This window comes from Acrocarpospora pleiomorpha (assembly GCF_009687885.1).
Taxonomy (GTDB): Bacteria; Actinomycetota; Actinomycetes; order Streptosporangiales; family Streptosporangiaceae; genus Acrocarpospora; species Acrocarpospora pleiomorpha.
In genome coordinates, this window is record NZ_BLAF01000007.1 from 1 (window position 1) to 230,686 (window position 230,686).

General features: G+C 69.1%; 204 protein-coding genes, 3 tRNA genes and 2 pseudogenes (1 of these 209 cut by a window edge). 87 read left to right on the forward strand and 122 right to left on the reverse strand.

Annotation, left to right across the window (positions count from 1 at the left end):
• Both Aple_RS51875 and Aple_RS05875 read left to right on the forward strand, forming a co-directional pair.
• A pseudogene (locus tag Aple_RS51875) lies at nucleotides 1-1,501 on the forward strand (hypothetical protein); the annotation flags it as partial.
• A gap of 15 nt (nucleotides 1,502-1,516) precedes the next feature.
• Complete coding sequence (locus Aple_RS05875) at nucleotides 1,517-2,359, forward strand: SDR family oxidoreductase (protein WP_155343449.1); 843 nt, start codon at nucleotides 1,517-1,519, stop codon at nucleotides 2,357-2,359.
• Here Aple_RS05875 and Aple_RS05880 read toward each other — a convergent pair whose 3' ends face one another.
• The 6 genes from Aple_RS05880 to Aple_RS05905 all read right to left on the reverse strand — a co-directional run bounded on the left by Aple_RS05880 (nucleotide 2,360) and on the right by Aple_RS05905 (nucleotide 6,301).
• Nucleotides 2,360-3,124, reverse strand: a complete 765-nt coding sequence (locus tag Aple_RS05880; protein WP_155343450.1) for an IclR family transcriptional regulator — start codon at nucleotides 3,122-3,124, stop codon at nucleotides 2,360-2,362.
• On the reverse strand, nucleotides 3,121-4,299 hold the full coding sequence (locus Aple_RS05885; RefSeq protein ID WP_170321305.1) for an LLM class flavin-dependent oxidoreductase: 1,179 nt from the start codon (nucleotides 4,297-4,299) through the stop codon (nucleotides 3,121-3,123). The genes Aple_RS05880 and Aple_RS05885 overlap by 4 nt, the downstream gene beginning before the upstream one ends.
• 86 nt (nucleotides 4,300-4,385) lie before the next feature.
• A complete protein-coding gene (locus Aple_RS05890) occupies nucleotides 4,386-4,655 on the reverse strand; it encodes a DUF6510 family protein (protein WP_155343452.1) in 270 nt (89 codons plus the stop codon).
• 1 nt (nucleotide 4,656) lies between these two features.
• Nucleotides 4,657-5,370 (reverse strand): ferredoxin reductase, encoded by a 714-nt coding sequence (locus tag Aple_RS05895; protein WP_218038134.1) that lies wholly within the window; start codon nucleotides 5,368-5,370, stop codon nucleotides 4,657-4,659.
• Nucleotides 5,370-5,969: a sulfite oxidase-like oxidoreductase gene (locus Aple_RS05900; protein ID WP_155343454.1), complete on the reverse strand. Its 600-nt coding sequence runs from the start codon at nucleotides 5,967-5,969 to the stop codon at nucleotides 5,370-5,372. Before Aple_RS05900 ends, Aple_RS05895 begins: the two co-directional genes overlap by 1 nt.
• Before the next feature lie 35 nt (nucleotides 5,970-6,004).
• Complete coding sequence (locus Aple_RS05905; RefSeq protein ID WP_155343455.1) at nucleotides 6,005-6,301, reverse strand: hypothetical protein; 297 nt, start codon at nucleotides 6,299-6,301, stop codon at nucleotides 6,005-6,007.
• Between the two features lie 476 nt (nucleotides 6,302-6,777).
• Here Aple_RS05905 and Aple_RS05910 point away from each other — a divergent pair, with 476 nt between their 5' ends.
• Nucleotides 6,778-6,969, forward strand: a complete 192-nt coding sequence (locus tag Aple_RS05910; RefSeq protein ID WP_155343456.1) for a DUF5999 family protein — start codon at nucleotides 6,778-6,780, stop codon at nucleotides 6,967-6,969.
• Between the two features lie 27 nt (nucleotides 6,970-6,996).
• On the opposite strand, the gene Aple_RS05915 is transcribed toward Aple_RS05910, so the two are convergent.
• From Aple_RS05915 to Aple_RS05925, 3 genes are all read right to left on the reverse strand, one after another.
• Nucleotides 6,997-8,196, reverse strand: a complete 1,200-nt coding sequence (locus Aple_RS05915) for an RNA polymerase sigma factor (RefSeq protein WP_155343457.1) — start codon at nucleotides 8,194-8,196, stop codon at nucleotides 6,997-6,999.
• Complete coding sequence (locus Aple_RS05920; RefSeq protein ID WP_155343458.1) at nucleotides 8,196-8,540, reverse strand: YciI family protein; 345 nt, start codon at nucleotides 8,538-8,540, stop codon at nucleotides 8,196-8,198. Before Aple_RS05920 ends, Aple_RS05915 begins: the two co-directional genes overlap by 1 nt.
• A gap of 66 nt (nucleotides 8,541-8,606) precedes the next feature.
• Entirely contained in the window at nucleotides 8,607-9,971 is a 1,365-nt protein-coding gene (locus tag Aple_RS05925; protein WP_155343459.1) for an FAD-binding oxidoreductase, read from the reverse strand.
• Nucleotides 9,972-10,101: 130 nt separating this feature from the next.
• Between Aple_RS05925 and Aple_RS05930 the strand changes: the two genes are divergently transcribed.
• Together Aple_RS05930 and Aple_RS05935 are read left to right on the forward strand one after the other, a co-directional pair.
• Nucleotides 10,102-11,622, forward strand: a complete 1,521-nt coding sequence (locus Aple_RS05930) for an AfsR/SARP family transcriptional regulator (RefSeq protein ID WP_155343460.1) — start codon at nucleotides 10,102-10,104, stop codon at nucleotides 11,620-11,622.
• Complete coding sequence (locus Aple_RS05935) at nucleotides 11,619-13,382, forward strand: ATP-binding protein (protein ID WP_155343461.1); 1,764 nt, start codon at nucleotides 11,619-11,621, stop codon at nucleotides 13,380-13,382. The genes Aple_RS05930 and Aple_RS05935 overlap by 4 nt, the downstream gene beginning before the upstream one ends.
• Here Aple_RS05935 and Aple_RS05940 read toward each other — a convergent pair.
• The 5 genes from Aple_RS05940 to Aple_RS05960 form a co-directional block, all read right to left on the reverse strand.
• Entirely contained in the window at nucleotides 13,309-13,971 is a 663-nt protein-coding gene (locus Aple_RS05940; RefSeq protein WP_155343462.1) for a SanA/YdcF family protein, read from the reverse strand. The genes Aple_RS05935 and Aple_RS05940 overlap by 74 nt on opposite strands.
• A gap of 10 nt (nucleotides 13,972-13,981) precedes the next feature.
• On the reverse strand, nucleotides 13,982-15,436 hold the full coding sequence (locus tag Aple_RS05945; protein ID WP_246264168.1) for an MFS transporter: 1,455 nt from the start codon (nucleotides 15,434-15,436) through the stop codon (nucleotides 13,982-13,984).
• Between the two features lie 122 nt (nucleotides 15,437-15,558).
• On the reverse strand, nucleotides 15,559-16,308 hold the full coding sequence (locus Aple_RS05950) for an alpha/beta hydrolase family protein (RefSeq protein WP_246264170.1): 750 nt from the start codon (nucleotides 16,306-16,308) through the stop codon (nucleotides 15,559-15,561).
• Between the two features lie 89 nt (nucleotides 16,309-16,397).
• Nucleotides 16,398-21,605: a caspase family protein gene (locus tag Aple_RS05955; protein ID WP_155343464.1), complete on the reverse strand. Its 5,208-nt coding sequence runs from the start codon at nucleotides 21,603-21,605 to the stop codon at nucleotides 16,398-16,400.
• A 233-nt stretch (nucleotides 21,606-21,838) separates the two neighbouring features.
• Nucleotides 21,839-23,797, reverse strand: coding sequence for an alpha/beta hydrolase (locus Aple_RS05960; protein ID WP_155343465.1), 1,959 nt, complete (start codon nucleotides 23,795-23,797; stop codon nucleotides 21,839-21,841).
• A 367-nt stretch (nucleotides 23,798-24,164) separates the two neighbouring features.
• On the opposite strand from Aple_RS05960, the gene Aple_RS05965 reads away from it, so the two are divergent.
• The 9 genes from Aple_RS05965 to Aple_RS06005 are packed head-to-tail and all read left to right on the forward strand — an operon-like array spanning nucleotide 24,165 to nucleotide 38,008.
• Nucleotides 24,165-25,550 carry a serine hydrolase domain-containing protein gene (locus Aple_RS05965; protein ID WP_155343466.1) on the forward strand — a complete coding sequence of 462 codons (1,386 nt, stop codon included), beginning with the start codon at nucleotides 24,165-24,167 and terminating at the stop codon, nucleotides 25,548-25,550.
• 45 nt (nucleotides 25,551-25,595) lie between these two features.
• Nucleotides 25,596-27,164 carry an ABC transporter substrate-binding protein gene (locus Aple_RS05970; protein ID WP_155343467.1) on the forward strand — a complete coding sequence of 523 codons (1,569 nt, stop codon included), beginning with the start codon at nucleotides 25,596-25,598 and terminating at the stop codon, nucleotides 27,162-27,164.
• A gap of 4 nt (nucleotides 27,165-27,168) precedes the next feature.
• Nucleotides 27,169-28,152: an ABC transporter permease gene (locus tag Aple_RS05975; protein WP_218038135.1), complete on the forward strand. Its 984-nt coding sequence runs from the start codon at nucleotides 27,169-27,171 to the stop codon at nucleotides 28,150-28,152.
• A gap of 3 nt (nucleotides 28,153-28,155) precedes the next feature.
• Entirely contained in the window at nucleotides 28,156-30,030 is a 1,875-nt protein-coding gene (locus tag Aple_RS05980; protein WP_155343468.1) for a dipeptide/oligopeptide/nickel ABC transporter permease/ATP-binding protein, read from the forward strand.
• Nucleotides 30,027-30,974: an ABC transporter ATP-binding protein gene (locus Aple_RS05985; RefSeq protein ID WP_155343469.1), complete on the forward strand. Its 948-nt coding sequence runs from the start codon at nucleotides 30,027-30,029 to the stop codon at nucleotides 30,972-30,974. The genes Aple_RS05980 and Aple_RS05985 overlap by 4 nt, the downstream gene beginning before the upstream one ends.
• 29 nt (nucleotides 30,975-31,003) lie before the next feature.
• A complete protein-coding gene (locus Aple_RS05990) occupies nucleotides 31,004-34,336 on the forward strand; it encodes a serine hydrolase (protein WP_155343470.1) in 3,333 nt (1,110 codons plus the stop codon).
• 2 nt (nucleotides 34,337-34,338) lie between these two features.
• Nucleotides 34,339-35,193 (forward strand): GNAT family N-acetyltransferase, encoded by an 855-nt coding sequence (locus tag Aple_RS05995; RefSeq protein ID WP_155343471.1) that lies wholly within the window; start codon nucleotides 34,339-34,341, stop codon nucleotides 35,191-35,193.
• Complete coding sequence (gene menC / locus Aple_RS06000) at nucleotides 35,190-36,296, forward strand: o-succinylbenzoate synthase (protein ID WP_155343472.1); 1,107 nt, start codon at nucleotides 35,190-35,192, stop codon at nucleotides 36,294-36,296. Before Aple_RS05995 ends, menC begins: the two co-directional genes overlap by 4 nt.
• Before the next feature lie 50 nt (nucleotides 36,297-36,346).
• Entirely contained in the window at nucleotides 36,347-38,008 is a 1,662-nt protein-coding gene (locus Aple_RS06005; protein ID WP_155343473.1) for a PucR family transcriptional regulator, read from the forward strand.
• Nucleotides 38,009-38,021: 13 nt separating this feature from the next.
• Here Aple_RS06005 and Aple_RS06010 read toward each other — a convergent pair whose 3' ends face one another.
• Entirely contained in the window at nucleotides 38,022-41,294 is a 3,273-nt protein-coding gene (locus Aple_RS06010) for an FG-GAP-like repeat-containing protein (RefSeq protein WP_155343474.1), read from the reverse strand.
• A gap of 161 nt (nucleotides 41,295-41,455) precedes the next feature.
• Between Aple_RS06010 and Aple_RS06015 the strand changes: the two genes are divergently transcribed.
• Genes Aple_RS06015 through Aple_RS06035 form a run of 5 tightly spaced genes read left to right on the forward strand, consistent with a single transcriptional unit; the run spans nucleotide 41,456 to nucleotide 47,534 of the window.
• Entirely contained in the window at nucleotides 41,456-42,283 is an 828-nt protein-coding gene (locus tag Aple_RS06015) for a helix-turn-helix transcriptional regulator (RefSeq protein WP_155343475.1), read from the forward strand.
• 45 nt (nucleotides 42,284-42,328) lie between these two features.
• Complete coding sequence (locus Aple_RS06020) at nucleotides 42,329-44,023, forward strand: ABC transporter substrate-binding protein (protein WP_155343476.1); 1,695 nt, start codon at nucleotides 42,329-42,331, stop codon at nucleotides 44,021-44,023.
• Nucleotides 44,024-44,026: 3 nt separating this feature from the next.
• A complete protein-coding gene (locus Aple_RS06025; protein ID WP_155343477.1) occupies nucleotides 44,027-44,977 on the forward strand; it encodes an ABC transporter permease in 951 nt (316 codons plus the stop codon).
• Nucleotides 44,974-45,864: an ABC transporter permease gene (locus Aple_RS06030; RefSeq protein WP_155343478.1), complete on the forward strand. Its 891-nt coding sequence runs from the start codon at nucleotides 44,974-44,976 to the stop codon at nucleotides 45,862-45,864. Before Aple_RS06025 ends, Aple_RS06030 begins: the two co-directional genes overlap by 4 nt.
• The gene (locus tag Aple_RS06035) at nucleotides 45,864-47,534 is read left to right on the forward strand and encodes an ABC transporter ATP-binding protein (RefSeq protein ID WP_155343479.1); all 1,671 of its coding nucleotides are present in this window, start codon (nucleotides 45,864-45,866) and stop codon (nucleotides 47,532-47,534) included. Before Aple_RS06030 ends, Aple_RS06035 begins: the two co-directional genes overlap by 1 nt.
• 3 nt (nucleotides 47,535-47,537) lie before the next feature.
• Here the strand turns inward: Aple_RS06035 and Aple_RS06040 are convergent, their stop codons facing one another.
• Nucleotides 47,538-48,845, reverse strand: a complete 1,308-nt coding sequence (locus Aple_RS06040; protein WP_155343480.1) for an NtaA/DmoA family FMN-dependent monooxygenase — start codon at nucleotides 48,843-48,845, stop codon at nucleotides 47,538-47,540.
• Between the two features lie 10 nt (nucleotides 48,846-48,855).
• Nucleotides 48,856-49,890, reverse strand: coding sequence for an acyl-CoA dehydrogenase family protein (locus tag Aple_RS06045; RefSeq protein ID WP_155343481.1), 1,035 nt, complete (start codon nucleotides 49,888-49,890; stop codon nucleotides 48,856-48,858).
• 91 nt (nucleotides 49,891-49,981) lie between these two features.
• Between Aple_RS06045 and Aple_RS06050 the strand changes: the two genes are divergently transcribed.
• The 5 genes from Aple_RS06050 to Aple_RS06070 are packed head-to-tail and all read left to right on the forward strand — an operon-like array spanning nucleotide 49,982 to nucleotide 54,533.
• Nucleotides 49,982-50,704 carry an NAD(P)H-binding protein gene (locus Aple_RS06050; RefSeq protein ID WP_170321306.1) on the forward strand — a complete coding sequence of 241 codons (723 nt, stop codon included), beginning with the start codon at nucleotides 49,982-49,984 and terminating at the stop codon, nucleotides 50,702-50,704.
• Nucleotides 50,701-51,759 carry a DUF7405 family protein gene (locus Aple_RS06055; protein WP_155343483.1) on the forward strand — a complete coding sequence of 353 codons (1,059 nt, stop codon included), beginning with the start codon at nucleotides 50,701-50,703 and terminating at the stop codon, nucleotides 51,757-51,759. Before Aple_RS06050 ends, Aple_RS06055 begins: the two co-directional genes overlap by 4 nt.
• A complete protein-coding gene (locus Aple_RS06060; RefSeq protein WP_155343484.1) occupies nucleotides 51,756-52,379 on the forward strand; it encodes a hypothetical protein in 624 nt (207 codons plus the stop codon). Before Aple_RS06055 ends, Aple_RS06060 begins: the two co-directional genes overlap by 4 nt.
• Nucleotides 52,380-52,395: 16 nt before the next feature.
• Entirely contained in the window at nucleotides 52,396-53,319 is a 924-nt protein-coding gene (locus Aple_RS06065; protein WP_155343485.1) for an aldo/keto reductase, read from the forward strand.
• The gene (locus tag Aple_RS06070; protein WP_155343486.1) at nucleotides 53,316-54,533 is read left to right on the forward strand and encodes an acyl-CoA dehydrogenase family protein; all 1,218 of its coding nucleotides are present in this window, start codon (nucleotides 53,316-53,318) and stop codon (nucleotides 54,531-54,533) included. Before Aple_RS06065 ends, Aple_RS06070 begins: the two co-directional genes overlap by 4 nt.
• 12 nt (nucleotides 54,534-54,545) lie before the next feature.
• Here Aple_RS06070 and Aple_RS06075 read toward each other — a convergent pair whose 3' ends face one another.
• Complete coding sequence (locus tag Aple_RS06075; RefSeq protein ID WP_155343487.1) at nucleotides 54,546-56,996, reverse strand: sensor histidine kinase; 2,451 nt, start codon at nucleotides 56,994-56,996, stop codon at nucleotides 54,546-54,548.
• A gap of 135 nt (nucleotides 56,997-57,131) precedes the next feature.
• On the opposite strand from Aple_RS06075, the gene Aple_RS06080 reads away from it, so the two are divergent.
• Both Aple_RS06080 and Aple_RS06085 read left to right on the forward strand, forming a co-directional pair.
• Nucleotides 57,132-57,272, forward strand: a complete 141-nt coding sequence (locus tag Aple_RS06080) for a hypothetical protein (protein WP_155343488.1) — start codon at nucleotides 57,132-57,134, stop codon at nucleotides 57,270-57,272.
• Entirely contained in the window at nucleotides 57,269-58,651 is a 1,383-nt protein-coding gene (locus Aple_RS06085; RefSeq protein ID WP_170321307.1) for a cytosine permease, read from the forward strand. The genes Aple_RS06080 and Aple_RS06085 overlap by 4 nt, the downstream gene beginning before the upstream one ends.
• Before the next feature lie 44 nt (nucleotides 58,652-58,695).
• On the opposite strand, the gene Aple_RS06090 is transcribed toward Aple_RS06085, so the two are convergent.
• Nucleotides 58,696-58,770: transfer RNA gene (locus Aple_RS06090), tRNA-Val, on the reverse strand.
• Between the two features lie 526 nt (nucleotides 58,771-59,296).
• On the opposite strand from Aple_RS06090, the gene Aple_RS06095 reads away from it, so the two are divergent.
• Both Aple_RS06095 and Aple_RS06100 read left to right on the forward strand, forming a co-directional pair.
• On the forward strand, nucleotides 59,297-59,713 hold the full coding sequence (locus tag Aple_RS06095; RefSeq protein WP_155343490.1) for an SsgA family sporulation/cell division regulator: 417 nt from the start codon (nucleotides 59,297-59,299) through the stop codon (nucleotides 59,711-59,713).
• A 72-nt stretch (nucleotides 59,714-59,785) separates the two neighbouring features.
• Nucleotides 59,786-61,192, forward strand: coding sequence for an LVIVD repeat-containing protein (locus Aple_RS06100; protein WP_155343491.1), 1,407 nt, complete (start codon nucleotides 59,786-59,788; stop codon nucleotides 61,190-61,192).
• Here the strand turns inward: Aple_RS06100 and Aple_RS06105 are convergent.
• Genes Aple_RS06105 through hutH form a run of 4 tightly spaced genes read right to left on the reverse strand, consistent with a single transcriptional unit; the run spans nucleotide 61,189 to nucleotide 65,214 of the window.
• The gene (locus Aple_RS06105; RefSeq protein ID WP_246264171.1) at nucleotides 61,189-61,806 is read right to left on the reverse strand and encodes a DUF305 domain-containing protein; all 618 of its coding nucleotides are present in this window, start codon (nucleotides 61,804-61,806) and stop codon (nucleotides 61,189-61,191) included. The genes Aple_RS06100 and Aple_RS06105 overlap by 4 nt on opposite strands.
• Nucleotides 61,803-62,633 carry an aminotransferase class IV gene (locus tag Aple_RS06110; protein WP_155343492.1) on the reverse strand — a complete coding sequence of 277 codons (831 nt, stop codon included), beginning with the start codon at nucleotides 62,631-62,633 and terminating at the stop codon, nucleotides 61,803-61,805. The genes Aple_RS06105 and Aple_RS06110 overlap by 4 nt, the downstream gene beginning before the upstream one ends.
• Before the next feature lie 3 nt (nucleotides 62,634-62,636).
• Nucleotides 62,637-63,629, reverse strand: coding sequence for a chorismate-binding protein (locus tag Aple_RS06115; protein ID WP_155343493.1), 993 nt, complete (start codon nucleotides 63,627-63,629; stop codon nucleotides 62,637-62,639).
• Nucleotides 63,630-63,678: 49 nt separating this feature from the next.
• Entirely contained in the window at nucleotides 63,679-65,214 is a 1,536-nt protein-coding gene (gene hutH / locus Aple_RS06120; RefSeq protein WP_155343494.1) for a histidine ammonia-lyase, read from the reverse strand.
• Between the two features lie 124 nt (nucleotides 65,215-65,338).
• On the opposite strand from hutH, the gene Aple_RS06125 reads away from it, so the two are divergent.
• From Aple_RS06125 to Aple_RS06155, 7 genes are all read left to right on the forward strand, one after another.
• A tRNA-Gly gene (locus tag Aple_RS06125) sits at nucleotides 65,339-65,410 on the forward strand.
• Between the two features lie 10 nt (nucleotides 65,411-65,420).
• Nucleotides 65,421-65,492, forward strand: a tRNA-Val gene (locus Aple_RS06130).
• A 305-nt stretch (nucleotides 65,493-65,797) separates the two neighbouring features.
• Nucleotides 65,798-66,304, forward strand: coding sequence for a MarR family winged helix-turn-helix transcriptional regulator (locus tag Aple_RS06135; RefSeq protein WP_155343495.1), 507 nt, complete (start codon nucleotides 65,798-65,800; stop codon nucleotides 66,302-66,304).
• Nucleotides 66,305-66,319: 15 nt separating this feature from the next.
• On the forward strand, nucleotides 66,320-67,141 hold the full coding sequence (locus Aple_RS06140) for a helix-turn-helix transcriptional regulator (RefSeq protein ID WP_155343496.1): 822 nt from the start codon (nucleotides 66,320-66,322) through the stop codon (nucleotides 67,139-67,141).
• 107 nt (nucleotides 67,142-67,248) lie between these two features.
• Nucleotides 67,249-67,692, forward strand: a complete 444-nt coding sequence (locus Aple_RS06145; RefSeq protein WP_155343497.1) for an MmyB family transcriptional regulator — start codon at nucleotides 67,249-67,251, stop codon at nucleotides 67,690-67,692.
• A gap of 107 nt (nucleotides 67,693-67,799) precedes the next feature.
• A complete protein-coding gene (locus Aple_RS06150; RefSeq protein WP_155343498.1) occupies nucleotides 67,800-68,744 on the forward strand; it encodes an NADP-dependent oxidoreductase in 945 nt (314 codons plus the stop codon).
• Nucleotides 68,745-68,806: 62 nt separating this feature from the next.
• Nucleotides 68,807-69,745, forward strand: coding sequence for an NmrA/HSCARG family protein (locus tag Aple_RS06155; protein WP_155343499.1), 939 nt, complete (start codon nucleotides 68,807-68,809; stop codon nucleotides 69,743-69,745).
• Nucleotides 69,746-69,804: 59 nt separating this feature from the next.
• Here Aple_RS06155 and Aple_RS06160 read toward each other — a convergent pair whose 3' ends face one another.
• Nucleotides 69,805-70,122: a helix-turn-helix transcriptional regulator gene (locus Aple_RS06160; RefSeq protein WP_218038136.1), complete on the reverse strand. Its 318-nt coding sequence runs from the start codon at nucleotides 70,120-70,122 to the stop codon at nucleotides 69,805-69,807.
• Nucleotides 70,101-72,263, reverse strand: coding sequence for a glycoside hydrolase family 3 protein (locus Aple_RS06165; protein ID WP_218038137.1), 2,163 nt, complete (start codon nucleotides 72,261-72,263; stop codon nucleotides 70,101-70,103). The genes Aple_RS06160 and Aple_RS06165 overlap by 22 nt, the downstream gene beginning before the upstream one ends.
• A gap of 394 nt (nucleotides 72,264-72,657) precedes the next feature.
• Between Aple_RS06165 and Aple_RS06170 the strand changes: the two genes are divergently transcribed.
• The 4 genes from Aple_RS06170 (at nucleotide 72,658) to Aple_RS06185 (ending at nucleotide 78,469) form a co-directional block, all read left to right on the forward strand.
• Nucleotides 72,658-73,965, forward strand: a complete 1,308-nt coding sequence (locus tag Aple_RS06170) for an ABC transporter substrate-binding protein (protein WP_155343501.1) — start codon at nucleotides 72,658-72,660, stop codon at nucleotides 73,963-73,965.
• Nucleotides 73,966-74,068: 103 nt separating this feature from the next.
• Nucleotides 74,069-74,947, forward strand: a complete 879-nt coding sequence (locus Aple_RS06175) for a carbohydrate ABC transporter permease (RefSeq protein ID WP_246264200.1) — start codon at nucleotides 74,069-74,071, stop codon at nucleotides 74,945-74,947.
• Nucleotides 74,944-75,789, forward strand: a complete 846-nt coding sequence (locus Aple_RS06180) for a carbohydrate ABC transporter permease (protein ID WP_218038138.1) — start codon at nucleotides 74,944-74,946, stop codon at nucleotides 75,787-75,789. The genes Aple_RS06175 and Aple_RS06180 overlap by 4 nt, the downstream gene beginning before the upstream one ends.
• Nucleotides 75,790-75,850: 61 nt before the next feature.
• Complete coding sequence (locus Aple_RS06185; protein WP_155343503.1) at nucleotides 75,851-78,469, forward strand: family 78 glycoside hydrolase catalytic domain; 2,619 nt, start codon at nucleotides 75,851-75,853, stop codon at nucleotides 78,467-78,469.
• Between the two features lie 216 nt (nucleotides 78,470-78,685).
• Here the strand turns inward: Aple_RS06185 and Aple_RS06190 are convergent, their stop codons facing one another.
• The gene (locus Aple_RS06190) at nucleotides 78,686-82,090 is read right to left on the reverse strand and encodes a glycosyl hydrolase (protein ID WP_155343504.1); all 3,405 of its coding nucleotides are present in this window, start codon (nucleotides 82,088-82,090) and stop codon (nucleotides 78,686-78,688) included.
• 481 nt (nucleotides 82,091-82,571) lie between these two features.
• Here Aple_RS06190 and Aple_RS06195 point away from each other — a divergent pair, with 481 nt between their 5' ends.
• Nucleotides 82,572-84,209 carry a beta-1,3-glucanase family protein gene (locus tag Aple_RS06195; RefSeq protein WP_155343505.1) on the forward strand — a complete coding sequence of 546 codons (1,638 nt, stop codon included), beginning with the start codon at nucleotides 82,572-82,574 and terminating at the stop codon, nucleotides 84,207-84,209.
• 57 nt (nucleotides 84,210-84,266) lie between these two features.
• Here the strand turns inward: Aple_RS06195 and Aple_RS06200 are convergent, their stop codons facing one another.
• The 4 genes from Aple_RS06200 to Aple_RS06220 all read right to left on the reverse strand — a co-directional run bounded on the left by Aple_RS06200 (nucleotide 84,267) and on the right by Aple_RS06220 (nucleotide 90,182).
• Nucleotides 84,267-86,258 (reverse strand): hypothetical protein, encoded by a 1,992-nt coding sequence (locus tag Aple_RS06200; RefSeq protein WP_170321308.1) that lies wholly within the window; start codon nucleotides 86,256-86,258, stop codon nucleotides 84,267-84,269.
• A 548-nt stretch (nucleotides 86,259-86,806) separates the two neighbouring features.
• Nucleotides 86,807-87,775 (reverse strand): hypothetical protein, encoded by a 969-nt coding sequence (locus Aple_RS06210; RefSeq protein ID WP_155343508.1) that lies wholly within the window; start codon nucleotides 87,773-87,775, stop codon nucleotides 86,807-86,809.
• 350 nt (nucleotides 87,776-88,125) lie between these two features.
• Nucleotides 88,126-88,386: a hypothetical protein gene (locus Aple_RS06215; RefSeq protein WP_155343509.1), complete on the reverse strand. Its 261-nt coding sequence runs from the start codon at nucleotides 88,384-88,386 to the stop codon at nucleotides 88,126-88,128.
• Between the two features lie 62 nt (nucleotides 88,387-88,448).
• Nucleotides 88,449-90,182, reverse strand: a complete 1,734-nt coding sequence (locus Aple_RS06220; RefSeq protein ID WP_155343510.1) for a hypothetical protein — start codon at nucleotides 90,180-90,182, stop codon at nucleotides 88,449-88,451.
• A gap of 319 nt (nucleotides 90,183-90,501) precedes the next feature.
• On the opposite strand from Aple_RS06220, the gene Aple_RS06225 reads away from it, so the two are divergent.
• Nucleotides 90,502-91,842 (forward strand): pectinesterase family protein, encoded by a 1,341-nt coding sequence (locus Aple_RS06225; protein WP_218038140.1) that lies wholly within the window; start codon nucleotides 90,502-90,504, stop codon nucleotides 91,840-91,842.
• A 9-nt stretch (nucleotides 91,843-91,851) separates the two neighbouring features.
• Nucleotides 91,852-93,261, forward strand: coding sequence for a pectate lyase family protein (locus Aple_RS06230; protein ID WP_155343512.1), 1,410 nt, complete (start codon nucleotides 91,852-91,854; stop codon nucleotides 93,259-93,261).
• Nucleotides 93,262-93,420: 159 nt separating this feature from the next.
• On the opposite strand, the gene Aple_RS06235 is transcribed toward Aple_RS06230, so the two are convergent.
• From Aple_RS06235 to Aple_RS06280, 10 genes are all read right to left on the reverse strand, one after another.
• Nucleotides 93,421-96,663, reverse strand: a complete 3,243-nt coding sequence (locus tag Aple_RS06235) for a tetratricopeptide repeat protein (RefSeq protein WP_155343513.1) — start codon at nucleotides 96,661-96,663, stop codon at nucleotides 93,421-93,423.
• Nucleotides 96,664-96,709: 46 nt separating this feature from the next.
• Nucleotides 96,710-97,192, reverse strand: a complete 483-nt coding sequence (locus tag Aple_RS06240) for a flavin reductase family protein (RefSeq protein ID WP_155343514.1) — start codon at nucleotides 97,190-97,192, stop codon at nucleotides 96,710-96,712.
• Nucleotides 97,189-98,412, reverse strand: coding sequence for a styrene monooxygenase/indole monooxygenase family protein (locus tag Aple_RS06245; RefSeq protein ID WP_155343515.1), 1,224 nt, complete (start codon nucleotides 98,410-98,412; stop codon nucleotides 97,189-97,191). Before Aple_RS06245 ends, Aple_RS06240 begins: the two co-directional genes overlap by 4 nt.
• Before the next feature lie 103 nt (nucleotides 98,413-98,515).
• Entirely contained in the window at nucleotides 98,516-99,499 is a 984-nt protein-coding gene (locus tag Aple_RS06250) for an AraC family transcriptional regulator (protein WP_246264173.1), read from the reverse strand.
• 96 nt (nucleotides 99,500-99,595) lie between these two features.
• Complete coding sequence (locus Aple_RS06255; protein ID WP_170321309.1) at nucleotides 99,596-100,819, reverse strand: MFS transporter; 1,224 nt, start codon at nucleotides 100,817-100,819, stop codon at nucleotides 99,596-99,598.
• A 136-nt stretch (nucleotides 100,820-100,955) separates the two neighbouring features.
• Nucleotides 100,956-102,326: an alpha/beta hydrolase family protein gene (locus Aple_RS06260; RefSeq protein ID WP_218038141.1), complete on the reverse strand. Its 1,371-nt coding sequence runs from the start codon at nucleotides 102,324-102,326 to the stop codon at nucleotides 100,956-100,958.
• Nucleotides 102,327-102,445: 119 nt separating this feature from the next.
• Nucleotides 102,446-103,006: an ArsR/SmtB family transcription factor gene (locus Aple_RS06265; RefSeq protein WP_170321310.1), complete on the reverse strand. Its 561-nt coding sequence runs from the start codon at nucleotides 103,004-103,006 to the stop codon at nucleotides 102,446-102,448.
• Between the two features lie 129 nt (nucleotides 103,007-103,135).
• Nucleotides 103,136-103,867 carry an SDR family oxidoreductase gene (locus Aple_RS06270; RefSeq protein ID WP_155343519.1) on the reverse strand — a complete coding sequence of 244 codons (732 nt, stop codon included), beginning with the start codon at nucleotides 103,865-103,867 and terminating at the stop codon, nucleotides 103,136-103,138.
• 147 nt (nucleotides 103,868-104,014) lie between these two features.
• A complete protein-coding gene (locus tag Aple_RS06275; protein ID WP_155343520.1) occupies nucleotides 104,015-105,043 on the reverse strand; it encodes a permease prefix domain 1-containing protein in 1,029 nt (342 codons plus the stop codon).
• Nucleotides 105,040-105,375 (reverse strand): PadR family transcriptional regulator, encoded by a 336-nt coding sequence (locus tag Aple_RS06280; RefSeq protein ID WP_155343521.1) that lies wholly within the window; start codon nucleotides 105,373-105,375, stop codon nucleotides 105,040-105,042. Before Aple_RS06280 ends, Aple_RS06275 begins: the two co-directional genes overlap by 4 nt.
• 215 nt (nucleotides 105,376-105,590) lie before the next feature.
• On the opposite strand from Aple_RS06280, the gene Aple_RS06285 reads away from it, so the two are divergent.
• Genes Aple_RS06285 through Aple_RS06320 form a run of 8 tightly spaced genes read left to right on the forward strand, consistent with a single transcriptional unit; the run spans nucleotide 105,591 to nucleotide 112,863 of the window.
• Nucleotides 105,591-106,385: a S1C family serine protease gene (locus Aple_RS06285; RefSeq protein WP_246264174.1), complete on the forward strand. Its 795-nt coding sequence runs from the start codon at nucleotides 105,591-105,593 to the stop codon at nucleotides 106,383-106,385.
• Nucleotides 106,386-106,396: 11 nt separating this feature from the next.
• Nucleotides 106,397-107,380, forward strand: coding sequence for an AAA family ATPase (locus Aple_RS06290; protein ID WP_155343522.1), 984 nt, complete (start codon nucleotides 106,397-106,399; stop codon nucleotides 107,378-107,380).
• The gene (locus Aple_RS06295; protein WP_246264176.1) at nucleotides 107,358-108,266 is read left to right on the forward strand and encodes a DUF58 domain-containing protein; all 909 of its coding nucleotides are present in this window, start codon (nucleotides 107,358-107,360) and stop codon (nucleotides 108,264-108,266) included. The genes Aple_RS06290 and Aple_RS06295 overlap by 23 nt, the downstream gene beginning before the upstream one ends.
• Nucleotides 108,263-109,204, forward strand: a complete 942-nt coding sequence (locus Aple_RS06300; RefSeq protein ID WP_155343523.1) for a VWA domain-containing protein — start codon at nucleotides 108,263-108,265, stop codon at nucleotides 109,202-109,204. Before Aple_RS06295 ends, Aple_RS06300 begins: the two co-directional genes overlap by 4 nt.
• Complete coding sequence (locus Aple_RS06305) at nucleotides 109,205-110,245, forward strand: vWA domain-containing protein (protein WP_155343524.1); 1,041 nt, start codon at nucleotides 109,205-109,207, stop codon at nucleotides 110,243-110,245. It begins immediately after the preceding gene.
• A 48-nt stretch (nucleotides 110,246-110,293) separates the two neighbouring features.
• Nucleotides 110,294-111,268 carry an SPFH domain-containing protein gene (locus Aple_RS06310; RefSeq protein ID WP_155343525.1) on the forward strand — a complete coding sequence of 325 codons (975 nt, stop codon included), beginning with the start codon at nucleotides 110,294-110,296 and terminating at the stop codon, nucleotides 111,266-111,268.
• A 41-nt stretch (nucleotides 111,269-111,309) separates the two neighbouring features.
• The gene (locus Aple_RS06315) at nucleotides 111,310-112,002 is read left to right on the forward strand and encodes a GntR family transcriptional regulator (protein WP_155343526.1); all 693 of its coding nucleotides are present in this window, start codon (nucleotides 111,310-111,312) and stop codon (nucleotides 112,000-112,002) included.
• Between the two features lie 39 nt (nucleotides 112,003-112,041).
• Nucleotides 112,042-112,863, forward strand: a complete 822-nt coding sequence (locus tag Aple_RS06320) for an HNH endonuclease (RefSeq protein WP_246264178.1) — start codon at nucleotides 112,042-112,044, stop codon at nucleotides 112,861-112,863.
• 111 nt (nucleotides 112,864-112,974) lie between these two features.
• On the opposite strand, the gene Aple_RS06325 is transcribed toward Aple_RS06320, so the two are convergent.
• From Aple_RS06325 to Aple_RS06345, 5 genes and pseudogenes are all read right to left on the reverse strand, one after another.
• Nucleotides 112,975-114,360, reverse strand: coding sequence for an acyltransferase family protein (locus tag Aple_RS06325; protein ID WP_218038142.1), 1,386 nt, complete (start codon nucleotides 114,358-114,360; stop codon nucleotides 112,975-112,977).
• A 49-nt stretch (nucleotides 114,361-114,409) separates the two neighbouring features.
• Entirely contained in the window at nucleotides 114,410-115,168 is a 759-nt protein-coding gene (locus Aple_RS06330) for a 2-oxo acid dehydrogenase subunit E2 (protein WP_155343528.1), read from the reverse strand.
• A 55-nt stretch (nucleotides 115,169-115,223) separates the two neighbouring features.
• Nucleotides 115,224-115,415 (reverse strand): annotated as a pseudogene (locus Aple_RS06335) (FAD-dependent oxidoreductase); the annotation flags it as partial.
• 26 nt (nucleotides 115,416-115,441) lie between these two features.
• The gene (locus Aple_RS06340) at nucleotides 115,442-116,602 is read right to left on the reverse strand and encodes an FAS1-like dehydratase domain-containing protein (RefSeq protein ID WP_155343529.1); all 1,161 of its coding nucleotides are present in this window, start codon (nucleotides 116,600-116,602) and stop codon (nucleotides 115,442-115,444) included.
• 85 nt (nucleotides 116,603-116,687) lie between these two features.
• A complete protein-coding gene (locus Aple_RS06345) occupies nucleotides 116,688-117,026 on the reverse strand; it encodes an ArsR/SmtB family transcription factor (protein ID WP_155343530.1) in 339 nt (112 codons plus the stop codon).
• 452 nt (nucleotides 117,027-117,478) lie between these two features.
• Here Aple_RS06345 and Aple_RS06350 point away from each other — a divergent pair, with 452 nt between their 5' ends.
• From Aple_RS06350 to Aple_RS06375, 6 genes are all read left to right on the forward strand, one after another.
• On the forward strand, nucleotides 117,479-119,116 hold the full coding sequence (locus Aple_RS06350) for a class I adenylate-forming enzyme family protein (RefSeq protein ID WP_155343531.1): 1,638 nt from the start codon (nucleotides 117,479-117,481) through the stop codon (nucleotides 119,114-119,116).
• Between the two features lie 24 nt (nucleotides 119,117-119,140).
• Nucleotides 119,141-120,436, forward strand: coding sequence for an MFS transporter (locus Aple_RS06355; protein ID WP_155343532.1), 1,296 nt, complete (start codon nucleotides 119,141-119,143; stop codon nucleotides 120,434-120,436).
• A gap of 28 nt (nucleotides 120,437-120,464) precedes the next feature.
• Nucleotides 120,465-121,715 (forward strand): multidrug effflux MFS transporter, encoded by a 1,251-nt coding sequence (locus Aple_RS06360; protein WP_155343533.1) that lies wholly within the window; start codon nucleotides 120,465-120,467, stop codon nucleotides 121,713-121,715.
• A gap of 139 nt (nucleotides 121,716-121,854) precedes the next feature.
• Nucleotides 121,855-122,283, forward strand: coding sequence for an ArsR/SmtB family transcription factor (locus tag Aple_RS06365; RefSeq protein ID WP_155343534.1), 429 nt, complete (start codon nucleotides 121,855-121,857; stop codon nucleotides 122,281-122,283).
• Between the two features lie 68 nt (nucleotides 122,284-122,351).
• Nucleotides 122,352-123,533, forward strand: coding sequence for an alpha/beta hydrolase (locus Aple_RS06370; RefSeq protein ID WP_155343535.1), 1,182 nt, complete (start codon nucleotides 122,352-122,354; stop codon nucleotides 123,531-123,533).
• Nucleotides 123,534-123,734: 201 nt separating this feature from the next.
• Nucleotides 123,735-124,487 carry a neutral zinc metallopeptidase gene (locus tag Aple_RS06375; protein ID WP_155343536.1) on the forward strand — a complete coding sequence of 251 codons (753 nt, stop codon included), beginning with the start codon at nucleotides 123,735-123,737 and terminating at the stop codon, nucleotides 124,485-124,487.
• A gap of 246 nt (nucleotides 124,488-124,733) precedes the next feature.
• Here Aple_RS06375 and Aple_RS06380 read toward each other — a convergent pair whose 3' ends face one another.
• The gene (locus Aple_RS06380) at nucleotides 124,734-125,495 is read right to left on the reverse strand and encodes an SDR family NAD(P)-dependent oxidoreductase (protein ID WP_155343537.1); all 762 of its coding nucleotides are present in this window, start codon (nucleotides 125,493-125,495) and stop codon (nucleotides 124,734-124,736) included.
• 85 nt (nucleotides 125,496-125,580) lie between these two features.
• Between Aple_RS06380 and Aple_RS06385 the strand changes: the two genes are divergently transcribed.
• Nucleotides 125,581-125,892, forward strand: a complete 312-nt coding sequence (locus Aple_RS06385; RefSeq protein ID WP_155343538.1) for a DUF4286 family protein — start codon at nucleotides 125,581-125,583, stop codon at nucleotides 125,890-125,892.
• 66 nt (nucleotides 125,893-125,958) lie between these two features.
• Here Aple_RS06385 and Aple_RS06390 read toward each other — a convergent pair whose 3' ends face one another.
• The 12 genes from Aple_RS06390 to Aple_RS06445 form a co-directional block, all read right to left on the reverse strand.
• Nucleotides 125,959-127,377 (reverse strand): ABC transporter substrate-binding protein, encoded by a 1,419-nt coding sequence (locus Aple_RS06390; protein ID WP_170321312.1) that lies wholly within the window; start codon nucleotides 127,375-127,377, stop codon nucleotides 125,959-125,961.
• 262 nt (nucleotides 127,378-127,639) lie between these two features.
• The gene (locus Aple_RS06395; RefSeq protein WP_155343540.1) at nucleotides 127,640-127,888 is read right to left on the reverse strand and encodes a biotin/lipoyl-containing protein; all 249 of its coding nucleotides are present in this window, start codon (nucleotides 127,886-127,888) and stop codon (nucleotides 127,640-127,642) included.
• The gene (locus Aple_RS06400; protein ID WP_155343541.1) at nucleotides 127,881-128,873 is read right to left on the reverse strand and encodes an alpha-ketoacid dehydrogenase subunit beta; all 993 of its coding nucleotides are present in this window, start codon (nucleotides 128,871-128,873) and stop codon (nucleotides 127,881-127,883) included. The genes Aple_RS06395 and Aple_RS06400 overlap by 8 nt, the downstream gene beginning before the upstream one ends.
• Nucleotides 128,866-129,861, reverse strand: a complete 996-nt coding sequence (locus tag Aple_RS06405; protein WP_218038144.1) for a thiamine pyrophosphate-dependent dehydrogenase E1 component subunit alpha — start codon at nucleotides 129,859-129,861, stop codon at nucleotides 128,866-128,868. The genes Aple_RS06400 and Aple_RS06405 overlap by 8 nt, the downstream gene beginning before the upstream one ends.
• Nucleotides 129,862-129,875: 14 nt before the next feature.
• Entirely contained in the window at nucleotides 129,876-130,205 is a 330-nt protein-coding gene (locus Aple_RS06410; RefSeq protein ID WP_155343542.1) for a 2Fe-2S iron-sulfur cluster-binding protein, read from the reverse strand.
• A 94-nt stretch (nucleotides 130,206-130,299) separates the two neighbouring features.
• A complete protein-coding gene (locus Aple_RS06415; protein ID WP_155343543.1) occupies nucleotides 130,300-131,697 on the reverse strand; it encodes an aromatic ring-hydroxylating oxygenase subunit alpha in 1,398 nt (465 codons plus the stop codon).
• An 18-nt stretch (nucleotides 131,698-131,715) separates the two neighbouring features.
• A complete protein-coding gene (locus Aple_RS06420) occupies nucleotides 131,716-132,009 on the reverse strand; it encodes a hypothetical protein (protein ID WP_155343544.1) in 294 nt (97 codons plus the stop codon).
• 67 nt (nucleotides 132,010-132,076) lie between these two features.
• Entirely contained in the window at nucleotides 132,077-133,108 is a 1,032-nt protein-coding gene (locus Aple_RS06425) for an ABC transporter ATP-binding protein (protein WP_155343545.1), read from the reverse strand.
• Nucleotides 133,098-134,183, reverse strand: a complete 1,086-nt coding sequence (locus Aple_RS06430) for an ABC transporter ATP-binding protein (RefSeq protein WP_155343546.1) — start codon at nucleotides 134,181-134,183, stop codon at nucleotides 133,098-133,100. Before Aple_RS06430 ends, Aple_RS06425 begins: the two co-directional genes overlap by 11 nt.
• Nucleotides 134,180-135,067 (reverse strand): ABC transporter permease, encoded by an 888-nt coding sequence (locus Aple_RS06435; protein WP_155343547.1) that lies wholly within the window; start codon nucleotides 135,065-135,067, stop codon nucleotides 134,180-134,182. The genes Aple_RS06430 and Aple_RS06435 overlap by 4 nt, the downstream gene beginning before the upstream one ends.
• On the reverse strand, nucleotides 135,064-136,023 hold the full coding sequence (locus Aple_RS06440) for an ABC transporter permease (RefSeq protein ID WP_218038145.1): 960 nt from the start codon (nucleotides 136,021-136,023) through the stop codon (nucleotides 135,064-135,066). Before Aple_RS06440 ends, Aple_RS06435 begins: the two co-directional genes overlap by 4 nt.
• 66 nt (nucleotides 136,024-136,089) lie before the next feature.
• Entirely contained in the window at nucleotides 136,090-137,652 is a 1,563-nt protein-coding gene (locus tag Aple_RS06445; RefSeq protein ID WP_155343548.1) for an ABC transporter substrate-binding protein, read from the reverse strand.
• Between the two features lie 416 nt (nucleotides 137,653-138,068).
• Here Aple_RS06445 and Aple_RS06450 point away from each other — a divergent pair, with 416 nt between their 5' ends.
• On the forward strand, nucleotides 138,069-139,517 hold the full coding sequence (locus Aple_RS06450) for an MFS transporter (protein ID WP_155343549.1): 1,449 nt from the start codon (nucleotides 138,069-138,071) through the stop codon (nucleotides 139,515-139,517).
• Here the strand turns inward: Aple_RS06450 and Aple_RS06455 are convergent.
• The 4 genes from Aple_RS06455 to Aple_RS06470 form a co-directional block, all read right to left on the reverse strand.
• The gene (locus Aple_RS06455) at nucleotides 139,514-140,470 is read right to left on the reverse strand and encodes an NADP-dependent oxidoreductase (RefSeq protein ID WP_155343550.1); all 957 of its coding nucleotides are present in this window, start codon (nucleotides 140,468-140,470) and stop codon (nucleotides 139,514-139,516) included. The two genes, Aple_RS06450 and Aple_RS06455, sit on opposite strands and share 4 nt — an antisense overlap.
• A gap of 17 nt (nucleotides 140,471-140,487) precedes the next feature.
• Complete coding sequence (locus Aple_RS06460; protein WP_155343551.1) at nucleotides 140,488-142,188, reverse strand: FAD-dependent oxidoreductase; 1,701 nt, start codon at nucleotides 142,186-142,188, stop codon at nucleotides 140,488-140,490.
• A gap of 318 nt (nucleotides 142,189-142,506) precedes the next feature.
• Nucleotides 142,507-143,508, reverse strand: a complete 1,002-nt coding sequence (locus tag Aple_RS06465) for an HD domain-containing protein (protein WP_170321313.1) — start codon at nucleotides 143,506-143,508, stop codon at nucleotides 142,507-142,509.
• 62 nt (nucleotides 143,509-143,570) lie between these two features.
• Entirely contained in the window at nucleotides 143,571-143,882 is a 312-nt protein-coding gene (locus Aple_RS06470) for a PadR family transcriptional regulator (RefSeq protein ID WP_155343685.1), read from the reverse strand.
• 573 nt (nucleotides 143,883-144,455) lie between these two features.
• Here Aple_RS06470 and Aple_RS06475 point away from each other — a divergent pair.
• Entirely contained in the window at nucleotides 144,456-145,535 is a 1,080-nt protein-coding gene (locus tag Aple_RS06475) for an acyltransferase family protein (RefSeq protein WP_170321314.1), read from the forward strand.
• Between the two features lie 40 nt (nucleotides 145,536-145,575).
• On the opposite strand, the gene Aple_RS06480 is transcribed toward Aple_RS06475, so the two are convergent.
• Nucleotides 145,576-146,313 (reverse strand): SDR family oxidoreductase, encoded by a 738-nt coding sequence (locus Aple_RS06480; protein WP_155343554.1) that lies wholly within the window; start codon nucleotides 146,311-146,313, stop codon nucleotides 145,576-145,578.
• Nucleotides 146,314-146,407: 94 nt separating this feature from the next.
• On the opposite strand from Aple_RS06480, the gene Aple_RS06485 reads away from it, so the two are divergent.
• Nucleotides 146,408-147,319, forward strand: coding sequence for a LysR family transcriptional regulator (locus Aple_RS06485; RefSeq protein WP_218038146.1), 912 nt, complete (start codon nucleotides 146,408-146,410; stop codon nucleotides 147,317-147,319).
• Here the strand turns inward: Aple_RS06485 and Aple_RS06490 are convergent.
• From Aple_RS06490 to Aple_RS06505, 4 genes are all read right to left on the reverse strand, one after another.
• Nucleotides 147,255-148,025 (reverse strand): SDR family NAD(P)-dependent oxidoreductase, encoded by a 771-nt coding sequence (locus tag Aple_RS06490; RefSeq protein WP_155343555.1) that lies wholly within the window; start codon nucleotides 148,023-148,025, stop codon nucleotides 147,255-147,257. The two genes, Aple_RS06485 and Aple_RS06490, sit on opposite strands and share 65 nt — an antisense overlap.
• A gap of 299 nt (nucleotides 148,026-148,324) precedes the next feature.
• Nucleotides 148,325-148,816, reverse strand: a complete 492-nt coding sequence (locus tag Aple_RS06495) for a CBS domain-containing protein (RefSeq protein ID WP_170321315.1) — start codon at nucleotides 148,814-148,816, stop codon at nucleotides 148,325-148,327.
• Nucleotides 148,813-149,052, reverse strand: a complete 240-nt coding sequence (locus tag Aple_RS56195) for a universal stress protein (RefSeq protein ID WP_344316650.1) — start codon at nucleotides 149,050-149,052, stop codon at nucleotides 148,813-148,815. The genes Aple_RS06495 and Aple_RS56195 overlap by 4 nt, the downstream gene beginning before the upstream one ends.
• A gap of 117 nt (nucleotides 149,053-149,169) precedes the next feature.
• Nucleotides 149,170-150,006, reverse strand: coding sequence for a universal stress protein (locus Aple_RS06505; RefSeq protein WP_155343557.1), 837 nt, complete (start codon nucleotides 150,004-150,006; stop codon nucleotides 149,170-149,172).
• Between the two features lie 507 nt (nucleotides 150,007-150,513).
• Here Aple_RS06505 and Aple_RS06510 point away from each other — a divergent pair.
• A complete protein-coding gene (locus Aple_RS06510) occupies nucleotides 150,514-151,143 on the forward strand; it encodes a hypothetical protein (RefSeq protein ID WP_155343558.1) in 630 nt (209 codons plus the stop codon).
• Nucleotides 151,144-151,198: 55 nt separating this feature from the next.
• On the opposite strand, the gene Aple_RS06515 is transcribed toward Aple_RS06510, so the two are convergent.
• Nucleotides 151,199-151,846 (reverse strand): SRPBCC family protein, encoded by a 648-nt coding sequence (locus Aple_RS06515; protein WP_155343559.1) that lies wholly within the window; start codon nucleotides 151,844-151,846, stop codon nucleotides 151,199-151,201.
• Between the two features lie 276 nt (nucleotides 151,847-152,122).
• On the opposite strand from Aple_RS06515, the gene Aple_RS06520 reads away from it, so the two are divergent.
• Nucleotides 152,123-153,460, forward strand: coding sequence for a wax ester/triacylglycerol synthase domain-containing protein (locus Aple_RS06520; protein WP_155343560.1), 1,338 nt, complete (start codon nucleotides 152,123-152,125; stop codon nucleotides 153,458-153,460).
• Nucleotides 153,461-153,560: 100 nt separating this feature from the next.
• On the opposite strand, the gene Aple_RS06525 is transcribed toward Aple_RS06520, so the two are convergent.
• Nucleotides 153,561-153,902 carry a nuclear transport factor 2 family protein gene (locus Aple_RS06525; RefSeq protein WP_155343561.1) on the reverse strand — a complete coding sequence of 114 codons (342 nt, stop codon included), beginning with the start codon at nucleotides 153,900-153,902 and terminating at the stop codon, nucleotides 153,561-153,563.
• A 111-nt stretch (nucleotides 153,903-154,013) separates the two neighbouring features.
• On the opposite strand from Aple_RS06525, the gene Aple_RS06530 reads away from it, so the two are divergent.
• Nucleotides 154,014-154,478, forward strand: coding sequence for a winged helix-turn-helix transcriptional regulator (locus Aple_RS06530; RefSeq protein ID WP_218038147.1), 465 nt, complete (start codon nucleotides 154,014-154,016; stop codon nucleotides 154,476-154,478).
• Here Aple_RS06530 and soxR read toward each other — a convergent pair.
• The gene (gene soxR / locus Aple_RS06535) at nucleotides 154,465-154,962 is read right to left on the reverse strand and encodes a redox-sensitive transcriptional activator SoxR (RefSeq protein WP_155343562.1); all 498 of its coding nucleotides are present in this window, start codon (nucleotides 154,960-154,962) and stop codon (nucleotides 154,465-154,467) included. The genes Aple_RS06530 and soxR overlap by 14 nt on opposite strands.
• A gap of 51 nt (nucleotides 154,963-155,013) precedes the next feature.
• On the opposite strand from soxR, the gene Aple_RS06540 reads away from it, so the two are divergent.
• Nucleotides 155,014-155,865, forward strand: a complete 852-nt coding sequence (locus Aple_RS06540; RefSeq protein ID WP_155343563.1) for an SDR family oxidoreductase — start codon at nucleotides 155,014-155,016, stop codon at nucleotides 155,863-155,865.
• 128 nt (nucleotides 155,866-155,993) lie between these two features.
• Here Aple_RS06540 and Aple_RS06545 read toward each other — a convergent pair whose 3' ends face one another.
• The 9 genes from Aple_RS06545 to Aple_RS06585 all read right to left on the reverse strand — a co-directional run bounded on the left by Aple_RS06545 (nucleotide 155,994) and on the right by Aple_RS06585 (nucleotide 165,693).
• Nucleotides 155,994-156,605, reverse strand: coding sequence for a hypothetical protein (locus Aple_RS06545; protein WP_155343564.1), 612 nt, complete (start codon nucleotides 156,603-156,605; stop codon nucleotides 155,994-155,996).
• A 73-nt stretch (nucleotides 156,606-156,678) separates the two neighbouring features.
• A complete protein-coding gene (locus tag Aple_RS06550) occupies nucleotides 156,679-158,319 on the reverse strand; it encodes a fucose isomerase (protein WP_155343565.1) in 1,641 nt (546 codons plus the stop codon).
• A 17-nt stretch (nucleotides 158,320-158,336) separates the two neighbouring features.
• Nucleotides 158,337-159,803 (reverse strand): FGGY-family carbohydrate kinase, encoded by a 1,467-nt coding sequence (locus Aple_RS06555; protein ID WP_155343566.1) that lies wholly within the window; start codon nucleotides 159,801-159,803, stop codon nucleotides 158,337-158,339.
• Nucleotides 159,800-160,792: a LacI family DNA-binding transcriptional regulator gene (locus Aple_RS06560; protein WP_155343567.1), complete on the reverse strand. Its 993-nt coding sequence runs from the start codon at nucleotides 160,790-160,792 to the stop codon at nucleotides 159,800-159,802. Before Aple_RS06560 ends, Aple_RS06555 begins: the two co-directional genes overlap by 4 nt.
• A gap of 16 nt (nucleotides 160,793-160,808) precedes the next feature.
• Nucleotides 160,809-161,441, reverse strand: a complete 633-nt coding sequence (locus tag Aple_RS06565) for a hypothetical protein (protein WP_155343568.1) — start codon at nucleotides 161,439-161,441, stop codon at nucleotides 160,809-160,811.
• Nucleotides 161,441-162,274, reverse strand: a complete 834-nt coding sequence (locus Aple_RS06570) for a carbohydrate ABC transporter permease (RefSeq protein WP_170321316.1) — start codon at nucleotides 162,272-162,274, stop codon at nucleotides 161,441-161,443. The genes Aple_RS06565 and Aple_RS06570 overlap by 1 nt, the downstream gene beginning before the upstream one ends.
• On the reverse strand, nucleotides 162,271-163,233 hold the full coding sequence (locus Aple_RS06575) for a carbohydrate ABC transporter permease (protein ID WP_155343570.1): 963 nt from the start codon (nucleotides 163,231-163,233) through the stop codon (nucleotides 162,271-162,273). The genes Aple_RS06570 and Aple_RS06575 overlap by 4 nt, the downstream gene beginning before the upstream one ends.
• Nucleotides 163,234-163,243: 10 nt before the next feature.
• Entirely contained in the window at nucleotides 163,244-164,569 is a 1,326-nt protein-coding gene (locus tag Aple_RS06580; protein WP_155343571.1) for an ABC transporter substrate-binding protein, read from the reverse strand.
• A 128-nt stretch (nucleotides 164,570-164,697) separates the two neighbouring features.
• Nucleotides 164,698-165,693, reverse strand: coding sequence for a LacI family DNA-binding transcriptional regulator (locus Aple_RS06585; protein WP_155343572.1), 996 nt, complete (start codon nucleotides 165,691-165,693; stop codon nucleotides 164,698-164,700).
• A gap of 364 nt (nucleotides 165,694-166,057) precedes the next feature.
• On the opposite strand from Aple_RS06585, the gene Aple_RS06590 reads away from it, so the two are divergent.
• The gene (locus Aple_RS06590) at nucleotides 166,058-167,332 is read left to right on the forward strand and encodes an RNA-guided endonuclease InsQ/TnpB family protein (RefSeq protein ID WP_155343573.1); all 1,275 of its coding nucleotides are present in this window, start codon (nucleotides 166,058-166,060) and stop codon (nucleotides 167,330-167,332) included.
• 204 nt (nucleotides 167,333-167,536) lie between these two features.
• Complete coding sequence (locus Aple_RS06595; RefSeq protein WP_155343574.1) at nucleotides 167,537-170,002, forward strand: GH116 family glycosyl hydrolase; 2,466 nt, start codon at nucleotides 167,537-167,539, stop codon at nucleotides 170,000-170,002.
• On the opposite strand, the gene Aple_RS06600 is transcribed toward Aple_RS06595, so the two are convergent.
• Nucleotides 169,970-171,214 (reverse strand): MFS transporter, encoded by a 1,245-nt coding sequence (locus Aple_RS06600; protein ID WP_155343575.1) that lies wholly within the window; start codon nucleotides 171,212-171,214, stop codon nucleotides 169,970-169,972. The two genes, Aple_RS06595 and Aple_RS06600, sit on opposite strands and share 33 nt — an antisense overlap.
• A gap of 125 nt (nucleotides 171,215-171,339) precedes the next feature.
• Between Aple_RS06600 and Aple_RS06605 the strand changes: the two genes are divergently transcribed.
• On the forward strand, nucleotides 171,340-172,296 hold the full coding sequence (locus Aple_RS06605; RefSeq protein WP_155343576.1) for a LysR family transcriptional regulator: 957 nt from the start codon (nucleotides 171,340-171,342) through the stop codon (nucleotides 172,294-172,296).
• Nucleotides 172,297-172,499: 203 nt separating this feature from the next.
• On the opposite strand, the gene Aple_RS06610 is transcribed toward Aple_RS06605, so the two are convergent.
• On the reverse strand, nucleotides 172,500-173,426 hold the full coding sequence (locus Aple_RS06610; RefSeq protein WP_155343577.1) for an NmrA family NAD(P)-binding protein: 927 nt from the start codon (nucleotides 173,424-173,426) through the stop codon (nucleotides 172,500-172,502).
• 103 nt (nucleotides 173,427-173,529) lie between these two features.
• Here Aple_RS06610 and Aple_RS06615 point away from each other — a divergent pair, with 103 nt between their 5' ends.
• Entirely contained in the window at nucleotides 173,530-174,093 is a 564-nt protein-coding gene (locus Aple_RS06615) for a TetR/AcrR family transcriptional regulator (RefSeq protein WP_155343578.1), read from the forward strand.
• On the opposite strand, the gene Aple_RS56200 is transcribed toward Aple_RS06615, so the two are convergent.
• Nucleotides 174,074-174,223: a group II intron maturase-specific domain-containing protein gene (locus tag Aple_RS56200; RefSeq protein WP_155343687.1), complete on the reverse strand. Its 150-nt coding sequence runs from the start codon at nucleotides 174,221-174,223 to the stop codon at nucleotides 174,074-174,076. The genes Aple_RS06615 and Aple_RS56200 overlap by 20 nt on opposite strands.
• A gap of 119 nt (nucleotides 174,224-174,342) precedes the next feature.
• Between Aple_RS56200 and Aple_RS06625 the strand changes: the two genes are divergently transcribed.
• Genes Aple_RS06625 through Aple_RS06635 form a run of 3 tightly spaced genes read left to right on the forward strand, consistent with a single transcriptional unit; the run spans nucleotide 174,343 to nucleotide 177,437 of the window.
• Nucleotides 174,343-175,779, forward strand: coding sequence for an FAD-dependent oxidoreductase (locus Aple_RS06625; protein ID WP_174889796.1), 1,437 nt, complete (start codon nucleotides 174,343-174,345; stop codon nucleotides 175,777-175,779).
• Nucleotides 175,780-175,801: 22 nt separating this feature from the next.
• On the forward strand, nucleotides 175,802-177,025 hold the full coding sequence (locus Aple_RS06630) for an MFS transporter (protein WP_246264180.1): 1,224 nt from the start codon (nucleotides 175,802-175,804) through the stop codon (nucleotides 177,023-177,025).
• A gap of 46 nt (nucleotides 177,026-177,071) precedes the next feature.
• Nucleotides 177,072-177,437 (forward strand): ArsR/SmtB family transcription factor, encoded by a 366-nt coding sequence (locus tag Aple_RS06635; RefSeq protein WP_155343579.1) that lies wholly within the window; start codon nucleotides 177,072-177,074, stop codon nucleotides 177,435-177,437.
• A gap of 156 nt (nucleotides 177,438-177,593) precedes the next feature.
• Here the strand turns inward: Aple_RS06635 and Aple_RS06640 are convergent, their stop codons facing one another.
• The 7 genes from Aple_RS06640 to Aple_RS06670 all read right to left on the reverse strand — a co-directional run bounded on the left by Aple_RS06640 (nucleotide 177,594) and on the right by Aple_RS06670 (nucleotide 181,789).
• Nucleotides 177,594-177,992: an arsenate reductase ArsC gene (locus tag Aple_RS06640; protein WP_155343580.1), complete on the reverse strand. Its 399-nt coding sequence runs from the start codon at nucleotides 177,990-177,992 to the stop codon at nucleotides 177,594-177,596.
• A gap of 70 nt (nucleotides 177,993-178,062) precedes the next feature.
• Nucleotides 178,063-178,704, reverse strand: a complete 642-nt coding sequence (locus Aple_RS06645) for an arsenate-mycothiol transferase ArsC (protein WP_246264182.1) — start codon at nucleotides 178,702-178,704, stop codon at nucleotides 178,063-178,065.
• Nucleotides 178,705-178,739: 35 nt separating this feature from the next.
• On the reverse strand, nucleotides 178,740-179,390 hold the full coding sequence (locus Aple_RS55995) for an arsenate reductase ArsC (protein ID WP_155343581.1): 651 nt from the start codon (nucleotides 179,388-179,390) through the stop codon (nucleotides 178,740-178,742).
• Nucleotides 179,391-179,393: 3 nt separating this feature from the next.
• Complete coding sequence (locus Aple_RS06655; RefSeq protein ID WP_155343582.1) at nucleotides 179,394-180,104, reverse strand: arsenate reductase/protein-tyrosine-phosphatase family protein; 711 nt, start codon at nucleotides 180,102-180,104, stop codon at nucleotides 179,394-179,396.
• A gap of 68 nt (nucleotides 180,105-180,172) precedes the next feature.
• Complete coding sequence (locus tag Aple_RS06660) at nucleotides 180,173-180,913, reverse strand: aquaporin (RefSeq protein WP_155343583.1); 741 nt, start codon at nucleotides 180,911-180,913, stop codon at nucleotides 180,173-180,175.
• A gap of 4 nt (nucleotides 180,914-180,917) precedes the next feature.
• Nucleotides 180,918-181,295, reverse strand: a complete 378-nt coding sequence (locus tag Aple_RS06665; RefSeq protein ID WP_155343584.1) for an ArsR/SmtB family transcription factor — start codon at nucleotides 181,293-181,295, stop codon at nucleotides 180,918-180,920.
• Nucleotides 181,296-181,330: 35 nt separating this feature from the next.
• A complete protein-coding gene (locus Aple_RS06670) occupies nucleotides 181,331-181,789 on the reverse strand; it encodes a DUF2306 domain-containing protein (RefSeq protein WP_155343585.1) in 459 nt (152 codons plus the stop codon).
• Between the two features lie 147 nt (nucleotides 181,790-181,936).
• On the opposite strand from Aple_RS06670, the gene Aple_RS06675 reads away from it, so the two are divergent.
• Nucleotides 181,937-182,275 (forward strand): PadR family transcriptional regulator, encoded by a 339-nt coding sequence (locus tag Aple_RS06675; protein WP_155343586.1) that lies wholly within the window; start codon nucleotides 181,937-181,939, stop codon nucleotides 182,273-182,275.
• On the forward strand, nucleotides 182,257-182,847 hold the full coding sequence (locus tag Aple_RS06680) for a hypothetical protein (RefSeq protein ID WP_155343587.1): 591 nt from the start codon (nucleotides 182,257-182,259) through the stop codon (nucleotides 182,845-182,847). Before Aple_RS06675 ends, Aple_RS06680 begins: the two co-directional genes overlap by 19 nt.
• A gap of 29 nt (nucleotides 182,848-182,876) precedes the next feature.
• On the opposite strand, the gene Aple_RS06685 is transcribed toward Aple_RS06680, so the two are convergent.
• From Aple_RS06685 to Aple_RS06705, 5 genes are all read right to left on the reverse strand, one after another.
• Nucleotides 182,877-183,659, reverse strand: coding sequence for a methyltransferase domain-containing protein (locus tag Aple_RS06685; RefSeq protein WP_155343588.1), 783 nt, complete (start codon nucleotides 183,657-183,659; stop codon nucleotides 182,877-182,879).
• A gap of 33 nt (nucleotides 183,660-183,692) precedes the next feature.
• Nucleotides 183,693-183,872 (reverse strand): ArsR family transcriptional regulator, encoded by a 180-nt coding sequence (locus Aple_RS55460; RefSeq protein ID WP_155343589.1) that lies wholly within the window; start codon nucleotides 183,870-183,872, stop codon nucleotides 183,693-183,695.
• Nucleotides 183,873-184,117: 245 nt separating this feature from the next.
• The gene (locus tag Aple_RS51880) at nucleotides 184,118-184,354 is read right to left on the reverse strand and encodes a hypothetical protein (protein ID WP_170321317.1); all 237 of its coding nucleotides are present in this window, start codon (nucleotides 184,352-184,354) and stop codon (nucleotides 184,118-184,120) included.
• A 16-nt stretch (nucleotides 184,355-184,370) separates the two neighbouring features.
• Nucleotides 184,371-184,847, reverse strand: a complete 477-nt coding sequence (locus Aple_RS06700; protein ID WP_155343591.1) for an anthrax toxin lethal factor-related metalloendopeptidase — start codon at nucleotides 184,845-184,847, stop codon at nucleotides 184,371-184,373.
• 208 nt (nucleotides 184,848-185,055) lie between these two features.
• Nucleotides 185,056-185,934: an SDR family NAD(P)-dependent oxidoreductase gene (locus Aple_RS06705; protein WP_246264183.1), complete on the reverse strand. Its 879-nt coding sequence runs from the start codon at nucleotides 185,932-185,934 to the stop codon at nucleotides 185,056-185,058.
• Nucleotides 185,935-186,010: 76 nt separating this feature from the next.
• Between Aple_RS06705 and Aple_RS06710 the strand changes: the two genes are divergently transcribed.
• Nucleotides 186,011-186,670 carry a TetR/AcrR family transcriptional regulator gene (locus tag Aple_RS06710; RefSeq protein ID WP_155343592.1) on the forward strand — a complete coding sequence of 220 codons (660 nt, stop codon included), beginning with the start codon at nucleotides 186,011-186,013 and terminating at the stop codon, nucleotides 186,668-186,670.
• Nucleotides 186,671-186,724: 54 nt separating this feature from the next.
• On the forward strand, nucleotides 186,725-187,351 hold the full coding sequence (locus Aple_RS06715; protein WP_155343593.1) for an NADPH-dependent F420 reductase: 627 nt from the start codon (nucleotides 186,725-186,727) through the stop codon (nucleotides 187,349-187,351).
• Nucleotides 187,352-187,466: 115 nt separating this feature from the next.
• On the opposite strand, the gene atzF is transcribed toward Aple_RS06715, so the two are convergent.
• The 9 genes from atzF to Aple_RS06760 form a co-directional block, all read right to left on the reverse strand.
• On the reverse strand, nucleotides 187,467-189,263 hold the full coding sequence (atzF, locus tag Aple_RS06720; protein WP_155343594.1) for an allophanate hydrolase: 1,797 nt from the start codon (nucleotides 189,261-189,263) through the stop codon (nucleotides 187,467-187,469).
• Nucleotides 189,260-189,943, reverse strand: a complete 684-nt coding sequence (gene biuH / locus Aple_RS06725) for a biuret amidohydrolase (protein ID WP_155343595.1) — start codon at nucleotides 189,941-189,943, stop codon at nucleotides 189,260-189,262. The genes atzF and biuH overlap by 4 nt, the downstream gene beginning before the upstream one ends.
• Nucleotides 189,940-190,488, reverse strand: a complete 549-nt coding sequence (locus Aple_RS06730; RefSeq protein WP_155343596.1) for an isochorismatase family protein — start codon at nucleotides 190,486-190,488, stop codon at nucleotides 189,940-189,942. The genes biuH and Aple_RS06730 overlap by 4 nt, the downstream gene beginning before the upstream one ends.
• Nucleotides 190,485-191,630 (reverse strand): BMP family ABC transporter substrate-binding protein, encoded by a 1,146-nt coding sequence (locus tag Aple_RS06735; RefSeq protein ID WP_155343597.1) that lies wholly within the window; start codon nucleotides 191,628-191,630, stop codon nucleotides 190,485-190,487. The genes Aple_RS06730 and Aple_RS06735 overlap by 4 nt, the downstream gene beginning before the upstream one ends.
• Before the next feature lie 12 nt (nucleotides 191,631-191,642).
• Nucleotides 191,643-192,548 carry an ABC transporter permease gene (locus Aple_RS06740; RefSeq protein WP_155343598.1) on the reverse strand — a complete coding sequence of 302 codons (906 nt, stop codon included), beginning with the start codon at nucleotides 192,546-192,548 and terminating at the stop codon, nucleotides 191,643-191,645.
• Entirely contained in the window at nucleotides 192,545-193,597 is a 1,053-nt protein-coding gene (locus tag Aple_RS06745; protein WP_155343599.1) for an ABC transporter permease, read from the reverse strand. The genes Aple_RS06740 and Aple_RS06745 overlap by 4 nt, the downstream gene beginning before the upstream one ends.
• Nucleotides 193,597-195,111 carry an ABC transporter ATP-binding protein gene (locus tag Aple_RS06750; protein ID WP_155343600.1) on the reverse strand — a complete coding sequence of 505 codons (1,515 nt, stop codon included), beginning with the start codon at nucleotides 195,109-195,111 and terminating at the stop codon, nucleotides 193,597-193,599. Before Aple_RS06750 ends, Aple_RS06745 begins: the two co-directional genes overlap by 1 nt.
• Nucleotides 195,074-195,826 (reverse strand): GntR family transcriptional regulator, encoded by a 753-nt coding sequence (locus Aple_RS06755; protein WP_246264185.1) that lies wholly within the window; start codon nucleotides 195,824-195,826, stop codon nucleotides 195,074-195,076. Before Aple_RS06755 ends, Aple_RS06750 begins: the two co-directional genes overlap by 38 nt.
• Nucleotides 195,827-195,971: 145 nt before the next feature.
• The gene (locus Aple_RS06760) at nucleotides 195,972-199,211 is read right to left on the reverse strand and encodes an amidase family protein (protein ID WP_155343601.1); all 3,240 of its coding nucleotides are present in this window, start codon (nucleotides 199,209-199,211) and stop codon (nucleotides 195,972-195,974) included.
• A 284-nt stretch (nucleotides 199,212-199,495) separates the two neighbouring features.
• On the opposite strand from Aple_RS06760, the gene Aple_RS06765 reads away from it, so the two are divergent.
• Entirely contained in the window at nucleotides 199,496-200,581 is a 1,086-nt protein-coding gene (locus Aple_RS06765; protein ID WP_155343602.1) for a Gfo/Idh/MocA family protein, read from the forward strand.
• Nucleotides 200,582-200,742: 161 nt separating this feature from the next.
• Here the strand turns inward: Aple_RS06765 and Aple_RS06770 are convergent, their stop codons facing one another.
• Nucleotides 200,743-201,426, reverse strand: a complete 684-nt coding sequence (locus tag Aple_RS06770; protein WP_246264187.1) for an SDR family oxidoreductase — start codon at nucleotides 201,424-201,426, stop codon at nucleotides 200,743-200,745.
• A gap of 85 nt (nucleotides 201,427-201,511) precedes the next feature.
• On the opposite strand from Aple_RS06770, the gene Aple_RS06775 reads away from it, so the two are divergent.
• Nucleotides 201,512-201,979 carry a winged helix-turn-helix transcriptional regulator gene (locus tag Aple_RS06775; protein ID WP_155343694.1) on the forward strand — a complete coding sequence of 156 codons (468 nt, stop codon included), beginning with the start codon at nucleotides 201,512-201,514 and terminating at the stop codon, nucleotides 201,977-201,979.
• Here the strand turns inward: Aple_RS06775 and Aple_RS06780 are convergent.
• The 11 genes from Aple_RS06780 to Aple_RS06830 all read right to left on the reverse strand — a co-directional run bounded on the left by Aple_RS06780 (nucleotide 201,950) and on the right by Aple_RS06830 (nucleotide 212,002).
• Nucleotides 201,950-203,005, reverse strand: coding sequence for an MSMEG_0565 family glycosyltransferase (locus Aple_RS06780; RefSeq protein WP_155343603.1), 1,056 nt, complete (start codon nucleotides 203,003-203,005; stop codon nucleotides 201,950-201,952). The genes Aple_RS06775 and Aple_RS06780 overlap by 30 nt on opposite strands.
• Nucleotides 203,002-203,838, reverse strand: coding sequence for a carbon-nitrogen hydrolase family protein (locus Aple_RS06785; protein ID WP_155343604.1), 837 nt, complete (start codon nucleotides 203,836-203,838; stop codon nucleotides 203,002-203,004). Before Aple_RS06785 ends, Aple_RS06780 begins: the two co-directional genes overlap by 4 nt.
• 3 nt (nucleotides 203,839-203,841) lie before the next feature.
• A complete protein-coding gene (locus tag Aple_RS06790; RefSeq protein ID WP_218038150.1) occupies nucleotides 203,842-204,672 on the reverse strand; it encodes a carbon-nitrogen hydrolase family protein in 831 nt (276 codons plus the stop codon).
• Nucleotides 204,669-206,117, reverse strand: a complete 1,449-nt coding sequence (locus tag Aple_RS06795) for an MSMEG_0567/sll0787 family protein (protein WP_155343696.1) — start codon at nucleotides 206,115-206,117, stop codon at nucleotides 204,669-204,671. Before Aple_RS06795 ends, Aple_RS06790 begins: the two co-directional genes overlap by 4 nt.
• A gap of 2 nt (nucleotides 206,118-206,119) precedes the next feature.
• A complete protein-coding gene (locus Aple_RS06800; RefSeq protein ID WP_218038152.1) occupies nucleotides 206,120-207,166 on the reverse strand; it encodes an MSMEG_0568 family radical SAM protein in 1,047 nt (348 codons plus the stop codon).
• Nucleotides 207,167-207,174: 8 nt separating this feature from the next.
• On the reverse strand, nucleotides 207,175-207,687 hold the full coding sequence (locus Aple_RS06805; RefSeq protein WP_155343606.1) for an MSMEG_0572/Sll0783 family nitrogen starvation response protein: 513 nt from the start codon (nucleotides 207,685-207,687) through the stop codon (nucleotides 207,175-207,177).
• Between the two features lie 12 nt (nucleotides 207,688-207,699).
• Entirely contained in the window at nucleotides 207,700-208,518 is an 819-nt protein-coding gene (locus Aple_RS06810; RefSeq protein ID WP_155343607.1) for an amidohydrolase family protein, read from the reverse strand.
• On the reverse strand, nucleotides 208,515-209,786 hold the full coding sequence (locus tag Aple_RS06815; protein WP_155343608.1) for an MSMEG_0569 family flavin-dependent oxidoreductase: 1,272 nt from the start codon (nucleotides 209,784-209,786) through the stop codon (nucleotides 208,515-208,517). Before Aple_RS06815 ends, Aple_RS06810 begins: the two co-directional genes overlap by 4 nt.
• A complete protein-coding gene (locus Aple_RS06820; RefSeq protein ID WP_155343609.1) occupies nucleotides 209,783-210,058 on the reverse strand; it encodes an MSMEG_0570 family nitrogen starvation response protein in 276 nt (91 codons plus the stop codon). Before Aple_RS06820 ends, Aple_RS06815 begins: the two co-directional genes overlap by 4 nt.
• Nucleotides 210,059-210,610: 552 nt before the next feature.
• Complete coding sequence (locus Aple_RS06825) at nucleotides 210,611-211,201, reverse strand: SAM-dependent methyltransferase (protein ID WP_155343610.1); 591 nt, start codon at nucleotides 211,199-211,201, stop codon at nucleotides 210,611-210,613.
• A 222-nt stretch (nucleotides 211,202-211,423) separates the two neighbouring features.
• Entirely contained in the window at nucleotides 211,424-212,002 is a 579-nt protein-coding gene (locus tag Aple_RS06830; RefSeq protein ID WP_155343611.1) for a helix-turn-helix domain-containing protein, read from the reverse strand.
• Between the two features lie 167 nt (nucleotides 212,003-212,169).
• Between Aple_RS06830 and Aple_RS06835 the strand changes: the two genes are divergently transcribed.
• The 4 genes from Aple_RS06835 to Aple_RS06850 all read left to right on the forward strand — a co-directional run bounded on the left by Aple_RS06835 (nucleotide 212,170) and on the right by Aple_RS06850 (nucleotide 215,253).
• Nucleotides 212,170-212,847 (forward strand): class I SAM-dependent methyltransferase, encoded by a 678-nt coding sequence (locus tag Aple_RS06835; protein ID WP_155343612.1) that lies wholly within the window; start codon nucleotides 212,170-212,172, stop codon nucleotides 212,845-212,847.
• Nucleotides 212,848-212,876: 29 nt separating this feature from the next.
• On the forward strand, nucleotides 212,877-213,386 hold the full coding sequence (locus Aple_RS06840) for a DinB family protein (RefSeq protein ID WP_155343613.1): 510 nt from the start codon (nucleotides 212,877-212,879) through the stop codon (nucleotides 213,384-213,386).
• Nucleotides 213,387-213,628: 242 nt separating this feature from the next.
• Nucleotides 213,629-214,180 (forward strand): RNA polymerase sigma factor, encoded by a 552-nt coding sequence (locus tag Aple_RS06845; protein ID WP_170321318.1) that lies wholly within the window; start codon nucleotides 213,629-213,631, stop codon nucleotides 214,178-214,180.
• Entirely contained in the window at nucleotides 214,177-215,253 is a 1,077-nt protein-coding gene (locus tag Aple_RS06850; protein WP_155343615.1) for a CU044_5270 family protein, read from the forward strand. Before Aple_RS06845 ends, Aple_RS06850 begins: the two co-directional genes overlap by 4 nt.
• A gap of 160 nt (nucleotides 215,254-215,413) precedes the next feature.
• Here Aple_RS06850 and Aple_RS06855 read toward each other — a convergent pair whose 3' ends face one another.
• From Aple_RS06855 to Aple_RS06875, 5 genes are read right to left on the reverse strand one after another with little or no spacing between them, the layout of a single operon-like run.
• Nucleotides 215,414-216,745: a UDP-glucose dehydrogenase family protein gene (locus tag Aple_RS06855; protein WP_155343616.1), complete on the reverse strand. Its 1,332-nt coding sequence runs from the start codon at nucleotides 216,743-216,745 to the stop codon at nucleotides 215,414-215,416.
• 38 nt (nucleotides 216,746-216,783) lie between these two features.
• The gene (locus Aple_RS06860) at nucleotides 216,784-217,959 is read right to left on the reverse strand and encodes a NosD domain-containing protein (RefSeq protein WP_155343617.1); all 1,176 of its coding nucleotides are present in this window, start codon (nucleotides 217,957-217,959) and stop codon (nucleotides 216,784-216,786) included.
• A 3-nt stretch (nucleotides 217,960-217,962) separates the two neighbouring features.
• Nucleotides 217,963-219,900: a right-handed parallel beta-helix repeat-containing protein gene (locus Aple_RS06865; RefSeq protein ID WP_155343618.1), complete on the reverse strand. Its 1,938-nt coding sequence runs from the start codon at nucleotides 219,898-219,900 to the stop codon at nucleotides 217,963-217,965.
• Nucleotides 219,897-222,140: a right-handed parallel beta-helix repeat-containing protein gene (locus Aple_RS06870; RefSeq protein WP_155343619.1), complete on the reverse strand. Its 2,244-nt coding sequence runs from the start codon at nucleotides 222,138-222,140 to the stop codon at nucleotides 219,897-219,899. The genes Aple_RS06865 and Aple_RS06870 overlap by 4 nt, the downstream gene beginning before the upstream one ends.
• A 1-nt stretch (nucleotide 222,141) precedes the next feature.
• On the reverse strand, nucleotides 222,142-223,404 hold the full coding sequence (locus Aple_RS06875; protein ID WP_155343620.1) for a glycosyltransferase: 1,263 nt from the start codon (nucleotides 223,402-223,404) through the stop codon (nucleotides 222,142-222,144).
• A gap of 483 nt (nucleotides 223,405-223,887) precedes the next feature.
• Here Aple_RS06875 and Aple_RS06880 point away from each other — a divergent pair, with 483 nt between their 5' ends.
• The 3 genes from Aple_RS06880 to Aple_RS06890 are packed head-to-tail and all read left to right on the forward strand — an operon-like array spanning nucleotide 223,888 to nucleotide 225,887.
• Nucleotides 223,888-224,784 carry an ADP-ribosylglycohydrolase family protein gene (locus Aple_RS06880; RefSeq protein WP_155343621.1) on the forward strand — a complete coding sequence of 299 codons (897 nt, stop codon included), beginning with the start codon at nucleotides 223,888-223,890 and terminating at the stop codon, nucleotides 224,782-224,784.
• 42 nt (nucleotides 224,785-224,826) lie between these two features.
• Nucleotides 224,827-225,393 (forward strand): DUF4291 domain-containing protein, encoded by a 567-nt coding sequence (locus Aple_RS06885; RefSeq protein ID WP_155343622.1) that lies wholly within the window; start codon nucleotides 224,827-224,829, stop codon nucleotides 225,391-225,393.
• Entirely contained in the window at nucleotides 225,390-225,887 is a 498-nt protein-coding gene (locus tag Aple_RS06890) for a hypothetical protein (protein ID WP_155343623.1), read from the forward strand. The genes Aple_RS06885 and Aple_RS06890 overlap by 4 nt, the downstream gene beginning before the upstream one ends.
• Nucleotides 225,888-225,999: 112 nt before the next feature.
• Here Aple_RS06890 and Aple_RS06895 read toward each other — a convergent pair whose 3' ends face one another.
• Entirely contained in the window at nucleotides 226,000-226,779 is a 780-nt protein-coding gene (locus tag Aple_RS06895) for a hypothetical protein (protein ID WP_155343624.1), read from the reverse strand.
• An 86-nt stretch (nucleotides 226,780-226,865) separates the two neighbouring features.
• Nucleotides 226,866-227,720, reverse strand: a complete 855-nt coding sequence (locus Aple_RS06900) for an enoyl-CoA hydratase/isomerase family protein (protein WP_155343625.1) — start codon at nucleotides 227,718-227,720, stop codon at nucleotides 226,866-226,868.
• Between the two features lie 135 nt (nucleotides 227,721-227,855).
• Here Aple_RS06900 and Aple_RS06905 point away from each other — a divergent pair, with 135 nt between their 5' ends.
• From Aple_RS06905 to Aple_RS06915, 3 genes are all read left to right on the forward strand, one after another.
• Nucleotides 227,856-228,491, forward strand: a complete 636-nt coding sequence (locus Aple_RS06905) for a TetR/AcrR family transcriptional regulator (protein ID WP_155343626.1) — start codon at nucleotides 227,856-227,858, stop codon at nucleotides 228,489-228,491.
• A gap of 322 nt (nucleotides 228,492-228,813) precedes the next feature.
• The gene (locus Aple_RS06910; protein WP_246264189.1) at nucleotides 228,814-230,109 is read left to right on the forward strand and encodes a metal-dependent hydrolase family protein; all 1,296 of its coding nucleotides are present in this window, start codon (nucleotides 228,814-228,816) and stop codon (nucleotides 230,107-230,109) included.
• A 78-nt stretch (nucleotides 230,110-230,187) separates the two neighbouring features.
• Nucleotides 230,188-230,686: the beginning of an MFS transporter gene (locus Aple_RS06915; RefSeq protein ID WP_155343627.1), read on the forward strand. Its footprint extends 962 nt past the window's final position; only the first 499 of its 1,461 coding nucleotides appear in the window; its start codon is at nucleotides 230,188-230,190; its stop codon lies beyond the right edge, outside the window.

The window sequence follows — 230,686 nt, forward strand, 5'->3', positions numbered from 1 at the left end:
CCCCGGCCCCCTCCTCACCCGCCGCCGCATGTGGAACGGCGGCCCCCCAGTCGGCCGCCTCCGCTCCCTCCACGTCGCCTTCGGCTTCACCTTGATCGCCACAACCCTGACCCTCGCCGACCCCCACCCCTGGCTCCTAACCGCAGAAGCCATCATCGGAGCGACCATCGTCCTGACCGTCGCCTTACCTCAGGCGGCAACCCGAAAGGACCCGGAGGCCGAGCGTGAGCGCCTCCTAACGACGTTTTGCACAACCCTCCGCTGGGCCGGACTTCTCGTTTATGGGGCCGCGCTACTCGTTCCCCTGTCCGGACCCGGCGAGCAAGCCACGCCTGGACCGCTCCCGGGCTTCGATCCGATGGTGGAGAGCGTTTTCTGGACGCAGATCGCGTTGATGGTCGTGGTCGCGATCGGTGTCGCGATACTCGCCCGGGGTCAGGAGGATGCCTCGGGCGACAACCGTTATGGGCGAGCGCTGCTGGGGCTCGCGGCGCCGGCCACCATGCTCATCGCCTGGACCTACACGGCGGCGCTGGCGATCGGCGCGGCGTTCATCGTCGCCGAGATGGTGGGAACGCCCGCGTTCTCGCGGGTCGACGTGCCTGAGGCGATCGTGCTGCCGGAGTCGTTCGCGTGGGCGCTCTACGCGGTTCCGATCGCGGTTGTCATGCTCATCGCCCTCGCGTTATGGCTCTGGCTGACCTACCGCCGGACCGCCCGCAAGATCAACGACTTGATCTCCTCCCACTACCCGCGCCCCGAACACGAGCGCGTGAGCAAAGCGTGGGCCGCCGCTGCGCTCACCGACAGGGCGCAGGCCGTGTTCGCCACGATCGCGCTGACCGCGATCGGCACCCTCGTCCTGGTCGGCGTGATCCGCACCACCCAGCTGACCATCAAACCCTGGCCTCCCCTGGTCCTGGCCGGAGCGATCATCCTGATCGTGTTCGTGATCGCCCTGATGGTGGTCGGCTACGCGGCCTACCGCCTGCCCAGCCTGCGCCGCACGGTCGGCGTGCTCTGGGACATCAGCACGTTCTGGCCCCGGGCCACCCACCCCTTCGCACCCCCCTGCTACAGCGAACGCGTGGTCCCCGAACTCATCACCCGCGTCAACCACCTCATCGCCGACGGCAACACGGTGGTCCTCTCCGGCCACAGCCAGGGCAGCGTGATCGCCGCCGCCGTCGTGCTCCAGCTCGACCCCGCCGCCCGCCCATCCACCCGCCTGCTCACCCACGGCTCTCCCCTGCGCCGCCTGTACGCCCGCTACTTCCCCACCTACTTCGACACGACCACCCTGCGCGAAGTCCAGAACGCCACCCCCTGGAACAACCTCTACCGCAACTCCGACCCCATCGGCGGCCCCGTCGCCACCGACATCGACCAGGCCGTCTGGGACCCCGTCTCCCCACCCCCGGACTCCCCCATCCGCGGCCACATCGACTACTACGTGGACGACGACTACCGCACCGCGCTGAACTCCCTCACCACCCCCTGATGCCATGATGACCTCATGGGGACGATTGTCGTAACCGGTTCCACCGGCCGCCTGGGCGGCCGGGTGGCCCGCCTCCTGGCCGCCGCCGGAGTGCCGCAACGCCTGCTGGTCCGCGACCAGTCCAGAGCGCCACACCTACCCGGCGCCACGGTGGCCACCGCGGACTACAGCGACCACACCGCCTGCCGGACCGCGCTGACCGGCGCGGACACGGTCCTGATGGTCTCCGCCGCCGAGAACGCCGACCGCCTGGCCCAGCATCGCACCTTCGTGGACGCCGCCGCCGAAGCCGGAATCGGCCACCTCGTCTACATCTCCTTCTACGGTGCGGGCCCCACGTCCACGTTCACCCTGGCCCGCGACCACTGGGCCACCGAGGAGCACATCAAAACCACCGGCCTCCCCCACACCTTCCTCCGCGACAACCTCTACGCCGACTTCATCCCGATGATGGTCGGCGCGGACGGCGTGATCCGCGGCCCCGCCGGAACCGGCCGCGCCTCCGTGGTCGCCCAGGACGACATCGCCGACGTGACCACGGCAGTGCTCCGCGATCCGGCCCCGCACACCGGCCTCACCCACGACCTGACCGGCCCCGAGGCCCTCACCCTCGCCGACATGTGCGAGATCATCACCGAGGTCACCGGCGCCCCCGTCCGCTACGAGCGGGAAACCATCGAGGAAGCCTACGCGTCACGTTCCGCCTACAACGCCCCCAGCTGGCTGGTTGACGCCTGGGTGTCCACGTACACCGCCATCGCACATGGCGAGATGGACGGGGTCAGCAGCGCCGTACCCGACATCACCGGACATCCGGCGACACCGCTGGCCGAGGTGCTCCGCCGAAGCACCACCTGATCACGCGGTCAGCGCGAACCCCAGATCCCGCGTCTCAGCCGCGAGCGTGTTCAGGATGCGCGCCCGCTGCCGCCCCGACAGCTCACCCCGCACGACCACTCCCATGGCCAGCAACTCCCCGCCCACACACCGCTCCAGCGGCACGAAAGCACACCAGAACCCCGCGATCACCTCATCCTGCTCGATGTACACCCGCCGCTTCGAACCCTCCCTGATCGTGTCCCGCAGCCCCTGCCAGTCACTGGTGGTCCGCGAGGTCAGCCGCGGGTACGGCTCCGGCGGCAGCAGCTGCGCCTGATTCGCGGGCGACAGCCGGCTCAGCAGCGCCCGCCCGCTGGCCGTCGCCCACAGCGGGTAGGTCGAATTGAACGTGGCCGTCAGCCCCGGCCGATCCCCCTCCCGGCCCGGCAGATACACGATCGGCACGTCCTGACTCCCGAGCAGCTGGGTGAGGAGCACGATCTCACCGGTGGCCCGGCTCACCCGGGCCATCGGCGCCGCCGCCGCGTTCCGCAGCCGGGAAATCCAGTGCGTCGCCATCGGCAGCGACCTCGGCCCGACCGTGAACCGCCGATCCGGGGTACGGCTGGCGTATCCCGACTCGACCAGGGTGGCCAGCATGCGCGACGCCGTACCCTGATCGACTTCCAGATGTTCGGCCACGTCGACGACCCGCACGGTGTTCGGGGCCGCGGCCACGAGCAGATCCAGAGCGGCGAGGCCGCGCCGCACCGATCGGATGTGGCCGTCGAACGACGGGCTCACACCGGCACGCCGGCGATCACGTGCTCGCCGAACAGCTGGATGGTGTCCAGCATCCGGGCGTGCTCGGTCGCACCGCCGGCCGCCATGAACACGAAGTGCTGGACGCCCAACTCGTCGCGGAGTCGCTCCACCTGCTCACCCACCTCGTCCGGGGTGCCCACCAGCATCGCTCCGGCCGCCACCATCTGCTCCAGCGTGCGCGGCACCGGACCCTCCTGGCCGGGCAGCCGCCACGCCTCGAAGAACCCGAACCCGCCGAGCCAGTCGGCCGTGATCGACATACCCTGCCGGGCGGTCTCCCACGCCTCCTCGTGCGTCCGTCCCACCGCGAGCGCCCGGCAGATCGCCACTCCCTCGCCGGGCAGGGTGGGACGGCCGTATCCGGTGGCGAGGTCGGCGTACTCCTGGATCAAGCCGCGCAGCATGTCCAGGTCGGTGGCGATGGTCACGACGGTGCTGCCCACCTTGGCCGCCCAGTCCAGCGTGGCCGCGCTCTGGGTGAGCGTGGTGAACAGCGGTGGATGCGGGGTCTGCAGCGGCTTGGGCACCACCGCGATCCGCCTGATCTCGCCGTCCTCGACCCCGGCGCCGAGCCGGGCCGAGACGGGGTGCGGCCACTCCAGTCCGGGCACCGGGATCTCGATGAACTCCCCCTTGTAGGACCACAGGTCCTCGGTCCAGGCGCGGCGCAGCACCTCGAACCACTCCTCGAAGACCCTGCGGTTGCGGGCCTCGACCTCGGCCTTGCCGCTGCCGGCCACGTTGGCGCCGTAGTGCTGGCCGAGCACGCCGACCGAGCGGTTCTGGTAGCCGCGGCTCAGCCCGATGTCGAGCCGCCCGCCGGTCATGTGGTCCGCCATCGCGATGTCCTCGGCCAGGCGGAGCGGGTTCCAGTTGGGCAGGACCAGGCCCATCTGGCCGTGGCGGAGCCGGGTCGTGTGCTGGGCCAGGTAGACGTTGAGCAGCAGCGGGTTCGGGGTGACCTGGTAGCCCTCCACCTCGAAGTGGTGCTCGGCGAGCATGAGCGAGGTCCAGCCGGACTCGTCGGCGCAGATCGCCTGCTCGCGAAGTTCGTTGATCGTCGTCTGGTAACGCTGTCGATCCAGGCCGAGCAGGCCGGTCCCGAGCTCCTCGGCACCGGCCACGGCGACTGGGTAGAACAGGGAGAACCTCATGCAAAGATCGTCAGATACCCGCATATTTTCGAGCAATGCGGGTCTTGCGCCTGGCGCAAGCCGGGGTGAATACCCTGTAAACCCTGTTAACTCCGCGGCATCGGGATGCGCAGCGAGACCGCGCCGCGCAGGTCGAGCCAGGCCGCGTCCGGGGTTCTGACCAGGCGCAGCACGACCTCCTCGCAACTGGGGCAGCGGGCGACCAGGCCGGGCTCCGGGCCGTACACCTGCAGGGCGGCGACGGGGCCCGCGGTGCCGCAGCCCGCGCAGGTGCCGATCGCGGCGGTCACGTCGACCGCGAACAGCTCGCCGAGCGGGCCCGCCAGCGCGTTGCCGTCCAGGTAGTCGATGGACATGTCAGCCTCCAGTGGGTCCGAAACGTTCGGTTCTGATGCGGCCCGGGGCGTGGCCGAGAGCGATCAGATGGTCGGCGGCGGCCTCCACGAACCCGGTCGGGCCGCAGACGTAACTGTCGATGTCCGTGGACGCTCCGGTCAGGTCGGCCTGGGTGATGCGCCCGGGCGGTCTGGCCCAGCCGTCGGGGGCTTTGCGGGTGAACAGGTACGCGATGTCCAAGCCGGGGTCGGGATTGGCCAGTTCGTCCAGGTAGAAGCGCTGATCGGGTTCCCGTACCGAATAGATCAGGCGGAACGGCGCGGAGCTGCCCGCCGCGCGGCGGGCCCGGATCATGGCCATCAGCGGCACCACGCCCGAGCCGCCCGCCACCAGCAGCACAGGCGTCGTGTGATCCGGCCGCCACACGAACCACCCGCCGACCGGCCCGCGGATCTCCACCTCGTCGCCGACCTCCAGGATCTCCAGCAGGTACGGCGAGACCTCCCCGTCGGGGACCAGCTCCACGGTCAGCTCGACCCGATCCCCCTGCTCCGGCGCGGCCACCGAGTAGCTGCGCTCGGTGCTGTACCCGTCCGGCGCGGTCAGCCGCACGTCCACGTGCTGACCGGCCAGATGCCCCGGCCAGCCCGGGATCTCGAAGACCAGCGTGCGCGCGGTGGCCGTCTCCTGGCGTATCTCGACCAGTTTGGCCACGCGCCAGGGCAGGCGCGGCATCAGTCGCCCTGGTAGCGCTGCTCGCGCCACGGGTCGCCGTAGTCGTGGTATCCGGCCGTCTCCCAGAAGCCCGGCCAGTCCTCGTTCATCAGCCGGATGCCGCGCACCCATTTCGCGGATTTCCACAGGTAAAGGTGGGGCACCAGCAGCCGCGCGGGCCCGCCGTGCCGGGGCTCGAGGTCGTCGCCGTCGTATTTGTAGGCGATCCACGCCTTGCCGTCGAGCAGGTCCTCCAGCGGCAGGTTGGTGGTGTATCCGCCGTAGGAGTAGGCCAGCGCGTATTCGGCGCCCGTCTCGACGTTCTCCAGCAGCACGTCCAGCGACACGCCCTGCCAGCCGGTGCCGAGCTTCGACCATTTCGTCACGCAGTGCAGGTCCACGGTGGGCGTCTCGGACGGCAGCGCCATCAGCTCCGGCCAGGACCACCGATGGGTCTCCCCCAGCTCGGTGTCGATCGCGAACTCCCACCGATCTAGCCCGATCCGCGGCGTCGGCCCCGCCGACAGCACCGGGAAGTCGTGGGTGAGGTACTGCCCAGGGGGAAGCTTGACGTCCCCTTCCCGCCGCCGCCCAAAGAAGCCACGCGAAACGATTCCCATGATTCCTCCCAGGACCCACGATATCCGGCCCCGCCTCAACCACCCGGTACCGCCAAGCCCACGTTGACCGTGACTTGACGCGTCTGGGATTCCCCGTGGGCGACCACGCCGTCGACGGAGATCGTGACTTGACGGGAGGCCCTGACAATGCGGCTTTCCTGGGCTGTTTCGGCCACGTGGCCGTAGCCGTAGGCCGGGAGGAGGGTAACGGGCGCGATCAGCTCGAAGGCGGCAATGCGATCACCCTGGCGACCAGTTTGGTAGATCTTATAGAATGCCAGGTCAAAGGGGTTGCAATGCCCTTGCCAGGGGTTAGACTGACATTGCGTCATCGCGCAGGATCCTTTACCTGGATACCCGGAGCCTGACCCTCGGAAGCGGGATTACGGGCGAGCCCTATGCCGTTGACAAAGAAGTACACAACTCAAACCACGCCGCAGCGGCTGGCCGATCGCCAGGCTGCACCGCGCTAGGGCGGTGAACACACCCGCCACCCCCGGTAAGGGGATGGAAAGCGCAATGAAAGCAAACTGTCAGCGCCGCGGCGCACTCTGATCTCGCGAGACCGGACGACCACCCGGAACCCGGAAAAATACCACGAAATTGTCGGTGGGGACTGGGACACTCTAGGCGAACGGATCGCTGCATACCACGAAGAGGACGTGATGAGGATGGCACAGATCAGGCTCCGGCCCCGGCCCAAGCGGCCGACCCGGCTCGCCGCTGCCGACCTCCGCACGCCATCGGGGCGCACGTTGCCCTACTGAAGACCAAACCTGGAGAGAAACACCCGAGAAGGACCAAGACCATGTGCAACCACCAGCCGCACTGCCCCTCTCCGTACGCACCCGACCGCGAGGCCGCGCACGTCACCGCCGCCCACCCGGAACAGGGCTGGAGCCTGCTGTGCAACGGCGTCATCCTGTTCGAGGACACCGGCCTGCTCATGCCGGACCGTTCCGTGATGACCCCGCACCGCGGCACCCTGGTCGCCGCGTGAACCCCGCCGCACAGGCCGCGCCATCAGTCATCGACGCGGCCTGAGGCCTGTTTCAGGCCCCGGCGCAGGAAATCGCGCCACCTCGTTCCCGGTCCTGGCCAGCGCCGCCTCGTAGGCGGCCACCGCCTCGTCGTCCCGGCCGAGACGACGCAGCAGGTTCGCCCGGACCGCGTGGAACACGTGATACCCATCAAGACCCAGCCCGTCGACGAGGCCCAGCGCCTCTCCGGGCCCGGAGACCTCCGCCACCACGACCGCCCGGTTGAGCTCAGCCACCGGCGAAGGTGCAACGACCATCAGCTGGTCGTACAGCCGGAGGATCTGCTCCCAGTCGGTCCCACCCGCATCCGTGTGCACGGCGTTGATCGCCGCCTGAATCTGGTACGGCCCCGGGCTACCCCACCGCAGGCATCGCCTGACGAGGGTCCGCCCCTCGGATATCAGCTCAGCATCCCACCGGCTCCGATCCTGCTCGGCCAGCGGCACCAGCTCGCCTCCGCGGACGCGCGCGTCCCGCCGGGCTTCGATGAGCAGCATCAGCGCCAGCAGCCCCAGGGCCTCAGGCTCGTCGGGCATGAGCTCGGCCAGCACCCGCCCCAGCCGGATCGCCTCCCCGCACAGGTCCTCCCGCACCAGGCGATCGCCTGAAGTGGCGAAATATCCCTCATTGAAGATGAGGTAGATCACCGCGAGGACCGCGCGCAACCGGTCGGGCAGATCGGCCTCGCGCGGCACCCGGTAGGGAATGCCCGCGTCCCGGATCTTGCCCTTGGCCCGGACCAGACGCTGCGCCATCGTCGGCTCCGGCACCTGGAACGCGTGCGCGATCTCCCCCGTGGTGAGCCCGCCCAGCAAGCGCAGCGTCAGCGCCACCTGAGCCGCCGTGCCCAGCGCCGGATGGCAGCAGATGAAGATCAGGCGAAGCCGTTCGTCGCGCACCGCGCCCTCCTCCACGTGCTCGGCCTCGGCGTTCAGCAGGGCGGCATGCGCGTGCTTGGCGTCCCTGGCGGCCTCCCTGCGCAGCCGGTCCACGGCCCGGTTCCGCGCGGTGACGATGATCCATCCGGCCGGGCTGGGCGGCACGCCGCTCTCCGGCCAGAGCCGTACGGCCGCCGCGAACGCGTCCTGGACCGCTTCCTCGGCGATGTCGAGGTCGCCGAAGACGCGGGCCAGGACGGCCACCGCGCGGCCGTACTCGCCCCGGAAGATCCGGTCGATGTCGTGCATCAGCCCTCGTGGACGGGGCGCACCTCGATCGGCAGCGTGGTGATCCGGCCGAGCTTGCCGGCCCAGACGAGCGCCGCGTCCAGATCCTCGGCCCGGATCACCGTGAAGCCCCCCAGGTGCTCCTTGCCCTCGACATACGGGCCGTCGGTGAGGAGCAGGTCGCCGTCCTTCGCCCGGACCACGGTGGCGGTGCTCGCCGGGTGGAGCGCTCCGGTGAAGACCCACGCCCCCTCGTCCCGCAGTTCCTGGTTCCACTCCTCGACCTCGCGCATGATCGCTTGCAGGTCGACGTCGGGCGGCGGGTCCCCGTCGGGCTGGTAGACGCTGAGCAGATACTGCTTCATCTCTGATCCCTCCTCGTTCAGCTTCTCACCCCCTATACGAACGGCCCGCGCCCGGATCGACACCGGTCAGCCGAGAACCGGGTGGTTGCTGCGGAAGACGCCCTGGGGGTCGCGGCGGCGCTTGATGTCGCGCAGGCGGTCGAGGGTTTCGGCGGGGAAGGCGGCTTCGGCGGGGGCGTCGTGGCTGAGCAGGGTGAAGGGGCGGCGGCCGCTCAGGGATGGGGCGACCGCGCGGGCGACCGCGTGCTGGCGTTCCTGGATCGGGCCGGCGAGTTCGGGGAAGGGCAGGATGCCGAGCATGAACAGCAGGTAGGGCTCGGTCAGGTGGCCGCAGGCGCCGTCGGTGGGGGCCGGGCGGCTGAGGGCGCCGCCCAGGTGGCGTACCTGGAGGACGGCCAGGGGGGCGACGGTGCCGGGGCCGGCGGCGGCCAGCAGCGCGGTGGCGGTCTCCTCGTCGAAGCGGGTGAGGAGTTCGGTGTGCTGCAGGGCGGAGGTGGGCTCGGTGGGCTCGGCGCAGATGTCGCCGAGGTCGGCGATGTTCACCTGGCCGCGGGTGTCCATGATCACGCCGGGGATGCGGTCGAAGGCGGCGAGCAGATCGGCGGCCTCCGCGGTGGCGCCCAGGTAGGTGGCGTCGACGGCGACGGCGGACAGGCCGCGCAGGAAGTCGGGCAGTTCGGGGAAGGGCGGGAACTGGATCAGCGAGAACCAGGTGGTCAGCTCCTCGGGGGCGGTGGCGGTGACCTCGCGGAAGGCCGCCATGACCTCCTGGGCGCGGGCGGCCGGCCAGAGGATGCGCCCGCCGTACAGCTCCGGGGCCGGGAACAGGTCGAACTCGACGCTCGTGACCAGGGCGAAGTCACCGCCGCCGCCGCGCAGCGCCCAGAACAGGTCGGGGTCGGAGTCGGCGGTGACCCGCTGCGGCACGCCGTCGGCGTCGACGACCTCGAAGGCGTGCACGTTGTTGGCGGCGAAGCCGTGCTTGCGGCCGAACCAGCTGAGGCCGCCGCCGAGGGTGAAGCCGGTGGTGCTCACATGGGTGGTGCTGCCGGCCAGGCCGGTCAGCTGGTGCTTGGCGGACTGGGCGAGCACGTCGCCCCAGAGCGCGCCCGACCCGACCTTCGCCCGCCGCTGATCCGGAAATATCTGGATATCGGAGAGGTTCTTGGTCCGCACCAGGATCGCGTCGTCGAAGCTCGCGGGGGCGTGGCCCAGCGGCTGGGTGGCGAGGCCGATCCCGGCCTCGCGGGCGTATCCGACCAGCGCGGCCACGTCGGCGGCGTCGGCCACCTCGACGACCGCCTTGACCCGCTGCTCGACCGCCGAGTCCCAGGGCGTCCTCGCGTCGTCGAAGCCGGAGTCGCCGCTGACGAGCACCCGCCCGCGCACGGCACGGCGCAGATCGGACCGGAGGGCGCTGAAGTCGTTCATGGTTCTCCCCTGAAAAGGTCTTTTGTGATGACTTCAGGGTGCGTGGGAGCGTTTGCAGGCTTCCTGGAGGCGACTTGGACACTGTCCAAGCCACTTCCAAGCCGTTCGCGGCGGGCCGTACGCTTCATCCATGAATCCGCTGGAGTTCCAACTTTTCGGCCCTTTTGAGGTGGGTACGGCCGACGGCGAGCGCCTCGATCTGGGGCCCCGCAAGCAGCGCGCCGTGCTGGCCCTGCTGGCGTTGGAGCCCGGGCGGATCGTGTCCATGGACCGGCTCATCGACGAGCTGTGGGCGGACACGGCTCCCGCGAGTGTGATCGGAACGCTCCAGGCGTACATCTCGCACCTGCGCCGCGTGCTGGAACCCGGCCGCGCCCCGCGGACCCCGCCCACGATCCTGCTCACCCGCGAGCCCGGCTACCTGCTCGCGGTCGAACCGGAACAGATCGATCTGGTCCGTTTCACCGCCGGGACCGAGCAGGGCCGCCAGGCCCTGTCCCGCAAGGCGTACGGCGAGGCGCTGGACGCCCTGGACCGCGCGCTGGCCATCTGGCGCGGCGAACCGCTGGCCGAATTCTCCGCCTACGGCTTCGCCCAGCCGGTGATCGCCCGGATGACCGAACTGCACGCCTCGGCGACCGAGGACCGGTTCGAGGCGCGGCTGGCCCTCGGCCACACCGGCTCGTCGATCGCCGACCTGGAGCGCCTGGTCGAGGCGCACCCCTACCGGGAACGGCTGTGGGGCCTGCTGGCGCTGGCGCTGTACCGGGCCGGGCGGCAGGCCGACGCGCTGGCCGCGCTGCGGCGGGCGCGGGCCCGGCTGGCCGATGACCTCGGTCTGGAGCCGGGTCCGGAGCTGCGCCGGGTGGAGCAGGCGGTCTTCGACCAGTCGGTGACCCTGGAGGCGCCACCGCCGCCGAAGGTCGTCACCGCCGGCCTGATCGCCAGGGAACCCCAGCTGCGCCGGATCGCCGACCGGCTGGCGGAGGCCGGCCGCGGCCAGGGCGGCGTGCTGCTGGTCGCCGGGGAGGCCGGCATCGGCAAGACCCGGCTGGCGCAGGCCGCCGCCGACGCCGCCGGGATGCGCGTGGTGTGGGGGCGCTGCGTGGAAGCCGACGCGGCGCCCGCGTTCTGGCCCTGGCTGCAGGCCCTGCGCGCGCTCGGCGAGCGGGCCGCCGACACGGTCAGGCGGCTCTCCTCCGGCTCAGGCGACCCGGCGGCCGACCCCGACGTGGCCCTGTTCGACCTGCACGAACGGGTGCTCGGCACGCTCGCCGCCGAGCCCGTCATGGTCGTCCTCGACGACCTGCATTCGGCCGACGCCGCCTCGCTGCGGCTGCTCAGGTACGCCGCCAGGGAGCTGCACCGCAGGCCGATGCTGGTGCTGGCCACGCTCCGCCCGGAACCCGGCCGCGAACCGGAGCAGCTGGCCGACACGCTGGCCGCGCTGGCCCGCGAACCCGGCACGGAACGCCTCCGGCTGCCCCCGTTCAGCCCGCGCGACGTGGCGGCCTACCTGGGCGGCGCCGACCCCGCCCTGGCCGAGGCGCTCTACCGGCGGACCGGCGGCAACCCCTTCTACCTGGGCGAGCTGCTGCGCCTGCTGACGGCGAGCGCCTCGACCAGGTCCCGGAAACGGTCCGCGACGTGATCTCCCGCCGGGTGGCCCGGCTGCCGGAACCCACCCAGGACCTGCTCAGGACCGCCTCCGTGCTCGGGCGGGACGTCCGGCTCGACGTGCTCGCGGCGGCGTCGGCCACTTCGGCCGAGGACGTCATGGCGCGGCTGGCCCCGGCCGTGGTCACCGGCCTGCTTGCCGAGACCCCCGACGGTTTCGACTACCGGTTCTCGCACGTGCTGGTCTGCGACGCGCTGTACGCCGGGCTGGACCGGCTGGCGAAGGCCAGGCTGCACCTGCGGGCGGGTGAGGCGCTGGAATCGACCGGCGGCGAGACCGCCCCGCTTCCGGTGCTCGCCCACCATTTCGCCCTGGCCGCCCGGGTCGGCGGGGCGGCCAGGGCGGTCTCCTACGCGGCGCGCGCCGCCCGGCAGGCCACCGCCCAGCTGGCCTTCGACGAGGCGGTCGAACTGTGGCAGCAGGCGCTCGCCGCGTACGGGCCGGGCGACCCGGCCGAACGCTGCGCGCTGCTGATCGAACTGGGCCGGGCCCGCCGGGCCACCGGCGACGTCACCGGCGCGCACGCCACCCTGGCCGAGGCCATCGACCTGGCCGCCGGGATCGGCGACCGGACCGCGATGGCCGAGGCCGCGATGGTGTTCGGCGGGGTCACGGTGTGGAACTGGCGCTTCTACGGCACCGTCGACGACCGGATGGTGGCCGTCCTGGAGGACCTGCTGGCCGGGGAGCTGCCGGACGAGCAGCGGGCCGCGCTGCTCGGCACGCTCAGCCTCGAACTGCACTACAGCCCGCGCCGCGCCGAAGGCGAACGCCACGCCGCCGCGGCCGTCGAGCTCGCCCGGCGCAGCGGCGACGTCGCGCTGCGGGCCAGAACCCTGAACAACTACATGAACGCCGCCTGGGTGCCCGGCGCCGGACGCGACCGGCTGGCCGCGGCCGAGGAGATGATCGCCCTCCCCGGGCTCCCCCGGTCCGCCGAGCTGGTCGCCCGGATCATGCGCATGACGGCGCTGCTGGAACTCGCGGAGGTGGCCGAATGGCGCGCGGAGCTGGCCCGGTGCCGCCGCCTGACCGCCGAGGTGCACCAGCCCGACCTGGTGGCCATGGTGTGGCTGGCCGAATCCACCCGGGCCGCGATGGCCGGGGAGTGGGCCGAGTCGGAGCGGCTCACCGGCGAGTACGGCCGGCTGCTGAGCCGGACCACCATGTGGGGGCTGGAAGACTGCCGGCTGGCCACCCTGTTCACCAGCCGCCGGGCGCGGGGCCAGGCCGGGGAGATGGCCGCCGACCTGGTGGCCACCGCCGAGCAGCCGGTGCACGCGCCGATGCGGCCGCTCGCCGTGCTGGCCACCGTCGACGCCGGTGACGAGGCCGCGGCCCGGCGGCTGACCGGGCGCTGGGCGGGCTGGCAGCCCTCCGACTGGAGCACCCGCTTCGTCACGGCGGGCTGGGGCATGGTCGCCGCCCGGCTCGGCGCGCCCGACCCCAAGGTCATGTACGAGCTGCTGCTGCCGCACGCCGACGAGCTGGTGGTGATGGGCAGCCAGGTCGTCTGCTGGGGCGCGACCCACCAGATCCTGGCCGAACTGGCCGACGTGCTCGGCGACCACGACCTGGCCCGCGACCACGCGAAACAGGCTCTCACCGCGCACGAGCGCCTGGGCCTCGCCGCGCTGACGACTCCGCGGACGTACGCGCTCAGCCAGACGCGAGTGCCTGGTCCAGCGAGGTCTCGTAGCGGCCGAGGAACTGGGGGTCCGAGCGCAGGATGACGGCGTCCAGGAAGCCCTTGCCCGAAGCGAGGAACTCGCGGGCCGCGTAGACGTAGGTGGTGCCGCGGAACGTGCGGGTGGAGTCGTCGCCCACGCCGTACGCCTCCAGGCCCGCCGTGCGGCACAGGGTCACCGCCCGGGGCAGGTGGAAACTCTGGGTGACGACCGTCACCGCGCTCGCCCCGAAGATCTTCTTCGCGCGGACGCAGGAGTCCCAGGTGTCGAAGCCCGCGTAGTCGAGCACGATCTTGTCCTGGGGCACGCCTTTGGCGATCAGGTAGTCGCGCATGACGGTCGGCTCGTCGTACGCCTTGATGTGGTTGTCGCCGGAGACGAGGATGGCCTTGATCTTGCCCTGGGCGTACAGCGTGGTGGCGATGTCGAGCCGGGAGCCCAGCATCGGCGTCGGATTGTCGCCCCAGATGCCCGCGCCGAGCACCAGCGCCACCGGCGCGGCGGGCACGCGCTCGACCCAGTCGCCGCTGACCGCGTCCGTCCGGTACGGCGAACTCACCAGCCACGCCCAGGTCATGGGAGCGATCGCCAGCACGCTCAACCCCACCGCCACCTGGAAAGCTAATCGCTTCATAACTGTGATGTTAGAGAGAACCGGGACCGAAGAGGTCGTAAAGGGCCACCAGGAGGGCGGCCAGCACGAACATGGTCGAGGTCAGCATGCCGAGCTGGAACGCGGCCGCCCAATCGCCGCCGGAGCCGGCGAGGTGGGCGAAGAACACCGCGCCGACGGTGGCGATGCCGGCCGCGCCGCCGATCCGCTGACCGGTCTGCAGCACGCCGCCCGCGCTGCCCGCGCGGATCACCGGCACCTGGCTGAGCGTCAGCGTCTGGTTCGGCGTGATCACCAGGCCGCTGCCCAGGCCCGCCAGCAGGAGCGGGCCCGCCGTCGCCCAGCCCACGTGCGGGCCGGGCACCTGGTGCACGGCCAGCATCGTGCCCACCAGGCCCACCGCCACCATCAGCAGCCCGCCCGCGACCATGGCCCGCCCTAACCGGAGCACCAGCCGGCCGCCGACGGCCGCCGTGAGCGCGGAACCGAGCGCGAACGGGGTCGAGGCGACGCCCGCGAGCAGCGCCGAATAGTGCAGCCCGTTCTGGAGGAAGAGCGTGAAGGTGAAGAAGATCGCGGTGAATCCGGCGAAGTAGCTCAGCGAGAGCAGCGCGCCGAGCCGGTACTCGCGGATGCGGAACAGGTCCATGTGGACCAGCGGCTCGATCCCTTTCGCGGCGCGGCGCTCCCAGCGCACGAACACCACGATCAGCAGCAGCCCCACGGGTTCGAGCAGCCATTTCTGCCACCCTGGCCACATACGTTCCTGCAGGAAGGGCAGCAGGATGAGCATCACGGCCGTGCCGAGCACCAGGGTTCCCACCGGGTCGAACCCGCGCTGCCTCGCCTCGGCGGCCGGTTTCGCGATCGGGTGACGCGCGGGCAGCAGCCGCCGCGCCAGCACCAGCGCGGCCAGCCCGATCGGCAGGTTCACGTAGAACACCCACCGCCACCCGTCCGCCGGGCCGAACACCTGGATCAGCACCCCTCCGAGCAGCGGCCCCACCGCCGTCGACAGCCCGATCACCGCCCCCTGCATCCCGAACGCGCGCCCCCGCTCGGCCCCGGCGAACAACTCCTGAATGAACCCGGAAACCTGCGGCATCATGATCCCGCCCGCCACGCCCTGTACCAGCCGCGCGACCACCAGCCACCACTCATGCTGCGCCGCCCCCGCCGCCGCACTGGTCACCGTGAACAGCGCCACCCCGATCATGAACACGCCCCGCCTGCTACGCGCGTCCCCCAGCCGCCCCGCCGGAACCAGGGCCAGCCCAAAGGTGAGCGCATACCCCGACAACACCCACTGCAACGCGCTGTCCGAGGCATGCAAGGTCGCCTGAATCGACGGCAACGCCACATTGACGATGCTGATATCCAGCAACGTCATGAACCCCGCCACCAGGCAAACCGTCAACGCCCGCCACCGCCGGGGGTCCTGCCCCGGCTCGTACGCATCCCGCGGGCCAGCGGGTGGACTACTCACATCAACGCCTTCAGGTTGATCACTTCCACCCACCTTGCCCAGAACCAACCCCTACGCCGCAGCGCCGCAGCCCTCACGGGGGTGGTCGTGGTGATTCCCGTCCTCGTCTTTTACCTTCGAGATCACAGTCCCGCTGCGATTGCGGCGCCTGTCTCCCTCGCCGTCAGATAAGGGCGGACATCGTGGGCGTGCGAACCGTTGTGGACGAGTTGGTCCGAGAGCGCTTCGCCGAAAAACGGGGCCAGCCCCTTGGATAGGGCGACAGCATCTCCTTGGTCGGCGATATTGACCCAGTTCTTCACGCTGGTCGGCCAGAAGCCCTGGCCACTCGCCGGTTTGGGTTCCAGGCGGTCGAAGATCAGACCACGGATTCCGAGTGGCGAACCGAGCGTTACCAATGTCACGTCACGGGCTTGGGAGCTCTCGTGGAGTGCCTCGTAGGCGACGACCGAGCCAAGCGAGTGGGCGACCACGACTCTGGTCACCGCGCTGATTTCAGCATTCACCCGGGCGCGGGCCTGCGCACGGATTCGAGGGTCATTGAGATAGAGGCGGACCTGGCGGGCGCTGAGAACTAGCAGATGCTCGGCGAGCCCGGCGAAGAAGGTCGAATGGCTGAGTGCGTTGAGGGCTCGCTGGAGGATATCCGGGGTTCGCATCCGGGTGGCGTCGCCGGGTCCGGGAACCGCGGGTTCCAGAACAGCCGCAGCCTTCCACCAGCCGAGGATCAGGTCGCGTTCGTCGTCCGTGAGATCGGTGGCGTCCAGAGGAACGCTGCCGACGGCTCTGGCGCCGGATTTACGGAACAGGTCTCCGTAGAAACCCATGACGACCTCGTCCCGACCGACGGCCGCGTGCCCGGCCCTGGCCAAGCCGTCCAGCAGGGCCGGATACCAGCTTTCGAGCAGGGTGTGGGAACCCTTTGTTTGTTGTGCGATTCCGTGTACGCAAACGATCCTGCTCACAGATCCCCTTTGATGTTCTTCACTGTGGTGACGTCGAGATCGAGGGCAAGCACGCCCATCTGGGTGGCTACGAATATGCGGCCGTCGGCGGTCATCACCATCTCCATGACGCTCGCCCCGATGTCCGCCTCGGCGAGCAGGGATTGGTCGGCCAGATTCCAGGCTCTCAGCAACCCGAGGCTGTCGGCGACGGTCGCGACAGGGACGCCGGAGATCTGCGCGCAGGAGATGGATCTGATTGAGCCCGCATGCCGCGAGAAAGGAAAGTCGAGGCGTTCACCAGTACTCAGATTCCAGAGCAGAACGACACCGTTGACGTCTCCACTGACCACCACATCCACGCCCAGAACTTTCTCAGCCGCCAAGGTGACGACGGGATAATCGTGCCCGGTGAGCGGATTTCCCTCCGGCCTGCCGGTGGGAAAGTCCCAGATTCGGATGGTGCCATCGGCGCCGCCGGACACGATGCGACAATATCCCGCGTTCTGATTCACCGTCAGCGCCTGCACAGCGCCCCTATGGCCAGTAATCATCGGAGCGAGAGGGGCGAGAGTTATCGGACTCCACGCGTAGATGGCCCCGTCCGTGTCTCCAGTGATCACGACTGACTGATTGTTCGCCTGCCCCGTCCACAAGGTATTCGCAGAAGCGAGATGGCTTGTGAACACCCCTACTCGCTCACGCGAAGAAAGGTCCCAGACATTGATGTTCGTGCCGCTGGGCAGGATTGCCAACTGCGCCTGCTCCCCTGATACCAGGGCGACTGAGAGGCCGAGGTCGGTCAGCAAATGGGGCGCGACCTGTTCGCCTGTGTCAGCATCGTATGTTCGCAGGGCTCGTTCGCCGTCAAGACTGACAACCACTTGCCGCTCCCCTACCGAACCCACATCTAGGCTCATCACGGGGAGATTTCGCGTACTGAGGGGTTCACCCACCGGCGACGAAGTCAGAATATCCCACACACGTTCGGTGTACGAGGTGGTGATCACGGCGACCGGCCTGTCCAACGACGTACCCAAAGACAGACTCTGGATACTCGCCGGTCCAGCCCGGAAAGGCGATCCATAGGAGACGCCAGTGTCCAGATCCCAGAACATCGCGGTATTGGAATCTTCCGCCGCCACGATCACACGACCGTTGTGTTCATACAACCGAGCAACAAACGCTCCTTCGTAATCGAGAAGCGCCGTGCCGATCTCGGCACCGGAGATCAGCTCGCAGGCTACTATCGCGCCGTCGTGCCGGACTTTGAGAGCGAGTGCACTACCGCGAGCAAACCCTACTCCGATCAAACTATAGCGCGGCGGCCAGTCTTCCGGTATCAGTGCGGCCAACTGCTCTGGCGCGGCTCCCGTGTCGGCAATTTTCCACAGATACGCGCAGGAATGCGAGGAAGCGACCAGAATCCTTAGCCGTCCGCGATCGCGATCGGCGACGACGATGTGTTCTACGCCTCCCAGATGCCCCTCAAGAGGAAGGCCGATCAGCCTGCCAGTATCGATGTCCCAGAGTCGCACAGTCCCGTCGTTGCTACCACTGATGACGATATTCACCTCACCAAGACGCGTTAGCGCCAAGGCTGTGATCGTGTTCGTGTGTCCACGTAACGGTTCCCCATGCGGGGTTCCGGTCGGTGTGTTCCACACCCGGACCGTGCCGTCGGTCTCGCCGGTGGCCGCGACCATTCGGCCGTCCATCTCACCGACCGCGACGACCACCACCGAATCGGAATGGCCTTCCAACGGGCGTCCCAACTCCTGCCGTTCTTGGAGATCCCAGAGACGGGCCGTCCAGTCCCGGCTACCGGTGATGACGACAGGCCGGCCATCCAGCAACCCCACCGAGGATGAGCACACGACTCCGATGTGGCCGGATGATGGCCGATCCGCTGTCAGATCCCAGATACGAGCGGAGCCGTCGTCACCAGCGGTGACCGCGATAGGGCGATGGTTGCGAACATCGAGGACTGCTCCCTTGAGGTATCCGCTGTGCCCAGAAAGGCCTTGACCCTGCTGCCGCCGACTTCGTAGCTCCCAAAGGCGAGCGTTGGTATTTCCGCATGTCAACACAATGGGGATGCCGTTCACTTCGCCGAACGCGATAGTGTTCACACCTCCGAACCGCCAGTCCACATGGGCGGCGATAGGCTCTCCCAGCTGCTGACGGCTGGTCAAATCCCAGACGTTCACCTGGCCCAGGCCATCCCCGCTGACGGCCACCACACGTTCGTCGAGCACACCGATGGCGACCGCGTTCACAGCACCGGAGTGTCCGCTCAGCTCTTCGGCCACAGGCCGAGCCATGTCGCTGAGGTCCCAAACCTGAACCCGGCGATCTGTGCCACCGGTCACGGCGATGGGGTGTCCGTCCAGCATGCCCAGAGCGACGGCTTTGACCGTACCCCGATGCGCGATCAGCGGGGATCCGATTTGCTGGCGAGTCTCCAGATCCCACAGCCTGGTCGTGCCGTCGTCACTCCCGGTGACGGCGACGTAACGATCCCCGATCTTGGCCATCTCCACGGCGACGACCGAGTTGGTGTGTCCACGCAACGCGGGGCCAACTTCCGTGGCCGCCGAGAGATCCCAGACGCGAACGGTCCCATCAATGTCCCCGGTCAGCGCAACCGTATAGTCCGCAAGCTCGCCGACAGCGATGGCCTGAACGGATCTGTGGCCCCCCAAGGGCTTGCCGATCTGCTGTTGAGTGACGATGTCCCAGATTCTGGCGGTGCCATCGTCGCTGCCCGTGACGGCGATGGCACGATCGTCGAGGTCACCGATTGCCACGCAGAGCACGGCGGATGTGTGACCTCTCAATTGCCGGTGCGCCCCCGTGGCAGACCACCAAGCCCACCGGGCGGACACGGGAAGCGCCAAACGAAGGGCGCCGACCCGGTCGGCCAGTTCGTCCGCCCCGCATCGCCGGGCCGACAGCTGAAGTTCCGCCGCTCGCATCTCCAGGGGACGATCACCGGTGAGCTGGTGGGCGATCTGCTCGTACGCGCTGCGAATAGCCTGCGCCCGCTGGTCCCCTTGCAGGGTAGGGATCGCCCGCAGCATGGCGAGTCGATCGCAGGCCAGCAGAAAGCTCGGATCCGCGATCAATCCGTCGAGTAGTTCGGCCGCAGCGGCATGGGTGGGCAGATGGCCACGGATGTACGGGTGAGCCGCGAACCAGTCTCGTCTTCCCGCCACGATGGGGATGGCCTCCACGAGCCCTTCCACGATCATCGCCTGGATCTCCCGTTGCCTGCCGGTACTCACCCGTAGATGTTCGGCGAGCGACTGATGGTAAAGGCGGTAGACGGACCGGCCTCCGTCCACAACTTCGGCCACGTACGCGGACGCGGCGGTCAGAGTCTCCGCGACATCGGCTTCGGAACACTCGAAGCCCGACAGCCGGGTCGCCAGCAAGGTCCAGATCTGACCTCGGGGCAGCCCTTGGCCCTCGGCAAAGGCCAGCGGCACGAGCATGCGGCGAACCTTCGCCTCGTCGGCTTCGAAACGGGCGAGAAAGTCGTCGAAGGCCTCGCCGATCTCGCTCGGCAACTGCTCCATCCAGCCGGGTTTGGTGACATCGACAGCCAGCGTTTGCCGCCGCAGCGATCGTGCCGTCATTCGAGCGACGAGAAAGACTCCAGCGGCTCTGCGCGCGACGCCCTCGCCCACCTGGCGGGCCAAATCGGGGCGCGTGCGATAGGGGGTGAGCACGTCCGGCTCGTCGCTGGCCTGCAAGACCCGCCGGACGTACCCGGCCACGTCGTGATCGTCACGAAACTCCGGACTGTCAAGATCGAGCACGGTGGGAGCGGTGCCCAGGCTCGGCACCAGTTCCCTTCGGGTACCGATCAGCAGCCGCACTCCGTGGATCTCCGAGAGCGGTCGCAGGAACTCCCTCGCGATCCGCCGGGGCTCCCCACGGCCACCCGAATCCACCAGCGTGCCCGAGCCGGCCTCGTCCAGGGCATCCACGACGATGACAATCGGCGGGGCGTTCCGATCTCGGCGGCTGAACTCCTGAAGCAGGGTGGCCGGGGAGTCGGTTTCGACACCCGCCGCCGGCGCGATCCTCGCGACGATCTCCTCCAGCCGCTTGTGCCGAGCATGCACCGCGACCGTGACCAGGCTCTCCGGTACGACGACGGCGAGATCGATGTCCGAAACATCGAGCCTCGCGCGATACACCGGATCGGAGAGAGCGACAATTCGCCCCAGAACCGCAGATTTACCGCACCCCGGATTGCCGGTAACGACACGCCCGCCCCCATCGGCGTCCCGGGCGGTCATCCACGCGACCAGCTCGGTGAGAACTCTCGTGCGCCCGCTGAAGTACAGTCCTTGCTCCGACTCGAACTCCACTCCCCTGGAGCGAGGACCGAAATGCTCAAGAATATCTCTCGCGGCGACTCTGAGCTGGATCTCCAGATCAGTGCCCAATGCGGGAAGGCCCTCATGATAGTTCTCATTGGGCAGGAAAGGGGCGAGACCCGACACCAAGCCGCTCGCGAGTTCGGCGCGCTGACCTAACTGCTCCGCGGCGAAGACATCATTGATCGCCTTCACCAGCTCCGTGAGGTCCAGATACCGTTGCCGCTGCCCCGTACGCTCGGCCGCCGAGGCCAGCGCGATTTCGAATGCCGTCACGAATGCGCCATCCATCGCCTCATCTTTGCGTCGCGCGGACGCGAGAAACCACAGCCCCGACGAATCTGCCGCCGTGTGCTGCCGGGCGAGGGACTGGAGAGCGGTCATCATGCTGTCGGCGTTGCCCGCTCCGGCCATGCAACAGTCCAGGATGACGAGCAGGTGCCGCAACCCGCTCGCCCTCCGGCACAGCACCCGAACGAGATCCTCGGTCGGCAGCCCCGTGGCTACCAGGTCATCCGGCCTGGTGTCCCAGCACATCAGGTGGTGGCGATCGTACGGTTCGGCGACCCCGTGCCCGGCGAAATAGACGACCACAACGTCGTTCGCGTTGAGCCCGACATCGTCGGACCAGTGGCTCAGCGTCTGTCTCACCTGGGCCGCGCTGGCATATTCCCCGAGCCCCGGCAGCACCGCCTGGTAACCGATGCTCTCGAAACGATCGCGCATGGCGGCGAGATCGGAGGAGACCCGGTGGAGTTGGTCCGCCTCTTCCAGGTGCAGGTATCGACCTGTTCCGAAGCCGAGAAAGAACCTACGTCCAAGATCTTGGCTCAAGATGTTCGCCTACCTGTCGACGAGCGCGAAGCGGTACTCCAGACAAAATAATGCTGATCATATTGATTTGCACCGCCAAGTTGGGGATCCTGCGGTGCGTTGCTGTCGCACTGTTACGCGCGAAAGCCATGCGAAGATCTCAATCTGGGCAATAGGCCCAAAAGCATGCAACCATCGCGGGAGCCACTGCTAATTCGTAGTCGCTACGTCAAAGAGATATTTCGCCAAGAGCATCACGACGCCGTCGCGACGACCGGCTTACCGCTGGCGGATCCGATGAGGCTGATCACCGCGTTGGGCTCGTAGTCGTCGTACGCCACGGTGACCGCCGCCGTCAAGCCTTGCTTGTCGACGACCTCGAGTGTCGCGGTGACGTGGCCGGTTTCGCGGTTCCATTTGCCCGAGCCTGAGACCTTCACGTCGGTGGTCCAGCGAACGTTCCGGAACGTGAGCGTGTAGACAGGACCGTCGCCGTCCGTGTGGAATGTTCCGCCGCGGAGGCCGGTGCCGCGGTCGGCGGAGATGTAGTACCACTGCCAGATCGCGTCCTCGACGACGGCCGCGCCGATGGTGGCCAGGCGGAGCGCGGGTGTGCCGGCCTGGTTCCCGGGGGCGGGGACGGCAGGGACGGCTTGGGCGCGCTTTGTGGGGAACGCCCCGACCAGGCGGATTTCGGGGGTCTCGGCTGCGCAGGAAGCGTCGAGGGGCTGCGCGGGGTGGCGGATGAACGTGCGTACCAGGCCTTCGGCGCAGCCGACGTAGTCGAGGAGCGCGGAGACGTGGATCATGTTGTTGACCTGGATCCACTGGGCGTGTGGGCCCATGTGCTGGGCGGCCCGTTCACCGTCGGCGGGAGTGGTGAGGGAGTCGAGTTCGCCGGAGAGGACGAGGACGGGAAGGGACGGAGGTGCGAGCGGGGCGCCGGAGACGATGGGTGGGTCGTCTGTGGTGGGTTTCGGCCAGTTCAGGCAGGAGTCGAATTCCTCGGCGCCGCTGGTCGTCCATTCTTCGACGGTGAAGGGGGCGAACATGTCCTCGGGGAGGGCGGCGACGGCCTGCTGGTATTGGGCGGCGCGGTCGCCGGTGTAGGCGAACGGCTGGGGGTAGTCGTTGCAGAAGACGGCGGAGTAGAGGCCGGCGGAGAATTCGGCGGCGGGGCCGGAATCCTCGTCGGGGAAGATCGTCCGGGCGGTTAGGCGGAGGATCGGCTGCTTGTCGCCCCGGTCGAGATAGGCGCGGATCGCGGGGTCCAGTTCGCGGTAGACGCCGCTGTCGGGTCCGGCGGCGAGGACGAGCTGGATCATGGTGTCGACGTTCACGGTGGCCTGGACCGCCGTACCGTCCGGGTCTCGGGTCTCGCCCGTGAACGGGGCGGCGCGGACGGCCGAGACCATCTCCTCGATGGTCGCCCATCCGCCGCAACCCGTGGAGCGGGCGCAGGCCAGGTCGAACGCGGTCCGGGCGGTTTTGATCGCGTCCGGGTAGAACGGGTCGGCGTCCAGGACCGGATAGGCCGCGTCCAGGATCACCGAGCGGAGTTTCGGGGCGTAACGCGAGGTGAAGACCTGGGCGAAGTAGGTGCCGTAGGAGTCGCCGTACAGGTCGACGCGGCCGGGGGCCAGCAGGTCGAGCAGGCGGGCGATGTCGCGGGCGGCGTTGGCCGTGGTGTAGAGGTCGCTGCCGCGGACGTACGAGCCGTCGGGCCGCTGCCGGGTGTGGTTGAGACGGCGGCCGCAGGCACCGACGGCGTCGATGTAGGCCTGGTTGCCGTCGGCGGTGGTCGCGTTCTGCAACTGGGGGCAGCGGACCGGGTCGGAGCGGCCGGTTCCGCGCAGGTCGGCGATCAAAACATTCCGGGTCCTGGTCAGCGGGCCGAGCATGTCCAGGTAGTAGTCGCGGGAGGCCGTCGAGGAGTATCCGGGGCCGCCCTCGACCGCCAGCACGGTCCCCCGGGCGTTCCCGGTCGCGGGAAACCACTCGAAATACAGAGCGGTGGTCCCGGCGTCGGGGTCGGTGTACGAGAACGGCACCTGGACGGTCGCGCACCAGGCCAGCGCCGAGGTCTCGCACGGTTCCAGGGTCAGCGACCCGACCTTGATCGGCACGCGCGCGGCCGCCTGCGCGGGCGGGGCCGCGGCGCCGAAGCCGACGACGAAAGCCACGATGATCGCGACCGCACGCAAGGGGGACATACCTCAAGACGATCTCCCCGCCAGCCCTCGCCGTCAATATCCCAATTGAGCGCTCAGTCAGCCGTGCCCTGGATGACCACGGATTGTGCGCTTGAAACTGACGCGGGAGGATCCTTTCCATGCATTACGACGTCGTCATCGCCGGTGACGGGGCGTGGAAATGGAACACCTCCGAATCCTGCGCTGTGGTGCGAACGCCCGCCGCAGCGGCGGCGTGAGCGGGATCCCCGGCCACAACGCGGCCATGGCCGCCCTCGGCTGAAGCTGAAGCTGGAGCCGCCGGTTCGTCCGCGCGGATGGACTTCATGCCGTCGGCTCGTCGCCGGGGACGAATACGGCACGCATGGGCGCACCTAGGGTGACGCGCATGTCAAAGATGCACGAGGTCGGCGGCTGGTTGCAGGAGCGGCTGCCCGCGCTGCTGGGCGAGCACAAGGTGCCGGGCGCGGCGGTCGCGGTGTCGCTCGACGGCCAGGTCGTCGAGCACGCGGCCGGGGTGCTCAGCACGGCCACCGGCGTGGAGGCGACGACGGATTCGCTGTTCCAGGTCGGCTCGATCACCAAGGTCTGGACGGCCACGCTGATCATGCAGCTGGTCGACGAGGGCCTGCTGGATCTCGACGCGCCGGTGCGGCGGTACCTCCCCGAGTTCCGGCTCGCGGACGAGACCGCGGCGGCGGCGATCACCACGCGGCAGCTGCTGTCGCACACCGCCGGGTTCGAGGGCGACCTGTTCACCGACACCGGGCGCGGCGACGACTGCGTGGAGAAGTACGTGGCCACACTCGCGGACACGGCACAGCTGTTCGCGCCCGGAGAGATGTTCTCCTACAACAACGCCGGCTTCTGCGTGCTGGGCCGCATCGTGGAGGTGCTGCGCGGCAAGGCGTACGACGATTGCCTGCGCCAGCACCTGTTCACGCCGCTGGGCCTGACCCACGCGGCGGCCGACCCGTACGAGGCGATCCTGCACCGCGCCGCGGTCGGGCACATCCAGCCGGCCCCGGACGCCGACCCGCGGCCGGCGCCGGTCTGGGCGCTGGTGCGCTCCAACGCGCCGGCCGGGGCGATGCTGGCGATGTCCCCCCGCGACCTGCTCACGTTCGCCGGCATGCACCTGGCCGGCGGCGTCGCACCCGACGGCACGGTGGTGCTGAGCACCGGCAGCGCGGCCGCGATGCGCCTGCCCCAGGTGACGGTGCCCGACGTGGCCCTCATGGGCAACGCCTGGGGGCTGGGCTGGGAGCTGTTCGACTGGTCCGGGCGCACGGTGATCGGTCACGACGGCGGCACCATCGGCCAGTCGGCGTTCCTGCGGGTGGTGCCGGACCGCAACCTCGCCATCGCGCTGCTCACCAACGGCGGCAACCCGGTCGCCGTCTACGCCGAGATCTACCGGCACCTGCTGCGCGAGCTCGCCGACATCGAGATGCCGGCGATACGCACCCCACCGGCCGAGCCGGCCCCCATCGACGCGCGGCGCTACCTCGGCACCTACGCCAGCGAGGTGGCCGACCTGACCGTTACCCAGGACGCCGACGGCCGCCTGTGGCTGGAACAAACCCCGAAGGGCATCCTCGCCGAGATCGGCGAGCGGTCCGAGCACCTCGAACTGGTGCCTCTCCACGGGGACACCTTCGTCCAGGCGCAGCCGCGGATGGGCCTGCACATCTCGCACGTCTTCGTCGGCGACGACGGCGACGGGCACGCGCTCTACCTGCACAGCGGCCGCGCCACCCGGCGAGTGTCCTAGCCGCACCCGCTCTGTCAATCCCGGGGGACGCACCTTGGAGGCACGATGAAATCTCGGATAGCCGTCGGCGCGCTGGCGCTGGCCACCCTCACCGCGTGTGGCAACGGTCCCGCCGCCCAAGAGCCAGCGAGCGGCAAAACGTTCACGCTGGTGCTGGGCGCCGACCCGGGCAACCTCGACCCGCATTTCACCTCGCTGGCCAGCGCCCTCCAGGCCGACCGGTTCCTCTACGACTCGCTGGTCAACATCGACGAGCACGGCAAGATCGTCGCGGGCCTGGCCGACAAGTGGGAGGCGACCACCACCACCGCGACCTTCACCCTGCGCAAGGGCATCACCTGCGCCGGCGGCGCCCCGCTGACCGCCGCCCAGGTGGCCGCGAACATCAACTTCGTCGGTGATCCGAAGAACGCGTCCAGCCGCGTCGGCGTCTACGTGCCGCCCGGCGCCACGGCCAAGGGGGACGACGCCGCCGGCACGGTCACCGTCACCTCGCCGGCCCCCGACCCCTTCCTCGACCGCAACGTCGGCAGCCTGCAGATCGTGTGCGGCAAGGGCATGGCCGACCGCGGCCTGCTCAAGCAGGGGGCCGACGGCACCGGGATGTTCACGGTGACCGAGGCGGTCACCGGCGACCACTACACGCTCACCCGGCGTCCCGACTATGCCTGGGGTCCCGGGGACTGGAAGACCGATCAGCCGGGGCTGCCGGACAAGGTGGTCCTCCAGATCGTCGCGAACGAGTCCACGGCCGCGAACCTGCTGCTGTCCAAGGCGGTGAACGCGGTCCAGCTGGTCGGCCCGGACTCGCAACGAGTGGCGGCGACCAAGGCGTTCGAACGCAGCACCGAGGCGCCGCTGGGAGAGCTGTGGTTCAACCAGAAGGCCGGCTTCCCCGGCGCCGACGAGGCGGTCCGGCGGGCCCTGACGCAGGCGATCGACCTGAGCCAGCTCGCCCAGGTGGTGGGCAGCGGCCGCGGCAAACCGGCGACCGGGCTGATCATCCCCGGCGGGCCGTGCGGGCGGAACACGATCGGGTCGAGCCTGCCTGCCCACGACGTGAACGCCGCGAAGGCCGCCCTCGACACCGCCGACTGGACGGCCGGAGCCGACGGGGTACGCGCGAAGAACGGCACGAAGCTGTCGATGGCGCTCTATTACTCGACCAGTCTCGGTCCGGGCATGCAGGCCGGCGCCGAACTGGTGCAGACCATGTGGCAGGGCGCCGGTGTGGACGTGACGCTGCGCGGGGTGGCCGACGCCGAGCTCGGTCAGCAGATCGTGGGCGGGCAGGCGCCGTGGAGCGCCGTCATCCTTCCGCTCGGGATCAGCCTGCCCACCCAGGCGGTGCCCTTCATGTCCGGCCCCACGCCCCCGGACGGGACCAACTTCGCCGGCATCGACAACGCGGACTACACCGCCGCGGTCAAGGCCGCCTCGGCGGTCGCCGGCAGCAGCGGCTGCGCCCAGTGGGACGCCGCCGAGCAGGCACTGTTCAAGGGCGTCGACATCGTGCCGTTCGTCAACTCCAACGTCTCGGTATTCGGGCAGGCCGCCACCTTCGAGCTCAGCCAGGGCTCGGTCACCCCGGGCTCGATCCGGATGCTCGGCTGATCCCGTGACCGCCATCGCCGATACCGGGAGCCGGATGGGGATCAATCCGTGGCTGCGCTTCGCGCTGCGGCGGGCGGGGCGGCTGCTGGTCTCGCTGTGGGTGCTCGTCACGGCCGCGTTCCTGATGATCCATCTGATCCCGGGCGACCCGGTGCGGGCCGCGCTGGGCAGCACGGCGCCGCTGAGCCTGGTGAACGCGCGCCGGGAGCTGCTGGGGCTGAACGACCCCCTGTGGCTTCAGTACGCGCACTACCTGCGCGATCTGGTGACGGGCGAGCTGGGGACCGCCATCACCTCCGGGCTGCCGGTCTCGCAGATCATCGGGGACCGGCTGCCCGCCACCCTGGAGCTGGCCGTGCTGGCCTTCTCGCTCGCCGTACTCGTCTCGATCCCGCTCGGCCTCGGCATGGCGGTGCTCACCCGGGGCGGCCGTCGCCGCCCGGGAGAGCTGGCGTTCACCTCCTCCAGCGTCGTCCTCGCCGCCATCCCGGACTTCCTCGTCGGCGTCGGGCTGGTCTACGTCTTCGGGGTCCAGCTGGCCTGGCTGCCGGTCGCCGGTCGCGGCGACCCCGGCTCGTACGTGCTGCCGGTGCTCGCCCTGGCCATCGGGCCGGCCGCGGTGCTCGCCCGCATCGTCCGGGTGGAGACGCTCGCCATGCTGCGGGCCGACTACCTGCGCACCGCCCGCGCCAAGCGGCTCCCCGGCCACGTGATCTACCTGCGGCACGCCCTGCCCAACGCGCTGACCGCCACCATCACCCAGGCCGGCCTGCTGCTGGGCGCGATGGTGGCCGGCACCGTCCTGGTGGAGAACGTGTTCGCCTGGCCCGGTCTCGGCAGCACCATCGTGCAGTCGATCCTGGCCAAGGACTATCCGGCCGTGCAGGGCGTGATCCTCGTGTACGGCGTCGGCGTGCTGCTGGCCAATCTCGTGGTCGACGTCGCCCTGGCGCTGCTCGACCCGCGCTCGACGATCCGGGAGGGCTGAGCGGTGCCTGCCTCACGCGGATCAACCTGGCACGGCGTGCTGCGCACCCCGCTGGGCGCGGCCACGGCCGCCCTGCTCGCCGCCGTGCTCCTGCTGGCGATCGTCGCGCCGCCGCTGTGGTCAGGCAGGGCCGCCGCCACGGACACCGGCCAGATCCTCGCCGGTGCCTCCCCGGCCCACTGGATGGGCACCGACAGCCTCGGGCGGGACATCTTCTACCGGGTCCTGGTCGCCACCCGGCTCTCCGTCCAGCTGGCGCTGGCGGCCGCCGGGATCGGCGTGCTGGCCGGCCTGCTGCTGGGCACCGCGCCGCTGCTGCTCGGGGCCCGCGCGGGACGGCTGGCCGGTGCGGCCATCAACATCGCGGTGGCCTTCCCCGGCCTGCTGCTGGCCCTGTTCTTCGCGGTGATCTTCGGAGTCGGGAGCACCGGGGCGCTGCTGGCGATCGGCCTCGCCATCGCGCCCGGCTTCGCCCGCCTCACCCAGACGCTGACCGCCCGGATCGCCGGGCTGGACTTCGTGGCCGCGGCCCGCATCGCGGGGGTGGGCCGGGTCGGCCTGCTCGTGCGGCACATCCTGCCGAACGCCGCCGAGCCGCTGGTCGTCAACGCCACCATCGCGGCCGGCAACGCGCTGCTCGCCTTCGCCGGGCTGTCCTTCCTCGGCCTGGGCGTGCAGCCGCCCGAGTACGACTGGGGCCGGTTGCTGGGCGAGGGACTGAGCAGCATCTACGTGCATCCGGCCGCCGCGCTGGCCCCCGGCGCCGCCGTAATCGTCGCCGGTCTGGCCTTCAACCTGTTCGGCGAGGCGATCGCCAAGGGCATCGGCCTGCGCGGCCCGCTGCCCGCGCCCGGCCGCCGGGAGCCCCGCCCCGCCGCGCCCGTCGCGTCGGCCACCGGCGGGGAGACCCTGCTCGAGGTACGCAACCTGCGGGTCGGCTTCCCCGGCCAGGTCACGCCGGTGCGCGGCGTCAGCTTCACGATCCGCCGGGGTGAGGCGGTCGCGCTCGTGGGAGAGTCCGGGTCGGGCAAGAGCCTCACCGCCCTGGCGGTGGCGCAGCTCATCGAGGAGCCGGGCGACGTGCGCGCCGACGGGCTCCACTTCCTCGGCGCCGACCTGACCACCGGCGCCGACCGGGAGCGGCGGCTGCTGCTGGGCACCTCGCTGGCCATGATCTTCCAGGATCCGATGACCTCCTTCAACCCGACCATGCGCGTCGGGCGGCAGCTCGCCGAGGTCGCCAGGGAGCACCAGGGGATGAGCCGGCGGCAGGCCCTGGAACGGGCGGTCGACCGGCTGCGCGCGGTGCGGGTGCCCGCCGCGCGGCGGCGCGCCGGCCAGTTCCCGCACGAGTTCTCCGGTGGCATGCGGCAGCGGGCGATGATCGGCATGGGGCTGATGGCCGCCCCGGCCCTCATCATCGCCGACGAGCCGACCACGGCCCTGGACGTCACCGTGCAACGGCAGGTGCTGCGGCTGCTCGCCGACATCAGGGCCGCCGACGACGTGGCGCTGCTGCTCATCAGCCACGACATCACCGTCGTCGGCCAGGTCTGCGACCGGGTGATGGTCATGTACGCCGGGCGCGTCGTGGAGGAGCTGACCGTCGCCGAGCTGCGCGCCGGTGGCCGGCATCCGTACACCCGGGCCCTGCTGGCCGCGGTGCCGGACATGGCCACCGACCGGCACGCCCCACTCGCCGTGATCCCCGGCCGCCCCGCCGACCCGGCGGAGCACGCGCCCGGCTGCGCGTTCGCGCCGCGCTGCGCGCTCGCCGACGAGCAGTGCGCCCGCGCCGTCCCGCCGCTGGCCGCCGACGGCACCGGCCGGCGAGTCGCCTGCTGGCACGCCGGGGTTCAGGTCGGTGATCTGTCATGAGCGAGCTGCGCTTCGAGGACGTCACGGTGCGGTTCGGCGGGCGCCGGCACGCGCTGACCGCCGTCGACCGGGTCGACCTGGCCGTGCCCGACGGCAGCGTCGTCGGGCTGGTGGGCGAGTCCGGTTCCGGCAAGTCGACGCTGGCCCGGACGGCCGTCGGGCTGACCCCCGTCACCGGTGGGCGGGTGCTGCTCGACGGGCGGCCCCTGTCCCCCGCCGCGCGAAGGCCCGTGCAGATGGTGTTCCAGGATCCGTACTCCTCGCTGGATCCGCGCATGACGGTCGGCGCCTCCATCGGCGAGGCCATCCCGCGCGGGGCCGGGCGCGCGGAGCGCCGCGCCGAGGTCGCCCGCCTGCTCGAGCTGGTCGAGCTGCCGGCCGACCGGGCCGGCCGCTACCCCGCGGAGCTCTCCGGCGGGCAGCGGCAGCGGGTGGCCCTCGCCCGGGCCCTCGCGGGCCGCCCGCGGGTGCTCATCGCCGACGAGATCACCTCGGCGCTCGACGTCTCCATCCAGGGCACCGTCCTCAACCTGGTCCGCGAGCTGCACCGCAGCCTGCGCCTGTCGATGCTGTTCATCTCGCACAACCTCGCCGTCGTCCGCTACGTCAGCGACTTCATCGCCGTCATGTACCTGGGGCGGATCGTCGAGTTCGGGCCGGCCGACGAGTTGCTCGCCGATCCGCGGCACCCGTACACCCGGGAGCTGCTCGCCGCCGCCACGCCCGGCCGGCTCGAGACGGACGCCGCCCCGCGGGCGGTGGCCGACGCCGAACCCGCCGACCCGCACCGGCCGCCGACCGGCTGCCGCTTCCACCCCCGTTGCCCCGTCGGCCCACTGGTGCGCGCCGACCGCGACATCTGCCGCACCACCGAGCCGGCCGCGCCGGCCCACGGCGCCGCCTGCCACTTCGCGGCGCCTGCCAGACCTGAGCCCGCCGCATGAACTCTCATCATCCGACCGAGGAGGAGCCGGTGACACGACGCCAGCGCATCGACGATCTGACCGATCTCGCAATACCCGAGCAGCCCGCCCTCTCCCCGGACGGCAGCCAGTGCGTCTACGTGCTGCGCACCGGCGACGCCGGCGCCGACCGCGCCGGGCGCTCGATCTGGCGCGTCGGCACCCGCGCCGGGCTGCCCCACCGGCTCACCAGAGGGCACGCGGACTCGGCTCCGGCCTGGTCACCGGACGGCACCCAAGTAGTGTTCCTCCGCGCCCAGGACGGGCCGCCGCAGCTGTGGCTGCTGCCGGTCGACGGCGGCGAGCCCCACCAGCTGACCACCCTGCCGCTGGGCGCAGGCGCGCCGGTGTGGAGCCCGGACGGCTCGAAGATCGCGTTCGCCGCCCCCACCGACCTCGACGCCGAACCTGGCGAGGACGAGGTCGCCCGCACCCGGCGCGCGAACATGCCGGTCGTCACCGAACGGCTGGACTACCGCGCCGACGGCACGGGATTGCTGCGTGGCGTGCGCATGCACCTGCACGTGCTCGACGTGGCCGGCCGCGAGTGCCGACAGGTCACCGAGGGCGACTGGCACGCGGGCGCGCCGGCGTGGTCCCCCGACGGGACCACGCTCGCCTACCCGGCCGCCACCGCGCCCGACGCCGACCTGACCGCCCGGGTGCCGGTCCACCTCGTAGATGTGACCGTCGCCGCGCCAGTGCCCCGGCAGGTCGGCCTGGCCGAAGGGGTCGCCGGGACCGTCACGTGGACGGCGGACGGCTCGGCCCTCCTGGTCGTCGGCACCCAAGGCGCGCCGATCGGGCACGCCGGGCTGTTGCGGGTCCCGCTGGACAGCGGCCCGATCATCGATCTCGCCCAGCCGCTGGACCGCAACGTGATGCCCGGTGGCCCCGCGTATCCGGGCGCGGTGCCCCGGCTCACCGGTGACACGGCGCTTTTCTGCGTCCGGGACCGCGGCTGCACCCACCTGTACTCGGTGCCCGTCGGCGGCGGCACGCCCCTTCCCGTCGTCGCGGACGCCGGCCACAACGTCAGCGGGCTCGACGTCGCCGACGGCACCGCCGTGGTCATCCTCACCACCCCGGACTCCTTCGGCGAGGTCGTGACGGTCGATCTGGCCACCGGCGAGCGGACCGTCCGTACCGAACACGGGGCGAACCTGGCCGGGATCGAGCTGTTCGCCCGGCAGGAGCGCGAGTTCACCATCTCCGACGGCACCGTCGTGCACGGCTGGCTGATCCGCGACCCGGCCGCGACCGGACCCAGGCCGCTGCTGCTGGACATCCACGGCGGACCGCACAACGCCTGGAACGGCGCGGCCGACGAGATCCACCTCTACCACCAGGAGCTGGCCGCCCGCGGCTGGAGCGTGCTGCTGCTCAACCCGCGCGGCAGCGACGGATACGGAGAGCGGTTCTTCACCGCGGCCCTGGACGCCTGGGGCGTCGCCGACGCCGGCGACTTCCTGGAGCCGATCGACGCGCTGGTCGCCGAGGGGGTGGCCGACCCGAACCGCCTCGCGGTCGCCGGATACAGCTACGGCGGCTACATGACCTGCTACCTCACCAGCCGCGACAACAGATTCGCCGCGGCCGTCGCCGGTGGTGTGGTCAGCGACCTGACCAGCCTGGCCGGCACCTCCGATCTCGGTCACCTCATGGGCGAGTACGAACTCGGCGGCCAGCCCTGGGCGAATCCGGAGCGATATCGGGAATCCTCTCCGCTGCCTCTGGTGGAGAACGTCCGCACCCCCACCTTGATCGTGCAGGGCGCCGACGACATCCGCTGCCCGGTCGGGCAGGCCGAGCAGTGGCACACCGCGCTGCGCGCGCAAGGTGTGCCGGTCCGCCTGGTGCTGTACCCCAACAGCTCGCACCTGTTCATCCTCGAAGGACCGCCGTCGCACCGGATCGACTTCAACCGGCGCGTCGTCGACTGGCTGGAGGAGCACGTCACCGGCGGCCATCCCCGGATCCACGCCGCGCACTGGCAGCGCCGGCTGGAGGTCCTCGCCGCCCGGCATGGGGTGCCCGGAGCCTCCCTCGGCATCCTGCGCCTGCGCGGCGACGAGGACGAGCTGGTCGAGGCGGCGTACGGCGTGCTCAACGTCGAGACCGGGGTGGCGGTCACCCCCGACTCGCTGTTCCAGATCGGCTCCATCACCAAGGTCTGGACCGCCACGCTCGCCATGCGCCTGGTCGACGAGGGACTGCTGGACCTCGACGTCCCGGTCGCCGAGTACCTGCCGGAGCTGCGCCTCGCCGACCCCGACGTGACCAAGCGCGTCACCATGCGGCACCTGCTCACCCACACCAGCGGCATCGACGGCGACGTCTTCACCGACACCGGGCGCGGCGACAACTGCCTGGAGAAGTACGTCGCCCTGCTGGGCGAGGTGGCGCAGAACCATCCGCTCGACGCCACCTGGTCGTACTGCAACTCCGGGTTCTCCCTGGCCGGACGGGTGATCGAGAAGATCACCGGGAGCACCTGGGACCAGGCCATGCGCGAGCGGGTCTTCACACCGCTCGGCCTGCGGCACACCGCCACTCTCCCGGAGGAGGCGCTGCTGCACCGCGCCGCGGTGGGCCACGTCGGCGACGACGAGCCGGTACGGGCGCCGGCGTGGACTTTGCCCCGCACGACGGGACCGGCCGGCCTGATCACCTCGACGCCGGCCGACGTGCTCGCCTTCGCCCGGGCGCACCTGCGCGGCGGCACGGCCGCGGACGGCACCCGATTGCTGAGCGAGGCGGGCGCCGCCGCGATGAGCGAGAAGCACGCCGACCTGCCCGACAAGTACAGCCTCGGCGACTCGTGGGGAATCGGCTGGATCCGGTTCGGCTGGGACGGCCACCGGCTCATCGGCCACGACGGCAACACCATCGGCCAGGCGGCGTTCCTTCGCCTGCTGCCCGAGCAGGGGCTCGCCGTCACGCTGCTCACCAACGGCGGCAACGCCCGCGACCTCTACGAGGAGCTCTACCGCGAGATCTTCGCCGAACTCGCCGGGGTCGCCATGCCGTACCCGCTGAGCCCACCGGACCAGCCGGTCAGCGCCGACATCGGCCCGCACCTGGGCACGTACGAGCGGGCCGCCTCGCGGCTGGAGGTCTTCGCCGGAGAGGCCGGGCCGACGCTGCGGATGACGCTCACCGGACCGCTCGCGGAACTGCTCCAGGAGCCGAGCCGGGAGTACCCGATGGTGGCGGTGCGGGAGGACCTCTACGTGGTCCGGGAGCCGAACGCCCAGACCTGGATGCCGGTGACCTTCTACGCGCTGCCGACCGGCGAGCGATACCTGCACTTCGGGGTGCGGGCGACGCCGAAGGTGACGTGACCATGACCGATCCGCGGCATGCCGCGTTCACCGCCGCCGAGACCGCCGCGCTCGCGGCGGGCGTGCGCCTGCGCGAGCTGACCGCGCTCGACGACCTGGAACCGGTGTACCGGCTCTACGACGGGATCTGGCACCCCGACCCGAAGAACCCGCCGGTCACCACCGCGCTCCTGGGGGCGCTGGCCAAGGCAGGCAACTATGTCGGCGGAGCCTACGACGGCAACCGGCTGGTCGGCGCCTGCGTCGGGTTCTTCAGCCCACCGGCCGACGCGGCGATGCACAGCCACATCGCGGGCGTCAGCGCGCTGGTGTCCGGCCGCGGCGTCGGGTACGCCCTGAAGCTGCACCAGCGTGCCTGGGCGCTGGCGCGCGGAGTACGGACCATCGAGTGGACCTTCGACCCGCTGGTGCGCCGCAACGCCTACTTCAACCTGGCCAAGCTCGCCGCCACCCCGGCCGAGTACCTGCCCAACTTCTACGGCGGCATGCGCGACGGCATCAACGGCGACGACGAGTCCGACCGGCTGCTGGTGCACTGGGACCTGGCCGCCGACGACACTGTCGCGGCCTGCGCCGGGACCCCGCGCCACATCGACGCGCGGGCCGCCGGCGCGGTGGTCGGGCTCGGCCGCGGCGACGGGGACGCGCCGGTCGCGGGCAGCCTGGACGGCGACACGATCCTGGTGGCCGTGCCGGCCGACATCGAGGCGCTGCGCCGCGCCGACCAGGGGCGGGCCAGGGCGTGGCGGGCGGCGGTCCGCGACGTGCTCGGCACGCTGATGGCCTCGGGCGGACGCGTCACGGGTTTCGACAAGGACGGGTGGTATCTCGTCACCCGGAACAGGAGCACCCGATGAAGCTGACCGGAGTCGAGCTGCGCAGGATCCGGATGCCCCTCGTGGCGCCGTTCCGGACCTCGTTCGGCACCCAGACCTCCCGTGACATCCTGCTCCTGCGGGTGGTCACCACCGACGCCGAGGGGTGGGGCGAGTGCGTGGCGCTCGCCGACCCGCGCTACTCCTCGGAGTACGTCGACGCCGCCGAGGACGTGCTGCGCCGGTACCTCATCCCGGCGATCATCGACCGTCCCGCGCTGGACGCGGTGGCCGTCGGGCCGGCGCTGGCGCCCTTCAAGGGACACCGGATGGCCAAGGCCGCGCTGGAGATGGCGGTCCTCGACGCCGAGCTGCGCGGCCAGGGGCGTTCGTTCGCCCGGGAACTGGGGGCGGTGCGGGACCGGGTGCCGTGCGGCGTCTCGGTCGGCATCATGGACTCGATCGGCGAGCTGCTGGACGCCGTCGAGGGGTTCCTCGACGCGGGATACGCGCGGATCAAGCTGAAGATCGAGCCAGGCTGGGACATCGCGCCGGTGCGGGCGGTGCGCGAACGTTTCGGCGACGCGCCGCTGCTGCAGGTCGACGCCAACACGGCCTACACCGTGGCGGACGCGCGCCACCTGGCCCGGCTCGACCCGTTCGACCTGCTGCTGATCGAGCAGCCGCTGGACGAGGAGGACATCCGCGGCCACGCCGAGCTCGCCAGGATCATCAGGACGCCGATCTGTCTCGACGAGTCGATCACCTCGGCGGCCACCGCCGCCGACGCGATCCGGCGCGGCGCCTGCGGCATCGTCAACGTGAAGCCGGGCCGGGTCGGCGGTTACCTGGAGGCGCGCCGCATCCACGACGTGTGCGCCGCCCATGGCGTGCCCGTCTGGTGCGGGGGGATGCTGGAGACCGGCATCGGGCGGGCCGCCAACGTGGCCCTCGCCGCGTTGCCGGGTTTCACCCTCCCCGGTGACACCTCCGCCTCGGACCGCTACTACCGGACCGACGTCACCGAGCCGTTCGTCCTAGACGACGGCCACCTGCCGGTGCCCACCGGCCCCGGCATCGGCGTGCAACCGCTGGCTGACGTGCTGGCGGAGGTCACCACGGCGACCGAGTGGCTGCCCGGGTAGAGCCACCGGGAGCTGATATCGTCACATATGGCGACTCAGGCGCGGTGCTCATGTCGGTAAATCTCCGGCCCCAGGCGAGTCTCGGCCGCGTGCTGGACGATCTCGGCGCGACCCTGCTGGAGCTGATCCACGGCGATCCCGGCAAGATCGGGGACATCGGCGGCGTCGCCATCCACGACCCCCTCGACGACCTCGCGCTGCCCCGGCACGCGCTCGTGCTCGGCGTCGGGCTGCGCGAGACCGCCGAGGTCGCCGACGTGCTGCGCGTGCTCGGACGGCACGGCGCCGCCGGGCTGGTGCTGCGGGCCCCGGTCGCGCGCGGCCCGGAGCTGACGGCGGCGGCGGAGGAGTCCGGCGTGGCCCTGCTCGGGCTGACCCGCGGCGCGTCCTGGGCGCAGCTCGCCGCGATGCTGCGCGGCCTGCTCGCCGAGGGCGACGTCGGCGAGGACGGGCCGCAGACCATCGGCGGCATGCCCAGCGGCGACCTCTTCGCCGTCGCCAACGCGGTCGCCGCGCTGCTCGACGCGCCCGTCACGATCGAGGACCGCAGCTCGCGGGTGCTCGCCTTCTCCGGCCGGCAGGACGAGGCCGACGCCTCCCGGGTGGAGACCATCCTGGGACGCCAGGTGCCCGAGCGCTACTCCCGCCTGCTCACCGACCGCGGCGTCTTCCGCGACCTGTACCGGAGCGACCGCCCCGTCTACGTCGAGCCGCCCGGTTCCGAGTTGGAGGAATTCTCGATACCCCGGGTGGCGGTGGCCGTACGGGCCGGTGACGAGGTGCTCGGCTCGATCTGGGCGGCGGTGCGGGAGCCGCTCAGTCAGGAACGCGATCAGGCGCTCTGCGACGCGGCGCGCCTGGTCGCGCTGCACATGCTGCGCATCCGGGCCGGCGCCGACGTCGGCCGCCGGCTGCGCGCCGATCTGCTGGGCACCGCGATGGAGGGCGGCGTCGGCGCCCGCGAGGCCCTCAACCGGCTGGGCCTGGCCGACCAGCCGGTGAGCGTGCTGGCGCTCGCGATACCCGACGCCGGAGTGGATCCTTCGCTCGACGCCGACGTCAACCTGGCCACCGAACGGCAGCGCCTGGCCGACGGGCTGTCCATGCACCTCAGCGCCGTGCATCCCCGCTGCGTGGCGGCGCTCGTCGGCGATGTCGCGTACGGGCTGCTGCCGGTGGCCCGCGACGAGGACGCCGAGCAGCGCGCGATGCGCATCGCCACCGAGTTCCTGGACCGGGTCGGCCACCGGGTGCGTGCCGTGATCGGCATCGGCCCGGTGGCCCACGATCCGGCCGAGCTGCAGGAGGCGCGCGGCAACGCCGACCGCGCGCTGCGGGTGCTGCGAACCGGCAGCGGCCGCGGGCGGCGGGTGGCCCGGCTCAGCGACGTCCACGTCGAGGCGCTGGTGCTGGAGCTGCGGGACCTCGTCGCGGCGCGCGGTGACGGGCCGACCGGCCCGGTCGCCCGGCTCCACGAGTACGACGAGCAGCACAACGCCCACCTGGTGGAGACGCTCCGCGCGTGGCTCGACGCGTTCGGCGACGTGATCGTGGCCGCCTCCAGGGTGTACGTGCACCCCAACACGTTCCGCTACCGGCTGCGGCGCCTGGCCGAGGTCGGCGGGATCGACCTGGCCGACCCGGACGCCCGCTTCGCCGCGATGCTCCAGCTACGGGTGCTCTCACCAGCGCCCCGCCGCACACTTCCCTAGTTCCTGGGCTCAGTCACTTCCGGCTGCCGCTGCTGTACGCCAACCGGCCCAACCCCCCGTTGCGCACATCGCCGACGTACAGCCGCCGGTCGTCCCCGATGCCGGTCACGACCGAGAAGGGGTTATTGGCCGGGATCGTCCGGACGACAGACAGAGACTGCTGGCCGACCACGTCCACGCGGCCTTCCCCGGCCACGTACGCCTGGTGGGCGTGCGGGCTGACGGCGATGGCCCGGGCCGGGCCGCTCAGGTTCACCTGCTTTATGATCTCGCGGGTGGACAGCTCGAGCACGGTCACGCTCGGATGGACGGGACCGCCGCCCAGGTTGGCGGTGTACAGGCGGTTGTTGAACGGGTCCACGGCCACGTCCGTCGGCTGGGTGCCGACCGGGCCGAGTGGGACCTGCGGGTGGATGGTCCGCGTCACGCCGTCGTCGGTCACGGAGCCGAGTGCGGTCACGGGCGGCGACGCCGACGGGCGGCTCATGGCCACGTAGATCGTGTTCGTCGACTCGTCGACCGCCATGCCGAGCGGTCCGACGCCCATGTTGATCGGAGGCAGCTCGGTGTTGGCAGCGCCGTCGATCACGTGGAGAAGACCGAGGTTGTTGGACACGTACACGCGGTTGGTACGCGGATTCACGACCACGTCGGTGGCGGTCTGGGCGGTGGCTATCGAGATCGTGGTGATGACCGAGAGCGTGCGGCGGTCGATCACCGTCAGCTCGTTGACGTTCGGATGACCCGGCCTGCTGCCGTTGAGCACGTAGATGCGGTCGCCGGCGGTGTTGACCGCGACGGAGCGCGGCCGGTACCCGACCGGGACGCGGGCCTTCGGCCGCAGGGTCGCCCGGTCCAGGACGACGAGCGAGCCCGGCTGGTCGGAGGTGTGCGGCTCGGCGGCGGTCTCGTAGTAGTGCGTCGCGTACAGGCTGGTGTCGTCCATCGCGACGCCCAGCACGGGCTCGCGGTAGCCGGCGAGTTGCCTTTGCAACTGGACGTTCCGGTCGGGGGCGAGCGCCTGGTCGTGGGACTGCTGGATGGTCTCGGCCTCGGCCGCGGTCAGCTCGGCGGGCGGGCTGGAGACGGGCGCGGGGTCGGCGTCCAGCTTCAGGTGGGACCAGTCGTCGAAGCCGCGCAGGAACCGGCCTTCGCCCACGGGCATCACCTGTACGTCGTCGCCCGACGCGCTGGAGTCGCACACGAGGTCGCCGCCGCTGATGATCAGGTTGTTGACCGGCTGGTCCATGGGGTCCATGGTGGAGTCCAGCACGCCGTCGGGGCCGGGTCTGACGCACACGCCGCCGTTGACCGCGACGGGGACGTCCGCGTCGTCGGGGGAACCGTCGCCGTTCCAGTCGATGGGCTGGTCGGCGGCGCCGGTGCGCTTGTCGCGCGCGGCGTCTCGCCAGCGGGTGAACAAGGCGGTGTCGGGCTCGACGCCGGTCTGCTCGCTCAGGTGGAGCGCGTCGAGTTCGCTCAGCTCCTCACCTGAGTAGTCCACGCCCGTGCGGTACTTACCGGTGGTGCCCGTGAGGCCGGTGAGCTGGAAGCTGTAGTTCATCACGCTCAGGTAATTGGGCTTGTAGTTGACGCCGGGCTCGTCGCCGCCGTGATGCAGGCCGAGCGAGTGGCCCAGCTCGTGCATGAACGTCCCCGCCTGCTCGATCAAGGTGCCGTTGCCGCCCGCGAACGCCCCCAGGCTCACCATGAAGTCCTGCTTGTCCCCGGTAAAGGTGGACAGCCCGGAGCTCTCAGACGACGTGCCGCCGAACCCGTAGTCGTGCACCCACAGGTTGTAGTGGACGTACGGATCACGTGCCGGATCGAAGTTGGCCGGATCCGCCTTGACCCCCGTGAAGTCCGACGGATCGAACACCGGCTGCTCCGGGATCGTGCCGCTGACGTCGACGATGAGCTGGACGCCGGGCTCGGCGTCGGCCCCCGCGTACGGGCAGGACGCGACGGCCGGCACCGGCGCGTTCGCGAACGCCGCCGCCACCTCCTCGATCGGCCCGGCCGGGCGCTTGGCGTCGAACACCTGGATCTGGCCGCCCTCCGACGCGTCGGCGATCAACGCCTCGGCCGTGTGGTGGGAGTCGCCGTCCACGTTGCCGGCCGCGAGCTGGTTGTGCCCGCTGTTGTTGAACCGGGTGTCCGTGATGCCCATGCGCGGGTTCGGCTTGCCGGTCGTCGCGTCGAACACGTCGATGCGGCCGCCCGAGTCGTTCGCGACGAGCACCTCGTCCTGGCCGTCGCCGTCGAGGTCGCCGGTCGCGATCTGGTTGTGGTCGTCGTTGTCGAACGTCGTGTCCGGGATGCCGGTGTCCGGAACGTTCGCGTGGGTCGTCGCGTCGAGCACGTCGATGCGGCCGGTGCTGTCGTTGGCGATGAGGACGTCGTCGCGGCCGTCGCCGTTCACGTCGCCCACGGCGAGTTGGTTGTGGTCGTCGTCGTCGAACGTGGTGTCACGCACGCCCAGCCCCGGCGCCGTCGTGTGCGTGGTGGCGTCGTAGACGTGGATGCGCCCGCCCTCGGAGGCGTCGGCCAGCACGATCTCCTGCTTGCCCGCGGCGTCGCCGTCCACGTTGCCGACCGCGATCTGGTTGTGCTCGTCGTCGTCGAAGCGCGTGTCGCCCACCCCCAGGCCGGGCGCCGGCGCGTGGGACACGGCGTCGAGAACGTCGATGCGGCCGGTGTCGGCGTTGGCGATGACGATCTCGTCGCGGCCGTCGCCGTTCACGTCGCCGACCGCCATCTGGTTGCGCCCGTCGTCCTCGAACGTCGAGTCCGCCACCCCGAGGCCGGGCGCCGTCGTGTGCGTGGTGGCGTCGTAGACGTGGATGCGTCCGCCCTCGGAGGCGTCGGCCAGCACGATCTCCTGCTTGCCCGCGGCGTCGCCGTCCACGTTGCCGACCGCGATGTGGTTGTGGCCGTTGTCCTCGAAGCGGGTGTCGTTCACGCCCAGGTCGGGATGGGGCAGGCCGGTCGGGCCGCTGAACAGGTCCGGGCGATGATCATGCGTGCTGTCGGCCATGTAGTCGATCTCGACCAGGATCGTTTTGCGACACGGGCTCGCGCCCAGCTTGGGCAGGTCCATGGCAAGGCTGCCGTCAGCGTGCTTGATCCCGTTCAGTTCGACCTCGTCGGGGATGCCGTCCTCGTCCACGTCCCCGTCGGCGAGCACGGATAACGCGCCGGGCGGCCCCGCCGCCGTGGCCATCGGCTGGCCGAGCCCGGCCAGCACGAGGGCGGTCAGCAACGCGACGATCTTGTTTCTTGGCATGACTGAGCTCCGCTGCACGTGGGGTGATGTGATGGAGCAATCGTCTGCGCGGCCCTCGGCCGAATGCCACTTATTACGTAGAACTATGCAATGCCCGGGATCAGAGTATCTGCGGGCCGCCACGCGGCTCCTACGTGCTGGATCGGACCGGGGGGACGACCGTGGCATCGCTTAGCGCCGCTGACCTGAAGGCTGTGCTGGAGTTCACCACCTCGACGCTGCGCGTGCGCACGTTCACACAAGTGCAGCCGCTGCTGAGCGGGCTGGCCCGGCTCGTGGGCAGCGACGCGGCCACGGTCACCCAGCTGAACCTGCGCAGCCGCCACGAGATCGCGGTGCTCTGGCCGCCGCGCCGGCCCGTCCTGGACGTGCTGCCCGCCTACGCCGCGCTCGGCCACACCCATCCGCTCCGCGCCCCGCTGCTGCGGCTGGCCGAGTCCCCACCCGCGCGCGCTCTGCCCGTGCGGATCTCGGACGTGCTCACCCCGAGGGCCTGGAAGGCCACCCCGCTCTATCTGGAGGCGATGACGGGCACAAGCGACCAGCTCTGCCTGCCGATGTCGTTCTCGGGCGCGACCGTTCGGGCCGTCACCCTGTCACGTTTCTCGGGCGCGTTCACCGTCCGGCAGCGCGACGTCCTGGCCGCCTGTGCCGAGCACCTGAGCTTCGCGTTCTGCCGCTCCCGGCCCAACGGGCAGTTCGGCCTGCAGCTCGCGCCCCATCCCGCGCGGATCCCGCTGGCCGTCGCCGGCCCTCCCGTCAGGACGGACGAGACCGAGCCGGGCGAGCTGGACGAGACGTTGCTGTCCCCCCGCGAACGCCAGGTCCTGCACCTGATGGCCGCTGCCCTCACCGACGCCCAGATCGCCCGGCGGCTCGGGCTGCGCCCGGCCACCGTCTCCAAGCACCTGCACCGCGTCTACACCCGGCTCGGCCTGCGCAACCGCGTCGATGCCGCCCGGATGTGGACCGGCCGCCCGGCGGAATAAATCTATGCTTTTCAAGTAGGAAATACCTAGATAGAGTAATCGCCTATGACCACCAAGTTCATCGCGGCCCCAACCGATCCTCTCCTTTCCGCCACTCCCAGCCGCCGCGGCTTCCTGGCTCTCGCCGGGGCCACCGTCAGCTTGTTACTGGTCGGCTGCGGCACCGACGGCACGTCGGCCGTGGGCACGAAGAGCGGGGGCGCTCCCGTCAAGGGCGGGACCCTCAAGTTCGCCTGGCTGGGTGCCCCCGAAACCATCGACCCGCAGGTCAACAGCAGTTTCGCCGGCGCGAACCTCTCCAACAACATCGTGGACCGGCTCCTCTTCCAGGACCGTGACACCGGCGAGTTCAGTCCATGGCTGGCCACCAAGTGGGAGTACAACGACGACATCACCGAGTACACCTTCACGCTCCGGGAGGACGTGACCTTCAGCGACGGCACCAAGTTCAACGCGACGTCGGTCAAGAACAACCTCGACCAGTTCTTCAACGGCGACGAGGCGCTCGGCATCCTGCCCAACGGCAAGAGCTACCTCGGTCCGTACAAGGAGACCGAGGTCGTCGGCGACTACGTCGTCAAGGTGCGCTTCAGCGCCCCCAACGCGAGCTTCCTGCAACTGACCGCCCACAGCGGCACCGGCAACATCGGCTTCCTGGCGGACAAGACCCTGAAGTCCTCGGCCGAGGATCGGCTGAAGCCGGAGAACGTGATCGGCACCGGGCCGTTCACCGTCACCGAGTACGTCCCGAAGGTGCGCACCGTCATCGCCCGCCGCGAGGACTACGCCTGGGCGCCGGCCGCGCTGGGGCACCAGGGACCGGCCTACCTGGACAAGATCGAGTTCATCACCATCCCCGAGGCGAGCGTGCGCGTCGGCGCGCTCCAGTCCGGTGACGTGCCGGCCGCCTTCGACATCCTGCCCACCGACGAGAAGGTTCTGACCGCCCAGGGCTTCGAGCTCACCGCCAGGATCAACCCCGGCTTCACGCTCGGCTGGCAGTTCAACCTCAGCCTCGCGCCGACCGACGACATCAACGTCAGGCGCGCCATCGTGGCGGCCACGGACCGAGCCGGGTTCAAGAAGACGCTCCTGTCGGAATCCGAGGGCGAGGCGCACTCCGTGCTCACCGACGGCGTGCCGGGGTTCGCCGACTACAGCCAGGGCGCGCTCAAGTACGACCTCGACCTGGCCAGGAAGCTGCTCGACGACGCCGGCTGGAAGCCCGGCGCCGACGGGATCCGGGCGAAGGACGGCGTCAAGCTCAAGCTCAAGGGCACCGGCAACGTCCTGGTGCCGGACGCCCGGGTCACCTACGAGGCGACCCAGGCGGCGCTGAAGTCGATCGGAGTGGACGTCGAGATCGTGTTCGACCCCAGGAACATCCCGGCCGAACAGCTCACCGCGCAGTACCACCTGGCGAACATCAATCGTGGCCGCAACGACGTGGCCGTGCTCAACACGCAGCTCAACCCCGACCGGGGGAACGGCGCGGTCATCCCCGCCGACTTCCCGGACCGGGCGCGGATCGTGGAGACCTTCAACGCCCTGGACACCGCCACCGGAGCCGCGCAGGCTCCCCTGGCCAAGGCCGTGCAGGACCTCATCCACGAGGAGCTCGTGCTCGTCGACCCCCAGTTCCAGACCTCGCAGGTGGCCGCCGCGAAGGGTGTGCGCGACATCTACCTCGACGGAGCCGACCGGCTGATCTTCCTCAGCACCTGGGTGGGCGGCGAGTAGCCCGTGCTGAAGTACGCCTTGCTGAAGCTCGGCCGCGCGCTGATCGTGGTGTGGGGGGCCTTCACGGCCTCCTTCATCCTCCTGTATCTGATGCCGGCCAGCCCGATCGAGCTCCTCTTCCCGCCGGACGAGCGTGCGAGCATCGACCCGCAGGCGTTCCAGGAGATGGAGCGCGCCTACGGTTTCGACCTGCCCGCGTGGCAGCAGTACCTCGACCGTCTCCTGGCGGCCCTGCGCGGCGACTTCGGGACATCGGTGGGCACGGGTCAGCCGGTGCTCACGGCGATCGGCGAGGCGTTGCCCAACACGGTGATCCTCGCGGTGTGCGCGCTGGTGCTGGCGTCGCTGTTCGCGCTCTCCATCGCCTGGGTGGCGACCTATCTGGAGTCGGCGTGGCTGCGCAACCTCATCGCCGGCGTTCCGCCGCTGCTGGTGTCGTTTCCCAGCTTCCTGCTCGGCCTGATCATCATCAAGGTCTTCTCCTTCCAGCTCGGCTGGTTCCCGCCCATCAGCGGCGAAGGGCTGCGGGGGCTGGTGCTTCCCGCCGTGGCGCTGGCGATCCCGGTCTCGGGGCCGATCGCTCAGTTACTGCTACGCAACTTCCAGACCGAGTACGCCTCGCCCTACGTCCTGACGTCCTACAGCAAGGGCATCCGCAAGGGGCGGGTGCTCAACTCCGACGTGCTGCGCAACGCGAGCCTGCCGGCGCTGACCCAGGGCGGCATCATCGTCGGTGAGCTGCTCGCCGGCGCCGTGATCACGGAGACGATCTTCTCGCGCGCGGGGATCGGCCGGCTCACCGAGGATGCGGTCCGGGCCCAGGACGTCCCGGTCGTGCAGGGCATCGTCATGCTCGTCGCCGTCTGCTTCGTGACGGTGAACTTCGTCGTCGACGTCTCCTATCCGCTCGTGGACCCGCGGCTCAAAGCCGTACCTGAGGGTGTGATCGCGTGACCATCCGCCTCGATCAGCCGACGACGGCCTCCCTTGACGCCGCGACGCCTTCCGCTCCGCCGCGACGGCGGTTCGGCGTGTCGCACCCGGTCGTCGCCCAGCCCGGCCTCGTGCTCGCCGTCGTGGTGATCCTCCTGGCCGTGGCGTTCTGCGTCGTCCCGGGAGTCTTCACCTGGAAGGACCCCTACGTCCCCGACACGAGCGCGATCCTCGCGGGACCCAGTGCCGCCCAGCCGTTCGGAACCGACCGGCTCGGTCGCGACATTTACACCCGTACGGTGTACGGCACGGTTATCACCCTGACCGCCACCCTGCTGGCGGTGTCGATCGCGTTCTTCATCGGAACGGCGCTGGGTTTGATAGCGGGCTTCGTCCGGCGCGTCGTCGACCTGGTCCTCATGCGCGTCGTCGACGTCCTGCTCTCGGTTCCCGGCTTGTTGCTGACGATGGTGGTCGTCTCGGCGCTCGGCTACGGCACGACCAATGTCGCGATCGCGGTCGGCATCTCGTCGGTGGCGAACTTCGCACGGGTGATGCGCGCGGAGGTTCTCCGGGTGACCCAGGCGGACTTCGTCGAGGCGGCCGCCAGCATCGGCACCCACAGGTTCGCCATTCTCCTGCGGCATGTGCTGCCGAACTCGATGAGCTCCGTCGTCGCGCTGATCCCCCTGCAGTTCGGCTCGTCGATCCTCGCGATCGCGGCACTGGGATTCCTCGGTTTCGGTGCTCCGCCGCCGCAGCCGGAGTGGGGCATGCTGGTCGCGGAAGGCCGTGACGTGCTCGCGGTCGCGCCCTGGATCTCGCTCTTCCCCGGTGCGGTCATCCTGTCGGTGGTGCTCGCCAGCAACCGGATCAGCCGTGCGTTGCAGCCCGGAGGGGGAGTGTGATGTCGCTGCTGTCCTTCACCGACGTCAACATCTGGTACAACCGCCGCGGGGAGCAGCCCAGCCAGGCGGTCGCCGGTGTGTCGCTGGCGGTCGAGCCAGGCGAACTGGTGACGATCGTCGGCGAGTCGGGTTCTGGCAAGTCCACGTTGATCCGCTCGGCGATCGGGCTGCTGCCCGGCAACAGCCGGATCAGCGGCGAGATCCGTCTCGCCGGTGCCGGCGTCGCGGGTTGGTCTCACAACAGGTTCGCCCGCTATCGGGGCACATATGTCGGCTTCATCCCGCAGGACCCCGGTGTCTCGTTGAACCCGGTCAAGCCCATCGGCCGTCAGATCGAAGACGCGTTGCGCACCAGGCTGCGCCGGCGCCGGCTCCTGCCGTTCGGCAACGGGGCGCACACCCAGCGCATCCGATCCGAGGCGTTCCGGTTCCTGGAGTTGGCCGGCCTTCCGGCGCCAGAGGCGATCTATTCCAAGTACCCGCACGAACTCTCCGGTGGGATGAAGCAGCGGGTGCTGATCGCGATCGCCCTCTCGGGTGAGCCGAAGCTGCTCATCGCCGACGAACCGACCAGCGCGCTCGACGTCACGGTGCAGAAGCAGATCCTCGACCACCTCGACCTGCTCCGCGAGGAGCTCGGCATCGGGATCCTGCTCGTGACCCACGATCTCGGGGTGGCCCTGGACCGAGCGGACCGCATCGTCGTGATGCGCGATGGTTCCGTCGTCGAGGAGGGCACCGGCGGCGAGATCCTGCACGGCGCGCGCGACGGCTACACCCGCCGGTTGCTGGACGCGGCGCCCGGGCTGCACACCGGCCGGCTCACGCCACGCCCGATCGGCCTCGGTTCGGCCAAGCTCACGCGGGCCGATGGGCACGAGCGGAGCACGGCGGAGTACGCCATCGAGGTCACGAACGTTTCCAAGACGTTCACCACGCGCCGGGGCGGCGTCGTGCACTCGGTCAAGGCCGCCGACGAGGTCTCCTTCAAGGTCAAGTCGGGGACCACCCACGCGCTGGTCGGCGAGTCGGGCGCCGGCAAGTCGACCATCGCCAGAATCGTGGCCGGGCTGAGGGCGGCCGACAGCGGGGAGGTGCGGCTGCTCGGGCAGGCCGGGCGATGGAGCCGCAAGCGGCTGAGCCGGAGCCTTCAGTTCGTCTACCAGAACCCGTACTCGTCGCTGGACCCGCGCTTCTCCGTCGCGGACCTGGTCACCGAGCCGATCCGGGTGCACCGCAAGGACATCGGCCGGCGGGACCGGCATGAGATCGCCCTGGAGCTGCTCGACGGAGTGCGACTGCCGCGCAGGTATGCCAGGCGCAAGGCGGGTGAACTCTCGGGTGGGCAGGCTCAGCGGGTCGCGATCGCGCGGGCGCTCTCCCTCAACCCGGAGATCGTCATCCTCGACGAGGCGGTGTCGGCCCTGGACGTGTCCGTCCAGGCCGAGATTCTCCAGCTCCTGGCGGACCTTCAGGCGGCCTACTCCCTCACCTACCTGTTCATCACCCACGACCTCGGTGTCGTGAAGCTGTTCGCCGACACGGTGTCGGTCCTTCGAGCCGGGTCCGTGGTGGAGTCCGCGGACACCGCGAGCGTCCTCGGCAACCCGCAGCAGGAGTACACCAAGCTTCTGATCGACTCGGTCCCCGGCTCCCACCTGACGGCCTGACCACTACCCTCGGGTGTACGGCACCGCGAACCGCTCGCGCAGGGTGTTCTCGCCGTACTCCCACCGGAAGATCCCCTTCCGCTGCAACAGCGGCACGACGTGCTCGATGAACAGCTCCAGGCCGCCCGGGAGCGTGTCGAACTGGATGACGAAGCCGTCGGCCGCGCCCGTCCGGAACCATTCCTCGAGGTCGTCGGCGACCCGCTCCGCGCTGCCCACGAGGGTGCGATGCCCCTGCCGCCCGTCGGCGGCCAGCTCCCGCACGGTGCGGTGCCGGTTGCGCTCCAGGTAGAGCCGGGTCGCGGTGTCGAACCCCACCGAACTGTAGGTGTCTCCGGTGGACTTCAGCAGCTCCAGCGGGAACGGCTGGTCCGGGTCCAGTCCGGCGGGGTCCACCCCGACCCACTTGGCGAACCGCTCGACCGGATCGCCTGCCTGTCCGACGATCTCGTTGTGCTCGGCGACGCGGCGGCGTGCTTCTTCCTCGGTCGAGCCGACGACCGGGTTGATCCCCGGCATGACCGCGATGCTCTCCGGCGAACGCCCGTGCCGGGCGACGGCTGCCTTGAGCTTCGCGTAGGCTTCCCGGGCCGGCTCGATGAAGAGCGCGGAGGTGAAGACGGCGTCGGCGAACCGCGCGGCCAGGTCGATGCCGCCCTCCGAACCACCGGCCTGCGTGATCAGGGGACGGCCCTGAGGTGACGGGGGAAGCTGCAGCGGCCCGGCGACGGAGTAGTGCTCCCCCACATAGTCGATCGGCTTTATCAGGCCCCGGTCGACCGCGACCCCGGACTCGGTGTCCAGCACGAGCGCCCCCGGCTTCCAGCTGTCCCAGAGCGCGGTGACGACCTCGACGGCCTCGGTGGCGCGCGCGTACCGCGTCTCGCGGTCCGGCAGGTCGGTGAAGCCGTGGTTGCGGCCCTCCGGCTTGTTGCGACTGGTCACGACGTTCCATCCCACCCGTCCGCCGGAGAGGTGGTCGAGCGAGGCGAAGGACCGCGCGATGCCGTACGGGTGATGGAAGGTGGTCGAGTACGAGCCGACCAGGCCGATCCTGGACGTCGCTGCGGCCATCGCCGACAGGGTCACGATCGGGTCGAGCCCGGAGTTGGGGTAGCCCTCGGGATGCAGGTAGGAGTTGTCGGCCATGAAGGCCGTGTCGAAGAGCCCGGCCTCGGCGATCTTGGCGATGTCGGCGTAGTGGGCCGGATCGAAGAAGGCCCGGGGGTTGGCCTCGGGAAGCCGCCAGGCGGCGGGGTGGGCGCCGGCGGAGATCACGTTGACGTTCAGGTGAAGGGTGCGCTTGGACATGTGATCGACCTCAGTTGGCGAACTGCTCGAGACGGGCGGGGCGTACGCGCTCGGAGAGGGCGCGGACCTGGAGGAACAGCGCCGCGCGGGCGCGGACCTGGGCGATGTCGCCGGTGAGCAGCCCTTCGCCGCCGCTGGCGATGAGGCCGGCCGCGGTGGCGCGCATGGCGAGCGCGTCGAGCTGGACACGCCAGTGCGGCTCGGCGATGGGCGTGACGGCGGCTCGCTCGAGCTCCTCGGAGAGCCGCAGGAGCGACGGCTGGCCGGGATATGCCGCGAGCGCGTCGGCCAGCGCGGCCCGGGCCAGTCCGACCGGACCGGCCGTCGGCAGCGCGGGCGTCCCGGCGGCCTGTGCCTGGCGCGTGCTCGGCCACACCTGCCCGTCGGTCTCGTTCCACTCGGTGATGTCCACCACTGCGGTGATGAACTCGTCGGGGACGACGTAGCCGTCCAGCTTGAGCGACACGGTGCGCGAGCCGTGCACGGCGGCCAGTCGCAGCCGGGTGGCGGTTATCCCGGGCCGGGTCAGGTCCGCGATGCCGAACACGTACGTCGAGGTCCGCTCGTCGACCGCGCCGATCCAGGCGGTGTCGACCAGGCCCCAGCCGGAGATCCACCGCACCGGGCCGTCGAAACGGTAGCCACCGGGCGCCCTGGTGGCCATGAGGCTGGGCCGCTTCGGCCAGGCGCGGATCTGGGACATGCCGGCGCCCCCGATCCGCTCGCCCGTGGCGAGCTTCGGCAGCAGGTCCAGGGCCGGGGGCGTCCCGGCGGTGAGCGCCTGCGCGACCTGACTGCCGTGATGGACCACCGCGAGCGCCGTCGAGGGGTCCGCGCCGAACAGCAGGTCGTCGACGGCGCTCTTCACCTCCGGCGGGATGGGCGCGCCGCCGTACTCCCGCGGGACCGTCCACGAGAAGTAGCCCACCTCGCGCAGCGCCTCGACGTGGGAGCGCGGCACCTCGGTGGCGTCGACCTCGACCGCCCGCGGCGCGATGACCTCCTCGACGAGCTGGGCGAACTCCCGGTAGGCCGGATGCTCCATGGACCCCCCTTCCGGAATCTATGGTATTCAAGTAGGAAATAAATAGATATGCTAGCCGACGATGGACCAACCTGCGAGAAAGTTGGTATCAGTGGTCAACATCGTCGAACTGGGCCCGGTGTACACCGAGGCCACCACCACCGAGTTCCACCTGGTCAGCCGTGCCGGTGGCTGGGGTGCGCGCGAGATCGCCGAGCGGCTGGCGCACGAGCGGGGTCACCGCTACACCCGTCCCGCCGACGGCGGTGTGACCGAGGCCGAGCTGGACCGGCTCCTCGCCGGAGCGGACGCGCTGATCCTCTCTCCGTCACTGAACGGTGGCGCGGGAGTGATGGCGCAGCCCGAGGACGGGCCCGCCGCCGGGCGCACGATCGGCCACCGGCTGCTGGACCGGCTCAGCGCCGACCGGCCCGGCGTTCATGTTGTGCTGCTGTCGCACTTCCTCACCGGCCACGGCGTCAACCACCGCAACTACCGGGCTCACGCGCACGCGCTCCGCGCGCTGGAGGCGCACCTTCGCGCCGGGCGCAACCGCTGGACCGTCCTTCGCGCCACCTGGCTGTCCGCGATCCACGATCCGTCGTACCAGATCCGGCTGACCCAGGACCAGTACGCCGACGGGCTCGTCAGCACCGAGTCGCTGGCACGTGCCGCGCTGGCCGCCATCGAGAATCCCGAGGCGTCGACCGGGCGCACCGCGGCGGTCTACAACCTCAGCATCCCCGGCGCGGCGCACCGTGACATCGCCGGACAGTTCGCGACGCTCGTGCCCGACTTCGAGGCGCGGTTCGTCCGGGAGCCGGTGGCGGGATGAGCAGCCTGCCCGCGGGTCAGCACGAGTGGGAGGCGACGTTCGGACACGACGAGCTCGGACGGCCGGTGCCGCCTCGCCATCACCGGCTGATCCTCGCCGATCTGATCGAGAGCCCCGACGAGGACGCCGCGCGACTGCTGGAGTCGCGGTTGGCCGTGCTCGAGGAACGCCATGCGTACGGTCCCGACGGTCTGCTGACCACCGTCGGCTGGGGCCCGGCTTGGTGGGACGAGCACACGTCCCACGTGGGCCTGATCACCGTCCCATCCAAGATGTCACGCTGGGAGGATCCTGTCCTCGAGACGCCCCACGCGATCTTCCACCTCGCCAGTGATCACCAGGACGTGCTCGAGTCGGCCGGCGACGCCCTCTTCGGGAGTGCCGGCGTGGGCGAGCACCTGAAGGTCCGCGAGGTCCGCACCGGCTTCGTCGGCGCGGGGCTCGTGAGCGAGGCCCTGCCGCATCTCAACGTGCCGGAGACAGCGCCCCTCCTGCTCGGCTTCCATTCTGTGCTTCGCGGCAACCAGGCCACCGAAGAGTCGATCACGATCCTGTCCGGCCCGCTGGCCGGAGGCACCACCCAACACGTCAGCCGGATCGAACTCGACGTGGAGCGCTGGCACGCCAAGGATCGTGACGAGCAGGCCGCGCTCCTGTACGCGCCGACGGTCACGGCGGCGGAGGCGGACAGGTTCTCCGACGACGCTCCGAGCGACTACGAGTCATATGAGCGGACGGTCCGCGAGCACGGGATCGTGGGCCACGCGCAGGCGGCCGCCCGGGCGAGGGTCGACAACGTGCCGGTGATCAATCGCCGCGACTTCGCCACGGTCGACGACGGCAAGCCGGGCACGCACTTCGTCTCGTTGCAGCGCGAACTCCGCGACTTCAACAACACGCGCGCGATCATGAACGCCGCGGACGGCTCGGGGTATCACCACTCGGTCGGGACCCGCCGGCGCAACGGCATCAACGCGTTCTTCGATGTCACGCATCGCGCGACGGCCGGGATTCCACCCCGCGGATCGCGCGCCTACCCGGAATTGAGATCATGACCGGAATCCCCACTGCCGCCCTCGACGAGAAGACGGTAGTGGCATTGCGCGAGATCCTCGACGACCCGTCGCTTCCCGTCAGGACTACGGACGGACCCCAGATAGCGCGGCTTCGTGAGGCACTCGACCACTTGGTGGCGGTTCGTGCCGGGGCGACGGCGATCAGGTCGCCGGAGGCCGGGAGACAACTGCTGACTTCCTTGGCGGCCCTCGACGCCGAACTCGCCGACGTGCTCCGCTGGCACGTCACGGCGGTGGAACTCCTGTCGGCCCTCGAGCCGGGTCGTGCCCGGAACGCCGTACTCGGGGACATAGGCCGGGGCGATCTGGTGACCTTCGCTTCCGCCGTACGAGCGTGGAGCTGGGGTGCGGCTCCCAGTCTTGAGCAGCCGCTTCAGCGTGCCGACGGCGAGATCGCGGTCGACCACTTCCCCGGCTTCTATAACACCGTTCTGGCTTGGGCCCCCGGCATTGGCGGGCTGATCGCGATCCCAACTCACCGCCAAGGCGTCAGCTGGGCGCCGGCCGGCGACGTATGGGTGATCACACTGGCCGGAGTGACCTTCCATGCCGATGACCTGATCCTGCTCGACCGTGATCCGCGCGGTGCCGAGTCCTAGCGAGACAGAGGAGCCTGTGAACGCATCGAGTGACGCGCGCCCCCTTTGGGCGGGAGGACCGTCGGTCGCCTTTCTCGGCTATGGCGCGATGGAGTTGCGTGGTGGTGCCGATGTGCACCGGCGCCCCCGTCCGCTGTCCCGGGAGATCGCACACGACGTACTCAACACCGTGCTGGACGAAGGGATCACCTTCATCGACACCTCCATCGACTACGGGCTGTCCGAGGAGATCATCGGGGCGGCGATCTCCGGTCGGCGGGATGAGTTCCTGCTGGCCACGAAGGCGGGATGCCCGCTGGAGCACCAGCCGACCGCCCCACCGGGGATCCTCCCGCACGACTTCAGCCCGGAACACATCCGCCGGGGAGTGGAGCAGAGCCTGACCCGGTTGAGGACCGATCACCTGGATCTCCTCCAGCTTCACGCCAGCCCTTCGCCGGACATCCTCGAGTCGCAGGGGACGCTGGACGCACTGATCCGATTGCGAGACGAGGGGAAGATCCGGGCCATTGGCATCTCGTCGGTCCTTCCGCACCTTCCCGCACATCTCAAGATCAAGGAGTTCCAGGCCTACCAGCTCCCGTATTCTCCGTTCGAGCGGGAGCTCGAACCGTACCTCGGCGTCGCCGGGGAGCGTTCCGCGGGAGTGATCGTTCGTGGTGGAGTGGCTCAGGGGTTGAGCCGGCCCAAGCCGACGGCCGCCGGCGTCGACGTCGATCCCGCTTCGGTCCCTCTCGAGGATCTGCTGGACGGGGACACCGTCCCGGGCTTCCTGCTGCGACTCCTGCTGGGGAACACGCACATCAGCTCGGTGATCGCGGGATCCGCGAATCCCGGCCACATCCGTTCGAACGCGAGAGCCGTACGCCGGGGGCCGCTGCCGGAGGACACCCAGGCGGAGGCCTGGCGGCGGATCGGCGCGGCGGGATTCAGCCGATGACCATCGAGTCCGTGGACCCCATCGCCCGTCCGGCCGGAGTGCCGACTGTCAGCGGCCTCCGCGCCGCCGCCGCTCCCGTTCTGGCCCGGCTCGGCGCGACCGCCCGCGAGCGCGAGGAGAGCCGCGACTTCGCGTTCGACGACGTGCGGCAGCTCATCGACACCGGCATCCTCCTGCTCGCGGTGCCCGCGGCCGACGGCGGAGCCGACGGGTCGCAACGCGACCTCTTCGACTTCGTCATCGACCTCGCGCGCGCCGACTCCAGCCTGGCGCAGGCTCTCCGGGGCAGCTTCCTGGCCACCAGCCGGCTGTCGGCCAGGACCGACTTCCCGGGCCGAGCCGAACTGGTGGAACAGATCCACGCCGGCCACCTCTTCTCCGGAACCAACAACGAACGCACCGGAGGACCGACCGGCACGATCAACGCCACGCTGCGACGAGACGGGGACAGCTACCTCCTCAACGGCGAGAAGTACTACTCCACCGGCGCTCTGTACGCGACGTGGTTCGGGGGAACCGCCAGGGACGACGACGGCGACGTCGTGCACTTCCGCGTCCCCGTCGACCGGAAGGGCGTGGAACGAATCGACGACTTCGACGGCATCGGGCAACGGCTCACGGCAAGCGGCACCACCCGGCTCACGGACGTCCGCGTCTACGAGGACGAGGTCACCAGGGCCGACACGACGGCTCCGGACAACCCCTGGCGGGACGCCTCCGGCGCACAGCTCTACTTGACAGCCGTGGAGGCCGGTATCGCCGCACGGGTGTTCGACGACGCGGTCTGGTACGTCCGCGAGAAGGCTCGTCCGATCAGGCACAGCACCGCGGACAGAAGCATCGACGATCTGTACGTCCGCCACACGGTCGGTGAGATCGGGGCGCGCGCGTTCGCGGCCCGCTCGGTCGTCCTGCTGGCCGCGGAGAACTGGGAGGCGTCGTGGCACCCCGCCGGGGCGCAGGCCTACACCGCGGGCGCGGAGTCCTCGGTTCTCATCGCCCAGGCCGGCGTCATAGCGATCGAATCCGCGCTCCGGGCCAGTGAACTGATCTTCGACGTCGCCGGCGGTTCCATCACCAGCCGGACGCTGGGCTTCGACCGGCACTGGCGCAACGCGCGCACCGTCGCGAACCACAACTCTCGCGACTGGAAGGCGGGAGTCGCGGGAGGTTACTTCCTGGCCGGCGAGGTGCCGCCGACCATCCTCTTCTGAGGCCTCGTGGTCTCACCCCGGATCCGTGAGCGGCAGGCGGAGGACGAAGCGCGCGCCGCTGGTGGGCGGGCATTCGACGTGGAGGGTCCCGCGGTGGGCGCGGACGATGTCCCGGGCGATCGCCAGGCCGAGGCCGGTGCCTCCCGCGCCACGGCTGCGGGCGGTGTCCAGGCGGGCGAAGCGCTCGAAGATGTGCTCGCGTTCGGTTTCGGGGACGCCAAGACCGTCGTCGGTGACCGAGAGCTCGGCGCTGCCGCCGCTGCGGCGCAGGCCGACCTCGACGCCGTGCTCCGCGTGGCGCTGGGCGTTGTCGAGCAGATTGGTCAGCACCCGGCCGAGTTGCCGGGGCACGGCGTCGATCACCACGCCGGGTTCGAGCCGGAGCCGTACCGGGTGCCGGTCGCGCCCGCGGCGGGAGACCTCGGTCTCGACCAGCCGGGCCAGGTCGACCTTCTCCGGCGCGGCCGACAGGTCGGCCCCCAGCCTGGCCAGCAGGAGCAGGTCGGAGGTGATGTCCTGCAGCCGGTCCACGTCGCCGAGCGCGTGTTCGAGCAGCTCGTCGAGGTCGGTCTCGTCGGGGTGGAGCTGGGCCTCCTCGAGCTGGGCTCGCAGCCCGGCCAGCGGGGTGCGCAGTTCGTGCGAGGCGTCGGTGGTGAAGCGCCGCTCCCGATCGAGGGACTCCCTCAGCCACGCCTGCAGGCGCTCCAGCTCCTGGACGCGGGTGCGCTCCATGTCGTACAGGCGGGCCCGCGCCAGGGCCTGGGAGACCAGCCCGCAAACCGCGGTGAGCGCGGCGCGATCCTCGCTGGAGAAGCGGCGGGGCCGGTCGAAGGAGATCACGCAGCACCCGGTGTACTGGCCGGGCACGAGCAGCGGGAGGATCACCGAGGCGTCCAGGTCGGGGCCGTCCGGATAGTCGGTCTTCGACGTGACGAAGAGCGGTGCGCGTGATCGAAGCGCGTCGGAGAGGGCGGAACGCTCCGGCAGCGGCTGGTTCTCCAGACGGCGGAGGATGTCCGGCGGGTAGTTGAACGCTCCGGCGACGTGCAGACAGCCGTGGTCGACGGTGAGGATGGCCAGGCCCGCCGCGCCGAACGACGGCAGCACCCGCTCGGCGATGACCCGCACCAGGTCACAGGCGGTCACGGCGTCGCCGAAGGCGCGGGTCAGCTCCTGGATCCAGGCGGCCCGCTCGGCGGCGGCGCGTTCGGCCGCCTCCCGCTCGGCGTCGCGCAGCCGCTTCTCCGTGACGTCGGCGAGGTAGAGGGTCAGGCCGTCGGGCACCGGCACCAGCCGCACCTGGTACCAGCGCTGATCGATCGGCCACTGCACCTCGAGACCGACGGGCACGCGCTCGGCGGCGGCCCTGCGGGACGCCGCCTGCAGATCGGGCAGCTTCCCCGCGGGCAGGTCCCACAGCACCTGACCGTAGGGGTCGATGACCCCCAGGAGGCGTTCCGCGTCGAGGTTGACGAAGGTGACCCGCCAGTCACGGTCCACCGCGAGGAAGGCGTCGCTCATGTAGCGGAGCGCACGGCTGACCGACTCGCGAGCGGCGCGGCTCTCCGTGGTGTCCCAGACCGTGCCGATCATGCGTACCGGCTCACCCGCGTCGTCGAACACCAGGTGGCCGCGCTCCTGCACCCAGCCCATGGTCCCGTCCGGGCGGCAGGCGCGGTACTCGACGTCGTAGAGGCCCCTGGTGCGGAGGGCCTCCTCGGTCGCGATCATCACCCGCGGATGGTCCTCCGGGTGGATGAGGCTGACCCAGGAGTCGGTGTTGTGGGGGGCGGTGCCGGGATCGATGCCCAGCACGGTCAGCGCGGGCTCGTCCCAGTACAACTCCCCGGTCAGGATGTTCCAGTCCCAGGATCCGATCCTGGTCGCCTTCAGCGCCTGCCGGAGATGGGAGTCGGCGGCGTGCCACCACGGGCGCCTGGTGTCCGAGTCGGCGCTGGATCTCGCCAGCCGCAGGGCCAGCCAGTCGGCCAGCGACGCCAGGAACGCCCGCTGGCGGCCGGTCGGCCTGCCGGACCCGAGGGAGAGCACCGACAGCACGCCGATCGGCGCGTCCCGGCCGGGCAGTGGCACGGCCGTCATCGTCACGGCGGGCGGCGTGACCGCCCCGTCCCTCTTTTCGTCCCTCTTTTCACGCCGGACCCGCAGGATGGCGGATGCGCACACGGGCGCCCCGTCGCGCAGCGCCTGGACGATGACCTCCCTGATCTCCCCCCACTCCCGCAGTTCCGCCGGGGGCAGTCCGGTGGCGACCACCAGGCGCGGCTCGCCACTGCTGGCGGGGGCGCCGGACCAGTGCACCATCCCGCTCAGCGCACCCAGGTCGGCGACCGCCTGGTCCAGCGCGTACTTCAGCACTTCGATCTCACCGAGGCCGGCGGACGCGAGCGCGAGAACGCGCAGCCGCTCGTCCTCTTCGGAAGCCGCGGCCCAGGGTTCGTTCATCGCCGTTCTCACCCCCCGGCTGTCATGGCAGAGGCATGACGCTGGACCGATTCGTCCGAACGTTTGTCCTGTTTATCATAGTAATGACCGGTTTCTAGAGTGAGAGCAAAGTCCCTGGAGAGCGGAGAACTAGCCGTGCCGAAACAGCTCATCGAGCAGATGGACAACCCCGCGGAGCAGGGCGTGCCCTTCACCCGGGGCGACTACATCCTGCTGTTGCTGGTGACCTTGGTCGTGCCGCTCATCGCACTCTGGACCGGGACGGCGCTCTGGTGACCGGCGGATGGCCGATTCCCCGCTCGGAGCGTCCGTGGAGTGGCCTGGCCGTGTTCTACGCCTCGGCCTCGACCGCCATCGCCACCTGGTGCTTCTTCATCGGAGGGCAAGTCGCGGACTATCTGAACGCCACAGCGGGCACCCTGACCATCATCTGCGGGTCACTCCTCGGCATCCTGCCGGTGATCCTCGCCTGCCTGCCCCCCTGCGGGAAGTACGGCGTCGACTCCGTCGTCACCAGCAAGGCCCAGCTCGGCACGCGCGGCTCGATCTTCGCCATCGCGCTCATCTACCTCTCGGTCGTCGGCTGGAACATCGTCCTGACGATCTCCTTCAGCCGGGCGGGCGCCGAGCTCCTCGTCGCGACGGGGATCGCGCCGCGGCCGGCGCGCACCCTGCTGGAGACGGCCATGTCCCTCACCGGCGCGGCTGTCGTCTGGTACGCCCTGCGCAAAGGAGCGGACTCGCTACGGAGCGCGACCACCTACATGGCCCCCGGAGTGATCGTGCTCGGCCTCGTCGTGCTGGCCCTGCTGATCCAGCGGATCGGCTGGCACGAGATCATCGCCGCCGAGCCGGTCGCCGCCCGCCCCGACCCCCGGTACAACTACGCCACGGGCGTGGAACTGCTGATATCGGCCAACCTGTCCTGGTGGCCGTACGCCGGCGCGATCATCAGGCTCTCACCCAGCGTCCGGGCCACACTCTGGCCGGCGGTGTTCGGCCTGGGCCTGTCCGTGGGCCTGGTCTCACTGATCGGCCTCTACACCAGCCTGGCCGTCCCGGGCTCCGGCGGCGACCCGACCCGGCACCTCTTCGCGCTCGGCGGCCCGTGGGTCGCCCTGGCGGGCCTGGCCTTCATCGTGCTCGCCAACGTCGCCACCATCATCGTGGGCAGCTACGTGGCCACCCTCGCGCTGAGCCAGGTCCCTCCCGTGAACCGCGCCCCCTGGAACGTCAGCACCCTCACCGCCATCATCCCGGTCACGATCGCCTCAGCGTTCTTCGCCCTCCCCGCCGCCGAGCACTTCCGCACATTCCTCGCGTTCTGCGGCGTCCTGTTCGGCCCGATGGCAGGAATCCAGATCGTCGACTACTACCTACTACGCCGCCGCCGACTCGACATGGCGGCAGCGTTCGACAACTCCCGCCACTCCGCCTACTACTTCTGGAAAGGGATCAACCCCGTCGGCTTCGCCGCGCTGGCCGCCGGCTCCGCCGCCTACTTCTACCTGCTCAACCCATTCACCTACACGTCCCGCCCGCCCTACGACTACATCACGGCCGCCATCCCCGCCACCCTGCTCTCCGCCGCGATCTACGCCCTGGGCGTCACACTCATCCTCCGCCCATCCGGAAAGGGCGGCTACATCAGATGATGAAAAAAGCCGGTTCGCTTGGCTGCGAACCGGCCTGGGAAACCTGGTGGGCGATACTGGGATCGAACCAGTGACCTCTTCGGTGTGAACGAAGCGCTCTCCCGCTGAGCTAATCGCCCGGGATGATCGCCGGGCCACTGGCCCGACGTGGAAAACCATACCGTACTTCGGAGGGTGGTGGCGAAGGCTATAGATGGGTAAGGGGCCTGTGGGTAACAAGGGGCCTGTGGGTAACCGGAGAGTCGCGAGGTGTGTACGGAGTGGCGGAATCTAGGCAGTTCTGGTGGTGTGAGGGGCAGCGCATCGCAAGTTGGGGCGCATCGTCACCGAAAGGTTCTCTGGAGTGCGGCGGCGTGGCGGTGTGTTGTCATAGCATCGTGATGCCCCACACTCGACCAATACGCACCACCTGAGACCGATACACCCCTCCCGGGGACACGCAAAACCCTTGCAAACATGCACCTGTTGGTGACGTTTGCGCAGGTAGTCGCCTAAATGTCTTGCTGTGAACTGCGTTACAGAAGGGCCTGAGAGCGGAATCTTTCCTACAGGTTTCTTCGTTCCGCGTCATAGCACGGGACGTAGTCCGTGTGAGCAGTGAAAGCCCCGATGAGGGGACCCGACGACGAAAAGGTTTGGCTGACGATGAACAGCACCACCGTCTCTGCCGAGCTGGGCCTTCGGCTTGTGGTCCCTGACCGTACTACCGTCCCCCTGCTCGCCGGACTCAGCTACACGGCCGAGGATCCGTATGCCATCCGGATGGCCTTCCACGTGGGGAACGACGAGCCGGTCGAGTGGATCTTCGCGCGCGAGTTGCTGACCGTCGGCATCGTGCGGCGGGTGGGTGACGGGGATGTCCAGGTCTGGCCGGCGCGGTCGGACGGTGAGCGAACGCTCAACATCAGCCTCACGTCGCCGTTCGGGCAGGCCCTGTTCGAGGTGCCGCTGGCGCCGCTGACCGAGTTCCTGCACCGTACGTATGAGCTGGTGCCGGCTGGGCGTGAAGTCGACTTCATGGACCTGGACGAAGAGTTGACGAATATGCTCTGGAGCTCCTGAACTGTTACCTATTCCCGACACAGCCCATGCTTTCCTGACATAGCGTCCTGTCTGGAGATTGGGGGCGCCGAGATGGGGCGTGGGACGGGAGCGTCGCTGCTCGCGGGGGTCTTACTGCTGGGGGCGTGCGCGTCGCCTGCGGTGGAGGAATCGCCGCAAACCCGGCCCCCGGTCGCCGCCACGATCCCCCCGGAGACGGGCGGCACGCCCGGCGTCGACGAGATCAAGCACAGTGACAACGTCAGGCTGGTCGCCAACGTGCCACTGGAAGCGCCGTTCGACGGGCCGCAGGCCTGGGGGACGGATCTCGCGTTCCAGGGCACGTACGCATATGTCGGCAATTATGAGGGTTTTACGGTTGTTGATATTGCGGATCCGGCGGAACCCGTAGTGGTGTCGCGGACCGTGTGCCTGGGTGGGCAGAACGATATTTCGGTATCTGGGAATTTGCTCTTTCTGTCGGTGGATTCGCCCAGGAGTGATGACACCTGCCAGGGTCAGGCGTCGGATCCGGGCGCGCCGACGGCCTGGGAGGGCATCCGCGTGTTCGACATTTCCGACAAGGCCAAGCCGGAGTACGTGACCTCGGTGCGGACCGACTGCGGATCCCACACGCACGCGCTCGTTCCCGGTGAGACCTCGATATACGTGTACGTGTCGTCGCCGTCTTCCGTACCGGACGCGCGGAACTGCCCGCCACCGCATCAGAACCTGACGATCGTCGACGTACCGGTGCAGAACCCCAAGGCCGCTCGGGTGGCCGCGAAACCCAACGTTTTCCAGGATCGGCCGGGCGGCGACGGGGAGTCCGAGTTCAATCCGGCCGGATGTCATGACATCACCGTCTATCCGGAGCGGAAACTGGCGGCGGCCGCGTGTTTCGGGGACGGGTTCCTGCTGGACATCACCAATCCTTTGCGGCCGAAGACGCTGCAGGTCGTACAGGACGAGAATTTCGCGATCTGGCATTCCGCGACGTTCAACAACGCGGGCACCAAGGTCGTCTTCGGGGACGAGCTGGGCGGCGGCATGGCGCCGACCTGCGACGCGAACGTGGACGAGACCCAGGGCGCGAACGCCATCTACGACCTCGTCGCCGGTCCGAAGCTCCAGAAGCGCGGATATTTCAAGATTCCGCGGGCGCAGAGTCCGGAGGAGAACTGCGTGGCGCACAACGGCTCGCTGATCCCGGTGCCGGGCAAGGATGTCATGGTCCAGGGCTGGTACCAGGGCGGCGTCTCGGTCTGGGACTTCACCGATTCCGACAATCCTCGCGAGATCGGGTTCTTCGAGCGCGGACCGCTGCCGCCGGGCAAGCAGCTCGGCGGGTCATGGTCGGCGTATTACTACAACGGGTACATCTACTCCAGTGACATCACCAAGGGCCTGGACGTCCTGGAGATCACCGATCCGCTGACCGATCCCGCCAAAGCCGTGAAGATGACCGAGCTGAACGTGCAGACCCAGCGGTCGTACTAGAGCATTTCGCGCATGCGGCCGATCTCGATCCGCTGGCCGCGCGCGACGTCGGTGGCCAGGGTGCGCATCATGCGGTCGCGGCCGTCCCGGAGCTCCTCGGCCGCCATCGTCAGCGCGCCCTCGTGGTGCCTGATCATCAGGGTGAGGAAAAGCCGGTCGAAGGCCGCGTTCCTGGCCGTGCGGAGGCTGTTCATTTCGGGCAGGCCGGCCATGCCGTACCCCTCCGGGTGATCGTGGGCGGGCGCGCGGCCGAGGGCGGCCAGCCAGGAGGTCAGCACCGCGACCTCCGGGCGCTGCGCCGCCTCGATGCGCCGCGCCATGGCCGTGACCTGGGAATTCGTGGTACGGCCCGGGACCAGCCCGGCCATCTCCAGGGCCTGCCGGTGATGCGGGATCATCATCTCCGCGAACCGGACATCCGCGCCGGTCGCGCGCGACTCCCCCGTCCCGATCCGCTCCCCCGGCGTCGCCGTACGGCCCACGCCGCCGGGCCCGCCCGGCACGACCACCGGCGCGCCGGACCCGGCGACCAGCGGCGTCTCCGGCGTGGCCGCCGAGCAGGCGGCCACGAGCACGGCGGCGAGGGCGAGGGCGACGGCGGGGGCCGCTCTCACGGATCGAGATCGTCCGCCGAGCGCGCGGCGAAGGTCCGCATGGCGGCCAGCGTCACCGGGCCCGGCGCCTGCGGCAGGGGCTTGCCGTCGACCCAGCCGATGGGCTGGATGTCGCGGGTGGTCGAGGTGAGGAAGGCCTCTTCCGCGTCGTAAAGCGCGGAAAGCGGAACGTCCTGTTCGGCGCCGTCGCACCATTCGAGGGTCAGCGCCCGGGTCACCCCGGCCAGGCAGCCGGCCGCGAGGGTGGGCGTGATCAGCCGCCCCTTGCTGACCAGGAACACGTTGCTGCCGGTGCCCTCGCACAGGTTGCCGACCAGGTTCTCGAAGATGGCCTCGCCGCCGCCGCGTTCCTTGGCGTAGGCGAGGGCTTTGGCGTTGTCGCCGTACGAGGTGGATTTCACGCCGGCGAGGGCGCCGCGCTCGTTGCGCGGCCAGGGCACGACGACGACCTCGGCCGCCGCGGGGAACGGCTTCTGCTCGCCCACGATGATGATCGTGTTGGTGCCCTCGGCGCCCCGGTCGGAGCCGAGCGGGCCCGGGCCGCTGGTGTAGGTGACGCGGATGCGGCCGAGCGGCCAGGCCGGGGCGGCTTCGAGGCAGCGCCGGACGCCGTCGGCGATGGCGGCCAGGTCGGGTTCGGGAAGATCGACCCGCTTCGCGGAAAGCGCCAGCCGGTCGAGGTGGCGGGTCAGCGCGAACGATTTCCCGTCCACGCATTTGATCGTCTCGAAGACGCCGTCGCCGACCATCAGGCCGTGGTCGAAGACGGACACGACCGCCTGCTCCGGTGCCAGCAGGTCGCCGTTGACCCAGATGGGGACACTCATTACCTAACCTCCAAAGGACGCCAGACCGATGAGCCGTTCGGCCTTCAGTTCGGTTTCCCGCCACTCAAGCCGGGGATCGGAGCCCCAGGTTATGCCCGCTCCGGTGCCGAAATGGATCTCTTCACCGGAGATCCAGAAGGTGCGGATGCCAACGGCCAGCGCCGCTTCACGCCGGTCGGCATCCACCCAGCCCACCGCCCCACAGTAGGGCCCGCGCGGCTCTGGTTCGAGCCGATTGATGATGCGGAGCGCCGAAGACTTGGGGGCCCCGGTGACGGAACCGGGCGGAAAGGTCGCGCCGAACAGCTGCGGCCAGCCCGCCGTGGTACGCGCCCGGACGGTCGAGACAAGATGCACGAGACCGGGATGTTCCTCGACTTCGCACAGCGCGGGAACGCTGACGGTTCCGACCTCGGCGACCCGGCCGAGATCGTTGCGCACCAAGTCGACGATCATCACATTCTCGGCGTAGTCCTTTTCGAGGAGGTCGCCCGGGGTCACGCCGGTGCCTTTGATCGGCCGTGACTCAACTATGTCGCCATTTTTACCGAGATAGAGCTCCGGGGAGGCGGAGATCACGGCCAGGCCGGGGACGCTGATCACGGCCTCGTACGGGGCCGGGTTGCCCTCGGCGAGGCGGACGGCGAGGGCGAGGGGGTCCTGCGGGCCTTCGAGGGGGGCGGACATGATTCGGCAGAGGTTGGCCTGGTAGACCTCACCTCGTTCGATCTCGTCGCGAATCTCCTGGACGGCGTGCTCGTAGCGCTTCTGGTCGAGGGAGGAACGCCAGGAATCCCGGGCGGGTCCTCGCCAGGGGCGGGTGGGCGTGGGGAGCGGGGAGGGCCGTGCCTGGTCGAAACGGGCGCAGGTGACCTTGCCCTCGAAATCCACGACGACCGCCCACCAGCCCTCGGAGTCCAGCGCCGCGAGGTCGGTGGTCACATCCCGCAGGCCGACGGCCAATCGGCCGCCGATATGGGCGAACGCGTCGTGCATCCGCCCATTCTCCCAGCCCGCCGCCCGTGGGGGTTAGCGCCCCGAAATTTCAGGACAATTGCCCGGTTGCGGCCTCGACTGCCGCGACGAGGGATCCGTCCGCGACCAGCCGTACCACCGCCTCGATCTCGGGCGCGAGGAACCGGTCGGGCCCCGGCCCCGCGACGGACTCGCGCAGCAGCGCGACGGCCGCGCCCGTTCCCGCCGCGGGCCGGTACGGCTGCCGCAGCTCGATCGCCCGCGCCGCGGTCAGCACCTCGACGGCGAGCACCCGGGTGAGCCCGTCGACGGCCCGCCGCAGCTTCCGCCCCGCCGACCACCCCATCGACACATGATCTTCCTGCATGGCCGAACTCGGAATCGAGTCCACGCTCGCCGGAACGGCCAGCCGCTTGAGCTCGGAAACGATCGCCGCCTGGGTGTATTGGGCGATCATGTGCCCCGAGTCCACTCCCGGGTCATCCGCCAGGAACGCCGGCAGCCCATGGTTCCGCGCCACATCGAGCATACGATCGGTACGCCTTTCGGACATGGAAGCCACATCCGCGACCGCGATGGCCAGGAAGTCGAGGACATATCCCACCGGCGCGCCATGGAAGTTGCCGTTGGACTCCACCCGCCCGTCCGCGAGCACGACCGGATTGTCGATCGCGCTGGCCAGCTCCCGCTCCGCGACCGCCGCCGCGTGCGCGACCGTGTCCCGCGCGGCCCCCGCCACCTGAGGCGCGCACCGCAACGAGTAGGCGTCCTGCACGCGCGTGCAGGACCCGTCCCGATGCGACTCCATGATCCCCGAACCGCGCAGCAGCTGCCGCAGATTGGCCGCGCTCGCCGCCTGCCCCGGATGCGGGCGCAACGCCTGCAGATCGGCGGAGAACACCCGATCCGTCCCCAGCAGCCCTTCCACGCTCATCGCCGCGCTGATGTCCGCGACCTTCAGCAACCGGGTCAGATCCTCGATGGCGAGGACCAGCATCCCCAGCATCCCGTCGGTCCCGTTGATCAGCGCGAGCCCTTCCTTGGCGGCAAGCTCGACCGGCTCGATCCCGGCCCGCTTGAGCGCCTCGGGCGCGTCCATGAGCGCACCGTCCGCGTCCCGGACGACCCCCTCCCCCATGATCGTCAACGCCACGTGGGAGAGCGGAGCGAGGTCCCCCGAACAGCCCAGACTGCCGAACTCATGCACAACCGGCGTGATCCCCGCGTTGAGCAGGCTCTCCAGCACCCGCGCCGTCTTCGGCCGGATCCCCGTGTGCCCCGACGCCAGCGTCCTGAGCCGCAACAACATCAGCGCCCGCGTCACCTCGTCCTCGACCTCGGCCCCCGACCCCGCCGCATGCGACCGCACCAGGCTCCGCTGCAACTGCGCCCGCAACCCCGGATCGATATGCCTGGTCGCCAGCGCCCCGAACCCGGTCGAAACCCCATAAGCCGGGGTGTCCCCCTCGGCGAGTTCCTCGATCCTCCCCCGCGAGGCGAACATCTCCGCGACGGCCACCTCACTCAGCCGCACCCCGGCCCCGTACCTGGCCACCCGTACGACATCCACAAAGCCCAACGGCCCAGGCCCAACCTCAACGTCCATAATCACCCTCCGGAGGTAACCATCGTCAAGCATGGTAGCTCCTTACACGACAATTGATTTGGGGAGTCAGCCAGGATTCGCTAGTGTTCTCTCCGTGAGCCGGGCCCCAACCCGGCAAGATCACGCGGAAGTGGCTCAGTGGTAGAGCATCACCTTGCCAAGGTGAGGGTCGCGGGTTCGAATCCCGTCTTCCGCTCGCAGTTCCCGGACGATTAGCTCAGCGGGAGAGCGCTTCCCTGACACGGAAGAGGTCACTGGTTCAATCCCAGTATCGTCCACTCGGAGGCGGAGGTCTGTGGTCGCGAGCGGGAGCTCGCTCCTGCGGGCCTCCTCGTCGTTACACGGGGGGACGACCCCCCGAGCCCCCCGATGTGGGGGGCACAGCCCCCCACGCCCCCTGGGGGTGCTAGCGCGGTTGCCGTGGTCGACTACGCGGTCATCAGGTCCAGCATATTTCAACAGGTGATTCAGGGCTCCGGAGTTTCTCCGGGGTCCTTTTGATCTTTCAAGACTGCATCGAGTCGTCGGGCGTAGGTGGGAGGGCGGAGGCGCACTTCGAATTCAAAGCAAGTAGGATCATGGGGTGAGTGACCCGGCACCCGGCCTGAACTCGAAGCAACTCGGTGCGTACTTCGCTCTGATGGAGGTCAGCAGCCTTCTTCAGTACGCGGTCGACGAGCACCTGCGCGCCGACGGTGACCTCAGTTACGTGCAGTTCCAGATCCTGGCCCGGCTGGTGGACACGCCCGAGGGCAGGCTGCGGATGACCGATCTGGCCGACGGTGTCGTGTACAGCCGCAGCGGGCTCACCTACCAGGCGGGATTGTTGGACAAACGCGGCCTGATCACCCGCTCACCGTCGCCGGACGACGAGCGCAGTGTCATGGTGACTGTCACCGACGCCGGCCGGGCCCTGATCGCCCACGTGCTTCCCGGGCATGTCGACCGCGTCCGGCAGCTGCTGTTCGAACCGATGACCGGCAAGGACCTCGCCGCCCTCAGCACCGTTCTCGGCCGCGTCCGCGACCACATGCGCGCCACCCCGCCACGGTCCGCCAAACCCCGCGCCGGACGCAACCGAACCGACTGAAAGGCGGAGAGAGGGATGGACCGGGCACTGCTGGCGGACTTTCTCCGGGCACGGCGGGAGAGGCTGCAGCCGGAGGACGTCGGGCTTCCCCGTGGCTCCCGGCGTCGTACGGGCGGGCTGCGGCGCGAGGAGGTTGCGGTGCTGGCCGGCATGTCGGCCGATTACTACAGCCGGCTCGAGCAACAGCGCGGCCCGATGCCGTCCGAGCAGATGCTCGTCGCCCTGGCGCGGGCACTGAACCTCAGCCCGAGCGCGCGGGATCACCTGTTCGCCCTCGGCGGGCACTCGGCTCCGCAGCGCGTCCTGCGCGACGAGCAGGTCAGTCCCGTCATGAGCCGCATCGTCGAGCGTCTCTCGGACACGCCCGCGATAGTGCTCTCCCGGTTCGGCGAGGCACTGTCGCAGAACCGTGGGGCGGTTGCCCTGCTCGGCGATTACACCAGGTTCAGCGGCATGTCCCGCTACCTGGTCTACCGCTGGTTCACCGACCCGGCGCAACGCGCCCTCTATCCCCCCGAGGATCACGCCCTCCGCGGCCGGGTCTTCACCGTGGAGATCCGGGTGGCGTACACGGCCGACCCTACGGGCACAGCCGGAGAGATCGTCGAAGCGCTGCTGGCGGACAGCCCCGAATTCGCCGAAATCTGGCGGCTGCACGAGGTGGACGTCACCCACCACGACGATCTCAAGCGCTACCTGCATCCGGAGCTGGGCGAGTTGGAGCTCTTCGCCCGCCGGCTGGTGGACCCCGACGAGGGCCAGGAGTTGCTGGTCTTCCTGGCGGAGCCCGGCTCACCGAGCGACGAGAAGCTCCAGCGCCTGATCACGACGATCTGAGCCGCCCGGTTATCCACGGACAGTTTGTCCGTGGATAACGGTGACATTCACCCGGCTTCCGGTTCGCGCCACGCTTGATCGGTCGGACACGGAAGGCGGTGAGAAGCGTGGACCGGGAACTGCTGGAGCACTTTCTCCGGACGCGCCACAACGAGGTTACGGGCGATCACGCCGGCCCCGTCATGACGCGCATCGTCGAGCGCCTGTCGGACCACCCCGCGATGGTGTTCTCCCAGTTCGGCGAGGTGCTGTTGCAGACACGTCCGGCGATTGCCCTGTTCGGCGATTACACACGGTCCGGCGGATCGTCACGCTACCTGGTTGACCGCTGGTGCGCCGACCCGGCGGCTCGCGAACGCTACCTCGTCGAGGTGGGCGTCACCGACGACCGCCACCTCCGACGCTACCGGCATGCCGCACTGGGCCGGCTGGAGCTGTACCGCCAGCTTCTGCTGGATCCCGTGGAGTACCAGATGCTGCTGGTCTTCATGGCCGTCCCCGGCTCCTCGAGCGACGAGAAGCTCCGCCTCCTGGCTGCCGCGGGCGACTAGGTCGCCTGCTCACACCGTACGCAGGTTGCTTCGAATCTGAAGCGTGCTATGTTTCAAGAGTGCTTCGAAAACGAAGCACCTAACAAAGGAAGAGACGAGGGCTTGTGATGAAGGCAGTGCGTTTTCACGAGTACGGCGACCCCAGCGTCCTGCGTTACGAGGACGTCGAGCAGCCCGTCCCCGGCGCCGGGCAGGTGTTGATCCGGGTTGCCGCGACGTCGTTCAACGGGGTCGACGGCAACATCCGCGCGGGTTTCATGCAGGGCCCGATCCCGGTGACGCTGCCGCACACGCCGGGCATCGACGTGTCCGGCACGATCGCAGCACTGGGCGAGGGCGTAGGCGGTTTCGAGATCGGTGACCGGGTCGTCGGGTTCCTGCCGATGGCGGGCGATGGCGCGGCGGCGGAGTACGTCGTGGCTCCGGCCGATATTCTCGCGCCGGCGCCCACACGTGTCCCCTTGGTCGACGCCGCGGCGCTGCCGATCGTGGGTCTCACCGCGTGGCAGGCGCTGTTCGACCACGCGAAGCTGGCGGCGGGCCAGCGCGTGCTGATCAACGGCGCGGGCGGGGCGGTCGGGGGCTACGCCGTTCAGCTGGCCAAGAACGCCGGCGCGTACGTGATCGCCACGGCCAGCCCCCGCAGCATCGAGCAGGTCAAGGCCACGGGCGCCGATGAGATCATCGACCACACCACCACCGAGGTGACCGCGGCGTTGAGCGAGCCGGTCGACGTCGTGCTCAACCTCGCCCCGATCGACCCGGCGCAGCTGTCCGCGCTGGTCACCCTCATCCGTTCCGGCGGAGTGCTGGTCAACACCACGGTGTGGATGCCCGCGCCCAGCGACGAGCAGCACGGCGTACGCGGCATCGACCTGTTCGTCCGCAGCGACGCCGACCAGCTGTCCCGGCTGGCCGCGCTGATCGACTCCGGCGAACTGCGCGTCGACGTCGCCCAACGGGTCCCCCTCGCGGAGCTGCCGGCCGTGCACGCCCAGGCCGCCGCGGGCGCGCTGCACGGCAAGACCGTCATCGTCGCCCTCACCGCCTGACGCCATCCAATGAGGCCGACCCGGCCACCTTCGAAGCACAACCCATGACAGGAGAAACCTCGATGTCTCACGACAAGGTGATCACGGTGCTCGGCGCGACCGGCACGCAGGGCGGCGCGGTCGCGCGGGCGCTGCTGGCCGACGGCGAATTCACCGTACGGGCGGTGACGCGCAACGCCGCATCACCCAAGGCGCAGACTCTGGCCGGGCTCGGCGCCGACGTGGTGGAGGCGACCCTCACCGACGAGGGCAGCCTGCGCCGGGTATTCGAGGGAGCATACGGCGCGTTCCTGGTCACGCCGTACTGGGAGCACCGTTCGCCCACCCGGGAACTGGCCGAGGTGGAGAACCTCATCAGCGCGGCCCAGGCAGCCGGCCTGCGGCACGTCCTGTGGTCGACGCTCGAGGACACCCGGGAGGCGATGGCGGCCGACGACAACCGGATGCCGTTCGTCGACGGCTATCGAGTGCCGCACTTCGACGTGAAGGGAGGGGCCGCCGACGCCCTGTTCGCCAAGTCCGGCCTCCCTACCACGTACCTGCTGCTGTCCTTCTACTGGGACAACCTGCTCACCCTCGCCAAACCGCAACGCGACCCCGACGGGACGCTCGCAATGCACCTCCCGCTCGGCGACACGCCCATCGCCGGCGTCGCCTCCGACGACATCGGCCAGGTAGCGCTGCGCGTGCTGCGCCAGCCGTCAGAGACGATCGGCGCCACGATTCCCGTGGTCGGCGAGTACCAGACCGGCGAGCAGATGGCGGCGGCGCTCAGCACGGTGCTCGGTGAGCCGGTGGCATACCGCCCACCCACCCACGACCAGTTCCGCGGCTTCGGCTTCCCCGGCGCGGACGAGCTGGGAAACATGTTCCAGTACTACGCTGAGTTTCCCGGATCCTACCTCGGCCGCCGCGACCTCGAGGTCGCGCGCGTGTTCAACCCGGATCCGCTCAGCCTGACCGACTTCCTGGCCGCACATCGTACCGAACTCACGGCCTGACCGACTTCCCGGCAACTCGGAGGAGCCCCGGTAGACCCGGCCGGGGCGTTCACCGCGGCTCAGGCTGGGCGTTGGGAGGGCTTGGCGAGTTCGATGGAGTTGTGGGTGAATCGGTTGCGGTAGGAGGTGGGGCTGAGGCCGAAGTGGGTTTTGAAGCGGCGGGCGAAGTAGTTCTGGTCGCTCCAGCCGACGCTCTCGCCGATGTGGGCGACCGGTTCCTCGGTGTGGAGGAGCAGGGCGGCGGCCGTTTCGACGCGTTGGCGGGTGAGGTAGGCCATCGGCGGCAGGCCGGTCTCGTTCTTGAAGAGCCTGACCAGATAGCCGGGTGCCAGGTGCAGGTGTTCGGAGAGTTCGGTCAGGGTCCAGTCGTGGGCCACGCTTGATTCCAGCACGCGCATGGCCTGGACGACCGCTGGGTGGGTTGGGCCGGTGGCGTCGATGAGGTCGTTGTCGGCGACGGCGCGGGCGAGGTGGCCCAGGAACAGCGACAGCCGTCCGATGATGTCGGCGCGGTGTTTGGCAAGGGGCCGCGCTTTCCGGGCTCCCCGGTGGCCGAGGGCAGGGTCAGGTAGACCTGGCTGGTCTCGGTGCCGGTGCGGTCACCGGTGTTCTCGACCTTGAAGCTGACCTTGATGTTGTCCTTGTTCACCACGAGGTTGAGATCGCGGTAGGAGAAGGATGTGTACGACAGGCCGTAGCCGAAGGGGAACAGCGGCTCGATGCCCTGGGAGTCGTACCACTTGTAGCCGACCTTGAGGCCCTCGGTGTAGTCGACCTGGCGGATGGTGGCGCCCGTGGGCTTGGTGCCGGGATACTGGGCGGCCGTCTGGGTGGGGGTGTCGGTGATGGCCTTGGGGAAGGTCATCGGCAGCTTGCCGGAGAAGTTGTCGTCGCCGTACAGCAGGCGGGCGATGGCGGTGCCCTGCTGGTCGCCGGGGTACCAGGCCTCCATGACGCCCTTGACATTGTCCAGCCAGGGCATGAGGACGGCGCTGCCGGTCTCCAGGACCACGATGGTGTTCGGGTTCGCCGCTGCGACGGCGGAGACGAGCGCGTCGCCGTTGCCGGCGAGGTTGAGGTTCGGTCGGTCGCTGCCCTCGCCCATGGTGTAGTAGCCGAACACGATGGCCACATCGGCCGAGGACGCGGCGGTCGCGGCGGCGGTGGTGTCGGAGCCGTTGGCGTAGGTGACGGTGGCGCCGTTCGCGGCGGCTCGCTGGGTGATGGCGTCGAGTGGGGCGACCGCGGGGATGGAGCAGCTTCCGGCGCCGAATCCGCTCATACCGCACACAGTGTTGGTGCTGACCCCGCCGGTGGGGGTGTTGGAGGCGGTCGGCCCGATGACCGCGATCTTCTTGGTGTCCGCGGTCAGCGGCAGGATTCCGTCCTGGTTCTTGAGCAGGACCGATCCCTGGGTGGCGATGGCTTGGGAGACGGCCTTGTTCTGCGGGGTGGAGACCACGGCGTCGGGGCTCGCGGGCACCGGGTGGTCGAACAGGCCGGCGGTGATGTAGGCCCGCACGACCCTCAGCGCGGCGCCGTCGACCTGTGCCTGGGTGATCTGTCCGGCGGTCTGGGCCGCCTTGAGCTTGGCCGGAGTGAGGTAGTTCGGCCGGTTGAGTTCCTGGTCCATGCCGGCGACCAGGGACGGGGCGGTGGAGTGGACGGCCCCGAAGTCGGAGACGACGTAGCCCTGGAACCCGAGGGCGTTCTTCAGGTTGTCCTTCAGCAGCGGGTTCTCACAGGCGTAGACGCTGTTGATCTGGTTGTAGGAGCACATGACGCCGCCGGGCGCGCCCTGGTCGATCGCGATCTCGAAGGGCAGGTCATAGACCTGGCGCAGCGTCCGCTCATCGATGTTGGAGGAGCTGGTCGTCCGGTCGAGTTCCTGTTCGTTGGCGACGTAGTGCTTGACCACGGCCATCGCCGGCTCGTCGGGGTTGCCGGTCTGCAGCCCGTTGATGTGCCCGGCGGCCAGGGTGCCGCTCAGCAGGGAATCTTCGCCCAGGTACTCGGGAGTGCGGCCCAGCAGCGGGGTGCGGCCGCTGGCCAGGCCCGGGCCGAGGACGACGTTCTTGCCCTTGCGGAAGGCCTCGTCGCCCTGGGCTTTGCCCTTGGCGTAGGCCAGGTCCTTGTTCCAGGAGGCGGCCAGGCCGATCTGTGCGGGGAAGGTGGTCACCCCGGTGCTGCCGCGGACGCTGTCGGGCCCGTCGGTGTAGGTGACCTTCGGCGTGCACGGCAGCTGAGCGGGGTAGGTGATGCCGCTGAATGTGGTGGTCGCGGGCTGGTTGGCGGGTTGTTCGACCAGCCAGCGCAGCTTCTGGTCGAGCGTGCTGGCGTTCAGCAGGAGACGCGCACGCTGATCGGGGCTCTTGGTCGGGTTCATCCACGGGCACTCGGCGGGGAAGGACACCTCGGCGCCCGCACCCGGTGAGAGGCCGATCTGGGTCAGGGCGACGATCGCGAGCGGCAGCGCCGCCCGCAGCCGCCTCCGGAGGGGGGTGATTGATCTTCGCATCCGGGGCTCTCCTCAGGTGCAGGGATGTTTCCGACAGGTTTCCTGCCGCTTGCTCGATGGATCGTGCTCCAGATCACACCGGAGGAGTTAGCCCGTGATTCACCTGTACTAGCAGAAAGTTCACCTCACTGGCCCTGGCGCGTTGATGATCAAGGTCAGGTGCATTTCGTGCTAGTAGAGGTGCACTGCGGGCTAACTCCGCGCCCGCGGGTGGGCGCATCATCGATCTTTAAGAAATGCGAAACGCGCTTGAAACATGCGGCGATCGCGCAGGTCAGACAGGGTCCACCTGAGAAACCGCCCCGGTTGATCTCAGTGGAGCCGCTCGGGGGTTGGGCGGCCCGGCCATCCCAGCCGGGCCTTCGGCTGGCTTTCGACACCCACAGGAGAACAAGTGAGATCCCAGAAACTCGCGGCGATCACCGTCGTGTCGTCCCTTCTCGCGACCGTCGCGTGCGGCGGTTCGAGCAAGAGCGGTTCCAGCGATGCCGGGGCGGACGCCTCCGGCCCGGTCTCGGTGGAGTTCCTCAGCGTCCAGCAGCCGACGGACAACTGGCCGACGATCCTCACCTCGTTGATGGACGGCTACAGCAAGGCCCACCCTGGCAGCACCCTGAAGAACAGCTACACCCCGCAGACCGACCTGGACCAGAAGCTCCAGCTCCTGGGGGCCCAGAACTCCCTGCCGGTGCTGTTCAACGCGCCGAACACCCCCGCCGCCCAGGCGGAGATGGGGCAGTCGGGGAAGGCGGTGGACCTGGAGGCCAAGCTGACCGAGCTCGGCGTGATCGGCCAGGTGAGTCCCGCCGCGATCGCGGTCATCAAGCAGCTGCAGGGCGGCAAGATGTACGCCCTTCCGTTCGAGCTGAACATGGAGGGGATCTGGTACAACAAGAAGATCTTCGCCGACAACGGCATCACTCCGCCCGCCACCTGGGACGAACTGGTCGCCACGGCGACCACCTTGAACGACAAGAAGATCCAGCCGTTCGCCGCCTCCGGTGTGGAGGGCTGGCCGATCAGCCGGCTGCTCGGTGACTACATCTTCCGGCTGTTGGGCCCCGACGCGCTGAAGAAGGTCGCCGACGGCACCGCCAAGCTGACCGACGGGCCCTACGTGCAGGCCGCTCAGGCCATCGCCGACCTCGGCTCCAAGGGCTTCTTCGGCAAGGGCGTCACCACTCTGGACTACCAGTCCGCCGAGGACCTGTTCCTGCAGGGCAAGGCCGGCATGTTCTACATGGGCAGTTGGGCGGTCGGTGACTTCAACGACCCCGCCAAGAACAAGATCGGTGCCGACACCATCGGGTACATGCCGTTCCCGACCGTCGCCGGCGGCGTCGGCACGGCCGACCAGACGCCGATGAACGTGGGTCTGCCGACCATGGTCTCGGCCAAGGCGTACACCCCGGCCGTCGGGGAGTGGCTGAAGTACTTGGCGACCAACTACGGCGACACCGCCCTGTCCAAGCGCGGCATCGTCACCGGTTTCAAGGTCAACAACCCGCCGGCCACGATTCCGGCGACCACCAAGGTCGTCCAGGACCAGATTGCCGGCACCAAGGATCCCGTGCTGTGGTTCGAGGCGCTGTTCTCGGCCAGGGCGACCTCCGTCGCGCAGAAGAACGCCGCTCGGCTGGTCACGGGCAGCTTGTCGCCGCAGGACTACATGTCCGACGTCCAGGACGCCCTCAAGGGCTGATCGGCCTTGTCGACTCTGCGGTGGCCGGGTCGGACGCGGCCCCGGTCACCGCGGTCCAGCCCCACCCCGTCCCATCCGTGCTCTGGAGGCCGCCTTGGAGAAAATGCTGCGGGATCGCCGCGCGATCCTGCTGTTCATCGGGCCACCGCTGGCCATCTACACGCTGATGATGCTGCTGCCCATCGTCTGGTCCTTCGGTTACACCTTCTTCGAGGGCAACGCGCTGACGGGGTTCTCCTTCACGGGTCAGTCGAACTACACCAAGATCTTCCATGATGACGCGTTCTGGGCCGCGACATGGGTGACGCTCAGGTACTCGGTGCTCGTCACCATCGGCCAGGTGGGCGCCGGGCTGTTCCTGGCCCTGATGTACGTGTTCTACCTGCGGAGAACCTCGTCCGTCATCCGGACACTGGTGTTCTTCCCCGTGGTCCTGCCGACCGTCGCCGTGGCGCAGATGTTCGTGAAGCTCTTCCAGGTCTCTCCGCAGAACGGGCTGGTCAACTCGGTGCTGGAGGGCGCCGGGATGGGTTCGCACGTGCAGGACTGGCTCGGCACCCCCTCCGGGGCGTTCTGGATCCTCATCGGCATGGACATCTGGCGATCCATGGGCTTCTACGCGATCCTCCTGTACGCCGGCCTGGTCGACGTGCCCGAGGACATCATCGAGTCCGCCCGGCTCGACGGGGCCTCGGGGTGGAAGCTGACCCGCCACATCGTCCTGCCGCTGCTCACCCCGATCCTCGTCAGCTCGATCATCTTCAGCATCAACGGCACGCTGAAGGTCTTCGACTCCGTGCTGGCGCTCACCAAGGGCGGGCCGGGCGAGACGACCACGCCGCTGACGCTCTACATGTACAACACCGCGTTCACCTATGGGGACTACGGCTACGGCAGCACGATCGCGATGTCGCTGACGATCCTGAGTCTCGCCGTCACGCTGGTGATCTTCCGTACCGCGCGAAAGGACGTCCGGCTGTGACCGCCTCCCCTCTGCGTCGCCAGGTCGGCCGGATGCCGCTCCGGCTGGCGATCACCTTGCTGGTCGTCATCGAGGTCGCGCCGCTGGCCTGGTTGCTGATCTCCTCGCTCAAGGCCGAAGACGAGTTCTCCTCCAGCCCCGTCTGGTCGCTGCCCCGCGGACTGCACTGGCAGAACTACGTGGACGCCTGGACGACCGGCAATATGAGCGTCTACTTCCGCAACAGCCTGCTCGCCACCCTGCCCGCCCTCGCACTGATCATCGTCCTGAGCGTCGCGGCCGGGTTCGCTCTGGAGATCATGCGATGGAGGGGCCGCGACGGCGTGCTGCTGCTGTTCCTCGCCGGGGTCATGGTGCCGCTGCAGATGGTGCTTCTCCCGCTGTTCACCATCTACTTCCAGACCAACCTGATCAACACCTTGTGGTCACTGATCATCACCTACACCGTCTTCGGGCTGCCGCTCAGCGTCTTTCTCATGGCCGGCTACTACAAAGCCATCCCGAGAGAGATCCTGGAGGCCGCGGCGATCGACGGCGCGGGCATCTACCGGACGTTCTGGAGCGTGGTCCTGCCCACCGTCCGCAACGCGATCTTCACCGTCGCCCTCGTGCAGTTCTTCTTCATCTGGAACGACCTGCTGCTGTCGCTGACCTTCATCAGCGACGACAACCTGCGGACCGTCCAGACCGGCCTGCTCAACTTCGTCGGCCAGTACGGGCAGCGCGAATGGGGACCGACCTTCGCCTCGGTCTGCATGGCCGTCTTCCCGACTCTGGCCATCTACCTGGTGCTCAACCAGAAGGTGATGAAGGGCCTGACCGCCGGCTCCGTCAAGGGCTGACCTCCCGCCCCGCCACCCGTTTGCGCCCACGCCCCACTTCGCAGAAGAGGTATGCCTCCGCATGGCCAGCCCACGCGTGATTAACGTCCGCTTCGAACATCTTCGAGAGTCTTTGGGAATCGGTCTCGCCCGTCCCCGCATCTCGTGGAACGTGGCCACGTCCAACCCCGGCTGGGCTCAGACCGCCTATGAGATCCAGCTCGACGGAGTGCCGCAGGGCCGCGTCGCGTCGGCGGATTCGCATCTGCGGGCCTGGCCCGGATCGCCGCTCGGCTCACGGGATCGCCGGGCGGTCGCGGTGCGGGTATGGGGTGCGGAGCAGGCACCACCGACCGCCTGGAGTGATCCGGTGGTCGTCGAGGCCGGTCTGCTGGAACCGGCGGACTGGACCGCGGCGATGATCGCACCCGACCTGCCCGAGGCCGAACTGCCCCGGCCCGCTGCCCTGCTCCGGCACGGGTTCTCCCTTCGCGGCCCGGTGGTCGCGGCCCGGCTGTACAGCACCGCCCACGGCGTCTACGAGCTCGAGCTCAACGGCAGCCGGGTCGGTGACGACGTGCTCGCCCCGGGCTGGACGAGCTACGGCCACCGGCTGCGCTACCGAACCCACGACGTCACCGCGCTCCTGTCCGACGGGGACAACGTGCTCGGCGGCTGGCTGGCCGACGGCTGGTACCGGGGCCGGGTCGGCTTCGAAGGCGGGCGCCGGCATGTCTACGGCGACGAGATCGGCCTGGTCGCCCAGCTCGAACTGCGCTACCAGGACGGCACGGTGGAAACCGTGGCCACCGGTGCCGGTTGGCGGTCGGCGCCCAGCCCGATCGCCTCGGTCGGCCTCTACGAAGGGGAACGTCACGACGCCCGGAAGAACCAGCCCGGCTGGTCGGCTCCCGGTTTCGACGACACCTCGTGGCAGAGCGTTCACGCGATCCCGTACGACCCGGAGACCCTGGTCGCGCCGACCGGCCCGCCCGTACGCGGGGTAGAGATCATCGAACCCGTCGAGGTCCTCACCTCGCCGTCGGGCAAGACGATCCTCGACTTCGGGCAGAACATCGCTGGGAGGCTCCGCATCACCGTGCGAGGCGAAACCGGCCGGGTGATCACGTTGCGCCACGCCGAGGTGCTGGAGCACGGCGAACTGGGCGTGCGCCCGCTGCGGACCGCCACCTCCGTCGACACCTACATCCTGAGCGGCGACGGCACCGAAGTCTGGGAACCTCGGTTCACCCTGCACGGCTTCCGCTACGCGCAGGTCGACGGCTGGCCCGGCGAACTCGCCACCGGTGACGTCGTCGCCGTGGTGTGCCAGACCGACATGGAGCGCTCCGGCTGGTTCACCAGCTCCGACCCGCTCCTCGATCGGTTCCACGACAACGTCCTGTGGAGCATGCGCGGCAACTTCGTCGACATCCCCACCGACTGCCCCCAACGCGACGAACGCATGGGCTGGACCGGAGACATCCAGGTCTTCGCCCCTACGGCGGCCTACCTCTACTCCTGCACCGGAATGCTCGAATCCTGGCTGGCCGACCTCGCCGCCGAACAGGAGCAGTACGGGACGGTCCCGGTGTACGTCCCGTGGATCGACCTGGGAATCTTCCCCACCGAACCGACCGCGGCCTGGGGAGACGCCGCCGTCATCGTCCCCTGGACCCTCTACGAACGCACCGGCGACGTCGAACTCCTGAGCCGCCAGTACTCCAGTATGAAGGCCTGGGTCGACCAGATCACCGAACGTGCCGGAGACGCCCACCTGTGGGACAGCGGATTCCAGCTCGGCGACTGGCTCGACCCCACAGCCCCGCCCGAACGTCCCGCCGAGGCCCGCACCGACCCCGCGCTCGTCGCCAGCGCCTACCTCGTCCGCTGCACCACGATCCTCGCCGACACCGCCGCGCTCCTCGACCGAGCCGACGACGCCCTGCGCTACAAGGACCTGGCCGAACGAGCCCGCGAGGCGTTCGACACCGAGTTCCTGTCGTCCTCGGGCCGGATGGCCAGCGACACCCAGACCGCCTACGCGCTCGGCCTGCAATTCGACCTCATCGAAGGCGCGGACCGGCGGGCCCGCGCCGGCCGCCGCCTGGTCGAACTGGTCCGCGCGGGCGGCCACCGCATCGCCACCGGCTTCGTCGGCACCCCGCTGGTCTGCGACGCGCTCACCTCGGTCGGAGCCATCGACGACGCCTACCAGCTCCTCCTGCAGACCGAATGCCCGTCCTGGCTGTACGCGGTCACCATGGGCGGCACCACCGTGTGGGAACGCTGGGACAGCATCCTGCCCGACGGCAGCATCCACCCCGGCGAAATGACCTCCTTCAACCACTACGCCCTCGGCGCCGTCGCCGACTGGATCCACCGCACCGTCGCGGGCTTGGCCCCCGGCTCCCCCGGCTACCGCCACATGATCATCCAGCCTCTCCCAGGCGGCCGCCTCACCCAGGCCAGAGCCGCTCACCTCACCCCATACGGCCTCGCCGAGGTCAGCTGGGAACGCGCCCACGGCGAACTGGAGCTGACCGTCCAGATTCCGCCGAGCACCACCGCGACCGTCCATCTCCCCGGACACCCCGACGACCCGTTCGAGATCACAGCCGGGACACACCGATTCACCTGTCCCTTCCGCGACGCCGATGACGACCGCGTCATCACCGCCAACCCGGCGCCACTCGGCTAGAGCGCCACACCGGCCTACCAGCTCGGCCGGACAGCGGCGAACCTGCTGCTCCAAGAGTGCGACCGCCCCGAGCAGCACGCCCATCGGCACGTGCTGTTCCCACCAGCGCTCGCCGCCCGCACCACCACTGATCGCTCTCCCACGACCCGAGAGAAGGCATGATGACCGCAATGGTGATGGCGGCGGGCCGCTCGTGTGGCCCGCCGCCATCGTCGGCTACGCGAAGGGCAGCCGGATGACGCTCTGGTTGCCGATCCCGACGGTGGTCGTGGTGGAGCCGATGGCGCTCCAGATCTCGACCCGCACCGAGCCATTGGCCAGGTTGCCGAGCGCGCCGGTGGCCGTCTTCACCCCGGACGCCTGGGTGTAGTGCTCATAGCCGATCACCGGGTCGGTGGCGAAGTACGTGTACGTCTCCACCCGGTCCCAGCTGCCGTTTCCGGTCAGGTCGTAGGAGACCCTGACCTGCGTGGCGTTGCCGACATTGGTCCCAGCGTCCACGAAGACGTCGAACGTGGTGGCCGCGCCGCTGAACGTGCCGGTCAGCCCGGTCGCGTTGTAGACGGCGGCGTTGGTCGGGACACCGTCGTGGTTTCCAGCGGCCGCGGCCAGCGTGACGGTGCCGGCCGCACCCGTCGTCCCCGGCAGGGAGCCGTTCGACTGCGGGTACCGGTTGGCGGAGAACTGAGCGGGCGGTGAGGGCGACGGGCTTGGGCAGACGCCACCGCCGTAGACCTTGAACTCCCACAGCGAGTAGCCCCATGCGGTGCCCCGCGCCGTACCGTAGAGCCGCACGTAGCGGCCCGACCCGGACACCGTCAGGTTGTCCGTGCCACCGTCACCGGTGGTGGTGGAATAGATGTCGGTCCAGGTCGTCCCGTTGGTGGAGGTCTGGATCTGGTACGACCGCCCGTAAGCGGCCTCCCAGGTCAGTTGCACCGACGAGATGTTCTGCACCGAGCCGAGGTCTACCTGGACCCACTGCGGATCGCTGAACGCGCTCGACCAGCGGGTGGCCCCGTCACCGTCGAACGCCAGGTTGGCCGGGTAGCCGCTCTCGGTGCTCGACGAGGTGGCCGGTCGGCCCTGCGAGAGCAGGGAGGCCGGTGTGCACGGCGAGGGCGACGGGCTCGGGGACGGGCTGGGCGACGGGCTGGGCGACGGACTCGGGGACGGGCTCGTGGACGGGGACGGGTTGGGCGACGGCGTGCCGCCCCCGGTGGCGTTGCCGCCGCTCCAGGTGAACAGGCCCGAGGTGACGGTCTTGCCGGCCGGCGCGGTCAGCGTCGTGCCGTTGGAGAAGGTCACCGTCAGCGAGCTGTTGGTGATGTTGGAGGCGACGTAGGTCCGTACCCCGTTCTTGACGAAGACCTTCGCCAGCGGGTGGTTCGCGGTGACCGTGGTGTCCACCGTGCCCAGCGAGGCCAGGTTGCGCAGCCAGTGGAAGGTGTGCGCCTTGCTCTCGCCCTCCTCGGAGGTGAAGCTCGGGTTGGCCTGGAAGGCCGCCAGAGCAGCCGGTCCGTCCGCGAGTGCCCGGAACTCCTGGAGGATGTCCTGCCAGACCGTCGGTGGGCCGCCGTTGTTGGTGACCAGCTCGTTGTAGTTGGTCAGCACGTAGGCCGGGTACTCGCCGAGGTAGAAGTGGCCACCGGTGATCGGCAGCATGTTGATGCCCTGGATCATCTCGGGCTCGGCGCTGAACCAGGTGGCGTACGCGCCGCCGGAGCCCCAGACCATGCCGACCGTGGAGTGCCCGAAGGTGGACGGGAAGTTCTCGTTGCGCACGTCGAACCAGTACTCCTGGATCGCCGCGGTCTGGGTGGCGTAGATGAACACGCCGGCGTCGCGGACGGCGGTGTTGCCGGTCGCCTGACCCCACTGGATCAGGGCGTTGGCGAAGTTCATCCCCTCCGAGGAGGACTCCTGGTTGTTGCCGGAGCCGAACGCGCCGTGCCCGGAGGCCCAGTCGTGGCCCGCGTAGATGTCGAAGTCACGCAGGTACGGGAAGCGGGCGTCGCCGCGGTCGTAGTTGTTGGCGTCCCGGATCAGCAGGTCGACCATGCCGCCGTACTGGCCGCTGGTCGCCCAGGTCGGGTCGAACTTCGCCAGCGTCGCCGCGGCCGCGATGTAGTAGCCGTAGTGGAAGTGGTGGTCGTTGAGCTCGGCGTCCGAGCCGTACGAGGCCGGGTAGCCGAGCAGGGTGCCCCAGGCCGAGTTGTAGTAGAAGACCCGGCTGGTCTTTCCCGAGCTGGCGGTGAACCAGTCGTTGAGCCTGGTCCGGATGCTGTTGAGCGCCGAGTCCTGGACAGCGGTCAGGTTGAGCTGGTCGGCGATCTCCGCGATGCGCGCCGCCCGGCCCAGGCCCTTGCCGGTCCAGTAGGTGTCGTCGCCGAGGCCCGCTGTGGGGTCGCCGAGCTCCGCGTTCAGGTAGTTGGTGACGGTGGTCAGGTCGCCACCGGCGTTGTCGCCGACCGCCGGGATCTCGGGCAGCACACCCTGGAACTTCATCGTGGTGCTGAACGAGGTGCCGGTGACCACCTTCATCTGGCCGCGCGCCGAGATGTAGGTCTGCGCCAGCGGCGTCGAGCCGGTCAGGTAGTTCCACTGGTGCGGGTAGAGCGCGATGACGGTGCCGCTCGCGCTGCCTTCCCGAGCCGTGGTGGTGAAGGTGTAGGTGGTGCTGACGTTCGAGTTGCTCGGGTTGTAGGAGTACGACACCCGGGTGCCGGTGACGTGCGCGTGGGCGTACTGCGCGTAGGTGTTCGCCAGGCTGGTGCGAGTGGCCGCCGGGGTCGACGGCGACGTCGGCAGCACCGCGACCGAGAAGTAGTTCTGCCCGTTCAGCGTCGAGGAGATGCTGGTCCCGCTGACCGTCCAGGTCGAGCCGCTGGGGGCGAAGCCGAGGTAGTCCTTGCCGTTGACGGTGAACCCGATGGTCGCGCCGCTGTTGGACCACACGGTCGGGGTAGCGCTGGTGGTGATCTGCGCGTTGCCGCCGGTCTTCTGGAAGTAGGCGAACGGCAGGCCGTGCCCGATGGTGGCCTTCAGCGTCCGCGTGCCGTCACTCCAGTACGGGGTGACCGTCCAGTCCGTCCAGCCGTCCACCTTGGCGTCCGGCGAGTTCAGCCCGGTCACGCCGACCAGGATGTCCTGCACGTACGGGTAGTGGTACTCGCCGACGCCGGTCGCGGTGCCGCTGATCGCGGCGACGGTGTTGTAGGAGAAGCCGAGGCCGCCGGGGAACGTGTCGTACGAGATCGGGTGCGCGTGCAGCGGCTCGCTGTAGGCGCAGTCGAACCGCTTGAACAGCAGCGACGACCACCAGTCGTTGGTGGGGACCGCGCCGGCCGGGGCGTTCGCCGTGACGTAGGCGCGCGGGTTGGTCGACAGTGATCCGCAGCCGGACGGCAGCGCACGGCCGGCCGGCAGCGTCTCGGTGTACGACCCGGCGCCGACCGTGCCCGCCTGGGCGGCAGGCGTGCTGACCACGAAGGCGAGCATCGCGGCGATCATCGCCAGCACCACGCTGACCACGACCGACCGCGACACGGTACGGCGAGCCGGCGGGCGGGCGCTGGGCGGTGAGGTGCCGGGTAACTGAGCCCCAATGGGCTGGTCCATTTTTCCTCCGTGGGGTGACGACCAGGGGGTGCGGGGAGTCGGGGTGCGGACGGGATCGAGGACTACAGCGGGTGATGTGTGGGTTTCGCGGTGGAATCGGGGACGCACCGGAGAAAGCGTCCTGCGGGACGGGCTCTCTCCACCGCGATGAGAGCGCTCTCTCAGCGCGGAAACTAGTGCCCGGAATACTTCTCGTCAATGTTTCTCACTGATTGCCCGGAGGTTAATCCCTCCCGTGCACGTCAAGGCGGTCCGGTGACACGGCGCCGAAGCCGCCCCGGCGCCGCACGCCCTCGGCTGCGGGCCGCGACGTCGCCCTCCGCCCATTGACGAGCGATGGAGCCCGGCCTACTCTGCGAGAGCGCTCTCTACGCTGGAGGCTCTTCCAAGACGAGTGCTCGTGAACCTTATCCCGGCGAGGTAACCCGTCCCGCTCCTCTTACCTGAGCCACCTCACTCGACGAATGTGAGGACTTCGCAAATGCCTACCAAGCGAAGGGTCTTAGGCACCCTGGCCGCGATCGCCATGGCCATCCCGATCGCGCTCGCCGCCGCCTCGCCCGCCCAGGCGATCGGACCCGCTCTCCTGCCCGTGACCGTCACCAACAGCACGGGCCGCGCCGACGCGGTCTATCTGTACGTGATCGGCGTCAACCTCAGCACCGGCCGGCTCGGCTACGTCAACGCGGCCGGCACCTTCGTTCCCTGGACCGGCGGCCAGATTCCGCCGTCACCGGCCCCGGACGCGTCCATCGCCGGACCCGGAAACGGTGCCAGCACGACCATCCGGTTCCCGCGTGGCTTTTCCGGCCGGGCGTACTTCTCCTTCGGCGAGAAGCTCAAGTTCTTCCTGACCCCTGACGGACTCGTGCAACCCGCGCCGTGGGCGAGCGGCGACGCGAACCGGAACATCCTGTTCGACTGGAGCGAGTTCACCTACAACGACTCCGGGCTCTGGCTCAACAGCTCCCAGGTCGACATGTTCGCCGTCCCGCACGCCGTCACCGTGACCGGCGCCACCGGCGCCACCAAGCGCACCGGCGACGTCGTCTCCAACGGGCGCCAAACCACGATCAACTCGATCCGGGCGCAGGCAGGATGGGCGAACACCGCCTACACCCGTTCCGACGGCACCGTGCTGCGCGTCCTCGCGCCGGGCAAGGCGGCCGACGCCGGCCTGTTCAGCCCCACCTACCTGGACGGCTACATCACGTCGGCGTGGAACGCCTACACCGGCAGGACACTGACGGTGGTGCCGTTCACCGACCAGCCCGCCATCAGGTACTTCGGCCGGACCAGCGGCAACGTCATGAACTTCACCAACTCCGCCGGACAGCAGGTCGCGTCGTTCAACAAGCCGACCAGCGCCCATGTCTGGGGCTGCGACGGCAACCTGCACGCGCCCAACGACCAGGTCGTCGGGCCGATCGCCCGCACGCTGTGCGCCGCCCTGAACCGCGGCACCCTCGGCACCATCGACACGCAGCCCAGCCTGGACGCGTCCCAGTTCTATCTCAACAACCCGACCAACCAGTACGCGAAGATCATTCACGCGAACATGGTCGACAAGAAGGCCTACGCCTTCGCCTTCGACGACGTCGGCGCCTTCGAATCGCTGGTGCACGACGGCGACCCGCGCTCGGCCGGCATCATCCTGAGCCCGTTCGGCGCCGGCGACCCCAATCCCCCGGCCTCGTGGGTCAGCCTGGTCAACAAGACCAGCGGCAAGTGCCTTGACGCCCGCTCCTCCGGCACCGCCAACGGGACGGCGATCCAGCAGTACACCTGCAACAACTCCTACGCGCAACAGTTCCAGCTCCAGCCCACCAGCGGCGGCTACGTGCGGATCAACAACCGCAACAACCCCGCCCAGGTGGTGGACGTGAGCGAGGTGTCCAGCGCGGACAACGCGTTGCTGCACCTCTGGGCCTACGGCGGCGGCAACAACCAGCAATGGCTGGCCGTTTCCGAAGGCGGCGGTTACTACCACTTCACGGCCCGGCACAGCGGCAAGTGCGTCGACGTACCCGGCGCGTCCACCGCCAACAGCGTCCAGTTGGTGCAGTACACATGCAACGGCACCGGCGCGCAGTCGTTCCGATTCGTCACCCAACCCTGAGATCCCCTCGGTCAAGGCAGCCGGCCAGCCGGTACATCGGCCTGGCCGGCTGCGACCTCAAGGCGCTGGGTTGAGTCCGGCGTCGGCCTGAAGATAGATCAGCGAGGTCGGCGTGACGATCTCCCAGGGCTCGTCGACGGCGGTCTCCATTCCCGGCCGGTCGAGGGCGTCGCCGATCAGTTCCTCGATCGGCGGATAGGGGTTGGAGCGTCCGCGCCACCCCTTCGGCGACAGCTTCGGCACCTCCGAGGTGGCGAAGTAATCCCCGACCGCGTGCTCGTACCCCGCCCGGACCGGCACCATCACCCGGGCCGCCCCGGCCCGCAGGAACGCCTCGTGGGTCGGATCCGTGCTGGTCCGGGCCCGGAGCGTGCCCCAGCGCTCCCGCCCGGCCCACTGGTACGGGTAGAACAGATACACCATGTTCTCCCAGTCGAAGACGTCCTCGAAGAACTGGATGTAGTCGGCCTCCTTGGCGAGCTCCATCCGGTTGACGCGCGGGGCGTCGCCGGCCGGGAAGGTGAGCGCGCCGAACAGGTCGAAATCCTGGCCGCTCAGCACGGTCTGGCACGCCCGCTTCAACTCCAGCTGCTCGACGCGCCGGTTGACCGAGGAAGGCTGATCCGACCGGTACGCCTCGCGCGCCTGCCGCCGTCGCTGGTCGTTCTCGTAGGCGGACAACTGCGCCAGATAACCGGCGCGGATCGTCTCGTACGTGCGCAACCGCCACGCCTCGAAGGCGGCTCGCGTACGCTCGCAGCGCACCCGCACCACCACCGTGAGGCCGCCGCGCTGATCGGCGCTGAGGCCGATGGGCAGCGGCCCGGGAAGCACATGGTCGAGCGAGACGGTGAGTTCGCCGTCGTCCGCGTCGCTGACGGTGACACGCTTCTCGCCGATCGCGATCTGCACCGCCTGGGTGGATTGGCCTTCCTCCGTGGAATACTCGCCGCTCTCCAACGCCCAGGTGACGGTCACGTAGGCGTCGCCGGCCGCATAGCCGTTCGGCACGCCGACCTCGCCGACGTAGGAGCTGTAGCCCCATTCCGGCTGGGACTTGTCGGTGGTGTTCCTGGGGTAGTCGAACGGCCGCGCCGCCGGATCGGCGAAGGTCGCGGTCGCGAACACCTCCTCCTCGGGCGGCGGCTCGACGCCGAGCACGTCCCAGCGCGCGGCCTTGGCGACGTAGTTCTTCTCGGTCAGCTCCGCGATCTCCAGGAACCAGCCGGCCGGCTTCGGGACGGCGCCCTGATCGGTGTCCTGCTGATCCAGGTAGACCAGCTGCGCGGCCGGCTCGGGGACGATGAACTCCAGCATCAGCCGCTCGCCGTAGTTGTAGAGCTGGGCCTGGTCGACCTTGTTGAGCCAGCGGTAGACGCCGGCGATGTTCGCCGAGCCGCCCGCGTTGTCGAACCTGTGCTCGTTGGTCTCCGTCACGCGCGTCGTGCTGGTGATGGTGCGGCGCTGGGAGACTTCGGTGCGCAGCAGCTCGGAGGCGCTCTCGGTCATGGTCTTGGCGTACGAGACGGCCGAGCTCATGCTCGTTTCCGTGGTGGTGGAGCGGTCGGCGTTGATGTCGACGCCGGCCTGGATCGGGCCGAAGCCGCCGGAGACGCTGACGCCCAGTGACATGGAGGTGCTCTGCGTGGCCGCCGTCTGGAGCGCTCGGTCGAGGCTGTTCCGCTCGGTGGTCTCCAGTTCCTGAGTGGTCTCGGAGATCGACTGGGTCGAGGTGGTGATCGTCTCGCTGGTCCGGGTGTCGACGACGTGAGTGCGGGCCCGCACCTCGCTGGCCAGTACATTCTCGATGTGCGAGATCTCGCCGGGCTCGTAGCGCAGATGCGTGGTACGGATGATCACGAGGTCGCCGCGGCCCGCGATCCGCGCCTGGGCCGTCAGCACCGGAACGCTCGGCGGAATGTAGGCCGTCTCGGCCTCGACCGTGGCCTCGAAGTCTCCGGCCTCGACCGTGCTCGACCGGCGGCGGGCGACGTCGCGTTCGGTGTCCAGGACCTTGCGGAGGCCGCGCAGCGTGGCAGTGGGCGGCACCCCGAGTTCGGCGGCGCCGGCAGCTCCAGTTCGCGGCCCTCGATCAGCGTGCGGACCAGGCAGGCGTCCTCGGCCTTTGAACTCGCGAGGCGGAGCAGCGCGATGCCGCGTAAGAGGCGGGTCAGCGCCGCCGCGCCCCTCGGCCTGCCCAGGAACCGGCCGAGGACGATCATGTCCACGGCCCAGCGGGACAAGGCGGCGACCGCGCCACGGAGCTGGTCCGGCGCCATCCGGCGTTCGGCGATGACCGCGCGCAGCTTTCCGACCGTGAGGCGCGAGTCGACGGCGGCGCGCAGCAGCAGGGCCAAGGCCAGCCGCCCGACGTCCTCCAGCAGGTCGTCGCGTTCCCCTGCCCGCGCGGTGTGCAGAGCCAGAGCCTGCTCACGGTCGCCCGCCGTCACCGCCTCCTTCACCTGCGGCGACCAGTCGTCACCGAAGTCGACGACTTCCGTGACGGCCTTCGGTCCGGTCGAGCACGAGCCGTCCGGATCGCTCGTACGGCGCAGCTGGACGAAACGTAACGAGCCCTCTGACATCAATCCTCACCTTCAGATTTCCGGCAAACGCAGGGCGGCCGGCATGCCGTAGTAATCGACCTGCCGATTGAGCCTTCGCACGAGCCCGTTCCACTCCTCACGACGGTCCGCGTCCTGAAGCAACCTGAGCGCGTTCTGCCATTCGTCCTCCTGCAACGCGCTCATGAGTTCGGCCAGGGTCCGCTGGTCGAATCCGACGACCGCGTCGGCGGCCCGGTCGAAATCGGTAAGGGGGAACGACCCCAAAGTCTCCCCCGACGGGAACGTGAACCCCGTGGGCCCCTCCGCGCGCTGCTCATAGGTGTAGCGGGACACCTCGCGGCGCGTCGGAATCGCACGGTTTCCGTAGCGGTCGAGCCGGGCTCTGATGAAGTTGCGCCCCGCCTCGAGGTCGGTCCGCGCATGGTCCCATCGCCCCAGCAGATGCAGATTGCTCGGCTCCGACGCCCCGGTGATCATGGCGAGCCGGCTCGCCCAGAACTCCTGAGGAAACTCATCGGGATTGCTCCGGTACTGATTGCTCAGCCGCCGGACCCATTCATCCATGTCCTCGATGAAACGCTGGGTCCCCCCGACATGCTCCCACTCGTAGACCAGGGATGCCACATCCAGCGCGTTAGGACGCGCCAGCGCCATCTCGAATAATTCGTCCCTCGACAGCCGGTAGTACGGATCACGGGCATAGCGGCTGCGGAAGTCGAGCGAATTTCCGGACCGCCGGACCGTGTCACTGCCGATCCGGGCCCGGATCTGCTCAAGTTCGGCTTCGCCGGCCGCCAGAATCCTCTCGTTCTGGAGCCGGGCCGCGAGTTCCCACCGCGCCTGCTCCACAGTGCGCGGCTTAGGTGGCCCCTTCTCGTACCTGAAGCTGTAGATCGGCGGGTTGCCGGTCGAAATCATGTGCGCGATCTGCACCTCGGAGAGCAGCAAGTCGGGGTCGTAGTCCCACGCGTGCACCTCGTCGTAGCTTCTGACCTGCAACCCCGGAACAGTTCCACACCACGCGCGGTCAGCGGGATCTCCCGGTTCCAGACCCGCGACGCCATCACCATGCCGATCGAGCGGTGGCCCCGCTTCGTCACCTTGTCTCCGTAGGGCGGGTAGTGCAGGTCCGGGCCGACCGGCGCGTTCATGGGCATGACGTTGAGCTTGGCGTTGAGATCGTCCGGAAACTCGACGTGGAAGCCCTCGTGATACCGGTACGAGCCGTAGGACACGCCACCGTCGAAGGGCGTCATCGTCGTCCTGAAATCGATATACGCCCGCCGGAGCGCGTCAACGTACTCCTCGGGATTCGAGGTGCGCAGCAGCGTCGCCGAGGCCGGGCCGAGTCACGCGTCGACGACGGCGTAGAGCAGCGACCGGGAGTCTCCGCCGGCCAGGAAGCCCTCGATGCTGATGTTCGGAAAGTCCTCGCGTACGGCCTCGAAGGCGTTCTGCAGCCATCCGGACCGCACGCAGAGGCCGGATGGGTCGATCAGCTCGCGGGGATCCCGCGCGAACGAGCGGGGCGCGCGGCCGGCGGCGAAGATCGCCCGGACCTGCGGTGTCATGCGCTGGAGCTGGTTCAACAGCGCGAGCTGCTCCGACATGGACCGGATCGGCGGGTTCGCGAGGAGATCACCCAGGCGCGTTCGGACATCCCTCGGCGGGCTCACGGTGAACTCGCTTCGGCGCGCTCGGCCGTCGCCTTCGCCAGGGCCGCGTCCGCGGACTCGGCCGCCTCCGCCGCGTCGCGCAGGCGAGGCGTCGGATTGTCGCCGACGGTCAGGACCCGGCGGCCCGAGGCCAGCAGGGACCTGCCCGCGCGTTCCGCGACCTCGGGGACGAGAACGCCGCCGAGGGTGAGGGCGGCCTCCAGACCGCTCATGGGCTCGCCGTACAGGTCCTTCCCGGTCAGCACATAGGCGCCGACGCTGCCCAGGTCGCGCAGGTCGTACATGGCCTGGATGGCCGGGTGCGGGATGAACTCACCGATCGCGAGGACGATCTGCAGGATCTCCTGGATGGTCGCCGGTCGCGACCGCAGGTCCGCGACGTCGACCTGCTCGTCCGCCGTGATCGCCAGTGGCACGTCGTCGAAATCCGCGACCGTCTCGCGGTACTCGACGATGCCCTCCAGATCGGACACGCCGGCGGCGCCGATGGCGTCGTCCAGGAAGACGCGCACCTGCTCGGTGCGGACGACCGTCAGCCGGAAACTCGGCCCGCCGGGCACGGCCCTCGCGGGCGGCTCGGCAACGGGATTGCCGTCCGGGTCCAGGTAGTCGAGCCGGTAGGCGAAGCGGTCCGCCGCGCTCGCCGGATCGACCCGGACGCGGATCAGCGCCGGCGCCGTCTCCGGCAGCCCGCCGAGCCATTCGACATAGGTGTCGAGAACGCTTATCACCAGCGAGAAGACGAAGTCGTCGAGGGCGTACGCCGCCTTGACCATCCAGTCCGGCTGCCAGCCCCACGGGCGTCCCTTGGGTGGCCGGCGGAGATCCGGCTTCATCAGCAGCAGGTCGACGCCGTCCGGGCGCGTCTGCTGCACGGCCAAGGGCTTGGGCACCTCGTTCTGCTCGCCGAAGGCGTGACGCATCGCCACGGCGCTCGCCACGATGTCGGGCTCCGCCAGCGGCGTCGGGCGGAGCGGCGCGCCAAGCGGCGGCAGCGTCATCGGATGGCGGTGGCGCTCGAACTCGAAGATGAGCGCCTGATCGCAGGTGACCTCCGCTTCACCGGCGACGTAGGCCGCGCGCGCCGCGCTCAGCGCGGCCTCGCCGAGGAGCGGCTCCTGCGTGAAACCGACGCCGGGCGCGGCGGCGATCCGGAGCCGCATCGCGCTCCAGTGATAGAGCGCGGCCGGGTCCAGTGTTTGATCGCCGTCCGGAGGCGACTCCGTGACGCAGAAGCCGCGGGCGGGCGTGAAGGCGTAGCCGAAGGGCAGGAGTTCGTATTCGATCGTTTTCGCCTCGGCCGCGTCGCCGAAGCTCCAGCCGGTCTCACCGCGGCCGCCCGCCCGGACCTTGACGGTCTCGGTCGCGCCGCGGACCTTGTTCACCACGGTCAGGTCGAAGGAGAGCGGCTGTGCCGTTTTGACGTCCACCACGGTCGTCGTCGACAGCTCCGGAAGCCGGCCAAGGGCGCTGCTCGCCACCTCGAAGAACCAGCCGGGCAGATAGACGATCGAAAGGGACCCTCCGCCATACCGCGCATGCAGCACGTTGCCCATGGCGTCGACGCAGACGAACACCGAGCTGGCCGGCGACCCGAGCCGGAGCTCCTCCCAGCGCCCTCCGATGGTGTCCGGAGTATCGAGGGCCCTCCAGACGTCCTCCAGCAGAGGGCGCAAATGGCGCACAGTCTCCTCGACGGCCGCAAGCTTGGAGGTTTCCTCTTGCCCCATGGCCGGGAGAGTATCCGATAGCCGTATGTGACACCCATACCAATTCTCAGCCGGCCCGACATCGGCACTCCCGGTCCAGCTGACAAGTTGAACGCCGCGTTCCGTTCGGCTGATTCCCCTCCTTGAACGGGAAGCGTTTACTTTCATGCGTTCTACCTGCTGGATTCCTGTTATTAGTTTGGCCGATTGACAAACTGCGAGCAGGGATCTTACGGTGCGCCCGTCTGTGAACGCTCCCACATCCAAGGAGGGCGCAATGCCCCTTCGTCACAAGGCCGGGATCGGAGCGTCAATGCTCGCGGTCCTTGTCTTGTCCGTCATGTTAACGCAAACATCAGCAGAGGCGGCCACTCCCGTCGCGAACGGCGTCTACACCCTCGCCTCGGCCTCCAGCGGGAAATGCGCCACCGTCGCCGGCACCGCCAACGGCGGCCTGATGACGCAGGTCGCCTGCGTCGCCACCGACACCGCCCACCAGTGGAAGGCCGTTCCGCAAGGCGCCGCCTTCAACCTGGTCAACGGCGCCAGCACCCGCTGCATGGACGCCCCCGCCACACCCCAGCTCCAGCAGTGGGGCTGCGGTGACGGCGCCAAGCCCAACCAGCACTGGACCTTCACCGCGTCCACCGCCGCCTCCGGCAAGTTCCTCGTCCGCAACGTCGCCACCGGCCTGTGCGTCAGCAACCAGGGCGGCTCGACCGCGGGGAACAACCCGATCATCCAGGAGGCGTGCTCCGACGTCGCCCGGATGCAGTGGACCTTCAACCAGGTCACGGCCGGGTCGGCGGTCGTGGCGGCCGACGGCACCGGGCAGTTCCGGACCGTCCAGGCCGCGATCGACGCCGTGCCCTCGAACAACACCGCCCGCAGGGTGATCACGATCAAGCCCGGCACCTACCGGGAGATCGTCACGCTCAACAAGCCGTACGTGACGCTCCAGGGGCTGGGTTCGTCACCGTCGGCGACGTTGATCGTGAACAACCGCTCGGCGTACACCCACGGCACCTCGGGCAGCTTCACCGCCCAGATCTCCGGCCGGGACGCCATCGCCACCAACCTGACCTTCTCCAACGACCTCGACGAGAACTCCGTGCCCAGCGGCGCGCAGGCCGTGGCCCTGCGCCTGGACGGCGACCGCACCCTCCTGACCGGCGTGCGGGTGCTCGGCGACCAGGACACCCTGCTGGTCAACGACTCGGCGCGGGCGTACGTGAAGAACTCCTACGTGGAGGGCACCGTCGACTTCATCTTCGGCGGCGGCACCATCGTGTTCGACGCGTGCGACATCTACGAGAAGCGCACCACCGGCGGCCCGATCACCGCCGCCAGCACCCCGGCCGCCAAGACCTACGGGTTCCTCTTCTACCGGTCCCGCATCACCGGGGCGACGAACAACACCACGCAACTCGGCCGCCCGTGGCGGCCCGACGCGCAGGTGCTCTACCGCGAGTCGACGCTGAGCGCGACGATCCGCACCTCGCAGCCGTGGACCGACATGTCAGGCAACATCTGGCAGAACGCGCGGTTCCTCGAATATCGCAACACCGGCTCCGGCGCCGGGACCAACTCCAACCGGCCGCAGCTCAGCGACTCCCAGGCGGCCAACTACACCCCGCAGCGTTACCTGGCCGGATCCGACGGCTGGAACCCCGTTTTCTGAGAGGGCACGATGAAACGACTTCTGACCGTGGCCGCGACGGCGGCCATGCTGATCGGCCTGACGGCGTGGCCCGCCCAGGCGGCCACCCCCGTCGCGAACGGCGTCTACACCCTGGCCTCGGCCTCCAGCGGCAAGTGCCTCACCGTCGCCGGCACCGCCAACGGCGGCCTGGCCACCCAGGTGGCCTGCGTCGCGACCAACACCGCCCACCAGTGGAGGGCGGTGCCGCGAGGCAGCGTGTTCAACCTGGTCAACGGCAACAGCACCCGCTGCCTCGACGCGCCCGCCACGGCCCAGCTCCAGCAGTGGGGTTGCGGTGACGGCGCCAAGCCCAACCAGCAGTGGACCTTCACCGCCTCGTCGGCGGCGTCCGGCAAGTTCCTGGTCCGCAACGTCGCCACCGGCCAGTGCGTCAGCAACCAGGGCGGCTCGACGGCCGGGAACAACCCGATCATCCAGGAGGCCTGCTCCGACGTCGCCCGGATGCAGTGGACCTTCAACCAGGTCTCCGGCCCGACCGACCCCGGCCGGACCTGGCCGAGCACCCCCGACGGCTTCGCCGCGGCCGGCGGCACCACCGGCGGCGCGGGCGGCACGACCGTGACCGTGACGACCTACGCCGACCTTGTCCGGTACGCCACCGCGAGCCAGCCGTACATCATCAGGGTCAACGCCACCCTCAACGCCTCACCCCGGGGCAACGAGATCCGGGTCGCCTCGAACAAGACCATCGTCGGCGTCGGCAGGAACGGCTCCGTCGCCGGCGGCGGCTTCTTCCTGGACGGCGTCTCGAACGTCATCATCCGCAACCTGACCATCCGCGACACCCTCATGCCCGAGGACGACCCGGGCGACGACACCTACGACTACGACGGCATCCAGATGGACGGCGCCCGCAACGTCTGGATCGACCACAACCACATCACCCGCATGAACGACGGCCTGATCGACAGCCGCGAGGACACCACCGACCTGACCGTGTCCTGGAACGTCATCGCCGAGAGCCGCAAGGCGTTCCGCATCGGCTGGACCTCGAACGTCACCGCGCGCATGACCATCCACCACAACTGGCTGCGTGACAACGTCTCCCGCAACCCGTCGACCGACAACGTGGCCTACGCGCACCTCTACAACAACTACCTGCAGAACATCACCGGCTACGGCAACTACGCCCGGGGCGCCACGAAGATGGTCCTGGAGAACAGCTACTTCCAGAACGTGAAGGACCCCTACTACCGCGACGACGCCGCCCAGCTCCGCCAGTCGGGCAGCATCTGCTCCAGCTGCTCCGGGCAGCAGGAGACGGGCGGCTCGGCCTTCACGCCGAGCTCGTTCTACTCCTACACCCTCGACCCGGCCAGCCAGGTGCCCAGCCTGGTGGGCACGTACGCGGGCCCGCAGGCGAACATCGGCACCTGACCGAACGCCCGGACGGCATGGAACACCTCGCGGGGCGCGTGCGATGTTGATCGCACCATGCCCAGAGCCGCGACACCGTTCCGTGCCGTCCGGGCAAACGCGGCCGTACGGGCCGGGGAGCTGGGATGGCGGAGATCCTCGTCTCGGGCGACTGGTTGATCAAGGCGTGTCGGGTGACAGGACGTGCTGGACGTACGCCAGGGCTTCCTGTGACTCGGCAAGGGCGGCCTGGAACTCCCGCGGATGATCCCGGGCCAGCTCGCGGCGCAGCCGGACCGCCTCGTCGAGGCTGGTGTGCGCCTGCCGCCAGCGTCCCAGGCCGATGAGCCAGGCGCCGAGATTGTGCAGCGCTCTGGCCAGACGAGGCTCGAATGCCGCCGGGTCCGCCTGGGCCAGGGCCCGGTAGACGCGTACTGCCTCCTCCGAGGCCGTCCGCGCCTCCTCAAACCGGCCGAAAGGCACCAGCCAGGCACCCAGATCGCTCAGCTGCCTGGCGAATTCGGATCGGTAGGCGTGCGGGTCCACGTCGGCGAGACGCCGGTAGATCTGTACCGTTTCCTGGGCCGCCGACAGGGCTTTCTCCATCTCGCCCAAGGCACTCAGACAGACGGCGAGATTGCGCAGCGGTCCGACGAACTCCGCGTCGGCGTCCAGCCTCCGCCCGATCTCCACGGCCTCCTCCAGTTCGGGGCGCGCGGCCGCCCATCGGCCCAAGGCGGTCAAGCGGTTGCCGAGCGAGTTGAGCGACGCGGCGAGTTTGGTCCGGAAAGCCTCCGGATCGGCGGCGGCCAGGGTTCGGTAGAGGGCGACCGCCTCCCGCGCCGCGATCAGCGCCTGGCGGGCCGCGCCCGCCTTGGACAGGGTGGCCGACAAGCGCATGAGCGCCCCGGCGAGGCCGGGCCGCGCGCGGCCGGGGGCGGTGCCGGCGAGCTCGCGCTGGATCAGCACAGCCTGCTGCGCGGCGTCCGTCGCCTCGCCGTGGCTACCCAGCAGGGAGAGCTCGTCCGCCAGGCAGTCGAGCGAGACGGCCAGTTCCAGGGCGAAGTCCCGGCGCCGGGTCTGGGACAACCCGCGCCGGATCTGAACCGCTTCCTGAATGGCCGCCAGGGCCTGCTCGTGCCGGCCGACCTTCGACAGCAGGTTGCCGAGGTTGTGCAGCGCTCTGGAGAGCTCGGGCCGGAAGGCCGCCGGGTTGGCTTCCGCCACGAGCCGGTATCCGGCGATCGCTTCGAGCGCGGCGTCCAGCCCTTCCCCGTGGCGCTTCAGCATGTGCAGCGTGCCCCCGAGGTTGCTCAGCGCCAAGGCGAGCTCGGCCTGGTGGACCTGCGGCTGGGATTCCCTCAACTCGCGCCACAGGTGGATCGACTCCCGGGTGGCGGCCAGGGCCAGGTCGTGGTGGCCCAACTCCGTCAACTGGACGGCGAGATTCTGCAGTGACTTGGCCAGGCCGACCTGATAGGCCTGCTGCTCAGTTCGGGACAGCCCCCGGTAAAGGAGCACGGCCTGCTCGGAGACGGCCAGCGCCTCGTTGTGCCGGGACAGCTTCGACAGCCAGATACCGTGGTGATCAAGCACCTCGGCAAGGTTGGGCTGGAACACTTCCGGCTGGTCGTCGGCCAGCGCCTGGTAGATCCGTTGCGCCTCCCGGGTGGCGACCAGAGCTTGTTCGTACTGGCCCAGATCGCCCAGGCACGCCCCGAGTTTCGCCTCCGACCTGGCCAGATCCGGGAGGAAGAGCGGGAGGAGCGCCGCCAGCTCGCGGCGGATCTCCAGCGCTTGCCGTGCGGCGGCCAGCGCCTCCGTATACCGGCCGGCGGCGGACAGCCGATCGGCCAGCACGGCATGCAGCCGGGCCCGGGACACCGCGCCGGTCTCGGTCGCGAGCCGATGCTCGGTCACCCGGGTGGCCAGGGCGGCGATACCGACATCCAGATCGACCCGCCGGACGGGCAGCACGTCGTCGATCGCCTCCAGCACGGCCGGGTCGAGCTCCGGTAAGTCGGCCAGCGCGGCCAGCACGGCTCCGCCGGCCTCAAGCGCCAGCTGCGGACGTTCTCGTAACAGCGGAGCCAGTTGCCGGTGCGCCAGGTGCGGCCAGCGGCGGGCGGCCTCGGTGAGCATGGTGAAGGCCGACTGGACCACACCGGGCGGGGGCGGGTGCTGATCGTCGGTCAGCAGCCGTGCCGGCATCGTGGCCGCCCAGGCGTCCGGTTCGTAGCCGCCCGTACGGTGACCGGGGGTGAGGATGGCGATGAAGTCCTCGGCGAGCCGGTCCGGATACAGCGGCTCCAGCACGGTGCCCGCGTCGGCCGGCGGGTAGCAGACGCGGTGATCCTCCAGCACGATGGCGGGCGGTTCGGCGGATGACGACACACCGGCGCGGTCCAGGATCGAGATGGCCGTCTCGTATCCCAGCGGTCGGGTCAGGATCGCGGTGAACACCGTCCGCCCCATCGTCTCCGGCCGGGTGCGCGCGCGACCGCCGCCGTGCAGACGCTGCCAGTAGGCATGTTCGCGATCCAGCAGATACGCCGACAACGCGGCCGGGTCGTCCGGTGCCCGTTCTCCTCTGGCGTGGGCGTCCACCGCGGCCAGCGCCGCCATGTGCACGGCCAGCACCAGCCCGAACGCCTCGTCGGCCAGGTCGGCCGGGCCGTGGACGCGCTGCGGGTCGCGCACGCCCAGGACCTCGGCGAACCGGTCCCGCGCCTGGTCGAACAGCGCCTGCCGTTCCAGCGCCGTGGCGGCCAGCGAGCCCAGCCGCAGCTGGTCGACCTCGAATCCCAGGTTGGCGAAGTCATGCCGGGTTCCCGCCCACCAAGGCGAAGACCGGGCCACCAGGAGCAGTCGCACACCGGTCCGCGGCGACAGATCGGCGGCCAGGCCCAGCAGATCCTCCAGCGGCCAGCGCTCGGCGTAGTCCACCACCCCGAGCACGCCCGCCGTCCCCGCTTCCCAGGACTCGGTCCCGCCTCGGCGTACCTCGCCGACGTGCCGGACCGCCGTCACCCCCCAGCCCGCCCGCCGGCTCTCCGCGGCGAACCGCGCCGCCAGCCGCGTCTTGCCCTGCCCGCCCGGGCCGTGCACCAGCAGCGCGGCGAGCCCGGCGTCGTCGTCACGCCATCGCCGCAACCGGGCCTGTTCCTCGTCGCGGCCGGCGAAATCCACCACGCCGTTCCGCGTCGCCAGCAACTGGCTCAGCGACAATTCATTCACCGGCCGGCGCGGCGGCGACATCGGCTCCAGTCGATAACGCGGGCCCGCGTCCGCCGTGACATGCTGATTCAGCACCCCGCCGTGAATCGTGTGCGCCTGAATGACCGATCCGGTCACCGTGCCACTGACGTCGTTGCGTACGGCCGGGACAACGCCATCACGCTCGTTCCCACCTGGCTCCCGCATCCGCACAGAATAGGTTCTATTTCAGCCGGAGGCCGAGCGCGGCTGGCTACGCGGCCCCCGCCGATGTCATCTCGGGCCAGAAGTCCCGGTAGCGGCCGGAGTGGAAGACGAGCGGCTCCCCTTCGGCCCGCTGGTAGCCCTCCACCGCCCCGACGAAGATGTGGTGGTCCCCGCCGTCGTGGACGCGCTCCGTACGGCAGACGAAACTGGCCAGGGTCCCGGCGAGTATCGGCAGGGGAGCGCCGAGCAGCTCCACCCCGGCGAACTTGTCGGTCGAGGGCGTGGCGAAGCGCCTGGACAGGTGGTCCTGGTCGGCGGCCAGGACGTTGACGGCGAACCGCCCGGCCCGCAGGAAGAGCGGCGCGCTGGGCGCCCGGTCCGACAGACACCAGAGCACCAGCGGCGGATCGAGCGAGACCGAGGTGAAGGAGTTGACGGTCACGCCGGCCCGCTCCCCGTCGTCGGTCACCGTCGTGATCACCGCGACCCCGGTCGCGAACTGCCCGAAGGCCTCACGGAGTGATCTCATGCCGCGACCCTGCTCAGGTAGGCCTCGGCTCGGCCGGCGTCCATGAACCAGTCGGCGTAGTCGGCCGGGTCGTCGAAGCCGTTGACGAATCGGGAGGCGATCTCCGGGTGCTGTCCGGCGGCGCCCAGGAGCGCCAGGTGGTGGGGTTCGGCCGGCGCCAGCAGGGCGTTGGTCCAGTTCGTGACGTGCTGGGCCTGCGTCCAGAAGAGGTCGAAAGTCCGCCGCATCCAGTCCGCGTCGAACGGCTGCGCGCCCCGTTCCACGATGGCCCGCAGGTAGGTGGCGGCGCACTTGGCGGCGTTGTTGCTGCCCTGCCCGGTGATCGGGTCGTTGAGCACCACGACGTCGGCGACGCCGAGCACCGGTGCGCCGGAGGGCAGAACGGCGACAGGACGGCGAACCGTGGGGGCGAAACGGCCGGTCAGGACCGCGTTGGCGTCGGTGAGCTCGATCCCGGCGCAGCGCTCGGCCTCCCATGGGAAGAAGGTTTCCAGGATCTGGCGGCTGCGCGCCAGATGCTCGGCGGGGCCGCGCACGTCGCCCCAGCAGTCCATGGGACCGCCTGGCACGCCCTCGAACACCATGATCTCGCAGGGGCCGGTGTGCGTGAGCGCGGGGAAGACGAAGTACTCGCCCACACCGGGGAGCAGATTGAAGCAGACCGCCGAGTGATCGGGGCGGGGGGCGAGACCGTTGACGTAGGTGACCGCCAGCGCGCGCTGCGGAGCGGCATACGGGGAGCGTGCGGGGTCCCGCTCGAAGAGCGAGGCGATCTGTCCCTTCCCCGCGGCGACGAGGACCAGGTCGTACCGGGCGGCATAGCTCTCCAGGTCCTCTGGGGTGGCGTCGTGCAGGACGAGCTTGCCGCCGAGCCGTTCGAACTCGCCCAGCCAGGCCGGCATCTTCAGCCGCTGGTCGACCGAGCGGGCCGGGACGTCCAGCCGCGCCGCCCAGTCGAGTGCTTTGCCGCCCTCCGGGCTCGGAACCGTGAGCGCGATGCCCTCGATGGGCGGGCAGACGTCGGCCCACCAGTCCAGGCCGAGCTCACGCTCATGGGCCTGCGCGGTGCCGAACATGGCCTGGCCGGACATCACCCGGCCGTCGCGGATTGCCTCGGGGGTGCGGTTGGAGATCACGGTGACGTCGTAGCCGTGCTGGAGCAGGCCGATGGCCAGGTGGAGGCCGGCCTGACCGGCGCCGACAATGAGGATGTCGCGCATGGTGGTGGTGTCCCTTCGGTGTCAGGAGTGGAAGTTGCGATCGGCGCCTGACAAGAAAGGTACGGCCGGCGCGTCCGCCCGAGCCATCCGCTGAGCGCGGATCTCATCCACCTGACGCCGAACCCCTGCGCAACGTCTCCGACGGCGGCAGCCCGTACCTCTCGCGGTACTGGGCGGCGAAACGTCCCTGGTGCAGGAAGCCCCATCGGGCGGCCACCGTGGTCACCGTGGCCCTGGCGGGATCGGCCGTCCTGAGTTCGTCGTGCACCCGCGCCAGCCGTACCTGCCTGAGGTAGCCCGTCGGGGTCAGCCCGAGATGCGCGCGGAAACCCTCCTGGAGAGAGCGGCCGCTGACCGCGACGGCGCCGGCGATGTCGGAGGTGGTGAGCGGGAGATGCGCGTGCCCTTCGATGAACTCCATCGCCCGGCGCACGACCTTCGGCAGCGCGGCCGGCCTGGGCGCCGTCAGCCGCTCCAGGTAGTTGGAGGGCTGCATGGTCAGCAGCAGGGTGATCAGGGCGTTCTCCAGGTGCGCGATGGCCAGCGGATGGCCGGTCAGCCCGTCGTCGCGTTCGGCCTCCCTGACGAGCAGGTCCGCCATGTCCCGCCAGGACCGGGTCCAGCCCATCGTCAGGTCCATGCCGAGGTCGAAGACGACCGGACCGTTGAGCTGTTCGCCGAGCATCTGCTCCAGCGAGCGCTCGATGGAGGTGCGCTCGAACTTGATCAGCAACTGGGGGCAGCCGGCGGCCCAGCGCATGTCGAGGTGGCGGGTCGGCGAGGGCAGCGCGGCCAGCGACGGGGTAGAGACGATCTCCTTGTCGCCGGCGCGGATCAAGCTGCGTCCGGCGAGCGGGATCATGACCAGGAAGAATGTGTCAAGGTCGCCTGGTTCGATGTGTACGTCGGCCCCGTAGTCGAGGTAATTGACGCGGACCGAGCCGAGCTGGACGGAGTTGAACCGCGCCGACAGCAGGTCCGCATCCCCGGCCAGGTCCAGCCGATGCGGGCAGAACACCTTGGCGACCTCGCCGCGGACCTCGTCAAGGTCGGAGCTGGTGAAGACGGCACGATTGCTGAGGAGCACATCAAATGATCGTCGTTCTCGACCCCGGTGTTCCATGCAAAAGGACGCACAAGCCTCTGGCGGAGCGGTGGCCTCGCGTTGGTAGGCGGCAGAGAATCAGTGGGCGCTTGGCAGGGGGTGGGATGCTCGTCGGCCGATCAGTAGCAGCAAGCCGACGGCGGCGAGCATTCCGACGGTGATGACCAGCGCTAGGGGCTGGAAGCCGAATTCGGTGGCCACCAGGCCGAACAGCGGGGGGCCGAGCAGCGATCCGAGGCTGCCCGCCTGGGCTATCAGGCCGTTGCCGACGTCGGCGTGGTCAAGGCGCTGCAGCACCAAGGGGAGGGCGGCGAAGGCGAGGGCCCCGAGGAATCCGTTCTCCAGCGAGATGAGCCCCGCGCCGACCAGCGTGGCGGCCGGGGAACCCTCACCGCCATACATGATCCAGGCGGCCGGCACGGCCAGGAGCCCGAACGACGCCAGGACGCCCACCGGCGTGCCGCGTCGCAGCAGTAATCCCACGGACAGCCCGCCGAGCACGCTGAGCAGCGAGATCGCCGAGGTCATGGCGCCCGCGGCGGCAGCCGTACGCCCGTGCTGCTCGATGAGAAGCGTGGGCAGAAGCACGACCACCGGAATGGTCACCAACGCGAAAAGGCAGAAGGACGCGGCGAGCACCGCCGGCCACGTCAGTGCCCTGGCCCTGGGGACGGACCCGGCCGCCGCCTGCCGCCTGGACCCGCGCGGGAGCCGCATCCAGACGGCCAGCGCCATCACGAACGTCAGGCCGGCGATCAGCCCGATCCAGCCGCGCCAGCCCAGGGCGGAGCCGGCCGCGCCTCCCGCCAGCGTGCTCAGCCCGAGCCCGACCGGCACGAACGTAGCCCAGAGGGACAGGGCCGTGCTGCGGTCCCGCTCGCGGGCAAGGCGGAGGATCAGCGCCGGGCAGGCGATGCTGATCAGGAGATATCCGATGCTTTCGACGCCCCGGACGGCCAGCAACCAGGCGAGGTCGCCCGCAGTCACACTGACCGCGCTCGCCGCCGCGAGCAGGACCAGGCCGGCGATCAGGGATCTCTCCGTGCCGAAGCGGCGGACCAGGTATCCGGCGGGCAGGCCGACGACGGCTCCCACGCCGACTACCGCCGAGATCACCCAGCCCAGTTGGGTGAGCGACAGCCTGAGCTCGGCCGCGACTTCCGGCCCGACCGAGGAGAACTTGCCCAGGCTCATCGCCGCGACGACGCCGCCGAGATAGACGATGATGATCGTGACCCACTGCGAGCGCTGCGGGGACTCGTCACCCGACTTCGACCTGTCTGTTGCCGGCTGGAGGTTCATGAGCTCCCTTGCACGATGTCGCGGGCTGATCGTTCGTGACCACATGGAGCGGTCTTCCGGGCACGGCCCTCGAATTGGATCTTCACTGCTCCGGCGGCGCAGATCAACCCGCTTGCGTGCCAATTCTGCTCCGGGACTACGGGGTGAGCAGACCCCAATAGGCTGCCCAGGGAACGAAGACCGCTGCGCCTGTCATGAGCAGGCCGAGCCGGACGCCGCCGCCCGACCGGTGCCGGCGAACGGCGAGTGCCGTCCCTGCGGCGATCACCCCGACCGCCAACACCTGCAGGAGCAGCCAGAGCGGCGGTCGGCCGAGCACGGTGGCGCCCACGCCGGTGGCACCGGTCGCGACGATCGAAAACAGATACGTCGGAGTGCCGAGTACGGTTACCAGTCCCCCGAGAGCCACCAGCACGGCCAGCCGGCGGACCGGCGCCGGACTGCGGCGGAAGAGCCCGCTGAGGAGAAATCCGGCGAACGCCGTCAGCATCACCGCCAGCAGGGTGAGCTGCAAGCCGATCGACTCATACCAGGCCAGCGGGCGCACGGGCTCGCTCACCAGCGTCTGGGGAGGTGGCTGGTCGGAACTGGCCGCGGGCGGGCCGTCTGCGAGTCCGGCTATCCAACGCGTGACGGTGTCCGTGTAGCCAGGAGCGAACCCTTGGGGCTCATCGAAGCCGGTGGTGCTGCGCCGGAGGTTGTGATCGGCTCCGCTGATCACCCTCAGCGTGTGGTGGGTGTTGCCGCCTCGGGCCAGCGCCTGGCGGAACAGGCGCATGCTCTCGCCGGGCGGCGTCGACCTGTCGTACTCGGCGAACACGGCGAGCAGCGGCTGGCGTACCTTCTCCAGCGCGGCCACCGGGATGTTGCCGGCGTCGCCGAACAGTCCGGCGGCCACCAGCATCCTGCTGAGGTTCACTCCGATCGGCGCCTGCAGTGCCTGTTTCACCCCGGCGTGGGAGAGGTACGTGCGGTTGCTCCACAACTGGGTCCTGTCGGCAGGTAGCGCGCTGGCCCCCGCTACCACCACGAAGTCCACCGCGTCCGATCGGGAGGCGGCCAGCGGCGCCACCCAGCCGCCTTCGCTGTGGCCCCAGACCCCGACGCTGGACGGTCGCACGTCGGGGCGGGCGCGCAGCGTTCGGACGCCCGCTACGGCGTCGTCGGCGAGGTCGGAGAACGAGCTGGTCGCCCGGGAGTATCCGGCGCGCTTGTCGTAGATGAGCACCACGATCCCCGCTCTCGCGAAAGCCTCGGCCTCAGGCCGGTAGGAGTCGCGATCACGAGCACCGGCTCCGGCGATCAGCACCAGTCCTGGCCGTCTCTTTCCGGTCGCGGCGGGAGCGATCACGGTGCCGTACAGCGTGGTGGTGCCGTTCTGGAAGGTGACGTCGGTGTTCACCAGGTCATCCGCCGCGGCCGGTGCCGTGACAGTCAGCGGGGACAGGACGACCGAGACGGCCGCGATCCAGCGGCCTAACCTTCGGAATTTGCTTTTGGGCAGCACGGAGTGCTCTCCTTTGGCTGGAAGTTGGTACATCAGGGAATCGCCCATCGGGCGAGGTGTAGCGGCTTCCGCTGCCTGGGCCGTTGAGTTGCCGCTCGACGGCCCAGGATCAATTCAGATCAGACGTCCTCCCCAGGGTCAGGAAAGGCGATGAACCGGGTGAGCACGGTACGCGCTCCCTGGGGGGCCTCTTCCGGGTCGCGCTGATATCGCTTGAGCAGGGCGAGGTAGTCCTCGAAGAAGTCCGCGAGCTCATCCAGGTCCACACGGATCGAACCGCGTGAGTACGGCATGGCGTCCGACCACTCGCCCATCCGCTCACGCTCCATCTGAAAGCGGGCGAAAGTCTCCAGATCCTCGGTCAGCCACAACTCGTTGAGCTGCTCGATCGCGGCCCGCAACTCAGGACTCCGCCGGCTGAGAATGGGGAAGCGGATGCTTAGGCGGGACAGTTTCCACCACCGCTCCCGCCCCTGCCCTCGATCCGGCACCTCTTCGACAAGCCCGTGCTCGGCCAGGATCCGCAAGTTGTAGCTGGTGCCACCCGTAGTGATCCCGAGCCGGTCGGCCAGCGTCGTGGAGGTGGCTTCACCCAGGATCTCCAGCTCCCGCAAGATGCGCTGACGCACCGGATTGGCCAGCGCCTTCGCCGTCCCCAGGTCCGCGATGGAATCAGTCACACCATCCACGATAAATCATGCACGAATAATCGTGCAAACCCCGCCCTGGGAGGGGAGCCGCGGGAGCCAATGCCTGTTACTCGGTTCGTCAACCCCGGAAGCACCGCACGCGGAGTAGGTGGGGACCGCTCATCCAGCCGCGGGGCTGGGAAGATCCGCGTGCTGGTACGGCGTCGGCTCCATCCCCGGTTGCACGACCAGAACGGTGCCCGACGACTCGGCGTGGAAGGCCGCCTCCACCACGGCTGCCACGTCCTCCGCCGTCAGCAGCGGGAATCCGGCGTTGACCATCATCTCTTTGACGGGCGCGACCAGCGGGGTGTCGGTGAAGCCTGGGCAAACAGCGCCGATCCTGACACCGTCCCTGGCCAGCGGCTCCACCAGTGCCCGGACCAGGCCGACTGTGGCGTGCTTGCTCATCGAGTAGATCGGGTCGATGCCGAAGCCGACGAGCCCGGCCAGGGAAGAGGTGACCACGATCGAGCCGCCGCCGGAGCGCTTGAGCAGCGGGAGGGAGGCTGCGACGCCGTAGACGACGGCGTCGACATTGACCCCCATCACCGTCCGGTACCGTTGCGCGTCGAAGGCCGACATGTCGACGCCGCCGTTGGTTCCGGCGTTGAGGTGGACGAGGTCGAGGCGGCCGTACCGCTCCTCGGCGAGCGCGACGGCCCGCAGCGAGGTCTCCTGCGAACTGACGTCGCCCACCACCCAGCCGCCGCTGACTTGTTTGGCGACCCGCTCGACGCCCTCGGCGTCGCGGTCGACCAGAACGCAGGCGACTCCGCTCGCGGACAGGCGTCGTGCGACCGCGGCCCCGATGCCGCTCGCCGCTCCGGTGATCAGTGCAACTGTGCTCATGAGCGCTCCTTGGGGAAGGGCTGTGACGGGGATGTACACGAACTGGTGGAGCATGCGAACGGCCGCGCCGACGCGCGAACAACCGTTGTCCAGCTGGGACCTGGCGCGCCCGGACGCGATGGTGTTCCGGGCGCGTGTGCCTGTTGATCAGCGGCGGGAAGCTCGAACCGGGAGCGCTTCGACAATGGTGTGGATCATTGACTTCCAGCTGGGTGTCACCCACGATCTGGCCGCGAACCCTGCGGCCGCTTCGACGACGGCGTGAAGGACCGCGAGCACGGCGCCGATGATGAGGCCCACATTGGTCCAGTGCGCCACCTGCGACGGCCACCCGGCCGCGTCCACGAAGGCGGGGTTGAGTAACCGGTCGTTGGCCGCTATCCAGATCAGCAGTGTGGTGCTGGCGATGCTGAGCAGGACGGCGGCGACGGCGACGGGGACGCTCCAGCTGACGTAGCTCTTGGCGACGGTGACGCCGAGAGCGGCGATCGCGAGGGCGAGGAACACGTACACCACGCCGGTCCGCCACAGCCAAGGCGAGAGTATGCCGATGGGATCGCCGGTGGCGTCGGTCTGGGTGCTCACGACCGGTGAGAGCATCACGATCGTGGCGAACAGGACCACAGTTACGACCTCGGCGATCACCGTGCCGTGGCGGGCGCGACGGCTGGGCGGCTGCGGGAGCGCGTCGGGAGTCCACTGCCGGGCGGGCACCGTTCGAAGGCTTGGTGTGCGTTCGATGACGGCGAACAGCAGCGTGGTCCAGAAGACGATGTGGACGGTCGTGGTGACCGCTGTGCCGATGGTGGCTCCGATCACGGACCCGGCGGCGCCGCCTTGCAGGATGCGGATGAATGCGGTGGCCGCCGCGGTGGCGGGCACGACGGTCACGAGGATGGCCACGATGAGCCGGATGTAGTCCAGATACAAGCCGGGGCCGATGAGGTGCAGCGGGCGATCGGCATAGTCGGCGGCCAGCCGTGCCGGGTCGCCGAGTTCGGTGAGCACCGCGTGCTCTGCCTCGCCGGGGTCGTTCCCGGCGTCGATGCGGCCATCGATGGCGTCCGCGATCGAGGCGCGCAGTTCTCTTTCGATGTCCGGGCGTTGTTTCGCGGGTAAGCGGCGCAGGGTGAGGTCCACGTAGCGATCGGTGAGGGTGCTGGTGGCGGCGGTCATGATTCCTCTTTCAGGGCGTGGAAGGCGGTGTGCAACTCGTTCCAATCGCGGCTCAGGAGATCGGCGAGCGCGAGGCCTTGGTCGCTGGTGCAGTAGAACTTGCGGGGCCGGGATTCTTCGGTGTTCCAGTCGCTGGTCAGCAACCCTTGCTTTTCCAGTCGGCGCAACAGCGGGTAGAGGGTGTTGGCGTCGACGGCGAAGCCGGATCGGTCGAGCTGGTCCAGCAAGGCGTATCCGTAGTTCGGCTGTTTGAGGATGAGGAGGCAGGCGAGGACGACGGTCCCTCGCCGCAGTTCCTGCTGGTGCAGCGCGTACAGCTCATCAGCTGGCATACACACACATTAGTGTGTGTCACACACTATTACAAGACACACAATGACGTGTTTCGGTTACATGTGTCGACGCCGCGCGGGGAGATCCCGACACGATCCTGATGCTGCCGCGGAATCTTTGATCCGCATCGCGGCTCTGTGGCTGCCCTGGAGGCTCAAGCGGACAAGCGTGACTATTTAATCCTCTTTTCACCCTGGCCTTGTACGGTGAAGCGGTGGAACGCGGGCCCGAGAGGGCGAACGCTGACAGGTCAGTCGTGGCCGGGGTTCCGGGTCGCCTGCTGATCGGTGGTGGGGTAGGTGCGGTCGCCTTAGTGGTGGTGCTCGCATTCCTGCTCGGCAAGACGACCAGCACGCAGAGCGCGCCGTCGCCCACCCGGAGTCCCACCCCGACGGCGACCACCAGTCCCACGGTGTCGGAGATCTTCCAGCGGGTCGGGCCCTCCGTGGTCGTCATCCGCACGGACGACGCGATCGGCACGGGCGTGATCGCGGCGGACAACGGGACCATCGTGACCGCGAACCACGTCATCGCCGGCGCCAAGGACATCACCGTCACCTTCGCGGACGGCACCAAGGCGAAGGCACGTGTCGCATCGGCCGATCCGGGTCAGGACATCGCGCTGCTCGCCCCGGCGTCGCTGCCCGAGGTCCTCGTTCCCGCGGTTCTCGGCGGCGGCGCGGAGGTGGGCGCGCCGGTCGTCGCCATCGGCAATCCGCTGGGGCTGACCTTCAGCGTCTCCTCCGGCGTCGTCTCGGGCTTGAACCGGACATCAGAATCCGACGACGACGGCGATCTGGAGGGACTCATCCAGTTCGACGCATCCGTCAACCCGGGCAGCTCCGGCGGCCCGCTTCTCGACGCGCGAGGGCTCGTCATCGGCATCGTCGTCTCGATCGCCGACCCGGGCAAGGACGAGGCCTTCGCCGGTATCGCCTTCGCGGTGCCCATCGGTACGGCTCTGTCCGGAGGAGACGGAGACGGTGACGGAAACGGACCCCAGATCTAAGGAATCCCCCGATGACCTCTCCCGCGAAGTCCACCAACCCGCTCGAACGTATGCTGTTTGAGGTCAAGCGTACGATCGTCGGCCAGGATGTGCTGCTGGAACGCATGGCCGTGGCCCTGCTCTCCGGCGGTCACCTGCTCGTCGAGGGCGTGCCCGGCCTGGCCAAGACGCTCGCCGTCAAATCGCTCGCCGCCGCGATCGCCGGGCAGTTCCAGCGGATCCAGTTCACTCCCGACCTCGTCCCGGCCGACCTCATCGGCACGCGGATCTACCATCAGCACTCCGGCGAGTTCCGTACCGAACTGGGGCCGGTCTTCGCGAACCTGCTGCTGGCCGATGAGATCAACCGCGCTCCGGCCAAGGTGCAGAGCGCGCTGCTCGAGGTGATGCAGGAGCATCAGGTCACCATCGGCCGCGAGACGTTCCGGGTGCCTGAGCCGTTCCTGGTCATGGCGACCGAGAACCCGATCGAGTCGGAGGGCACCTATCCGCTGCCCGAGGCGCAGGTGGACCGGTTCATGATGAAGGTCGTCGTCGACTACCCCGGCGGCGCCGAGGAGCACGCGATCGTCGACCGTGCGCTCAGGCCGCCGGAGCCGACGCAGGCGATGCTCACCACCGACGACCTGATCCGGATGCAGGCACGCGTGCGGGAGGTGTACGTCGACCCCTCCATCGTCGACTACGCCGTACGCCTGGTCACCGTGACCCGCGCCCTGGGCAACGCCGGGCTCGGCCAGCTGGAACGGTATGTCAACTACGGCGCCAGTCCCCGCGCCTCGATCGCGCTCGTGATCGGCGCGCGCACCCTCGCGTTCCTCCGCGGCCGCGGCTACGTGCTCCCCCACGACGTCGTCGAACTCGCCCTCGACGTGCTGCGCCATCGGATCGTGCTCTCCTACGAGGCCCTCGCCGACGACGTCGACGCCGACACGATCGTGACGAGCGTGCTCGGGGCCGTACGCATGCCCGATGCCGTTCTCCAGGACCGCTGATCCGATGCGCGCCCCCGAGAAACTCCTGCTCCGCCTGGAATGGCGGGTCGTCCGCCGTCTCGACGGGCGGCTTCAGGGCGGCCACCGTACGGTCCACCGAGGGGCGGGGATCGACTTCGCCGGGCTGCGCGCGTACGTGGAGGGCGACGACGCGCGCCATATCGACTGGAACGTCACCGCCCGGCTGAACGAGCCGCACCTCAGGCTGTTCAACGAGGATCGCGAGATGACGGTCTGGCTCGTGCTCGACCGGTCGGCGTCGATGGCGGCGGGCCGGCCGGGACGCGGTAAGCACGAGGTCCTCGCCGAACTCGCGCTCGTCCTCGCCCGGCTGTTCTGCCGCAGCGGGAACCGCGTCGGCGCCCTGCTCTTCGACACGGGCGTGCTGCGGGTCGTACCGCCCGGCACGGACCGCAGGCACGTGCTGCGCATCGGCGCCGAGCTGGACCGCACCGCCGCCGCGAGCAGCGGCCAGACGACCGATCTGGCCGCGATGCTGGACGCGGTCGCGCGCCTCGCCCGCCGCCGCAGCCTGGTCGTCGTCGTCTCCGACTTCATCGGCGACGGCGACTGGGAACGCTCGCTGCTGCGCCTGGCGCGACGGCACGAGGTCGTCGCCCTCCGCATCGTGGACACGGCGGACGACGAGCTGCCGGAGGCCGGGCTCATCGTGGTGGAGGACGCGGAGACCGGCGAGCAGCTCATCGTCGACTCCGGCGATCCGCTGTTCCGGGTCCGCTTCCGTGAGGCCGTCGACGCGCGCGACGCCCGGCTGGCGGACGGCATGCGCGAGGCGGGGGTGCCGGTCCACCGCGTCGACACCGATCGCGATCTCGCCGAGGCGCTCGTCGAGGTCGTCGCCCGAACCCGGGACCGGCGCACGTGAACCTCTATCTTCTCGCCCTCGGCCTGCTCGTCACCGCCGCGCTCGCCGCCGCGGCCGTCGTCTTCGCCCGCCGCCGGTCGGCCGCATGGGCCGCCGCCGGAATCACCGCGCCGAACCGCCGCCGTACGCAACTGGGCACCGGGTTCACCCTCGGCGGCCTCGCGGTTCTCGCCATCGCCGTCGCCGGTCCGACCGCGTCCGTGCCCGTGCCCCGCGCCTCGGGTACGGTCATCCTGGCCATGGACGTCTCCGCGAGCATGGGCGCCGACGACATCGCGCCCACCCGGCTCGCGGCCGCGCAAAAGGCGGCACGGTCGTTCATCCAGGCGCAGCCGGCCAGCGTCGACATCGGCGTCGTGGCGTTCGAGCGGGGCGCGCTCACCACCGCGCGTCCGGACGCCGACCACTCCGCCGCCCTGGCGGCGATCGATCGTCTGAAGGTCACCGGCGGCACCTCGCTGGGGAGCGCCATCATCGCCTCGCTCTCGGCGATCACCGGCAAGAGGGTCGCCATCGGACGCGACGGCGCCACCCCTGACATCGGGTACTGGCCCTCGGCGACCATCGTGATGTTCACCGACGGCCAGGACCTGGGCGGGAACCTCGACGACGCCGTGGCGGTGGCCGAGCAGGCGGGCGTGCGCATCCACACCGTCGGCATCGGCACCACCGCCGGAACCGCGGTGAAGGTCGACGGATTCAGCCTGCAGACCGCGCTCGACGAGGACGCGCTCACAGCGATCGCGCGGGCCACCCGCGGCACGTACTATCCCGGCTCCGACGCGGGCGGGCTCGACGGGGTCGCCTCGACGATCGATCTGCGGCTCACCGTCAGCGACGAGCCGCTTCCCCTCGCCGGCGCGTTCATCGCGGTCGCCCTCGTCCTGCTCATCGCGGGGTCGGCGCTCACCGTCTTCCGTACCGGGCGGGTGGTCTGAATGTCCTTCACATGGCCCTGGGCGCTGCTCGCCCTCCTGGCCGCCCCGCTGGTGTTCGCGATCTGGTGGCTGACGCGGCGGCGACGCCGGCGCGCCGCGATCCGGGTCACCTCGGTCGCGCTGGTCCGGGTGGCGCTGCCCGGACGCGTCCGCTGGCGGCGATGGATCCCGGCGGCGCTGCTCGCGGCGGGGCTCGCCGTGCTCGGTCTTGGGGCCGCGCGCCCGCAGGCGACCGTACCGGTCCCGATGGACTCGGCGACGATCCTGCTCTCCCTCGACATCTCGGGCTCCATGTGCTCCACCGACGTGGACCCGAACCGCATCACCGCCGCCACGGAAGCCGCCGCGGACTTCATCCGGTCCCAGCAGGGCGGGCCGCGCATCGGCCTGGTCACCTTCGCGGGCAGCGCGGGCCTCATCGTCCCCCCGACCGATGACACGCAGGCGCTGCTCGACGCGCTCGAGGACCTGGTCACCTCCCGTGGCACCGCGATCGGCCAGGCCATCCTCGCCTCGCTCGACGCCATCGCGGAGGTCGATCCCTCGATCGCCGCGATCGGCGCCGAGCCCGCGGACCGTGGCCCGGGTTATGCGAGCAGTGCGATCGTCGTGCTCACCGACGGTGCGAACACCCAGGGCGTCGACCCGCGGACCGCCGCCCAGGAAGCCGCTCTCCGCCGCGTACGCGTCTTCACCATCGGGTTCGGCACCTCCACACCCGCGCCCATGGTGTGCGACAACTCGCAGTTCGACGGCGGCTTCGGCTTTCCCGGCCGCGGCGGCTTCGACCGGGGGCGCGGCCGGCTGGCCATCGACGAGAACGCGCTCCGCCAGGTCGCCGACACCACGGGAGGGACGTACTACCGCGCGCAGAACGCCGACCAGCTCCAACAGGCCCTGGGCAAGCTGCCGGGCACGTTCACCGTCGTCCACGAGCATCTCGACATCGCCGCCTGGTTCGCCGGCGCCGGCGGCCTCCTCATCGCGGCCGCCGTCGCGCTCTCACTTTGGTGGAACAACCGGCCCGCTCGCCGGAACTGATTGATCAGGCCTCTTATCAGATTGTTCAACAATACTTACATTGAACATATGACCAGACTATCGATCGGTGTCTTGATCGCTGCCCTGACCGGGCTCACCGCGCTGATCACGTACGCGACCGGGTTCACCCACACGGACGCGGGAGTCGTCGCCGTCATCCGCGACGGCGGCCCACTGGACGAGAGCGGCATCCGCCAGGTCCTCAACCCGGCCACCGGGCCCACCTGGACCGGGTTCTGGTCCACCGCGCACACCTACCCGGCCCAGCAGCGCATCTACACGATCACCTCGGACGCCAAACGGGCCACCACGCTCGGCGTGGACGAGGTCATCGTGCCCACGGGCGACGGCGTCAACGTGGGAGTGGAGGGCACTCTCTATTTCACGCTCAACCTCGACCACGAGACCCTCAAAGCCTTCGACGACCGGTACGGAACCCGCACCTACATCGGCGAAGACGATGACATGCTCTACGCCTGGGACGGCGACGAAGGCTGGAGTGCCTTCTTCGGCCAAGCGGTCCGCCCGGTCATCTACAACACGCTGCGCGTGCAGCTCGGGGCCCTGCGCTGCCAGGAGCTGGTGCCCACCTGCGCCTTCCTCAACGGCGCCGACACCCCCGAGCCGAGCACCGGCCTGGCCAACCTGGCCCGGGTGCAGTCCGGGGTCAACGCCAGCCTGGAACGGGAGATCCAGGCCATGCTGGGCGGGCCGTACCTGACCGGATTCCGGTTCAACCTGGTCCGGATCACCCTGCCCGGCGAGGTCCAGCAGAGCATCACCACCGCCCAGGGCGCGCAGGCGGGCATCCGCGAGGCCGAGGCCAAAGCCGAGCAGGCCGAGATCGACGGCAGGGCCCTGGTGAGCAGCGCCGAGGCCGAGGCGGAGGCCAACCGGGCCCGCCAGAAGGGCTACCAGGCCTGCCCCGCCTGCGTGGAGATCGACAAGATCAGAGCGCTGCCGGACGGCATCACGGTCTACGCCCCCGGAAATCCCGACGGCGTGGACGCCTCCGGCAAGTAGAGATTCGACAACGAGGACGAACTAGTGATTTTCTGCTGACTGTGAGTGAACCAAACTCCTCGGACGCGTACGAGGAGACCCGCCCGATCCGGGTCCGCAGCAGTACGGCCGAGTGGGCCGCGGCGATCCTGCGGCAGCGGGTCACCCAGGGTGGCCTGCTGCCCGGCAGCCGTCTGATCGAGGACGAGCTGGCCGCCGAGCTGGAGGTCTCCCGCAACACCCTGCGGGAGGCTTTCCGCCTGCTCGGCCACGAGCGACTGCTGGAACACAAGCTCAACCGGGGCGTCTACGTCCGCGTCCTCTCCCCGGCCGACGTCGCCGACATCTACCGGGTCCGGCGCCTGATCGAGGGCGCCGCCGTCCGCCGGCCGGACAAGGACCCCCTCTCCCTGGCCGCTCTCCGGGACGCGGTCTCCGCCGCCGAGACGGCCGCCGCCAACGACCGCTGGTTCGACGTCGGCACCGCCGACCTGCGCTACCACCAGATCATCGCCTCCCTCAACGGCAGCCGGCGCCTGAACACGATGATGTCCCAACTCCTCGCCGAACTCCGCCTGGTCTTCCACGCCATGGACCCACACGCCCTGCACGCGCCCTTCCTCCCGCGCAACCGCGAACTACTGACCCTGCTGGAATCCGGCCAGGACACCGAGGCCGAACACCTGCTCGCGACCTATCTGAACGAGGCCGAACGACTGCTCCTGTCCGCGTACGCCCAGACCACGACCGGGTGAGCCCGGGTGCATCATGATGCAGGCATACGATTTCGCAGAGTGAGCGAGAATGTCGGCGAACCTTTCTTTTTCAAGACCCACCACCCGCACAACCGGGTCGTGGGCGGCGGCTTTTACAGCGGCTTCGCCTCGCTGCCCGTCTCCGAGGCGTGGAAGTTATTCGGCGAGGGCAACGGCGCCGGCAGCCTCGCCGAGATGCGCCTGCAAATCAGCCGGTACCGCAAACAGCCCATCGCCCCCGGCGAGGACCCGGTCATCGGCTGCGTCATCATCCGCGATATCACCTTCTATCCCCAGGCACTGATCGCCGACCCGCCCCCGGACTTCGCGTCCAACATCGTCCAGGGCAAGAGCTACGACCTCGCGATCCACCCGGCCGCCGACTATTTCCACGACCTGCTCTACCGGATGGGCATCCAGGTTGAGATCGACCTGTCCGAACCCTGGCACCGCGACGGCCCCGTCTTCGGCGACCCCCGCCTCGCGCCCCGACGCCTCGGCCAGCAGGCGTTCCAAGCCGTCGTCCTGCACGCCTACGACCGGCGCTGCGCCATCACCGGCGACAAGATCCGTCCCGTCCTGCAGGCCGCCCACATCCGCCCCATCACCCGCGGCGGTGCGCACCGCCTCGATAACGGCCTGCTCCTCCGCTCCGACGTGCACACCCTCTACGACGCCGGGTACCTCGCCGTCGACCCTAAACATCGGCTCCTGGTCAGCCCCCGGCTCCGGGAGGAGTTCGGCAACGGTGAGGAGTTCTACCGCCGCGCCGGACACGAGATCGGGCTCCCCCAACGCCCGCAGGACCGGCCTGACCGCGACATCCTCGAATGGCACCTCGACGAGGTCTTCCTACGCTGAGGCGCCCCGATCATCTAGTCGGTAGGCCTCCCAGCACAACCACGATCACCTACCTGTGCCGGTCTCCCGCCCACCGACCGCGCCTGTAAGCCCGTCACCGGCCTCGCCGGCTTATATCCCGCAGGAGCTCGTGCCCGGTGGTGTAGCTCGGAGGAATCGGAGTGCTGCCGCGCCGGAGAGGTAGGCGATCAGGTATGGGGTCGGCCACCCGAACAGGGTGGGGGTTGTGCTGGGTAGCAGGCTGTTGCCGAGCATGCCCAGGATGACGCCGGCGAATCCTGCCACGACCAATGCGAGGCGTGGCGCTGGGCGGCGCGCTGCTTGGATCAGGCTGGGCGGGATCCAGTTGGGGGGTCGGGCTCGGCGGCGGGTGCCACGGACCTCGATCGGTCCGAAGATCGCGACCAGGAGCGCGAGCATGAGGGTGAACATGAGCAGCAGGGGGAGTCGCCCGGCGAACCAGGCCGCCGAGCCGACGCTGGGGGTGGGCAGGACGCCGGCGAAATTCAGTGTGGCCAGGAGCAGGATCGCGGCGGTGATATGCCACAGGAAGATCGTCAAGATCACCGCGTTGACGGCGATCACCGCCAGCCACGCGCGCGAGTGCCGCAGCCATCGCTCAGCCCGGTCACGCAGCAGCAGCGCCGCCCCGAGTTGGACGGCCGCCACCGCCAGCAGAGCCAGGCTCGGCGGCGACATGTTGTGCAGCCGCTCCCCCGGCACGTCGATCATGCTGATCGGGTACGGGCCGACAAGCGTGAGCAGCAGCAACGCGCCGGACCCGCCGAACAGCAGCGGCAGCGCCACGCGGTTCCGGGACGCCAGCAGGCCGTCGCACCAGGCGAACCCCATCTGGTGGATGGCCAGCCAGCCGAACAGGAAGTTGCCGTTGCCCCAGGACGGCTCGCCGAGAAGGCGGGCGAGGTCGCCGGCGGCGACGAGGCCGACCAGCACGACCGGAACCGCCAGGCCATACCGGCGGTGCAGGGCGTACATCACCGGGGTCAGCACCACCACGACCAGGTACGCCACGAGGAACCAGAGCGGAATCGAGGCGAACCACACCACCAGGCGAACCCGGGCGGGGCGGGCGTCGAACAGGCGGGCGACCAGCGCGCCACCGGCCATGACCAGCACCAGGGTGGAGGTCGGGCGGATCAACCGGCCGCCCCGGTGGAGCAGCCATTCCGTCGCGTTTCCGCCTCGCCGGCGTTCGGCCGCCAGCGACAGCGCGTTGGCGTACCCGCCGACGAGGAAGAACACCGGCATCACCTGCGCCACCCAGGTGATCGGATATGCCCAGGGCAGGTCGGGCAACGCCGACCGGGCGGTCAGCTCGCCGTGCTCGTCGTGGCCGACCACTGTCACCAACCAGTGCCCTAGGACCACGGCGAGGATGGAGATTCCCCGCAGTAGATCGATGAACCGCTCGCGCGACGGCGGCGTCTGTTCAGCGCGCCGCCGAACACCTCGCAACGCGGCACCCAAACCGTCCATGTCGTAAGTGCCTCGTGATAGTGGGCGACACCAGACCCCTACCCGCTCGTCACCCGTTCACTTTCGTGGTGGTGAGCTCTTGGGCGAAGTCGGCTGTTTCGAGGCGGCTCTTGACCCAGCTGAGGTAGCGGGCCGCGTCGGCGCCGTCGACGATCCGGTGGTCGTACGACAGGGCGAGGTACGCGATCGACCGTAGCGCGATGATCTCGTTGCCCTCGGCGTCGCGGACGGCGGCGGGGCGGCTGACGACGGCGCCGGTGCCCAGGATGGCCGACTGGGGGTGGTTGATGATCGGGGTGTCGAACAGTGCCCCGCGGCTGCCGGTGTTGGTGATCGTGAAGGTGCCTCCCGACATGTCGTCGAGCGACGCCGTTCCGTCGCGGGTGCGGCTGGCGAGGTCGTCGATGGCGTGCGCGAGTTCGGCAAGGCTTTTCGCACCGGCGTGCTTGATGACGGGGACGTACAGGCCCTTGTCGGTGTCGACGGCGATGCCGAGATGCTCGGCGTCGGGGAAGGTGACCGTGCCTTCCTCGAGGTTCAGGGTCGAGTTGACCAGCGGGTAGACCTGCAGGGCCTCGACGGCCGCTTTGGCGAAGAAGGGGAGGAAGGAGAGTTTGACGCCCTCGCGGCGTGCGAAGGCCGCCTTGTGCTGGTCGCGCAACGCGGCGATGCCGGTGACGTCCACCTCGACGACCGTGGTCAGCTGGGCCGAACCCTGCAGTGACTCCATCATGCGGCGGGCGATGGTCTTTCTCAGCCGGGTGAGCTTCGCCGTGGTCCCGCGCAGGGGCGAAGGCGTGATGATCATCGTTCTCTTCCTGGTCAGGGGGCTAGGCGTGGCTGTGCAGCGGCTTGCCGGCCAGCGCGTCAGCCACCTCCACCGCGTGTAATAACGCCTTGGTCGGAACGCACCCGTAGTGCAGGCAGGTTCCCCCGACCTTGTCCTTCTCGATCAACGCGACCCGCAGGCCAAGCTGGGCGGCACGCAACGCCGTCGCGTAGCCGCCGCTTCCTGCGCCCACGACGACGATGTCGAAACCAGTCCTCTCGCTCACCGATCACCCTTCTCGATGGTGTTTACCTAGTCGCGCGGGATCAGGACCTCGCCCGATCCCTTGGCCTGGACCTCGCCCCGCTGGTTCGTCATCACGTAATCGAGATGGATCTTGCCCATGGCGGGGTCGACATCGGGCGACTTGTCGGTGACCGTGGCGCGCAGATAGGTGACGTCGCCGGACAGCGCGGGGCCGCGGTACTGGGTGTTGGTGTGGTGGACATATCCCCACTCGCCGGCCCAGGAGCTGAGGTAGTCGAGCACCCAGGCGCCCATGGAAGCGCCGTACCCGTAGGGGCGCGGCATGCCGATGCGCTTGGCGTACTTCGCGTTCAGGTGGCCTCGCGCGGCACCGTAGTAGGCGCCGTCGGCGAATTCCGGGTCCCAGCCGGCGTGCTCCTCGTTGACCGACATCTCGGCCGTCCAGCCGCTGTTTCCCGGGTCCGCGAGCTGCTTGCGCCACGCCGTGTTCCAGCCGGTCATGGAGTACGCTCGCCACTCGGTCGTGAACGAGACGACGCTGTGCGGTCCGATGACCTTGGCGGGAAGCTCGTCGCCCACCTGGACCGAATCCCAGCTTCGCCGGTCGTGGCCTAACGCGATGATCGAGGAAACGTACTCGTGCTTCTCCTTGGTGATGCGTGCCAGGTCGTCGTCACTCCAGTCGATCTCCTCGTCGCGCTCGTCGAAAGCGGCTGACGCTCGTGCCGTCGCGGGCTGGTAGCGGATCGCGGATGAGCGCTGGATCGCGATCCGCTCGCCGCGCTGGTTCACGTAGTGGTTGTCGCCGCGTTGTACGACGGTCGGCCCGGCGAACTTCGTCGTCGTCTTGCGGTAGTCGAAGACCATCTGGTCGATGGTGACGCGGTCCCCCGGGAAGATCCGCGGCCCGAAGAACCACCACTCGTCTCCGGCGAAGAGCATGTGCGACTCCGGGATGTGGCCTTGGGTCGAGGGCCGGGCGCCGTGTCCCGCCTCGCAGACCACGGTGAAGGACTGCGGCGCAACAATCTGGCCGAAACGGCTCGCCGCGGCGTATTCCGGGTTGTAGTACAGCGGGTTCGGATGGTGCATCGCCTGCGCCCACCGGCGGATGTCGTTGAGCTGGATCGGTTCGACCAGGCCGCTCTGGCTGAGCGGGACGCCGACCCAACGGTCGATGTCGGACGTGTCGAGTTCCTCGGCCATGGGTTGCCTCCTCGCCTCACCGCGGCGGACGGCCGCGATCATTTGACAATTCCCGAAATGAGCGTACGGACGATGACGGCGCTCGCTAGACGCGGGTCGAGCGCTCGCCCCGGACTCGCTCCAGGAGGTCGGGGACGAAATACTCGAATACGTCAGTACGCAGGTCGTAGTGGTAGAAGCGACCCTCCTTGCGGATGTTGATCAGGCCCGCTTCGTAGAGGATCTTGATGTGGTACGAGATCGTCGACTTGGAGATGGGCAACCGCTCCTCCAGATGAGTGCAGGCACAGCGGCCTCCTTCGTCGAAGAGGGAGAGGATCTCAAGCCGCAGCGGCTCGGAGAGCGCCCGGAAGATGCTGATGTACTGGGCTTCCTGCGACTTCTCCAAAGGAGACTGTTTCGGGGCGGCATTGACTCGAGGCATTTTCCTTATCCAGTCATGGTTTTACGTCCGCCCAATCCTATCATGTTTCTAGATCTATGGATTCGTACGGCCTCGGCGTCGGAGCATGTTCAGCCCAGCTCGGGAGGCGTGAGATTCGCCACGAGGGTGACGATCCGGACCTGCCTGAATGTCTACATTTTCAGTAACATCGAAGAGTACTGTAACCGAACCGCCTGATGGACTCAACCCGAGCGGGGCCTGCCGAACGACGAGTTCGCCTCGATCGCGGTGTCGACGACCGTCTTCCGAAGTCAGGGCATGCGACGCGAACCCTCGTGTCCCAGCTCGTGGAAGCGATGACCTGTCGATCTCTTGACATGTCGAAGCAGGTTACGAATGATGCTTCGGGAACTATAGAAGTGTGGAGGCCCAACTTGCCGAGCCAACGATCTCAAGCGTGCACGTGCGGCGCGCGGATACGAAGAGCGTGAGTGACCTTGCAGCAGATCCACGTCGACCCGGACCTGACGTTCCCGGTATTCCTGCGCGCGATCACCGAGCAGTACGGGGACCGCACCGCGCTTGTCTTCGGTGACGAGAGCTGGACGTACCGCCGTCTCTACGAGGAGGTCACGAAGTTCGAGGCGGCGCTCATCGGCCTCGGCGCCGGAAAGGGGACGCGGGTCGCCCTCCTCATGGGTGGACGGCCGGAGTGGGTCGTCGCCTGCTTCGCGACCATGTCGATCGGCGCGGTGTGCATTCCGCTGAGCACGTACGAGCCGGCGGTCAAACGGCACCAACTGCTGCGGCACGCGGACGCCTCGATCCTGATCCTGCAGGATCGCCTGCTCCGGCATGCCTACCTTGACGACCTGGTGGAGGCGTTCCCCGGGCTGGCCGGTTCCGAACCGTTCTACGAGCCGCGGCTGCCGTACCTGCGCCATGTGGTGCACGTCGGGGACGGTGCCGTCGGTGGGCAGGTCATCGGGTGGGACGACCTGCTCGCAAGGGCTCCCGGCCTTTCTTCTGAGTACTTGCGGGCCCTTGAAGATGAGATCCACCCGACCGACGACTCCCTCGTCATCTACACCTCCGGCACGTCGGGACCGTCGAAGGGGGTCATTCACACCCACCGGAGCGTTCGGGTCCAATTCGACCGGCTGCCGGACATGTTCAGCCTGCGCCCGGATGACGTGATCTGGGGGACCTATCCGCTGTTCTGGAGCGCCGGAGTCGCCTGGGTGCTCGGCTCGGCCATCGCGTCCGGCGCCACCTTGGTGATGCAGGAGTGGTTCGACCCGGCCGAGGCGGTCCGCCTGATCGAAAAGCGCAGGATCACGGTCATCCATGTGACGCCGCCGCAGCTCACGCAGATCGAGGAGGTGCTGGACGAGAACCCCGCCGACCTGTCCTCGCTCCGGATCTTCCCGAGGGCTGCGCTGGCCAGTCACACCGACCTGCCGCCCGACCGTCCGTTCGGCGGCGCTTCGCTGGGGCTGACCGAAGCGCTCACCTTAGCTGCCGCGATCCCCTGGGACTCGCCCGTGGAGCTACGCACCAGCACCCACGGCCGGCCGCTCCCGGGGATGAGGTTCAAGATCGTCGACCCGGAGACGGGCGAGGAGCTCCCACCGAACACGTTCGGGGAGATCGTCTTCAAGGGCACCGGCCTGATGCGCGGCTACCACAAGGTGTTCCCGGAGGACTACCTGGATGCCGAGGGCTTCTACCACACCAATGACGGCGGCTATCTGGACGAGGACGGCTACCTTCACTGGACGGGCCGGATGTCCGCGATCATCCGTACCAATGCGGCCAATGTGTCTCCGGGGGAGGTCGAGTCCGCGCTCTACGAGAACCCCGATGTCCGGATCACCTCCGTGATCGGCGTGCCGGACGCGGCCGTCGGCGAGGCCATCGTGGCCGTCGTCGTGCCCCGTGACGGCGCCAGCCTCACCGAGGACGGTGTGAAGGCCTACCTCAAGGACCGCCTGGCAAGCTACAAGATCCCGAGGCAGATCTTCTTCGTCGAGGAGTCCGACCTCCAGATGACGGCGACGAGCAAGCCGGTCCTCAGCCACGTCAAAGCGCTCGTGGACGCCCGGCTGAGCGGGTCGAAGGTTGGTTAGGCTGGCGCGGAGCGGGCCGAGCTGATGGTCGCCGAGGCCGGGTCCGCGCCGGAACCCACGCCGGGGCTCCTGGCGCGGCTTCTCGCCAAGCTGCCGCAGACGGGCGCGCTGCGCAGCCTCCGTCACCAGTCCTACTTCCTGCTGTGGTCGACCTTCCTGTTGACCCAAGGAGGCTTCTGGGTCTCCAACGTGTCGATGCAGTGGCTCGTATCGAGGCTTTCGGGCAACGACGAGTTCATGCTGGGGCTGCTCTACTTCTTCAATCTCTGCCCGCTGCTGTTCTTCGCGCCGTACGCCGGGACGCTTGTCGACCGGTTCGAGCGCAAGCGCATCGTGGTCGCCGCCCAGGCTCTCATCGGCCTGGTCTCACTGGCGCTCGTGTTCGTGCTCAGCATGCTGGGGGATCGGGTGAGCGTCGCGGTGGTTTTCGCGTTCGCGTTCGGTCTCGGCACCCTGCAGGCCCTCAACGCACCGGCGAGCTCGGCGGTGATGGTCAATTCCGTCCCGCCGGCCGATGTCGCGAGTTCCGTCGCGCTGCAGTCCGTGGGGCTGAACCTCTCCAGGATCGCCGGTCCGGCGCTCGCCACTCCGCTGCTTGTCGCCTGGGGCGCCCGTCCTTCGTTCGGGGTGTTCGCCGCCACCAGCCTGCTGAGTTCGGCGATCGTCTCACGCGCGAGGATTCGGCCGATCAAGCTGGCGCGTGACGAGGCGTCGGCGCTGGGGCGGATCGCGGAGGGCATCCGCATCGCCCGGGAGCGGCCACCGGCACTGCTCGCCCTGCTCGTGACCTCCGTCTGCGCGCTCTTCGCCTCGGCGTATGTCTCCCAGCTTCCCGTGTTCGCGTACACGATCCTCGGCGGGGACGACACGACGTTCACCCTTCTCCTTGTGGTGACCGGATTGGGTGCCGCGGTCGGCGCGCTCACGACGAGTTCCCGCCGCACGCTCCTCAGCCTTCGCGCGATCGCTCTGCGCATGCTGCTCATGGCGATCGCCCTGATGGCGTTCGCGGCGTCACCCTCCTTGCCGCTGTCCCTGGGGCTTTCCGCGCTGGTCGCGGGCTGCAACTTCTCGGTCATGACCTCGCTCCAGACGACGTTGCACTACGTCGCGCCGGAGCATGCGCGGGGTCGCATCACGAGCCTGTACATCGTGGCGTGGGGAGGTCTCGTCCCCATCGGAGCGCTGGTGCTCGGCGCGACGGGGAGCCTGATCGGCGCGCCGGCCGCGGTCGCGTGCTCGGCCGGCGTCGCGGCGGTCTTCGCCGCCTTCGTGGCGGCGACCGGTCCGCGCGAGGCGCCCGGCTACTCGGGCGAGTGAATTCTCGTAACTATCTTTCTGAGGAACCATGTCCGCCGAACCCGAAACACGTTCCGAATCCGCAGCGGCGACAGGCTGGCAGTACGTCCGACTCGTACTCCTTCTTGGCTGCCTGACCGCTCTGCCGCCGCTGAGCATCGATCTCTATCTCCCGGCGTTGCCGCAGGTCCGTGACGATCTGCAGGCGACCGACTCGATGACGCAGCTCACGTTCACCGGGATGCTTATCGGGATGGGACTGGGCCAGTTGATCGTCGGCCCGCTCTCGGATGCGGTGGGCCGGAGGCGACCTCTGCTGTTCGGTCTGCTCGCGCATGCGAGCGCTTCGCTTCTCTGTGCGGTGGCGCCGAACATCGAGGTGCTCGCGGCGTTGCGGCTCCTGCAGGGGCTCAGCGCGTCCGCGGTGTCGGTGGTGATCATGGCTACCATCAGGGATCGGTTCCAGGGCACCGCGATGGCGCGGATAATCTCGCGGAACATGCTCGTGGTCGCGATGGCTCCCATCCTCGCTCCGAGTCTCGGCAGCCAATTACTTCGCTTCACGGACTGGCGCGGGATCTTCGCCACGTTGCTGGTCATCGGTCTCGTGCTCGCTTTGGGCGCGTTCTTGTTTCTGGATGAGTCGCTTCCCCGGGAGCGTCGCCGGTCGTCGCGTCCCCGTGCGGTGGCGTCGTCGTACCTGGAGATTCTGCGCGACCGCACCTTCATCTCATTGGCGATGATCGGTGGTCTCACCGCTGCCGCGGTGTTCAGCTACATCGGGGCGTCCTCGTTCGTATTCCAGGACGGGTTCGGTCTCTCGGAGCAGGAGTTCGGCCTGGTCTTCGGGATCAACGCGATTCTCTTTCTGGCCGGGGCGCAGTTGAACCCTGTCCTGATCTCGCGATTCCCCCTGATCAGGGTCATGATGGCCGCCAATCTGGTCGGCCTGCTGGCCGCGCTCAGCGCGGTGGTGCTGGCCCTGGGTGAAATCGGCGGGCCGGCCGGTGCGGCGGTTCCGATGGGAGTCGTGCTGTTCACCATCGGGATGGTGCTTCCCAATACGCCCGCGCTCGCGCTCCATCGCCATGGTGTGAACGCCGGACTCGCGGCGGCCGTTCTGGGCTGCCTCCAGTCGGGAACCGGGGGCCTTGTCGCCCCACTCGTGGGGGCCATCGGGGTCAAGACGGCCCTTCCGCTAAGTCTGGTGATGACCACAGCACTTGTTCTTGCCGGGGCGCTCCTTCGCCTCACGAGCCGGGACACGAGCGTCTATGAGATCGGCGGCCGCAAGTCCTAGGGCCGCTTCGGTAACTATCGAATCGACCCCGGCCCAAAGGATGCCGGGAAGGGATGAGACCCTAGAAGACCAGACATCGAGAGTTCGGCATTGGCAGAAATTTGCCGCTTTATCAGTGCGCAGCGTACGATAGCGGAGAGTGACAGCCAAGCTGGGCTACATCACAATCTTTACCCATGAGTTACTCAATCCGGATGGCGGGGGATCATCGGTGAAACGAGGACAGGCCGTACTCGGCGCGTCCCCATTGGAGAAGTCGCAGCTCGATCAGTACATCAGCGTGTTCAGGGCGCTCTCCGAGCCGCTCCGCCTCGAGATCATTTCGATGTTCGGCGTCGATGACACGTGCGCGTGCACCTTTCTCGAGGAGCACTTGCCGATCGCCAAGTCGACGATCTCCTATCACGTGAAGATCCTCTACGAGGCCGGCCTCATCGACGTTCGCAAGGAAGGCCGTTTCTACCACTACGACCTCCGCCGCGAAGTGTTCGACTACTTCGTCCCCGGCCTTCTGGAGCGACTGCGCCTCGGGCGACTCCGCGACGAACAGGCGGCACTGACCCACTGACCGGACCAGCGAACTCCACCCAGGAGCTCGGGGCATCGTCCAGTACTACTTGCTGAGGCAGGACACGAGTGCGGGGCTCCCGGAGAGTGCTGGTCGCGGGCACGGGGCTGGCCGTGCTGCCGGTTCTCTGGTGGGGGTTCTCGTGGTATTCGCCCTGGGTGCCGGATGTGCTCGGGCTGGTGGATCGGACCTCGGACGCCGCGATCACGGTGGCGATCCGCGGGCCGTACCTGGCGATTCCGGCCGTGTTCCTGGGCGCGCTCGCGGTGTGGGCGTGGCGGTGGCGCTGCCGGAAGACGGCGGGAGCGGCGGCGCTCGCGGCCCTGCTCGCGCTGAGCCTCGCGGTGGTGCCGTGGCTGGCGGCCTGGCGGACCGCCGCGGCCATGGGCGACGCGGTGTCGTTACTCGGCTTCTTCGACGAGCCGACCGGCGGCGGGCCGACCGCGACCGAGGTCTACCACCGGGCGGACGGCCAGGACCTCAAACTGGACGTGTGGCTTCCCGAGCGTCCGGCTCCCGGCAGGCCAGCGGTGATACGGATCCACGGCGGCGGCTTCACCAAGGGCGACCGCACCGAGAGCGTCCAGTGGAACCGATGGCTGAATGAGCAGGGCATCGCGGTCTTCGCCCCGGACTACCGCCTCTCTCCCCCGCCCCGCTGGCTGGCACAGATCGCGGACGTGAAGTGCGCCATCGGCTGGGTACGCTCCCGTGCGGACGACTACGGCATCGATCCCGGCAATCTCTCGCTGATGGGCGGCTCGGCTGGCGGCTCCCTGGCCCTGGTGGCCGCCTACAGCACCGGCGACGACCGGCTCCCGACCGGCTGCGACCAGCCCGACCTCCCCGTCGCCAGCGTGATCGCGTTCTTCCCCATCACCGACATGTCCGCCATGATGCGTGACTCCCGGCTCCCCAGCGTCGCCCGCTCCATCGCGACCGACCACCTGGGCGGGTGCGCCCACCGTTTCCCGGACCGCTACCGGCTGACCTCCCCGGCGACCTTCGTACGCCCCGGCCTGCCCCCCACCCTGCTGATCCACGGTGAGCGCGACCACCTGGTCCCCGTCTCCCAGTCCATCGACCTGTCCCACCGCCTCACCAGCGCGAACGTCCCCCATCAGACAGTGCTCCTCCCGTGGGAGGAGCACGCCTTCTCCGACCAGTGGGGACGCTGGGGGTCGCAGGTCTCCCGCCCCGTCGTGGCCAGATTCCTCCTGGGTCAACGCCCCACGCTCGGAAAGACGTGACCGAAACGGAGGGCGGAGGATAACGTCCGATCTTCTCGCCTTGCCGGTATACGGAATAAGCAATTATCACAACATGGCATTTGAAGCAGGCGCCTGAGCTCCCCTGCTGGCGAGACGCCGGCGTTCGTTTCGGTTCCGGTAGCCGGGTTGTTATATGGACGAAGATCCTTTCGATGCTATTTATCGCTATGATCGCCTGCTATGAATCCGCTGGTGAATGTCGTGGTCGCAGCCTCGCTCGCCGCACCGGTGCCGACAGGTCCCGGCGCTCTGACGAAGAACCCGATCTACGCGACGGGGAAGCTGCCGCAGGTCACCTGCGAGGAGAAGATGTTCAATCCCGCGCGATTCGACTCCGTCCAGTTGTACGTCGAGGACATCTCCGACTGCTTGGAACAAGCGTGGCGTCCGCAGCTGGCGAAGGCCGGGATCCCGTTCAGCAAGCCTCGCTTGGTCGTCAAGGGCGGGAAGCGCATCAAGGCGTGCGGGTTCTCCGGCGAGCCGTACGAGACGTTCAGCATGTACTGCCTGAAGAACAAAACGATCTACATGCTCATCCCCGACCGGTCACTCGCAGACGAACTCAACCGGCCGACCATCCTGTTGAGCCTCGCCCGTGGGTACGGTTACCATATCCAGCAGCTGACGGGCATCGTCGGCCAGCAACTCAAGGCCGAGAAGAAGCTGTCGAAGCGCGGCCTGCTGGCCCAGCGTAAGAGGTTCGAACTACAGACCACCTGCTTCGCCGGCGCCTTCCTCGGCAGCGTATGGGACTCGCTGGGACACACCGCCGAACCCAGCTCGGAGCACATGCTGTGGGTGCTGGTCAACACCACCATCGGGCCATCGCAGGGAAGCACAAAGAACCGCACCTATTGGGCGACCCGCGGCTACGAGAGTTGGTCCCCGGGTTCCTGTAACACCTTCACGGCCCCAGCCAAGCGCGTGAGCTAGCCAATCCAATCCAACATTCGGGCGGCGTAAAACACCTGGCACCGTCTTCCCTGCTGCGACCGACACCCGCTCCGGGTCAGCCCTGAACGGCCCCCTCAGGCATTCAGATTTGCTCTCAAAGTCGGCGGGGACCTTCCCACCGGGGGCATCATGGGTGAGGTGCGCGATCCGCTCGAAGGCTGGACTCGCGCCCTGGCCGACTCGTTCAGCGTCCAGTGGGACGTTTTATGGCGCCCGAGACAATGCTCAATGGATCGTCGAAGTGCCACCGTCGATTACGAAAGTGGTAGCGGTCACGAAGGTGGACTCATCTGAGGCGAGGTATAGCGCGAAATTGGCGATGTCCTCCGGCTTGCCGATCCGTCCCATGGGGATCGAGGCGGAGAGTGTCGCGACCAGTTCGGGAGTCAGGTGCTCTTTCAATACGGGTGTCTCGATGAGACCGGGGGCAATGCTGTTGACGCGGATTCCCAGCGGAGCGCCCTCAGCGGCCAAGGCGCGCGTGAATCCCATGACGCCCGCCTTCGCGGTGGCATGCGCCACCGTGGGGGTGGTTTTGGAAGCGCCTAAACCCGCGCCGGACGCGGTATTGATGATCGAGCCGCCCCCGCGAGCCACGAGGTGGGGCCACGCCGCGCGGGTCACGTAGAAGACGAGATTAAGGTCGTTGCGCATTGTGAACGCCCACTCGTCCAGCGAGATCTCCGCGAACGGACTGAACTTCTGCGCCGACGCGTTGTTGTAGACGATATCGAGCCCGCCCCACTCGGCCGCGGCCGCTTCGACGAACTCCTCGGCGCTCCTGGGATCGCCCAGGTCCACCGGCGCGGCCGCGAGCATGGTGCCGCCGGCCGCCTCGACCAGTTCCTTTGTCTCCCGGTTTCCCTCGACCTTCAGATCGCAGCCGATCACCTTCGCACCCTCACGGGCAAAGATCTCGGCCGCCGCTCTCCCCTGTCCGCCACCGGTGCCGGTGATCAGCGCGACCTTGCCGTCCAGACGCCCCACAGGAACTCCTTCTTTCGATATTTTTGATATCATAGAATTAAGAAAAGCTTCCGGGCAAGAGGTCCACCAAAAGCGAGGGCAGGCAATGGCCGGAGTAATCGTGGTTTTCACCTGTGCGGTCGAGGGAAAAGACGCCGAGTTCAACGAGTGGTACGACAACGTGCACCTCCCCGAGCTCCTCGAATTGCCCTCCATACGGTCGGCCAAGCGTTACCGCCTCAACGAGGCGACGAACTCGTCGGTCAAACAGCGCTACCTCACCGTCTACGACGTGACCGACCCCGGCCAGGCGGCCAAGGAGATGGCCGAGGCCGTTCAGAATGGCATGTTGATCTCGCCCGCCCTCGACCGAGCGTCCGGTCTCCAGGGCTACTTCGACGAATTGGCATCGAGCTAAGACACAGCTCCCGGTGGGTGTGGTGGCTTGACGCCGCAGCACCCACCGGGCACCACCCAGGCCGATTCAGTCGACCCAGACCCGCTCCCACGTCGCGCCCCCGACATTCACCGGGTTGATTCCGTGCACGGTCGGAGCCCCGATCACCATGTCATGCTCGTACGCGAACAGCCGGACCGGAGCGTCTGCCTTGGACAGTTCGGCGCCCACCGCTTTCCATGCCGCCGCCAGTTCGTCCGCATTCGTCGTTCGCCGCGTGGTCTCGAGCGCCTCGTCCAGCGCGGGGTTGGAATAGCCGTAGTAGTTCAGATCCCCGTTGGTGCTGAACGCGCGGAACATACTCTCGGGCGTCTGGCTGTTGGCCGACGAGACATACGACAGCTGGAAGTCGGACTCCCGCCAGCGCTGCACCAACACCAGGTTGTCAAGCGGCCGCACGTTCACCGTGAGCCCCTTGATCTTGTTGAACTGTGCCCCGATCACTTCGATCGCCTGCTTCGCCACAGGCGCCGTCCCGAAGCCGATGAGCTCGAGTGTGAGACTCGCCTTCCCCGTCTTCGCGAGGTACGCGTCGAACAACCGCTGCGCCTCGGCGAGATCGAACGCCGGATACTTGACGTTATCCTCCCGGTACGGGCTGTCGGGTGCGTACCAGGAGTCGGGCGCCACATCACCCGGATAGATGGCGGCGGTGAGCTGCGCGTTGTCGAAAGCGTGCATCAGCGCGGCGCGAAGGTCGGTGTCCTTCAGATCCGGGTCCTTCACGTTGAAGCCCAAGGACGTGCCACCCCAGACCACCATCCGGTGCACGTTGTTGCCCGCGTCCTCAAGCGCCTTCGCGTCCCGCTTGATGTAGGTCCGGTGCACATTGACTTCTCCGGCGCGGAAGGCGTTGATACGCACGTCGTCACCCGGGATCAGCTTGAGCGTGAGCTTGTCGATATAGGGCAGCCCTTTCTCGATGTAGTCGGGATTCCGGGTGTAGCGCAGGTATGAGTTCTCCACGAACTGCTCGAGGATGAACGGACCCGCGCCGACCGGCTCTTTCCCGAAGGCATCACCCTTCTCCTGGATCGCCTTGGGAGAACCGATCATGCCGAGCTCGTACTGCAGCGCCCAGGGAAAGTTGTAGTTCGGTCCTTTCAGCGTGACTTCGATCGTCAGGGGGTCGACTACTTTCCACGTCATCTGCGACAGCCAATACAGGGCCGGCGAAAGCAGGGCGGGGTTCTTCGCCCGCTCCCAGTTGAACGAGACAGCGTCCGCGTCGTAGGGGGTGCCGTCGGTGAACGTGATCCCGCTCCGCAGCTTGAGGGTCCACACCTTGCCGTCCGGCGACGATTCGAGTGACTCGGCCATCGCCGGCTCGAACTTGTCGTCCTTCGCTATGTAACGCATCAACGAGCCATAGATCGGCTCGCAGTAGATCCACGCGGTCGGCGTGCCACACCTTGCGGAGTCCGGGATCGGATTGCTCAGCACCACGCCGGTAACCTCTCCCCCACGTTTGGGGGATCCGTCTCCGGCGCTTTCCGCAGCGTTCTTGGCCGAAACTCCGCCGCACCCGGCCATAACCGCGGCCATCGCCAACGCGACCACGGCTCGCGGGAGCGCTCGCCGACTTGCCTTCATGCCCTACTCCTTCGGCACTTGCAAATATATCGAATCGTGGAGCCGAAATCACCCTGCCTCGCACGCGCGTGGCGGAGCACGCGCCTCAAGCGCGTACCCCGCCCCCGGCGACCGGTCAGGCCTGGCTGTCGATGAATCCGATCTCGGTACCCACCGGATACACCTCTTCGGGCTGGGCCACCCCATGGCGGAGGACACCGCTCGCCGCGGCCTCCACCTCCACCTCGACCTTCTCGGTCTCCACCGAGTAGATGTGGTCGCCCGCGGTGACAATGACCCCGTCCTCGACCAGCCACTCGATGAACATGGCCTCGGTCATCGCCATCGACACCTTCGGGATGCTCACGGGAATCCGCTCAGACACGTACCGCTCCCGCCACCTTCTTGACCGCGGCCACGATGTCTCCGGTGCCCAGCGTCACCGCGGCCTCCGACGCGCGCGCGGGGATCGGGCTGAACTTGGCGCCGACCCGCACCACCGGCTCGACGAGCTCGTTGAACAGGGCCTCGGTGATCTGCGACGCCACCTCCGCGCCTGGGCCGCCGAATGCGACCGCGTGGTGCGCGACCACCGCGCGCCGCGTCTTGGCCACCGACGCGAGAACCGTCTCCAGGTCCAGCGGGAGCAAGGTGCGAAGATCGACGACCTCAGCCTCGATCCCCTCGGCACTGAGTGCCTCGGCAGCCTCCAGCGCCTCCCACGTGGCGGGACCGTACGTCACAATCGTGACGTCCCGACCTTCGCGCTTGACGTCGGCCTTGCCGATCGGGATGCGGAATCCATCCTCGGTGGGCATCGGACCGCGCTTTCCGTACAGGCGCGACGCCTCCATGAACAGGACCGGGTCCGGGTCGAAGATCGACGAGAGCAGCAGGCCCTTCGCGTCGGCCGGCGTGCTGGGGTAGACCACCTTCAGACCCGGGATGTGCATGAACCATCCCTCCAGGGACTGCGAGTGGGTCCCACCTGCGCCCGAGCCTTCGAGCACCACGGCGCGCACCGTGATCGGCGATGTCGTACGACCCGCCGACATGTACCTCAACTTGGCCGCGTGGTTGACGATCTGGTCCATCGCGATCCCGATGAAGTCCATGATCATGATCTCCGCCACCGGCAGCATGCCCTCGAGGCTGGCGCCCACGGCCGCGCCGACGATCGCGGCCTCCGAGATCGGGGTGTTGAGGACACGGTCATGGCCGTGCTCCGTGGCCAGACCGCGCGTCACGGCGTTGACTCCCGCGGCCGGATCGGCCAGGTCCTCACCGAGCAGGAATACGTGCGGGCTGGTCCGCAGCGCCTCGTCCAGCGCGGAGTTGATGGCCTCGCGGATCGTCGCTTTCTTAGACATTGCCAGCCACCAATCTCTCGGCGTACACATCCCGCTCGATCTCTGCCGCGTCCGGCTGGGGCGCCGCCTTGGCGGCCTCGACCGCCTCGTCGACCTCCTGGGCCGCCCTGGCCTCGATGGCGGCCAGCTGTTCCTCCGTGATCTCCGGGTGGCTGAGCAGCGTCTCCCGGAACGTGATCATGGGGTCGTGCTTCCTGGCCTCTTCCAGCTGCTCGGCCGGGATGTACTTCATCTGGTCGCCGGCGTAGTGGCCCTCGAATCGGAAGGTGACGGCCTCCACGAGCGTGGGGCCCTCGCCCGCCCTGGCCCGGTCGACGGCTTCCCGGATGGCCAGATACGTCGACACCGGGTCGTTCCCGTCCACCGTGACGCCGGGCATCCCGACCCCTTTGGCCCGGTCCGCCACGTGCGGGATCGCCATCGTCTCCTCCACCGGCGTCATCTCGGCGTAGAGGTTGTTCTGGCAGACGAACACCACCGGCAGCTTCCACGTCGCGGCGAGATTCACCGCCTCGTGGAAGGACCCCGTGTTCGTCGCTCCGTCGCCGAAGGTGACGGCGGTGACGCGATCACTCTTCTGGAACCGAGCGGCCAGGGCCAGTCCGACGCCGACCGGCAGCCCGGAGCCGACGATGCCGGTCGACATCATCAGCCCCTGCTCGGGAGCGGCGATGTGCATCGTCCCGCCCTTGCCGTTGCACGCGCCGACGGATGTCCCGAGCACCTCGCCGGCGATCTCGACCAGCGGAACGCCCTTCGCCACGTGATCATGCAGTCCGCGGTACGTCGTGATCAGCCGGTCGTCGGGCCTCAAGGCAAGGCTGAGCGCTCCGGCGACCGCTTCCTGGCCACGCGCGGGCCAGATGATCGTGGCGAATTCGCCGCTGCGCATCCCTTTAAGGATCCGCAACTCCAATGCCTGGGATTTGCACATCACTTCGTACATGCTGCTCAGTTGCGAACTGGTCAGCTGCGCTATGTCACTCATAATTCTCCCTTGCCCTAGCTGGGTACGTCCTCCGGAACCCGCACGCCCTGCTTGTGCAGCACCAGGCCGTCTTTTCTGACCGTCAACCGGCAGGCCAGCCGCACCATCGGGCCCCGCACCCGGGCCACCATCTTCAAGCGCATGGCGTCCAGCTCCTCCGTACCGGCCGGAACCGCGGACAGCTCGCCGTCGACGATCTTCGTGAAGCACGACATGCAGTCCGCCTGGCCCCAGCACTTCGTCGGCCAGACGTAGCCCTGCCGCCAGGCGGCCTCGGCTACGGACTCGCCCTCGCGCACCTCGAACCGCGCACCCGAAGGCTCAACAGTGACCCACGGCATCATTGGCCCCACTTTCGGAGACGTTTCGACTGGAAATTTCGCCGCGAAAGCGGCTGGGCACGACCGCACCGGTTCGAGCCCAGCCGTCGATCCGAGGTCAGTACTCGGCCGCCAGCCGGCGGTCGAGCTCCTCGTGCATGTTGGAGATCGTCAACTCCCACTTCGCCGCCAGCCGCGTCTCGGTGAAGCTCGGCGCCTTGATCCCCTGCTGCATCCGCTCGATGTTGGAGAAGTCCTGCCGCGGGATGAGACCCCAGTGATCCGCGTCGTCCTTGTCGAACCTGCCGAGCGACTCGGGCCGTCCCGGCTCGTTGCCCTCGGGGTAGGCCGTCAGTGACCAGACCTCGAACTTGCACTGCTCGGGGTCGTCGTTGTGCGGCGTCACCCGGTAGCAGAGGCAGTTGTTGTACATCGGCAGCATCAGGTAGTTCGGGAACATGAACACGTCCCCGCCCCACAGCCTGAGGGCCTCCGGACGCCGCTCGTACGCCGGAATGCCGGCGCTCTCCCAGTACTCGAACAGGGCGTCGACCGTCGCCAGCCCGAACTGCGGGTCCGTCGGGTCGACCTTGCCGGAGACGCTCTCCATGACCCACAGGTCACGCTCGAGGGTCATCGCGTCCTGGCCCGACCACAGCACCCGAGCCATCTCCAGGACGTTGGTCGCGTTCCCGTGGGTGCTTCCCCGCTGGGCGTCACCGCCCTGGAAGAGCCCGTGCCCGTTCACGAACGACTGGTATTCGGGGAGCGAGCGGTTGGTCTCGTCGGCGTCGTCCTGGTTGTGCTGGGTGTACAGCTGGGGGTGTGTCTGCTTGACGTGGTAGCTCTCGAAGAAGGCCTCCTGCGCCAGCTTCCAGTTGCAGTTGAGGACGACCTCCTTCCACCACTTCACCCGCATGTTCCCGACGTTGACATGGTCAAGGATGTCCGCGACCGGGAACAGGGCTTCGCGGAGCGGCCCGGCGTCGCGGTCCATGTTGATCCACACATGACCGCCCCAGGTGTCGACGAGGCACTCGGGCAGGTCGATCTCGTCCCGGGACAGCACGCCGTCGGAGAAACCTTCCCGGCCGAACACGTGCGAGCACTGCCCGTCGGTCTTCCACCGCCACCCGTGGAAGGGGCACACGATCTGACCGCCGGGGAACCGGCCGGACCCCTTGCCCAGCTGAGTGCCCCGGTGCCGACAGGCATTGTGCAGCGCCTTCACCGAACCGTCGTTCTGGCGCACGAGCAGGAACGACTTTCCCACGATCTCGTACTCCACGAAATCGCCCGGGTCCGGGATCTCCTCCTCGCGGCACGCCATCTGCCACACATGGGACCAGAGTTTCTCCTTTTCCAGGTCGTAGAACTCGCGGGAGTAGTAACGCTCCGCCGGCACGTGCAGCGAGTCCTTCATGTGGAACGGGACCTTCGAGGTCACCTCCTCTCCGTTCGGCCCGATCGGCGTGACTTTGGCCGGGGTGCTGGTTCGCGGATCAGTGACAGTCATTGCTCTTCCTCCTGCTACTCACTGCGCGGTCTGCTTGTCATCAGTCGTCGCGTACACCGGCTGAGCGGCGGCCAGGTGCTCCTCGAGCCGCGTAGTCCATTCGGTACGCACGTCGGGCCCTTCGAGGGCGATCAGGCGACGCTCCAGCTCGGCCACGATCTCGAGCAGGCCGAGGACGGCCTTGCGGAGCACCAGAGAATCGTTGGCGGCAATGCGGTGGTGATCGATGTCGAGGAGTTTCGCGAGGAGCGCGTTCACGTAGCCCGACTCGCCGCTCACTTCAACGTCTTGAACGGTGCTCGCTCTGAACATGCCACCCCTTTCTATGATTCTAGAAATTTAGATATAACGTAACGCGGGCTACAGCTTCAAGCAATGCTCATGCCGACGCGAGTTCGCCTTGCTCAGGAGCGGTCGCGGCTTCCAGGAGCGGGAAGTGGCACGCGGCGAACCGACCCGGAGCCGCTTCCCTAATCTCGGGTTCTTCTCGCGAGCAGATGTCCTGGACTCGAGGGCACCTCGTCCGGAATCGGCACCCGCTCGGAGGGTTCAGCGGCGACGGAAGATCGCCCGACAGGGCGGCTTCCTGGATGCCCGCTTCCGGGTCAGGCTCGGGGATGGATTGGATCAGGGCGCGGGTGTACGGGTGGAGCGGCGCGGCGAACAGGGCGTCGGAGTCGGCCACTTCGCAGATCTTGCCTAGGTACATCACCACGACGCGGTCACTGAGGTTCTTGATCACCGCGAGGTCGTGCGCGATGAAGACCATCGTGAGTTCGTATCTCGCCTTCATCTCCTCGAGCAGGTTCATGATCTGCGCCTGCACCGAGACGTCCAAGGCGGACACCGGCTCGTCGCAGATCACCACCTGGGGGTCGAGGACCATGGCGCGAGCGATGGAGATCCGCTGGCATTGGCCCCCTGAGAACTCGTGCGGCCGGCGGTCGGGAGCGGTGTCAGGGTCGAGTCCGACCCGCTCGATGATCGTGCGTACGCGCGTCTCGATCTCGCGTTTGCTCAGTTCGCCGTGGATGCGCAGGCCCTCGGCGATGATGTCCTTGACCTTGCGGAGCGGGTTCAGGGAGGAGATCGGGTCCTGGAAGATCATCTGGAGCTTGTCCCGCCGCTGCCGCAGCGCCGCACCTTTGAGCGCGGTGACCTCGACGCCGTCGACCAGGACCGAACCCGATGTCGGCGGAGGCAGCTGCATGATCGCTTTGGCCACGCTCGACTTTCCGCAACCGGACTCGCCGACGAGTCCTACGGTCTCGCCTCGGCGTGCGTCGAAACTCACGTCGGAGACGGCGAACACGCGTTCGCCGCGCCGTCCGACGTACTCGACGGTCAGGTTGCGTACGTCCAGGACGACGTCGTCGCTGTCGCGAAGGTGGGCGGTGCCGCTACCGGCCATCAGTTGACTCCCCTGCGTTCACGGCGGTGCCCGCTGCGTTGACGCCGACCTTGATGTTGTTCTCTCGTGCCGCGTCGCCGGCCGGAGTTCCCAGCGGGAAGAAGCAGGCCGACGTGTGGGCGGGATCGATCGGTGTCGGCTCCAGGACAGGGGTCTCGCTGAGGCAGCGAGGCTGCGCCGACGGGCATCTCGGCGCGAAACTGCACGCCTGCGGTGGATCGATCAGCACAGGTGGGCGGCCTGGGATCGAGGCCAGCCGGGTGTGACTGGGGTGGGAGACCCGGGGAATCGCGTCGATGAGCGCCCGCGTGTACGGATGCCGCATGTTCGAGAACAGCTGCTTGGTGGGCGCCTTCTCGACGATCCGCCCGGCGTACATCACGGCGATCGAGTCGGCTCGCCCCGCGACCACCCCGAGGTCGTGGGTGATGAGCACCATGCCCATGCCCGAGTCCGCCTGCAGCCGCTCGAGGAGGTTGAGGATCTGGTGCTGGACCGTCACATCGAGGGCGGTCGTCGGCTCGTCCGCGATCAGCAGCTCGGGCGAGCAGGAGATCGCGAGGGCGATGGTGACACGCTGGCGCATGCCGCCGGACAGGTTGTGCGGGTACTGCTTGGCGCGCTTGGCCGGCTCGGGGATCCCCACCAGCGTGAGCAGGCGGATCGCCTCCTCCTCGGCCTGCTCGCGGCTCAACCCGAGGTGGAAGCGGAGGGTCTCGGTGAGCTGCGCGCCGACGGTCAGCACCGGCGTGAGCGAGGTCATCGGGTCCTGGAAGACCATGGACAGGTCGACACCCCAGAGGTGCTTGTTCTGCTTCGGCGAGACCGTGGCCAGGTCGAGGCCCTTGAGGCGGATCTCGCTTCCCGGAAGGACCCGGGCGCTCGGGGCGAGGATCTTCATGATCGACCGGGAGAGCACGGACTTGCCCGAGCCTGACTCGCCCACGATCCCCAGGGTCTCCCCCGCCCGGAGGTCGAGATCGACTCCGTCGACGGCCCGTACCAGGCCACGGGGTGTGTCGAACCAGACCTTCAGGTTTCTCACCTGCAGAAGACGGGCCTCGGTGGTGCTCATAGCGACGACTCCCTGCCGATTCGGCCCCGTGCCCAGTCACCGAGCCTGTTGAACGCGAACACCGTGAGGAAGAAGAACATCCCGGGGATCATGACGAGATGGGGGTGTTCGTTCATCTGGCTGCGGCCGTCGGCGAGCATGCCGCCCCAGCTCGGCGTCGGCGGCGGCACGCCGAGTCCCAGGAAGCTGAGACTGCCCTCGGCCACGACGAGCGCGGCCATCACCACGAGCATCAGCGACATGACCGGGAGCATCACGTTGGCCAGCAGTTCGCGGGTCAGCACCCGGAACGGGCTCGCGCCGAGCGCCTTGGACGCGGTGACGAACTCCCGTTCGGCGAAGGCGATGGTGTTCGCGCGAGCGATTCGGGCGAAGTTCGGGATGCCCAGGAGAGCCAGGCCGAGGACGAGGTTCGTCAGGCTCGGCCGCATGGCGGCGACCAGCGCGATGAGGAACATCAGCGGGGGGAACGCCATCAGGAAGTTCACCAGCAGTGAGATCGTGGAGTCGACGGCGCCGCGGAAATAGCCTGCGGCCATCCCGAAGGCGACACCCACCACCATGGCGAGGGCGGTGGCGCCAAGCCCGACCGCCATGGAGATCCGGGCGCCGTAGACGCACCTCGAGAGGATGTCGCGTCCCAAGATGTCGGTGCCCAGAAGGTGGTCGCCCAGGCCAGGGGTGGCGCTGAAGACGTTGCCGATCTCATTGGGATCGGCCAGCGGAAGCCAGTCCGCGGTGATCGCCCCGACGACGACAAGACCGAGCCACACCGCGCCCAGCGGCGCCCCGTAGTCGCGCCGGCGCCTTCGCCTCTTGACGACCGGGGCGGCGTCGGCCGACTTCACGGTCGGCGGGACTTTCAGACCGACGACATCCGTCATGTCGTAGCCCTCCTCACGCGCGGGTCCAGCAGCGGGTACGCCAGATCCACGAGGCTGTTCAGAACCAGATAGATGAGGGCGCTCAGCAGCACGATCGCCTGGACCGTGATGAAGTCGCGGTTGTTGATCGCGATGACGACGAGCGAACCCAGTCCAGGGATCGAGAAGATCATCTCGACGATGACGGCGCCGCCGATGAGCCGGCCGATCACGACGCCGGAGACCGTGACCAGGGAGAACGACGACTGCCGCAACGCGTGCCGTACAAGGATCCGCCAGGTTGGAAGCCCGCGCGCCCGAGCCGACAGGACGTGGTCCTGCTGCAGGGTCGCCATCATGTCGCCCTTGAGCAGCCTGATGAACAGGACGCACTCACCGGCGGCCAGGGAGACGACCGGGAGGATGACCGCCCTGAGGTGCTGGAACGGATCCTCGCTGAACGGCACCCAGCCCACGATGGGCAGCCATCCGAGCTGGACGCCGAACACCCAGACGAGAACGATCGCGAGGACGAATGCCGGGGTCGCCAGCGTCGCGGACGCGATGAACGTCGCGATCCTGTCGATGATCCCGCCGGGCCGGTACGCGCTGTATATCCCGACGGGGATCGCGACCGCGAGCGCGACCGCCATCGCCAGGACGGCCAGTTCGAGAGAGACCGGAGCCCGCTCGGCGATCGTCGTCGCCACCGGGATCCTGGTCTGCCACGACGTCCCGAGGTCGCCGTGGAGGAGGTCGCCCAGCCAGGAGACGTATCGCGTCACCAGGGACTGGTCGAATCCGTAGAGCTGGATGAGCTGCTGCCGCATCTCGTCCGTCGCGCCTTCGGGGAGCAGCCCGTCGACGGGATCGCCGGGGATGAGCTCGAGCAGGAGGAACGTTGCGACGCTCACCATGACGAGCAGGAGGACGAACCTCGCCATGGAGAACATCCGCCGTCGGATCAATGTGGTCACGAGATTTTCCTCGCCATCGGTTCGCGCCCTTTCTCGCCGCCCGTCCCTGAAGGCACGGTCGGCGTGTTACTTGTCCACCCACAGGAGTTCCGGCGACGCCGCGTAGAGCGTGACCGGGTTGACTCCGTGCACGTGCTTGGCGGCCAAGATGACGTCCTGCTCGTAGGCGAACAACCGGTTCGGCGCGTCCTTGGAGATCTCCGCGCCCACGACCTTCCACGCCGCGGCGACCTCGTTGGCGTCCGTCGAGTGGATCGTCGTGTCCAGCGCCGCGTCGACCTTCGGGTTGGAGTAGCCGTACACGTTGAGGTCGCCGCCGGTGTAGAAGGTGCGGTAGACGGTCACCGGGGACTGGCTGATCACCGACGCGTGCACCGAGATCTGGAACTTGCCCTCCCGGAACAGCCGGCCGATGACCGCGTTCTCCGTCGGCTTGAGCTCTACGTGGAGGCCATTGATCTTGTTGAGTTGGGCCGCGACGACCTCGCCCACCTGCTTCATGATCGGGGCCGGGCTGTAGGTGAGCATCTCCAGGTTCAGGCTGGTCTTTCCCGTCTTCGCGAGGTACGCGTCGAAGAGCCGCTGAGCCTCGGTCAGGTCGAACTTCGGGTACGTCACGGCGGCATCGCGATTCGGGCTGTCCTTCGGGAAGAACGCGTCCGGCGGCTCATCGCCCGGGTAGGCGGCCGCCGTCAGCTGGGGCGCGTTGAACGCGTGCAGAAGAGCCTGGCGCAGGTCCGGGTCTCCGATGATCGGGTCCTTCAGGTTGAAGCCCAGGCCGGTGCCGCCGAACAGCGGGATCGCGTGCACTCCGTACCCTTCCGGCTGGAGTTCGCGGCCGAACCGCTTCAGGAAGGTCGCGGTGAGGTCGACCTGGCCGGCCCGCAGCGCGTTCACGCGCTGGTCATCCTGGACCACCGTCGCGTAGGTGATGCGATCGAGGTACGGCAAGCCCTTCTCGACGTAGCCGGGGTTGCGCTTCAGCTGGATCTGGGAGCCCGGCACCCAGGTGTCCACCAGGAACGGGCCCGCGCCGACGGGTTCGGTCGCGAACTTCTCGCCCTTGGCCTTGATCGCGGCCGGCGAAGCGATCGAGCCGAGGTCGTACTGCAATGCCCAGGGGAACTGGTAGTTCGTGCTGGCCAGCGTGATCTCGAGGGTGAGCGGGTCGACGACCTTCCACGTCATCTGGGCGAGCCAATAGCCCGCGAACGACAGCAGGGCCGGGTCCTTCAGGCGCTCCCAGTTGAAGGCGACCGCCTCCGCGTCGTAGGGCGTGCCGTCGGTGAATTTGGTCCCGGACCGGAGCTTCAGGGTCCACACCTTGCCGTCCGAGGATTCGAACGACTCCGCCATCGCCGGCTCAAACTTCTGATCCTCGAAGCTGTACCGCGCCAGCGTCCCGTAAAGCGCGGCACAGATGTAGTAGGCGCTGCTCGAGCACAGCGCGGAGTCAAGTGAGTTGAGCTGGCTCAGCCTGGACATCGTCAACTCGCCGCCCTGACGCGGCGTCCCGTCGTTCGGAACACTTCCGCCGGTGGGTTCCGCGGCGCTGCTGCCGCAGGCAGCGACTGTCGATGCCGCCACGAGGGCGACCACCATGCGGGATAGCCGTCGACCGACCCTCATATCCCTGCTCCTTTGGTTGGGAACGTGTTTGTACTGATGCCAGGTCGACGCACTTGAACGACGGCTGACCACAGGAATCCGCCCGAAACACCGCTGTAATGCTTGGCCCGACGCTAGGACGGCCGAGGTGGCATGTCAATGCTTCCAAATGTATAGAAGTAGTCACTAAGTTGCGGCGATCTTGAAGCCGAGGCCAGCAGGTCCCGATCAGAGCCGGGGAGCGATCTCGGACGCGAAAAGCTCGAGGTAATCGGCGTTTCCCAGAGGGCGTGCCTGCCGTGGGCGAGATCACGAAGCCGGTCACACCTACTGCTACATGCTGGCTCGAAGTCGTATAGTTCCATAATCATGGAACTATCTGATTGCGCCAAGGGGAGACACGCCCACATGACAATGGCAACCGCGCGCTCAGCGGGATGGCGCTGATGCGAAGCCGGTACGTGCGCCGCGCCGACAGCCCGAACGCGGTCATCGTGGTCCTGTGCATGGTCGGCATCGTGGCCGCGCTCGGGGGGACCCTGCTCGTGCCGCTGGTGTCGCGCCTTCCCGAGATCTACGACGTCAGCGCCGTTCAGGCCTCCTGGATCATCACGAGCACGCTGCTCGCGGGGGCGCTCGCGACGCCGATCCTCACGCGCCTGGCGGACATGTTCGGCGAGCGGCTGATCATCGTGGCCACGCTGATCGGCTTGGTGCTGGGCTCGTTGCTGCTGGCGGTCAGCGACAGTTTCGCGCTGGCCATCGTCGGGCGTTCCCTCCAGGGAGTGGCGGCAGCGCTCGTACCCGTCGCGATGAGCCTGATGAAGCACGTGCTGCCACCAGAGAGGGTCGGCTTCGGGGTGGCCCTGATGAGCGGGACGCTGGGCGCGGGCTCCGCGCTCGGGCTGCCGCTGGCCGGCTTCATGTACACCCATCTGGGCTGGAATTCGCTGTTCTGGGGGCTTGCGATCGTCGGCGCACTGCTCGCGTTCCTGGTCTGGACGATGCTGCCCAAGCGCGTGACCTCGAAGCAGTCGATCGACTGGTTCGGGGCGCTGCTCCTCACCGTGGCGCTGACTCCTCTTGTTCTCGTGGTCACCCAGGGCAACGTCTGGGGCTGGCTGAGCCGTCCGATCATCGGGCTGGCCCTGCTCAGTCTCGTCGCGTTCCTCGCGTGGGTGCCCTGGGAGCGGCGGCAGCGTGATCCCATCGTCCATCTGGGGCTGCTGGTGCTCAGGCCGGTCGCCTTGACGAACATCGTCGCGATCATCATCGCGATGGCGATGCTGATCAACCTTTTCCTGGCCGGCCAGCAGTTGGCCGTGCCGGAGTTCGTGGCGGGTGGCCTGGGCCTCTCGGCGGATGCGACGGGGCTGGTCATGGCGTTCCCGGCCGGTGCGGTGGCGGCCGCGTCGCCCCTGGCCGCCCGGCTTCTGCGTCGTTTCGGTGGTCGTTGGGTGCTCGTCGCCGGTGCGCTGTTCATGGCCGCCAGCTACGTGGCCCGGGTCCTCCTCGACGGATCGGTGTTCGAGGTCGCCCTCGGCGCGGTCCTGGTCTGCGTGGGAACCTGTCTCGCGCTGTCGGCCATGCCGATGATCATCATGGCCGCCGTCCCGTCCGAGCACACCGCGTCCGCCAACGGCATCAACACGCTCTGCCGGATGCTCGGCACGTCGTTGTCCACTGCCGGCATGGCGGCCGTCACCTCGTTCACGGCGGTCACGTTCGATGGAACGGAGTACCCGACCACCGAGACCTATCACCTGCTGTTCTGGGCGTGTGTCGTTCTGTCCGTGGCAGCGGCGCTGCTGACGACCGCGATCCCGCGGCGCGATCAGCTCCCGGACGGGCTTGTGACCGAATCGGCGACCGCGCCCTTGCGCTAGGTCCAGTCCAGCACCAGCCGACCTCGGACGCGGCCACGTTCGAGGGTTCGGTGCGCTTCCGCCGCCTGGGACGGCTCGTACGTGGTCGCGACCCGGAGAGTCAGCGAACCGTCCTCGACTCGGTCCCTGAGGTAGTCGATCTTCGCCCGGTCGTGGAAGTACGCGACGCAGACCGTCATGAACTTGGTGATCGCGCGTTCGGGCTGCCAGTCGTCGGGTCGTACGGTCACGAACCAGCCGTTGTCCCGGACCGCCGGCATCAGGTCCTCCGGTCCGATCAAGGCGGCGTCCACGACCGCGTCCAAGGGCCTGCCGGCTGCTGCCAGGAAGCGCTCGCCGACATCATCTCCACGTGCGATGACCCGGTCAGCGCCCAGGTTCTCGATCAGTGAGACGTCCCCAGGCGACGCGTCGGCGACCACCGTCCATCCGCGGATCTTCGCCAGCTGGATCGTGTAGCCGCCCACGGCGCCGGCGCCACCCGTCACGCCGAGCATGCCCCCGGGGGGAAGGTCGTCGAGCGCGCGCAGTGCCGTCAGCCCGTTCATGAGCAGGGTTGAGCCGGAGACGAAGTCGCTTCCCGTCGGAAGAGTGGTCAGGGAGTCGTCTTGGACGATCACCTGGCTCGAGTAGGCGCCGCTCGCCGGGTCCATGCCTGGGAGAGTCGCGCCGATCACCCGGTCCCCCACCGACCAGGTCGCCGAGTCACCGACCGCGCTCACTACCCCGGCGAAGTCCATCCCTGGGACGAGCGGGCATCCGTCCTCCCGGAGTCGGCCGGTGATCCGGCCGGTGCGGAACAGCACATCGGTGGGGTTGACCGTGGCCGCTTTCACGTGCACTCGGACTTGGGCGCCCTCGGGCTCGGTGATCGGGACGTCGACGAGGCGCAGTACCTCCGGTCCGCCGAATCCCGTGAGCCCGACGGCAGGAACCTGTTCCTTACTGTGCATCCCGTACGCTCTCCTCGTCAGGACGCCGGGACCTGCGTCCGCAGGTCGGCCACGTGGTGGGCGGCTATGTAGCCGAAGGTCATCGTGTGGGCGATGCTCGCGCCGGCCCCGGGGTAGGTGCGCCCGACGACCGTCGCGGCCATGTTTCCCGCGGCGTACAGGCCGGCGATCGGTTCGAGCTGCTGGTCCAGGACCTGGGCGTACTGGTTCGTGATGACGCCGCCTATCGTCCCCACATCGGCGGCGAAGATCTCCGTGGCGTAGAACGGCGGTTCGGCGAGCGTGCCGACGGCCGGGTTCGGCTTGTTGCCGGGGTCTCCCAGCGCCTTGTTGTACTGCGATACGCCGCGGTTGAACTCCGGGTCCTGGCCCCTGGTGGCGTACTCGTTGAAGTTCGCGACCGTGGTGGCCAGTGTCCGCGGGTCGACGCCGATCAGCCGGGCGAGTTCTTCCACGGTGTCCGCGCGCTTGATCCAGCCTTGGGACACCCATTCCTCCGGCAGCCGGCCCGGAAGCACCGAGGCGAGGTTGCGGATCTTGGGCATGCCTCGTCCCCATGGGTACTTGCGCCGGAACGCGTCGTCGAAGATGAGCCAGGCGGGTACGGCGTCGTTCGCGTACATCGCCTTCACCACCTCGATGTAGGAGTTCGACTCGTTGACGAAGCGGCGGCCCGACTTGTTCACGAAGATCGTGTGGGGGAACTGCCGGGCGGTGGTGAGGTTCGAGATGGCGATCTCTCGGCGGGGGGCGGGGTTCCAGACCGCCTCGTCCATGTAGTCCACCTTCGCTCCGAGCGCGATGGCGGCCTGCAGGACCGTGCCGGTGTTGCCCGGGTTGCCCATGGTCCGCTCACCGTCGTTCGGCTGTGTGTCCGCGTTGTAGCTGAGCCGCATCTCGCCGTTGCGTTCAAAGCCGCCCGCCGCGAGCAGGACCCCTCCGGTGCCGGTCACGACCGTGGGCACACCGTCACGCTCGGCCCGTACGCCGACGACCCGGCCCTCGGAGACAACGAGTTCCCGGACGTCTGTGTTCAGCCAGATCGGGATGCCCGTATCGACGCAGGCTTTGGTCAATTGGCCGACCAGCGACATGCCGTTGGTGAGCAGATCCTTGCCGAGTAGCCTGCTGATCTTCGTACGCAATACCACTCGAGCCGCGGCTCGGAACGAGCGGGCCGAACGGAACGCGGCGGGAAGGTTGCGCACCTCGTTGGTCATGACCGCCAGATCGAGGCTGCGGCCCATGCCCGGGTTGATCTTGCTGTGCCATTCGCCGAGTTGCCTGCCGTCCCAAGGGATCCCCTCGATCGAACGGCCTCGGGCGTGTCCGCCCTTGCGGTTGTCGTAGTAGTCGCTGTAGCCCTCGCAGCGGGTGAGCTTGACGCCCTTGCGCTGGATGAACGAGATCATCGCAGGACCTTGAGCGAGGAACGCCTTCCGCCGTTCCATCGACGAGGCGTCGTCCGGGTCCCCGACCACGGACTGAAGGTAGGTCAGTCCCGCCTCGTAGGAGTCCGGCACACCCGCGGCCCGCATCAAGGGATTGTTCGGCATCCAGACGACGCCCCCCGACATCGATGTCGAGCCCCCGACAACCTCCCGCTTCTCCAGGATCACCGGCTTGAGCCCTGCTTCAGCCGCTGCCAAGGCCGCGGTCAGCCCTCCCCCGCCACTTCCGACGATGACGAGGTCGAATGATTCAGCTGGGGAACCCACGGCCACCTACTTCCACGTTTCTAGAATCTTGGTAACGTCACGTTAGCCGTAGGTCGGTCAGGCAACAAGGCCCCTTAGCGGCCTCATCCTTCAGGGCCTTGAGGTCGGCACCCGGCGAGTCGACGTCCCCAGTCCGCCATCCGCGCCGCCCACTACGGGTATGCGCTGATGCTCGCGATCACCGGCGGCCCTCCGGCCGCTCCGCGCCGTTCTCCCAATTCTTCGGCCAGGCGCGGCCGCGACCCGCTGCCGGTCGGGATCCACTCCCCCGGCCACATGGCCGTCACCGGCGAGCAGGCCCGCGAGGAGTTCTGGCCGCTAGATGGGCTTGTCTGGTTGGCCGAGGCCGAGTTTCGCGCGCAGGCGGGTGACGCCGGCGTGGAGGACGGGAGGCACGGTGATCAGGATGACCACGGCGTCGCCAAGGCTGTTCCGTGCGGTCTCCACGATCATCCAGCCGAGCAGCACGGTCAGTGGGGTCCAGGTGCGCAGGTCTGTCCGCAAGATCCAGCGGAGAAAAGTCAGGAGACAGCCGGTCAAGGTGTGCCGCGTCGGGCGGCGCAGGGTCAGAGCCAGAGCGGGCATGCTGATGGCCAGCCTGAGCGCGAAGCGGGTGCGGGCCCGACGATCCCGCAGGACGTCGAGCTCGCCGAGCCATTCGTCCAGATAGCTCGCTCTAACCGCCACTGGGAGAAGCAGCGCGCCGAAGGCGAGTACCTGGTACGTCGCGCCGGTGTCCCCGGGGAGGTGGGTCAGGCGGGCGCGCGCGATCGATTCGAGTTCGTCCGCGACGTCCCGCAGACCGAGGCGCCCGGCGAGCGGCGCCATGACGTCCAGGGTCTGCTGGCTCTTCAGCCGCTGTTTCTCCTGGTCGAGGTGCTGGATGGTGCGCATGTTGTGCAGCCGGTCGATCACCTTCAGGGCAAGACTGCGGTCGTCTGCGGCATCGATGGCCGCCTGATCGTGCCTGCGGTCGAGCTCGGTCATGCTCTGGACCAGCGTGGTGATCTCCTCGCCGAACTCCGCGCGAAGCTGCGCGGCGTCGCATCCGGTGTCCTCGATGACATCGTGCAGCAGTGCAGCGCAGACGGTGGCACAGTCCAGACCGGCATCGATCGCGATCTCCGCCACTGCGACGGGGTGGGTGATGTACGGGTCGCCGCTCTTGCGCACCTGGCCAACATGGCGCCGGGCGGCGAACTCGTAAGCACGCCGGATCCTGCCACGCTCCGCAGCCGTGAATTCGGCGGGCAACCGCGCCAGCAGCGGCTCCACCAGGCCGGCCCTAACGTCACCAGCCGAAGGCTCACGACCGGTCATGACGTCACCAGCCGAAGGTTCGCGACCGGTCATGACGTCGTCTGCCGAAGATTCGTGGCCGGTCATGACGTCGCCGGCCGGAGGTTCGCGGCCGGTCCGCGGGACCGCTCGGCTCGATCGAGGGCGGCGCGAGCCCGAAGTGCGCCCTTCTCGGTCAGCGTGTAGTAGTACCGGGCGCGGCGTCCCTCGGCCAGGTGCTCGGCCGCGGACTCCTTGCGGCGCTCGATCCAGCCGAATTCACGCTCCAGCCGGGCCAGGATCGGGTAGATGGTGCCGCTGGGCTGGCGGGTCTTCTCGCACAGTTCCAGCCCGTAGCGGCGCTTGGCCGGGTCGGACAGCATCTCTTCCAGCACGAGCATCGTCTGCAGCGTCATCCGCGGACCATCCGTCATATATCGGACTCTAGATATCCAACGCGGAACGTGACATCTCCTCACGGGTGATAACCATCTGACTAGTCGCCAGCCGCAGGCGACAAAGCGGACCAAACTCCTGGCCGCCGCCCGCGCCCGTGATCGCCTGGCCACCCGCACCCGTGGCTTCGCCGCCCCACCCGTGATACTTGCCGCCCGCGCCCGTGGCCTTGCCGTCCGTGCCCGTGGTCGCCTTGTGGATCGGCTCAATCTTGTTCGCATCCAGCGTTCTCCAGCTCCGCGGTCTCCTCGCCGACCAACTGCTCGCTGCCCGTGGCGAGCCGGAAACCCAGCACATCAATGCTCGACTTGATCAGCGATCACCCGTTTCAAGGGGATTGAAAGTTCACTGAAGGCGGATGGAGCTATTTCTAAATATGCCCAGATCAAAGGATTCCCAGAACCTCGGAGTCGGCGAAAAACCACGCTTATGAATTGAGGCGAGCGCGTACTTATCCGCATTGCGGATTCCGCCATCCTCATCATCGCCGCACCGGAACAGATTTGCCTACTCACCGGGAAGGCGTGATGAAGATGACAACGGCGACAACCAAGATCGAAGGCACGACGACCAAGGTCGAGAGCACGACGTCCCGGGCGGTATGGGCAGATGTCGCCAAGGGCGTCTGCATCCTCTTGGTCGTGCTCTGGCACACGGTCAACAAGCACTACCTGCAAGTGGATTGGAAGATCAGCGCGCCGATCCCGGCCATGTGGGGATTCTTCGGCGACCAGCTGATGACCCTGCGGATGCCGCTCTTCTTCACCATCTCCGGCATGTTCGCCGTCAGCGCCTACCATCGCCCCTGGCGAGTGGTCGTACGCTCCCGCGTCGCCAAGTTCCTCTACCTGTACTTAATCTGGATGCTCATCCACACCGCAATCCTGTGGTTCACTCCGGGCTTCGACACCACCGCCGCACGCAGCCTCGGCCAATTCGCCGAACAGCTCACGATCACCCCACCCAACCTGTGGTACCTCTACGCACTCGCGATCTACTTCGTCGCCGCCAAAGCCCTCCACCGGGTACCCGTGCCGATCCTGCTCGGCGCCGCCGCCCTACTGGCGGTCGTGGCCGCCGCCGACCTGATCGCCACCCCCGGCAACCGCGGCTCGCTCCTCCAGAACTTCGTGTTCTTCCTGCTCGGCCTGCACCTGCGCCCACACATCGAACGCCTGGTCCGCAACACCAGCTGGCGCCGGGCCGCCGCCGTAGCCGCGGTGTACGCCGTGGCTACGGCGGCAATGGCCGCCACCGCCACCCAGCAGACCCCCACAATCTGGACGACGGTGTCACTGATCGGGACCGTGTTCGGCCTCAGCGCCGCCCCGCTGGTGGCCCGATGGACCCACATCGGCGCGGCCCTGTCCTGGCTCGGCCGCCGCACGCTCCCGATCTACGTCATCCACATGCCGCTGCTGGCGCTACTACACATAGCCCTGATCGGGAGGCTGTCCAACGCGAGCCCGGCCGTGCAAACCGTACTCGCCGTCGCCTACCCGGTCATCGTGACAGCACTGCTGGTGGCACTGTGCCTGCTCGCCGAGTACGGCCTGAAGGCGGCCCGGGCGACCTGGCTGTTCGAACTCGCCTCCCGACGTACCCGAGTCTGACTCCCCCCGAATGGGGGATCGAACCCACCGCGGCGCAAGGTCACCAGGGTACGACCCCGTTGTCGTCGAACAGCTGGCCGGTCGGACCGTCGTCCGGCAGGGTCGCCAGCCGGATGGCGATCGCCGCGCCCTGCTCGGGGGTCTGTGTCCCACTGAATCCGTTGAGGTCGGTGGCCACGTAACCGGGGCAGGCGTTGTTGATGAGGATGTTGGTGCCGCTCAGCTCCTTGGCGTACTGGATGGTGACGGCGTTCAGGTAGGTCTTCGTCGGCGCGTAGACCCCGCTGATCCCCCCGAGGTCGACGCCGGGTGTGGTCTGTAGTGTCAGGGAGCCGACGTGGCTGGACTGGTTGACAATCCTCGGGTGCGCCGAACGGCGCAGCAACGGCAGCATCGCGTTGGTGACCCTGATGACGCCGATGACGTTGGTCTCCATCAGTCGCCGCACGGTCTCGAGGTCGATGGTCGTGGGTTCCTCCGGCCAGCCGCCGGCAACGCCGGCGTTGTTGACCAGTACGTCGAGCCGTCCTGCCCGCTCCTCGATCAGTTGGACTGCGGCGGTCACGCTCCCGCCGTCGGTCACGTCCAGGGGTACGCCGAACGCGTCGGCGCCGGCCGCGCGCAACTTCGCCACGGCGTCCTCCCGGCGCTGCTCGTCCCGGGCGCCGACACCAACGCTCCAGCCCCGCGCACCCAGCCCGGCCGCGATCTCATACCCGATTCCCTTATTCGCGCCAGTGACCAGCGCGATCGTCTTCTCGCTCACGACAGTGAGCATGCCCGCACTGCAGCCGGGCACCCAACACCATCTCGGTAATGCAGTAATACCCGAGCGGTATCGATCAGCCGTCTGCCGTCATTAGCCTGGGCTCATGGAGATACGCGAGCTGCGGTACTTCGTCGCCGTCGCCGAAGAGCTGCACTTCGGCAAGGCTGCCCAGCGCCTTGGGATAGCCCAGCCGCCCCTGTCCCGCACGATCAACCAGCTCGAACGGCGGCTCGGAATCGCACTGCTGGAACGCAACAGCCGCAAGGTCACGCTCACCGAGGCCGGATCCGTGCTGCTGGCCGAAGGACGCGCGATCCTCAGCGCAGTGACCGCAGCTGAGCGGCGTACCCAACGGGCCGCGACAGCACCCCCCAGCCTTGTCCTCGCCGTCAAATCCGGCACCGCCGGCGAACTGCTGACGAAACTGCTCGACGCCTACGTCGCAGAACCCGGCGCAGCCACCGTCGATCTGCTGCTCTGCGAGGCACACCAGCACCAGCAGCTGCTGGAGGACGGGCAAGCCGACGTGGCTCTGCTACACCTGCCCTTCGACTCAGCAGCCGGGCTCGACACCGAAACCCTGTACACAGAGGGACAGGTCGCGATCCTGCCGACCGCACACCCGCTCGCCAGCCATTCCCAGGTCCGGATGGCCGACGTCACCACTCTGCCAAAGCTCCCGATGGCCCGCTGGCCCGGTCCCGACGGCAACTACCCAGAAGGACCGGGCGCAGAGGTAAGGAACCTGACACAGCTCTTCCAGCTGATCGCGCTAGGCCGTACCACCGTGGTCATTCCCGAGTCAGCCAGCGCCGACCTGCGCCGGGACCTCGCCGCCGTACCGGTCCTGGACGCTCCGCCCGTGACAACGGTGATCGCCTGGCCGCCGCACAGCCGCCTTCGTACAGTTGCTGACCTGATCCGCGTTGCAACGGCGGCGGCTGCGCCGGTCACGCTTCCGGGTCGTGGGCGAGGACCGTCCGGCCTCCGTCGACCGGGAGGGTCGCGCCGGTGATGAAGGCGGCGTCTTGCGACAGCAGGTACGTGATGGCGGCGGCGATCTCCTGCGCGTCGGCCACCCGGCCAAGCGGGTGCACGACGGCCATCTGTTCTTCGATGCGGGCGGCGGCCTCCGCTTCTTGGGAGGACAGGAAACCGGCGTAGCGCTCGGTGTGCACCGAGCCGGGTGCTACCGCGTTGACCCGGATGCCGTGCGGGCCGTATTCGACCGCCAGTGCCCGGGTCATCCCCTCGATGGCCGCCTTGGCGGTCACGTACGGCAGCGAGCCCGGGACCGCTTGGCGTGCCTGATGGGAGGAGACGTTGACGATCGCCCCGGGCGTTCCGGCGGCGAGGAACCGGCGGACCGCGGTCGTGCACCCGACCACGGCCGCGTCCAGGTTCAACGCGATCAGCTCCAGCACCTGCCGACTGGTGGCCGAATGCACCGAGGCGTTCCGGAACACGGCGGCGTTGTTGACCCAGCCCGCCAGCGGCGCCACGGCCTCGGCCGCGTCGGCGGCCCGCTCCGTGACGCGCTCATCGGCGGCATCACCGGCCACGCAGACCAGGCGCCCTCCCGCAGGATGTTCCTTCGCCCAGGCCAGGGCCGCCGGATCCCGCTCGATCGCGACCACCATGCCGCCCCCGGCGACCAGCCGCTCAACCAGCGCCCGGCCGATCCCCCTGCCTCCCCCTGTCACCACATACGAACGGCTCATGCCCCTCCTCGCCCTCCGCCACACACCATCACAGCGCAGACTCGACGGATATCGCACCGCGCTCGCCGAAGCAGGCCATGACCTCGGCGACGTACGCCTGGTCCGGCACCGCACGACACGCCCTGACCACTGCCCGAGAACTGCTGTCCTAAAGGAGCGTCCGGTCGCGGTCTTCGCCGCCGACGACACCCTCGCCACTGGCGATCCTGAGAGCCGCATGAGGTCACCCCAGGCCAGCACGAGGGCGCCGTCGTCCGCCCTAGTCCACGAGGACCGGCCTTGCGACGTGGAAATCGCCTTTAACGGTGGCCCGATTCATCATTCGATTCCGGGCTCACCATTTCGATACGGAACATCGCGGAATTGACCTGCCCTGTCCCGGTGGTCGTTTCCACTCGGCCGGCGACTGCTTTGAGAATGTCGATTGTCGTGATGATGCCGGCAATCCAGCCCTGCTCGTCGACCACGGGGAGCGCGTCCCTGCCCGAGTCGAGCATCAACGCGGAGACGTGCGCGATCGATTGATCCTTCTGAATCCGGGGCAGCCTGCGGTCGTTCAGGAAATCGCGGGCTTCCCGTCGTGCCAGGTCACCCACGGCGCCCGACCAGCCCGTCGCCAGTTCGTGCAGGCTGAGGATGCCATGCAGCCGGCGGTTCTCGTCGACGACCGGAATATGGTGGATCCCCGCACGCCGCATCACCTCCCACGCCATCAGCGGTGATTCCTGCGGTGTGATCGTCACCACGACGCGGGTCATGATGTCGGCCGCGGTGAGCGGGAGCGTGGTCATCGCTCCTCCTGGCACGGGCGGACGACGGCGACGGGACATGATGCGCGGTGGAGAACGCCGTGGCTCACCGAGCCGAGCACTGCCGAGCCGAAGGCGCCCATCCCGCGCGAGCCGACAACGACCAGTCCAGCCATAACGGTCTCCTCTGCAGACTCGGGTTCCCCTTCTATGGGACCCTGTCGGCACGACCGCGAACTGCGGGCGAACGTCACTTTCACAAGGGACCTTTGGACCACCGCGAGTACCGGTTCGCATCCGGCTCCTGATGGACGACGCGCTCGGACCCGCCGAGCGAGCCGGGGTGATCGAGGTCGAAGCGCCTGCCAACGCGGTGCACGGCATCCCCTTCACCGTCATCTGACGACCGCGATGGGACAGGTGGCACGGTGCAGGACCGGGCGGGTCACCGACCCGATCCGGCCCAGCGGACCAGGCGATCTCGCGGCGCCGACGACGAGCAGCGTGGCCGTGGCCGACAGCCGGGTCAGGACATCGGGAACCGGACCTTCCTCCAGTAGGTGTGTGCTCTCGACCTCGGGATACTTGGTCCGCCACGCTTCGGTGATCGGTCCGAGGACCTCCTCACCTAACGAGTCAGGCAGGAACAGCGACGTCCCGGGCGACCAGGCGACCGGATACTGCCAGGCCTGCGCCGCCACCAGGGGCAGGCCACGCATCGAGGCCTCCCGGTAGGCGAACTCCAGCACGTGATCGTCGGCAGGGTGGTCGTGTCCGGCGACGGCGGCGACGATCGGGCCGGGATCGGGCCGCCGGGGCACTGAGCCCGCGCCGCGGACCACGATGACCGGACTGTGGGCGTGGGTCACCACACGGTCGGCGACCGAGCCGATCATCGTACGAACCAGCGCCCGCCGCCCGCGCGATCCGACGACGACCAGGTCGGCGACACGGGACAGCTCGATCAGATGCTCGGCCGCCGGACCTTCGCGCAGGTCGCTGTCCACGGTCAGGCCGCTGGTGCAGTTGCGGGCGCACTCGGCGCCGTGCCACAGCACGTGCTCGGCCGCGCGCCGCAGCGAGTCGCGGCCGAGGTCGTCGCCCGGCTCGTACGGCCAGTGCCAGGCGTGCGCGACCAGGAGGGGCGCGTGCCGGTGTTCGGCCTCATCCATCGCCCAGTCCAGGGCCTGCATGGAATAGTCGGTTCCGTCGTAGCCGACCACGATGGTCATCGCACCCACCTCATCCCCTCATCTCGGCCAGGTTGGCCCGTTGCCGCCGAGCAGGTCCTCCATGCCCTTGGTTCCGTCGGCGAAGTCGTACAACATCGCGCCCGCCTCCATCGGATGGGCGTCCGTCGATTCAACGCTCCCTCAAGGACGACGTGCTGATCAGAGCCCGAAGCCCGCCGGGCACGGGACCTTCGGCTCTGATCCAGCGACAGGAGGTCAGCGGCAGGAGGTCAGCGGCAGGAGGTCAACGGCAGGAGGTCAGCGGCTACGCCAGATCGAGGCCGCCCGCCCAAGGGCCTGCGGGCTTGGGATAACGGGCGCCGCGACCCTCAGATGGCGCCGCGGCGGGTCGAAGACGACAAGTGCCGGATGATTTGGGCCGATCCGCTCTGTATTAATGGGAAAGATGGGGGTTGGTAGCGCGGTTTCGGGAAATGGACTCTTGGCCTGCGGCAAAGGACTTCAGCCCCTGACGTGGCGCGCCCGTGGCCGGGCAGGGTGGCGTCCATGAAAGTCCTCGTCACCGAATCCGTTCCGGCGGCTGGAACGGTCCCAGGGGCGATGCTGGCCCTCGACGGCCACAACGTCGTGTTCTGCCATCCGGCTGGCGCCGATGTAGGACCCGCGCCCTGCATCGGGCTGGCGGTCGGCGGCCGTTGCCCGCTGAGACCTGGTGAGGTGGATCTGGTGGTGGACATCAGACCGGCTCCCGGGCCGTTCACCATGCGGGAGGCGGGAGCGATGTGCGCGGTGCGCACCGGCACGCCACTCCTGATCGCCGGTCGCCCTCCCACTGGATCCACCCTCGCCGAGGAAGCCGTGGAGGTGTGCGAGCAGGATGAGCTCCTCGCGGCGTGCGCGAAGGCGGTGGCGCCCACCGGCCCGGTCGTCCGCCGAGCGGTCATCGAGGCGGTGGCGCCCATCGCACGACGACTCCGAGAGACACCTGATGTCCGGCTGCTCGACGTCGAGGGCGCCGTGCACATCCATGTCTCGCTGCTCAACGATCCCGACGACGTGGTGATCGAGGACATCCGCCGGGCGGCCTGGCTCGCCTTCACCAGGGCGACCCGTGGCCGGGTGCAGGCCGTGAGCCACATAGCGGTACGGACGAAGTCCACAAGCCGGCCCCGATGACGACGCGCTGCTCGCGGGCAGGGACGTGGCGCAGGAGCCAGGGGGCGGATGGGCATCAGCGGCCGGCGACCTGAACGCCCGTACCCTCCGGTGTGGTTCGTTCCGCCCGTTCGCGGATGCCGAGCAGCATCTTGCGCTCCATGATGAGGCTGCCCGGTTCGACGATCAGCAGGTTGAGCAGCTTGGCGGACGGTCCCGCATCCGGAGTGGAGATTCGGTTGCGGCTGATCAGGCGCGTGGTCTTGCCTTGGGCGAGGAGGATGAAGGCCCACACCCAGGTGCCGTCGCCGGACCTGAAGACCAGCGCCCGGCCGGGTTCCACGATCTCGGCGCACATGACCGGTCCGGTGTCCCCCAGCGGGAGCTTGTCGCCGACCTTGAGATCCTGGTACTCGGGAAGGATCTTGTCGGCGCTGTGCATGTTCAGGCCGAGCAGGTTCTCGATCCAGTCATAGGTGTACGCTCCCGCGCGGCCGCTGCCCATTTGGACCAGCCATGGCCAGACGGCGTCCGTGGTCGCCCCGATGGTGACGGCGCGGGTGGAGATCAGGCAGGGCGGCGGCAGAAGTTCGTCTCCTGGTAGTTCGCGCCCTGCTTCCTCCGGGGTCGCACCCCAGGTGAGGCTCCACTTGCGCAGGAACAGCGCGTATGTGGCGGTGACCGCGCCGACTGCCACGCCCGCCTTGACGAGAGATCTGATCATTGTGTCCTCCGCTGGGACGGTCTATCGATGGCGACCACGCGGTGGCGGCTCGCCGTTCCCAGCCAAACAGTCGGCAGCGGTGGAGGCGAGGGACGTACGTCCCATTGCCCGCGTCCTTCGGCCTCCACCTGGCGCGGGCAATCCGAGGATCACCGGCGTGAACGCCTGTCCCGGCGAGCCGACCAATGGCACCACTGATGATGACCTCCGCCTCATGACGAGCGGCGTGCGGCCGGGCCAGGCTGGGAACGCGTACGGGTGTGAGGAGCACGGGCTGTGACACACGCGAAAATCGACCGCGCCAGCGGCACCGACCTGGTCAACCTCGCGGTCGATGTCGGGCCGGTTCCCATGCAGTTCGGAGCCTGCCTGATCCTCGACCCGGGGCCGGGTTTCGACGTGGCGCTCGCGCGGCGGCTGATCGCCCAGCGCGTCCAGGCGATCCCGCGGCTGCGCCATCGACTGGTCCGCACACCCGTGGGCTGCGGCCGCCCCATCTGGATCGAGGACCCGTCCTTCGACATCGACCATCACCTGCGGGTCACCCGCTGCCCACCGCCCGGCGACCAGAACGCGCTGCTCGACCTCGCCACGGAGATGCTCAGCGAGCCGCTGCCGACGTCCCGGCCGCTGTGGTCGATGCGGCTGGTGACCGGCCTGCCGGATCACCAGATGGCACTGATCGCCTGCTTCCACCACGTGCTCACCGACGGCATGGGAGGCCTGGCCATCCTGGCCGGGCTGGCCGACGGCGTAACCCCGCCCACACCTCCGGACGCGTTCCCGCGGCGGCTGCCGCCCTATCACAGGCTCGCCGCCGACGCGTGGGCCGGTCGCCTGCGTGCGCTCGCCCGCGCACCGCGTGCCTGGCGGTATGTCAGGCGCGCCGTCACGGACCTGCGGGCCGTCCCACGGGCGGCCCGCAGTTCCCTGAACCGGCCCACCGGCCGACACCAGCGGGTGGCCGTGGTCACCGCGCCCCTCGAAGAAGTCCGGCGAACCGCGCACGCCCATGGCGGCACCGTCAACGACGCCGTCCTGGCCGCCGTCACCGGCGCTATCCGGACACTGCTGCACACCCGCGACGAGACCCTACCGGCGCTGGTGGTGTCCATCCCGGTGTCGGCACGGCCGTCGGCCACCATCGCCCAACTCGGCAACCAGGTCGGCGTCCTGCCGATCAGCCTGCCCACCGCGGGCACCCTGGCACACCGGCTGGAGCGGACAGCGGCGATCACGCGAGCCGGCAAGGCGGCGGCAAGACGGGGAGCTTCCGCCGAACTGGTCGCCGGGGTGAACCGGATCTCCGCCCGCCTGCACGCGCTGCGCTGGATGCTCAACCACCAGCGTCTGATCCACACCGTCGTCAGCAACCTGCGCGGCTCCGAACATCCGCTGACCCTCGCCGACGCCCCGGTCCGCACCGTCATCCCGATCTCCCTGGTACGGGGAAACGTGACCATCGCCTTCACCGTCCTGTCCTACACCGGCGTTCTGACAGTCACGATCGCCGCCGACGCCACCCACGTCCCTGACCTGCCCATCCTCATCGCGGCCTTGGAGGAGGAATTCGCGGCGATGAAGAAACACCACACAGGCAACCCGATCGGGTGAGCAGTGACCCAAGGTGGTGGTCGCTGTCGGGGACGCTTCCGGGCTGACTCGGTGTTCGTCGCCGACAACCAGGGATTTCCCGGTGCAGGACAGGCGGCCTTCAGGGCTCGATGATGAGGTGTTCGATCAGAGCGTCGCGCAGGGTGAAACGGTAGTGAAGATCCACGGTGCCGCCGGGGAAGTCGCCCTCCACGTGCTGGGTGACGGTGTACTGGCGGTCGCCGGTCCGCTCGGCGGCGGTCGGTGTGGTGGTGTAGGTGAATGCGCTGGTCGTGCGGTTCAGCCAGGTCTCGATGGCGTCGATTCCGGTGTGGGTGCTGCCGTCGTCGACCACGGTGGCGTCGGGGGTGAAGTGCGCGAGTTCGGCGGCGATGTCGTGGGTGTCGTGCGCGGCCAGGAAGCCGGAGATGGTGCCGGGAAGCGAGTCGAGGGCGATGGGCATGACGGTCTCCTCTGTAGTTACTGCTAAAATAGAAGCAAGTAGCTTCGACAATAGCAGTAACCGAGGAGCGGTATGCCAGGGCGCACCAGACCACAGGACCGTGAATGTCCGTTGTCGACCACGATCGAGCATGTCGGTGAGTGGTGGACGCTGCTGCTCCTGCACGACGCCTTCGACGGCTACACCCGTTTTGACCAGTTCCAGGAGAACCTGGGCATCTCTTCCAGCATGCTCACCGCCCGCCTGAAGACCCTCGTGGCCGACGGGTTGCTGGAACGCCGCCCGTACCAAACCAATCCGGTGCGCCATGAGTACGTCCTGACCGAGCTGGGCCGATCCCTGCGGCCGGTCATCGTCGCCATGGCGGCCTGGGGCAACGCCCGCCTCGCCCCGGGACAGCGCAGCATGATCCTGATCGACGCGGCCACCGGCGAAGAGGTCGAGCCGGTGGTCGTCGACGCCAGGACCGGCCGCCGCCTGGAGGACAGCCGGACGTACGTCTTCACCGCCGGCCCGGCCGCAGGCCCGGGCATGCGCGCCCGCTACACCTCCCAGGAGAGTGTCAACCGCCGCTGACCTGCTCGGCTTCGACGCGCTCAACGCGGGGTCCTGAGCTGAGGCGGTGTGGCCCGCTGCCCTTCTCGCCGAGCTTGTCCCCCGGGTTGACCAGGGTGCACTGCTCGAACGACAGGCAGCCGCAGCCGATGCACTCGGTGAACAGATCGCGCATGCGTTCCAGTCGTTCGATCCGGGCGTTGAGCTCCTCGCGCCAGCAGTCGGACGCCCGTACCCAGAACTCCCGGGTCGGGGTGGCGCCTTCGGGCAGGAAGCCCAGGACCTCGCCGATCACCGCGAGTGGGATGCCCACGTTCTGCGAGGCGCGGATGAACGCCACCACGCGCAGCGTCGTCCGGTGGTAGCGGCGCTGGTTTCCGGACGTACGGCGGCTGCGGATGAGGCCCTGGCGCTCGTAAAAGCGCAGCGCCGACGCGGGCACGCCGCTGCGCTCGGCGAGCTCGCCGATGGTCAGTTCCTTGGTGTTCCAGGGCACGGTGCTCACATCCCAGAGCCTATTGACTTAAACAAATGTTTAAGTCCGAGCATTGTCGCCATGACTGATCTGAAGAAGAAGGTGCTGGTCACGGGGGCAACCGGCAATGTGGGCAGACGCCTGATCGCCATGCTGGTCGAGGCGGGTGTCACGCCGCGCGCGCTCGCCAGGGACCCACGCTCGGCCGGGTTGCCGGCCGAGGTCGAGGTGGTACGCGGCGACCTGACCGATCCGGGCTCCCTCGACGCGGCGCTCGAGGGAGTCGACTCGGTGTTCCTGCTGTGGCCCTTCCTCACGGCGGAGGGGGCGCGGCCCGTCGTGGACGCGATCGGCAGGCACGCGCGCCACGTGGTCTACCTGTCCGCCTTCTCCGTACGCGATGACCGCACGGAGAACGGAGTGTGGGGCGAGATGGAGCAGCTGATCGAACAAACCGGAGCGCAGTCGACGTTCCTCCGCGCGGGCGGGTTCGCCACCAACACCCTGGGCTGGGCTGGCGAAATCCGCGGCACGGGCGTGGTGCGGGCGCCGTACGCGGGCGCGGCCCGGTCACTGATCCACGAGGCCGACATCGCCGCCGTGGCGGCCCTGGCGCTGACCGAGGACGGGCACACCGGCTGGCGGTACGTGCTCACCGGCCCGGCGGTGCTCACCCAGGCAGAGCAAGTGCGCGTCATCGGCGAGGTGATCGGGCGGAGCCTGCGCTTCGACGAGCAGCCGCCCGAGGAGGCCCGCGAGCAGATGATCGCCGCCTGGGGAAACCCGGCCTTCGTGGACCAGGCGCTCGGATATTGGGCCCGCATCGTCGACGAGCCGGAGCCGGTCACCCGCACCGTGGAGGAGCTGACCGGCCGACCGGCCCGTACGTTCCGGGAGTGGGCCCACGACCACGCGCCCACCTTCCAGCGCTGACGGCATCGACGGTCCGTTCCTGGCAGGTGGCCGGTTCGCCGTCAAGTTGACCTTCGACGAGACCGACCAGCGAGGAGCTGCGGTTGGGGCGGTTCAGCTATCGCGGCAGCGACCGGCTGCGTAGGCGGTCAACCGCCGGGGCCGGTGTTCTGGATTGGGGCGCCGTCGCCGGTGGTGGGTAGGTCGCCGCGGACTATCGGGGTGTGCGAGGGTCGCGGCGTGGCGGGGGCGGTGGTGGTGACGCGGCGTGCGCCGGCGACCGCTGTCTTCAGCGTGGCGCGGTCAACGTCGTCGAGAGAGCCCGCCAGTTTGATGAGGTGGTCCTCGTGGACGGCGACGTACTCGTGGTGGCCACCGCCCTCGCGGTACCAGCCGACCTCGTCGCGCTCGCACCGTACCGGTGCCGTCAGTGGGTTCATGTCCGTTACCGGTACGCCGGGGCACAGGGCATCGGTCATGGTGCCACGATCGATTCTGAGTTGCACCCGTCGGCCGTCCGTTGAGGAGTAGAAGGCTCCGAATCCCTCGTCGTTGATGACGCCGATCGATTGCTCGGCTATCTCGTAGCCTTTCACCTCAACCAGGTAGATCAGGTCCGGTGCCGTGCCTTGGCGGAGGGCCTGGTCGAGTGCGGCGGGGCTGAGCGATGAGCCGCGGCCGACCAGAAGAGCCCGGCCGAGGAGCACCAGCGCGGTGATCAGAATGGCAAGTCCGAGGAACACCAGCACGGCGCGTGTCATGAGACCACTGTCCAGGACGCTGGGAGAAATCGCGACAGGGTGGGGCCCCAACGCTGGAGCCCCACCCTGAAGGTCAGGCCAGGTGGGTCTCGCCGCACAGATGGACGGTGACGCCGAGTTCGGCGAAGAGGGCGGCCTTGGCGGCGAGCGCCTTGTCGGCTGTGGCCGCGTCAGGGGCGTACGCGACGTTGAGGTGGTTGGCCTTGTGGCGGGCCATGAACTGGTCGCGGGTGACGCCGTGGAAGACGGCGTGCATGATGGGCCACGCGGGGGTGGTCGCCTGGGAGCGGCGTTCGGTCTCCTCGGCGGGTAGGGAGATCGCCGAGGCGCGGCCGAGGTCGACGTGGAGGGCGCCGCCCTGGACGAAGACGCGGCTCCAGACGATCTCGCCGGGCTTGCAGACGCCCTTGATGGTCGATCCGCCGAGCGGGAAGTAGACGGGGTCCTGCCGCCAGCCGACCGCGCCCGCGTATCCGTCGGCGAAGTGCGAAGGGGGCACCGAGCCGGAGATCTCGAAGACCCAGACGAACTGGCCGTCGTATTCCTCGCCCCAGCGCACGTCGTGCAGGGTGGTCGCCGGGTCGAGGCCCATGGCGGTCCACAGGCGGTTGGTCACGAGCGCGTCGACCGCGACGCCCTCGTCGGCCTCGTTGAAGTGCGGCAGGGCCTGCCCGTCCCACAGCACCCGCGCCCCGTCGCGCGAGGTCACCGGCGGGCGGTCGACGTTGTTGAGGATGCCCTCGGCGAGGTCGGAGGCGGGCGAGAGGTCCTTCAGTCCCTGCTGGTACTGGATTCCCACGGCGTCCAGGCCGAAGTCGTCGCTGATGCGCAGCGCCGCGATGTACATCTTGTACTGCCAGCGCAGCTGCGCGGGGGTGAGTTCGGTGGCTTCGTCCGTACCGAGGCGGAATGTCATGCCCTTGGCGACGAGCCAGGCACCGATCGCGTCCGCCTCCTGGTCGGACACGGTCTGCATCTCGGCCCAGAGGGCGCTCTGGGAGAGTCGCTCCTTGTAGATGCCGATCGGGTTGAGCAGCTCGTCGTCGATGATCGCGTTGTACATGCCCATGCATCCCTCGTCGAAGACGCCGATGATGGCCTTGTCGGCGAGGAGTTGCCGGGCGAGCGCCTGCCCGAGTGCGCGTTCCGGACTCTCGGGCAGGGCGGGCAGGTCCCGCACATGGGACAGATCATGCGCGATGGTCCCGTTCTCCACCCAGCTCTTGATGCCCGCCTTGAACCAGTCGTCGGTGAAGTCGACGCTCCAGATCGTCGAATAATCCACGCCCATCTTCGCCATTCCGGCGTTGAGGCCGAGCAGGCCGACGAGGCCCGGCCAGTCGCCGGCGAAGTTCGCGACGGTGAGGATCGGGCCCTGGTGCGTGCGCAGCCCGGCGAGCACATGGTGGCTGTACTGCCAGACAGCCTCGGCGACGATGAGCGGCGCGTCGACCGGGATGTTCTTGAACACCTCCAGCCCCATGCGCTGGCTGGAGATGAAACCGTGGCCGGTGGCCGGGTCGACCGGGTTCGCCCGCAAAACCGTCCAGCCCAGCTCGGCGAAGGCGGCCGTGAGGTCGGCCTCCATCCGCACCTGGGTGGGCCAGCCCGCCAGGTTGGCGGTAGGCCGCAGGTCTCCGCTGGCGATGAGATAGGCCGTGTCCGGCGAGGAGGCCGGGCGGCTGGCCGGAGCGGGGAGGGCGTAGCTGTTCATTGTGTCTCCTCCGAGGGTCACGCGAGCATCCGTTCCCGGGCCGCGAGCGTGTGGGCGATGGTTCGGGTGGCCGGATAGAGCTCGCGGTACAGCGCGTACAGCTCGTCGTAGCCGGAGCGCAGCGCGGGATCCGGGGTGATGGTCCGCGCGGGTGGGTTCCAGTCGGTGATGGCGGCCGAGACGGTCGTGCGCGCCGCGAGGTAGGCGGCGCCGTAGGCCGCCCCGATGGTCGTGGCCGGGATGATCTGGGGCAGGCCGGTGACGTCGCTGACGATGCGCGTCCACAGCTCGCCGCGCGTGCCGCCGCCGACCGCGACGACGCGTTCGACGTGCGCGCCCGCGGCGTGGAGCGCCTCGACGTTGTGGCGTACGCCGAGGGCGGTCGCCTCCAGCGCGGCCCGGTAGAGATCGCCCCTGGTGTGGCTGAGGGTCAGACCGGCGATGACGCCGCGGGCGTCCGGGTCCTGCAGGGGGGTGCGCTCGCCCGCGAAGTACGGCAGGACGAGCAGGCCGTGCGCCCCCGGCCCGGACTCTTCGGCCTCGGCGAGGAGGGTGGCGTAGTCGGGCGCGCCGACGAGGTCGCGCAGCCAGGTCGTGAGCGCGCCGGAGGTCGCCATGCCGCCCGCGAGGTTGTGCGAGCCGCGGAACGCGCCGACCGTGCCCCACATGGACGGCGTCCTGAGCGGTCGTTCGACGGTGGCGATCAGGAACATGGTCGTGCCGTACATCAGCATGAGGTCGCCCGGGTTCTGGGCGTCGACGCTCACGGCCTCGGTCCACGCGTCGATCGAGCCGGTGATGACGGGAGTGCCGGCGGGGATGCCCGCGACCGGTTCCCGGGTCGTCCCGGCGATCTCGTCGGACCAGGCGAGCGCCGGCAGCTCCAGCTGCGGCGCGATATGCCCGGCCCACGGCCGGTGCCAGTCGACGGCGCGGATGTCGAACATCGGCGTGCACTGGCTCGCCGAGTGGTAGTCCAGCGTGTACGCCCCGGTGAGGCGATACGCGAGCCACGAGGCGGGCATGAACAGGCGGCGGGCGCGGCTCCAGGTGGCCGGTTCGTTCTCGGCGACCCATCGGAGCTTCGGCCCGACGGCCTGGGAGGACAGGACGGAGCCGCACCGGTCGAGGATCGCCTCCGGGCCGCCGAGTTCGGCGGTGAGGTCCTCGATCTGGGTGGCCGCGCGGGTGTCGACGCCGTAGAGGATCGCCGGTCGCAGCGGCAGGCCGTCCTCGTCCGTCAGCAGCACGCACGGTCCCATGCCGCTGACGCCCACGGCCGCGATCTCGGCCCCGGCGGTCAGTTCGGCGGCGAGTTCGCGGAACTCGATCCACCACAGCTCGCCGTCCATCTCGACGTGGCCGGGCCGCGGGCGGCTGACCTCGTGTTCGCGTACGGCGGAGGCCAGCAGCCGCCCAGTTTCGTCCACCAGCACGCCCTTGCTGCTCGACGTGCCGATGTCGACGCCCAGAAAGGATTTCACTGCATCTCCCCTAATGTGCGGTCGGCGCGCAGGACCACCGTCCGCGCGGGGCCGTCGTCGCCGGCGATGCGGTCGAGCAGCACGCCCGCCGCCGCCTCGCCGAGCTTCCTGGCGGGCAGGTCGACGACGCGGATGCCTCGTCGCCCGAAGGACGCGAACGGCAGGTCGCCGAAGACGGCGAGGCCGAACCCGGGCGGCGCGAGCCCCGCATCATGCAGGGCGTCGAGCGCTCCGGCCGCCATCAGGTTGTTGGCGACGACCGCGGCGTCCGGCGGCTCGCGCAGGGCGAGCAGCTCCGCCATGGCGGCGCGGCCGCCGTCGACGCGGTAGTCGGCGTAGCGCAGCAGCTCGTCGTCGCCCGCGCCGTGGCGGTCGCGGCTGGCCTGCTGCCAGCCCTCCATGCGGAGCTGGGCGGTCTCGACCGAGCTGGGCCCGGTGATGCAGGCCACCCGCGAGAACCCGGCGGCGAAGAGCGACTCCGCGGCCGACAGCCCGCCGGCCCGGTTGTCGACGGTGACGGCGTCGATGTCGGGCCGGTTCAGGCTCCGGTCGACGGCGACGACAGGACGTTTGTCCGCGATGAGCCTGCTGACGTCGCTGGTGGCGTCGGCCGGGGCCAGGATGACGCCGGCCATGTGCTCGGCGATCGCGATGTCGATGTACGTCGCCTCGCGGGCCGGGTCGTCGTCGGTGTTGCACAGCACGACCGAGTAGCCGCCTGCCCGGGCTCTGTTCTCCACGCCGCGGGCGAGCGCGGTGAAGAACGGGTTCTCGATGTCCGGGATGATCAGCGCGATGACCTCGGAGTACTGGCGGCGCAGCCGCCGGGCGGTCCGGTTGGGTGTGAAGGCCAGCTCCGCGGCGGCGGCGCGCACGCGCCGTTCTGACTCCGGGGAGACCCGCGCTCCGTTCATCACCCGGCTCACGGTGGCCGCGGAGACTCCGGCGCGAGCGGCCACCTGGTAGATCGTCACCTTCGCGTCGGCCATCCGGTCCCGCCTGGGGTCATTGCCGCGAACCCTGAAGTTCGTCGATCTCGCCGAGGAGCGCGAGCGTCTGGGTGGCCGTGATCGCGAGCAGCAGCGGCAGGACCACGACGGCCAGGACGCCGGTCGAGGCCGCGACCGCGAAGCCGCCCAGCCAGCCCAGGCCGACGAGCGTGAACGCCCAGCTCGGCCGGTACGCGACGAGGATCGCCCCGCCCCGCAACGCTTGCAGGCCGTACCGCCCGCGAAGCGCGCCATATACGAGCGAGTACGGGAAGACGAGCAGCAACCCGGCGGCGCCCAGAGTGGCGGCCAGCGCGGCGGCTCCGCCCGAGGCCAGCCCGAACCCGGCGAGCGACACACCTGCCGCGAGCAGCAGCGCGAGCGCCGGATCGACCTGGCGCAGCATGGCCAGGCGCGGGCCGTCGCCACACGCCAGAGCGGCGGCGAACCGGGCGAGACCGGTCAGCGCGAGCGCGATCGGCACAGTCGCCGCGGCCAGCATCCACGTCGGGGCCGCGGCGAGGATCGCCACCAGGAGCGGGACCGCCGCGGCGAGGCCGAACACGCCCGCGGCGAGGCAGCGAGGCAGCTCGTGCCAGCACGCCTGCACGCCGCTCTTGACCAGCCACGGCAGCGTCGCGGTGCGCATCAGAGCTTCAGCCCGCTCGACGCGATGGACTGCACGATGTAACGCTGCGCCGCGATGAACACGACCAGGACCGGGACGATCGCCATCGCGATTCCCGCCGCGATGGTGCCCAGGGATCCGGTGGAGAACCGGCCGGCGAGCAGGACCAGGCCGACCGGAAGCGTCTGGCGCTCGGTGTCGCTGATCATCACCAGCGGTAGCAGCAGGTCGTTCCACCAGTAGGTGAAGCACAGGATGCCGAGCGTCGCGATCGACGGCCCGGACAGCGGCAGGATGACCCGGGCGAAGGTGCGGAACCGGCCCGCGCCGTCGATCTTCGCGGCCTCCTCCAGCTCGCGGGGCAGCGACAGGAAGTGCTGGCGCAGCAGGAAGATCCCGAACGCGCTGAAGATGCCCGGCAGGATGAGCGCCCACAGCGTGTTGGTCAGGCCGATCTTCGACATGACCAGGAAGAGCGGGACGATCGTGACCTGGATCGGGATCATGAGCGACCCGATGACGACGGCGAACAGCACGCCCTTGCCGCGGAAGTGCAGCCGGGCGAAGGCGTACGCGGCCGTCGAGCAGGTGATCAGCTGCGCGGCGGTGACCGTGCCCGACACGATGATCGAGTTCAGGAAGAACCGGAAGTACGGCACCTGCTCGGCGACCTGGCCGAAGTTGCGCACCGTGAGGTTCTCGGCGTGAAAGGCCGGCGGCAGGCGGTACAGCTCCGCGTCGGAGCCGGAGAAGGCGCCACGGAAGATCCACAGGAACGGCGCGGTGATGGCGAGGGCGGCGACGGCCAGGACCAGGAAGGTCAGGACGCGGGCGGTCAGGTGACGGATGCTCATGAGTAGTGCGTCCATCTGCGCGAGAACCAGAACTGGATGGCGGTGAGCACGACGAGGACGAGCGCGAAGGTGATGCCGATCGCGGAGGCGTAGCCGAGGTCGAAGTCCCCGAACGCCCGGTCGTAGAGGTATTCCACGATCGTGCGGCTGGAGTCGCCCGGGCCGCCCTGGGTGAGCACGCGCGGCTCGGCGAAGATCTGGAAGGAGTTGATGGTGTTGATCACGACGAGGAAGAAGATGGTGGGCGAGAGCAGCGGGAAGGTGATCCGCCAGAACCTGGTCCAGGCGCCGGCGCCGTCCACGATGGCCGCCTCCCGCAGCTGGTTCGGGATCGACTGCAGGCCGGCGATGTAGACGAGGATCGAGAACCCGATCGTCTTCCAGGAGTTGACGATGATGACCGAGATCGGGGCGAAGGCCGAGGAGCCGAGCCAGTCGATCCGGTCGATGTCGACCAGGCCGAGCAGGTAGTTGACCAGGCCGAGGTCCTTGTTGAGCAGGAACCGCCAGATCAGGGCGACCGCGGAGGCCGACACGACGAAGGGGAACAGGAAGGACAGTCGGAAGAAGCCGCGCAGCCAGCGGGGCATCCGCGTTTCGAGCAGCACCGCGAGCAGGAGCCCGAGAACGACGTTGACGGCGAGGATCGCGAGCGCCATGTAGGTCGTCGAGCCGTAGACCCCGAGCAGCCGCTCGTCGTGCAGGAGCCGGTCGAAGTTGTCGAGGCCGACGAACGTGCCGTCGCTGAGCAGGTTCCAGTTGTAGAAGCTCAGCCCGAGCACGCCCACGGTCGGGGCGAGGACGAAGACGAGGAACATGAGGATCGACGGCGTCAGGAACGCCAGCGCGGCCGGCCCGTCTCCCCTTCGGGTGCGCAGGGCCGGGGGCCCGGGGTCGGCGACCGCTGACTTTTCATAGTGGTCGCCGGCCCCGGGCCGCAGTGTGCTACTGGTTGTCATGATCTGCCTTTCAGCAGGTGACGATGCCGCTCAGTTCACTCTGCAGGCTCTTGAGGCCGTCGGAGACCGGGGTCTCGGCCGCGAAGATCTGCTGCAGGTGGCGGAGGACGGTCGACTCGAACGTGCTGTACTTCGCCGGGGCGGGGTACGGCACGAGCGTCGGATACTTGTCGATGCTGTTGTAGTAAAGGTCGGAGTTGGCGGGAGGAACGCCGACCTTGGAGATCGTCTCCGCCACCGAGCGCCGCGACGGGATGGAGTCGCCTGGCTTGTCAGGGGTCCCGACGTACTGCTTCTCTATCTCGTCGCTGACGGTGAACTTCTGGTACTCCCAGGCGAGGTCCGGGTTCTGCGACGACTTGAGGATCGGGTACCCGGCGCCGCCGAACACCGTCTTGTAGGTGTCGCCCTTGGGGTAGAGCTGGATGTCGAACGCCTTGAACCCCGCCGGGAGGAAGGTGGCGATCGGCCACCGGCCCGCGCCGAACATGGCGACCTGGCCGTTCTGGAACCGGGTGAAGACATCGCTCATCGGCATCGGCGCCGGGGCGATCCCCTCTTTGATCAGGTCGTTGAGGAAGGTGACGGCCTTGTTGACCTGGGGGGTGTCGGCCGTGGCCGTGCAGACGTCGTCGCTGGTGAGGTTGCCGCCGGCGTTGGCGACCCAGGGCATGATGCCGGGGAAGATCTCGTTGCTGGCCCAAGTGAAGCCGTACTGGTCGGGTTTGCCGTCGTTGTTGGTGTCGGCGGTGAGCTTCTTGGCGGTGGCCTTGAAGTCGTCCCAGGTCCAGTCGGCGCTCGGCGGCTGCACACCGGCCTTCTTGAAGACGTCGGTGTTGTAGTAGACGACCATGTCGTTCCAGCCGTAGGTGAGCGTGACGACGTCGCCCTTGACGGTGAATCCGTCGATGAGGCCCTGGGCGATGTCGTCGACGATCGCCTTCGCGCCGGCGTCCTTGTCGAGGTAGGCGTTGATCGGCTGGACGAGGTTGTTGGCGTGCACGAACTGGGCGCCCTCGCCGGAGATGACCATCAGGTCGGGGCGCTTGCCCGACGCGATGAGCGTCGCGACGTTCGCGTAGTAGGTGCCCCAGTTCTCGCCGGTGACCGGGGTGAGGGTGACCTTGACATCGGCGTGCGAGGCCATGAAGGAGTCGGCCGTGGCCTTGTTTCCGCTCTCGGCGGCGGGGCCGTAGTTCCAGTAGACGATTTCGAGTGATTTGTTGCCGGACGACGACGGCGGCGTGTCCGAGCCGCTTGCGCAACCCGCAAGGGCGGTCGCCGCCAGCGCGGTGACCGCGCAGGCCAGCGCGACCTTGCGCTGGGGGATGTTCATAGGCCTGCGTCCCTCTCTAACAGCTGTGGGGTGCGCCACAGTGAAGTCTAAGAAATCGATTTCGTCAAGAGTCGATTGAGAAGTCTGCAGAACGCCCTCTGATCAGGGAGATAACGTCCTGGCATCGATTACAGGGCTAGGCCTTTGCCCGGTGGCACCGGAGGGCTAACCTCCGCGCGCAGGACCACGGTGCGGAGCGGCTGGGTGTCGCCGCCGATGCGGTCGAGCAGCATCGTCGCGGCGGTCCTGCCGAGGTAGCGGGCCGGAAGCCGGACCTGCACCACGGTGGCGGGGGCCAGCACCATGAAGGGCAGTTCGCCGACGGCGGCGAGGCCGAACGTCTCCGGCGGGATCCCCGCCTCCGCGATCGCCTGTAAAGCCCCGATGGCCATCAGGTTGTTGGTCGTCACGACCGCGTCCGGCGGGGTGTCGAGGGCGAGCAGGGCCTTCATCGCCGCGTGGCCGCCCTCCACCCGGAAGTTCGCGTGCTGCAGGTAGCCCTCGTGCGTGCCGGTCCCGCGCGCGGTGACGACCTGCCGCCAGCCGAGGAAGCGGTCCTCGGTCATCTCGATCCCGGCCGGGCCGGCGATGCAGGCGATCCTGCGGTATCCGGCGTCGAAGAGGGCGGTGGTGGCCGCGATCCCGGCGGCGCGGTTGTCGATCTTTACGGCGTCCACCGGATACGGCGTCGTACGGTCGACCGCCACGACCGGGCGACCCAGCGACACGATCGCCCCGAGATCGACTTCGTCCGAGGCCGGGGACAGGATGACGCCCGCCATCTGCTCGGAGGCGGCGATCTGCAGGTAGCGCAGCTCCTTGCCGGGATTGTCGTCGGTGTTGCAGAGCACGACCGAGAAGCCCGACTCCTGGGCGCGGTCCTCGACCCCGCGGGCGAGCGCCGTGTAGAACGGGTTCTCGATGTCGGGGATGAGCAGGGCGATGATCTCCGAGCTCTGCTTGCGCAGCCGGCGGGCCGTCTTGTTCGGGGTGAAGGCCAGCCGCGCGGCGGCGTCGCGGACGAGCCGCTGCTTCTCCTCCGAGACGGTGAGCCCGTTGAAGACGCGCGAGACGGTCGCGGGAGAGACTCCGGCGAGCGCCGCTACCTCGTAGATCGTGGCCATAGAGCTCCACATTACCGAGAAGTCGCAGAAGGCCCCGTCGTCCTTCAGGGCGGGGATGAATGCGGTCCCCGGAGCGCGGAGCGCGGACCCGGGACCGGTCAGGGTGGACGGCGCCGTTGCTCGATGTGCCGCCTGATGATCGAGGTTGGGCACAGCTGGGGGAAGCGGAGAAATAGTTCTTCGCGGTGGCGCGCCATCGCGCCATCGCAGACATTCCGTGACGTTGCGCCGATATGTGGTCACAAGGACCGGATGGACGGGGGAGGCGCCTGCCATGCGGATATTCGGCTTCCGCCGCCATCGGTCACACGCTACTGTGTTCGAGTCGTGACGGTGTGTGGCCGGTGTGGGAGGAGGCCCGGGAGTGAGGCTGCGCTACAACTACCGGCTCTACCCCGACGCCTCCCAGAGTCAGGCCCTGGCTCGATTGTTCGGCTGTGTCCGAGTGGTGTGGAACGACGCGCTGGCGATGCGCAAAGCCGCCCGCAAGGCCGGGCTGCCCTGGATCGGTGGCGGAGATCTGCAGAAGATCTGTGTCACCGCGGCCAAACGGACGCCGGAGCGGGAGTGGCTGGGTGCGGTGTCCCCGGTCCCGCTCCAGCAGTCCTTGCGCGACCTGGATGTGGCGTACCGGAATTTCTTCGACTCGGTCAGCGGGAAGCGTAAGGGTCGGCGGATGGGGTTGCCGGTGTTCAAGTCGCGGCGGGACCGGCGCCAGTCGGCCCGGTTCACCCGCACCGCCTTCCGCCTGCCCGGCGACGGGAGCCTGTATCTGGCCAAGATCGGGAGCATCGAGGTGCGCTGGTCGCGGGAACTGCCCGCCGTGCCGTCCTCGGTCACGGTCATCGTGGACGCGGCGGGCCGCTATTTCGCCTCGTTCGTGATCGAGGTCGACGACGCCGGGCAGGTGCTGCCCGAGGCGGAGGCCGAGATCGGAATCGATCTGGGGTTGACCCATTATGCAGTCCTGTCGGACGGCACGAAGATCGCCAATCCGCGGTGGCTGCGCCGCCGGGAGAAACGATTGGCCCGCCTGCAGCGGGCGCTGTCACGCAAACAGAAAGGATCGAAGAACCGGGAGAAGGCGCGGATCGCGGTGGCCCGCCAGCATGCCAAGGTGGCCGACGCGCGCCGGGATTTCCTGCACCAGACCAGCACAGCGATCATCCGTGAGAACCAAACGGTCGTGATCGAGGATCTGGCGGTGCGAGGGCTGGCACGCGGCCGGTTGGCCAAATCGGTGAACGACGCGTCATGGGGCGCGTTCCGCACGCTGCTGGGCGGCAAGGCGGCCCGATATGGGCGGGCGGTCATTACGGTGGGCCGCTGGTTTCCCTCCTCGCAGTTGTGCCCGTGCTGCGGCTGGCGGAACGGGACGGTGCCGCTGGGGGTGCGAGCCTGGGATTGCCCGTCCTGCGGGGAGCATCACGACCGGGACATCGCGGCCGCGTTGAACATCTTGGCCGAGGGTCTCCGCCTGCGTGAGCAGGCGGAGACCCTCGCCAGGGAAGGGCAGGACAAAGACATGGTGGCCGCCGGGCTGGCGGACACTGAAAACGACTGTGGAGGGCGGGTAAGACCAGGTGAGGCAATTCCGACCCTGGCGCCGCCCGCAACCTACGGCGCTCACGCGGCGTAGCAGAAGCAGTAAGGACTCCACGGCGACGTGGGGGAATCCCCGGCGTTTCACGCCGGGGAGGATGTCAACGACCCGGCGTGAAACCGGCCTCCGTCGTGACCGCACTTGACACCTCCTGTGACCTCGCCCTACGTTTGTGAAACCGATTTCACGATCAAGGTCTTCAGCCGTCCGTGCGACTGGTTTGACGAAGGGAAGGCGCCGGTGAGGCGTTACACGGGAGAGGCCCGGCGCGCGGTCGCGTTTCCGCTCGGCGGCTTCGGCACCGGACACGTGGCTCTCGGCGGCGACGGCGCGCTGCGCCAGTGGCAGCTGTCCGGGGTGGCCAACCATCGCGGCTTCCTGCCCGACAGCTTCTTCGCGCTGCGGGTCTCCTCGACCGAGCCGCCCGGCGACGTGGTCCGGCTGCTGCGGTCCGCGCCGCTGCCGCCACACGAGCGCCCGGCGCCGAATGTGTCCGACGCCGAGGTGCCCGACGCGGATCGCCTGCCGCCCTGGCCGACCGTGGCGAGCACGGAGTTCCGGGCAGAGTATCCCTTCGCCGAGGTGTCGTACGTGGACGAGGAGCTGCCGGTCGCGGTGTCGCTCTCGGCGTTCACGCCGTTCGTGCCGCTCGATCCGGACGCCAGCGCGCTGCCGCTGGTGCGGTATCGCTTCACCGTGACGAACACCAGCGCCGAGTTCCGGCACGGCTGGCTGCTCGGGACGTTGCAGAACGCGGTCGGCTGGGACGGTGTCACGCCGATCGACGGCACTCGCGGCGCGGGCTACGGCGGCAACGTCAACCGCCTGCTGCGCCGTCCCGGCCAGACCGGCGTGCTGATGGATCATCCGGGCCTGGCCGAGGACGACCCGGCATACGGCGAGATGCTGCTGTGGACCGACGGTCCGGCCGCGGCGCTGCCCCGCGCGATGAGCGCCGAGGCGATGCTGCGTTTCGTCGAGACCGCGAAGCTGGTGACCCCGATCCAGCTGGGCGACTACAGCGACGCGGCCCTGCGCGACGCGGTCGCGGACGGGGTGTCTCCGCTCCGCGCCCCGGCCGGCCCGAGCCCGGCCGGGCACACCTGGGACGCCGCCGTGGCGGTCGCGTTCGCGCTGCGTCCGGGTGAGACCACCACGATCGATTTCGTCCACGCTTGGTGGTTCCCCAACCGGTACGCGGATTTCGACCGGTTCGGTCCCACGCAGTCGTACGGGCCGAGCAAGTTCTGGGTCGGCAACCACTACGCCGGCCGGTTCGGCGGCGCGCTGGACGTGCTGGACGCCTACCTCGCCGACCGGGATCACCTCGACACCGCCTCGCGGGCGTGGGCTGACGCGGTCGCCCACAGTGACCTGCCGGAACCGCTGCGGGAGGTGGTCTACGCCCAGGGCACGCTGGTGCGCTCGCCGACCCTGTTCCGTACGGCCGACGGGCGCGCCTACGGTTTCGAGGGCGCGCTCGGCGCCTCCACCCGCAACTGGAACGGCGACGCCGGCGGCTCCTGCCCGCTCAACTGCAACCACGTCTTCAACTACGAGCAGGCCCTGGCCAGGCTCTTCCCCGAGCTGGGGCGCAGCATGCGCGAGACGGAGCTCTCCGTGCAGGGTCCCAATGGATCGTTGCCGCACCGGGTGGAGCTGCCGCTGTTCCTCCCGCAGTTGCACGACGTGCGGATCGGCGGCCCGGAACGCCCGGCGCTGGACGGCATGCTCGGCGCGGTGCTCAAGACCTACCGCTCGGTGCTGGACGGCGCGGGCGTCGACTGGCTGCGCGGGCACTGGCCCGCGCTGCGGCGCCTGATGGATCACATCACGACAACGTGGGATTCCGACGGCGACGGAGTGCTGCACGGCGATCAGCCGGTCACCTATGACATCAGCCTGCACGGGCCGAACATGTTCGTCGGCGGGCTGTGGCTGGCCGCGCTGCAGGCGATGCGCGCGATGGCCGAACTGGTCGAACCGGCCGCCGCGCCGGCCTTCGCGGACCGGTTCGCGACGGGCCGCGACAGCTACGACAAGCTCCTCTGGAACGGCGAATACTATGCCCAGCCGGTAACCGGCGAGGACAACGACTTCGGCGTGGGCTGCCTGTCCGATCAGCTCCTCGGCCAGTGGTGGGCGCACCAGCTCGGCCTCGGCTACCTCCTGCCTCGCGACCGGGTGCGCGCCGCGCTCGCCGCGATCGTGCGGCACAACCTGCGCACCGGGTTCGGCGAGCACGACTACCGGGTCTTCGCCGACGGCGACGAGACCGGCCTGGTGGTGTGCGGCTGGCCGAACGGGGGCCGTCCGGAGGTGCCGTTGCGCTACTGCGACGAGGTGTGGACCGGCGTGGAGTACCAGGTGGCCGCCCACTGCCTGTACGAAGGCCTCGACGACGAGGCCATGCGGATCGTCACGGCGATCCAGGAGCGCTACGACGGCACCCGGCGCAACCCGTTCAACGAGGTCGAGTGCGGTGACCACTACGTGCGGGCGATGGCGGGCTGGTCGCTGCTCGACGCGTACACCGGCTTCGGCTACGACGCCACCACGCGGCGGCTGCGCATCGGGCGGCGGCCAGGCAGATTCCCGTTCGTCGCCGGGACCGGCTGGGGCACGGTCACCGTCACCGGCGACGACGCGACCATCGACGTCCTGGGCGGCGAACTACCGCCCGATCTGACCATCGACCTTCTCTGACACGCGCGCGTGTTGCCGCCATGGCAGGAGGATCGCCGTGCCGATCAGCAAGATCCCGGCGATCGTGATCGCGGTGCGTGCGCTCGTCAGCCCGGCCAGCACGCCCCAGAGTGCCGTGGCGGCGGCGATGGCCGTGCGGGTGCTGATGGTCCAGGCGGTGAGGACGCGGGCCACCGCGTCATGCGGTGCGCTCCGCAGCCGGTACGTGGCGAAGACCGGATTGAACACGCCCATGCAGAAAATCATGGCCCCCTCGACCGCCATCACGACGAGGAGGCCCGGCGTACCGGGGCCTACGAAGGCGAGCCCCGCCAGCCAGAGGACTCGTGTCACGCCGAATGTGAGCAGGATGTCGCGCTGGCCGAAGCGCTGGACGAGTGGCTGGGACAGTCGCGCGCCCACGAGCCCGCCCAGGCAGGGGATGCCGAAGCCGAGCCCGTACTGCAGGGGTGTGAAACCCAGGTCGTTCAGCATCAGGTACAACAGCAACGGCGCGGTCGCCATGATGAGCGCGGCGACGAGCACCGTGTTGGCGAACAGCAGGCGCAGCACGCGATCGGCGGCGATGACGCGCCAGCCCGCCACGATCTCGGCCAGGCTGGACCTGCCTGCCGCCCGGGCCGGCGGCGCGGGATCGGGCCGTGAGATCACGCGCAGGCCCAGCGCTGACAGCACGTAGCTGATCGCGTTCAAGGTGATCGTGGCGACGGGGCCCAGCACCCCGATGAGCGCGCCGCCCGCCGGCGGGCCCACCGCCGTCGAGATCCAGGTGATGGTCTCGAAGCGGCCGTTGGCCCGCACCAGGTGCCGCTCGGGAACGAGGTCCTTGAGATGCGCGCCGCTGGCCCCGATGAAGACGATGTCGGCCGCGGCCACCACCACGGCCACTGCCAGGAGGTGGACGTAACTCAGCACCCCCATGCCGTACGCGATCGGCACCGTCATCAGGGCGAGGCAGCGCAGCACGTCAGCACGGATCATCAGCCGCCGTTTGGGCCGGAACTCGACCCATGGCCCCAGGGGCAGAGCGAGCAGGGCGCCCACCGCCCCGCTCACCGCCGCGATCCACGACACCTGTGCCGCGCCGGCGTCGAGAGCGAGGACCGCGATCAGGGGAATGGCGTCCAGCGCCAGCCACGTCCCCAGGGAACTGGCCGCGAAGGCCCGCCACAGCCACCCGAAATCCGGGCCCAGCCCGTCATCCCCCGCCATTCCCGCCCCTCGCTTCAACAACCAAACGTATTGCCGGGACGATCAAACACCCGAGATTACGCAGGAAACAAACAAAGAATGCGCTTTATGGACAACTGATGGTTGTTCGAAGATATGCTTCCGCCGTGAACACCGAAGTCCTGCGCGCCTTCGTCCTCATCGCTGAACACGGCCAGTTTCAGCACGCGGCGGACGAGCTCGGCATCACCCAGCAGGCCGTGTCCAAGCGGATCGCCGCCCTTGAGCACCTCCTCGGTGTTCCCCTGTTCACCCGGAGCCGGCACGGCACCGCACTCACCGTGGACGGCCAGGCATTCCTCCCGCACGCCAGGACGGCGCTCCTGGCGGTCCAAGCGGCCATCCAGTCAGTCCGGCCCGCCGGCCGCGCCCTGCGGGTCGACGTCCTGGGCCGACGCCTGGCCTCCGCCGATCTCGTCATCGACTTCCACACCCGCCACCCGGACGTGGAGATCGACGTCATCGGATTGAGCACCGCTCAGGAAGCTGTCGACGCGCTCCTCGGCGGCTCCATCGACGCCACCTTCCGCTACATCCACGACCCGGCCGCACTACCGGCCGCCATCGCCCACGAGCGCGTGTACGACGAGCCGCTGGACCTGCTCGTCGGCCCCCGCCACCCCCTCGCGAAGTCCCCCGGCATCCGCCTGTCCGACCTGACGGATCACCGCATCTGGGTGCCGGGCATCGTCGCCGGCTCGGAATGGGGCGGCTACTACGCCGCGATGGCCGAGGAGTTCGGCCTCCACATCGACCCGACCGGGCCCAACTTCGGCATCGAGCACCTCATGGACACCATCACCGACTCCGCGACCCTGTCCACCTTCGTCGGCACCCGCACCCGCATCGTCTGGCCCACCAGGCACGACCTCAGACGCATCCCCGTCAGCCACCCCACGCCCGTCTACCCGTGGTCGCTGGCCCGGCACACGATCAACCGCCACCCCGACCTCGTCAAGCTCCGCGACTACCTGCTCAACTTGCCCACCCCGGCCTTCCGGCCCGACAGCTGGACGCCACCTCATGCCCGTCGAGACCAGGGACAAGCGCGACCGCTTCTTTAGGTGGTCCGCCCAAGCGTGGTTGCTGCCGATGACGCCTGGCATCGCCGATCGCGACCTGCGGCATAGGACGGTGCTTCGCGCTGCTGTTGAAGTTCTACACGCGGCCGGGACGGTTCCCGCGAGGCCGGGGTTGAGCTGCCGGATGAGGCGGTGGAGTTCGTGGCCCGCCATCGGCTCGGACGAGGAGTGAACACCAGGCAGTGTCAGGCTGTGGCCTGTAGGTGTTCGTGCGCCCACTCCTCGAAGGTCGTGAGCGGGATGCCGAGGGCCCGCGCGTATTCGGGGCGGGCGGGTTGCCCGGCCACGTTCATGAGTTCGTGCGAGAGACCCGCCCACGTCGGCATTCCTGCGGCGATCGCCTCCTCCTCGGTCATGTCAGGCGCTGTCAGCTCGGTGCCCAGAGCGCGGGAGAGGATCTTGGCGATGTCCGTCATCGTCAAGTAGTCGCTCGCCAGTTCCAGCTCGACCCCGTCGAACCGGAGCGGTGTGGCGATGGCCGCGGCGGCTGCCGTGCCGATGTCGTCGACCGCGACGAGGGAGAGATGGGTCTGGGGCTTCAGCACAGTCGCCAGGCCGCCCTCGACGCCACGGGGGAACAGGTATGCCACGGAGGGCAGGAGGTTCTCCATGAAGAAGCCCGGCTTGATGAGCGACCAGTGCGTGAAGCCCGCCTCGCGTACACGGTCCTGGATCCCGGCCTTGGCGGCGTAGTAGGGCTCCAGGGGCGCCCAGCGGCCTTCGGTCCAGCCGGGGAACTCGGTGTGCTGCCCGGCGCCGGAGACGGACGAGTGAACGAACTGCGGCACGTCCGCGGCCATCGCGCCTTCGATCAGGTTGACGGCCTGGGTCAGTTCGCCGTCGAAGTCGAAGGCGCCCCCCTTCATCTCGGGCATCTGGAGGGAGAAGACGGCCCGGGCTCCTCGCGCGGCCCTGACCACGGAGTCGCGGTCGTGGAGGTCGCCGGTGACCAGTTCGGCGCCGAGCGCTTCGACGGCCTTGGCCCGGTCTGTCGCGGGGTCGCGGACCAGCGCCCGGACGGAAACACCCGCCGCGAGCAGGGCACGGGTGGTGGCGCCACCCTGCTGCCCGGTGGCGCCGATGACCAGGACGGGTGCGGGATCAGTGGACATGAGTCTCCTCCTGAGGTGCGCATACATTAAACGGCGGACCCCGCCGTTTATGCTTCGATAAGATACGGCGGACCCCGCCACTTAGCAAATGTGAGGTGACGCCATGCAGGCCCAGCGCGCCGACGCCCGGCGCAACTACGCACGCCTGCTCGCCGTGGCCGAGGAAGCGATCGCCACGTACGGCGCCGACGCCTCCCTGGAGCAGATCGCCCGCACCGCGGGAGTCGGATCGGCCACCGTCCGCCGGCACTTCCCCACCCGCCACGCGCTACTGGAGGCGGTCTTCCGCGAACGTATCGAGAGCCTGTGCGCCCACGCCCGCGACCTGACCGGCAGGGCCGACACCCGGGCCGCGCTGCTGGAGTGGCTGAGCGCCGTCATCGCGGACGCCGCAACCATCCGAGGGCTGGCCATCGCGCTGACCCGGGCGACCGACCCCGACGTGGCGCACGAGCACTGCGCCTCGGAGCAGCTCACCGAGGCGGGCGCCCCACTGGTGCGCCGCGCCGCGAACGACGGCACGCTGACACCGGGCGTGACCATCACCGACCTGCTCACCCTGATCACCGGCATCGCCCTAGCCACGGAACACCACCCGAACCCCGCCGCTGAGGCAAACCGGCTACTCAGCCTGACCGTAACGGGAGTCAGCCCCCATCAGAGGTGAGCGGAGCGGGCTTTGCCCGCGTATTCCGGCGGATCCACCGCATCAACCGGCCCCGCGTGTGGCTGTCGATCGTGCTGAAGACCGCCTTGGATACTCCGTGCCGGAAGTCTTGCGGGTCGGCAACGCTGATTCAACTCGCCTCTAATTTGACATCTATCTAATCAGTCGCCATGCTGCTCGTACTACTTAGACAAGCTTCAAATCAGCGTCTGGGGCTCGTAGCCCCAGGGAACCCGAGAGGGATGAGTCATGAGCGGATGCTGCGGCTCCACTGTCGCTCCCACGCCCGCGGAGCTCCAGCCCCGCGCGCAGATCGCGCCGTTGGACACGCCGCAAGGCGTGCAACTGCCGGACGGATTGCCAGTGGCGGTGATCGGCGCGGGCCCGGTGGGGCTGGCCGCCGCCGCCCATCTGGCCGAGCGTGGCCTGGACTTCCTGGTACTGGAGGCCGGAGATCGGGTTGCCGCCTCGGTCGCCCGGTGGGGGCATGTGCGGGTGTTCAGCCCGTGGAGGTACGACATCGACGCCGCCGCCCGCCGCCTGCTGGAGGCCGACGGCTGGAGCGCGCCCGACCTCGCCTGGCTGCCCACCGGAGCCGAGCTCATCGAGGACTACCTGGCTCCGCTGGCCAAGCTGTTCGGCGACAAGGTCCGGCTGGGAGCGAAGGTGACCGCCATCAGCCGCCTTGGCTACGACCGGGTCCGCACCGCCGGGCGTGCGGCCGCGCCGTTCCTGGTCCGCCTGGCCGACGGCCAGGAGCTGCGGGTCCGGGCGGTCATCGACGCCTCCGGCACCTACACCAGCCCCAACGTGCTGGGCGCCAGCGGCCTGCCCGCCCACGGCGAGGTGCGGTTCGGCGACCTGGTCGACCACGCCCTGCCCGACGTGCTCGGAATCGACCGCGACCGGTACGAGGGCCGCCACGTGCTCGTCGTCGGCGCGGGTCATTCGGCCGCCACCACCTTGCTCGCCCTGGCCGAGCTTGAGGGCACGCCCATCACGTGGGCGATCCGCGCGGGCGGCGCGAGCCACAGCTACGGCGGCGGCGAGGCCGACGCGCTCCCGGCTCGGGGCGCGCTCGGCACCCGGCTCCGCGCCGACGTGGAGTCCGGCCGCATCACCCTGCTGACCGGCTTCTACACCCACCGCCTCCGGCACACGGCCGACGGCATCGAGGTGATCAGCCGGGACCCGTCCGGCCACGAACAGGCGATCACCGTCGACCGGATCGTGTCCGCCACCGGCTACCGCCCCGACCACACCATCGCCTCAGAGCTGCGCCTCGACCTCGACCCGATCCTCGGATCCACCCGGCAACTCGCCCCCCTGATCGACCCCAACACCCATTCCTGCGGCACCGTCCCCGCCCACGGCGTCGACGAACTCACCCACCCCGAGCCCGGCTACTACGCCGTCGGCGTCAAGAGTTACGGCCGCGCCCCGACCTTCCTGATGGCCACCGGCTACGAGCAGGTCCGCTCGATCGTGGCCGCCCTCGCCGATGATTGGGAGGCGGCCCGCGACGTCCAGCTCGACCTGCCCGAGACCGGCGTCTGCTCCTCATCCCTGGCCGAGGCCCAGGAGCGGCGCGTCGGCCTGGCCACCGGAATCAGCGGCGGCCTACTCGCCAGCCCACTGCCCCTGGTCTCCACCCCTGCGGCGGCCAGCGGCGGTTGCTGCGGCTGAGATGTCCGACGGATACCCCACGGTGAACAGCACCGTAGAGCCCCGAGAATCCCGGGAGCCTGCCGAGTCGGCTGCTCCACCGGTGGCGGCCACGCACGGCTGGCGGATGGTGGCCGCCCTGGCCGTCACCCAGACCATCGGGTACGGAGTGCTCTACTACGCCTTCTCCGTCTTCCTCACCCCGATGACCCGCGACCTGCGCGCCACCGGCGCGCAGGTCGCCGCCGGCCTGACGATCTCGATCCTGATCGCCGCTCTGTGCGCCCCGCTGGCGGGCCGATGGCTGGACGCCCGCGGCGGCCGGGGCCTGATGACGGCCGGGTCGATCCTGGGCGCGACCGCCGTGCTGGCGTGGTCGCGGGTCGAGAACCTGTTCCAGCTGTATGCGGTGTCGGCCGTCATCGGCGTCGCCTGCGCGATGGTGCTGTATGAGTCCGCTTTCGCCGTCATCGTCAGCTGGTTCGACGACAAGAGCCGCCCCAACGCCCTGCTCGCGATCACGATCGTCGCGGGTTTCGCCTCGGCGATCTTCCTGCCGCTGACCGGCCTGCTGGTCGAGTGGTACGGCTGGCGGCAGGCCCTGGTCATCCTGGCCCTGACCTACGGCCTCACCGCCATCCCCCTGCACGCGCTCGTGCTGCGCCGCCGTACCCACCCCAGACCCCGGCACGAGCGGGACGGGATCGTCAAGGCCGCCACCCGGACACGGCCGTTCTGGCTGCTGGTGATCGCCTTCACCGCCAACGGCGGCGCGGTGGCCGTGATGTCGGTCCTGCTCATCACCTACCTGATCCACCTCGGCCACACTCCTGTCCTGGCCGCCGCCCTGGCGGGCCTTCTGGGTGTGCTGTCGGTGACCGGGCGGCTGCTCACCACCGGTCTGCAACGCCGCCTGCCCGCCGCCCTCATCGCGGCCGCGATCTTCGCCCTCCAGGGCATCGCCGTCCTGCTCCTGCCGCTGCTGGGACGGACGGTGCCCGGGGCCGTCGGCTGCGTCCTGCTGTTCGGGCTCGGCTTCGGCATCGCCTCCATCACCCTGCCCCACCTGCTGGTCGACCGGTACGGCACCGCCGCCTACGCCACCTTGTCGGGCCGGATCGCCGTCTTCTCCGTCGCCGACAAGGCGCTGGCCCCGCTGGGCGCGGTGGCGCTGGCGCAGACCACGGGATACGGGTGGGTCATGGGCACGGTGGCGGCCGCGTGCGCGCTGGCGGCGGGCGCGCTGCTGGCCTACCACCGCGTATAGTTCTTAGACCGATATCGAACCAAAGGGTGAGGTAAGGAGGCGCTGGATGACCGATCAGTGCTGTGCGCCGATCGCCCGCCAGCCGCTGTCGGAAGGCGAGGCCGCCGAGCTGGCGGTGCTGCTGAAGGCGGTCGCCGACCCCGTCCGGCTGCGCCTGCTGTCCATGATCGGCTCACACCCCGGCGGCGAGGCGTGCGTGTGCGATCTGACCGACGCCTTCGACCTGACCGCCCCCACCATCTCCCATCACCTGAAGGTGCTGCGCACCGCCGGGCTGATCGGCAGCCAGCGCCGCGGCACCTGGGTCTACTACTGGATCATCCCCGAGGTGGTGAACCGCCTCGGCGACCTGTTCACCCCGCACCAGCAATCCCCCACCCCCACCTCCGCGGCCAAGCTTGTCACCGCGTGAGCGGGCCGCGCGGCCGGGATCCTCATCCCCATTCTCGCGGCCATGCTGCTGTTCTCCGCGGTGAAGATAGCCCGGCATGCCGCTGCCGGGCTATGACCCCACGGCGGCGGCTTCGGGCCGCCCCCCTGGTGATCAGCAGCCGCATGCCGCTAAGTGTCAGGTCAGCTCCTTGATCAGCTTCTCGACGCGAACCCGGATCTCCTCACGGATCGGCCGGACCGCGTCGATGCCCTGACCGGCGGGGTCTTCAAGCTTCCAGTCCTCGTAGCGCGTACCGGGGAAAACCGGGCAGACGTCCCCGCAGCCCATGGTGACCACCACGTCGGAGTTCTCCACCGCTTCCACCGTGAGGATCTTGGGCTGCCCGGCGGTGATGTCGATGCCGACCTCACGCATGGCCTGGACGGCGACCGGGTTGATGTGCTCAGCCGGGGCCGAACCGGCCGAGCGGACCTCGATGCGGTCACCGGCGAGATGGGTGAGCCATCCGGCGGCCATTTGCGAGCGCCCGGCGTTGTGCACGCAGACGAACAGAACACTGGGCTTGCCATTCACGCCAGACGCCTCTCTGCTGGATCTTTAGATTGGGCTACAGGGGATCACAAGGGGGTTAAGGATGGGGTGGTCACAGGGGAACCGGCTGCTGCAATTCGGCGACCAGGAGGCGGACCCGCTCGTCGATGGCGTCGCGGATCCGCCGGACCCCGGCCAGGCTCTGCCCGCAGGGGTCTTCCAGTTCCCAGTCCAGGTAGCGGCGGCCCGGGTGGATCGCGCAGGCGTCCCCGCAGCCCATGGTGACGACCACGTCGGCGGCTTGGACGAACTCGTCGGTCAGCGGCTTGGGGAACTCCATCGCGGGGAGCAGGCCGACCTCGGCCAGCGCGGTGACCACCGGGGGATGAATGCCGGCGGCGGGCCGGGTGCCGGCCGTGCGCACGTGCAGCCAGTCGCCGCCGTACTTGCGGGTGAGGGCGGCGGCCATCTGGGAGCGGCCGGCGTTGCCGCCGCACACATACAGCACCTCCACCTCCACCTTGGGGATGTAGCCATTTACCTGGGCCAAAGCGGTGAGCCGCTCCGTGACGAAACGCTGGGTCAGCACATACAGATGTGTCATGACCGTGGCCTCACGGTGGAGGGCGAGATAGGACTCGTGCACGTGCCGTCTGATCGTCTCGGCGCCGAAACGACCGGCGAATTGGACAAGAAGCTGATCGATGATCTGGTTCAGCTGCTGATTGGAGGAAAGCTGCGGCGGGGTGGTCACGATGCGGCCCGGGAGCGAGAAGGTCGTGGGAGAGTTCAGGCGACCGGGACCTTGAGCTCGGCCAGCAGGGCGCGGACGCGGCGTTCGATCTCGTCCCGGATCGGCCGCACGTCCTCGGTGCTCTTGCCCGCTGGGTCGTCCAGTTCCCAGTCCAGGTAGCGCTTGCCCGGATATACCGGGCAGGCGTCCCCGCAGCCCATCGTGACGACCACGTCGGCGGCGCGGATGATCTCCTCGGTCCACGGCTTGGGGAACTCGGCGGAGATGTCGATCCCGCGTTCGGCCATACTCGCCACGGCGGCGGAGTTGATCTCGCTGGCGAACTCCGAGCCGCCCGACCAGGCCACAGCATGGTCGGCGGCCAGGTGCTGGAAGAAGCCCATGGCCATCTGGCTGCGTCCGGCGTTGTGCACGCACAGGAACAGCACGATCGGGCGGCCGTCGTCGGCGCCTTCCACCCGGGCCAGGGCGGTCAGGCGCTGGCGGGCGAACCGTTCGGCCAGCAGCGGTAGGAACGCGGGGATGGCCGCCTTCTCGGCGAACTGGTCGTAGCTGGTGTGCAGGAACCGTTCGATGGTCTCGGTGCTGAAGGTGCCGGCGAACCGCTCGCCGAGATTGCGGGCGGCCGTCAGCAGGGCGTGCTGCTGGTCGACGGTCAGGTCGGCGCGCTGGTAGGTCTCGGGCATGGCTCACTCCTGCGGGATCGGGACGGTCGAGATCGGGACGGTCGGGGTCTGGATGGCGGGGGCCAGCCGGTCGATCCGGCTGGTGATGTCGGTGAAGGCGTGCTCGAAAGCCGCGTCGGTGCCGACGCGAACTGGGTCGGGAACCGACCAGTGCAGGCGCTCACGCCCGCCGAGTTGTTCGTGGGCGCTGTCGCAGACGGCCACGACCAGGTCCTCGGGGCGGAGCACCTCATCGAGATGGATGGTGTGGGCCGCCTCCAGATTCAGGCCGTGGCGGCGGGCCACCTCGACCGCGTGCGGGTTGACCCGCTGGGCGGGTGCCGTTCCGGCCGAGGTGGCGGGCACCGCGCTGCGTCGTTCCCACAGGGCGACGGCGAGCTGGGAGCGGGCGGAGTTGTGGGTGCAGACGAACACCACCCGCAGGGCCTGCCGCAGCGGGGCGGGCAGCAGCCCGTCCATGCTGCCCGGCGCCAGCCGCAGGTAGGTACGGCGCCGGTCGCCCTCCGAGCGCCGCCGTTCGACCACGCCCGCCTCCTGCAGGATCTTCACGTGGTGGGCGAACAGGTTGGTGGGCAGGCCCAGCTGGCGGCCGAGCTCACCCGGCGAGGCGTCGCCGAGGGCGAGCCGGTCCACGATCGACAACCGCGCGGGATCGCCGAGCGCGGCGTGCACCCGGGCCCGCCCCACCACCGTCTCAGGCCAGTCAGCATTCATTGACTCAATTCTTACTGACTGAATCCGCCCAGGGCAAGCGAAGGTCTGGTGGCGGGCAGGTGAACGGATCAGCGACCGGCCGCGGAATCTCCTATGAGCGAATCTCCCGTGACCGGTTCTGGCTCATCGGCACCGGGACGGGCATACAGCCCTCCCACCAGCAGCAAGCCGATCACCCCGCCGACCAGCTGCGCGAGCACGAAACCGGGAACCGATGCGGGGGCGATCCCAGCGAAGGTGTCGGAGAAGGCACGGCCGATCGTCACCGCCGGATTGGCGAAGCTGGTGGAGGAGGTGAACCAATAGGCCGCGCCGATGTAGGCGGCCACCGCCGCCGGGGCGACCGCGGTCCGGCCGGTGCGGACCAGGCAGAAGATCACCAGCAGCAGGCCCGCGGTGGCCACCACTTCACCCAGCCACAGGTGCGGGGCGGCCCGCTCGGTGGTGGACCAGGCGAGCGGGGCCTTGCCGAACATCGCGTTAGCCAGGATGGCTCCGCCGATCCCACCCAGGATCTGGCTCACCGCGTAGGCGCCGACCTCACCCAGCGTCAGCCCCACCCCGCTCTGCCGTCCTTGCCACCAGTCGGCCAGGGAGACGACCGGGTTGAAGTGCGCGCCGGAGACCGGGCCGAGGGCGAGGATGAGCACGGCCAGGCCGAAGACGGTGGCGGTGGAGTTCTGCAGCAGCTGCAGACCGACGTCGCCGGGCGAGAGGGTCTGGGCCATGATGCCCGAGCCGACCACGACGGTGACCAGCAGGGCGGTGCCGAGGAATTCGGCCAGGAGGCGACGCGACAGGGGGGTCATGACCTCACCTTGAACAGGGGGTTGAACGGGGAGCGGGAGACGGAACGGAGGCGGGGGGCTGGAGCAGGGACGACAGTTCGGCGAGCCGTTCGGGGACGACGCGGTAGTAGACCCAGGAGGCGCGGCGCTCGCTTACCAGCAGGCCGACCTCTTTGAGCACTTTCAGGTGATGGCTGATGGTGGGCTGCGACAGCTCGAAACCCGCCGTCAGGTCGCACACGCAGGCCTCGCCGCCCTCGTGGCTGGCCACCAGGGACAGGATCCGCAGCCGGGCCGGATCGCCGAGCGCCTTGAACACCCGGGCCAGTTCGGCAGCCTGGCCAGGCACCAGAGGCTGGCGGGCCAGTGGGACACAGCAGTCCAGCACACTCAGCGGCTCCACGGCATTCAAGGCTTCGCCCTCCCGGGAATTGACGGCTATCGAATTCGATTACCATCAATACCAGAGTTGGGAGAGATGCGACGCATGTCCGACAAGCCCAGCCGGATGGCGCGGATGATGATCGGCGCGCCGATGAGAGCGGGGAGCAGCCATAGCGCCAGGGGTGGCAGCCGGTTCCATAACGGCAGGTGAGGGCCGTTGTCCACGTAGAAACCGGTGAGTAAGGCCACATAGGACAGCCCCATCCCGGCGATGTGCAGCGCCGGGCGGTTTCTGCGATTGAGATAGCCCGTCAGCGCGGCGGTCATGGCGGCGCAGCCGAGGGCGAACAGCGGGGCGTTCTCGCGCCACCGGATGGCCGACATCACGGTCATAGAGACGAACAGCGCCCCCAGTCCCCACAGATATATCCGGCCGTACCGGATATGCGTGCGTCCGCCCTTGCGTGAGAAGGCTGCGGTGGCTCCGGCGAGAACGCACGTGAGCCCGGCCACGACGTGTACAGCCAGCGCAGCGAGGAACGCGGGGCCGACATCGGGAACAGGTAGACCGAGTATGTTCATGAAGACCTACATAAGTTGAATTGCTACATGTAGCAATCCTACGCATCTCTCCCCAAGACTGGTATAGCATTACTACCTATGCGGGCCGAAGCATTGAAGGGGCACTTGGACGGGTTGCTGCTGGCGACGCTGGAGGACGGACCCCGCCACGGGTACGCGGTCAAAGAAGCGCTGTACCAGTCCACCGCCGGCCGTCTGGACCTGCCCACCGGAACCGTTTACCCCGCCCTGCACCGTCTGGAGCAGGCAGGATTGATCAACGGCAGCTGGTCGGTCGTAGACGGCCGTCGCCGTCGCACCTACCAGCTGACCCCGCAGGGGCGTACGGCGCTGACCCAGGCCCGGGCGAACTGGCGCGAATTCGCCGAGGTCATCACCTCGGCCCTGCGGAGCACGCCGTGGCCGGTCACGAGCTGATCGACCGCGAGCTGGCGATCCTCGCCCGACGGCTTCCACCCATGGTGGTGGAGGAACTGGCCGACGGCCTGGACGAGACCTACCACAGTGCCCTGGCCCGATACCGGGATCCGGAGGCTGCGGCCCGGGCCGCCTTGGCCGAGTTCGGCGACGCCGACATCATCAGCGCCGCGTTCGTGGCCGCCGCCCCCGGGCGCGGCACGGCGCGGTTCCTGATGGCCGCCGGCCCTGTCGTCGGGGCGTGCTGGGCCACCGTACTGATGAACGCGTCGCCTGCGGTCGGGGAGGTGCCCTTCCCCGCACGCCTGACGGCCGGTCTGCTGCTCGGCGGCGTGATACTGGCGCTGCTCACGGCCGTACGGACTCGGCATCGCTACCGGGCCGCCCGCCGCGGTGCCCTGGCCGGTGCCACCGGGCTGGCGGTGCTCGATCTCGCCATGCTGAGCCTGGCCTGGCCGGTGGACGCCTTGGCGGGGGTGCCCTCTTGGCTGATGGCATGCGCCGCAGCGGCCAGTCTCACCCGGATCCTGGTGGTCGTGCGTGCGATGCCCGACCTGCTCAACGTCCGATGATCGAACTACGGCGTTCCACCATCAGCACATCACGCCAGATTCCGTGCGTCCGCATCCCGCATCGGACGGATCTCCAGCCCGGGACCGATGGCGGGCTTGGCCGCCTGCACGATCGCCGAATGCACCCCATCGCCGTGGTCGGCGGTCAGGCGGATCCGGATATCGACGAACCCTGCCTGCCGCAGCAGGGCCCTGTACCGCTCGACCTCAAGAGCACCGGCGACGCAGCCGACGCGCTGTTCGGCCGCCGCTCGCCGGACGGGATCGACGGCTCCGTCGGTGACCACGTCGCTGACTCCGAACCGGCCGCCGGGGCGCAGCACCCGGAAGGCCTCGGCCAGCACGGCGGGCTTGTCGTCGGACAGGTTGATCACGCAGTTGGAGATGACCGCGTCCACCGCCTGGCCGGGCAGGGGGATGGCCTCGATGCCACCGTGGAGGAACTCGACGTTCGTCACGCCGGCCTGGGCGGCGTTGGCGCGGGCGAGGGCGAGCATGTCGGGACTGGCGTCCAGGCCGTAGACCTTGCCGTACGGGCCGACCCGGCGAGCCGACAGCAGCACATCGATCCCGCCTCCGGAGCCCAGATCGAGGACGCTCTCCCCCTCGCGCAGCTCGGCGACGGCCACCGGGTCGCCGCACCCGAGGCTGGCGCGCACGGCACCCTCCGGCAGGTCCGCGGTGTCCTCGTAGCCAGCCGCGCCGAAGCAGCCCTGCTCGAACTCCCCCGCATCGCAGTCGACGATCATCCGGCCGAGCATCGCGGCCCGGGCCAGCCCGGAGTAGCGGGCGACCACCTTGTCATCAGCCATCGCGAGGCCCTCCTTTCATTCACGGACCGGAGCTCATTCACAGACCGGAGCGGCGGGGACCGGGTTGCCCATCACCACGTCGGCAGCGGTCGGGAAGCAGCTCACACACGCCTCGTTGATCCGGTAGAAGGCGGAGGTGCCCCGACGCTCGACCAGGACAAACCGCACTTCGGCAAGGATCTTCAGGTGGTGGGAGACGGTCGACTGGCCCACTCCGCACGCTGGCCAAGACCGAGAACACCACCTGCTGCACCCCGGCCGGAAACCCGGTCACCACCACCGCCACCACCACGGCGGCCGGCTGCTGCTGACCGCCCGACCCGGGCCCGCGCTCACCGGCTGGCTCACCGGATGAGCCCGCCGTCGGCAGAGCCATTCGCGTCACGGCACCAGCTGATCAGTCGGCCGGTGCCGGTGATGTCGCGGAAGGAGTGTAACCCAAGTTCATGCGCCCGCCCTTAGGCGGTCTTGCGGGAATTGGCGTCGTAGAGAGCTGACCACCTGGCGATGAGCAGGGCATCCTGTTCCGGGTCGCCCTGCAGCTCCTCTTCGTTGATTGCGAGGGCCGCATGCTCCTCGTAGCCAGGGTCACCGGGCCGGAGCTCGATCACACCATCCGCGTGCCCGCCGTCGGGAGTCTCAACGTGGAAAGGCGCCAGAAGGGTGCCATCATTCCTACGGACAGTGGTCCACATGCTGTTCGCCCTCCCTCTATACGCCATAGTGTCGACGGAAGTATCCCCAGACTACCGCCGCGAGATTCTCCTGACCATCGAGCATTCGCAGAAGGCGGCCAGCCTGCCCGGAGGCACACAGGGCGTAGGCTTCGGCGAACCACTCCACCGTGTCGAGATATCGCGGGTGCTGAATGTGTGGGCTGATCATCTTCATGACAGTGGTCCATTCCGCTGAAGACGACATTCCATCCCATACGTCCAAAGCGTGCCCGACCTCGTGGAGAACGAGGCTGGCCGACACATGCGCGCTGGTGCCGATGGCGATGATCCGGCCCGTGCACATCCCCGGCACGACATCCCAGAGCGCGACTCCCGACGGAATGGCCTGGCCGCGCAGATGGCCGAGATCATCAAGATCGGGGACCGCGCCCGGCCCCAGCCAGATCGCGTCGAGTTCCTCCGCCAGCCGGGTGGCGATATGAACGGGAAGACTGGCCAGATCGTCCACCATGTGGATGAGCTCAGCCGCAGGTAGCAAGTCGCCGCTCGGTACCCACTGACGGCGCAGCACTCGTTCCAGAACCCCACAGTGTCGTCGGCCGTCACGCGGAATGGGGTGGGTGTTCGCTGCCCACGGCAGACACCAGGAGGGGGAAGCCACGAGCGCCAATTCTGCCCCACATCCATCACGTGACTGTCCCTCTTGCCCCGTTGGCGTGTCAGCCGTTCAGGTGTTCGGCGGTGGTGAGGCCGAGCATTGTGGCGGAGCGGTCCCACAGGTGGTGGGCGAGTTCAGGGTCGCCGGACTGGCGGTATTTGGGCTCTCGGCGCTTGAGGAGGTTGAAGTAGGAGCCGTTGACCGGCTGGGGGTCTTCCATTGTGGCCAGGTATAGGAGTGGTTCGGCGGCCTTCTCGGGTGGGAGAGCGATGGCCCTGCCCAGGGGTGAGCGCATGATCCGGCGCAGGATGGCCTTGTCGCGGAAGAAGTCGCTGGCGACGGCTCCGGGGTGGAAGGCGGTCGCGGTGATGCCGGTGCCCTGGGTTCGGCGGGCCAGTTCGCGGGTGAAGAGGATGTTCTCCAGCTTTGTCGTGCCGTAGACGCGGAAAGGGCGGTAGCCGCGGGTGCTGTCGAGGTCGTCGAGGTCGACGCGGCCCAGGCTGTGCGCCTGGCTGCTTGTCGAGATCACCCGGGCGTCCTTGGCGGCGGCCAGGCGGTCCAGGAGCAGGTGGGTGAGCAGGAACGGGGCCAGGTAGTTGACCTGGAAGGTCATCTCGTGGCCGTCCTCGGTGATGGTCCGCCGGGCGAACTGGCCTCCGGCGTTGTTGGCCAGCACGTCGATGGTGGGGTAGCGGTCGAGCAGGGTGTCCGCGAGTGCTCGTACATCCGACAGGCGGCTGAAGTCGGCGAGGTGCGGATCGGCGCCGATCGCGCGGGCGACCGCGTTCGTTTTCTCCGGTGAGCGGCCGACCACGGCGACGGTCGCGCCGAGCGCGGCCAGTCCGCGGGCTGCGGCGGCGCCGACGCCGGCGCTGGCACCCGTTATCACCACGGTCTTGCCCCGCATGTCGCGCGCGGCCTGACCCGTCTTGTCGTTCATGGCATCGCCTCCAAATATGAGGGGGTCCTCAGGTTAGCACAATATGAGGACCCCCTCAGGTTGATAGGCTACGCGCATGGCATCCGGCTCTCCCCCGCGCCTTCGGCGTGACGCCCAGCGCAACTACGACGCGCTGGTGGCCGCGGCGCGCGAAGCGTTCGCCGAGCATGGGCTGGAAGCCTCCCTGGAGCAGGTGGCCAAGAGAGCCGGGGTCGCCATCGGCACGCTTTATCGGCATTTCCCGACCCGGGGGCACCTGGTCAGCGCGATCTTCTCCGAGAAACTCCAGGCCTCTGTCGCCGCCGCGGAACAGGCGCTCGCCATGAAGGACACCTGGGCCGCGTTCTGCATGCTGCTGGAGAGGTTGTGTGAGCTGCAGGCGGACGACCGCGGCTTCAACGACCTCACCTCCGCCGGTCCGTACGCGATCGACGGCGTCACCTGCATGCAGGACCGCGTACGCGACCTGGGGACACAGCTCCTCCAGCGCGGGCAGCGGGAGAAGGTCATCCGCCCCGATCTCACCCCCGAGGACCTGCACCTGCTGATCTGGTCGCAGAGCCGGATCATGGAGGCCACCAGCGGCATCGCCCCCCACGCGTGGCGGCGCCACCTGCACCTGCTGATCGACGCCTACCGTGCCGACCGCGCCCACCCGATCCCGGAGGCTCCGCTCACCCCGCAGCAGCTGAGCCGTGCCATGGCCCGCCTCTGCGATCCGGCCCGGCGCCAATAAGCCCCCCCGTGACCGGGTGGAATCGATTCGGGGAGTGTGGGTGTTGCAGCGGGCATGGTCATTGGATTCATTGGCAGTGGAAACATCGGCGGGACCGTGGCGCGGCTGGCGGTGAACGCTGGGCACTCGGTGGTGCTGAGTAACTCTCGCGGGCCGGAGACGCTCGCTGACCTGGTGGCCGAGCTCGGTCCGAATGCGCGGGCGGCCACTGCGGAGGAGGCGGGGAGGGCCGGGGACATCGTGGTTGTGAGCGTCCCGTTCGGGGTTCACACGAAGGTGCCGGTCGAGCCGCTGGCGGGGAAGATCGTCATCGACACCAACAACTACTACCACGAGCGTGACGGCCGTTACCCGGATATCGACGAGGGCCGTCAGACCGACAGCGGGGCGCTCGCCGATCACCTGGGGACGGCTCGCGTGGTCAAGGCGTTCAACACCATCTACTACGTCGACCTGGGTGAGCACGGTCTTCCCGCGGGTGATCCCGCGCGCAGGGCGTTGCCGATCGCGGGCGACGATCTGGACGCGAAGCGCGTCGTGGCGGAGCTGCTCGATGAGTTCGGCTTCGACGCGGTCGACGCGGGGGCGCTCGCGGAGGGGTGGCGCTTCCAGCGTGACAAGCCCGCCTACGGCCCCCGGCTCACGGCGAGTGAGCTCCGGGAAGCGCTCGCCAAGGCGTGATCTCGCGGGTGACGCGGTGGCGAGCCTCAGGAGGGCAGGCTCGCCAAGGCGTGCTCGCGGGTGACGCGCGGTGGCGAGCCTCAGGGGGCAGGCTCGGCACCGCGCGTCACCCGCGTCACGCGCTTCCCCGGCTGTCCAGGTACGCGGGCCAGCTGCCGAACTCGGTGATGTCCTTGGCGTCGGCGGCGGCGTAGGACTCGCAGAGGAAGCCGTACACCTGGCTGCCGTCGAGGAGTTCGATCGTGCCGAGGCCGAGGGGGGCCGGGATCTGGACGAGGAGGCGGCCGAGGGCTTCGGGGGTGAGGTGGTGGAGTTCCACTTCGATGGATTCGCCGCCGAGCATGCGCGTCATGCCGGGGCGGTCGCCGAGGTCGAAGAGCCGGTAGAGGGGAGCGGTGCCGGCCAGGCCCTGCCGGCGTGCGCCCAGGGCGGCGAGCTGGGGGTGTAGCGGCTGCCCGGTCCGGTGGGCCCCGACGACCGCCAAGGTGGCTGCCTCCCGCATCCGCGGCGGCGTCGTGTCTTCCAGGGGGTCCCGGGTGGCGCCGGTCATCCCGCCGGTGGCGTGGTGGAAGGCGCGGGCCAGATCGGCGAGCAGGGCGTCGGAGCCGGAAGGGCCCAGCAGGGTGAGCCCGTGCGGCCTGCCGGTGGCGGTCATTCCGGCCGGTACGGCTATCGCCGCCAGATCCAGCAGATTGGCGAACGTGCTGTAGTGGCCGAGCGCCGAGTTGCGCCGGATCGGGTCGGCGGCCATCTCGGCGAGGGTGAACGTGGTCGGCACGGACGGAACCGCGAGCACGTCGATGTCCGCCCAGGTGGCGGCCGTCTCGGCGTGCAGCTCGGCGAGCCGCCGCAGGCCGCGGAAGACGTCGGCTCCGGTGATGTCCCAGCCTCGGGCCAGCACGTCACGGGTGACCGGATGAACGTCATCGGGATGCCCGGCCACGAAGTCCCCGATCCCGGCGAGCCGTTCCGCCAGCCAGGGTCCCTCGTAAAGCAGGCGTCCCGCCGCGAGGAACGGCGCGAAGTCGACGGCGACGATCTCGTGCCGGAGCGCGGCCAACGAGGCCACCGCTTCGCCGAATCCCGCCCGCGCCGCCTCGTCCCCGAAGAACTCGGGGAGTTCCGGCACGCCCACCCGCAGTCCCCCGTTCCCCTCCACGGGGGCGTTCCGCCGGGCCTGTCCCGCCGCCGGCGATCCCCCGGCGCCCTCTCGCCGAACGTGTTCCGCCGCCCCGGCCACGGCGAACCCGGAATCGGACATGATGCCGACGGCGGTGGCGGCATCAGGGGCGGACAGCGCGAAAACGCTGGCGCAGTCGAGGGAGGCGCAGGCGGGGACCAGGCCGGTGGTGGGCACCAGGCCGCGGGAGGGCTTCAGCCCGACGACGCCGGTGAGCGCGGCGGGCACCCGGCCGGAGCCGGCGGTGTCGGTGCCGATCGCGAAGCTGACCAGTCCCGCGCTGACCGCCACCGCCGAACCCGAGCTGGAGCCCCCGGAGATGAGCCCCGGCACGAGCGGCGACTCGCACGCGCCGTACGGGCTGCGCGTGCCCGACAGCCCGGTGGCGAACTGGTCCAGGTTGGTCTTGCCGATCAGCAGCGCGCCCGCCGCTAGCAGGCGTTCGACCAGCGGAGCCGTACGATCCGGGACGTAGGCGAAGGCGGGGCAGGCGGCGGTCGTGGGCATCCCGGCGACGTCGATGTTGTCCTTGACCGCGAACGGCACGCCGGAGAGGGGACCGGGGCGAATCTCGGCGAGCACGTCCTCGATCGGGCGCAGAGTGATCCACACGCCGTCGTCGCCGCGCGCGCGGATCCGCCGGTAGACCTCCCCGACCACGTCGGCGGGGGTGAACTCCCCCGCCGCGTAGCCGCGCGCGAGCGCCCCGAGCTGCAGGCTGCCGACCGTCATCCGAGCGTACGCAGGAGCGCGGAGGACGGGGCGATGGCGCCGAACACGCCGCCCTGCATGGTGACCATCTTCAGGGCGGCCTCGTAGTTGCCCTTGTCGGTGGCGCCGGTGCAGTCGGTCAGCAGCAGGCATTCGTAGCCCCGGTCGTTGGCCTCCCGCATGGTGGTGTGCACGCACACGTCGGTGGTGATCCCGGTCAGGATCAGGTGGGTGATCCCGCGCGTGCGCAGCAGCAGGTCCAGGTCGGTGGCGTAGAACGCGCCCTTGCCGGGTTTGTCGATGATCGGCTCGCCCTCGCGTGGCGCCACCTCGGGGACGATCTCCCAGCCGGGCTGGCCCCGGACCAGGATCCGCCCGCACGGGCCCGCGTCGCCGATGCCCGCGCCGATCCGCCGCGAGCGCCACAGCTTGTTGGGCGGGCAGTCGGACAGGTCGGGGCGGTGCCCCTCCCGGGTGTGGATCACCAGCAGCCCGTGTTCCCTGGCCGCCGCCAGCACGGCCGCCGTGGGCTCCAGGCCCGCCCGGGTGAGCGACAGGTCGTAACCCATCATGTCGACGTATCCACCGGGCCCGCAGAAGTCGACCTGCCAGTCGATGCAGATCACCGCCGTGGTGGCGGAGTCGAGCTGCCCGTCGAAGGGCCACGCGTACGGCTCAGCGTCTATAGCCTGATATTTCATGATCGCTCCATCAGAGTGGCGACGGCCGAGCGGGAGCCGACGGCGCCGAAGATGCCGCCGGACATCTCGATCGTGGACAGGGCGCCCTGGCGCAGGTCCGGGGCGGCGGAGCCGCATGCGTCCTCGACCAGCAGGCACTCGTAGCCGCGGTCGTTGGCGGCCCGCATGGTCGAGTGCACGCCGAGCTCCAGGCAGCAGCCCGCGAGCAGCAGCAGGTCACGCCCCGCCGCCCGGAGCACGGAGTCCAGGTCGCTGCCGTGGAAGCCGTCCCAGCCCGCCGCGTGCACAACCTGGTCGGGCCGGCGCGGCGGCGCCTCGGCGGGCGGGGCGGGCGGCCAGCCGGGCGGGCGGACCCGCACCGAGATGATCAGCCCGCCCGCCCCCCGCACCTGGCCGGCCAGGACCTCGACCGGGTGACCGGGGTCGACCACCTGACCCCGGTCGGCCGGATGCGGGCAGGCCACCGCCAGCAGCGCCAGCCGTACCGGATCGAAACGGCCGTGCCAGGGCCAGGGGTAGGGAGTCGTACCAGGGACGGTCGTCATGACTTCGGCAGCGAGCCGACCACGCCGGCCACGAAGTAGTCGATCTTCTCGATGGTGGTGTAGTCGGGCACCGTGCCCTCGGGGATGCGTACCTTGCCCTCCTGGTCCTTGATCGGACCGGCGAACGGGGAGCTCGTCTTCAGCAGCTCGCGGGCCTTGTCGATCTCGGCCTTGGTGGCGTCGTCCACGAGCGGGCCGTACGGCGACTGGACGAAGGGGTTCTCGCCGGTGCGGTAACCGACCCGGAAGTTGTCGTTGTACTTCGACCCGGTGAAGCCCCCGCCGAGGGCGGTCTTCACGATGTCGGTGTAGAGCGGGCCCCAGTTCCACTGCGAGCCGGTCAGCCAGCCCTTGGGCGCGATCGCGGAGGCGTCGGCGTGGTAGCCGACCGTGAACTTGCCGGCCGCCTCGGTGGCCTTGATCACGGTGGCGGTGCAGTCCTGGTGCTGGGTGATGACGTCGACGCCCTGCTTGAGGAGGTTCGCGGCGGCTTCGGCCTGCTTGCCCGGGTCACACCAGGACGAGGTGCTGACGGTGAACGTCTGCGCGTCCGGGTTGACCGACTGGGCGCCGAGTTCGAAGGCGTTGATGTTGTCGATGGTCTGGGTGATCGGGAAGGCGTAGACGTACCCGAGCTTGCCGGTCTTGGTGGCCTTCCCGGCGGCGATCCCGGCCAGGTACACCGGCTCGTACACGGTGCCGAAGAAGGTGCCCGCGTTCGGCGGGACCGCCGCGGTGATGAGGTTGCCCTGCTGCACGACGGCGACGTCGGGGTGCTCGGCGGCGACCTTCATCGCGGCGTCCAGGTGCCCGTACGAGGTGGCGAAGATGATTTTGGCGCCCTTGGCGATCATCGAGTTCATCACCCGGGCGGCGTTGTCGTCCTCGGGCACGTTCTCCGCGGTGATCACCTCCAGGTTGGGGAACGCCTTGGCCACCTCCTGGCTGCCCTGGTAGGCGGCCTGGTTGTAGCCGAAGTCGTCCTTGGGCCCGACGAAGATGAACCCGACGGCGGCCGAGTCCTTGCCCGGCGGGGTGCTCCCGGTCGTCGACGTGGTGACGGTGCCGGTGGTGTTCGCGGAGCAGGCGATGAGCGGGAGGGTGAGCAGGACGGCCAGCGTGGTGAGTTTGCGCATCAGCATGAGGTTTGTCTCCTAGGTGAACACGCGGCGCAGTTCCTCGGGCGCGGCACGCAGGGTGCGGCGGCCGAGGATCGCCAGGATCGCGAGGGTGATCAGGAAGGGCAGCGCGTCGAGGGCGAACTGGTTGAGCGACTCGCCCCGGGCCTGCAGCGCCGGGGCGAGCGCGAGAGCCGCGCCGAACAGGTACGACCCCGCCATCACCCACAGGGGACGCCAGGCGGCGAAGATGACCAGGGCGACGGCGATGAAGCCCCGCCCGGCGGTCATGCCCTCGAACCAGGCGTGCGCGTACGCGGTGGCGAGCTGGGCTCCCCCGATCCCGGCCAGCGCGCCGCCCGCCACGACGGCGGCGCCCCGGATGAGTCCCGGCCGGTAACCATGGACGTGCAGGACATCCGCGCGCTCCCCCGCCGTGCGCAGCAGCAGCCCGCCCCGGGTCGACCGCAGCCACCACCACAGCAGCGGGGCCGCGGCGAACGACAGGTAGGTGACCGGGTCGTGCTGGAAGAGGATCTCGCCGAGCACCGGCAGGTCGGCCAGGAGCGGCACCGGCACCGGGTCGAATCCGGGCGCGGCCCGGCCCACGTAGGCCGCGCCGAACAGCGAGGTCAGGCCCAGGCCGAGGAACATGACGGTCAGGCCGGTGGCGAACTGGTCGGATCGCCGCCAGACGACCATCACCGCGTGCACCAGGGCGAGCAGCCCGCCCGCGAGCGCCCCGGCGACCAGGCCTGCCCAGGGGCTGCCGGTCTCGGCCGCCAGCGCGTATCCGCCGAGGGCGCCCACCAGCATGGAGCCTTCGGTGCCCAGGTTGACCACGCCGGCGCGCTCGGCGATCGTCTCCCCCAGCGCGGCGAACATGATCGCCGTGCCGCCCCGGACGGCGCCGGTGAGAACATCCACGACCAGGTCACTCATGACGGGCTCCTCTTGGCGGTCCAGCCGAGCACGGCGAGCAGGATCAGGGCCATCAGCACGTTGACGGTGGCGGCGGGCAGGCCGCTGTCGAGCTGGAGGCTGTCGCCGCCGACGGTGATCGCGGCGAGCATGAACGCGGCGGCCACGGCGGGCAGCGGGTTGTGCCGGGCGAGCCAGGCGGCCAGGAAGGCGATGTAGCCGATGTTGGTGGTCAGTCCCGGCCGGAGCTTGAACTCGATGCCGGCCAGGTGGATCACGCCCGCCAGACCGGCCAGCGCCCCGCCCAGCAGCATCGCGGTCAGCAGCAGCCGGGCCACCGGCAGCCCCGCCCGGCGGGCGGCCTCCGGGTTGCCGCCGGTGACCGCGAGCCGGAAGCCGAACGCGGTGTGCCGCAGGGTGAGCCAGACCGCGGCGGCGGCCAGCAACGCGAGGATGATCCCGGCGTGCACGGCCGTGCCGCCCAGCAGCGGCAGCCGCTGCTCGATCGCGAGCGGCGGGGTCGCGGGCTGGCCCGAGCCGTTGGCGTCCTTCCACGGCTCGTAGATGAGGTAGAGCATCACGTCGAGGGCGACGTAGTTGAGCAGCAGGGTGGTGACGGCCTCGTTGACGCCCACGGTCACCCGCAGCGCGACCGCGAGCCCGGCCCACAGCGCCCCGCCCAGCGCGCCCGCGACCAGCATGAGCGGCAGCGCCGCCGGCCCTGAGACGACCAGCCCGACGCCGGCCCCGGCCACGGCGCCGATGATCACCTGCCCCTCGCCGCCGACGTTGGCCAGGCCCGCCCGGGCGGGCAGGACCACGGCCATCGCGGCCAGGACGAACGGCGCGGCCTTGATCACGATCTGTTCGAGGCTCGCCCCGGTGGTCATCGAGACCACCATGTCGCCGAGCGTGGCGAGCGGGTCGGCGCCCTTGGCCAGGAGCAGGACGCTGAAGATCGCGATCGCCCCGGCCAGCGCCCCGGCCCAGCGGCCGGCCGCCGCCGCGAAACCCGATCCGGGCGAGACGAGGGGCGAAGTGACCGGGGTCGGCGTGAGCTGCGTGGTCATCAGGCACCTCCGAGCATCAGGCGGCCGATCTCCTGGCGGTCGGCGCCGCGGGCCGGCACGATCCCGGCCAGGTGGCCGTCGTGCATCACCGCGATCCGGTCGCTGATCGCGATGAGCTCGTCCAGGTCCTCGGAGACGACGAGCACGGCGGCGCCCGCGTTGCGGCGTTCCAGGAGGAGCTCCTGGGTGCGCCGGGTGGTGGCGATGTCGAGGCCGCGGCTCGGATAGGCCGCGACCACCAGCACGCTGTCGCCCCGGCCGAGCGCCCGGGTGAGCATGACGCGCTGCACGTTGCCGCCCGACAGCTCGGCGACCCGGCGGTGCCCGGCGGCCATCTGCAGGCCGACCCGGGAGTCCAGCTCGGCGGTGGTCTTCCGCACCGCGGCCCAGTCCACGTTCGCGCGGCGGCGCGGCACCGCCGGCAGGCCGAGCGCCACGTGCTCGACGATCGTCAGGCCGGGCACGACCGCGTCGGCCAGCGGATCCTCGGGCACGTCGCAGACCCCGCGGCCCAGCGCCTGCCGCGGGCCCGTCACCTCGGCCCCGGCCACGGTGACCGAGCCGGCGGAGGCCGGGCGCAGCCCGCACGCCACCTCGCACAGCTCTCGCTGCCCGCTCCCGGCCACCCCCGCGACCCCGACGAGCTCGCCGGGCCGCACCTCCAGGCTCACGTCCTTGAGCCGCCGCACGCCGCTCGCGCCGAAGGCGCTCACGCCGCGCATGGCCAGCACGGGCTCGGCCTCGTATGGCGGCTCGGGCCGATCGGCGGGCAGGCTGGGTACGGCCCTGCCGACCATGGCCTCCACCAGCTCCGGGTCGGTGTAGTCGCCGGGATCGACGCCGCCGAGGATGACCCGGCCGCCGCGCAGCACGGTCACCCGGTCGGCGATCGCGCGCACCTCGTTGAGCTTGTGCGTGACGATCACCACGCCGTACCCGGCGGCCCGCAGCCGCTCGACCACGTCGAACAGCGCGGTGACCTCCTGGGGCGCCAGCACGCTGGTCGGCTCGTCCAGGATGACGATGCGCGAGCCGGTCATCAGCACCTTGAGGATCTCGGCGCGCTGCCGCTCCCCGATCGACAGGTGCGCCACCCGGGCCTGCGGGTCGACGGCGAGGCCGTGCTCGGCCGCCGCCTCGGCGATCATGCGGGCCTTCACGCCGCGCACGGCCAGGGCGACGTTCTCGGTCACGGTCAGCGCCGGGACCAGCCGCAGGTCCTGGAAGACCATGCCGATCCCGAGGGAGCGGGCCTGCGCCGGGGAGCCGACGGTGACCGGCGACCCCTCGACGGAGATGTCGCCGGCGTCGGGGCGGTGCACGCCGTACACGAGTTTGAGCAGGGTGCTCTTGCCCGCGCCGTTCTCGCCGACGAGGGCGTGCACCTCGCCGGGCCGTACGTCGAAGTCGACCCCGTCGTTCGCGAGCACCTCGCCGAACCGGCGGGTCAGGCCTCGGACGGCGAGGAGTGGTATGTCAGTCTTGGCCCCGGTTCGCGGGTCGGTCAAAGTCATGGCGCCTGCCTCGGTTGAGGGCCATCTGGGTGATCGCGCGAGCGGCGCGCCGCTCCACGACGTCCATCGACTCCCCCACGTGGCGGCGCATCGCGGTCAGCGCCTCGGCGTGCCGGCCGGCCAGGACCTCCTCGGCGATCTCCAGGTGCTGGATGATCGTGAGGGTGATGCGGTCCTCGGTGAGGAAGTCGTACATGCGCACCGCCCGGATCCGCGCGTTGACCGCGGCCAGGGTGCTCGTGAGCGCCGCGTTCCCCGACGCGCGGCTCATCGTGACGTGGAAGTCCTCGTCCATCAGGACGAACTGGGGATCGGGCTCCGGCTGGTCGTCCCGCAGCGCGCGCCACTGGTCGCGCAGCGGTTCCAGGATCGCCGGGTCGTGGGCACGCACGTCCGGGTCGAGGGCGCGGCTGATGCCGCGCAGTTCGAGAGTGATCCGCAGTTCGTAGAGATCTCTGAGGTCGGTCAGGTCTGGCTGGGCGACGTAGTAACCGCCGTCTTCGCCGCGTTCCACCAGGCCGTCGGCGAGGAGCCGGACGAGCGCCTCCCGCACGGGTGTGCGGGAGACCCCGAGCTCGGCCGCCACTCGCTCCTCGACCAGCCGGGCCCTGATCGCGAAATGCCCGATCATCAGCCTGCGGCGCAGCTCGCCGTAGACCTGGTCCCGCCGCAGCTTGATGGCTGGATCCCGTTCTGTATACAGACCTGTATCCACGAACTGGACGCTAAAGATGCGCTATTTCCTGACAAGTCGGCTTGCGTTAATTCGGCGTAGCCAAGCCCTCACGATCCCTCACGGGGCATGGCACAAAAAAGGGGCCCGCGCCGGTCGACGGCGCGGGCCCCGGAGGGGTTGAGGGTTATTCGAGGAGGCGGTCGCCGGGGTGGCAGAACTCCCCGGTGAAGAACGTGCTGCCGGGCACGCACCGCCACATGCTCGGGTTGGTGTAGCTGGGCGCCAGGCGGACGTTGGTCGCCTGCTCGAGGGCGTAGCCGCCGGCGAGCAGCGTCGCCTCGCTGAAGGCCGTGCCGACGAGGGTGACCCCGATCGGGTTGCGGCCCGCCGAGCTGGTCTGCACGCCGTATCCGGCGGGCAGCGTCAGCACCGGGTAGCCCGCGCGGTCGGCGTTGCCGACGAGCCCGTTGCCGCTCGGCACCAGGATGGCGTCGAAATCGTCGGACTTGTCGTCAGGCGTTCCGTTGGCGAGGATGCCGTCGATCAGCGCCTTGTTGGACGCCTTGCCGGATTCCAGGTCGGCCGTGTACGCCGCGCTGGTCGCGGGGTCGGACAGATCGACCGCCTGGGCGGCGAGCAGCAGCCCCTGCTGGTACTTCAGTCCCTCCACGGGGTTGGCGTCGTTGTAGTCGATGATCGCCTGCAGCGACTTGTTCTTGTAGGCGGACAGGTAGCCGTTCAGATCGCGCTTGAACTCCCTGGCCACGACGCTCGCCGGGTCGGGGTTCGGCGCGCCGATCGCCACCTGGGTGGTCGTGGCCCCGAGCGCCTGCAGCTTGCTCACCATCGTGGCGTACGGCTCGGCCGTGCTCGACACGACGGCGATCTTCTTGCCCTGCAGGGCGGTCGTGGTCAGGCCCGCGGTGTAGTCCTTGACGGGCGCGCCCGCCGTGGCCGGGTCGGCCGCGTCTGGCCCGGCCAGGACCGTGAGCGCGCTCGCCGCGTCGTACACCGTGCGGGCGATCGGCCCCGGCGCGTCCTGCGACCGGGCGACCGGCAGCACGCCGGCGCGGCTGACCAGACCGACCGTCGGCTTCAGGCCGACGACGCCCGCCGCGTCGGCGGGAGCCACCAGCTGGGCCGAGTCGGGCGAGGTCTCCATGCCGACGGTGAACGCCGCCAGCCCGGAGGCCGTCGCCGCCGCCGAACCGGCGGAAGAACCGGCCGGGGTCTTGTCGGTGTCGGACGGCAGGAGCACCTGACCGGCCAGCGAGGAGTACCCCTTCGGCAGGTTCGCGTCGAACACGCCGTTCAGCTCGGTGATGTTCGTCGTGCCGAGGATGATCGCGCCGGCGGCCTTGAGCTTGGCCGCCACCGTCGAGTCGTCCTTCGGCTCGAGGTCCTGCAGCGCGATCGAGCCGCCGGTGGTCGCCAGGTCGTCCACGTCGAACCCGTCGTTGAGCAGCACGGGGATGCCGTACAGCGGCGGGCGCACCGGCCGCTTGTCCGTCGGGTTGGCGTTGTCCTTCTTGTACTTGTCCTTCTCCCAGTCGAGCTTGCGGGCCTCCTTGACGGCGTCCTCGTTGATCGAGCGGACCGCCTGGGTGGCCGGGCCCTCGGCGTTGGTCAGCGCGATCCGGTAGAGGTAGGACCTGACCAGGGCCTCCGAGCTCAGCTTGTTGGACAGCAGCCGGGCCTTGAGGCTCTGCACCGACTCCGTCTCCAGCGAGAACGGCAGCTCCCTGGGCTCGTAGCCGAGCAGGTCCATGATCGTGTCGTAGTCGGGGTTGCAGTGCTCGCGCTCGCTGTAGGGCGGCGCGGGCACCGTCCTGGCGCAGCGGTACATGCTCGGGTTCACCGAGCTGGCCGGCTGGCGCAGGCGGGTGCCCTGCTCGATGACGTATCCGACGCCCAGCAGGTCGAACTCGCTGTAGGCGTTGCCGTGGACCTGGACGGCCACCGCGCGCCGGTGCGTGGCGGAGTACCCCATCGGGATCGTGATCGTGGGGTATCCGGCCTGCGGCCCGTTCGGCACGCTGCCGAGGATCGCGATCACCGGGTCGGCCGGCTGGGCCGGGTCGGAGTTGGGGTAGGTCACCATGTCGTTGATGGCCTTGTGCCAGGCGGCCTTGCGGATGGCGAGGTTCGTCCGGTACGCGGTCTCGTTGGCGCCGCCGGGGGTGACGTCGGAGAGCGAGGAGTTCAGGTGGTTGTTGTTGCCGTATTTCAGGGCCTGGTGGGCGTTGGCCTGATTGTCGGCGACTTCCTGGACCAGCGACTGGATCGGCGCCTGCGGGCCGAGCCGCTTGTAGTACTCGTCGATGCTCTTGTGCTGCTCGTACCCGCTGGGCAGGCTCGGCAGCGTGGGGATGGACACGGTCGGCCGCGGCACCATGATCGCGCCCGCGGCGGTCAGCGCGTCGTAGGCGATCTTGAGCGGGCTGCCGTCGGTGAGGGTGCCGTTGTAGCCGATCTTCTTGCCCTGGACGAAGTCGGCGTCCAGCGCCTTCATGTAGTCCGGCAGCTCCGCGGGGAGCGCCGGGATGATGCCGGCGGCGATGTAGTCGTCGCCGAACATCGCGCGGTATCCCGCGTCGGCGTCCGGGTCGGGACCGGCGATCGAGGCGAGCGTCATCGCCGCGTCCGACACGGAGCGGACCATCGGCCCCGCCGTGTCCTGCGAGGCGCTGATCGGCGCGATGCCGTACCCGGGGACGAGCCCGACGGTCGGCCGGAGCCCGACCAGGCTCTGCGCGTTCGACGGGCTGATGATCGAACCCGACGTCTCGGTGCCGATGCCCAGCGTGGACATCGCCGCCGCCATGGCCGTGCCGGTTCCGGACGACGAGCCGCTGGGGTTCTGGTCGGTGTCGAGGCCGTGCAGGACCTGCCCGGTGAGGTTGCCGAAACCTGACGGTTGGCTGCCGAAGCTGTTGGCGTATTCCGAGAGCCCGAGCTTGCCGAGGATCACGACGCCGCTGGCGCGGAGTTTCTTGGTGATGCCCGCGTCGGTCGCCGGGTAGGAGTCACGCAGTGAATAGTTGCCGGCGGAGGTGTACATGCCGGTGACGTCGATCAGGTCCTTGAGCAGGATCGGCAGCCCGTGCGCGGGGCCGAGAACCTGCCCCTTCGCGCGCAGCTTGTCGGCCGCCGCCGCGTCCTTGAGCGCGTCCTTGTTGAGCTGGGTCACGGCGTTCAGCCCGGGCCCGCGCTTGTTCAGCGCTTCGATCCGGTCGATGTAGGCCTGGGTGAGCTGGACGGAGGTGAGCTGGCCCTTGGCCATCATGTCCACGGCCTGGGCGCCGGTGAGCGTTTCCAGGTCGAGTACGGGCGGCTTGGGCTTGGCCATGGCGGCCGTCGGGGCGAGCGTCATCGTGAGGGAGAGGGAGAGTAAGGCAGTGAGGGTGAAGCGCAATCTGTGCACCACGTGCTCCTTGAGGAACCCGGTAATGCCGTGACCGTATAGACGGCTAGTTACAGCCAAATGTCCGGAATGTTCCCGGCCCGAAACCAAGGATCATGGGTCCGAATCTGGGCGTGGTGTACTGGTGGATCCCGCGATGGGCGATTCTGTACGCGCCTGCTCAGCAGAACTAATGTGATAGTTGAGGCGTTTGCTCCACACGATGACGGTTATGTCCGCTGGATGTCACAGAACTTCTGGCGGCGCTGGCTGAACTTACTCTCTTCCGCAGGAAGGAAAGCGTGATGGGTGCACAGTCCGCGGGCCGTTTCGGGTTGGTGGGCAGCGGGTGGCGTTCGGAGTTCTTCGTGCGCCTGGCCAGGCAGTTACCCGAACGGTTGTCGGTTTCGGGCGTGGTGACGCGATCGGCCGAACGGGGAGCCGAGGTCGAGTCCCGATGGGGAGTGCCGGCGTTCCGCTCCATCGGGGACATGCTCGCGGCCGAACGCCCCGAATTCGTCATCACGTCGGTGCCGTGGCCTGTCAACCCGGTGGTGATCAAGGAGCTCGTGGAATTCGGCGTCCCGGTGCTGGCCGAGACCCCGCCCGCCGCCGACCTGGACGGGCTGCGCAACCTGTGGAACGCCGTCGGTTCCAGCGGCCTGGTGCAGGTGGCCGAGCAGTACCTGCACATGCCCGGCCACGCGGCGCGGCTGGCCCTGGTCCGCGAGAGCGTCATCGGCGAGGTCACCTCGGTCCAGGTGTCCTCCACGCACCTCTACCACGCCGTCTCAATGATCAGGCACCTGCTCGGAGCAGGCTTCCAGGAGGCCACCGTCAGCGCCCGCTCCTTCACCGCTCCCCTGGCCGACCCGCTGTCCAAGGACGGCTGGACCGGCGGCTCCACCCCGAAACCGGCGTCCACCACGATCGCCACCCTGGAGTTCGCCAGCGGCATGGGCCTCTACGACTTCACCGACAACCAGTGGTGGAACCCGCTGCGCGCCCGCCGGATCGTCATCCGCGGATCCCTGGGCGAGGTGGTGGACGACCGCGTCGTCCGCCTGGCCGACCCGAAGACCCCCGTCGAATCCCGTCTCATCCGCCGCCAGACCGGAATCGACCTGAACCTCGAAGGCTTCGACCTGGACCACATCAGCTTCGACGGCCGCGTGCTCTACCGCAACGACTACCAGGGCGCCCACTTCTCCGAGGACGACCTGGCCGTCGTCAGCCTCCTGTGCCACATGACGTCCTGGTGCCGGAACGAAGCCGCCGAACCCTACCCTCTGGCCGACGGCTGCCAGGACCACCAGCTCAGCCTGGCCATCGGAGAATCCCTGCGCTCCGGAACCCCCGTCACCACCACCCGCGAAGCCTGGGCCCGGTAGACCTTATTGGCGCGCCAGGATTTCGCGTACTTGCCGCGGTAATAAACGTCGCTCTCGGTGACGATGAGCGCCAGTGCCTGCGGCTCGATCGCCAGGTCGCCGGTGGCTCTGTGGAGGTTCCGCAGCCCGACGATGATGTCGTTGCGGATGAGGGTGAGACTCTAGGCCAGGGGCTCTGACAGGGTCCGCTTGACGGTGCGGCTGAGGTCGTCGGCGAGGATTTCCGCTGTGCCGGAGGCGATTCCGTCCAGGGCGAGCGCGGCGACCACCGTGGGGTCCACCTTGTTCTCGGGTGCGACGGACGCGGCCATGTCGGTGTCCATGTAACCGACGTGCAGGCTCGCCACGTGGATGCCCTTTGGAGCGAGTTGCTGCCTGATCGCGTTGGTCATGGCCCACCCGGCGGCTTTGCCCGCCGCGTAGGCGCCTGTCTGCGGCAGGTGGGCCCAGGAGAGCACGGACAGCACGTTGAGGATCGCGCCGCCGCCGTTGGCCTCGATGATCGGCGCGAACGCCCGCGTCACGGTGAGCGGGCCGAAGTAGTGGCTCTCCATCTCCAGGCGGATCTTGTCGAAATCGCCGTCGATCAGCGAGGTGTGGGTGGAGATGCCCGCGTTGTTGATCAGCAGGGTGACGTCGGAGGCCTCCTGGGCCGCCTTCGCCACCGTTTCCGGCCTGGTGAAGTCCAGTTCGAGTGGCAACGCGCCGGGCACGTCGACGGTCTCGGGCCTGCGGGCGGCGGCGTAGACCTTCGCCCCGCGGTCGATCAGCTGGGTGACGAACCGGTGGCCGAGCCCGCGGTTGCCGCCGGTCACGATCGCCACAGAATTCTCGATCTTCATCATGCTCCTCCATCTGACTTGGAACATCCAAGTTAGCATCAAGCTTGGAATAGGCAAGCGAGGCGGTAGCCTGTGCGGTGTGAGGAGGATGACTCGCCGTGCCCTGCAGGACAGTCACTGCTCCATCCAGCGCAGCCTCGAGGTGATCGGGGATCCCTGGACGGTGCTGATCCTGCGTGAGGCGTTCCTGGGCACCACACGTTTCAGCGACTTCGTCGCCGCTATCGGCATCTCCACCGACTTGCTCACCGACCGCCTCGCGGTGCTGGTCGAGGCGGGTGTGATGGAGAAGCGGCCCTACTCCGAGCCGGGCAAACGCACCCGGTATGGCTACCTCCTCACGCCTACGGGCATGGAGTTGCGCGTCGTGCTCGGGGCGCTCCAGCAGTGGGGGGACGCGCATCGGCTGTCGGGCGGATCCCCGTCCATGGAACGCCGTAGCCGCACGACCGGGCAGCGTCTGGAGGTGGCGTTCGTGGACGAGTCAGGCCAGGCGGTGGCTCTGGGTGACGTCGAATTCGTGCCCTCAGCTGGTCAGCGAGGCGTACAGGTCTAGATGGGCCTGGGCGGCGGCCGTCCAGGTGTGGCGGAAGGCGAGCGCGCGGCCCGCCGCGCGCGTTGACGAGTCACCGGCGGCTTCGCGGATCGCGGTGGCGAATGCGGGGACGTCGGCGGCGTACCGGGCGGCGCCGGTGAAGACTTCGCGGAAGACGGGGAGGTCGCGGGTCACCAGGGGGACTCCGGCGGCCAGTGCCTCCATGGCGGCCAGGCCGAAGCCCTCCTTCGTGGAGGGGAAGGCGAACACGGCGGCTCCCGCGACCAGGGCGGGCAGGTCGTCGTGGGCCACCGGTCCGAGAACCTCGGGGCGCACGCCGAGTTCGGCCGCGCGGGCTTCCCAGGCCGCCCGGTAGTCGCGGTAGTCGAACAGGGTCTCGCCGCCCGCGATCACCAGCCGGTACTCGGCCGGGTCCAGCAGGGCGTAGGCCTCAAGCAGGTCGATCGAGCCTTTCCGCGGCTCGATCCCGCCCACGGTCAGGATGTACGGCCCGAGCCGGGCCCGCCACCGCTCCCCCGAAGCCGACGCGAACCGCGCCGCGTCGACGCCGTTGGGGATGACCGTGGCCTTGATGCCCCACCCGTCGGCGAGTTCGGCCGCGACCGCGCCGGAGACGCAGACGTGCGCCCACGGCCGCGTGATGGCCCGCTCATGGCAGGCGGCCAGCTCCGGGGTAGTGAAATGGTCGATGTGGTGAACAGTCCGGATACAGGGTCCGGCCGCGTTGGCGCTGATGCAGTCCTGCGCGTGCACGATGTCGTACAACGTGGGGTCGAAGGCGTCGCCCAGGAGGGCGATCGACCGCAGCACCCGCGATCCCAGGGTTTCGCCCGCCACGTCGGGGCACGGCACGATCCTGATCCGCACCCGGGGATCGACCGGCCGGAAGAAACCCAGGTCTCCTCCCCTGCCGAGCGACCACACGGTCACGTCCGCGCCCAGCCCGGCCAGCGCCTCGGCGAGCGCGAGCGTGTGCACGACCCCGCCGCGCGGCTTCGTCGAGTACGTGAGCAGCGCGATCCTCACCCGGAACCGGCCCGGTAGCTGCCCGGCCGGCGCTCGCCGATGTGGTTGAGCACCCGGCGGGCGTTGGCGATCTCCGCGGCCACGTCCAGTTCGGCGACCGCGAGGCCCGCCTTCGACCAGGTCCTGGCGAGGATGTCCCCGCCGGGCCCGACCACCTTGGCCTGGCCGAGGAAGCGCATCCCGCCCAGCGCGCCCGTCTGGTTGGAGGAGGCCACCACGACCTGGTTCTCGGCGGCGCGGGCGCAGTCGTACAGGTCGAAGAGGCGGGACTGGCGGTCCTGGGCCATCCGGGGGGCGCGGTTGGTGATGCTGGTGGGCCACGCGGACAGGCAGGCGATGATCTCGGCGCCGTCCAGGGCCAGGCTGCGGGCCGACTCGGGGAAGGTCTTGTCGTAGTCGATCAGCATGCCGATCCGCCCGGCGGGGGTGTCGAAGGCGTCGAACCGGTCGCCGGGGTCGTAGGCGGCGACCTCGCCCGCGGGCAGGTGCACCTTGCGGTGGCGGCCGAGCACGCCGTCGCCGGTCACGCAGACGGCGGCGTTGTAGCGGCGGTCGCCGCCGGCTTCGCAGTAGCCGACGCAGACCACCATTTCGCCCGCCAGTTCGGCGACCTGTTTGAGCAGCGGATCGTCCGGGTCGAGCGCGGGTGGCAGCGCGTCCGGGTCGGGGTGCCGCAGGTCGGCGAGGTAGCCGCCGAGCGCCGCGTCGGGCAGCACGAGCAGCCCCGCGCCCGCCTCCCGCGCGTCCGCCACCAGCTTGGCGATCCGGCGCAGGTCGAACTCCAGGTCGCGGCCGAAGTGCGCGGAGGCCGCGGCGATCCGTAGCGTTGCCACGAGTCAGGATCCTCCCACGGGAACCGCGTACGTCTCGGGGCGGCGGTCGCGCAGGTGGCCCATGGAGCGCCGGGCGGCGGCGAGCGCGGCCTGGACGTCGAGTTCCGCCACCGCCATGCCGCCGTCCACGGGGGTGCTCGCGAGGATCTCCCCGCCCGGACCGACGATCTTTGCCCGGCCGACGAAGCGCAGGTCGCCGAAGGAGCCCGACTGGTTGGCCGACAGCCAGACCACCTGGTTCTCCAGCGCCCGCGCCTGGTCGAACAGGTCGAACCGGTGCGTCCACCGGTCGTCGGCCAGGTCAGGGGCCGGGTTGGTACGGCTGGCCGGCCACGCCGACACGCACACCACGATCTCGGCGCCGTCCAGCGCGAGCGCCCTGGCCGACTCGGGAAACGCCTTGTCGTAGCAGATCAGCATGCCCAGCCGCCCGACCGGCGTGTCGAAGGCGGCGAACCCGTCGCCCGCCGCGTAGGAACTGTCCTCGCTGAGCGGCTGGTGCACCTTCCGGTGGTGCCCGAGCACGCCGTCGCCGGTCACGCACACCACGCTGTTGTAGCGCAGGCCCGCGTCCGACTCGCAGTACCCGGCGCAGACGACCATGTCCCCCGCCAGCCTCCGCAGCTTTTCCATCTCCGGACCGTCCGCCGCGAGCGCGGGCGGCCCTTCGGCGTCGCCGTCGAGGTTGGCCAGGTAGCCGCCGAGACAGGCCTCAGGCAGGGCGAGCACCCGCACCCCGTCGGCCCTGGCCCGGCCGGTCAGGTCGGCGATCCGGGCGAAACACTCCTCCATGTCCCGCCCGAACGGCGCCGCGACCGCGGCCATCCTGATCATGCCGGTCCCATTCCGGTGACGGGCCCGCTGAGCGCCTCGGTCAGCTCGCCGTCCGGCCAGCGTAGCCGTACGCCACGGCCGGTGGTCAGCTCGCCACACTCGGCACCGGTCGCGGGCCCTGCTGACAAACCGGGCGCGTCCGGGACATCGGCGGTGAGCATGGCGAACCCGGGGAAGCAGGTCAGCCAGTCGCCCATGGTGGCCCCCTGCGGCCGTGGCAAACGCGACATGTCCAGAACAGCGCCGCAGGAACTGGCCTCCGCCAGCATGCCGAGCGTCCCGGCGATTCCGGCCATGGACACGTCTTTGGCCGCCGCGGGCCTGGCCGTCCCGACAGCGCCGATCATGGTGCGAAGCTCCGCGGGGGTACGCATCGACGTGGAATCCCACTGCCGTCCCGTATAACCGGGCCGCCACCGCCCGCCCAGATCAGCGGTGAGCCGCACCCGCTGCCCCGGACGCCCGCCACCACCCGGGACCGGATGGGCGGTACGACCCAGCGCCGTCACCGACAGCGCCGCCGGAACGCCGAACTGGGTGTGCCCGCCCAGCACCGGCACCCCATACGCGTCAGACGCCCGATGCAGCCCCGCCAGCACGCGAGCCGCGAACGAGGCGTCCCGCGCGCCGAGCGCGTCCAGCAGCCCGACCGGAGCCGCGCCCATCGCGGCCAGGTCATTCACGTTGACCAGGACGGCACACCAGCCCGCCCAGTCAGGGTCGCGTTCCACCATCGACGGCAGGATCGCGTCGCAGGCCGCGACCAGATCGCCACCCGGCACGGGCGCGCCGTCGTCGCCCACGAAGCCGCGCCCGCCGAGGTCGAGCCCGCGCAGCAACGGACCCAGCGCGGCCTTCCCCGCGGCCGCCGCCGCGACCCGCCCGATCGGCCAGCGCATCAGCACATGCGGCACGCTCTGGACGGCCACCGGCCGGACCCGCCGCCAGCCGAGGCGGACGAACAGCGACTCGTGCCGGGCCTGCACATCGGCGTCGAACCGCACCACCCCCGCCTCCTCGGCGTGCGCGCAGGCCGCGCGGACCAGAGCCGGCCCGACGCCGGGCGCGCCGCGCTGCCCGGGCGCCACCACCAGCCGCCCGCCACGCCACCAGCCGGTGTCCGGCCCGTCGGCGGCGGGACCCAGCCGGACCCCGCCGATCACGGATCCGGCCGGGTCCCTGGCCACCAGCACCACGGTTCGCGGATCGTCGTCGTGGAAGTCCAGGTCGCTGTCGCCGAACAGGCCCTGGTCCTCCACGAACACCCGCCGCCGCAACATCCGGTAGGCGAACACGGCGCCCCGATCATCGGCCCGCCCGATCGTGAACGGCCGGGGCGGCCGGGGGCTCTCGCTGCCCAGCAGGGCGGGCACGTCCACCGGCCACGGCTCCGCATGCCATCCCTCGACCCCAAGCAGGGCGTCGCAGACCGACTCGGTGAGCATGGTCACCCGCCCGCCATCGCCAGCGCGCTGCACGCCCCGCAGGCCGCGCAGCCCGCCCGCTGATCGGCACCGGTCATCCCCGCCGCCTTGAGCCGGGCCGCCACCCGCTCGGTGACCTCCCTGACCAGCTCCTTGGACGGCGCCGCGACCCCGTCCCGGCGCGCCAGCGTGCCCGCCATCGGCCGCAGTGGCACCACGAACGGATACACGCCCCGCTCGATCAGACCGGCCGCGCCCGCGACCAGCTCGTCGGCGTCCTCCCCCAGCCCCACCAGCAGGTATGTCGAGACCCGGTTCCGCCCGAAGACCCGGACCGCCTCGTCCCACGCCGCCTCGTACGCCGCCAGCGGCACGCTCGCCTTGCCCGGCATCCACCTGCGCCGGACCTCGTCGTCGAGGGACTCCACGTGAATGCCGATCGCCGCGGCCCCCGCCTCGCGCAACCTGCCGATCCAGGCCAGATCCGCAGGCGGCTCGCACTGCACCTGGACGGGCAACCCGGGCACGGCCGCCAGCACCGCGCGCACGCTCCGGACGAGTACCCTGGCCCCCCGGTCGGGCCCGCTGGTGGTGCCCGTGGTCATCACCATCTGGCGCACGCCGTCCAGCCGGACGGCCGCCTCGGCGACCTCGGCCAGCTGCGCCGGGGTCTTGGCGGCGACCGTCGCCCCCGAGCGGAGCGACTCCTCGATCGCGCAGAAACGGCAGCGGTCGGCTTCGCCGTACCGGATGCAGGTCTGGACGACGGTGGTGGCCAGCACGTCGGAGCCGTGCAACTTCGCGATCTTCTCGTACGGCACGCCGTCGGCCGTGACCAGGTCGTAGAAGCGCGGGCGCCGTACCGGGCGGATGGCCAGGCCGGTGTCCGTGCCGCCCAGGTAGAGGCGGCCGTCGCGGACGACGTACGGACTGTCGGGGTTGAGGGGGATCGCGGCGTCGGCGCCGTCGACCACGAGGTGGCCGTCGTCGCTGGGCCCCGCTCCCCCCTTGCGGCGCACCGGTGCGTCGAGCCGTACGCCGCGGATGGCGACGTCGACCCGGGTTCCCATCCGGTCCATCAGAACATGTACGTCGAGTTGATGATCGCGCCCTTGCGGGCATAGTGGATGAGCGCGTCCTGCACGTCCAGCGGATGTGTCGGGATCACGCCCTCGATCAGGTCCTCCTCGCGGGCGCCGTGCAGGGACAGCCCGAAGCGGCAGCAGAAGACCTTGCCGCCCTCGGCGATGAACGTCTTGAGCGAGTTGTTGATGTTGTGCTCGCCGGGGAAGGCCGAGTTGCCGGTGGTCGGGAAGCCGCGGGTGGCCAGGCAGTTCAGCGAGCCGGGGCCGTAGAAGTAGATCGCCGACTCGAAGCCTTTGCGGAGGGCGCGGGTGGCCTGGAGGATCGCGACGAAGCTGACCGAGGACTCGTGGGCGATGCCGTGCACGAGGGTGAAGTAGGTCTCGCCGTCCTCGGCCTTATAATCGGGGAAGACTTTCGTGTCGCCGTAGAGGCTGGAGCCCTCGGGGAGCGAAGGGTGCGGGATCTCGGTGAGGCTCGCCTGCTCGAGTTCGGTGAGGTCGGCCATGGAAGTACTCCTTTATCCGTAGAGCTTCTCGAAGGTGTCGCGGAAGACCAGCCGGGACAGCTCGCCGTCGCCGACGGCGGCGCGGAGCCGGGCGTGCTCCCCGGGGTGGTCGCCCCAGGGCTCGTCGCTGGCGAACAGCAGCCGGTCGTGGCCGACGCCACGGCGGCCGATCTCCCGGACCAGCCAGCGGGGGGTGAATCCGATGGCCCAGGAGAGGTCGGTGTAGACGCGTTTGCCGGCTTCGATCCAGTCGAAGAACCGGTGCCCGGCGAGTTTGATGTGGCCGCTCGCGCCGCCGCCGAAGTGCACGAGGTGGATGGCGACGTGGTCGCCGTACCAGTCGACGAGGCGGCCGATCTCGTCGATGTCGGAGGCGGCGCCGGGTGAGGTGTGGATGTGTACGACCAGGTCGTGGTGGGCGGCGGTGGCGAAGATCCGGTCCAGGAGGGGGCGGCAGGTCTCGTCGGCGGGGTGGCCGCCGAGGAGGAAGCTGAGTTTGAGTGCGCGTACTCCTGGTTCTCCGGCTAGGGCGAGGGCCGCTTCCGTACGGGGCTGGTCGGCGGGGCGGGGGGAGACCCAGAGCCCGCAGCGAACGCGGTCGTCGCGGGTGGCGGCTTCCAGGCAGAGCTCGTTGAAGGAGAACGCGATCTCGGGGTCCGGTACGCCGTAGTTGGGGATGATCAGGGCGCGTTCGGTGCCTTCCGCGTTCATGTCGGCGAGTAGTTCGGCGATGGTGGCGCGGGCGCCGATGTCGGGGTTGACCGGCGGGCCGCCGTAGAAGGAGTAGCTGGGGAGCACTCCGAGGTGGCGGTGCGCGTCGGCGGTCATCATGTCCCCAGCAGTTCGGGGTGGACGAAATAGGCCGGAGTGGCCTTGGCCGGGGGCGCGGCGGAGGCGATGTGCCTGGCCAGGTGTTCCGCGTCCCGGCCGACGCCGACGAAGCGGCCGGAACCCCAGGTGTGCTGCCAGGGCAGGCCCAGGAAGTAGAGGCCGGGGCAGCGGGTGACGCCGCGCTCGTGCGCCGGGTAGCCGGTGCCGTCGAAGACGGGGACGCGGATCCAGCCGTAGTCGCGCCGGAAACCGGTGGCCCAGACGATCGCGCCCAGGCTGGTGGCGTCGAGTTCGCCGGGCTCGTCGGGTGGCTCCCAGACCGGGATATATCGGGATTCGGTGGGGGCGTCGATGCCGTGGAGGTCGATGTACGTGTCGATCGAGTCCTTGATGCCCTCGGATACCGCGTCGGCGTGGTCCAGGTTGCGGCGCAGATCGTCCGCGAAGCGCAGGATCGTGCCCGTGACTTCCTCGAGTCGTCCGTACAAGCGCATGCCGTCGCGGGCGAAAGCGCGCAGGTCGATGTCGCGCCCGCCGTCCCGGCCGGTCACGTAGTGGTTGGCCCGCGCCCGGACCGCGTCCGGGTCGTCGAACTCGCTGATCGGCCGGTCGTAGTGACCCATCAGGTCCAGCCAGGCCACCACGTCCCTGCCCCGATACCGCCGGGCGACCCGCGGCGCACCGCCCACCGCCAGGTGCACCTCGCGTCCCGCAAGATGCAGGTCCTCGGCGATCTGGCAGCCCGACTGCCCGCTGCCCACCACCAGCACCGCGCCCGGCGGCAGCGCGCCCGGATTGCGATACTCCCCCGAGTGCACCTGCGGCACCGCGATCCGCTCGGCCAGCCGCGGCACCCTCGGCGTCTGGTACGGCCCGGTGGCCACCACCACCTGATCAGCCGTCATCGTGCCCCGGTCGGTGACGATCTCGAACCGCTCCCCCGAGGTGAGCCGCCGGGCGGTGACCCCCTCCAGGACGGGCGGCGCGAACGACGCGGCGTACGCCTCCAGGTAGTTCACGATCTCCTCGCGGAGCATGAAACCGTCCTGGTCCTCCCCCTGGTACGGGAAACCCGGCAGGCGGCACTGCCAGTTGGGGGTCACCAGGCAGAAGGAGTCCCACCGCCGCGAACGCCACTCCTCGCCGACCCGGCCACGTTCCAGCACCACGTGGCCCACCCCACGCCGGGTCAGGCAGTGACTCATCGACAGCCCCGCCTGCCCGGCGCCGATGATCGCCACCGGGTGGTGCGCGCCGTCCAGATTCATCTCTCGAATCCCTCGACGAGCACGTCTCCGGGCTGGCCGGCGGCTTTCTCTACTATCTCGGTGAGTTGCTGGGCGGCTGCCGTACAGGCGAATCCGTATTTCGCCGCGACACGGTCACTCGCGATTCGCAGCGCGTTTTCACAGCGTGCCACGAAATCGGCCGTAGGATAGGCTTGGCCTGGAGAAAGATACTCCTCGACCACCAGGGAGGGCGAGTAGCAGCGTTGCACGGAACCATCCGGCCAGCGCACCCGGAAATATATTTCAGGCACTCGTACCTCCGCCGAAGAATCGGTCGCGTGCCTAAGATTCCAGAGCCGTACGATTACCGAACGGTTTCATCCGGAATAAAACGGGGTTACCTGAACTACACCTTGTTTCATTTGGCTCCGAGAAATCGGTCAGGCTGTCGACTCCTGGATGTGCGCGATCTGTCGCAGGACCCGGAACATGCTCGGCCAACATGCCCCCGGCACAGGCCAGTGCGCCACGATGTCAGTGCTGCCGAACGCCTCATACCGCCCGGCATAGGCGTGAAACACCGGACGGGTCACCCCCACGTGGGGGTGAGTCGTCGTCCAGCGCGGGGTTGGGCCACTTCCAGTTCCGTTCCCCACGCCCGTGGGGGTGAGTCGCCCAGCAGCGCCCCCTTGATGGAGCCGCCGCCCCGTTCCCCACGCCCGTGGGGGTGAGTCGTTGGTGAAGTCGCCGGTCCAGCGTGTCCATGTCGGCTGGCGCCGCATCCCGTCACGGGTGATCGGTAAACTCGTCCGGCCTCTGTTCGCGGAGCCGTCGCGATGGCTGTTTCACTCGCCATCGCGCGCTTACCGCTGCGGCGTCTTCTGCCAGACCGAAATGTGGCTTGTGCTGTCGCTGGTGAAGGGCTCGCGATTCCAATTGGCCCACCGCTGCAAGGTCATTCCGGCGAGTCGTACCATGAGATCCAGCTCGGATGGCCATACGTAGCGGTGCGGCGACGATCGAGTCTCGAGCTGGGCGTCCACCACCCAGTAGTGACGGGAGTACGCGATCTGTGACGCGACGTCGTGCTCCTCGAAACCGAGGTGCGCCGGGGTCACGGTGAACGGGTGGATGGTCTGGCCGGGCGGGAGACGCCGGAGTTCTGGGATGTAGACCTCAATGACGAAGCAGCCGCCAGGTTCGAGATGCGCCGCCACGTTGCGGAAGCACTCCACCTGTTCGTCCTGCGTGGTCAGGTTCGTGATCGTGTTGCGCACCAGGTAAGCGAGCTGGAAGGTACCGCCCGGCCCGGTGGTCGCGAAGTGGGCGGCGCCTGACCCTGCCAGATCGGCGAGGAAACTGACAGCCGGGTCGACGACCGCCGGGTCGAACAGTTCCGGCCACTTGGCCTCATACGTTTCCGCTATCCGTTCATCGAAGTTGTTCTCCGGCACGTACCCACTGTGACCACAGACCCTCAAGAGCCGCCACCCATTAACACGCCATACTCACCTGGCCCGCCGTGCCGCCATATACCAAGCCTCGGCGCTCGATGATGACGTCCCCGGGCAGCCGTGGGGGCGTGGGCGCCTGACTCTGGACGGGTGCGTTGTCGTTCGGGTGGAGGGGAGATGCCGTCACCGTGCGTCAAACACGGCCGGCGGAGAGCTGAGATGTCAGTGCCTGGGTGGTGCCAGATGGGCGCGCTCTCCCTGCGGGCCGAACAGGGTGAGCAGTTCCGCGGGCTGGCTGTCGGCGCTGCCGATCCAGTGCGGTATGCGGGTGTCGGACTCCGCAGCCTCGCCGACGCTGAGCTGGAACTCCTGCTCGCCGAGCACGAACCTGATGTGTCCGTTGAGGACGTAGAACCACTCGTATCCCTCGTGGGTCCGCAGGTTCATCGTGGGTGCTTGGCCGGCGGGTGGATAGATCACCTTGTAGGCCTGGATACCGCTGGCCCGCCTGGTCAGTGACACTATCACCAGCCCGGATCGCCGCACTGGTCGCAGGTGGATGCGCGGGTCGCCGGTGGGCGGCGCCGCGACGAGATCATCGAGCGGGACGCCGTGCGCCCGGGCCAGCGGCAGTAGCTGCTCCAGCGTGGGGCGGAGCTTGCCGTTCTCGAGACGGGACAGCGTGCTCGCGGTGAGGCCGGTTTCGTTTGCCAGCGCCGCCAGCGTGGCGCTCCGCGCCCGGCGCAGAGCACGCAGACGCGGGCCAACTCCGGCCAAAACATCTCCTGTGGGGTTGTCCATCCTCCGATGATGCGGATCCGCAACTTTTCTTGCAACGGGGAAACGGCGGTGGCGATGCTGTCGGTACATCACCGGCGTTGAAGGTGGTCAGACTCCAAACGGTTCGAACCTCATGACGGAGTTCCACGATCACGCTCGGCAAGCCGGCCGACGAAGGGGCAACTCAGATGGATTCCACCCGACGCGAGCGACCCACCGCCGACGCCGTGGGCGACCAGGGCGCGGCGGACGAGGACGCCGAGCTGTTCTGGGAGCGGCTTTACCGCACCCGGCGTACCTGGGACGCACGCGTCAACCCGCTGCTCGCCGAGACCGCCGCACCGCTGCGCCCCGGCGCCGCCCTGGATCTGGGCTGCGGCGCCGGCGGCGACGCCATCTGGCTCGCCCAGCGGGGCTGGCACGTCACCGCCGTGGACATCTCCACCACCGCGGTCGAACGGGTGCGGGAACGCGCCCGCGATCTCGGCGTCGCGGACCGGGTCGCCACCGAACGGCACGATCTGGCCAGAAGCTTCCCGGCCGGCCAGTTCGATCTCGTCTCCGCCCAGTACTTCCACACCCCGTTCCCGTTGCTCCGCAGCCGAGTCCTGCGCACCGCCGCACGGGCCCTGCGCCCCGACGGTCTGCTGCTGATTGTCGACCACGGCTCCACCGCGCCCTGGTCGTGGAACCAGGACCCCGACATCCACTACCCCACACCCACCGAGATCGCCGCCGAACTTGATCTCGACCCCGCGCACTGGTCCGTCCTGCGCGCCGACATGCCCCGCCGCCAGGCCACCGGACCCGCTGGTGAGACCGCCACCGTCATCGACAACATCCTGCTCGTCCAGCGAACCGCCTGAACCACACGACGTTGGAACGGAGTGACTTGATGCCAGGAAACCGCGCGCCGCGATCCAGGACGCGGGCGAAGGACACCACGCCGCCGCGGACCGGCGCCGACGAGAAGGCCACCCTGCGGGGCTTCCTCGACTATCTGCGGAACGCGGTCGCGGACAAGGTCGCGGGCGTGCCGGAACCGCAGGTCCGAACGGGCGGGGTGCCCTCGGGCACCAACCTGCTCGGGCTGCTCAAGCATCTGGCGTTCGTCGAACGGTTCTACTTCCTCGGTGAAGATGCCGGCGACTGGCGCACGACCATGCGGCCGTCAGCGGAGGACACCGTCGACGACGTGCTCGCCGACTACCGGAAGACCGTCGAGCGAGCGAACCAGGTCATCGACGCCTGCCCGGATCTGGCCCTTCCCGCGCCACGAGCCCCGCGCCCAGGGCCGGCGCCATCGATGCGATGGGTCCTGGTGCACATGATTGAAGAGACCGGCCGCCACGCCGGCCACGCCGACATCCTCCGCGAGCAGATCGACGGATCCACCGGCCGCTGACAAGCCGGCTACCGGCGCGCTGGGCCGCCTCGTGATCGGTGCGGCCAGGGATGGGTGATGACAGTCCCCTACCGGGGCACCTACCCCGCCTCACCCAGGGACTGGCCTACCGAGTAGGCGGAACGGGACCGGTTCGATGGTTCGCGCATTCCCCCGCGGGGTTCCCTGTTATCCAAAGTCAGGTTCCGGACATAGACAGGTGTCGGCCTGAGAGGGAGAGCGAGGGCGGGATGCCGGAGCACGTGGCAAGGTTCACGAGGCTTTTCGACGCCTGCTACGAGCGTGTGCTGCGGTATGCGGCGCGCCGTGTGGACGGCGACTCTGCAGCTGATGTCGCAGCGGAGACCTTCGTGGTGGCTTGGCGGAAGATCGGAGATCTCCCCGCACGCGATGACGAAGCGCTGCCGTGGCTCTACGGCATTGCTCGCCGGGTTGTGGCCAATGAGCAGCGCCGGGGGCGGCGTAGCCAGCGGCTGATGTCGCGCTTGATGAGCATTTCCTGGGCGGGGAGGGACGCGGCCAGAGATCACGCTGAGGACGCGGTCGCCACTTCAGGGTTGGAGCAGGCGTTACGACGGCTATCGCCCCAAGATCAGGAAGTCCTGCGGCTCATCGGCTGGGAAGACTTGTCGATCTCGCACGCCGCCCTGGTCCTGGAGTGCTCGCCCGCGACCATGGCGGTCCGCGCGCAACGGGCGCGACAACGGTTTCTGGCCGTTCTCGGTGATCTCAAGGTGGAGACGTCCGTGGGCGCGGCGGACGTGCCGTCAGCCGTGAAGGAGGGGAAGTCATGATGACGGAGTTCGACGATGTGAAACGCCTCATGGCGCAGTTCGATCCGGCGCCGGGGGCGAGGTTCGCTGGTGCGGCCCGGCGCCCGCAGGCGCGGGACCTCTTACTTCGGATCCTGGAATCTCCCCGCGATGTTCCCGCGGCCTCCAACCTGCCTCGGCGGCGGGTGCTCGGCTTGGCGGGGGCTGCGGCGCTGGTGTCGGTTGCGGGGGTCACCACGTACTTGTCCGCCGATCGAACGGGTGTCTCCCGGATCCCCACCGTTGCGATGCTCCGCTACAACCTGGTGAATGGGAGGGGCGACATGCAGGGTGCGCCACCGGCCGCGCGTGCGGTCTTGCTGAAGCTCGCCGAGATCGCCGACCGGCAACTTGCCTCGCCCGTACCGGCTGACGCCGCGTTCAAGTACGTGAAGTTCAACGCGTGGTATCTCAATGTGGCGGTGGCTCAAGGACATACCAGCACCGCGGTGATTCCCACCGTCGTGGAGCAGTGGACGCCGGTTGCCCCCTCTGGTACGGCGCGGCGTCGTGAGCACCGGGGCGAGCCGATCATCATCGGGTACGGAAGCCCGGAGACGGCGGCCGCGGTCAGCGACAGCACCCCCCTATCCGACGAGGTCATCTCCCAAGTCAGTCCAGCCGCGGAGAACCTGCCCCCGGACGCCGAGGACCTTCGCCAGGCCCTGCTGAGAACCGGACCTGTTCCCTCAGACATCCCCGACGGATACCGGCTTGTTCAAGCCGTCATCGACCTGCACAGTGAGCAGGTCATTTCGCCGCGGTTGTCGGCTGCGTTGTGGCGGATGCTGTCCGGCCAGCCGCACCTGGTCTATCTGGGGGCGACCACCGACAGAGCGGGCCGCGCGGGCGAGGCGATCGCCTTCGAGGCGACGGTCGGGCTTCCCAAAAGATGGGTACTCATCATCGATCCGACGTCAGGGCGCCTCAACTCCAGCGAGGAGATCCTGACGAAAGATCCCGGGAAACTCGATGTGACGGTTCCCGCGGTCATCGGATACAAGCTTTTCCTGCGGCAAGGCTGGACAGCGGACAACTCCGCGACAGTTCAGTGAGCCCTTGAATAACAACGGGGTGATCGATGCCGTATGGCCCCCCGTCGGCAGCGCCCAACCGGGCAGCGATGCGGGCATAGGGCATACCAGGCCGCCCGGGGGCGGGACTGCCGGGAGATAGGGCACGGAGTGCCTACCTCCCGGCTGAGCCATAAATGGATCAGGGGGAGCCGAGGGCGCGGTACTCCCAGCCCTCTGCGCGCCAAGCTTCCGCGTCGAGGGCGTGGCGGCCGTCCACGATCCGGCGGTTCCGGACCACCTGGGCCAGCGCAGACGGCTGGATCTCGCGGAATTCGGCCCACTCGGTGAGCAGGACGACCACGTCCGCGTCCTGGGCCACGTCCAGCGCGCTGGTGCCGTACCTCAGTTCGGGATACGCGCGGCGGGCGTTGTCGAGGGCGGCGGGGTCGTAGACGCGGACATTCGCGCCCAGGCCGTGCATCGTACGCGCCACATCCAGGGCAGGGGCGTCGCGGATGTCATCGGAGTTGGGCTTGAAGGCCGCGCCCAGGCAGGCGATCCGCTTGCCGTCCAGCTGGCCGCCGAGGAGTTCCCTGACCAGGTCGATGGTCCGCGAGCGGCGGCGGCGGTTGATGGCGTCGACCTCGCGGAGGAAGGACACCGCCTGGCCGACGCCGATCTCCTCGGCGCGGTGGGCGAAGGCGCGGATGTCCTTGGGCAGGCAGCCGCCGCCGAAGCCGAGGCCGGGCTGGAGGAAGCGGCCGCCGATGCGGTCGTCGTAGGCGAGGGCCTTGGCCAGGTCGCGTACGTCGGCGCCGGTGGCCTCGCAGATCTCGGCCATCGCGTTGATGTAGGAGATCTTGGTGGCCAGGAAGGAGTTGGCGGCCACCTTGACGAGTTCGGCGGTGGGCAGGTCGGTGACGACGGTGGGGGTGCCCAGGTCGAGGATGGGCCGGAAGGCCTCGTGGAGGCGGTCGCGGGCCCAGTCGGAGGCGACGCCGAAGACGAGACGGTCGGGGCGCAGGGTGTCGTCGACGGCGAAGCCCTCGCGCAGGAACTCGGGGTTCCAGGCCAGTTCGACCTCGTCTCCGGCGGGGGCCAGCTCGCGGAGCATGTCGCTGAGCCGGGCGGAGGTGCCGACGGGGACGGTGGACTTGCCGACGACCAGGCAGCGGCGGGTCAGGTGGGCGGCCAGCCCGCGTACGGCGGCGTCGACATAGGTGAGGTCGCAGGCGTCGGAGCCGGGCTGCTGGGGGGTGCCGACGCAGATGAAGTGCACGTCGCCGTGGGCGGCTGCCTCCTCGTAGGAGGTGGTGAAGCGGAGCCGGCCGGATTCCATGGTCTTGGCCAGCAGTTCGGGCAGTCCGGGCTCGAAGAACGGCACCTCGCCGGACTGCAATTTCTTGATCTTGTTGGCGTCAACGTCGAGGCCGACCACCTCGTAGCCCAGTGACGCCATGCAGATGGCGTGCGTCGCCCCGAGGTAGCCGGTTCCGATGACCGTCAGCCGTGGGAGTGCGGCGTCGCTCATGTCTGTACTTTCCTTTCGCGTGTGGTTGAGCTCGGTGCTCAGGAACAGCTGCCCTTTTTGACGAGCGCGCCGCCGGTGACCTTGTTGTCGCATTCGATCGTGTTTCCGCCGACAGTGTCGTTGACGCCGTATCCGCCGGAGTTGCCCAGATCGATGATGTTGGCGCGGAACGTGTTGCCGGTGCCCCAACCGTCCACGATCTTGTGGGTCTGGAAGCCGTCCGCGTTGGTGTTGCTGCCGGTGTTGGCCTCGATGACGTAGCCGTTGCCCTTGACGTCGACCCAGGAGTCGTTGTGCTTGGAGCCGCCGAGGACGGAGCCGTCGAAGATGTTGCCGACGATGCGGCCGTCGGAGGTGCCTTCCTTGATGTCGATCGCCTCGGCGGTGGCCCTGATGACGTTGCCGCGCACGAGGTTGCGGTCGCTGCGGTCCATCTGGCCGCCGGAGAAGGTCGCCCAGTTGCTCTCGGCGGTGCCCAGGTAGACGCCCTCGCCGAACTTCTCCCGGCGCAGGCCGGTGGCGTAGATCATGTTGTACTGGACGATGTTGTCGCTGCTGAAGTTGCGCAGGTGGATGGCTTCGTCGCCGATGTGGTGCACGGTCAGGCCCTGGATGATCGTGTGGCTGGTCTTGTCGGCCATCACGCCCTTCTGGCTGTTGCGGACCGTGAAGCCGATGAGCCGCCAGTGGCTGACCTCGTTGAGGTGGAAGGCGTAGCCCTTCTTGACGCCGCCGCCGTCGATGATCGCCTCGGGCGAGCCGCAGACGAAGATGGGGTCGTCTTCGGTGCCGGAGATCGTGGCCACGAAGCGGCCCGCGTACACGCCGGGCTCCAGCTTGATCACGGCGCCGGGTTCGGCTGCCTCGAGCGCCTCGGCGAGGCCGGCGGCGTCGGTGACGGTGACCGTGGCCTCCGGGCAGTCGATCGTTCCGTCACCGGTGGGGACGGCGATGGCGGGGGGCTGTTGCAGGGCGGTGAACGGTTCCACGTCGTCCTCCTCTTCTTCCACCTGCGATTCTGGCGATTCCTGTGTTTCCTGGGACGTTTGGGAGGAGTCGGTCGTTCCACCGGCTTGCGGATGAATGTCCTCGACTCGCATGCTCGGCTCGCTGGAGCCGCCGAAAATCCCGCGGATCAGCACCACGATGATCACCGTGATGACGGCCCCGGCCAGCATTCCCACCAGGGTCTTTCTGTCGATGTCCAAGCGCATCGCTCAGCTCCTTCCCGCCGGAGTGGGGGCGGCGGCGGTCTTCAGGGCCCGCGCCGGCCGCTCCTCCAGCAGTGTCTGCTTCTCGTACGGATGGACGATTCTGCGGCCGACCCGCGGGCCGTCACCGCGCATGGCGCGGAGCGCTGAGATCACGATCAGCGCGATCACGCTGAACCAGATGAGGTTCATCGGTTTGGCGATCCGCTTCACCATGGTCCAGAACCCGGCCGTGTCCTGCCAGCCGTCGACATTGTTGGACGTGGGGGTCTCGATGCCCTTCGCCCGGCTGATGTCGATGGCGCTGCGGCCCGCGCCGCCCAGGGTGTTGCCAGTGATCTTGGTGCCGTCAGCTTTGCCCAGCAGGGAGATCGCGTGCAGGTTCGCGGATTGCACCGTGTTTCCTGAGATGGTGGCCTCGGCGTCCCTGAGGAAAATCGCGGTCTGGGTGTCCCTGACGATGTTGCCGCTGACCCGGGCCCCGCGCACCCCGTCGCGGAGCGCGATCCCCTGGATGCGCTGGCCGGTGAGCCGGTTGCCGGAGACCTGCACCCCGGTGGCGTCCTTGCTCACCACGATGCCCATCTCCCCGCCGATCACCTCGCTGGTCTGTACGGCCAGCTTGACCCCGCCCTGGATCTCCACACCGTAGTGCCCGTTCTCCCGGGCCACGCTGCTGGTCACCGAGCTGCCGCCGAAGCTGCGCAGCGACTCCCCCGACGCCGACGGCCCCCGGGCCAGCGGCAGGCCGCTGATGGTGAAGCCGTTGCCGGCGTTGTGCTCGGCCGTGGATCCGGTGATCGTGACGTTCTGGGTGCCCCGGGACAGCACGAACCCGTCGCCTCTGCTGTTGCTCACGGTGGTGTTCTCGATGGTGGCGTTGCGGGCGAACCGGTGCAGCAGCACCCCGTCGACCAGGCTGCCGCTCACCCTGACGTTGGTGATCCTGGTCTCGTTGGAGGCCGTGATGAAGATCCCGTACGCGTTGCCGGTGATCGTGGTGTCGGTGATGTCGCCGGTGACCAGGTTGGCCTCCGGCAGCTCGAAGGTGGCCTTCCCGCCGCCCGCGCCGTTGGTGACCACGACCTCGGCGTCGCCGCCGCCGCTCGGCACGAGCTGGCCGTTGGGCATGAGCACCATCGGCTGCCGCTCCCCCGAGGCGGTGGGTTTGGGCGTGGGCGAGATCGTGGGGGTGGCGGTGCCCGGGGCGGCGGCGGGGGGAAGGAGCCGCTTGGCGGTCTGGCTGGGCCGGTCGCTGCCGGTCATGGCCACCCCGCCGGTCGGGCCGCTCCAGAAGCCGAGGTTCTCGACCATCGTGTGGCTCATCTTGAGCTCGCCGCCGACCGCGCGCAGGTAGGCCCGCCCGTCGGCGACCTTGGTGTCCACCGTCCTGGTGTGGGAGTCCCAGCTCTGGAGCCGGACCGGGTTCTGCGCCGACCCGTTGATGCGCACGCTGGCGCCGAAGCTCACGATCGACACGAAGGTGCCGGGCTCGCTGCGCATCCGGATCACCAGCGGCCCGGTCGCGTTCTGGAGCACCAGTTTGGCGCCGGGGCCGAGAAACACGTTGATGCCCAGCACGTACGAATTGTCGTCCTGTTTCTGGAACTCCTCGCCGCCCAGCTTCTCCAGGTCCGCCACCCGGTACGGCTCACGCCGCTGCGGCAGCACCAGCGTCCGGCCGTTGGCCGAACTGGAGATGTGCGGCACCCGGGCGGCCGCGGCGGCCGGACCGCCCCGCGCCATCGCTGAGGACAGCGTGGCCCGCGTCTGCATGATCCGCAAATCCTCCTGGTCGACCAGGGTCGACTGCTGCTGCGCGTCCGCCGCGGACACCTCGTTGACGCCCGGCGTCGGCGGCGGGCGGTCGATCCAGGACAGGTACGCCCAGGTGCCGACCGCGGACAGGGTCAGCGCCACGAGGATGAGAAAAAGGCGCTTCATCCTCTGCCCCCGATCGTCGGGGTCGAACCCGCGTGCGCGGGCGGTCGATGCCTGCTCGGCCGGCCGGGCACGGGCGCGGTGGTCTCGGACACGTCCCGCCCGCGCGACGCGTGGCGCAGCAGCATGAGCGGCCGCTCCTCCATCGGCTTCTGCAGCTCGTACGGATCGCGGATCTGGCCGCGCCGCCGCCTCTCCATGATGCCGCGGGACCGGATCGCCGAGACGATGACCAGCAGGAGGACGCACGCCCAGATCACGTTCATGGGTTTGACGTAGCGCTTGGCCTTGACCCAGAACGTCGAGGTGTCCTTCCAGCCGTCCTCGTCGTTGTTGTGCTTGTTCAGCTTGCCGGAGGAGCGGGCGATGCTGATCGCGCTGGTGCCGGAGCCGATGATGGTGTTGCGGGTGATCTCGGACCCGTTCGCCTGGCCGACCAGGGTGACCCCGTGCGCCTTCGGATCCGTGATCGTCGTGATCTTGTTTCCGACGATGGTGCCGTCGGAGTCGCGCAGGTAGATGCCGGTGGTCGTGCCCTTGATGGTGTTGCCCGCCACGTGCGCGTCGGTCGCGCCGTCGCGCAGGGCGATCGCCTGGCGGCGCTGGTTGGTCAGCTTGTTGCCGGAGATCTGCACGCCGCTGGCGCCCTCGCGGACCACGATGCCCATGTCGCCGCCGATGATCTCGCTGGTCTGCACGGCCAGCCGGCTGCCGCCGAGCACCTCGACGCCGTAGCGGCCGTTGTCGCGGGCGATGCTGTTGTTGATGGAGCTGTCGCCGTACACGGCCAGGGACTCGCCGCTCGCGGACGGGCCCTGCGCGAGGGCGCGGCCGTTGACGGTGAAGCCGTTGCGGCCGTTGCCCTGGGCCAGGCAGTCGGTGACCCTGACCTTCTCGGTGGCCCGCGACAGCACGAAGCCGTCGCCGCCGCTGCCGATCACATCGGTGTTCTCGATGGTGGCGTTCTTGGCGAACCGGTGCATGAACACGCCGTGCACCAGGCTGTTGACGATCTTGTTGTCGATGATCTGCGTCTGGTTGGAGCCGGACACGAACAGCCCGTACGCGTCGCCGGTGATCACGCTGTTCTTGATCGCCCCGGACACCAGCTCGTCGGCGAGCACGTGGGAGGCGGTGCCGGGGCCGACCGGGATGGTCTCCACGTCGCCGAAGTTGCCGCCGCCCTTGTCGGGGTTGTTGTTGGCGGCCAGGCGTTTGGCCTTGTCCTGGTGGCGCTGCGTCTTGGTCCTGTGCCGGTAGGCGCTGGCCGGCCGCTCGGTGCCGGTGAGCGCGATGCCCCCGGTGCGGCCGCTCCAGAACCCGAGGTCCGAGACCTGCGCGTATGTCATCTCGAACTCGCCGCCGACCGCCCGGATGTAGGCGCGCCCGTCGACTGTGGAACGGTCCGGTTGTTGCGTACGGACATCCCAGCTCGTGATCCGCACCGGATTTTTGGCGGTGCCCTTGATCTCGATGCTGCCGCCGAACGCGATGATCGAGCTGAACGAGCCGGGCAGGCTGCCCATCCGCAGCGTCAGCGGACCGCGCAGTTGCAGGCGGGCGCCGTCGGCCACGAAGACGTGGATGCCGAGCAGGACGGAGCCGTCCTTCATCCGGCGGACGTACTTGCCCTTTTCGACGGCCGCCAGGTCCTTGAGCGTGTACGGGGCCGTGGTGTTGCGCGCGGGCAGCACCAGCGTCCGGCCGTGCGACGAGACGAAGACCTGGGGTTGCTTGCGACTGGCGGCCTCGATGCCACCGGTCTGCAGCAGGGCGGTGAGCGCGGCCCGGGTCTGGACCAGTCGCTGGTCCTCCATGTCCACCAGGGCGGCCTGCGACTCCGCGTCCTCCGGGGAGACCATGAGGCTCGGGTCGACGAGATCCGCAGACCCGGCGGACTCGGGGGACGAGGTCGGCTCGGGGGACAAAATGGGCACTGCGGGTGAGATGGACTTGGCCGACCGGCTCGGCTTGACCGACGGGGTGGACGTGCCCGACCGGCTCGGCTTGACCGACGGGGTGGACGTGGCCGACGGGCTCGGCTTGACCGACGGGGTGGACGTGGCCGACGGGCTCGGCTTGACCGACGGGCTCGGCTCGGCCGACGGGGTGGATCCGGCGAACGGGGTGGGTCCGGCGGGCTCGACGGGGGTGCCGGGCGAGGCGGCGGCTGGCGCCGCGCTCAGGCCCAACACCAGCCCCATGATCGAGATCGCGACGTGCCAAGCGGCGGTACGCCTCATCTCAGACCATTCCCTTGAGTGTGGCGGCGCTCTGGCCGGCTCCGCCCACCTGGTCGGACGTGCGGGTCAGCCAGCCCTGCTTGTTCATCGTCAGGAACGCCCACAGCTTGATCGGCAGGGCGATCATGATGACCACCAGGCAGAGCAGCGGCAGCAGCAGGATCTCCGCGGGGTGGCGGCGCAGGTGTGACCAGCCGCGTACGCCCCGGCCCAGCAGCAGCCAGCCGACGGCGAGCCCGATGCCCCAGGGGGTGAGTTCCAGCCTGCTGAAGAACAGGTAGGCGAGCGTGACGCCCATGGTCACCGGGGTGAGCAGGATCTGCAGCACGGTGACCTTGGTGACCAGCGGGGTCTTCCACAGCCACCCCTTCCACAGCGCGGTCAGGTAGCAGCGGTAGGAGTTGCGGCTCCACCGGACGCGCTGCTTGACGAAGGCGCGGAAGGAGGAGGGGAACATCGAGATGGCCCGGGCCGAGGACTGGTGCACGGTCTTGTATCCGGAGGCGAGGACCAGCCAGGTCAGGCGGCCGTCGTCGCCGGCGATGCACCGGCGGCCGAGGAAGAACTCGTTCTCCAGGTTGTGGACCACCGGGAGGATGGCCGAGCGCCGGTAGGCGGCGGTCCGGCCGGACAGGCAGGCCACCCCGCCCCGGCTGCCCATCGCGGGCACGTAGTCGTAGTAGCGCAGGTTGACCAGCCAGTCGGCGATACGCCGCCAGACGCTGCTGGTGCGCTGGTAGACGTTCTGCTGGGTGCCGACGCCGCCGACCGAGGGGTCCTCGAACGGCATCTGGACGGCGGCCAGCAGGCCCTGCTGCCACCAGGTGTCGGAGTCGGCGAAGACCACGACCTCGCCGCGGGCCGCCCGGATGCCCACGCCCAGCGCGGAGCGTTTGCCGGAGTGCTCGTAGATGAGGACCTTCAGCCGGGGGTCCACCACTTCGTGCAGTTTCGTGTGGCATTCGGTGTCGCCGACGTCCACCACGATGATCACTTCGTACGGGTCCTGGGCCAGCCAGCTGGCCAGGCAGCGGACCAGGATCTCGGCGTCCTCCCGGTAGGACGGGACGACGACGGACACCGTGGTCCGGTAGCTGTTCACGACCGGTTTGGCCAGCCGGGACAGCACCACCCGGTAGAGCCACAACCCCCAGACGAGGAGACCTGCCAGTCCTAGGGGGATCAGGTCGCGCCAGGTGCCGTTGGCACTGGAGCGAACGAACCATTCATAGGCAGCATCAAACCAGTTTGCATCAGACGCCACGTGATCCTCCTGGGCGATTTGCCCCCATATGCCCAGTTTGACCTGGACAAAGTAGCCCTTCACAGACGTAGAGAACCTATGGGTCGGCGCACCACAAAGTGGCGGGAACGGTGCAATTGTTATAAGCCTGAATAAATTTGCACCGGGGGCGGGTGAGATCGATGAGGCGACTGATACGGATCATCGTGATTTGTGTGACCTGGGTTACGTTTGGTAGTTAATAAGAAACCTCCTTTATAACAAGAGATCCTTACTCAGAGAATGGGATCATGGTCAAAGGCGTCCGGCATCCTGCCGCGGCCCATGTTCTGCGGCAGCCCGATTATGAGAACCATATTGGGATCACCGGCCCGAAATGGTAACTATTCCGACTCAATGATTTAGCAGGAAATTTCGCGACATAGGTGTCGGCTGACTCGCGCGAATGCTATGGCCTCGACACGAACGACCCGATTGGGAAGATCGGTGCCACAATGGAGGGCGATGCTGACCGAATCCCGATCACGCGCGACCGCCTCCCTGCACGGCCTGGCCCTCGGCGACGCTCTCGGCTCCCAGTTCTACGTCCCCGCCAACCGCCAAGCCCTCACCGACCGCTCCCTGCCACCGGGACCCTGGCAGTGGACCGACGACACCGAGATGGCCTGCTCCATCCACCGCGTCCTCACCGACCACGGCACCATCGACCAGGACGAACTCGCCGCGAGCTTCGCCGCGCGCCACGATTTCGACCGCGGGTACGGCCCCGCCACCAACCGCATGCTGCGCCTGGTCCGCGAAGGCGGCGACTGGCGAACCCTGGCCACCGGCCTGTTCGACGGCAGCGGCTCGTGGGGCAACGGCGCCGCCATGCGGGTGGCGCCGCTCGGCGCGTGGTTCGCCGGCGACCCGGCGCGAGCCGTACGGGAGGCGAAGGCGTCGGCCCAGGTCACCCACACCCATCCGGAAGCCGTCGCGGGCGCCGTCGCCATCGCCGTGGCCGCCGCCACCGCCGCGGCCCACGCCGACCTCACCCCCGGCCGCTTCCTCGACCAGGTCCTCCACCACACCCCGCCCAGCCAGGTCCGCGACGGAATCTCCGAAGCCCGCCGCCTGCTCCCCCTCACCGACCCCATCCTGGCCGCCCACACCCTCGGCAACGGACGCGCCGTCTCCGCCCAGGACACCGTCCCCTTCACTTTGTGGTCCGCCGCCCGCCACCTCGACAACTACGAACAGGCCTTCTGGACCACCGCCACCGCCGGCGGCGACATCGACACCACCTGCGCCATCGTCGGCGGCATCATCGCCACCCGATCCCCCCTCCCACGGGATTGGCCGTCCTCCCGCGAACCCCTGCCCGCCTGGGCCGACGTCCGAGAACAGCCCGGCCGTCGTTAATCCCGTTGCCGGTCGCGAGTCCGGGTCGTCACGCTGGGGCGCATGAACATGCCCTATCGGCAGATCCGGGCCGTCTACACCGAGGAGGCGGTCACGGTCTACCAGGCCTACGACCCGGCCATCGCCACTCCGGCGGTCGCCGCCCAGCGGTTCGTCGCGCCGTTCAAACGGGATCGGATGACCTGGATCAAACCCTCGTTTCTGTGGATGATGTATCGCTGCGGGTACGCCACCAAGCCCGGTCAGACTCGGGTTCTGGCCATCGAGTTGTCCCGCGACGGCTTCGAATGGGCGCTCGCGCATTCCTGCCTCAGCCACGACGCGCGGCACAAGAGTGCCTATCCCGTACGTGTCCAGTGGGATCCCGAACGTGACGCGCGCCTGCACGCCCTGCCGTACCGATCCATCCAGATCGGGCTGTCCGGCCAGGCCGTCGACCGCTACCTCGAGGGCACGCTGACGATCACCGACGTCACCCAGCGAGCCCACGACATCCGCCAGGCGCTCCGCGACGGCGCGGACATCATCCCGCTCCTTCCGGCCGAACGTCCCTATCCGCTCTCCGACGACCTGAAGACGGTCATCGGTGCCACCGTGTCCGAGGCATGATGCTGATCGTGCAGCGGATCGTGATCCGGTGGACCAAGCAGGGGCGCGGCGCGGACGAAGCGGCCAAACGGCGAGAAGTACCCACCGCCTTCTCGCTCCCACCGCCGCCGGATGCCCAGCTGACCTGCCACAACATCCTCGCCGACCAGTGGACCGGCTACGAGCCGGCCGGCGTTCTCGACGGCTTGGGTCTTCCCGCCCAGCTCAACGGCCTGCGTTTCGAACAGGCCGGACCGGACATGCGCGTAGTGCGCGCTCCCGTGTGGGCCGCCTACCCGACCAACCGCCACCACGGACAGGTCTTCCTGCTCCCCCCAGGCTCGCGAGCTCGCTACCAGGCCAACTTCCGTTTCAGCGGCTCCAGCACCGAGTGGTACTACGAACAGTGGACGATCAACATCGCCTTCGCCCCGTTCAGTCACGACCTGTTCCTCGACGAACGGTTCGACTTCACCAAGGACGAGCGCGTCTCCTTGTACGGCGGACCGCGGTAGACGATCTGTCCTTCACGGCCTGCTCCAGGACGAGGAGGCGGTGAGCGGGATCGCTGGCGATCAGAGCGGGGGCGACCGGGGGTGGGCGCGGGCGACCGCGAGCCGGGCGTCGTCATGGCTGGGACGGGACGCCGATCGCGTCAGTCCATGCGAGGATCGCCTCGTCGTAGCCCGTGAAGTTTCTGCGCTGGATGACTCCGGCAGGGTCGATGTGACGTGACTCGGAGAGGCCGAACTGGCCCAGCAGGTCCAGCACGAGTGGTCGCGCCGCGCTCGCGAGGTCGGGTGACAGGCATGTTGCGAGGTCGACGGCGTGTTGACGGGGCTCGACGCCGGCTATCCGCTGGGTGCCCGCGGGACCGTAGGCCTGGTTGTTGTGGTTCCATACCTCGATCGGCGCGGCGGTCGGCGAGGTGATGGTCAGTTCGACCACGGCGTCGCCGAGGACCGTGGCGTGATCGGCATAGGCCGCGGTGAGGCGCAGCATCGCGATGGTGATCCATGCGATGGCGCCCTCACCGATTGCCCAGACTGGCCTGCCGTCGGCGGGGCTGTCGCGGAGCGCCCCCACCTGGAGCGCGCCGAGCGCGGATCCGGCCGCGTTGAGCTCACAGTAGTAGCCCGTCGCCGACTGGCCCGGCGAGCGCCGTTGCGCGAAAGTGAGCCTGTCAGCACTGGTCTCCGGCTGATCGGATCCGATACTGATCGGTGCTGGCCACACCGCGACCTGCTGTCGCACCCATCGTTGTAGTTCGTCGCCGCTCGACACGCTGAACTCGAGCGATGCCGGGCAGACCGGGACCGCACTCGCGACCAGCCACGGCGACTTGGCGCTCAGCTGCGCGGTCGCGTTCGTGACGAGCCGCCCGAGACGCTCATGCCGATCGATCATCGTTCGTACTCCGCTTTCATCGGATGAGCATGGTTCGTCAGGTCGGCCCGGGTCCGGCAGTGCGCACTCGAGCCGACCCGTCGAGGTCAGAACAGCTTGCGCGCCTCGGAGTCGGCGAGCAGCTCCGGGTTGGGGACCCGCGACTTGCTGGCGACGTTGGCGAGCATCTGATGCGCCATGTGGAAGCCGAAGTCCTCGGTCACCGCCTTCTTCCAGTGGCGCGACAGGATGTTGTGGGCGGCCCAGCGCGTGTAGCGCGGCCGCTTCATGATGAACCGGGCGAGTTCCCAGGCTCGATCGAGGAGCTGCTCACGAGGGAGCACGTCGCTGACGATTCCCCATTCGAGGGCCTTGTCGGCGGGGATCGACTTGGCCGCGTAGATGTAGTAAGCGGCGCGCTTGGGGCCCATGAGTGCTTCGAGCGCCATGCCCTGGCCATCTCCGGGAGGGGAACCCAGCCAGAAGTGCGGGTCCATGAAGTCGGCATCGGGTGCGGCGAACGTGACGTCGCTCATCATCGCGAACTCGGTGTGCACGCCCGGGCCGTTCACAGCCGCGATCGTCGGGATGTCGATGTTGTTGACGAAGCTCTCGATCAGCTTCCAGCCGTCGGTCATCCGCTGGTAGATGTGGTCGGGATCCAGGTCGGAGGCGGGTTTGGGATTGAGCCCCTTCGGGTTGCCGGTCATCCACTTGTCGCCGGTGCCCGTGATGATCAGCACGTGGTTCCCGGGATCGTTGCCGATCTCCTGCCACACCCGCGTCCACACGTTGTGCGCGGCGTGGGTGTGGGCATACGGTCCGTCGTTCGTGTGCAGGCGGACTTCGATGATGCCGTCCTCGCGCTTCATCCGGAAGAAGTCCGAGTACCTGGCCGCGTACTCGTCGAACGTGGGCGGGGGAAGGTATCCCTCCCAGTGATCAGCCGGATTGAATCCCATGCGACTACCTCCGTGTAGTGGGCTGCCGCCACTTGATCCGTCGCGGCTCAGACGGTGCCAGGGCGAACGCGCCGACCCTCAGCTGAAAGCACACTAGTCAGTGTGGTTTTAAGAATGTAGCGATACGCTCGGAGCATGTCGAGGGCTATCGCGGCGGTTCAGACTCCCGGGCGCCGGCTGCGGTCCGAGGGCAAGAAGGCCGCGATCTTGGATGCGGCGGAGGCGCTGTTCATCGCCGAGGGCTACGAGCGGGCGAGCGTCGACGCCATCGCGGCCCGGGCGCAGGTCTCCAAACGCACCGTCTACGACCACTTCGGCGAGAAGGGGACGATCTTCCTGCGGGTGCTCGAGCGCGTGAACGACGCGCTGGTGGGCGCCGTTCGCGCCGCGATCGACCAGGAGCTGACGCCGGGCCGTGACCTGAGCGAGGCGTTGACGGCGTTCGGGCAACGAGTGGTCACGCAGACCTTTCCGTCCTCCGACTATGCGACCTTCCGGCGGCTGACCTCGCAGCGGTCGTCGATACCTCAGCTGGCCGAGGCCGCGCGCGACCGCCCCGAGCGGATGCTCGAGGAACGCTTCGCCGTCCTGGCCGCGAACGGCGAGATCCGCGCCGCGGACCCCCGCGTCGCCGCGCGGCACTTCACCGCTCTGACGATCAGCCTCGCGCTGGACGCCATCGAGGACAGGCAAGACGCCGGGGCGGAGGAACCGGAGATCCTGGCGATCATCACCGACGGAGTCGACGCGTTCCTGCGCGCCTATCGCTGACCTCTCACGGCAGTCTGCGGTTCTTCCGCGTTCCTCAAGTCCCGAACGTCCAGGAGCCGAAGTGCACCGCGGCGACCGACCGGAAAGCCGGCTCACGGTCGCCGGGTTGACCCCGAGTACGTCCGTGAGGTCGCGCCAGCTCGCCCGCGGAGCCGATCGCACGGCATCCACGATGGCGGTGTCGAGGGTCGCGGTGGACATAGACGCTTTCATGCAGACCTGAGCCATCGATGGAGATTTCATGCAGATTCCGAGCCAAAGTGCGGGATCACCCTAACCTGCGACGACAAGGAGAAGAACGGACGAGAGACAGGCGGATTTGGTGGGGTTCAACTACGGGTCCGCTCTGCGGGTGCACAATGTCCGGCTCATCGACGGTGTCAGCGCGACGGTCGTGGATGACGCGGTCCTTGAAGCCGACGCTGATGGAGAGATCACCTATGCGGGTCCCGCGGCGCGGGCGCCCGAGGCGCGCTCGGACGTCAGGACGATCGACGGCCAGGGCGGGACACTCCTTCCCGGATTGTTCGACTGCCACACCCACCTCGGTGTCGCCTCTGATCGATCGCTCGTGGAAACCGCTCTTCTGACCGACCCCGTCCTGGGTGTTCTCCAGACGACCGTACGTCTGAGTCGAACACTCGAGTCCGGGATCACGTCAGCTCGCGACCTGGGCGGGCTTCCTGCCGGATTCCGCGACGCCGTCGCGTCGGGACTCATCGCGGGTCCCCGGCTGCAGACCTCGGTCGGCGTGATCAGCCATACCGGCGGGCACGCTGACGGCACTCTTCCGAGCGGGAGAAACCTCGATCTCGACTACTGCGAGCTCGCCGACGACGTGACGGGTGTGCGGACGGCCGCGCGGCGGATGCTGCGTGCCGGCGCCGACCTCATCAAGATCTGCACGAGCGGCGGGATCAGCAGCGCGCACGACGATCCCGACGATCAGGACCTGCTCGACGAGGAGATCGCGGCGGTCGTCGACGAAGCGCGTCGCCACCGCGGCCGCCCGGTCGCCGCGCACGCGCAGGGGCGGGCCGGCATCCTCGCCGCGATCCGCGGCGGCGTCCGCTCGGTCGAACACGGCTACGGCATCGATGACGAAGGATGCGATCTCATCGGCGAGCGCGGCGCCTTCCTCGTGCCGACCCTGTCGACCGTCTTCCAGGCGCTGGATCCCAAGAAGACCACCCCATGGCGCTATCAGAAGAAACTTCGGTGGAACGAGCGAACCAAAACGAACATCGCCGAAGCCATCGCGAGGAAGGTGAACATCGCGGTGGGGACGGACGCCGGTATCACTCCGCACGGGGAGAACCCCTTCGAGCTGTGGTGCCTGGTCGAGCTGGGCATGTCGCCGATGGACGCCCTCCGCGCGGCGACCTCCAATAGCGCACGTCTTCTCGGATTAGAGGACAAGCTCGGGACGCTGCGACCTGGGTACGCGGCGGATCTCGTCCTCTGCACGGGGGATCCGCTGCGAGACATCACCGTGCTGTCGGCCCCCGAGAACATCGCGATGGTCGTCCAGCAGGGCGTCATCCGCAAACTCACGCTTCCCGACTCCGGCTCGTCAGCAGCCGGACGGAACAGCTTCCACGCCGGGTCGCGCCTCTGATCCCTGTGCTCACGTCCTCCGTACCCATCCCTGGCAAAGGGGGTGTTACGGGGCAGAAAGGAGCTGCTCATGCAAGACATGAGCTCTAGTACCACCGCGGACAAGCCGGCAACTGATCTGCACACCGGTTGGAGCGGGCGAGTCGTCGGCTATGTCGCCATCCTCATCCTGGTGAACGTCATGGTCGACACCGTGCTCGCGGCGCCGACCTTCGTCCTTCCGCAGCTGAGCGCCGCCTTCGACACCACTCAGTTCGCCTGGATCGATTCCAGCGCGATGCTGGCGGGAGCCATGTGGGCGCCGCTGCTGGGCAAGAGCGCCGACATCTACGGCAAGCGCAAGGTGCTCGTGATCACGCTGCTCGTCGCCGGTCTCGGCGGGGTCGTGTGTCTTCTCGCGCCCCACATCGGCATCTTCGTCCTCGGACGTGCCCTTCAGGGCGCCGCGGTCGCGGCCCTGTTCCTCACTGTCGCGATCATCCGCGACATCTGCGCGCCCAAGTTCGCCATGATCGTGACCGGTGTCGTCACCTCGGGCTCCGCTGTCTTCGGGATTCCCTCCCCCTTCATCCTGGAGG

Coding starts and splice junctions, on each gene's coding strand:
- Aple_RS05875 (WP_155343449.1), top strand. CDS start 1,517: ATGGGGACGATTGTCGTAACCGGTTCCACCGGCCGCCTGGGCGGCCGG.
- Aple_RS05885 (WP_170321305.1), bottom strand. CDS start 4,299: ATGAGGTTCTCCCTGTTCTACCCAGTCGCCGTGGCCGGTGCCGAGGAG.
- Aple_RS05890 (WP_155343452.1), bottom strand. CDS start 4,655: ATGTCCATCGACTACCTGGACGGCAACGCGCTGGCGGGCCCGCTCGGC.
- Aple_RS05895 (WP_218038134.1), bottom strand. CDS start 5,370: ATGCCGCGCCTGCCCTGGCGCGTGGCCAAACTGGTCGAGATACGCCAG.
- Aple_RS05900 (WP_155343454.1), bottom strand. CDS start 5,969: ATGGGAATCGTTTCGCGTGGCTTCTTTGGGCGGCGGCGGGAAGGGGAC.
- Aple_RS05905 (WP_155343455.1), bottom strand. CDS start 6,301: ATGACGCAATGTCAGTCTAACCCCTGGCAAGGGCATTGCAACCCCTTT.
- Aple_RS05910 (WP_155343456.1), top strand. CDS start 6,778: ATGTGCAACCACCAGCCGCACTGCCCCTCTCCGTACGCACCCGACCGC.
- Aple_RS05915 (WP_155343457.1), bottom strand. CDS start 8,196: ATGCACGACATCGACCGGATCTTCCGGGGCGAGTACGGCCGCGCGGTG.
- Aple_RS05920 (WP_155343458.1), bottom strand. CDS start 8,540: ATGAAGCAGTATCTGCTCAGCGTCTACCAGCCCGACGGGGACCCGCCG.
- Aple_RS05925 (WP_155343459.1), bottom strand. CDS start 9,971: ATGAACGACTTCAGCGCCCTCCGGTCCGATCTGCGCCGTGCCGTGCGC.
- Aple_RS05930 (WP_155343460.1), top strand. CDS start 10,102: ATGAATCCGCTGGAGTTCCAACTTTTCGGCCCTTTTGAGGTGGGTACG.
- Aple_RS05940 (WP_155343462.1), bottom strand. CDS start 13,971: ATGAAGCGATTAGCTTTCCAGGTGGCGGTGGGGTTGAGCGTGCTGGCG.
- Aple_RS05960 (WP_155343465.1), bottom strand. CDS start 23,797: ATGTCCCCCTTGCGTGCGGTCGCGATCATCGTGGCTTTCGTCGTCGGC.
- Aple_RS05965 (WP_155343466.1), top strand. CDS start 24,165: ATGTCAAAGATGCACGAGGTCGGCGGCTGGTTGCAGGAGCGGCTGCCC.
- Aple_RS05970 (WP_155343467.1), top strand. CDS start 25,596: ATGAAATCTCGGATAGCCGTCGGCGCGCTGGCGCTGGCCACCCTCACC.
- Aple_RS05985 (WP_155343469.1), top strand. CDS start 30,027: ATGAGCGAGCTGCGCTTCGAGGACGTCACGGTGCGGTTCGGCGGGCGC.
- Aple_RS05995 (WP_155343471.1), top strand. CDS start 34,339: ATGACCGATCCGCGGCATGCCGCGTTCACCGCCGCCGAGACCGCCGCG.
- menC (WP_155343472.1), top strand. CDS start 35,190: ATGAAGCTGACCGGAGTCGAGCTGCGCAGGATCCGGATGCCCCTCGTG.
- Aple_RS06005 (WP_155343473.1), top strand. CDS start 36,347: ATGTCGGTAAATCTCCGGCCCCAGGCGAGTCTCGGCCGCGTGCTGGAC.
- Aple_RS06010 (WP_155343474.1), bottom strand. CDS start 41,294: ATGCCAAGAAACAAGATCGTCGCGTTGCTGACCGCCCTCGTGCTGGCC.
- Aple_RS06020 (WP_155343476.1), top strand. CDS start 42,329: ATGACCACCAAGTTCATCGCGGCCCCAACCGATCCTCTCCTTTCCGCC.
- Aple_RS06035 (WP_155343479.1), top strand. CDS start 45,864: ATGTCGCTGCTGTCCTTCACCGACGTCAACATCTGGTACAACCGCCGC.
- Aple_RS06040 (WP_155343480.1), bottom strand. CDS start 48,845: ATGTCCAAGCGCACCCTTCACCTGAACGTCAACGTGATCTCCGCCGGC.
- Aple_RS06045 (WP_155343481.1), bottom strand. CDS start 49,890: ATGGAGCATCCGGCCTACCGGGAGTTCGCCCAGCTCGTCGAGGAGGTC.
- Aple_RS06055 (WP_155343483.1), top strand. CDS start 50,701: ATGAGCAGCCTGCCCGCGGGTCAGCACGAGTGGGAGGCGACGTTCGGA.
- Aple_RS06060 (WP_155343484.1), top strand. CDS start 51,756: ATGACCGGAATCCCCACTGCCGCCCTCGACGAGAAGACGGTAGTGGCA.
- Aple_RS06070 (WP_155343486.1), top strand. CDS start 53,316: ATGACCATCGAGTCCGTGGACCCCATCGCCCGTCCGGCCGGAGTGCCG.
- Aple_RS06075 (WP_155343487.1), bottom strand. CDS start 56,996: ATGAACGAACCCTGGGCCGCGGCTTCCGAAGAGGACGAGCGGCTGCGC.
- Aple_RS06095 (WP_155343490.1), top strand. CDS start 59,297: ATGAACAGCACCACCGTCTCTGCCGAGCTGGGCCTTCGGCTTGTGGTC.
- Aple_RS06100 (WP_155343491.1), top strand. CDS start 59,786: ATGGGGCGTGGGACGGGAGCGTCGCTGCTCGCGGGGGTCTTACTGCTG.
- Aple_RS06110 (WP_155343492.1), bottom strand. CDS start 62,633: ATGAGTGTCCCCATCTGGGTCAACGGCGACCTGCTGGCACCGGAGCAG.
- Aple_RS06115 (WP_155343493.1), bottom strand. CDS start 63,629: ATGCACGACGCGTTCGCCCATATCGGCGGCCGATTGGCCGTCGGCCTG.
- hutH (WP_155343494.1), bottom strand. CDS start 65,214: ATGGACGTTGAGGTTGGGCCTGGGCCGTTGGGCTTTGTGGATGTCGTA.
- Aple_RS06140 (WP_155343496.1), top strand. CDS start 66,320: ATGGACCGGGCACTGCTGGCGGACTTTCTCCGGGCACGGCGGGAGAGG.
- Aple_RS06150 (WP_155343498.1), top strand. CDS start 67,800: ATGAAGGCAGTGCGTTTTCACGAGTACGGCGACCCCAGCGTCCTGCGT.
- Aple_RS06155 (WP_155343499.1), top strand. CDS start 68,807: ATGTCTCACGACAAGGTGATCACGGTGCTCGGCGCGACCGGCACGCAG.
- Aple_RS06165 (WP_218038137.1), bottom strand. CDS start 72,263: ATGCGAAGATCAATCACCCCCCTCCGGAGGCGGCTGCGGGCGGCGCTG.
- Aple_RS06175 (WP_246264200.1), top strand. CDS start 74,069: ATGCTGCGGGATCGCCGCGCGATCCTGCTGTTCATCGGGCCACCGCTG.
- Aple_RS06185 (WP_155343503.1), top strand. CDS start 75,851: ATGGCCAGCCCACGCGTGATTAACGTCCGCTTCGAACATCTTCGAGAG.
- Aple_RS06190 (WP_155343504.1), bottom strand. CDS start 82,090: ATGGACCAGCCCATTGGGGCTCAGTTACCCGGCACCTCACCGCCCAGC.
- Aple_RS06195 (WP_155343505.1), top strand. CDS start 82,572: ATGCCTACCAAGCGAAGGGTCTTAGGCACCCTGGCCGCGATCGCCATG.
- Aple_RS06215 (WP_155343509.1), bottom strand. CDS start 88,386: ATGTCGGAGCAGCTCGCGCTGTTGAACCAGCTCCAGCGCATGACACCG.
- Aple_RS06220 (WP_155343510.1), bottom strand. CDS start 90,182: ATGGGGCAAGAGGAAACCTCCAAGCTTGCGGCCGTCGAGGAGACTGTG.
- Aple_RS06225 (WP_218038140.1), top strand. CDS start 90,502: ATGTTAACGCAAACATCAGCAGAGGCGGCCACTCCCGTCGCGAACGGC.
- Aple_RS06230 (WP_155343512.1), top strand. CDS start 91,852: ATGAAACGACTTCTGACCGTGGCCGCGACGGCGGCCATGCTGATCGGC.
- Aple_RS06235 (WP_155343513.1), bottom strand. CDS start 96,663: ATGCGGGAGCCAGGTGGGAACGAGCGTGATGGCGTTGTCCCGGCCGTA.
- Aple_RS06240 (WP_155343514.1), bottom strand. CDS start 97,192: ATGAGATCACTCCGTGAGGCCTTCGGGCAGTTCGCGACCGGGGTCGCG.
- Aple_RS06245 (WP_155343515.1), bottom strand. CDS start 98,412: ATGCGCGACATCCTCATTGTCGGCGCCGGTCAGGCCGGCCTCCACCTG.
- Aple_RS06255 (WP_170321309.1), bottom strand. CDS start 100,819: ATGAACCTCCAGCCGGCAACAGACAGGTCGAAGTCGGGTGACGAGTCC.
- Aple_RS06270 (WP_155343519.1), bottom strand. CDS start 103,867: ATGAGCACAGTTGCACTGATCACCGGAGCGGCGAGCGGCATCGGGGCC.
- Aple_RS06275 (WP_155343520.1), bottom strand. CDS start 105,043: ATGACCGCCGCCACCAGCACCCTCACCGATCGCTACGTGGACCTCACC.
- Aple_RS06280 (WP_155343521.1), bottom strand. CDS start 105,375: ATGCCAGCTGATGAGCTGTACGCGCTGCACCAGCAGGAACTGCGGCGA.
- Aple_RS06290 (WP_155343522.1), top strand. CDS start 106,397: ATGACCTCTCCCGCGAAGTCCACCAACCCGCTCGAACGTATGCTGTTT.
- Aple_RS06295 (WP_246264176.1), top strand. CDS start 107,358: ATGCCGTTCTCCAGGACCGCTGATCCGATGCGCGCCCCCGAGAAACTC.
- Aple_RS06305 (WP_155343524.1), top strand. CDS start 109,205: ATGTCCTTCACATGGCCCTGGGCGCTGCTCGCCCTCCTGGCCGCCCCG.
- Aple_RS06310 (WP_155343525.1), top strand. CDS start 110,294: ATGACCAGACTATCGATCGGTGTCTTGATCGCTGCCCTGACCGGGCTC.
- Aple_RS06325 (WP_218038142.1), bottom strand. CDS start 114,360: ATGGACGGTTTGGGTGCCGCGTTGCGAGGTGTTCGGCGGCGCGCTGAA.
- Aple_RS06330 (WP_155343528.1), bottom strand. CDS start 115,168: ATGATCATCACGCCTTCGCCCCTGCGCGGGACCACGGCGAAGCTCACC.
- Aple_RS06340 (WP_155343529.1), bottom strand. CDS start 116,602: ATGGCCGAGGAACTCGACACGTCCGACATCGACCGTTGGGTCGGCGTC.
- Aple_RS06345 (WP_155343530.1), bottom strand. CDS start 117,026: ATGCCTCGAGTCAATGCCGCCCCGAAACAGTCTCCTTTGGAGAAGTCG.
- Aple_RS06355 (WP_155343532.1), top strand. CDS start 119,141: ATGGTCGCCGAGGCCGGGTCCGCGCCGGAACCCACGCCGGGGCTCCTG.
- Aple_RS06360 (WP_155343533.1), top strand. CDS start 120,465: ATGTCCGCCGAACCCGAAACACGTTCCGAATCCGCAGCGGCGACAGGC.
- Aple_RS06375 (WP_155343536.1), top strand. CDS start 123,735: ATGAATCCGCTGGTGAATGTCGTGGTCGCAGCCTCGCTCGCCGCACCG.
- Aple_RS06385 (WP_155343538.1), top strand. CDS start 125,581: ATGGCCGGAGTAATCGTGGTTTTCACCTGTGCGGTCGAGGGAAAAGAC.
- Aple_RS06400 (WP_155343541.1), bottom strand. CDS start 128,873: ATGTCTAAGAAAGCGACGATCCGCGAGGCCATCAACTCCGCGCTGGAC.
- Aple_RS06405 (WP_218038144.1), bottom strand. CDS start 129,861: ATGAGTGACATAGCGCAGCTGACCAGTTCGCAACTGAGCAGCATGTAC.
- Aple_RS06410 (WP_155343542.1), bottom strand. CDS start 130,205: ATGATGCCGTGGGTCACTGTTGAGCCTTCGGGTGCGCGGTTCGAGGTG.
- Aple_RS06415 (WP_155343543.1), bottom strand. CDS start 131,697: ATGACTGTCACTGATCCGCGAACCAGCACCCCGGCCAAAGTCACGCCG.
- Aple_RS06420 (WP_155343544.1), bottom strand. CDS start 132,009: ATGTTCAGAGCGAGCACCGTTCAAGACGTTGAAGTGAGCGGCGAGTCG.
- Aple_RS06425 (WP_155343545.1), bottom strand. CDS start 133,108: ATGGCCGGTAGCGGCACCGCCCACCTTCGCGACAGCGACGACGTCGTC.
- Aple_RS06430 (WP_155343546.1), bottom strand. CDS start 134,183: ATGAGCACCACCGAGGCCCGTCTTCTGCAGGTGAGAAACCTGAAGGTC.
- Aple_RS06435 (WP_155343547.1), bottom strand. CDS start 135,067: ATGACGGATGTCGTCGGTCTGAAAGTCCCGCCGACCGTGAAGTCGGCC.
- Aple_RS06445 (WP_155343548.1), bottom strand. CDS start 137,652: ATGAGGGTCGGTCGACGGCTATCCCGCATGGTGGTCGCCCTCGTGGCG.
- Aple_RS06450 (WP_155343549.1), top strand. CDS start 138,069: ATGGCGCTGATGCGAAGCCGGTACGTGCGCCGCGCCGACAGCCCGAAC.
- Aple_RS06455 (WP_155343550.1), bottom strand. CDS start 140,470: ATGCACAGTAAGGAACAGGTTCCTGCCGTCGGGCTCACGGGATTCGGC.
- Aple_RS06465 (WP_170321313.1), bottom strand. CDS start 143,508: ATGACCGGTCGTGAGCCTTCGGCTGGTGACGTTAGGGCCGGCCTGGTG.
- Aple_RS06470 (WP_155343685.1), bottom strand. CDS start 143,882: ATGACGCTGCAGACGATGCTCGTGCTGGAAGAGATGCTGTCCGACCCG.
- Aple_RS06475 (WP_170321314.1), top strand. CDS start 144,456: ATGACAACGGCGACAACCAAGATCGAAGGCACGACGACCAAGGTCGAG.
- Aple_RS06480 (WP_155343554.1), bottom strand. CDS start 146,313: ATGCTCACTGTCGTGAGCGAGAAGACGATCGCGCTGGTCACTGGCGCG.
- Aple_RS06485 (WP_218038146.1), top strand. CDS start 146,408: ATGGAGATACGCGAGCTGCGGTACTTCGTCGCCGTCGCCGAAGAGCTG.
- Aple_RS06490 (WP_155343555.1), bottom strand. CDS start 148,025: ATGAGCCGTTCGTATGTGGTGACAGGGGGAGGCAGGGGGATCGGCCGG.
- Aple_RS06495 (WP_170321315.1), bottom strand. CDS start 148,816: ATGACCACGCTCCCGCTCACCGCGGCCGACATCATGACCCGCGTCGTG.
- Aple_RS06505 (WP_155343557.1), bottom strand. CDS start 150,006: ATGACCATCGTGGTCGGCTACGACGGAACCGACTATTCCATGCAGGCC.
- Aple_RS06510 (WP_155343558.1), top strand. CDS start 150,514: ATGAAAGTCCTCGTCACCGAATCCGTTCCGGCGGCTGGAACGGTCCCA.
- Aple_RS06515 (WP_155343559.1), bottom strand. CDS start 151,846: ATGATCAGATCTCTCGTCAAGGCGGGCGTGGCAGTCGGCGCGGTCACC.
- Aple_RS06525 (WP_155343561.1), bottom strand. CDS start 153,902: ATGCCCATCGCCCTCGACTCGCTTCCCGGCACCATCTCCGGCTTCCTG.
- Aple_RS06540 (WP_155343563.1), top strand. CDS start 155,014: ATGACTGATCTGAAGAAGAAGGTGCTGGTCACGGGGGCAACCGGCAAT.
- Aple_RS06545 (WP_155343564.1), bottom strand. CDS start 156,605: ATGACACGCGCCGTGCTGGTGTTCCTCGGACTTGCCATTCTGATCACC.
- Aple_RS06550 (WP_155343565.1), bottom strand. CDS start 158,319: ATGAACAGCTACGCCCTCCCCGCTCCGGCCAGCCGCCCGGCCTCCTCG.
- Aple_RS06560 (WP_155343567.1), bottom strand. CDS start 160,792: ATGGCCGACGCGAAGGTGACGATCTACCAGGTGGCCGCTCGCGCCGGA.
- Aple_RS06565 (WP_155343568.1), bottom strand. CDS start 161,441: ATGCGCACCGCGACGCTGCCGTGGCTGGTCAAGAGCGGCGTGCAGGCG.
- Aple_RS06570 (WP_170321316.1), bottom strand. CDS start 162,274: ATGAGCATCCGTCACCTGACCGCCCGCGTCCTGACCTTCCTGGTCCTG.
- Aple_RS06575 (WP_155343570.1), bottom strand. CDS start 163,233: ATGACAACCAGTAGCACACTGCGGCCCGGGGCCGGCGACCACTATGAA.
- Aple_RS06580 (WP_155343571.1), bottom strand. CDS start 164,569: ATGAACATCCCCCAGCGCAAGGTCGCGCTGGCCTGCGCGGTCACCGCG.
- Aple_RS06585 (WP_155343572.1), bottom strand. CDS start 165,693: ATGGCCACGATCTACGAGGTAGCGGCGCTCGCCGGAGTCTCTCCCGCG.
- Aple_RS06600 (WP_155343575.1), bottom strand. CDS start 171,214: ATGGCGGGGGATGACGGGCTGGGCCCGGATTTCGGGTGGCTGTGGCGG.
- Aple_RS06610 (WP_155343577.1), bottom strand. CDS start 173,426: ATGTCCACTGATCCCGCACCCGTCCTGGTCATCGGCGCCACCGGGCAG.
- Aple_RS06615 (WP_155343578.1), top strand. CDS start 173,530: ATGCAGGCCCAGCGCGCCGACGCCCGGCGCAACTACGCACGCCTGCTC.
- Aple_RS06625 (WP_174889796.1), top strand. CDS start 174,343: ATGAGCGGATGCTGCGGCTCCACTGTCGCTCCCACGCCCGCGGAGCTC.
- Aple_RS06635 (WP_155343579.1), top strand. CDS start 177,072: ATGACCGATCAGTGCTGTGCGCCGATCGCCCGCCAGCCGCTGTCGGAA.
- Aple_RS55995 (WP_155343581.1), bottom strand. CDS start 179,390: ATGCCCGAGACCTACCAGCGCGCCGACCTGACCGTCGACCAGCAGCAC.
- Aple_RS06655 (WP_155343582.1), bottom strand. CDS start 180,104: ATGAATGCTGACTGGCCTGAGACGGTGGTGGGGCGGGCCCGGGTGCAC.
- Aple_RS06660 (WP_155343583.1), bottom strand. CDS start 180,913: ATGACCCCCCTGTCGCGTCGCCTCCTGGCCGAATTCCTCGGCACCGCC.
- Aple_RS06675 (WP_155343586.1), top strand. CDS start 181,937: ATGCGGGCCGAAGCATTGAAGGGGCACTTGGACGGGTTGCTGCTGGCG.
- Aple_RS06685 (WP_155343588.1), bottom strand. CDS start 183,659: ATGGCTGATGACAAGGTGGTCGCCCGCTACTCCGGGCTGGCCCGGGCC.
- Aple_RS51880 (WP_170321317.1), bottom strand. CDS start 184,354: ATGTGGACCACTGTCCGTAGGAATGATGGCACCCTTCTGGCGCCTTTC.
- Aple_RS06700 (WP_155343591.1), bottom strand. CDS start 184,847: ATGGTGGACGATCTGGCCAGTCTTCCCGTTCATATCGCCACCCGGCTG.
- Aple_RS06705 (WP_246264183.1), bottom strand. CDS start 185,934: ATGAACGACAAGACGGGTCAGGCCGCGCGCGACATGCGGGGCAAGACC.
- Aple_RS06710 (WP_155343592.1), top strand. CDS start 186,011: ATGGCATCCGGCTCTCCCCCGCGCCTTCGGCGTGACGCCCAGCGCAAC.
- Aple_RS06715 (WP_155343593.1), top strand. CDS start 186,725: ATGGTCATTGGATTCATTGGCAGTGGAAACATCGGCGGGACCGTGGCG.
- atzF (WP_155343594.1), bottom strand. CDS start 189,263: ATGACGGTCGGCAGCCTGCAGCTCGGGGCGCTCGCGCGCGGCTACGCG.
- biuH (WP_155343595.1), bottom strand. CDS start 189,943: ATGAAATATCAGGCTATAGACGCTGAGCCGTACGCGTGGCCCTTCGAC.
- Aple_RS06730 (WP_155343596.1), bottom strand. CDS start 190,488: ATGACGACCGTCCCTGGTACGACTCCCTACCCCTGGCCCTGGCACGGC.
- Aple_RS06735 (WP_155343597.1), bottom strand. CDS start 191,630: ATGCTGATGCGCAAACTCACCACGCTGGCCGTCCTGCTCACCCTCCCG.
- Aple_RS06740 (WP_155343598.1), bottom strand. CDS start 192,548: ATGAGTGACCTGGTCGTGGATGTTCTCACCGGCGCCGTCCGGGGCGGC.
- Aple_RS06745 (WP_155343599.1), bottom strand. CDS start 193,597: ATGACCACGCAGCTCACGCCGACCCCGGTCACTTCGCCCCTCGTCTCG.
- Aple_RS06750 (WP_155343600.1), bottom strand. CDS start 195,111: ATGACTTTGACCGACCCGCGAACCGGGGCCAAGACTGACATACCACTC.
- Aple_RS06765 (WP_155343602.1), top strand. CDS start 199,496: ATGGGTGCACAGTCCGCGGGCCGTTTCGGGTTGGTGGGCAGCGGGTGG.
- Aple_RS06770 (WP_246264187.1), bottom strand. CDS start 201,426: ATGATGAAGATCGAGAATTCTGTGGCGATCGTGACCGGCGGCAACCGC.
- Aple_RS06775 (WP_155343694.1), top strand. CDS start 201,512: ATGACTCGCCGTGCCCTGCAGGACAGTCACTGCTCCATCCAGCGCAGC.
- Aple_RS06790 (WP_218038150.1), bottom strand. CDS start 204,672: ATGATCAGGATGGCCGCGGTCGCGGCGCCGTTCGGGCGGGACATGGAG.
- Aple_RS06795 (WP_155343696.1), bottom strand. CDS start 206,117: ATGCTCACCGAGTCGGTCTGCGACGCCCTGCTTGGGGTCGAGGGATGG.
- Aple_RS06800 (WP_218038152.1), bottom strand. CDS start 207,166: ATGGGAACCCGGGTCGACGTCGCCATCCGCGGCGTACGGCTCGACGCA.
- Aple_RS06805 (WP_155343606.1), bottom strand. CDS start 207,687: ATGGCCGACCTCACCGAACTCGAGCAGGCGAGCCTCACCGAGATCCCG.
- Aple_RS06810 (WP_155343607.1), bottom strand. CDS start 208,518: ATGATGACCGCCGACGCGCACCGCCACCTCGGAGTGCTCCCCAGCTAC.
- Aple_RS06815 (WP_155343608.1), bottom strand. CDS start 209,786: ATGAATCTGGACGGCGCGCACCACCCGGTGGCGATCATCGGCGCCGGG.
- Aple_RS06830 (WP_155343611.1), bottom strand. CDS start 212,002: ATGGACAACCCCACAGGAGATGTTTTGGCCGGAGTTGGCCCGCGTCTG.
- Aple_RS06835 (WP_155343612.1), top strand. CDS start 212,170: ATGGATTCCACCCGACGCGAGCGACCCACCGCCGACGCCGTGGGCGAC.
- Aple_RS06840 (WP_155343613.1), top strand. CDS start 212,877: ATGCCAGGAAACCGCGCGCCGCGATCCAGGACGCGGGCGAAGGACACC.
- Aple_RS06850 (WP_155343615.1), top strand. CDS start 214,177: ATGATGACGGAGTTCGACGATGTGAAACGCCTCATGGCGCAGTTCGAT.
- Aple_RS06855 (WP_155343616.1), bottom strand. CDS start 216,745: ATGAGCGACGCCGCACTCCCACGGCTGACGGTCATCGGAACCGGCTAC.
- Aple_RS06860 (WP_155343617.1), bottom strand. CDS start 217,959: ATGCGCTTGGACATCGACAGAAAGACCCTGGTGGGAATGCTGGCCGGG.
- Aple_RS06865 (WP_155343618.1), bottom strand. CDS start 219,900: ATGAAGCGCCTTTTTCTCATCCTCGTGGCGCTGACCCTGTCCGCGGTC.
- Aple_RS06870 (WP_155343619.1), bottom strand. CDS start 222,140: ATGAGGCGTACCGCCGCTTGGCACGTCGCGATCTCGATCATGGGGCTG.
- Aple_RS06880 (WP_155343621.1), top strand. CDS start 223,888: ATGCTGACCGAATCCCGATCACGCGCGACCGCCTCCCTGCACGGCCTG.
- Aple_RS06885 (WP_155343622.1), top strand. CDS start 224,827: ATGAACATGCCCTATCGGCAGATCCGGGCCGTCTACACCGAGGAGGCG.
- Aple_RS06890 (WP_155343623.1), top strand. CDS start 225,390: ATGATGCTGATCGTGCAGCGGATCGTGATCCGGTGGACCAAGCAGGGG.
- Aple_RS06895 (WP_155343624.1), bottom strand. CDS start 226,779: ATGATCGATCGGCATGAGCGTCTCGGGCGGCTCGTCACGAACGCGACC.
- Aple_RS06900 (WP_155343625.1), bottom strand. CDS start 227,720: ATGGGATTCAATCCGGCTGATCACTGGGAGGGATACCTTCCCCCGCCC.
- Aple_RS06905 (WP_155343626.1), top strand. CDS start 227,856: ATGTCGAGGGCTATCGCGGCGGTTCAGACTCCCGGGCGCCGGCTGCGG.